This window comes from Thalassoroseus sp. (genome assembly GCF_984380535.1).
Window position 1 is genome coordinate 1 of the sequence record NZ_CFHRBF010000021.1, and the last position, 194752, is coordinate 194752.

Below are 194752 nucleotides of genomic sequence, written 5' to 3' on the forward strand. Positions count from 1 at the left end.
CTGGAACGACGACGGCACCGATGCCGAACTCGTGCCGACGGGTGGAACGGAAAAAGTCTACCATGTCGTCGACGAGTCGATGCCCGGTGGCCGTCGACAGCAAACGTGGCGGTTCGCGAGCCGGACGGAATGCCTCGTCTGCCATACGACTCGCAGCGGTTCGATCCAGGGCTTCCGCATCGAGCAGCTTGATCGAACGGTCGGCTCCGGGCGAGATCAATTAACAGATTTCGTCGAAATGGGACTGTTCGATGACCCTCACGCACTACTCGCGAAGCTCAAGATCCAGCCGCACCCGTTGACCGATCCGTCCGACACCAGTGCTGATCTGCAGACCCGGGCGCGGTCTTACTTGGACCTCAACTGTGCTCATTGTCACATTCGTGGCGGCGGGGGGACGGCGAATTTTGAAGTGCGTCGCGAGTTGCCGCTGGAGAGAACGGGTCTCGTCGGCGAACGCCCGACGCAGGGGACGTTTGAACTGTTCGCTCCGGAAATCGTGGCGGCCGGCGATCCCTACCGCAGCGTGCTGTTCTATCGAATGGCAACGCTCGCCCGCGGCCGCATGCCGCACGTCGGCTCACGAGTCATCGATGAATCCGGTCTTGGCTTAATTCGCGAGTGGATCGCCTCAATGCCCGTGGAACAACCGTCACCGGCTGTCCGGAAATTGCGAAAAGACCAGGCAACAATCCTGGCAAGACTGCGGACGGATGAATCGGCGGCCCGCGAACTACTGGCTTCGACGAGCGGTGCCTTGCAATTGCTAACCGCACTCGACGAAGGCACGCTTTCGCCCCCGGTCCAACAGCAGATCATCGAAGCGGCGACCGCAGACACACTGCCGCACATCCGCGGCTTATTCGAGCGCTTCCTACCGGAATCGCGGCGGTCGAAACGGCTAGGCGAATCGGTCGATCCGACGATGATCCTCAGCCTCAACGGTGACGCCAAACGCGGCCGGGATTTATTCTTGAACGCCACCGGCGTCCAATGCCGGAATTGTCATCAAGTCGGCGAACAGGGACGAAACGTCGGACCGCGTCTGGACGGCGTCGGCAAGCGACTCTCGCGTCGCCAACTGCTGGAAAGCATTCTCGAGCCCTCCGCGGTCATCGACGAGAAGTTCCGCACCTGGCTCGTGCAAACGACAGACGGTCGTGTAATCACTGGACTGCTGATCGAGCGGATGAACCAAATGGTCGTGCTCCGCCGCACCGACGGAAAAGACATCCGTATGCCACCAGCCGATGTCGAGCAATTGGTCCCAGCGCAAAAGTCGCTCATGCCAGACTTGCTCGCCCGCGACTTGACAGCCAAAGAATTGGCGGACCTCCTGAGCTTTCTGCAATCGTTGCAATGCCCGCCGACAAAACCATAGAAGCAGCGTTCCTACGACTACACCTTATCAAGCCAAACGTGCCGTTGCGTCCGTGCCGTCGGAAAATCGGTAACTAAGAACCGACTCGATTGGCGTGACGCAGAATCCTCGCAACCTGATTTCTGCGTCAAGATGACGTCACAGACATAATTGTACCTGAAGGCTATCGTGCGACCGGTACGCTGCCGAAAAGTGATATAACGCCACTGAAAACATGCGTTCAAAACGATCCAGGCGCAGAGATCGTCGACGGCAAGATTGTTGCCTCTTGCAAATATGTTTCTTTTGTCCACTTCGGCGCCGTGTATTGTGAAACAAAACGATCAAATTTTATCGTTGATGACAGGACTCCAAGAATGTTCGCGTTTAGGAGCATGACGCTGGGGGCGAGCTTTGGAATCGCTCCGTGACATCTCGGATTGAGATTCCGCTCCGCGCCAACGCTAAGTCTGGGAGGACGTGCGAGGCCACGCGGACGTGTCGTCTGACAGTACGATTCTCCTTGCGTCGGACGAGTGAATTCGCTAACCACTCAGCCGCGTTCAGCCGGTGTTTTTCAGCCGAAGTACGTGTCGAGCGACTTACAGTTTCGAAATGACCCCAAGGTGTTGCAGGCCGGGCCATCGGCCGCGTGGTGCAGGCAGCTTGCCTGCAAACGGAAGTAGGCTGGCAGCTTGTACTACATTGAGTGTGCGGATATGGGCAGGGTTGTCTGCCGGTGGGCACTCTTTTCCGGTCGATGCTGTTCCAGGTCGAGCGTTCCTCGATTTCGACATTTGGAATGGACTTCGCGTGGGTTTCTGGATGATTGGTCCCTTGCCAGGCTTCAATATCACGAAACACGGAGACTCAAGATGAATAGTCCCACCATCAAATCTGGTCAGTCGAACCTCGACCTCGAAAAACCACTTGCGACGACGTTGCTGCTTCTGCGTCTTGGAGTGGCACTCGTGTTTTTCATGTGGACACTGGACAAGCTCATGAATCCAGAGCATGCCGCGAGTGTCTTCGAGCGATACTATCAAATGCCCGGACTTGGCTCGGCACTGATGGTCGGAATCGGTATCGCTCAGTTGATTTTGGTTCTCGCCTTTGCGACGGGTGCGTTTCGAACAGTTTCGTACGGGCTAATAACAGTGCTCCATACAATTTCCACCGCAAGTTGCTACCAACAGTACATGAATCCGTGGGAAAAACCGAACCTCCTGTTCTTTGCCGCGTTCCCGATGCTTGCGGCCTGTGTCGGACTTTGGTTGCTGCGGAAATGGGACGTTTGGACATTCGACGGGATTCGTGATCGGTCGAAACTTCCCGTGCAACATGTTGAAAAATGAGCTTGATAAAAACGACCGTAAGGCAAGGACGTCGGCCAACGTGTGGAGCGGTCAAGCGATCAGCGAGACCAATGAAAAAATGAATCCATTCTCATCGTATCCAGCCGAGATGGCAACGAACCTCATCAAGCAGTGGAGCCTGCGAGGGCTTTCGGACGATCTGCTGCCCGACACAAAGTTGCTGACGACGTTGCTCGATGTCGGTTATCAGGCGAGCCTTTTGCGCGAGGAAGACGATCCGGTGCGTTGTCGAATCCTATTCGCAAATCCCGAGTACCTTGAGACCCTCACGCCAGATGGACCACGTCCGCATGTGCTAGAGTTTTCGGAACCGGCGACGTTGACCGCTCACAATCTCCGTAAGCTATCTGCGGCAGCGGGCTATTACCGTGCAATGCTGGCTGTTCGTGTTGACAGCGAAAGCCAGCTTGTGATTTGGGGGCTTGTTGTGACCGGAACGGAATGGGTGAATCGAGTGGAAGGCACTCGATTCGACGGCGTGCCGCTGCCGCCCAATCTTGTTATTCATGCAGTCGGTCCCGGTCACCTTGTCGCTGCTTCGGGCTACTCTCGAGTACTAGAGACGCAGCACGGCCAACTTCTAACCGATGGTTTTGATCCCTTTCGGTCAACTTGGTTGTCAGAGCGGTTTGTCAATGTTCGTGCGTCGCTGCTTCAACGATTGCCGCAACCGCAACAAGGACATCCCGAACTCTGCCAGTCGTTCGTGCGAGACGTAGCCCAGAGCGTCGTTCGCCGCACATTGCGACTCGTGCGGAATCGACGACACGGTGGCATGCTGGTATTTCTTCCCGATGGCTCGCATCAAGACGGCACTATCCAGAATTGGTTGCGGTTTCGCGTTGAATTCCGGTCGGACGATTCGACAATGCTCTACCGGCGTCTGATGCTACGATTGATGACCCGCGTCCGGGATGTCGGCAAAGCGATGCAGTTGAGCGTCATCACCTGGGACGACTACCAGCAGTTACGAGACGCAGAGTTACGACGGTTGGACGACGATCTTGTTGAGTTCAGCCACTTTCTCGCCGACCTGATGAACATTGATGGCTCGCTGGTCCTCGACCATAGCTTTCGACTGATCGGGTTCGGCGGAGAGATCCTCGGTAACACACCCGCCCAGCGTATCCATCGCGCCCTCGATATTGAAGCAAACCAATCCACTGTGGAACCGGCCGACTCTTCTGGCACTCGGCATCGTTCGGCTTATCGACTCGTTGAAGGAATCAACAACGCAATCGCCGTCGTGGTCTCACAGGATGGCGACGTGCGGTTTGTTGCCTATCACAATGAGAAGTTGACGTATTGGCCCTACCTGCCGTAACCGTACGTCATCGGCACTGGCCTTTTGGGGAAGTGTGACCACTGCAGGAGTGCGCGGCTAGGCGTTGTCAGGATCTAACGGTGCCAAAAAGGTTTCCAAAAAAACTGCAGATACTTTGCTAATTCCTGGCGAAGTCGCGGAATTACCTATTAATGAGCAATGATCACACACATCTCGATGACCACACCTTGCAGGTTCAGACTCTGTTTGTGCAGCACCAACAGGCTGTCTTAGCATTCGTATTGTCACTTGAACCGGGGATTCATGAAGCTGAAGAGATCGTGCAGGAGACGTTTGTTGCAGTCAGCCGAAAAGCTTCGACGTGGACGGCTGGGACGAATTTCCTTGCCTGGGCGTGTGCAATCGCAAGATTCAGGACTCTGAGTTTGCAGCGTGATCGAGGCCGCAGGAACTGCCGATTGGCGGAGGATGTCGTTGAACTCTTGGCAGAACATGCGGAAGAGGACTTCTCGGTGTTTCAACGACGGGTGTCGACATTGCGTGGTTGCATGAAAGAGTTAGCGCCAAAGGCCCATGAGCTCATCAATCTGCGATACCACGCGGGCTTACTGCCTGAGCAGATCGCAGACGAAATTGGCTGGACTGCCAATGCGGTTCGAGTCGCCCTGACGCGGGCTCGCGCCAGGCTTCGGGAATGTCTCGGGCGCTCAGGGGAGAAGGCACTATGAGCGATGAACGGCTTCATCAGTTGATCGATGCCTGGCGTGATGATGAATTATCTGGCGAACAGGCGGAAGAACTGAATCAGATTCTTCGTAATTCCGAAGAGGCTCGGCGAACGTTCTCGGCTGAGACGCAGTTGCACGGCTTGCTGCATTGTGCTGCGGCGGAAGATGCCATTGAGCGCGTGGCTGATATTCCTGCTGAGACGCTGCAAAGCGGAAGTCGAGCGTTACGCGTCAATTCACGGTCCGCTTGGCTGTTGTTGGTTTCCGGGATTGCCGCAGGTCTAGTCGTCGCAGTGGGAATCCTGTGGTGGAATCGGGCTTCCCTGTCGGCACCTGTTGCGACATTGGCATCCAGTGAGAACGCAGCGTGGGAAAGCGAGTTGCCGACGATGCCGGGATCGGAACTGTCGCCGGGACTTCTAAGTCTGCGGACGGGCGTCGCGACGATTCGATTTCATTCTGGAGCGGAGGTTGTTGTCGAAGCACCAGCGCAATTGGAGTTGGTTTCGCCAATGCGAGCCAAACTGTTTTCCGGAGCAGCGGTGATTGATGTGCCGGATTCGGCGATCGGTTTTGTTATCGAAACTCCCGATGGATATGCGATTGACTATGGGACTCGGTTTGCCGTGCGAGTCGACCAGGAGGAGAAACAGTCGAACTTTGAGATCATCGAAGGCGAGATCGCCGTCCATCACCCCGGGTCAGGCGACGAAGTCCGACTGAGCGGCCAAGGAAAGGGCGCGACGGTGTCCCAGCATGCGGTCGTTGTGGTCGACCTCGAGCGACAGGCGGACACGGCCCGGCGATCGGAGTATGTGATCCGCGTCGGGACAAATGGCCGAACCGGGTCGGCGATGCGACGTGATGAGAAGCGACACAAGTTTATCGAACGAGAGTATTTGTCGGTCAAGCATACAAATAGCGGAAAGTGGGATCACCGCTCTTTCTTTGCGTTCGACGTCAGCGCTGTCGACCTGGACCAAGTCGAATCGGCCCGTCTACGACTCAATTTGGTGCCGTCGACACGTGGACTTGCCTCGCGTTTGCCGAAGATAAATCGGTTTGGGATATATGGCCTGACAAACCGGGAAAAAGATGGCTGGAAGTTTGGCGGCAGTTGGGACGAATCACCAGCACCGGCCGACGGCGTACTGCTCGGCACATTTGAGGTACCGCGGAGCATGCAGCGTGGTACCTTTGGTATTGAGAATAAGGAACTATTGGACTTTCTGAGAGCCAACCGCGACCGACCGGTGACGCTGATCCTCGTTCGCGAAACAACACAGATTGAAGGTGTCGGGGCAGGTTTGACACATCTGTTCGCGAGTGACTCTCACCCAGAATCCGTGGGGCCGATGCTCGAATTTACGACAAAGTCGAAGTGAAGCGATCATCAAAATGTGAGCCGACGGCACTAGCCGCGGGCATTAGAGGGAACGACAGCGGCAGGGGCCCGCGGCTAGCGCCGTCGGCTCACAGCAATCAGAATTTTATCGAACACAAACTATGAAACATTCAACCATATCCACGTTAGCTCTGATTGCTCTCACCCTGTGCTGCAACACGGTCACTGGCCAGACGACGGTGTCGACTTCAAAAGCGATGATGCCGAAGAAGCATATCAAGGTCCTTCGCACGTACTGTTTCGATTGCCATGACTCGGCTTCGAAGGAAGGGCAGCTTGATCTTGAGTCGCTCTCGCTGGAAATTAGTCAAGACATCCCAACAGCGGAGTGGTGGTCGAAGATTCTGGCGGCACTGAATGCCGGCGAGATGCCGCCAATGGATGCCGAGCAGATCACGGATACCGAAAAGGCTGCGTTGCTCGAAGATTTGTCGGTCCAAATGGTGAAGGCTCGCAACATCCTCAGCGACAGCGGTGGCGAGATCACTCTCCGGCGGCTCAATCGACGTGAGTATCAGAACACGCTCGAATCGCTGCTGGGGTTTCGACCGGATGTTTCCAATTTGCCAGCCGATGACGGGACTGGTGGATTTGATACAGCGGGGGCGTCTCTGTTTTTTTCTGCTGACCAGTTTGAGCAGTATCGTGCGACGGCGACGGCGGCATTGAAGATCGCGTTATCCGACCGAAGGAAACCACGATCGCAGACACATCGCGTTGAACCTGAAGAGACTCACTCGAAGGAATACTTTGATCGTCAGGAACAGTTGCTTGACGCCATCAAGAGGGCAGATGCGTTCTTGGCACAGGACTCAAAACCTCCGCAGGATTTCGGTTTTCGCGATGTCGCCCATGCAAAAAAACAATCCGAGCGATCCCGAGTTCATCTCAAGCAGATGCAGGACTACACTCGCCGTCCCGAGGCCAAAGATGGCGCGTTCCTGCTCCGCTACGAAGGGCACAAACGACCGGCGATCAAGACACCCAAAGTCAGCACGGCCGGCGGGCGTTACATCCTGCGAATTCGTGTCGGGGCTTACGACGACTCACCTCAGCGGCAGCGATACGTGGAGTACGCAATAGGCAATCCGAAGGAGTATCAGGTTCTGGGACAGGTGAAGATCCCCGGAACGGTTGCCAAGCCGAGTGTTATCGAAGTCCCCGTCGAGCTGGAACCCGGGACATCGGGGGCGTTTCAAATCCTGTGGCGTGACTACAAGGAGCAGGCGTCCCGATTCGTGACTCACCGGATACAGAGAGAGAAAAACGGAATTGGGCAACTGCCCGTCGTGTGGGTGGACTGGGTGGAAGTTGAAGGACCGCTCTTCGATGAATGGCCAATTTCGGCGAAGGTCGATTTGCTAACATCACAGCGCGACGGTGAGGATAACGCAACTTACGCTCGGCGATTGATCGAATCGTTTGCGACGCGTGCCTTTCGCGAACGGCCGCCAGCCGAAGAGTATGTCGACAAGCTCGTCGAGCGGTATCTGGCGAAACGCAGAAGCGGCCAGAACCATGTCGCATCGATCATCGACAGCTACGCGTTGATCCTGTCTTCCCCCAGCTTTATTTATCTGCTTGAGCCTGGTGAGCCGACGGCTCTAGCCGCGGGCTCTGGCGGCACGCAATCAACCGATGAACAGCCCGAGGCTAGCGTCTACGGCTCACAGCCGAGGAAACTGACCGATCGAGAGCTTGCTGTCCGTCTAGCGTATTTTCTTTGGAGTGCGCCGCCGGATGCCGAACTCTATGCCGCAGCGGAGGCAGGAACACTCTCACGCAGCGAAGTACTTCGTGCTCAGACGAATCGCTTGCTAAAAGATCCACGTTCGGACGAGTTCATCAGCAGCTTTACGCATCAGTGGTTGGACATGGTGCGGTTGGATATGTTCGACTTCGATGCTCGGTTCCATCCGGAGTTTGACCAGGCCGTTCGACGCAGTGCCCGCGAGGAAGTCTATTCCACGATCCGCCGCGTGCTGGATCAGCGATTGCCACTGAGGACGCTATTAAAGGCCGACTTCGTCATGATCAACGATGTGCTCGCGGATTTTTACGGATTGAATGAGCCGACGGCACTAGCCGCGGGCATCCGCGCAATGAACACTGTTGAGCAAAGGCCCGCGACTAGCACCGTCGGTTTACGAAAAGATTTCAGCGAGTTGCCAGTGAAGGGGTCGCACTTCCGCCGGGTGCAAGTTCCCTCAACATCACCTCGTGGCGGGCTGCTCGGGATGGCCGCGATTCACGTCATGGGTGCCGACGGAACACGTTCCGTGCCAGCCGTTCGTGGTGCATGGATTTTGAAGCATCTGTTGCACGATCCATCCCCACCACCACCTGCCAATATTCCTCAGTTGAGTCGCTTGGCAGGTGAACCCCGCAGCGGTCGCGAACTACAAACGCTTCATCAGGATGCGCCGCAATGCGCTCAATGTCACCGCAAGATCGACCCGATTGGATTCGGCTTGGAGAACTTTACGGCCGCCGGTCTTTGGAGAGAAGTTGAGACCGTTTACGTCGATTCGTCGGATGCAAAAAAGTTCAAACTTTCCAAGTCAGAGTCGTTTAATATCGATCCTTCGGGAACGCTGATCCGAGGTGAAGCGTTCAACAACTATTTTGAGCTTCGCGATGCGATTGCCGGTTACGACGACGCCTTCGCTCGCGGATTCACCGAACATCTGATTGCATACGCGCTCGAGCGATCCTACCAGATCTCTGATCACAACCTCGCCAGCGAAATCACACAACAGGCTGCCGAAGAAGGTGATCGCATTGACGCTTTCATCCATGCCCTCGTCCAGTCCAAAGCGTTCCAAAGGAAGTGAGATGTGGGGAGGGGGAGATTGGGAGATTGGGAGAAAGAGAGATGGGGAGGAACGTGATGGAAGATCGAAAAAGGACAATTCGAAAGCACACGGACCTGGATGTGTATCAGCGCGGATTCGACGCTGCGATGAAGGTGTTTCGACTCAGCCAGCAGTTTCCGCCAGAAGAGCGATACTCACTTACTGACCAATGCCGACGTTCGTCACGATCAGTCTGCGCCAATCTGGCTGAGGCCTGGCGCAAACGCAGATATCCAGCGTCTTTTGTTTCAAAATTGTCCGATTCGGAAGCGGAGGCTGCTGAGACTCAGACATGGTTGCAGTTCGCCGTTGAGTGTGAATACGTCGAGGCCGCTGTGGCCCGCGACCTGTATGCCGAATACGACAACATCATCGGCATGCTCGTCAACATGATTAAGAAGCCCGAAGACTGGAGCCTAAACACATGAGGATAAGACCTAATTCCCTCTCACCTTCTCCCCATCCCTCTATCCCTCATTCTCGAAGGGCATTTTTGGCTAGTAGTAGTGCATTCATCGCTCTGCCCTTTCTCGAATCATTCGGATACCGTCGTTTCGCGCGGGCCGCCGAAGCGACGAATGCCGCTCCCAAACGCATGATCTTCTTGGGAATGGGATATGGCGTGACGTCGGAAACTTGGTATCCGAACATGAAAACATCGGGCTATGAGTATGAATTGCCTGAGTCGCTCCGGCCGCTCGCCGAATACAAGAACGATATCACCGTCTTTCAAAACCTGGAGCATGCCAATTCGAGGGATGGTCACTCGGGTTCCACATTTTGGCTCACCGGTGCTGACCGCTACGCGATTCCCGGACAGAGCTTTCACAACACGATCTCTGTCGATCAGGTCGCCGCAGCACAGTTTGGTAACGAGACCCGATTCACTTCACTGCATCTGAACGGGGGGGATGACAGTGGTCATGGTCCCGGATCGATTTCCTGGAATAACCAGGGGAAGCCGATCGCGGGAATGCCGCATCCGGTGGCGATGTATCACAAGTTGTTTTCGTCAGACAACATGCCACTCGCCGAGCGACAGGCGATGCTGGCCGACGAACGTTCGGCTTTGGACACCGTGCTATCTGATGCTCGATCGGTCACTAAAGGGCTGACGAAGACCGACAAAGACAAGATCGACGAATACTTTCAGTCGATTCGAGAAATCGAAATCCGCATCGCTAAGGACGAAAAGTGGCTAACCGTTCCGAAGAAACATCCAGCTCGTCCGATCAAAGAACCGTCGGAAACACTTGAGGGGATTCCTGAAGTTGAAATAGCTTATGACCTGATGTTGGCTGCCATGCAGGTCGATGCTTCGCGTGTCTTTACCTACCGCATGCCGGGCGACAGTTTCGTGAGCAGTCTGGGTTCCAGCTACTCCGTGCACAATCTCAGTCACCATCCCGGCTCTCCCGAACGCACACGGGATTCGATCCTTCGCGATCAGAAGAACGCCGAACTGCTGGCGGGTTTTATTCGGAAACTCAGGGCGTCCAAAGAACCCGATGGTTCCTCGCTGTATGACAATGTGACGCTTGCATTTGGCAGCAACCTGCGCACGGTCCACAGCCTGGATAACTGCCCGACCTTGGTGACAGGCGGCGGTGCCGGATTCCAGCACGGTCGTCACATGGTGCTGGAAAAGAAGACTCCGCTGTGCAACCTTTGGCTCAGCATACTCCGTGGCAGCGGTGTCCGAGCCGATTCGTTCGGTGACTCGACCGGGGTCATCAACGAGTTGTACAAGGCTTAGAGTTCAAAGTCCGTGTATTGTTTTGTTTCGCTCTCGTCTTTGCCAATGTGGATATATACGTTGGTCCATTCGTCTCTTTGGCGGAAAATTGGAGTTGTACGACCTGAAGAATGTCCCGCGTGAGGAACATCACCTGGCTGATACGCCTTCAGAGTAAACACTGCCCCAACCTCAAACTCGGTATTCACCTTGATGAAACGATGCAATTGGCTGATTTTTATCTCCACCTGGCTGCTCGGGCTTTGCCAAATCTTTTTTTGTAGAATTGCGACCGCTGACAAGCACCAAACTTTCTTTGAATCACGATCGAGGACTGCAGTCCGGATCTGTGCTGCTATGGAACCAAAAGAATTCAGACTCCACACGCGGATAGGCATACAAACACTATGAAACACAATCGCATTTCTGACACAAAGAGATTGAATCGAAGCTGGCTCGTTGCATTGGTGATTGGTGCAAGCTTCTTATCAAACGTAGAAGCCGAAGACCTCACCGGCGACTGGTCACTTGAGCTGGAATCCGGTCTGCCTGCCTGGATGCGAGTGGTCGAGGAGGATGGACAGCCGAAGGTCTACATGCGGCTGTATATCGGCCCAACCGGCCCGTACAAGGCCAAGCATGTTGATGGCCGATTGAAGTTTGAGATCCGCAAAAACCCCCAGAATAAGAACAGACAAGCCTCAGTCACCAAAGTGGATGTCGGACTGAAGGATGGAAAACTCGATGGCATTCTGGAACACCAACTCGCCGACGGTACTTCGCAGCGTGATGCGTTCATGGGAAAGAAGGTTCCACCGATGCCCGCGTCGGCCCCAGACTTGTCTAAAGTGCGATTCGGGCATCCGATCTTGCTGTTCAATGGGAAAGACATGAGCGGCTGGCGAACCTACGAGTCCGACAAGAAAAATGGCTGGAGCGTGATCGATGGAATGCTGGTCAACACCACCACCAAGACCGACTTCAGTCCGACCGGCTCCTACGCAAATTTGCGGACCGAAGCGGAATTTGAAGACTTTTGGCTGCACATCGAATTCCTGGTCGAAGAAGCACGGAACAGCGGCATCTATTTGCGAGGAATGTACGAGGCCCAGGTGGTTGATCGCGACAGTCGAATGCAGGGCATCCAGGGAGTCGGCGCGATCTTCGGGGCGATCGCACCGTCCGTCAATGCGGGAAAACCTGGAGGCCAATGGCAAACGTACGACCTGACGCTTGTCGATCGGCACATCACCGTTGTTCTCAATGGCGTGAAGGTCATCGACAACCAACCGATCGATGGCCCTACCGCGGGAGCGATTTACACAAACGCCGCCGCACCGGGTCCGATATATCTACAAGGCGACCATACGTCCGTGTCGTACCGGGACATCTACCTCGCCCCGGTCGTGAGTAAGCCGTGAGGGGGAGTAGCGAGTGAAGCATCCCTCACCAAAGTGACATCCAATAATAAAGTTGATTCACACTACCAATCGCCGTCATAGCGAAAACGGTTGCACTTGCTCGGAATCATAAACCTTCGACCATAGTCCTTTTGTGGCCGAGGGTCCGGATCTCAGCTGAATTGGCTGCTCCTCTTGCGGGATCACTGCCCGTGCTGTTCCGTGGCCGATTTATCGCAAAAATATCGAAAAGCGGCGGTAATTCTGCGTGGCCGCGGAATATCTACACATCGGGACGTCCCGGAACACCTGCAATGGTAAAAAGATGGACCACGAATCAGATCGCGAACAACGATACAACGATTTTGTCGCGTTGTTGGCTCGACATGACCAGTCGATCCGGCGATTCGTGCGTTCGTTGTTGCCATCGCGGGATGGGGTGGACGACGTCGTTCAGGACACCGCCCTCGAATGCTGGAACAAGTTCTCGGAATTTCAACCGGAAAGCCCAGATGATTCGGTTCAAGAATTTATTCGCTGGGCTTGCGTGATCGCCCGCTACAAGGCGATGAGTTGGCAGCGTGACAAGGCGAGAGATCGGCTGGTGTTTCGCGAGAGCGTGATTGAACGGTTGGCTCAGGCAGCAATCGACAACCTCGATCAGCAGAAGTTGGAGCAATCGGCGATTGAATCCTGTCTGAAAAAACTGCAGGACGATCATCGGCGACTCGTCTTGAGTGTTCATTCTTCGGGCGATTCGATTGCGGCCATCGCAGAGGAAACGGGAGAAGCTGCTCGGCGGCTCTATAGTAAGGTCAACGCTTTGCGGAAACGCCTCCTGGAATGTGTTCAACAGCGAATCGCTGCGGAGGTTGGCAATGGATGAAACCACGCGAAATCTGATTTACAAAGCGATTGACCAAATCATTACGCCGGCAGAGTTTGATCAGCTACAGGATGCCATCGAACAGGATGATGAGGTCCGAGCCGAGTACCTGCGGGCCGTTGCACTTTGTGAATCTCTCGGTGAAATCGCTTCGGAAACACGTGAGTCGAACGCGGTAGCGTCGGGCTCCGCCGGTGACAACAAAACGTGGACCGAGCCCACGGCTAGCGCCATCGGACCACATCGGGCGTCGCTGTCGTGGTCGATGATGGGGCTTGCTGCGACGATCCTGTTTGCAGTCGGCGGTACCGCCTTTTGGTTCGGTCTGCAGAAAAACGTAGCGACGAATGTGGCTGATCCTGATGAGCCAAGTGGAGAGCGGAAGGAATTGCAGATCGCGGGACATGCAACGCTGCGACGATCGGTTGATTTGAAATGGTCTGCTAGCAGCACCGAATATCGGGAAGGCGACGTTCTGACGAACGGTCACTTTCAATTCGAGGAAGGCGTTGCGGAGATTGATTTCTTTTGTGGTGCAACTCTGATCTTGGAAGGCCCGGCGGCACTAAACATCGAGTCGGATTGGTCGGTCGAAGTCGAGAGCGGCCGGCTTCGTGCCAACGTTCCTCCGGCGGCACGTGGTTTCATCGTCAAGGCAGCTGGTTCCGAGATTGTCGATCTGGGGACGGAGTTTGCACTGGAAGTGAAATCGGAGAACGCGCGTGTCGAGGTCATCGACGGTGAAGTCGAGATTCGCGGCGGGCAGCACGACGGCAACCATCTCCTGACCGGACAGCGTCAGTGGTTGAAAGGGACCGACACCCCCGAATCGTTCGATGGGCTCAGCACTTTGGATGAGCTGAAGCGTCGAAGAGAAAATGCCGCTTCGGAGCGGCTCGCGACATGGCAGGCACATTCGCAGAAATTGCGACAGGACGATCGGCTGATCGCTTATTTCCCAATTGCCGCGGGCCCTCTCCTTGAGCCGACGGCGCTAGCCGCGGGTGGAGACGGTGGAACGGAATTGCCCGGCAAGCCCGACGCAAACGCGTTCGGCTCACGGACTGTACGCAATGCTGCACGGACCGGCGATCGTCTCGACGGTAAGCTCATCGGTCCGGTGGAGCACGCCAGCGGTCGTTTCGGACCCGAGTCATCCGGGCTGAATTTTGGCCGTCCCGGATCACGTGTTCGCACGCGAATCGATGGCGAGTATCAAGCGTTTTCGTTTGCATGCTGGGTCCGAATCGACAGCCTCGAACACGTCTATAACGCGTTGTTCATGAGCGACGGTTACGAGACGGGAGAGTTGCATTGGCAGATTCGCAACGACGGTCGTCTGATGTTTTCCGTGATGGTGGATGATACTCAGAAGATTCGGCACTTCAGCAAACTCGAGCAGCGTGAAGTCGAGACAGCCGGGCTTGCTCGCGTCTATTACTCCGAACCGATCTGGGATATCTCTAAGAGTGGACAATGGTTTCACCTTGCCGCCGTTTACGACCCGGCAAGCCGTCGGGTGATGCAATACGCCAACGGCAAACAAATCGGCAACCAAGAGATCATCGATAAATTCCATATCGACACTCTGCGAATCGGTGCCGCAGAGATCGGGAATTGGGGACAGCCGTTTCGCAAGACTCCTTGGTTTTCCGTCCGCAACTTAAATGGCACAATTGATGAGCTAGCCATCTTTAATGCCGCACTGACATCAGAAGAAATCACTGATCTTCATGAAAACGGAAAGCCTCTTGGTTACTAACTTCCGTGTGCCAACGCCGCTAGCGTCCTCGGCTCACAATCGAAACAACATTTCAACCGATAAACATCATGAAACTTCTGTCGCTTCTGTCGCTTCTGTTGATCCTAATTCTGTCACATTCAATTTCCGTAAGGGCGGCCGATCCTGTGCCGACCGGCGATGTTGGGCTGACAGCGAAGGATTTGACGTTCGTCGTCGATCAGTCGGACGAATTCAACAGTGATGCCATTGACCTGAAAAAGTGGAATATCGACTCCAAGGACTTTGGCCCCTGGAGTTGGGAACCCGATAACGTCGTGCAACAAGAGGGAGCGTTGCATCTGCGAATGATGCAGAAAGACCATCAACGACGCGGACAGCAATTGCATTACACATCCGGGATGGCTCGCATCGACAAAACGATGACTTACGGTTACTTCGAAGCACGTATCAAAGGTTGCTCTCGTTATCCCGGTGCCTGCCCGTCGTTTTGGCTTTACAGCATCGGTCCGCAAAACCGTTACAAAGCCAGTGATGGGGAAACGGTGGCTTATTCGGAAATCGACATCGTCGAGCTACAACAGAGTGAGTACGACTTCGAGACCAAGAAGCACTTTCCGGTCACTCGCATCGACTGCAACTTGCACACGGTGCTCATCAAAGATGGCAAGCGAGTTTGGAGTCGTCCCCATACCAACCCGGCACTCTGCAAAACATATTTTGATTCGCCCTGGGATCCACGCGAGGACTATCACGTCTATGCGGTCAAGAATACGAAAGAAGAGATCGTCTGGTATATCGATGGCAAGGAAGTCGGACGCAAGCCAAACCTGTATTGGCACTTGCCGATGCACCTGACACTTTCGCTCGGACTGCGTTATCCGTTTGTGAAGTACGAAGACGGCGAGATGGCTCCCGTGCCCGAGAAGACCACAGCCGACGGTTTTCCGACTCAGATGTCGGTCGACTACGTCCGAGTCTGGCGATTCAACAACGCTCCCGCGAGCACGGATTGGTCGAAGCAGCAATACATCGCCAGAGAGAAAGTGAACTGGGAGAAAAACGGTTGGACCTGGAATCAAGCCAAGGTTGAATCCAACTTCGCCGAGATCGACACCAACAAGGATGGCATTGCATCCGGCAAGGAGCGGCAAATGTGGTACGCAAAGAAGAATGGAAATTGATCGGCATGAGGAATCCAATGATCTCTGTCGCTTGGCTATTGGTGTTCTGCCACATCGCGCACGCGTCGGACAAGCCGAACATTCTGTTCATCGCCATCGACGACCTGCGTCCGGAATTGGGCTGCTACGGATCGGAGATCGCGGTGACTCCGAACCTAGATGGGCTTGCCAAGGACGGATTGCTCTTCAACCGGGCTTATTGTCAACAGGCGATTTGCCGTCCATCGCGAGCGAGTCTGATGACCGGAACTCGGCCGGAGACAACAGGCCTGTTTCACAATTACGTCTCGTTGAGAGAGCTACAGCCCGACATCCTCACTCTGCCACAACATCTGATCGCAAACGGTTACGACACGGCTTATGTCGGCAAGATCTTTCACAATGGAGATACTGACGAAGAACGTTCATGGAGTCGTCCCGCGGCGAAGTGGTTGGGGCCGGACATCAAGAAACCCAACGGACCTTATCGTCTCCCGGAGAACGTCAAACTTCGTAGCGACAACTTCAAGGAGATGTTTGCAAAGTACGGTGAAGCGGCCCGACGTGGGTTGGCCAGCGGTCCGGCCTTCGAACGTGCCGACGTACCGGATCACGCCTACATCGACGGATACAACACACGGTTGGCCATCAAGACGATGCAGCAGATGGCCAGTGGCAAGAAGCCGTTCTTCCTCGGCATGGGCTATCATCTGCCGCACCTCAACTGGTGCGCCCCGCAAAAGTATTGGGATTTGTATGATCCCGCAAAGATTCCGCACGCCACCAATGAAACCGCCCCGACCGATGGAGCGGCAATGGGGCTGCACGCTTCGTTTGAACTGCGAACTCGCTCCAACATTCCCAAGCACGGTGCGATCGAAGCCGACCTGGCGAGAACGCTCAAACATGCGTATCTCGCGAGCACTAGTTACGTCGATGCCCAAATTGGACTGATATTGAAAGCTCTTGACGAAGCCGGTCTGCGTGAGAACACAGTCGTGATCGTCTGGGGTGATCACGGCTGGCATCTGGGTGACATGGGCGTCTGGGGCAAAGCAACGAATTACGAGATCGCAACCCGAGTCCCGCTGATGATCCGGACTCCGGACATGAAAGCACGAGGTCACAAGACCGATGCTTTGGTAGAGCTGGTCGACATCTTTCCGACGCTTTGCGAATTGGCAAAGGTTCCATCGCCGAAGCATCTGGAAGGACACAGCTTCGTGCCGTTGCTTGACGAGCCGAATCGACCTTGGAAAACGGCTGCCTTCAGCCAGTACCCGAATCCGGCGTTGCGTGAGTGGGCCGCGAACCCGCTTTCTCAGGGCATGAGGGAGACGTGGTTCGGGCCGCTGATCAAAGACGTCGAACAGCGAATCATCGATCAGCAAGGCGAGATGTGGGATCGCGAACTGTTCGAGAAACACCTGATGGGCTACACGATGCGAACGGATCGCTATCGACTGGTTGCCTGGCGAGACCATCGTGCCCCGCACGCGGAACCATTGTTTGTCGAGTTGTTCGACCACACGACTGATCCCAACGAATCGAAAAACATCGCCGCCGCGAACCCCGATGTCGTTGACCGAATGATGAAGCAGATGAATGCCGGATGGAGAGCCGCCACAGTGAGCCGTACGCACTAGCATCGGGCTGAACCGCCAGCACCGAACAAGTACCAACTTCGAAAACAACGATACTCGTAGGGCCCGCGGCTAACGCCGTCGGCTCACGGAGGCAGGAGTTTCCATGATCAACGTTCGACGTGCCCTTGGTTCGCTGATTGGCATGATACTCATCGCAGCACCACTGCACGCGCAGGAGCAGGTCGACTTCACGAAGGACGTGGCCCCGATCCTTGAAGAACGCTGCTGGTACTGTCACGGCGAAGACGAACAGGAATCCGGCCTGCGGTTGGATCTGCGGCCGTGGATGTTGCGTGGCGGTGACTCCGGGCTGCCGGCCGTCGTGGCTGGTAAACCGGACGAGAGCTACCTACTGGACGTAATCAACCATGTCGATCCCGAGCGAAAGATGCCGCCGGATGAGGACAAGTTACCGGCGAAAGAGATCGCTTTGCTGACACGCTGGATTAACGAAGGCGCGGTCTGGCCCGGCCAGATGGATGCAAAGCTTGATGAAACTGTGGACCACTGGTCCTTCCAACCGGTTCAAAAGAAGTTTGAGCACGACAGCATCGACGCTTTTCTTCAGGAGAAACTCGACGCCGCCGGTCTCAGATTTTCCGAACCCGCTGCACCTCAAGCCCTCATCCGGCGAGCTTCGATCATTCTGACCGGGCTCGCGCCAACGCCAGAGCAAACAGAACAGTTCGTAGAAGCCTTCAATCGCGATGCGGACGCAGCGTACGCGGCCCTCGTCGATGAACTCCTTGCGTCACCTCACTTTGGCGAACGTTGGGCACAGCACTGGCTGGATGTCATTCGTTGGGCGGAAACGAACGGCAGCGAAAGCAACATGTATCGCAAAAACGCGTGGATGTATCGCGACTACGTTGTCCGGTCTTTCAACGAAGATAAACCCTACGACACGTTCATTCGCGAACAACTTGCGGGCGATACCATGGGTGCGGGCGACGCCACTGGTTTTCTGGTCGCCGGGCCACACGTTCCCGCCGGAACAGTCGGATTTGAACCAACCGCGATTCGTCAGGCACGCGCGGATCGTATGGATGAAATTCTCCACACCGTCGGCGCATCGATGATGGGTGTCACCATTGGATGCGCCCGCTGTCACAATCACAAATTCGATCCCATCACGATTACCGACTACTACTCGCTATCGGCGGTCTTTCAGGACATCGAGTTTGGCGGTCGGTATCCCGAACTCAAAGACGATCACCCGCGCGTTGTTCGAGAGAAGCAGCTGCTAGAGAAGCTCGAAAGCCTGCGAGCTGATATGAGAAAGATCGGCTGGGGGTGGATCGAAGACTGGCACGGCTATCAGGAAATTCGCTTCCCACCTCAGGCGACTGAAGGACTACGCCTTGAATTCGATAGCGGGTGGGTCATGGCTGACGAAATGGAAATCTTCACCGCCGACGAAACGCGTCGAAACGTGGCGGCTGGAAAATCCGGCACCACAATTCGCGAGAATCCGGCCACCTTCCAGAAAGGCAAACCGGCCACGAAACTCGTCAACGGCGTCTTTGGCACAAAGCAATGGTTAGCGAAAAGTCCGAAAGGATCGAAAGAGCGTCCTTGGCTCGAATTCCACTTCGTCGAGCCAACCCAAATCGACACGGTCCGCATCAGCACAAATCGCGAAGACTTCCTGGAAACCGATTATCTCCAGGGGATGAACAAGATTTCCTACGGAGACTTTAGGCTCGCCGTGCAGAAAGATGGTAATTGGAAAATATTCAGTGCGACGGCTTCGATGAAGAAGCGAGCCAGCGAAAACGAAAAGCGAAAGGCGTTGCAAGAGGAGATTCAGGCCGTCATCGACGAGATGCTGATTCACGGTCGGCAACCTGCGTTCGTAGGCCGATTCATCGAACCTGCCGAAACGTTTGTCTTCGGAAGAGGGAGTCCGGAAAATCCTCGAAACAAGGTGCAGCCTGCCGCTCTGAATTCATTGAATGGGACGCTGCCGGTCGATGGCGAATCAAGCGGCCCAGCACGACGAAGAGCACTCGCGGAATGGATTGCCGACCCCGCCAATCCGCTGACGGCTCGCGTCATGGTCAATCGCCTCTGGCATCACACGTTTGGAACCGGCATCGTTTCCACACCGAGCGATTTCGGAAAAGCGGGTGCAACACCGACGCATCCAGAGTTGCTCGATTGGCTCGCCATCGAGTTCGTGAACCCCTCCCCTGAGCCGCAGGCGCTAGCCTCGGGCAAACCACTCATGTCGAAAGATGTTGGGAATCAAGCGAGCAACAAACATCTACACAAATCGGAACACAAATCGGAACGCGAATCGAAGAGCCCGCGGCTAGTGCCGTCGGCTCACAAACCGTTTTCCATGAAACGCATGATTCGTATGATGGTGATGTCGAAAGCCTTCCGTCAATCGAGCTTGCCGAACGAGGATGCGATGGCCAAAGACGGATCGTCGGTCTTACTGTGGCGATTTCCGCCTCGTCGAGTCGACGCCGAAGTGATTCGCGATTCGATTCTGCAGGCATCGGGACTGCTTGACAAAACAGTCGGCGGGCCCAGCTACCGCATTCACAACGTCAAGGCTCGCTACGCACAGTGGGAAGTGGTAGACAATCACGGGCCTGAAACGTGGCGACGCATGCTGTATCAGGAACGCATGCGTCGAGTGGACGACCAGATGTTTACAGCTTTCGACTTCCCCGACTGCGGACAAGTTCGCGCCAGGCGTCCCGTTTCGACCACGCCGTTGCAGGCGCTCAACCTGATGAACAGCGACTTCGTGATTGGTCAATCGAAACATCTTGCACAGCGAGCCATCGAAGACGCAGATGGCGACGTTGGCAAAGCGGTCGATCGGTGCTTTGAACTCTTGCTCAGCCGCCGACCGGACAACGACGAACGCCAGTTCTGCATCAAGCTAGCTGAGGAAGAAGACCTGTCACTAGTTTGCCGTGCGATCATGAACTCCAACGAATTCACATTTCTCCCCTGAGCCGAACGCGCTAGCGTCGGACCCGCGATACTACGTGTGAATTCAACGAACATACGACATCGACCAAGCCCGCGGCTAGCGTCGTTGGCTCACGAAGGACGAACTCATGACGAATCCCGAACGACTTTCATTACACGGTCAACACCTGCTCAACCGCCGAAGTTTCATTGGCACGGCCGGTCTATCGGCCGCTAGTCTTGCACTCGCCGGTCTTCTGGAAGCCGATGGCTTGCTGGCAGATGAAAACCTGACGGCGGGTGGGAAGACTCCTATCCGTCCCAATGTCGATGCCAACGATCCGTATGCGTCACGCAAGTCACACTTTGAAGTCCCTGCCAAGCAGGTCTTGGTGATCTATCTTCCTGGTGCGGTGAGTCACCTCGATACGTTCGATTACAAACCCGCACTTTCCAAACTGCACGGACAAAAGCCACCCGGCATCCCCGAAGTGACATTTGAAGGCCCGACCGGCAACATCGCCAAACCGTTCTGGGATTTCAAACCACGGGGCGAGACCGGCAAGATGGTTTCCGACCTGCTGCCTCATCTTGCCCAACACGTCGATGACTTTTGTTTCCTGCACGCTTTGTCGACTGAGACGAGTGCTCATCCACAGGGTGAGAACTTCATGAATACCGGCTTCACGATGGAAGGCTTTCCGTCGTTCGGTTCTTGGGTCACGTACGCACTTGGCACCGAGAACCGGGAACTTCCGGCGTTCGTTGCCATCAACGATCCCCGAGGACTCGCAAGAAGCGGCAAGAACAACTTTGGCAACGGCTTTCTTCCCGCCGCGTTTCAAGGAACGGATTTCAACGCGAAGAATCCGCCGAACAACCTCGCAAGGCATCCATCATTGTCAGCGCGAGCTGATCGCAAGACCGTCGATTTGTTGGCGAAGCTCAACGCAAAGCACCTCGAACGTTACCCAAATGACGCCAACCTTGCCGGTCGCATCGCCAGCTACGAACTCGCCGGAAAGATGCAGACATCGGTCCCGGATGTGATGGATTTATCCGGCGAGTCGAAACACACGTTGAATGCTTACGGCGTCGAAGGAGGCAGCGAACTTCGCGGCCAATATGCGCAGAACTGTATTCTGGCCCGTCGACTGATCGAAAAAGGCGTCCGCGTTGTGCAACTCTTTAACGGCAGCGATCCTTCCGGTGGCAATGGCATCACTAACTGGGATTCGCACTCGGACATTCTGAAAACGCATGCGATGCAGGCGGAGATCATGGATCAACCCACCGCTGCATTGATCGCCGACATGAAACAGCGAGGACTGCTGGAACACACGCTCGTCGTCTGGGCGACGGAATTTGGCCGCATGCCGTTCCTGCAGGCCAACGGCACCGGTCGAGACCACAACCCCGATGCCTTCACATGTTTTCTGGCGGGTGCCGGTGTGAAGCCCGGCATGAGCTACGGCGAAAGTGACGAATTCGGTTTCAAAGCAGCGATCGACAAGACGACCGTCTACGACTTCAACGCCACCTTGCTGCACCTCATGGGTCTCGACCACGAACGTCTGACCTTCTACCACAACGGACTGGAACGACGCCTCACCAACGTCCACGGTCATGTCGTGAAGGAAGTGCTCGCTTAGAATTCGGCTTGTCTCAAGCTTGAATCACTATGCAAGCACTCGCTCCGGAATAAAGGGCATCTGCGTACGCGCAGAATTTATTACGCGGTGAACGATTTCAACGAACCGATTGATCTTTGAATTTTGAACAAGTAGAACCAGAACTCCATACAGGACAATTCGAGAGTGTGGCATCAGCGGTGTTTGGCCGTGTTCGGATTTAATTCGCAACATCTGCTTCCTCCGTTTGGCTCCTTTGAATCAAAACCTTTTCATTCAGCAAGCAGAAAGTATCGCCGGGTGCAGGAGCGGTTCAAGAGGAATTGCGCATAATTGAAAATACTCGCATAAACGGGTCTTTTTGCGACGAAAAGCCGTGTGAAGATCGCATTTTTCTGGACGTTTTTGATCCGGAATCGCCGTATCTTTCGTTTCAAACTTAGGGAATGGCGAATTATGTGAACATATGATTGTGTTGGTGTGTCAAACCTCAAGATTCTGATTTCGCGTCAAATGATCGAAGTTGAGAGGGAAAATGGGACATGGCTAGCATCGGTACGATCTCCCTAGAGGTTGAAAAAGGGACGTTTTCTCCCGGAGCAGCATTTGTACTTCGGGAAGCTTCTAACATCGACGCGAACATCCAACTCGAAGACGGCGAAGTCTCTGTTGGGATGGGATGCCACTACGTTGTGGCAAGTTTGAATAATGCCAATGGCCCGGAAGAAGCGTTTCAATTTGGCCATCAGGTCGCGCAGAGAGGACTCGACATGATGGCAATTACTGGCAAAGTTAGTCTTTCCACAACGAGATCTTCGGAGGAATATTTATTGTGGTGGGGAGAGCAGGGCAGAATAGTTTTTCGATCAGTTTCGACATGTACCCTCAAAATTCGTACGAGTTCGCCAAAAATTTCCGTCAGAGACGTCGACGGCAACGAAGTGAAGCAACCCGTAATAGAGCCTCGGTATTCGCCAGCCTTCCGTTACTTCCGGCTTGCTCAAATCACGGATGATCTGTTTGACGCCTTTAGGAACGCATACCTCTGCTTTGAAATGCTTCTGAGCAGCATTTGTCCAAAAGGCAATTCGGAACGCGAGATCGAGTGGCTACGACGGAGTCTCTCGTTGGCACTAGAACCGTCTGATTTTCAGATACGGTTGAGATTGAACACCAGTGATCCTGTGTCTGAGTTACTCACACGCGTCTACTCAGATACCCGTCTCCCACTTTTTCATGCAAAAGATGGGCGTAACGTGCTGGAGCCTCACGACCCTGGTACAAGGAACGAGGTTGCTGACGCACTCGAACTTCTGTTGCGTACCGTTCTAACTATTTCTGAGAAACACTTTCAAGCTAGGTTTCCGAGGGGAGGGATGTTCAAATCGGCTTTCAACGAATTGATTGCACCCACTCTTTCAAATTTGCGAATGCTGATCTCGTCGGATAACTCGCCATTGGATCCGAAGGAAGGCAATTTGGACCACACACGTTTCAAAGAAGGCATTCAGATGGATGCTGAGTTTGTCTCTCCGACTAGTCCGGCGGAACTCCCTATTGTTCGTGGCGTGTTAGATTGTCGTCGTTTTGATTCATTGACGACCATTCGGCGAATTGACCTTTTCAAACCGGAGAAACCACTGGTTGCAGTGACATTAGACGACGACATTGGATTGCAGGGGATCGACGAGTTTCAGAACTATTTGCGTTTCAGCATGCAGAACATGCAACAGCCACGCACGTCGTTTTCAATGTAGGTTATTCGGCACTGTCATGAGCGAATTCTGCGAATCGATTTTGTGCAGACATGAACTGATAAAGTCGCCCCGACTTGTAAGAGCTTGCAACGCAACGACATGAGCGGCTTTTTGGTGCGCCGCTCTTGTCGTTCCTGAGGTGAGCCTTTCAGTGAGCTGCTAGACGTTCTGATGGATGCCCACTAGGGCTCGACTCATTCGATGGGTTACGATCGCCCTGGTGCGGCATTGCGAAGGCAAGGAAGTCTTAAGCAATCTGCCTTTGATCGCTTCAACAACTGCCAGGGCCGTGATGAGCTAGCGGCCTCTGAGCCCGCGATAAAACGTAGTCGTCTTCTGAGGGCCAGTGAGGAATCGATTCGAACTAGCCCCAGCATGGTCGCTGGGGCATGTACCCTCCTCGGTTCGAAAATTTGTTGGATCGCCGCGGCGACTTCGATCGAGCATTTCATCGTTTCGCTTCAGCCATTATCGGTATGCAACTATTCAACCGGTATTGTTAGATCAAGCTAAGTAGTCATAAACGTTGTGTTCCGTTCTCAACAGAAGAAATGCCAGTGCGTGAAGACGGCGTCGAAATGATCTGTGATGAGTTGGTCGTGTCCTGGGCCGCCGAACAGAACGTCGGAGCCATCTCCGCCGTCGAGGGTATCGTGCCCGCTGCCTCCGAAGAGGACATCGTTGCCATCATCGCCAATCAACATGTCGTTTCCAGCTTCTCCATAGAGCACGTCATCTCCCGATCCCCCGGAAAGAGTGTCGTTGCCGGAACCTCCACTGATTACATCATTGCCATCTCCGCCCCAGATTTGATCGTTTCCGGCTTGACCGTAGAGCTTGTCGTCGTGAGCTTCTCCCCATATCAGGTCGTCGCCGTTCCCACCGAGGACGATATCGCGTCCTTCGTTCCCATAGAGTTGATCGGAACCGTTTTGTCCCCAGATCCAGTCATCTCCTGCATTGCCATAGACAACATCATCGCCTAAGCCAGAGGAAATTCGGTCATCCCCGGACCCCCCCAGAATGACGTCGTTTCCAGCGTTGCCCCAGATTTTGTCATTGCCATCCCCGCTGTCAATGTGATCGTTGCCGCCACGTCCAAAGAGATAGTCATCCCCGGCTTCCCCGAAGATGGTATCTGCCTGAGAACCACCAAAGATCAAATCTGCTCCGTTACCCCCATAAATCGTCGTGCCGAGGGGCAGTTGAGAATGAATTTGAACCATGTCATTCCCACCACCGGCATAGATCAATACCTCGCTGACGGCTTCGGCAAAGACTAGGTTCCGGATTGTTTCTGCGCCGCTTGAGTGACGTTCTCGAACATCGACACGGATTCCGCCGCCTGACTGAGGCCGGACTGAGATTTTCTCGGCGAGGTCGCTACCACCAATGACCAGAAGCGACTCATTGGGATTGTTGGGGGTCGGGATCACTGCTGCTGCGAAGACGTCGAACGTCAGATTTGAGCTATGCGAGCCGCCATCGTCATCGTTGACGGTGTACTGGACAGTGAAGGTTCCCAAGTCACTGGGAGTGTAGTCGAGAGAGCTACCTGTGCCGGTGGTGACAATGGTCCCTAAACTATTTGTGATGACCCAGGACTGCTGATGAGTGTCAGCCGAACCTGGGTCGGTGAAGGTTCCCGACCAGGTGACGGAATGATTGCGGACTGCCACATTCGGGCCCGCTAGAACTGTGGTGGGAGCCACGTTCGCGACAGTGACATTGAAGGAATGACTGTCACTGCCTCCATCCGGATCTGTCACCGTAAGGGCGACAGTGTAAATACCGTTGTCCGCATACGCGTGAGACACTGCACTTCCGACAGCGGTCGTGCCATCACCGAAGTTCCAAGAATAGGTCAGCAACTCCGCGCCGGGATCGGTCGCCAAAGCTGTCAAGCTGAGCAGTTGGCCTTCATCGATCGCTTGATCGGGTGGAACCGACACAAACGTTGGTGCTACATTCGCAACCGTCAAGACGAAATCTGTTTGCGTGGTGACGCCGGAACTGTCGTTAGCGGTGATCACAACGTTTTGCGATTGATCGGGACCATCGTTGGTATCAAAACTCCAGTTCCACGTTCCATTGGCATTCTTGACGACGGTGCCGACCGAAGCGGTCAGCGTTACGGAGTTCGAGGCGTCCACGTCGCTCCATGTGCCAGAATTGGTCGCGGTCTGACCTTCGTCAACCACGACGTCACCGGCATTCGTCACAGTCGGAGCATCGTTGACACCAACGACCGTAATGGTGACGGTCGCGGTATCAAATAGCCCATTGCCGTCTGTTATTGAATAGCCAAAACTATCGACCGTTGATTGGCCAAATGGCAGAGAATCAAACGTTGTCGACGTCGTCGGGTCATACACGAAACTCCCGTCCGCGTGGAGTGTGACTGTGGCTCCCGAGGCCAAAACCGTTGCTTGTCCGATGTTTGCCGAATTCCCGTTCAGAGCAATCACGACTAATGGATCGTTCTCGGCATCGGTGTCGTTTGCTAACACCGAGACGCCGGACAATACGGTGTCTTCCTCGGTGAGGTCGGCATCGTCTGTGGCGATGGGAGCACTATTTGCTCGATGCAGAACGACGTCATGACCATCGACACCGCCGACATAGGTAATTCGGAAGTCCGTTCCTGAGTTCAAAAAGTTCGGCAGCAAGCTTCCTTCCGGCAAACCGTTGAAAGTGCCCGAGACGCCGCTTCCGCTGTCGATTGTCACTAATTCGTCGGATGCCGTCGGCGTGTAACTGACACTATTGACTGACAAGGCAACGTTGGGCCCAATCGTCACAGATCCGCTTACGTTAATTTGGTCGTGGAAACCGACACCTTCTCCAGGAGTGGAGCCGCCGATCTCGATTTCGACCGTATCGCTCAACACGGCATGACCGGTCACCGTCAACACCCCCGGCGTGACATCGCCATCCAAGGTCACGGCATCGCCCGCGGTCAGCGTAAGGTCGTTTCCGGAGCGGTCCTGAATCGTCCCGCCAGTCACCAGTGTGGTTGAGTCGGCGAAGGCGGCGGTGTCGATGTCAATGTCGCCAGAAGTTGCGTTCCCAATGGTCACCGAACTGAAGCCATCCACTAGCGAGTTGAGTTCGGTATCTGAGAGGTTCAACGTACCCGAGCCACCGCCCAGGCCGATGGATGTTCCCGCCGTTCGCGGCTGAATGGTCAGCGAACCGGTTGATTGGAGTTGAGTGCCCGTCGACCAATCAACGGTATTGGCGGTGATTGCTAAGGGGCCTGTGGAGGGACCACCCACCACGACACTGCCGTTGGTGACGAAATCTGTCAAAGTCCCCTCAGCAGTGATTTCGATCTCGCCGGAGCCCACAGACTGCACTGCACTCCCGTTGTCGGCAGAGATCCCAATCGAGTTTGTCCCTGTACCGACTCCAAGAACGGACAAATTTCCTGCGTTGTTCTGAACAGTCGGCCCTTGCTTGAGTAAGAGGCCGTGGCTCGATGAGGACAGACCGGAACCGCCCCTGCCCGACAGCGTCACGTCGCCGTTGTTGCCGACGATTGTTGTGTTTGCCCCTTGAATCAACAGACCATAATTGGATGCCGACCCTGCTCCCCCGGTCCCCTCAATCGTGATGGTCGCCGCATCCATCCCGGCACCAGTCGAGGCAATCGTATCGATCTGATCGACAAAGACACCGAAGTTCGTCGAACTCGTTCCAACTCCACCCTGCCCAACAATCGTGATGTCGCCGTCGACGCTGGTCACATCAGTGCTGGATCCCCGCAAGATAACTCCCGAGTTGCCCGCCGTGCCCGCGCCGCCCGTTCCCGTAATCGTAATGTTTGCAGCATCGGCGCCAGTCCCCGTCGACGTGATGTCACGGATGAAAAACGCGTTCACGCCAATGTTCGAGCCTTGCGTGCCATTCCCGCCCTGACCACGGATGTCGATGTCTCCATCGACACTGCTCACACGGTTGCTTGTTCCCTGAAGAAAGACCCCAACGTTCGAAGTGGTCCCGGCTCCGCCTTCACCGTCAAGCAAAATGGTTCCAGCTGAGAGACCAATGGCGGAGGATATGATCGAAGAGTTGTTGAGATGAATTCCGAAGTGACTACCGGTCGTAGCGTCATCGCTGCCCTTCCCGAGAACGACGATATCGCCCGTCCCGCTCGTTCGCAGGAAAGCAGAAGTTGCGGAAACTCCGGAAAAACTGCCGACGCTTGTGCCCGACGAATTTGCGGTGAGTGTGATGCCCCCATCGACGGTCGTCAGGGAACTTCCGGAATTCAGAGCGATGTTCCGGTCGGCGGACAGGTTGATACTCCCACTGCCGGAAGTGAATATGTCCGAAGCGCTGCTCGTGAGCGTGATCGTATCCGCATGAACGTCCAGATTTCCGCTTCCCAGATTGATGGTTCCATTCAGGTCAACGCTGTCGAGACCGGTGCCCGTGTCGATAAACAACCCTGCGGGCAAGCGGTTACCGAGGGTGGAGACATCGACGGTGTCGTCACCACCGTAAGTGTTGACGATCACATTGCCGGTGAAGGCACTCAGTGGCAACGTGACCTTATGGGTTTCGTTCCCGGTGGCTCCCGCGATGCCAATGACTTCAAGCTCGTTCGCCGGGTCATTAATGACCAGATTGGTTCCACTGACACTGAAGTTAAGCCGGTCGTTGCTCACACCGCCATTGACATCTTCAATGACGAGGTCGTTCCCCAAAACGCTGATTCTCGTTTCGGGAGGTGGAATGACTGAGAGAACCACATCGTCGCCGTCACCACCGGTGTAAGTGATGGTGGCATCTAACGCTGTCCCAAGAAAATTTGTGAGAATGGTTCCTTCCGGCAGGCCATCAAACGTGCCGGTTCCTCCGGTTCGCTCGATGATCGTAAAGCTCTCGCCACCGACAGGAGTATAGGTGCCGCTCAACGCCAAGTTGACCGTCCCGACTAAGTCAACACGACCGGTGGCGATGATTTGATCGTGCCCACCAGCGAGACCCACCCCAGCAGTCCCGTCGATTTCGATGGCCAGAACATCCCCATTATTGAGGACAACGTCTCCGGTCACCGTCAACGCACCAGGCGATAGTCCGGGAGCGACGGTTCCATTCAACGTCACGGAATCGCCAACCGCTAGCGTGAGGTCTACACCTGCGTGGTCATGAATCTCGCCTCCGGTCACTAAGTGGAGGGCATCGTTGAACGTTGCCGTGTCGATGGTGACATCACCGGAGGTGGCGTTTCCAACTGTTATGGAACTAAAGCCGTCAACAAGTGTGGCAAGATCGCTGTCGGTGAGATTGAGAGTCCCTGTCCCGCCGCCGAGGCCGATTGTCGTTCCCGCTGTTCGCGGTTGAATCGTCAATGCGCCGCTGGATTGAATTTGAGTGGTCGCAGCCCAACTCAGTGTGTCGGCATTGATTGTAATAGGACCGGTCGCGGTCGGTCCCCCGATCAACGCCGCATCCCCGATGCTGAAATTCGTTCCCGAGCCGACGCCCGTAATTTCGATCGATCCCGCACCTGTGGAAAGCAACTGGGCACCATTTTGGTCCGAAATCCCCGGTCCGAAATTTCCGGTTCCCGTGCCCTGAATGGAAAGCTGACCTGTACCAACACGCGCGGTCGGCGACGACTGCATGAAAAGCCCGGTGCTCGAGGAACTTCCGTTGGTGGCCGTCCCTCCTTGCCCAACGAGAGTAATGTCACCCGCGCTGCTGCTGATTTCCATGCTGGGGCCTCGAAGAAAGAGTCCCAAGCCACCGAACGGACTGGTGCCCCCGGTTCCGGTCAGGGTGATGTCGGCGGCATCCGGTCCTGTGCCTGTCGACCGAATCTTCATAGAATTGAAGATGAACATTCCGATATGGCTTGATTGGCTGTCGTTGCCGCCTTGTCCCGTGATCGCAATGTCTCCATCAATGCTTTTCACTTCGGAATTGCTACCCGACATCATGATGCCCAGACTGTCGTATTTGCCCGTGCCCCCTGTTCCCAGGATCGAGATGCGGGCGGCATCCGGTCCCGTTCCACGCGACGAAATTTCATCGATGAAACCAAGCTGAATCCCGAAGTTGGATGATTCCGTGCCGTTGCCTCCTTGTCCGACAATCTGGATGTCGCCCTTGAAACTGGTTACGGCGGTATTGAAACCGGAAAGGACGATTCCATTATTCGAGCGGGTCCCATCGCCGCCTTCGCCATCGATAGTTATCGTGCCGGCGGTTGCACTATTAGACAACGACTGCACTGAGGTGTTGACGAGATGAATACCATAGAGGTCTTGCGAGAGGCTGTCGTCTCCGCCTTTACCTGTCAGTAGAATATTGCCCGTGCCGCTGGTACGAATCGATGCAGAATCGGTTTTCAAGCCGACGAAAGTACCGGCGGTTGTGCCCGTGGGGTTGGCGTTTAGTGTGATCCCCCCGTTCACTGTCGAAAGGCTGCTGTCGACACTCAATTCGATATTGCGGTCAGCGGTCAAGTTGATAGTGCCGATTCCGCTGGTGCTCACATCGGAGGTACTGCCTGTGAGATTGATGGTATCCGCTTGGATATTCAAACTCTCATCCGACCGCAAAGACAATGTCCCGTTCAGGTTGACAGTATCGAGGCCAAGTCCGGCATCGATGATCAATCCACCCGGCAAATTACTACCCAATGCGGAAATGTCGATTGTGTCGTCGCCGCCGAGTGCGTTGACGACGACATCGCCAGTGAACGCTGTCAGTGGAATTGTTACAGCATTCGTTCCGCTGCCAGTGGCTCCGGCGATACCTGTCACGTCAATTTGATTCGTCGATTCACTGATGACTAGGCTCCCTCCACTCACAGACAATGTGAGGTCATTGGCTTCCCCAGCGGAGGAACCATCGCGAATTTCGAGATCAGAACCAACCAAAGCCACGTTGGTCGTGAGCATCACACGTTGTTCGAGAGCTTCACTCACGCCAATCCGCGTGCGTGCACGACGGCTTTTCTTGACGGAGCGGAAACGGCATTGTGTCTTCAGTGTTTGGAGCCAGTCAAAGTACATAGCGGTCTCGACTTTCGTGGAAAAACCCGACGGGCGGTGAAGCAGGGCTGCCGGCGGTCAACCCGATCGCCACGCAGCAAACTGGCGTGAGAGGGCTTGTGCGATTGTTAAGAGATTTGATTCAGAGTTTGAAATCAAAGTCCCGGCTATTGGGATAGGCGAAAGCCAACTCGACTTAGGGCCAACAAAAATGACCTGATTTCTCGAAAAACATCGAGAACGGTTCATGTCACCAGGCGGTCCCAACTGCCATCGTTCACAGGGGGCGTTGCGAAAAACCTGCAAAGGCCGATTAACAGCGGTAGCGCGAAAGTTGTGGCCTGTAGCGAATGCAGACGAGGTGTGATGGCCGTGGCTCGTCCCCACTCAGTCGATGCAGAAAGCCAGTGGTTTCCGCCGTAGCCGAATCGGACTATCAAAGCAAAATCGCCGTCAAGGAACCGAAGCCGTGGCTCTCACTTGACGTCAACTTGTGGGGGCAGAAAGTTCTCTGAACGAGACGGGTGATGAACTTACTTCGCAGCTTGGGCTTCGTATTTGGCAAACTCAGAGGGCTTGAGCAGTTCTTGGCGACCGTCGTCATGCTCGACGATATAGACGATCTCCTGTTCGATGACCTCAGGGTCGCCTGCGATCAAATGACCGCTCGCATCCCAGGTTGCGAGCTTATCGGGCTTGAGAAAGATCGCGGTCCACAACGGCCGACCGGCGGCCACATCCCAGAGTTGGCTGGTACATCCGTCTGCAACGGTGGCGAGTCGATCGACCGTATGAGCCCAACTAATCGCCAGCAATTCGTTCGAATCGTTGATCAAGACGCGGTCGATTGAACCATCGTTCTTCCAGAGACGAACGATGCCGTCCCCCTGAGCCGTCGCCAGCCGAGAACCATCCGACTTCCAGCGAGTTCCTTGAACATAGGTCCGCGAACGACCATTGAGCGTTTGTTGCTTCTGACTCTTGCCGTCGGCCGAATACACATAAGTCAATCCGGTCGAGCAACCGGCAGCAATTTGTTTTCCATCGGGACTCCAGTCGATGGATATCACGATACGGTCCGTCTCAGCCAACACATGGTGTGTTTCGTCTTCAAGACTCCAAACCCGGATTGAACGATCAACAGCACAGGAAACCAATTGTCTGCTGTCCTGACTCCAGGCGAGTTCGCGAATTGGTCCCGTGTGACCGTTCAGGACCGGTCCGGCCTCACCGCTTGCCGCATCCCATAGGCGGATCGTTTTATCGCCACTTCCACTGGCAATCCACCGACCATTAGGACTCCACCGGACGCAAGACACGACGCCGGTATGGCCTTTCAACGTCGAACTGGCCGATCCATCTCGGTTCCAAATGCGGACCTTCATATCAGCGCCGGCGGTCACAAACTGCGTTCCCGCTGGATTCCAGGCCACGGCCCAGATCCGATCGGTACTTGCATTGATCCGATTCTTCACGGCCCCATCGGATCCGAGTTGATAGACTTGCCCCCCGTTCATGCCACACACAATCTCATCGCCTTGTGAGTTTGTGGCGACGGAGTATGGGACCAAGCCAAGATCGGCAACTCGGCTGATGAGTCCACGAGCGGTCGAACTGTAAATACGAAGCGATCGAGTACTGTCGAACGTGACGACTCGTCGCCCGTCCGGACTCCAGGCAACCGAGCGAACCGTTCCTGGTAGATAAGCTCGGTATTGAGTCGCTCCATCGGCACCCCAGAAACGGAGGGTCCGATCATAACCGACGGTCGCGAGCTGTTTGGCATTGGGACTGATGGCCATATCATAAATCCCTTTGCTGTGACCGATGAGTTGGGACTGAGTTTCGCCTCTCGTGTTCCAAATGTAGATTTCGCTACCCAGTTTTCCGACTAACCGATCCTCACCGAGCCAGCACAATCTCCCTACGGAGCCGCGTTTCGATTCGAATACACGTTCGGGAGTACCGTCGGCATGCCAGAGACGAACCTTGCGGTCGTCGCCCGCGGTCGCAATACGCCGATCATCGGGTCCCCATGCAACGCAAAGCACGCCTCCGGTCCGGTAGTCGAGCACTGTGGAAGGCGTCCCATCGGAATTCCAGATTCGCACTTTGCTATCGGCTCCGGCAGACGCCAACTTGCGGCCGTCCTGACTCCAGGCGACCTGATGTACTTCGCCCTGATGAGCTTTCAAGATTGGTCCGACTTGCCTATCGACGCCCCACCAACGCACGGTTCCATCCTGGCTGGCGGAGACGAGTATCGAACCACCGGGATGCCATGCTACGGAAGTGACGGAACGAGTGTGCCCCAAGAAACAGTGCTGTAATTCGAGTGAGTTCGCATCGACGACCCGAATGACGCCTTGGCTTGTCCCACAGGCAATCAGGTTCCCTGCAGGATGCCAAGCCATGCAGTTGACATTCGCGGACAAACGACGCGGATGCAGTTGCCATCGTCGCAACCCGGGCACCGCAGCCGGTGCAAAAATCCGACCGGGAAGTGGTTGATCCGCTGGTGGGGGTTTCCAGGCAGGAGTTCGGTTAGCGGGCGTCTTCACGGAGGCATCACTATAAACTACTTTGGGAGGCTTCCCGACTTCGTTTAAGACAATTTCTTTGGGCGTTCCCGCGTCGATTTCGGTAGTGGTCCCGTCCTCGTTGCCGATCGTTATAACGATGCCGGCTAGGATTCCCAATCCTCCAAGACACGCCAGAATGAGCACGGCCCAGGGAAATCGGTTTTGCTCACTGCCCGATGCCTGAGGTTTAGAAACCATATCGAACGGAATCGCGGGATGATCGACCTGCGTGTCTTCATTGACCAAAGCCATGGGTTGCGTGTCGCCAGAGACCGTGATCCCTGGCTGTGGCTTGTCATCACATGATTCCGAGTTCGGGAGGGCTCGTAATGTTTCGATCACTTCATTCATCGTCTGGAACCGGTCCGCCGGACGCTTGGCGAGCATTTTGTGACAGACTTCGTCTAATGCCCGCGGCACATTCCTGCGTTTGGTCCGCAGAGAAGGAACGGGGGTCTCTCGATGAGCGATGATCGTTTTCATCGGAGTATCACCCGCATAAGGCAGATCACCAGACAGGAGAAAAAACAGTGTGGCACCCAGACTGTAAATATCGGAACGCTCGTCAGCGGACTTCGTATCCAGTGCCTGTTCAGGCGACATGAAAGCGACGGTGCCCAGAATAAGCCCTTGCTCTGTCAAAGAGCCCGACGGATTCTGCTGAGCATTCGTCGGAACATGAGAGATTTGAGCCAGCCCAAGATCCGCCACCTTCACCGTGCCGTCGTCTGTTATCAACAGATTGGCAGGCTTCACATCACGGTGGACAATACCACGTTCGTGGGCATGAGCGAGTCCTTGAGCGGCTTGCACAACGGCGTCCACCGCGTCCACAACCGATAAAGGTCCTTTCAGAACCACTAATTGAGACAGGTTAAGGCCCCGAACGTACTCCATGACCAAATATTGCTTGCCGTGCGATTCCTGAGCATCGTATGCCGCGACAATGTTAGGGTGTGTCAAACTAGCGGCGGCATGAACCTCCTGTCGAAAACGAGCACCCCGACTTTCCGAGTCGGTACATTCGAGAGGCAACATCTTCAAAGCCACATCACGTCGCATGGCTGTGTGACGAGCGAGAAAGACTTGCCCCATGCCGCCGGAGTCAATCTCATCCAGGATGACATAACGATCGACAACCAGTGGAATCGGACTTCGAAGTAGCAAAATCGAAGCCTGATACGGGGTGAGCAAGTCCTGTGAAATGAGATACTCCGCGGTCTCTCGCGCCCCGCTCCTGGAAGGGATATCGTACGACGCCAGCACATCAGCGGACCCGTCATGAGTCTCGAAATTCTCGGGCTGCAGCAAACCAGAACCGTGAACCATGTCGAGAAACTCAGCGGATGACATCGTCGTACTCGGCAACCCACCCGATAATCCCTGTTGCGGCTTCAGTTCGAAAGAATCCCTTCCTTCGTCGACAAGCCAATCGATGGATTCAAGGAGATCGATCCGCTCGGCGACAACTTCGACCAAGTTAGGATGCTCACGACAAAGTTCGGCCACATCGATCGAGATGCCCGCCTCACGCAGTTCTTCCCAGTGGTCCAGCAGACAGTCGACAACGTCGGTATCGATCGGCAAAGGGTCAGACATCAAGAGCCTCAATTGAAGTCAGTTTCTCTTTTCAGTACTTCCGCGATTTTCAGGCGAGCGCTCCGCCAGCGTCGTTTGACTGTTCTCAGTGAGATCTGCAGCATCTCCGCAACTTCTGGTTGGCTGTGTTCTCCATACCACACCAACTCCATAACCTCCCGTTCTTCCACGGGCAATGTTTCCACAGTTTGATGGAACAGTATCCAATCATCGATTCCCAAAAGATCGTTCCGTTGCATCGCGTTGGTACACGCCGACCCGCCGTCTTGGATTTCCTTCAGTTTGACGCCATCACTCCGGTATCGCGAATGCGCTCCCTCAGGACCGAAGTGCTGTCGAGCCAAATCGATCAGAGTTCGACGGATCTGAGTGCCCGCCAACCCCCAGAAACGCGCTGCCGAATCGGGGCGGACGCTCTCCAAGGAACGGTACAGCCGCATGACAGCAATCTGAAAGACGTCATCGGTCTGTTCCCAGCGACGGAGATGCGGATAAGCATTCAGCATGCGTCCGGTCAACGCGTATAGTCGATCCACTGCATGCTCGATAAGCTGCCGGTATCCATCGGGGAGGTCCTCAGCTCGCCGGACAAAAATCGAAAGAGAATCAGGCTGGGATTCTTTCACTGTGAGCACGTGTTTAGTAAAGGCCCGAAACGTTTCACATGACTAAGATAGGTCCATCAGTATAAGGCGTAAGCCGAACCACAATGGGGCCAAAATTTTTCGAACGAGTCAGAAACACCCATCGAGACGAATCATGTCCTTGTCTCCGGAGAATACGCCGTTGGCTCGCCGTCGCTGATGACTTGAGAGATCTATGGAAGTTTACGCGCCACCGTCAGGACACGCATGGCGATAGATCAGACACCATTCATGCTGTCACAAAAGGGCTTGATGATTGGTTACATCGCGCAACGGCTATGACTATGTGGATGGCGACCATCTGGCAGTTTTTGTGGCAGTTGAGTCCACTGAGTGTATTTCCGAGTTAATGGAAGCCTTCTCTTCGAATGAGGTCTGCGGGAATCGGATTCTCGATTCAGCAATCATTGGAGTTGACGAAGGACAGGGATTTCAAGTCTTTCATCCAGAGGGGTTCACCGGAGCTTTTGGAATTGATTGATCACAGACCTCAGATAATCCGGAGCGAATCAGAACACACAGTCGATCCCTCACCGGTACCATGAACGCGAAAGCAGTTTGAACGCCGAAGGGCATCGGCGTAGCGCTCTCGTTGGGGACGGCTAATGCCCGCGTTGCATGTTAACTTGTTCAATAGCAACCGAACTAATCTTCCTCGGTTGAGTTTGTTTTGACCGGTAATAGTTGAAGGGCGTCCAGAATGACGAAGCCGGTCGTCTTGGCGTTTGAGACTTGGATTACGGTTTCCATACTTGCTTGAAGATCGATGGTGGCGACTGGGCGGAAGCGTTTTCCGGAGGGTAGTGGCTTGGTTTGATCGACTTCAAAGGACTTTCGGTCGTCCCCGGAGGAGACTGTTACAGGGACATTCTTCGCACGGGTTTCGTGGGCGGAGTAAGCGATCAGCAATTGGTATTGGCCAGACTTTGGAGCTTGGAATCGGAAGGTCGCGGTTGTTTTCCCGTCGCCGTCCGCTTTGGAATCTTTCTCTCCAGAGAAGACGTAACCGGACTCGATGTAGGGCTTGAAGTTCGTCGATCGTGACCAATTGCCAGTGAGTTCCGCTTGGGTGTCATCAAGCACGATTCCCGGCAACGACTCTGCGGCAATCGACTCGTTAGGGATGGGCAATTCTGTAATAACAGGCAACTCGAGAACTTGTCCTTGTGCAAGCAACCGCTCCCGGAGCTTCGCGTACGCAAGTTCTTGTACCGGCATGTCTTGTTCCGTGGCAACCGCAGCAGCAATGCCGGCTGCTTGGCCGATGACCATCCAGGCACCTTCAATTCGTAACGACGAGATGCCGACATGCGTGCAAGACAGGGCAACCGGGACCAGCAAGTTGTTGCACTGTTCCGGCTTCGGCAGGATCGACCGATAAGGCACGTGATACGCGTAGCCCTGCTTGGGATTGCTTCGCCGCACGGGAAAGATCGTCCCTTCGTTAATCACCCCTCCATCGGCAAGTGCGATCCGTTGGCAATCGTGTGAGTCGATCGGGAACGACGAAATCGCAATTGCGTCGTCTTTCTCGGGAGTCTCAAGAATGTCTTTCTGACTAATGACATACAGGCCCTTCATCCGTCGCGATTCGCGGACGTAGAGTGCCGGTGAGAAGTGGTCGTAGTTGGCGAACTCGTCCTTGCAGAGGCCGAGTCTGGCGTAGCGATCCCGCATCGATTTGGGCACTGCCGGATCGTTCGTCAGGAAATGATAGAACTCCAGCGTATACTGTTTATGAGCTTTCCAAATCTTCTGTCGGCCCGCTTCATCAGCTGAGTGCCAGTTTTTACCGCCGCCGACCAGCCCGATGGAAAATTGTCCTCCGATCGAATTGTTGCCGTCGAGTTTGTCGCCGGGTAACGGGTACAGGTCGAAGCCAACGCGTTTCTCTCCGGCTTTGAGCGCCCGGCGGACGATCTCGAACTTCGTCGGATCGTAATCCGTCGGTTTGGGCATCGGCACGCGATTGGCAGGATCTTCGGTAAGACACAACCGGAAACTGTAAGTCATGATGTTGTCGTCGCCCGCCAGTTCGTTACCCGGAGTGCGGGTGGTGACCAATGGCAAGAGTCGGCTTTCAGCATCGAATCCGTCAATGTTCATCTTCGACTTCGGGTACTGCTTCCCGGCGAGCGATTCGCCGTATTCTTTGCGACCCTCACGGCCGATCGTCCAATCGACTCCCGCAGCGGCCATCAAATCGCCTTCGTAAGTGCCGTCTACAAACACTTTGGCTGTGAACGTCCCCTTCGTTGTGACCAACGACGTAATTCGTGGACCATTTTTCTGGGCGGATTTCAGATAGCGTTCCGTGAGCACTTTGACCCCAGCCTCGTCGAGCATCTCCATGGTCACTCGCATCGCCACATGTGGCTCGAAAGTCCACCGAGATTGATCCTTTGTCGCCGGGTTATAGGGCGGTTTGAGGCCGCGAGCGGTGTAATCTTTCACAATCCGTGTATGCCACTCGTCAAACAAACCCATCAACGTACTGCGAACCATTTGGTTCGAGTCGCAGTGGCTCAAACCGCCTGTATTCATTCCGCCAACATGATCGGTCGGTTCCAATAGAATGACCGAAGCCCCTTCGCGAGCAGCAGCGATGGCGGCACAAAAACCGCCGGGTGTCGAACCGTAGACGATTACGTCCGCTGTCGTGACATCGGCAGAATCGCCGCTTGTTCGCGGATTCGATTCTTGAGCTATGAGTGTCGAACTAAGCAACGACATCAGGGCAGCGACAACCGGGAGAACCAATATCGTCCGAACGCCAAGAGAAGCGCGGCTACAGAACGTGTCGGATCGGGGCATGGAGTCTTTCCTCGTGGAGAGCTTATTCGTGGGCAAGTCGATTTCGAATGTCGGCATTGCCACCATTTTTACCGCAACTCGACACGAATAACACCGCGCACGATCGCCAATCTGGAACAACTTACGTTTTCATCGATCTGTCAGAAATATCAAACGATTGAAGGGACACGGTATGACTCCGTGTCCCTCAAAGATGTTGCTTGAAGTTGGTCGTCGTGCTCAAACGGGGAGGACTACGACCTTCTCAATCGATCAATTGATTTGGTCGGAGGTAACTCCTTGTCCGCGGATTCCGTTACAGTGAACTTTTATGATTCCGATTGTCCCGGTTTGCGGGCGAACCGACGCAGTACGACATAGAAGACCGGTGTCAAAAACAGTCCAAACAGCGTCACACCGAGCATTCCGCTGAAGACTGCTGTTCCGAGCACGCGACGCATTTCAAAGCCGGCTCCTGTCGCGATCAACAATGGGATGACGCCGAGGATGAACGAGAAAGCGGTCATCAAAATTGGCCGCAGACGTAGGCGACATGCATCGATGGCAGCTTGAAACCGATCTTTGCCGGCGTCTTCTTCTTGCTTGGCGAACTCAACAATCAGGATCGCGTTTTTGCACGCCAGACCGACCAGCACAATGAAACCGATTTGCGTGAGGATATTGTTGTCCATGCCACGGAACCAGATGCCGATGATCGCGAACAATAAACAAAGCGGAACAATCAAGATGATTGCCAACGGCAGCAGCCAGCTCTCGTATTGAGCCGCCAATGTCATGAAGACAAACAAGACCGCCAGCGGAAATAGAAACACAATTGTGTTGCCGGCTTGTTTCTCCTGATAGGCGATCTCGGTCCATGCGTAGCCAAAGCCCGGCGGCAGAATTTGGTCAGCGAGACGTTCCATCGTCGCCAACGATTGCCCCGTGCTGAATCCCGGAACCGTGTTGCCGTTGATGTCAGCGGACGGATACAAATTGAACCGGACGAGACGATCCGGGCCGACGGTTTGTTTGACCTCGACGATGCTGCCAAGAGACACACTGTCGCCCCGTGCGCTACGGGTTCTCAATCGAAGGATGTCGCTGGGTTCGTCGCGAAATTCCGGTTCTGCCTGAGCGGTCACCCGGTAAGTCCGGCCGAGAATGTTGAAGTCATTGATGTAACTAGAACCGAGGTAAACCTGCAGGGCTTCGAACACGTTGCTCATTGGAATGTCCAGCATCTGCGCCTTGGTTCGATCCACGTCGGCGTAGATTTGTGGCACGCTGAGCCGGAAGTTGGAAAACACCTGGACAACGCCGGGTTGCTGATTCGCTTCGGCAACCATTTTGTCGGTGACTTGACTCAGTGCTTCGAGTCCGGCTCCGCTTTGATCTTGCACGTACATCTTGTATCCACCACCACGACCAATCCCACGGACCGGTGGCGGCGGGATGATGAAGACTTCCGCTTCGTTGATTTCGCTCACAGCGGCTCGCACCTCGGCAGCAATGGTGTTGGCGTCGCGGCCACGAGCGGCCCGTTCCTTGGCGTCTTCAAGCGGGAGGAATGACACCGCTGCATTCGGCGTGATCGTAAACGTCGAACCCGATAAACCAACGATTCCAACGGCATGGGCAACTCCGTCAATCTCGCTGCCTGCCTTGGCGACTCGCTTTGTCACCTCATCCGTACGCGACAACGCCGCTCCGTCGGGAAGCCGAATCGCGACGATCAGGTAGCCTTGGTCCTGCTCGGGAATAAACCCCGTCGGAACAAGGCCGAAACTGTACCACGTGCAGGCGAGCAGCCCCGCATAAATCAGCAATGCAACGAAGGAAGTCCGGATCACTCGCGAGACGATACCCGCGTAGATGTTGCTCGCGGTATCGAATGTTCGATTGAAGAGTCGGGCCGGAAGTGTCAGGAAACGTCGCGTCCGACCGACAAACCGGGACAGGAATGTCCCGCGTTTTTTGCCATTTGTCTCATCGACTTCAGCGAGGGATTCGTCACTAGTCTTCGGTTTCAAGAGCAATGCACATAACGACGGTGTCAGCGTCAGTGAGACGAAAGTCGAGATTGCGGTCGAAATAGAAATGGTCAAAGCAAATTGCTGGTAAAACTGGCCGCTGATTCCGGGGATGAAAACGGTCGGAACGAACACCGCAATTAAGACGAGCGTCGTTGCGATCAGTGCTGCACCGACTTCGTCCATGGCTTTATGGGCCGCCGCGCGAGGTGACAGTCCCTCAGCAATCAGCCGTTCCACGTTTTCGACCACCACGATCGCGTCATCGACCACAATCCCGATCGCCAGTACCAAACCAAAGAGCGACAACGTATTGAGTGTCACTCCCAACCCCTGCATCGCGGCGAATGTGCCGATCAGGGAAATCGGGATGGCGATGACCGGAATGATGGTCGGTCGCCAGTTGTGGAGGAAGATAAACACAGTCAGCACAACTAACGCGGTTGTGATCAACAGCGTGTTGAACACTTCATTGATCGACTCTTCGACGTAATCGGTTGGGTTGTAAGCAACTTCGTAGCCGACGCCTTCCGGAAAATCTTCCCGCAGTTCGGCCATTGTCTGTTTGACTTCGGCAGCCGTGTCGACAGCGTTCGTTCCGGGGCGTTGGTAGACCAACACAGCGACAGCCGGTTTTCCGTCGAGATAACTCAGGCGGGAATAATCCTGCGCACCAAGTTCCAACCGGGCCACGTCGCTCAAGCGAGTCACCCGACCATCGTCACCCCGTTTGACGATGATGTTGCCGAACTCCTTCGCGTCCTTCAGTCGCCCCTGCGTGGTGACGTTAAGCTGGAACGCCCCCGTTTTGTCGAGCGGAGGTTGACCGATAACACCGGCCGCGACCTGCACATTTTGCTGTTGAATCGCTTGGATCACATCGCCCGCCGTCAGGTCGACGTGAGTCATCTTTTCGATGTCCAGCCAGACTCGCATTGCGTATTCATTGCCGCCCGCAATACGAATATCCCCAACGCCATCAAGTCGCATCAATGCATCGCGAACCTGTAGGAAGGCGAAGTTACTGATGTAGAGGTCATCTCGGCTTTCGTCAGGAGACGTCAGGTGGATAACCATCAGCATGTCGGGAATTTGCTTTGTTGTCGTCACTCCGATTTGTCGAACCGTTGCCGGCAATCGAGTTTCCGCAACGGCGACGCGGTTCTGCACAAGCACCTGGGCATCATCGAGGTCGGTCCCGAGTTTGAACGTCACTGTCAGCTGCATGGTGCCGTCGGCACTCGACGACGATTCCATATAGAGCATGTCGTCAACGCCGTTCATCTCCTGTTCGATCGGCGTAGCGACCGTATCCGCAATCACTTGGGGAGTCGCACCGGGATAGCTGGCACGTACCAAGATCGTCGGGGGGGCAACGTCGGGGTACTGGGACGCCGGAAGCGAGAAATAAGTGATCCCGCCGACCAACATGATCAAAATCGAAAGCACCGTCGCGAAGATTGGTCGCTCGATGAAGAAGTGAGGGAACTTCATTGGGGGTTGCCTCCTAGTTCAGGTGAGCCAACTTCGTTGTCTCGGGCAACTTCGCTGAACTCAGGAAGCGGATCGGGCTCTGGAGATATCCATTGTTCGGGTGGCAGAGGTTCGTAGTCATCGGGAAGTCCGTCCTCGATGACCTCGATCGTGCCTTCCTTGGTTTTAACTTCCATATCAGGACGGGCTTGCAGCAGTCCTTCAATAACCAGCGATTCGTCACCAATTAGGCCTTCGCGTACCACTCGCAGCCCATCGACAATCGGGCCAAGAACGACGCTTCGACGTTGGATTTTCCCATCGACAACAATGTAGACGTATTGCGAAGACTGATCGGTGCCAATCGCGGAATCAGGAATCAGCACAGCTTTGTAAGAGGCGCTACCGGGAATCCGAATCCGTGCAAACATCCCTTCCACCAAGACTTCGTCGGCGTTCGGGAACACACTGCGTGCACGCATGCTGGCGGTCCCGGAATCGAAGCGGTTATCCACGAAATCCATATGACCTTTATGAGGAAAACCTTTCTCATCGACCAAACCCAGGTAAACCGGATTCTTGGCGACCCGGGAACTCTCGCGTTTGCCGGATAGAGCCAGTCGGACGTATTTGAGCACCTCCTGCTCGTTCACGTCGAAGGTGCAATAGATCGGCGCGACCGATGTGATCGTCGTCAGCAACGTGGAGGTCGCTGTCCCACCGCTCACGAGGTTTCCCACAGACACACCTTCACGGCTAATGCGACCACCGACCGGAGCGTGAATCCGCGTGTAATCCAGATTCAACCGCGCTGCTTGAACACCCGCTTCAGCCGATGCGACGGCGGCACCGGCCGTAACAATTGCAGCTTCTGCCGAACTGATTCCCGCCTTGCTCGCCTCAACGTCGGCTTGAGCCTGAAGGAATTCCGCCTCACGCTGATCGAGTTCCTCTTCGGTCGTTGCGTTTTGTCTCGCCAATTGACGAGTACGTTTCACCCGCGCTTCAGCGAGCGTCAATTGAGCATCCGACTGGAGTTTCTGAGCCTTCGCTTGTTCCAGTTGTGCCTTCGCCTGCTGCAACTGAGATTCCGCTTGCCTCAGCGATGCCTGGGCTCCGTCATACTCGGCAATAAACGGACGCCGGTCGATCACGAACAGAAGATCACCCTCTTTGACGATCTGACCTTCGTCGAAGTGAATCGATTGAAGATAGCCGCTTACGCGTGCACGGATTTCCACAAAGTCGATCGCTTCCAAACGCCCCATGTAGGCGTCCCATTCGACGATCTGTTTTACCACCGGCTGAGCGATTGTCATTGTCGGCGTTGGCCGCGGCGGTGGACCTGAAGACTGAGAACTGCACCCCGCCATCGCAAGCAGCAGGAGCCAAAAGGTGGTGAGATTCTGCATCGTAACTTTCGGTAGTCTGGTACGAGTCAATGCGCTGGCGACGAAAGGTTCCCCCCTTACCCGCGAAGTCGAAACCTCCAAAAGCAAAGCCCGTGCCTTTTCGCGAAACCCGCGGGATTCCGCTTTTCGCTCAACTCATCGCCAAAGACCTGCCCATTTGCGGACAACTCTCGAAGCGACATTGCCCATATACGCGCAGTTCAACCGGACCAGCAGTCCCCGGTCGTTCGCGTCCCGAGTTGACCACTGCGACGTTAGTTCTACGCAGGACAGGCCTTTGCAATCGCTGCTTCCAAGTCCGATAAACTGACGGGTTTGAGAAGAAAATCCGCGATGGATGCACAGTCTTCGTCGGCGGAACATTCGTACGAGGAGATGACAATCACCGGAATCGTCTGCGTCTCAGCGATCTTCCGGGCCGCTTCGATTCCCGACATTTCGGGCATTCGGATGTCGGTAATCACAAGGTCGGGCTTGGCCGAACGACATACTTCGACCAGTTCTCGGCCATCAGCGGCTTCACCAACGACTTCGCAGCCAAGCTTGCAAAGCAAGCGGCGAAATCCTTGACGAATGTCTTCTTCGTCATCGGCGATTACGATTTTGAGGCGAGCAGTCATTGGGTATTTCGCGGCAGAGTGATGACGAACTCCGCACCATCGTTGTAACCGTCGCCGATATCGATGGTGCCGTGATGTGCTTCGAGGAACCTTTTCGCAATTGCCATGCCAAGACCCGTTCCTTTGGCTTTTGTCGTGTGAAACGCGTCAAAAACACGCGAACGAATCTCTTCCGACAGACCCGGTCCGTTATCACGGACTGAAACGGAGACACAGGAGCCACCGTCGATGTCCATATTCTGACACGTCACCGTGATCTGTACCGGATCACTACATGCTGCCAGTGAATTCTCGAACAAGTTGCGAAAAACCTGTTCGAGTCGGAAGGCGTCGCACTCACAAATCAAGTTGACTTCGTCCGTGTTCTCGATGAGTGTTGCATCGCGACCGGCTCGTGCGACTTGGAGGTTCGTCCACGCCTGTCGCCAGATTTCCGACAAGTTGCACGTCGACGTGATCAACTGAATTGGGCCGGCGAAACTGCGTAGCTCATTGTGCAGGTGTTCCAAGTCCGCCTTGGCTCGGCTGATGCGGTCGAGATCGTCTCGTGCTTCTGACCCTTCTTCGATTTCGTACTGAAGCACATCGACGGCGACTTGAATACGCTGGAGCGCATTCCGGCTCTCATGAGCAATCGCCGAGACCATTTGCCCCATCGCCGCCAGTCGCTCGGCCCGGACGAGTTTGTCTTGACTCTCAGCGAGCTTGGCTTCGGCGCATTTCCGCTCGGTGATATCGCGGATCAAGCCGAGAAAACCGATCGGCTTACCTTGTTCATCGCGGATGGTTGTTCCCACGAGCTCGCCGGGAAACGTCTCGCCGTTTCGCCGTCGCCACTGAATCTCGACAACCTCGAGACTTTCCCCGACGCTTGTGTTGAAGCGTTCGTTGAACATTCGATCGTAGTCTGATGGGTGGGCGTAGAATATTTTCGTCTTTTGGCCAATGACCTCTTGGGGTTCATACCCGAACAACCGTGTGGCGCTGCGGCTGAAGTGCTGGATCGTGCGGTCGAGATCGCAGGCGATAAATGCATCGGGAATCGCTCCGACGATCGTCTTCAACATCGCGCGTTCGCCTTCGACGGCATTTTGGTAACGCACGCGGCCAATCGCGAGTGCCGCCAAGTTGGCGCTGCTCGAAACGAATTCCAACTCACTTTCATCTGGCGCGCGAGGACTTTGATAATACATGGCAAAGGTCCCGATGACTTCGCCAGTCGAACTAATAATCGGTTCGGACCAGCAGGCACGCAGACCGGCTCGTAACGCAATGTTGCGCTCCCGTTTCCACAGCGGGTCGGTGCTGATGTCCTCCACGATGACACGCTGGCCGGTGTACACAGCCGTGCCGCACGAACCGACATCCGGACCGGGCATCACTCCGTCGATCGCCTCACAGTACGACTTGGGCAGCCGACGCGACGCGCCGTTTCGCAGGCGGCCTGTTTCTTCGTCGACCAACAGTACGGATGCAATCGTGTCCGGGCGAGACTCTTCGGTGACTTCAACGAGCGTTTGAAGGACTTTGTCCAGCGAAGCCCCCTGAGCCAATTGTTTTAGCACTCGCGTTTGGCCCCGCAAATCGAGTTCGAGCAAGTCTTGAGCATTCATGAGCGTTCTCATCACAAATTGGCGGTTTCGAGTGACCACCAAAAACTTTCGGAGGCCAAATGCCCGTACGATCAATAGAAAGACTGCCTGTTCTGCGGCGTTTTTCGTACAATTGGGGCATTCTACCGCATTTTGTTCCACACCCAATCGACCTCACATGTCCAGCGATACATTTGACATTCTGTTCGTGGACGACGATGCAGATTTTGCGGCCGGCTTCGTGCGTTGGTTTCAGAGGAATGGTCATCAAGTCACGCATACGACGAGTGGTCAGGACGGAATTGCGCAATGTCAGAAACGTGACTTCGACATCGCGGTGCTCGACTGGAATCTTCCCGGTCTGAGTGGACTGGAACTCGTTCAGCGGATGCGAGACGTCAACCCTGAGACCGAAATCATCGTATTGACTGGTGAAGGAACGATCGAGAATGCGGTGGAGTCCATGCGACGGGGAGTGTTCGATTTTCTTTCGAAGCCGTTTCCCATGGACGAACTCGAGCGGCGATGTCTGGGGGCTCTCGAACGACGAAAGTTGCGGAAGGAGAATACGCAACTTCGCGAAGTGATCGACCGTACGAAACGCCCGCCTGTGAAAATGATTGGCGAGTCGGAGCCGATGAAGAAAGTCTTCCGGCTGATCGAACGCGTCGCCCCAACCGATACTCCGGTGTTAGTCGAAGGAGAGAGCGGAACGGGAAAAGAATTGGTTGCTCAAGCAGTCCATCAAGGAAGTTCGCGATCCAATCGCCCGATGGTGACGGTCAATTGTGCCGCGCTGCCCGAGCAACTGGTCGAAAGCGAACTCTTTGGTCACGAGAAGGGTTCCTTTACCGGCGCGACCATGGCGAAAATCGGTCTATTTGAAGTCGCCGATGGTAGCACGTTGTTCATCGACGAAGTCGGCGAATTGCCGTTGGCACTTCAGCCGAAACTGCTGCGTGTGCTGGAAGACGGCTCGATGCGTCGCGTTGGCTCTGAGAAAGAACGCCGCGCGAATGTCCGCATCGTCACTGCCACAAACCGCAATCTGAAACAGGAAGTCGAGGAAGGGCGTTTTCGCGAAGACTTATATTACCGCCTCAACGTTTTGACCATCGAGCTTCCACCGTTGAAAGACCGAGCAGGCGACATTCGCTTGCTCGTCGACCACTTTGTCGGTGACGACTACGAACTGGATGACGATGCTCGCGCTGCGCTGGAATCGTACGAATGGCCGGGTAACATTCGGCAGCTCATCAACACGATCAAGCGGGCGAAGATTCTCGCTGACAAACGCATCTCGATTGAAGACTTGCCGGAGGAATTCGAGCCTCAGCCCTCAGTCGGCACAACGGACTTCAGAAACCAAGAAGGTTCGCTGATGGCACTTCAACGAGAACACATCAAGGAAGTGCTCGAACGAGAAAACGGCAACAAATCCGCCGCCGCCCGTATCCTCGGCGTCGAACGCCGCAAACTCTACCGCATGATGAAACAACACGGGATCGAGGGCTAGATCCCGTTTGGTAAACATCGTCGGCCAATCTCTACCATGTCTGTCCGCATGTTGACAGCCATCGTCCGCAACCTGCGCATATGCGGACAACCTTGCTACTCAATCAGCGACCGATCCGCGCAAATCAGGTCGAAACCCTGCGTTCTGCGAAATCGACGGACTCTGGCACACCGCTTGCGTTTGCGCTGATAACAACAGTGTCCAAGGCTTGAACGAGACTCAGCGGGAGAACCACATGCCGTCTACCACTGACACACATTTCGGACCAACTGGCTGGACACCTGAGCGTCTTGGTTCCCTCAATGGTAAGACCTATGTCATTACTGGCGCCAACAATGGAGCGGGATTTGAGGCCGCTCGGGTGTTCCTGTCCAAGGGGGCGAAAGTGGTGATGATGAACCGCAGTGTCGAAAAGTCCGCCGCGGCCATCGAAACCCTGAAACAGGAATTTGGCCCAAACGCGGATGTGAGTTTGATACGCATGGACTTGGCTGCGTTGGATTCCGTGCGGGAAGCTGCGGCGGAGACCTTGAAGAAGGTCCCTCGTATCGACGCACTCATCTGCAACGCCGCCATCGCGCAGGTGGCCAAACATGAGCTCACCGTCGACGGATTCGAAAGCCAACTCGGCGTGAACCACTTTGGCCATTTCCTGCTCTGCGGATTGCTATTCGAGCGGATCGAGGAATCGGCAGGACGCATCGTGGTCGTTGGCAGTAACGCTTACAAGATGGGACTCAAGAGGATTCAGTTCGAAGACCTGAACTTCGACGGAAACTATACCGCTTGGAACGCGTACGCTCAGAGCAAACTCGCACAGATGATGTTCGCTTATGAATTACAACGGCGTGTCAAAGCTGCGAACAGAAACGTGATCGTTCAGGTCTGTCACCCCGGTGCGTCACGAACCAATCTGCTAAAGGACACGGCTAGCACTTTCAATAAAATTCTTTGGTCAATCCTTTCTCGCGTCATCGCACAGTCTGCGGAGAGAGGTTCTTGGCCCGAAGTCATGTGCGCGACAGAGGAGCATGTCGAGTCTGAGAAACTCTATGGCCCCACAAAACGAGCTGATACGGTCGGCCCGGTCGGTGAGTGTAAGTTGGACCCGTGTGCTCTCGACAAAGAAGCGGCAACCAAACTTTGGACGCTCTCGGAGCAAAAGACCGATCTGAGTTGGTCGCCGTAATCTCTGCATTCTGTCGACCAGAAACTGCAATTTCACAAGCGTCAAACATCTCGAAGACAGACTAGCAGTCTGTCCGGCACACCAATTCGAACAGGAGCTAATCATGAAGGCGATGCAAGTCAAAACCTATGGCGAAGATGCAACGTTCGAAGTCGCCGAGGTCGACAAGCCGGAAGTCAAACCCGGACACGTTCTCGTGAAGATTGCAGCATCGAGCGTGAATACAGTCGATACGATGATTCGTAAGATGGGGAAGGATTTACCCCTGTCGCCAGACACACCAGCCATTCTAGGCATGGACTTCGCCGGAACGGTTGAAGCGGTCGGCGATGGCGTGGAGAAGTTTTCAGTCGGTGATGAAGTCTACGGCTGCGCCGGAGGATTGGCTGACTTGCCTGGCGCGTTGGCAGATTACATGGTTGCCGATGCTAGTTTGATCGCCCGTAAACCCACTAACTTATCGATGAGTGAAGCCGCTGCGTTGCCATTGGTTGCGATCACGGCTTACGAAGGACTGCAGCGGGCAGGAATCAAAAGCGGACAAACGGTGCTTGTCCACGGCGGCTCGGGTGGTGTTGGCCATGTCGCGGTCCAGCTGGCCAAGCATTGGGGGGCTGATGTCTATTCCACTGGCGGCGGCGAGAAGCAACTGAGCTTGATCGAACAACTCGGCGCAACACCCATCAACTACAAAACGGAATCCATCGAAAGTTATGTTTCCAAGCATACCGGTGACGCGGGGTTCGACATCGTGTTTGATTCGGTCGGGGGTGCGAATCTCACGAAGTCGTTTGAGGCCGCTGCGCTCAATGGTCAAGTTGCAACAACCGTCTCCATGTGCGAGCTGGATTTGACCCCCGCCCACTTCAAGGGCCTGTCGCTGCATGTCGTTTTTATGCTTATCCCCATGCTGCACAACTTCAAGCGAGAGCAACACGGCGAAATCCTCCGCGATCTCGCTGAGATTGTCGAGGCCGGTGGATTAAAGCCTGTTCTCGATGAACAACGGTTCTCACTCGACGAAGCCGGAAAAGCACATGCTCGATTGGAAAGCGGAAAAGCCATGGGAAAAGTGGTTATCGAAAACTCGTAATGCGACCTCAAACCGTCGCAAAAAAACACACGCAGGTTCAGTCCCGCACAAGTCGGTCCAGGTTGGCGGTGTTATTTCTAACGATCGATGTCATAGATGCATTGGACCGGAAACGGGCAAGCGGTTGTGCTTCGGAGCGACTGGTCAGTCTGAGGGAAAGTATCGGCGATGGATATTCGACGGTTTGAAGAACAGGATTGGCCGGCAACTTGGCGGATCATCGAACCGGTTTTTCGAGCCGGAGAGACGTACGCGTTTCCAACCGATATCTCCGAAGAACAGGCTTACCACATTTGGATTGAACGACCTTTGGCAACGTTCGTTGTCGTTGACGATGGATTGATCGTTGGCACGTACTACCTCAAGCCGAATCAGCCGGGGCCGGGAAGTCATGTCAGCAATTGTGGGTACATCGTTTCCGATAAGGCACGGGGCAAAGGCGTTGCTTCGGCAATGTGCGAACACTCACAACAAGAAGCGATTGAACGCGGGTTTTTATCGATGCAGTACAACTTCGTCGTTTCGACGAATGAAGGAGCCGTTCGACTTTGGAAGAAGCACGGCTTTCAAGTGGTTGGAACGCTCCCCAAAGCGTTTCGCCATTCACGACTCGGTTTCGTCGATGCCCTCGTGATGTTCAAAGAACTCTTTTCGGTCGTGTGACTGTAGGGAAGAAATCTCGTGTATGTCGACTGTCCTTCATACACTCGTGACCGCATTCACAAATTGTAAAGCTGCCCGGTTTCGCACAGTTCCGATTTGCAAGCTGCCCATATCTGCACACATTTGTAACGACAGTCCGCTTGAATGGATCAAGAGTGCCTCTGCAACACATGTTAATAGCTAAGAGCCGTCAACGGCATGGTGATTGCAGACCAAACATTACTAACAGAACGGTGGTAAAGCCGTACGCCAAACGGAAGCAGGCTCGCAGTCTGTGTCACGAGTTGATCGGAGTAGACCATGCCATTTAACGCTCTTATGATTGAAGAGAAAAGCGACGCAGAAGCCGTTCCAGCGGTTGTCGAGTTGACCGAAGACCGACTGCCAACGGGTAATGTGACTATTGCTGTCGAATACACCACGGTGAATTTCAAAGACGGACTCTGCCTGACCCCGGTGAACGGACTTGTGCGGAAGTACCCTCACGTTCCAGGTATCGACTTCGCAGGAACGGTGGAAACCTCGGACGATTCGCGTTACCAACCCGGCGATAAAGTCGTACTTACCGGCTGGCGTGTCGGCGAGACCCACTGGGGTGGCTTTTCGCAAAAGGCACGTGTCAACGCCGATTGGCTGGTGCCGTTGCCGAATGGTCTGACAACCAGGCAGTCGATGGCAGTCGGAACGGCCGGATTTGCTGCGATGCTCGCAGTCATTGCTTTGGAAGACCACGGACTGACACCCGATCAAGGCGAAGTCTTAGTGACCGGAGCCGCCGGCGGAGTCGGTTCGATCGCGACTGCGATTCTTGGCAAACTCGGGTATGAAGTTGCAGCCGTGACCGGGCGACCTGAGACGACCGAGTATCTGAAATCCCTTGGAGCAACACGGATCGTCCCCCGCAGCGAACTCGATTCGGTCTCCAAACGGCCGCTCGAATCCGAAACATGGGCCGGTTGTGTTGACGCGGTCGGCGGCGTGATGCTTGCACGAGTTCTTGGACAGCTGAAGTACGGCGCGTCCGTCGCTGCAGTCGGACTTGCAGGCGGAGCGAAACTACCGGGGAGCGTAATTCCGTTTCTGCTTCGCGGAGTCAATCTTATCGGGATCGATAGCGTGATGCAGCCGTACGAAAACCGCCTGCGGGCCTGGCAACGAATCGCCTCCGACTTACCGTTGGAAAAGCTCGACGCAATGATCCGCCCGGCAACACTCACCGACGTCCCCATATTGGCTGCCGAGATTCTCAAAGGTCAAGTCAAAGGTCGCATTGTTGTCGACTTGAACGCGTGATTGATGTTGCGGGAATCGAATTAGTGGTTTCCTCGTGAACTTTCGAAATCGTCTTAGGAAGGAGAGAGACCCAAACCGCGAAGATTCTCATTTCGGCCTCGGCGAGTTACTGTGTAAGCTACAGATGCGATCTGCGGAATCGTTGTTGAGTAGTGGGAAGTGGCTGTCGCTCTTGGGGTCGTAAACGTCAGCGAGACGGAGAATCGACGGGAACTGATGAATACGACATCGAGCTTCGAAAGTGACAGCCGCAAACCGTCGACTCGTGCGATTCTTCACCTCGACATGGACGCCTTCTATGCTTCGGTTGAGGAGCGAGAAAACCCTCGACTTGTCGGCCAACCACTGATTGTTGGTGGCACGCCTGAAGGTCGCGGTGTCGTTGCGGCGGCCAACTATGCGGCGCGACGGTTCGGCGTCCATAGTGCGATGCCCACAGCGACAGCGTTGCGACTTTGTCCGCAGGCAGTCGTGCTGAGGGTGCGGATGGATTTCTATGCCCAGGTCTCTCGGCAAATTCGCGATATCTTCTTCCGCTACACGCCGTTGGTGGAACCGCTTTCGTTGGACGAGGCCTTCCTCGATGTGACTGGCAGCGTGGAGCTGTTCGGTTCGGGATCGCAGATTGCCCGTCAACTCAAGGATGAAATCCAACGTGAGACTGGTCTGGTGGCATCTGTCGGCGTGGCTCCAAACAAGTTCTTGGCAAAGATCGCCAGCGATCTCGAGAAACCAGATGGGTTGGTCGTCGTTCAGCCGAATCGGATTCAGGAATTCCTTGAGCCACTACCAGTCGGTCGGCTCTGGGGAGTGGGGCAAGTCACTGGCGGAGCTTTCGACCGTCTGGGAGTGACAACCATCGGCGACATCAGACGGCTCGACTCTGAGGTTCTGCATCGGCAGTTTGGCCAGCAAGGGGAACATTTTCTTCGCTTGGCTCATGGCATCGACGAACGACCCGTGGTGCCAGACCGAGAGGCGAAGACGATTTCTCATGAGACGACGTTCGCTGCGGATATCTCCGACCATGAAGGACTGCGGGCCTGGCTGCTGGAACTGACCGAGCACGTTGGTCGGCGACTACGACGACAGAAAAGACGCGGACGTACAGTGCAGATCAAGGTCCGCTTTGCTGACTTCCGCACGATCACCCGCTCTCAAACGCTTCGCCAGCCAACTGACGTCACAAATACCATATGGCAATCGGCGGGCGAACTGCTTGCGGAAGCTCTTTCGGGCCGCCATCCCGGAGTGCGGTTGTTGGGCGTCGGTGTGAGCCGGTTCGCCAACGACGGCTATATTCAGAAAACTCTGTTCGACGACGCGGTTCAGAAAAAGCAGAAACAGCTCGATGAGGTCGCCGATGCCGTGCAACAAAAGTTCGGTACGACTGCTCTCAACCGCGGCAGCGGACTACTCCATAACGCCCGTCACCGCCCCGAACCAAAGCCGAGTGACGAAACGGATTCGTCATCGCAATCGTAGAATCGGTCTCGAAATAACACTGATGGTCGTTAGTTAATCGTGTTCTCGGACGTGGTTGCGTTCTCTGTGTGAAGAACTCGGAAATAGACTTCCCGGACCGCTTGGAAGTTCAACCAGTTGCGAAGTGCATAGCCGCTGTTCTTGAGGTTGTCCGCGGAATAGATATTCGTCTCGCCGCCAGTCGGATGGACGCCGTCTCCCGAAATAAGCGTGCCTTGCCACAAATCCTTGGGCTGACGCTCGAAAATCTCCGCATGGTAGTCGACCAACGGAACATGATAAGTCTTCGCGACATCCTTAATGATTCGGTTGATCTCGCGAACACTTTTCTCATGGTTCCGACGCGGTGGAATCGTGTTGAGAATTGGGACGCAGTGAGCCGCAAGACACTTCTCGATGACTTGCTCCAGGTCTGCCTCATACGATTTCGGCACGTTACCGCTAGCAATATCATTGGTGCCAACCATGATGATCGCCAATTCCGGCTTTTGATTCTTCAGAACCTCGTCGATAACGCCAAGTACATTTTTGACCGTCCAGCCGGAATAGTTGCCGTGTTTGGGGCCTTTATCTCGGCTACCCTGAATTACATCTCGCCATCGTTTTCCAGCGGGTGTTTTCGGGAAACCATCATCCTTCACAAGATACTGCTGTGGTTCGTCCCAGCCGATGGGCGTCCAAAACGCCATACTGTAAGTGATCGAGTCACCGAATTGTGCAACATATCCCGGTTGACCTTGAAAACCGTCGTGGACTTTCCGCATCGGTTGGACCCAATCCGGTTCAGTCGCTGAGTCGGGTTGAGTCGTCGTGTCTTTTTCCTGTTTTGTCTCGACGAGCTGATTCAAAGCGAATTCATCAGCCCCGATGTCCGGCGAGTCAAGACGCGGTTGGTTGTCGATGTCATGCGAGACGAGTGGAAGCCGGGCGGCGGCGTTGACCACGTTTTCGACAGATTCAATCAAATGCAAATTCCCCGCGTCAGCGTCAACAAACGATTGCGTGAGAGTTTCGGCAGCATAATTCGATCGGGATTCAACCGCATCTTCGCTAGTGATTAGTACCTCAGCACCACTCAGGAGATTGTTTTCGACGGTCAGGCCTTGGTTGACGTTCTGAACCCAAATCAATCGCCCGAAACGGCTATCGGGTTCATGAACCGTGTTGTGCAGAATCTGACAGTTCTTGGTGTAACAGGCTAAAATGCCTGTCTCGGGACAGCGTGTAATGAAATTGTTTCGCACTACGCAATTGATCGCATGCATCCAGTTGCCGACTCGCGATGGGTTGCCTAGTGCAATACCAACATCACAACCAATAATTACGTTACGTTCGATGACGCAGTCCCGGCCTTCTTCCGAAATGTAGACACATGCCCGACCTTCGCGGGTGCGTCCTTGAATACCCACAAACACGTTGTCACTAATGGTCCAACCCTGGGTGTTCTTGACATCGATCCCTCCGATGTAGTTTCCGTTATAAGTTTCTGGGGTGTCGGTGGGATCGTCTTCAAAGCGTTTCGGTCGATCGTTATAGAACAAGCAGAACTGCACCCGGCAATCGTGAGGATATTTCTCGGCTTGGTCCGGCGGAATGTGCGAGGCTTTGACGCCACGCTGCCAAATGTTGTGAATCACGCAGTTATAAATCCGAGCCCGCTGGGCTCCCAGTTCCGAGGCGATTTTGAAGCCGTTCCACTTGATGTTCTGGATCGTTAAGTCGGCGACCGTAATATCTTCACCGCTGATCAGCACCAACTCGCCATGTCGGCTGTTCCGACCGTCTAAAATCACATTGCTCCGATTTCCTGAACGGCTGCGGAGTGTCAAGTTATTCGTTGCCAACGTGAGCACCGAAGGCATCTCGTAATGCCCGTCGGCGAGCAAAATCGTACCTCCCGGTTGGACGGCGTCGGCTGCTGCAAACAGTTCTTGGACATTCGTCGCCAGTATGGTCTCACCAGCCGGAGCTGGCAGCGCCGGCGCTTGAGGAATCCAGCTATGGTCGGGCTGAGTCGCCAATGCGATATGACACCCGAGAAACACATACGCGAATCCAAAGATCGTCCCAAGGTTTTTCACGGGTAACATTTCCTCCGAGCGAGTTGTTTGTGTGGCAATGAGTTCAAAAACTAGGGTGTCGAATTCGATCAACTCATCGGGAACATTGACATAGAGATCCCGAGGCGATGTTTCTTACGGTTTCTATTTTCGTGATTCTAGCATTCGTCGAACGCGTTCTTGTTCCTTCTTCAGAGCTTCACCTGTCACCGGTAACGGTACGAAATTGGGATCGGCGGTGACTGGTTCTTCCGCGGGGATCTCACGCCATCGCAGATTGCGAAACCAAACATCTTGCCCGTGGTCCTGTAACCACAACTTGCCGCCACGCGCGTCGAGTTCCGCACCACGAATCTTGAGGAGTTTGACCATCTCCGCCCATTTGGGGTCTGTATAGTCGAAGGACAACACACGCTCGCCATTCACCCAATGCTCGATAACCGTTCCTTTGCATTTGACCCGTCCGGTGTTCCATTGGCCGTAGGGTTTAGTCGCGTCTTTTGAGGGGGCCATGCAGAAAAAGAGCGAGCCGGCGGCCTGTCGCGGGTTCTCGCCATAGGGGCTGTGAACGTTATCTAGAATCTGATACTCATACTGAGCTGGTCGATAATAGACGCCGGAGTTGCATCCCTTAGAGACTTTCCATTCGAATCGCAAATCGAAGTCATCAGGCACAAGCGCTTTGGTGTAGGTGAGCGACCCGCCTTCACGCACTCTGGCAAAAGCCCCCTGCTCTATTTTCCAATTTCCGTTATGTTCCCAGCCGGCAAAAGATTTGCCGTCGAATAGGGACACGAACCCTTGGGCCGCTTCCTTCGCCGAGAGATTCTTCGAGGCTGCGAACACTTTGCGAATCCAGTCGCCGCGTGTGGTTGTTGAGGTGGGAACGCTCAAGTGATTCTCTTTCGCCAAAGCAGTCCATCGTTTTCTTAGCTCGTCATCCAATGGCAGGTCGAGTCGAGCGGCATGACCAGGAAACGCTTCGAAATATTGGCTGGCGATGTGTTTGCCCCGCATGCCAGGTTTCGCGGGAGCGGGTTCAATGCCGTGCAGGCCACCGAGTCCCGCCCACCATTGCACTGCAGTGAAGTCGGGATGATCTGGCAGTACGTCGCTGACATGGATCGTTGCACCACCATCAGACCAGATCCGTTTTTGTAAGGATTCGACGTCGACCTGCTGAACGGGGGCGTTCGCTTCGAGGGCCATGTCGGCCGCATGTCCGGCGGCTCCCCCAAGTGACATCCAGATGGGTTCCAGACGAATAGCGCAGAAGCCAACATGACTCGCACTGCAAGCTGTCGGAACGAGCAAGTTCCGTAACTTTGCCGGTACGATGACACCATAGGGAATTTGATAAGGCGCCACACCCTTGTAGAACTCACCTGTGTGTCGGCCGCCGATCATGGGGCCTTTGTGGTCGGTGCCATGACAGTTATGACTGTACTCGCCCACCGCGATCGAGTCCGAATGCAACCGGGATCTTGCATCGTTCGGGACGTACTCCGTGTCGGCTTCGGTGTAGATGTGCAGTCCCACCATTCGGCGGGCTTCACGGACATAGATCTGTGGCGGGATGTGATCCGTGTCTGCAAACTCATCGCGACATAATCCCCATGTCGCGGCCTCTTTCCGAAATGGCTCCGGCAATGCGGGATCGGTCTGGACGAAATGAATCAGACCGAGTTGCCAATCGAGATGATCCTTTTCGATCCGGCGACGGGTGGCGATATCGCCTTCGGGATAGTCCTGATTACGACCAGGCAGCGATAACCGAACTAACCCTTTGGAAACGTCATTGATGTCCCGTTTGCCATTGGGAAGAGCCGGCAGGTGAGCCTTGAGGACAAACGGACTGCCCGGGTACCCGAATGCCGAGCGGAACTTGTCGGCTTTGACCAACGGAACCAACGCGGCATAGTCCTCCAGGTTGTAGCTTGTGGGAACTGGGACCGGAACACGGTTCTTCGGATCCTGCGTCATACAGAGTCGATAATTATACCCCTGGACCTGATTGTCGGCTTCTTCAGGGGCGAGTAATTCGTTGTATTCGGACCGTGCTTCTCGTCCCACACGGTACGGCACACCGGCCGCCGCGAGCAGATCGCCTTCGTAACTCGCATCAATCACAAACCGGGGCGTGATCGTAACGGAATCACCACCCCGACGTGACACGGTCACTCTGGTAACAGATTCATCTTCGACTGTTACACCGACGAGCCGACTCTGTGTGAGAACTTTGATCGTCGGCTTCTCCGCGAGCATTTGTTTGAAAACCAGCAGGTTGACTGATGGCTCGCCATGCGTTCCTCGCCAGCAGTCCCGAACCTGCTCGGAGTCGCTGCCATAAGTCGACTCGTAATACTTCTGGACACGTTGGCTGAACTGAAGAAATGGACCGTGAAGCGCTTCGAAGCTATGAAAGTCTGAGTGCGAAAGACCATTCGTCATCATGCCGCCGATCCTGTTGGTCGGTTCGATCAACAGGACACTGCGTTGTCCGTCCGCAACAGATAACGCAGCGGCAATACCAGCCGGTGTCGCGCCATAGATAACGACATCGGAAGTGACCGGCTCATCGCCTTTCGCAAAGGCTGGCACCGACACCGACAAGATGAGGAAAACAATATACAAGCTCTTTCGATTCGTTCGCATAACTTTCTTTCAGGTCTTTTCCGCGTTCGCAGCGTTTCGCGTCAGAGTTGGTCGACCGTCGTTACCGACCGTCGCCCGCTGAAGGGCGAATAGCAACGTAATGTTCTCTTCGGAAGAATGGAACTGTATTCGACGGTCTCCCGATTGGAATGTGAACCGCTGCCCGGTTTGTCCGCGTGCTTTTGTTCGATAACAGGTTCCACCTGCAACAGCGGATCCCTTCCAGAGTTTCGTCGACACTGTTGCCAGCCGAAGCCGACTGATTCACGAGGACATGAGTGTGTCGAACGCACATGGTCGGGACTTATGAAAAGCCGGCATCAGCGGTCTTTGCGGTTTCATTCAGAATCTTGGCAATCTTTCTACTTGTGCGGTGACAGGCTTTGGTAAACTGGTACACACCTATCTAACAGCGTCACTTCTACTGACTGTTCTTCTGAAATTGGTTCTCGAATGGAAGCTACTGCATCCAAGCCAAAACTCGGTGCGTTGGTGTGGATGCGAATTGCAGACCAGGCCTACGCAATTCCGGTGACTGATGTCCGAGAGATTCTGCCGTTGCCCGAGTTAATTGCCGTTCCGGCCGGTCCGAACCTACTGGCGGGATTTCTGAATCTCGGCGGACGTCTTGTCCCCGTTGTGCAACTGAGCCGATTACTCGATTTGCCTGACCAAGAGCCGGATCTGTGGACGCCGTTGCTGCTCGTCTGCATGGAGCATCAACGGATGGCTCTGATGGTGGACCGTGTCACACGAATTGTGCAGCCAGACGATTACGTGTTGCGTCCGTTGCCGCCTGATCACGTCTTCAACGATTGTACCACGGACTTGGTGGAAGCCGACGGTCAGACCGCTCTGCTGTTGGCCATCGATCGTTTGTTGCTCGCGAAGGAGACGGAAACTCTCGCCGATCTGACGAAACGCGAGGAAAACCGTTTGCAGCAACTTGCTGGGCAGCCGCCTTGAGTGAAACAGCAAATCGACAACGGCCCCGGTATCATCCAGGCGTTATTGGACCGGAAACCCTATGTCTCTCGTGTGTTCCGCTGTAGTCAACGATTCAGAATTTCCTCGACTGAAAGCGTATCTCATCGAGGCGACTGGGCTTTCGTACTATGCCGAGAAAAACGCGGAGTTGGCCAGTCGGATTGCCGAACGCTGGCCGGTGGTGCAGGTTGATAACTGCCGGCAATACTTGCAGCGTTTGCAGGATCCCCAAACCGGCCCGGCCGAGTTGGATCAGTTGGTCGAATTATTGACGATCGGCGAAACGTATTTCTTTCGGCATACAGAGTTGTTCGATGCCCTGCGCGACGTCGTTCTGCCAGATGTCATTCAGAACAACTCCTGGCAACGCCGTTTGCGTATTTGGAGTGCGGGATGCTCAACCGGGGCTGAAGCTTACTCGATCTCGATCATGTTGCAGCGGGAGTTTGCATCGCAGTTGACGGATTGGGATGTGGAGATTCTAGGCACGGATATCAACCGCCGATTTCTCGCCGAGGCTCATGCGGGACGCTACGGTGAATGGGCATTCCGATCCACACCCGAGTCGCTGCGTCGCGAGTGCTTTCTGCCCAGCGATGGAAAATGGTGCATCGCCCCAGCCTATCGACGGGGGGTATCGTTTCGCTTCCACAATTTGGTGCAGCATCCGTTCCCGTCATTGCCTCATGGCTTGATCGCGTTTGATGTGATTCTCTGTCGGAATGTCACGATTTATTTCGATCACGCGATTGTGATGCGGTTGGTCAAACAATTCCACGAAACGCTTGCTCCCACAGGATGGTTACTGGTCGGACATTCCGAACCGAACGTCGAGTTGTACGACGCGTTCGAAACGGTCAATACTGGTGGGGCGGTGTTGTATCGTAAAGAGCGTATCGAAGATTTCCCCCAGGCGAATGCAACGCCAATCGCGTGGACACCTCCCGAAGTCGAACCGACGCATATTCCACCAGTTGCATCTGCGATACAAGATGTGACGCGTGCGACTGTTCAAGACGAACCGCCGCCCGACGATCCTAAAGACGAGTTGTCGCGGGTTTGTGAATTCGCAGATCAGGGCCTGCTCGTGCCGGCGTTGCAGTTATGTGAAACATTGCTGCCGAAGCGGCGTCTCGATCCGGTGACGCATTTCCATCACGGACTGATTTTGGAACAACTCGACCGAATCGAAGAGGCGGAACGGGCGTTGCGACGTGCGTTGTATCTCGACCGAAATCATCTGGCGGCTCATTACCATTTGGCATTGCTGTTGCAAAGACACGGTCGTTTGGCAGAGGCAAAGCGAGCGTTCCATAACACCCTGGACTTGCTGACCGGCCAACCCGATCACCAACCGATCTCCGAGACCGATGGTCTGACCGCAGCGGACTTGATGACGCTGGTTCATTTACAGCTAGGAGACGATACGACAAGGACCAGCGAACAACCAACCAACTAGAATCGACAGCTCATGAAAAGATCAGCAGACCCAAGTCAGCAGTTTAATTGGCAAACATTGCACTCTCGTCTCGAACAAACACGGCTCAGCAGCGAGCGTACCTCGGATGCTGCGGAGGTCCGTCGAAAACGTATTCTGAAGCAGCGGGCGGCGGAACTGGCAGGTCGCACGGAGACGCAGTCGGAAACCGGCGATCAACTCAGAGTGCTCACGTTCTCACTGTCGTCTGGTCAATACGCTTTTCCTCTGGCGGACATCGTGGAAGTGCGACTGCAAGGGAAAATTACGTCCGTGCCCGGCGGCCCCCCTGCTCTGTTAGGGGTCGCAATGTTACGCCGCGAAATCGGTTCCGTGATCGATATGGCTCACTTACTTGATCAACCTGCTGCGGGACCGAAAGAGACTTCGGCGGCAGACAAAGAGGAATCAGACGAGACGGGCATTATTCTGATTGTCCGTTCTGGCAGCGTCGATGTCGGCTTCCGCGTTAATGCGGTCGACTCGATCGTTACGATTCGTCCAGACGACCTACAGGATGTGAAAGCAGAAGTTCCGTCAATCCAGTTTTTGCGAGGAGTATTGCCGCAACGGTTCGCGGTTTTAGACACGGAGGCTTTGTTCGGACATTCGCTGTTTCAATCGGACGATGCCGCATGACCACGCGTGATGCCGATTTCCTTTTGTGTTAAAGGGTTCCAATATGCCTGCATCCTCGTCGACTCGACTGCTGGACCGTCTTAGTGTGGGCTGGAAAATTTCGCTCATTCCACTGTTGTTTTTACTCGCAACGGGCGGATTACTCGCATACACAATCACGACGGCTGAAGATCAAATGCGAGATGCCGTGACAATCGACGTCGCTGGAAAGCAGCGATCCTTGGTCCGTTCGTATCTGAGCCAAGTGCTATTGGAAGCCCGGGGGGCCGACGCCGATCCGGCTGCGATTGCCGAGCATTTACTCACCTCGCAGACGGTTCTTTTGGATGGAGGGAGCAAACAGTTCCTCAATTCCGGCGAAACGGTGACGGTCGAGGCTGCCCCCACAACGGCTATTCGGCAGATGCTGTTGGAGACCACCAAAGCAATTCAAACACTCCGGACGTCTGGCGAAGAATTTCTCGCATTGCCAGCGGACGATCCGAATGCGGACGCGGTTTTGCAACGTCTCGTCGAGAATGCGGACGCGGTCGAACGCGAAGCGAACAAAGTCGTCAAAGCTTATTCCGAGTACTCTCAGGAAAAAATCGCACGGATGATTCGCTGGGAACTTGTGTTGGCTTTGAGTGTGGCGGTGGTGGGCGGGTTGATCAGTTGGTGGATCGCACGGGGAATTGTGGGGCCGTTGGGACGCGTCGTCGAGTCGGCTCAACAAATTGCTGAAGGCGACCTCACAGGACGACCGTTGGCGATGTCCGGGAATGGGGAAGTGGGGCGGTTGGCGAACGTCTTCGACCGGATGATGGCCGTGCTGAAAGACGTCACCCAGCAGATTCGTTCCGCAACGGAAGACGTCAATTCTGCGTCGGCGGAGATTCTCGCATCCACGCAACAGCAAGCCGCTGGAACCAAAGAGCAAGCTGCCACCGTGCAAGAAATTACCAGCACCATGCAGGAAATCTCTCGGTCAGGGCGGCAGATCATCGAGAAGGCCAAAGAAATCAGCACATCGGCTGAAGCCAGTGCGACAGCAAGCCAGTCCGGGATTCAAGCGGTGCGTGCGACCACTCGGACAATGGAAGCCATTCGCGAGCAAGTCGAAGAGGTTGCGGAGAACATTGTATCCCTCAGCGAGAAAACTCAGGCGGTGGGCGAAATCATCGCAACCGTCAATGACATTGCCGAGCAATCGAACTTATTGGCCCTCAATGCCAGCATCGAAGCCGCAGACGCCGGTGCGGATGGCAACCGGTTCTCCGTTGTGGCCAGCGAAATGAAGCAGCTGGCTGATCAGGCGAAAGAGTGCACCGTCCAAGTGCGGACGATTTTGGGCGACATTCAAAAGGGGATTAACACTTCAGTCATGTTGACAGAGGAGGCCGTCAAACGCGTTGAGTCCGGTCGACATCAAGCCGACACGAGTGAGCAGACCATTCATGAGATGAACTCCACGACAGAGAGCAGCGTGTCGGCATTTGAGCAGATCATCGCGGCGGCGAATCAGCAGCAGATCGGTTTCGAGCAGGTCACGCAAGGCATGCAAGATATCCGCCAAGCAGCCGAACAAACCGCACAGGGGACGTCACAATTGGAAGCCGCCGTCGCAAATTTGGGGGCGATGAGTAGCCAACTTCGGAGTACGGTCGGTCGGTATCGCATGGATTCCTAGTTCTGAAGAAGCAAAGAAATCACGGTTGACCATTCGCATTGGACACTGGTCTCCAAAACAGATTCGAGTATGTCATGGACATTGAGCAACGCATACTATCGGCGTTTCAAACCGAGCACCGGGAACATTTGGAGAGCATCCGCACGCTGTTGGCTGATCCCAGTTTTGGGCAACCGGAACATGCTACCGCGCTCGATGAAGCCTATCGTATGGCTCACACCCTCAAGGGCGGAGCGCGAATCTGCGATTTGCAACCGATCGAATCGTTGGGCCACCAACTGGAAGCGGTTTTCGAGCAGGTGCGAGCCGGGGAACTGGATTTCGAAGATGCCACTCGGGCCGTCGTTCGCCAAACACTCGATGCGATCGAAGACTGGATGTTAGCGCTCGCGGAACAACGATCGTTGCCGGATTTGCAGGCAACACACGCAGCGCTCGGCGAACTGCTATCCGACCAACCGACTAACGAACCAGACTTGCCACCAGCGGAAACGCCAAGTCTTCAGACGCGTTTGCAGGCCGCGTTTCAACATGAGCATCAGACGTATTTGCAGCAATTGGAAGAGTTCCACGCGGAGTGGCAAGCCGGTGATGCGATTGGTCATGAGGATCTCGAGGAAGCCTACCGTCTTGCACATAGTCTCAGGGCTGCGGCTCAGATGGTGGAAGCCGAAACGGTCGAGCAATCTGCCCAGGAACTGGAATCTCTTTTGTTCCGTCTACGAAGCGGTGAGGTGGACCTATCAGAAAACGCGGTCGCAACCGTCGGCAAATTGCTACAAACCACGCAAGCCAAAGCAGAGACATGGACGCAAACGCACAACACGCCAGAGGGCTCAGAAGAAACGCCGACCGAACTCATCGAATCAACCGACACCCCTGCTGACAATGCGAAAGCAACTGTCCCCGAAGCCACACGAATGCTAGACACCATACGCGTCAGCACCTTGGGACTTGATCGGTTGTTGGAATCGTCGGGTCGTTTGCTCGCTGAAGGTTTTCGACAGAATGCGGTGTTCCAAGAATGGAAGGTGTTGTCAGCTCAAATCAGCGAGTGGGAACGCGAGTGGCAAACCGTCCGTCATTTCGCGACGTCAGAATTGCACGATCTGACGGCTACGCCGCGTTTTCGGCGGATCGTCCGTTACCTTGACTATGCCGAGCGGCAACTGACGGGGATCGCGAAACAGGCTCGCCAAGCCCGTGTCGCGCATGCCCGGGGCTCGTGGCGATTAACGCAACTCGGTCGGCAGATGGAAACCGATGTGCGGGAAGCCCGTATGGTACCCGCCGAATCTGTGTTTCAGGGCTTCCGCAAACTCGTTCGCGATTTAGCCCAGCAATCGGGCAAGGAAATCGAGTTCGTGTGCGATGGCTTAGATCGGCAAGCGGATCGGGTCGTTTTGCAAGGGCTCAAAGATCCGCTGATGCACGTCCTGCGGAACGCTGTCGTTCATGGCATCCAGTCGCCCGCGGAACGCGAACGAAATGGTCAGCCGAGGTGTGGATCAATTCGGTTGTCTGTGGAAACGGTTGGAAATCGTCTGACGATTACGGTCTCGGACGACGGGCTTGGTCTGGATTTATCCGCGATTCGACAACAAGCCGTGGAACAAAACATTATTGCGGAGCGAGACGCCGCCCAACGCTCACCCGACGAGTTGGCCCGGTTGATCTTTCAGCCGGGGTTTTCGACGTCGACCGCGGTAACCGAACTTTCGGGGCGAGGTATGGGACTGAGCGTCGTGCAAGAGGCCGTTCGCCGCATGCAAGGGGAAATCGATGTGCCGATGCAAGCCCCGGGCACAACAATCGTGCTCCAAGTCCCATTATCGATATCGAGCCAACATGTATTGCTCGTCGCAGCATGTGAGCAAACATTTGCGTTGCCGATTCATTGCATCCGTCGACTCTTGCGTGTGCCGATCGCGAAGGTGGAGATGTTGGAGGGCCATCCGTTTTTGCATTTCGAAAGTCAGCCCGTGCAGGTTGTGAGTCTGGCGCATCTCTTGGGGATCGCGGGGCCGAATATTCAGGCACGCAGCGATTACGTTTACTTGGCGGTGTTGAAAGGCGGTACCGGGGCGATCGCTGTCGCGGTCGACGGATTTCTACGAGAACGCGACGCAGTCATCGAAGACCTCACTGGACCAGCGGCCCGCGTGCAGACATTCTCCGGCGCGGTGTCGCTCGAAGACGAATCGATTGCGTTGGTTATCGATCCGTCTGCATTGCTTCGTCGATTGAACCCGGCACGTGCGGTTGCCACGGTCCAACGCACTGCCCCGCCGCCGGAAAAACGCCGTCCCACCGTGTTGATCGTCGACGACTCGTTCACGACTCGTACCCTGGAAAAGAGCATTCTAGAAACGCACGGCTATGAAGTTCGCGTCGCGGTCAACGGTTCGGACGCGTTGAACCAACTGCGAAGTAAGCCAGTGGACCTCGTGATCTCCGACGTGCAAATGCCTCATCTGGATGGCTTTCAATTACTGGCGGAGATCAAACACGATGAAAAGTTGAGAAAAACCCCGGTGATTTTGGTCACGTCGCTCGATCGTCGTCAGGATCAAGAACGCGGTTTGGAACTGGGAGCCGATGCTTACATCATCAAGCGGAAATTCGATCACCAAGATTTGTTGGCGACGATCCGGCAGATCATTTGAAATGGGTCTTCGAAGAAGCGTTGTTTGTGAAAAGGGGCCGTTGTGACCGTTCAACCGATTCGCGTCATGATTGTCGAGGATTCCGGGGTGATCCGCGAATTCTTGGAATACCTGATTGCTCAGGATCGGCGGTTGCATGTTGCAGCGTCTGTGGCGAGCGGTGAGGAAGCACTCGCAAGGCTCGACCGAGTTGCCCCAGATGTGATTTCGATGGATATTCGTTTGCCGGGTATCGACGGATTCGAAACGACAAAACGCATCATGGCCCAGCGTCCGACCCCGATTGTGGTGGTGTCCGCAAGTGTCGAAGCTGAGGATTTGCAAATTTCCATCAATGCTTTGCGAGCCGGGGCGTTGTCGGTCGTCGAGAAACCGGTTGGTGTGCGTCATCAGGACTATGAGACACTGGCGAAACGGTTATGTACGCAGCTGGTCATCATGAGCCAAGTGCAAGTGATCCGACAACGTACTCCCACACGCGACGGGACCTCGCCTTCGCTTCCTACGCGGAGAAAACCACACTCGCTACATGGGATCGGGATCGTGGCATCGACCGGCGGTCCGAACGCTCTGCAAAAAGTCCTTGGCAAATTGCCATCAACTTTTCCGATTCCGATTTTTCTGGTGCAGCACATAACGGCTGCGTTTCTTTCGGGATTTGTTCGCTGGTTAAACGATCAATGTTTGATGGAGGTGGTCGAAGCGGAATTTGGGCAAGTGCCGCAGCCAGGAACCATCTATGTCGCTCCGGCTGATCGGCATTTGGAAGTGCATCAATCTGGATTGTGGTTGACGGCCGGTGACTTGGTGTGTCAGCAACGCCCATCAGGCACGGTGTTGCTGCAATCGCTCGCTGAGTGTTACCGCGAGTCGGCGTGCGGTGTGGTGTTGACCGGCATGGGCAGCGACGGCGCGGACGGCATGTTGGCCATCAGGCAAGCCGGTGGTTATACGCTTGCGGAAGACGAATCGACTGCGGTTGTCTATGGAATGCCGGATGCCGCCGTACGAATGGGGTGTGTAGACGAGGTGCTTCCTCAGCCAGAAATCGGACCCCGGTTGATTGAATTGGCGAGAATCCCATGAAATGCGTACGCACTGACACAACCTTCCCTCCGTCGGAGATTATCTGATGGAATCTGTTCCTACTCCGCGAGACACTCATCTGCTGCTTGTCGAGGATTCCGCTACTCAGGCGATTAAACTTTCGGATGTGTTGGAGAAAGCCGGTTGGTCGGTGGCGTGGGCGGCGACGGCGGATCGGGCACTCGAAGAAGTCAACTGTCATACGCCCGATCTTATCCTGATGGATTATTATCTTCCCGGTATGCGAGGGGATGAGTTATGTCGGCGTTTACGAATGCAAATCGAAACCCGCGACATTCCAATTATCATGCTAACCGCCGACGACAACCACGGAGCCGAGTTGCATGGACTCGAAAGCGGCGCGGATGATTTTGTAACCAAGTCGGCGGACACGGATGTTTTACTGGTTCGCATTCGCACGCTGCTCAGTCAGGCCGGTCCACGATCCGCGATTCTACACCGTGAGGAATCGTCTATTCGCCGAGCGCGAATATTAGCCATCGACGACAGCCTGACGTTTCTGGAACATCTCACCGAACAGCTCGAAAAAGATGGCTACCACGTTGAAACGTCGGGCACGGGAATCGAAGGGCTGGCACGCTTGCTGGCCGAGCCGTTCGACTGTGTGCTCGTGGATCTCGTGATGCCGGAGATGGATGGAATCGAAGTTTGTCGTCGCATTGATCAGCAACGGAAGACCATGGAGATTCCACTCGGCGTGCTGATGCTAACTGCACGCGAAAACAAAGACGATCTGACACGTGCATTGGAAGCCGGAGCCGATGATTTCGTTGGCAAATCCAGCGACTTGGCAGTTCTCAAAGGTCGGATTCGGGCTCTGTTGCGGCGGAAGTTTTTCCAAGAAGAAAACCGACGGATTCTGGAGGAATTGAAGGCGAAGGAATTGGAAGCAATTCGGGCTCGCACGGAGATGGAAGCCGCCGAGCAACGGGCCGCAATGGCGGACGAGCTTCGCGAAACCACAGAGGAATTGCGTCGTTATCAGACGCAGCTTCAAGTAGCCAAGGAAGCCGCCGAGAACGCTAACCGTGCCAAGAGTGATTTCCTCGCTAACATGAGTCACGAGATTCGCACACCGATGAACGGCATCATCGGCATGACAGAATTGTTGCTCAACACGCAACTCTCGCCGGAGCAGCTCGAGTATCTGAATATGGTCAAGCAGTCGGCTGACGCTCTGCTTCGGTTGCTGAACGACATCCTCGATTTTTCGAAAATCGAAGCCGGCAAACTCGAACTGGAATCGATCCCATTCAGTCTCCGCGAGTGTCTCGGCAACACCATGCAAACGCTTGCAATGCGGGCAGCAGACAAGGGCTTGGAACTGGCGTTCGACGCGCCCGCCGATGTGCCGGATGCCTTGATCGGCGATCCTGGTCGATTGCGGCAAATCGCAATGAACCTTGCCGGCAACTCGATCAAATTCACCGAGGTCGGCGAAGTCGTTGTCGCTGTGCAGTCGGAGAAACTCACCGACGAGGAAGTCTGCCTGCACTTTTCCGTTCGAGATACCGGAATCGGCATTCCGCCCGAGAAACAAAAGGTGATTTTTGATGCCTTCGGACAAGCCGATAGTTCGATGTCACGTCGATACGGCGGGACCGGGTTGGGGCTAGCCATTTCCATGCAACTCGTCTCGCTGATGTCCGGCCGCATCTGGGTCGAAAGTGAAGTCGGTGTGGGCACGACGTTTCACTTCACCGCCGTCTTCCAATTGCAAAGCGAGACCACGCCGACGCGAAAATCCGAGCCGTCGTCTTTGCAAAACTTGCGTGTGTTGGTGGTGGATGACAACCAAACGAACCGTCGCATTCTGCAGGAGAATCTCAAGAATTGGCACATGCAACCGGTACTTGCCGACGGTGGCCCCGCCGCACTCCAACTCGTCGACGAAGCCATCGGGAATGGCAGGCGATTCGACCTAGTTCTTCTGGATGGCATGATGCCCGAGATCGACGGCATCGGTGTGGCGACTGAACTTCGTCGTCGATCGGAGCTAGACGACTGTCGGATCATCATGCTTTCGTCCGCCGGACGCCCCGATGATATGGCGCTGTGTCATGACTTAGGCATCGCACGGTGTCTGACTAAACCTGTGAAGCAATCCGATTTACTAGATGCAATCGTCGATGTCTGCAGTGAAAATGCACCGGCGAAACGTGCGTCAGTCAAGTCCACGGAGAGTCCGGCAGATCATGGAAAATCCCTGCGGATTTTGCTCGCTGAAGACGGGCTGATCAATCAACGAGTTGCTACAGGGTTTCTGGAATCCCGCGGGCATCGGGTGCGAGTTGCGAACAACGGTCGGGAGGCGGTGGAAGCATGGCGGGAGGAACAATTTGACGTCATTTTGATGGACGTACAAATGCCAGAGATGGACGGTTTTGAAGCGACGAGCCAAATCCGTCGACAAGAAACCGAACTGGGGACACATCAACGGATCGTTGCGATGACAGCCAACGCCATGAAAGGCGATCGGGAACGTTGCATTGAAGCCGGCATGGACGATTATGTCTCCAAGCCGTTCCAAGCGGATGAACTATTTGCGGCCATCAATGCCTGTGTACCGGCTACAGAAGAGTCATCAATCGACGACGACCAAGAGGCAATGGACTGGGATCAGGCTCTGAATCGATTGGAAGGCGATTTGGAGTTGATGTTGACGCTTGCGGATCTCTTTCCCACCGAAGCCCCCAAGCTGTTGGATCAGTTACGCGAGGCCCTGCAAAAATCCGATACCGAGTCACTTCGGCGAGCTGCCCACACACTCAAGAGTTCGTGCGATTTGTTCGAAGGGCGAGCAGCAGTTACGGCGGCTTGGAAAATCGAAACGGCTGCGCACGCTGGATGTCTTTCGGATGCCGCTGACGGAGTGCCCGAATTAGAACGGCAAATTGACCGTCTCGTTGCGGCCGTGAAAACGCGTGTCGCTCAAGAGCGAAACAATTGTTGACTCCGCCGTGAATACGCTCGCGTTACTTGCGTTTGATCATGCGGATCTCGTTGCCGGTTTGGTTGAACGTGACTTCGTCCATAAACGTGCGGATCAGCATCAACCCTCGACCGTGTGCTCGCATCAGATTCTCTGGGTCGCAGGGGTTAGGCAGCGACGTCGGATCAAACCCTGGTCCATCGTCACGGATGGCGAACGAAACCTCCTGGTCGGTCAGCCGCATTGTCACAGACACATGACGGTCACAGTAGGGAGATTGTGTTGCTCGCTGGGTTCGCAAATGCTGATATTGGTTACCATCTTGGTCACGCAATTTCGAATCCAATTCGAAGTTGCCATGATCGCGGGCGTTCAACAGAGCTTCGCTCACGCACAAACCGACCCGCAGGCGAGTGCTATCATCGAAGAGAGACATCGTGTGGAGCGTGTCGTGCAAATAGCTGACTAACACATCTGGCCCATTCGGCTCGCAACCCAGGACAAATCGCGATGTGGTTTCCGTCAGCAACTTGGCGACTTGATGACGTTGTTGCCTGGCTCGTGCGACACCGGCCACCAGTCGCAATGCCGGTGCGAGATCGCGTTTCAGTCGTCGTTTGGGGACGTAGCTTGATGCTCCTGCTTGCAACGCAGCCGCAGCGACTTCTTCACTCCCTTTGGCCGTCATGAGAATCACAGGAATCGCCGGGTGCGACTTCTGCACGGCTTTCACCAATTCGAGGCCGTCCATTTTCGGCATATCGAGATCGGTGAGGATGATATCTGGTGGCTGCTTCGCTACCTGTGCCAACGCCTCTAGACCGTCGTTGGCAAACTCCGCTTCCATATGTTGATCTTGAACGCAACCTTCAGCCAATCGGCGATCCAGGGGATTGTCGTCGACCACGAGCACTCGGGTCATCGTCCGACTCCGCAAGAAATGACGCGAAATTCTTGTTACATGTGTACATGGTAACTAGTATACCGGCAGCAACAAATAATTGCGGTTCGATTTCCGCTCCTACGCAAGGTTTCCTACAAACCAAAAGGACGAGCCAACTCGAATTAAAATACCATGATCGGACTGCGGAAACTGTGGTCTCTCCGGGAATCAGTCCGATCTCCGTTGTTGACTCTACACTGTGATTTGGCGGTTGTTTCCGGTGATTGGGTCCCAGAAGTAGAGGTCTTCGCCTTTGCCGGCGGTGAAGGCGGTGTCGATGAGGCGTTGGAGTTGGGCGAAGCTGTTGCCGTTGATCAGTGTGGGGTCGACGACGTCATCGACGAAGCGGGGCGAGGCCTGGTCGCGGATGTCGGTGAGCGCCGTGCGGTTGGCTCCGGTGGCCGGGTCCCAGAGGAAGACGTCATCTAGCCCGTCACCGTTGAGATCGACGATTTGCACCATGCGGTCTTCAAAGTCGTTGAAGCCGGCCCGCGAACCGAGGCTGCCGTTCTCGATGCTCCCCACTCCCGAGGTGATGCCGGGGGTCAGGGCGGCGAACTCGATGCGGCGGTTGGCTCCGGTGTCCTTATTGAGGAAGAAGAGTTCATCCACGCCGCCGGCGACGAATTCGCCCACGTGGATTTCTTGGAAATCGTTGCCGTTGATCGCGGTGACATCGACGACATTCGTCTGGAAATTGTTCAGATCGGTGTCGCTGCCGGCGGTGACGGTCTCGAAGTGCACCAGGCGGTTGCGACCGCTTGTCGGGTTCCAGAAGAAGAGGTCGTCGGGACCGGCTCCGTCGAAGTTGCCGACGACGGCGGCGGGGAAGTCGTTGCCGTTGATCGTGGTGGCCGGCAGCACGTTGGTTTCGAAGTTGCTGGCGACGCTTCCGGTCCCGCCGGTGAAGTGGGCCAGCCGGTTCGCACCGGTGGCAGGGTTCCAGAAAAACAGGTCGCTCGATCCGTTCTCGTCAAAGTCTCCGACAAGCACGTCGGTGAAATCGCCGGCGTTGATCGCAGACGGATCGATCGGGCTGTCCTGCACGCTGCCATCCGCGAAGACGATGCGGTTGGCACCGGTAGTCGTGTTCCAGAAGAACAGATCGTCCTGCACTTCGTCCGCAGTCGGCGTGCCATCGAAGTTGCCGCTGACGAAGGTCTCGAAGTCGCCGTTAATCTGGCCCGGTGGGACGGGTTGGTCGACAAAGGTAGCCAAGTCGGCGATGAGATCGTCATTGATGATGGTACCCGTCGCCGAGTCATCCGCGATCGTCACGTCGCGTCCGGAGGCTTGCACGTTCGCGAGGTTGACCAGGAATGTCTCGTCGTCTTCGAAGTTGATATCGCCAATGACTGTGACCGTGAGCGTGTGGGTTTCGCCGGCTGTGCCCGCGAATTCGAGCGTGCCGTTGGTCGCGGTGTAGTCGCCATTGGCAGCGGTCGCCGAATCATCGGCAGTGCTGAATTCGACCCGCACCAGCGTATCCACCGCGTTGTTGAGCGTGACGGTGAACGTGACCAGTTGCGACCCGGCGGTGCGTTCGATGACGGTGACGTCACCGATCGACAGGCTGGCGGAGTCGTCGTTTTGGATCGTGCCGATCGCGCGTGAATCCGCCACCGAGACCGCTCGGCCGCTGGCATTGAGATTGGAGAGATCGACCAGGAACTGCTCGTCGAGTTCGACGATACTTTCGGTTGTGATCGCGACGGTGAACGTGGCCGAGGTCATCCCGGCGGGGATCGTGACGGTGCCGGAGGTGTCGGTGAAATCGCTCACCGAGGCGGAGTTGGCGGTGGTGGCGTAATCGATGCTCACGTCGGCATCGGCTGGTTGCGAGAGCGTGACGGTGAAGGTCATCGTACCGGCGTCTTCCGCCTGGCTGACATCCGCGATTGCCACCGTCGCCGAGTCGTCGTTGGTGATCGTGCCGATGCCTTGCGAATCCCCGATCGTCACATCCCGCCCATCCGCTTGCAGATTCGAGAGATTGACGAAGAACCGCTCGGTCAGTTCGACAATGTTGTCTGCCGTGACATCGACGGTGATCGTCGCGGACGTCGTGCCTGCGGCGATCGTGACCGTGCCGGAGGTGCCGGTGAAGTCGCTGCCGTCGGCGGTATCGGCCGCCGTGTTGTAGTCGACCAAGACATCCACATCGGCCGGTTGGCTGAGCGTGACGGTAAAGGTCAGCGTGCCGGCGTCCTCGTTCTGAGTGACATCGTCGATTGTCAAAATGGCGGAGTCGTCGTTTTGAATCGTGCCTACACCGATGCTGTCGGTGATCGTCGCGTCGCGTCCGCTCGCTTGCAGATTCGAGAGCAGCACCTGGAACTGTTCGTCGAGTTCGACGGTGTTATCCGCCGTGACATCGACGGTGATCGTCGCGGACGTCGTGCCCGCGGTAATCGTCGCGGTACCCGTGGCGGTGGCGTAGTCACTGTCCGCGGTTTCAGCCGAGCCATCAGCGGTGGCGTAATCTACACTCACATCGACATCGGCCGGTTGACTGAGCGTGACGGTGAAGGTCATCGTGCCGGCGTCTTCGTTCTGCGTCACGTCGTCGATCGAGACCGTCGCGGTATCGTCGTTTTGGATTGTGCCCACGCCTTGCGAATCCGCGAATGTCACATTGCGGCCGCCGGCCATCACATCGGTAAGGTTGACGAAGAATTGCTCGTCGAGTTCAACGATGTCGTCGGCCGTGATAGCGATGGTAAACGTCACCGACGTCGTTCCCGCCGTGATGGTGGCCACCCCGGAGGTGTCGGTGAAGTCGCTGACTGCAGCGGTGTCGCTGGTCGTTGCGTAGGCAACACTGACGTCGACATCGACGGGCTGAGAAAGCGAAACGGTGAAGGTCATCACGCCGGCGTCTTCGTCTTGGCTGACATCGTCGATCGAGATGGTCGCCGCGTCGTCGTTGGTGATCGTACCGCTGCCCTGATCGTCAGCGATGGTCACATCGCGTCCGCCAGCTTGGAGATTCGAGAGATTGACGAAGAACTGCTCGTCGAGTTCGACAGTGTTATCGGCGGTGATATCCACCGTGATGGTTGTGAATGTCGTTCCCGTGGTCATCGTGGCCGTACCGGAGTTCGCCGTGAAGTCGCTGCCGTCGGCGGTGCCAATCGCGGTTGCGAAGTCGACGCTCACATCGGTATCGACGGGCTGACTGAGCGAGATGGTAAAGGTCATCGTGCCGGCGTCTTCGTTCTGCGTCACATCGTCGATCGAGATGGTCGCCGCGTCGTCGTTGGTGATGGTGCCGACGCCCTGATCGTCGGCGATGGTCACATCGCGTCCGCCCGCTTGGAGATTCGAGAGATCGACGAAAAATTGCTCGTCGAGTTCGACGATATTGTCGGCGGTGATATCCACCGTGATCGTCGTTGCGGTTGTGCCCACGGTGATTATGGCCGTGTTGGAATTGGCGGTGAAGTCGCTGCCGTTGGCGGTGTCAGTCGCGGTTGCGAAGTCGACGGTCACAGCGGTATCGACGGGCTGACTGAGCGAGACCGTAAAGGTCATCGTGCCGGCGTCTTCGTCTTGCGTGACATCGTCAATGCTGACTTCAGCGGCATCGTCGTTGATGATCGTGCCGGTCGCTTCAGTGTCGGTGATTGTCGAACCGGTCGTGGGATTGGATAGATTGACGAAGAAAGTCTCGTCGAGTTCGACCGTTGTATCGCCGGTCACGAGTACGGTGATTGTCGTGGTGGATTCGCCGTCGGCGAAGGTGGCCGTCCCGCTGGGCAGGATGCCGCCGTTGAAGTCGTCGGTTTCGCTCGTGCCATTGGTGATGGCGTAGACCACGCTTGTCGTACCGACAGTGTTCAGGGAGCGTGTCAGTGTGAAGCTGATCACCGTTGTGCCGGAGTCGCCTTCGCTCGCGTTGGCGTCGGCAATCGTGACTTCGGCGAAGGTTTGCAACTCAAACGCACCGATGTCGACGGCATTGCCGATCACGCGATCAAACCCCATGCTGCGTTGATCGGAAAGTAGTGCCGTTCCCATATCGGTTCCGTCATCGGTGGCCCGAGCAGTGTCGCCGGCATCGATCGCCGGGCTGCCGAGGAATAAGGCGTGGGTGGAGGTTGGTCCGCCGTTATTCTGCAGATTGGTGTCGATCACGCTGGTAGCTGTCACACCGACGATGTTGCCATCGACGAGGTTCATCAGTCCGCCGCTCGTGGCTGCATCGCCGATGATGTTGTTGACGCTGCCGGCTTCCAGGTCTTTCTCGTTGATGTCATCCGGCGTGCCGCTGCCGACGGCTCCGGTAACGTTGCCGACGACGATCGAATTGACCAGAGTGGTGTCGGTGACGGCATCGTCGAAGGTCCAGATTCCGCCGCCAGTTTCGATTCCATTGCCGTCCCCGTCATCGTCGGCGCGGTTGCCGAAGATGGTGCTGTTGACGACTGTCAGACTACCGTCATCGTTGTAGATTCCGCCGCCATCCACACTGGCTTGGTTGCCGGAGATCGTTACGTTGACCAGCACCAAATCGCTGTCGGAGTGAAAAATCGCTCCGCCGTCCACGAACGCGCGGTTGCCACCAAAGGTGGAATTGGACACAAAAGCCGTTCCGCCATCGGTCAAGAGACCACCGCCGGCAAAGCTAGCGAAGTTGTCGATGAAGCTGGACGTATCGATCGTGATGTCACCGCCGGAGTTGTGAATCGCTCCGCCGTCATCGCCAGTCGCTTCGTTGGCGATGAACAAAGTGCCGCTGACGTCGAGCACTCCCGTGACAAAGTCCGTGGTGCCGTTGTAGATGGCCCCGCCGTCATCACCGCTGAAGTTCGTGCGGAACTCCGAATCGATAACCGTCAAATTGCCGAGGTTGTAGACGCCGCCACCGCTGTCGAGCGATTCACTATCGACAACCGTAACGTTGGTCAGTGTGAGATCGCCTTCTTGGTTGAAGATCGCCCCACCGCGTTCGGAGTTGCTGAGGAACAACGGGATAGGAATGATCGATTCGAGGAACGTGCCGCTGTCGAATCCGTCCGCGAAGCCGTCTTCGAGCGTCACGTCGGAGATGTTCACGGTGGCGGAATCGACGAAGAAGATCTGCGAGAGGAAGTCGGCATCGATCGTCAGCAGGTCCGCACCGGGGCCGACGATGTCCACGTCTTCGAAAATCTCCATCCGGAAGTTGCCGACCGGTTGCGGTTGCATGTCGATGCTGACCGGCCCACCGATAAACAGGTTCGGATCGAAGGTGATGGTGTTCATGTCAGCTTCGAGGTTGGCGAGTTGAATCGCTTCGCGAAGCGTCAGTTCGCCGGTTCCGAAGTTGCCATCGACAACATCGCCTAGGTTGTCGACGACCAGATTCGTCGCAGGCGTGTCCAACACTCGCAGCACGACATCGTTGCCATCGCCGCCGTCGTAGACGACCAAGTAGTTCGTGTCATCGACCCGGAAGACGCTTTGAGCAAAGACTCCGTCAACGGGGTCGGCCGTGCCGTCATTGTCGATGATGATAAACTCGTCGCCCGGGTTGGGCATGAACCCCGCATCCCGAACCACATTCAACTCCGCCCCACCAAGTTCCACGGTCCCGGTAACGATAATCTGATCAAACTCGGTGCCGACCGTCGGACCATCAAGTTCGACGTCGAATGAATCGTCGGTGGCAAGTACCAGGTCGCCATCGACAACGAGCTGACCCAGTGCACTTCCCGGTGAGATACCACCGTCAACCGTTACCGTGGTGCCCGTGATATGCGTTACGGTCGCGAGACCGGCAGAGGTTCCGATTGGTCCGTTGAGGCTTGTTACGGTCACGTTTCCGGCCGCGGAGACCGTCCCGTCCGAGCCGAAGAAGACGGATGCCAGAGTGTCATTGACGGTTCCTCGAGTCCCGGTAATCTCGACATCGCCACCAGTCGACTGGATGGCGTCGTTCGTCAAAATCGACACGCCAGTAGTGGAGGTGCCTGTCGAACCCCCGATGCCCGTGACGCTCACGAGTCCCATGCCTGTAATGCTTGAGTTGGTTCCTTCAATGCTAACGCCCTCGGTAATCGCTGACCCTGTCCCGCCGGTCCCCATGACGGTCACTGGTGCAGTTCCACCCAAAATTGAAGTCGCAGCATTGTTATTATTGACGATTAGAATGCCATGGTTTCGCTGGGCCGATCCATTGCCGCCTGTTCCGGTTACGGTCACGGCCCCAATGCTGCCGGTGGTCAATCCGATGGTTGAGCCATTTGTCACAGTGACACCGAGCACGAAAGCGGTGCCGGTTCCCCCATCACCGACAACGGTGACGTCACCGCCCCCGGTGTCCGTGACCATAGACGCAATCTGGGCAATCACGCCAATGTTGTTATCTGTTCCGCTGCCACCAATGCCGCTAACAGAGACACCACCGCCCGTCGCGACGACGGAAGAATTTGTGGCGAGATTGACCCCAATGGTTCCAGCTGTTCCCGTGCCGCCTTGGCCGATGATCTGAACGGCTGCGCCCGACATTGGTGGAGTTGCCAGTCCACTAGTTACTGTCGAATTGTTCTGAACAACAACCCCTGAGTTGCCGGTCCCAGTGCCGTTGCCACCGGTGCCGTCGATGAGAATACTGCCGGACTGAGAATCGACCATTCCGGAGTTGGTAATCACCACGCCGACGTTCGAGTTCGTACCGCTACCGCCAATACCAGTGATGGTGACATCGCCCAGCCCACCGATTCGCGAACCATTCCCGCCGATTCGTACGCCATCATTGAAGGTCGTCCCGCTGCCACCCGTTCCGGTCACGATGACAGGTTCCGTTCCACCGGCAATTACCGAAGGAGCCATCGCCATCCCGTTATTGGTCACGATCACGCCGTAATTCTGGTTGCCACTCCCGTTGCCGCCGGTTCCGATGACAGTTACCCGACCCACGGTTCCGGTCGTGAGACCGATTGTGGCTCCTTGTGAAACGGCGACGCCATCCAGGAAAAAGGTACCGTTGTTCCCGGCGTTCCCGGTCACGGAAACATCTCCGCCACCCGTGGCAGTGATTGTCCCATTGTCGAAGACTAGGACTCCGTAATTCTGGTCTCCTGTTCCGTTCCCGCCGGTTCCCATCACGGTCAGATTTCCGGAAGACGTCTGCAGAGTCGAATTGCTATTCACAGCGACACCAAAGTTCGCAGCGTCCCCGTTCCCACCGGTTCCGGCGACCATCACGTCGCCGGTCCCGTTCGCTGCGACAACGGCTCCGTTCACGAGCGACACACCAATTCTCACGGAAGCCGTTCCCGTGCTGGCTCCGACACCGGTCAGATCGATGGAACCGTTACCCATCGCTTCGATCGTCGCGTTGTCGAGCCGAATTCCGGTAAAGTCACCCCCAGAGCCATTGCCACCGGCATTTGCCGAAAGCATGATGTTGCCATCGACCGTAGTGATCGATGTCCCGTTGAAGAATTCGATGTTCTCTGTCGCGGTGAGCGACACCATGCCGGGCATACCGTTCGTGGTGGCATTGCTCGTGTCGATGGCAGCCGCCGCCCCGACCGTGATCTGACCGGCGTTCACGGTCAGGTTGCCGGTGTTGCCGGCCGCGGCGGAACCGAGCATCAGCGACGTGTTGATGTTCACCGTGTCATCGTCGATTGCATCCGTGTCATCAATGGTCAAAGCCGCATCGAACCCAGTCCCAAAGCCCGTGACATTAATCCCGTCTTGCCCACCACCAGTGTTGATCGTGAGCGACTCGGCCGGATTGTTGAACGTGGTTATCTCGCCGGACGTGGAATTGATCGTCGTCTGGCCACCGCCTGCATTGGTGACGTCAATGGTTTCGTTGACGTTGCTGAATGTGAAACTCAGATTGTCGGCATTGATCGAGGTGTCGATCGGTTCGAGACCGGTATAGGTGATCGTGGTGCCATCCAGGGAGATATCACCATCGTTCGCGTTATCGTAGTTGAAGAAGCCATTCGTAAACGTTCCCCCAACGATTTCTAGCACATCGCCGGGATTAGTGCTCGTATTGCCTTCGCCGTTGACAGTAATTGGCACATCAAAATTACCGCCCGAGAAGTCAACGGTGACCGTGTCGTCGCCGGAGCTGCCGTTGATCTCGATTCTGGTGACGCCAGTCGCATCGACGCTGTGCAGCACGTTGCCTGGGTTGCCGGTTTCGTGAATGACGAGCGTGCCGTTGTCGATCACCAAGGTGATCGGATCGACGGTACTGATGTCAAAAACGAATGCGTCACTGATGGTCAGCTGCGTGGTGACGATGTTGGTATCGTTGGCGGCCCCGGAATCATCGATCACGATCAGGTCGATAGCATGCATACCCGCGCCAAGACTGCCACCACCGCTGAGCGTTTGTGTGGCCTGCCAGGGGATCGCCGCCGTCGGGTCGGTGGTGGTAAACTCCGGGGTTCCGTCCTGATCCAAGTCCCAACCGTAGGTCAGACTATCGTTGGTGTCGACATCGCTGGTGACGCTGGCATCGACGGGAACATCATCTCCCATATTAATGCTATAAGGACCACCGGCATTCGCGACGGGCGTGTCGTTGACGCCATTGACGGTCACCGTGACGGTAGCCGTATCGGACAAGCCGCTCTGATCCTCAATCGTGTACGTGAACGTGTCGTTCAGGGATTCTCCGACCCCCAAATTTTGGAAGGCTTGCTGCTCGGCGGGATCGTAGGTGAAATCGCCATTGGCATCGACGGTGACCGTTACCCCTTCGCTAGTGGGCGACGTATTGGACACGACTTGAATCGTATTCCCGTTATCGGGATCGGAATCGTTGGTCAACACGTTCCCACTGAGCGGCGGTCCATCTTCGCTGACGTTAAAAGGATCCGCGTTCGCGGTGGGAGAATCGTTGGCCCCGTTGATGGTGATGGTCAGCGTGGCGAAGTTGCTTCTGTCTTTTCCGTCGGTCATTTCGTAGATGTAGGTCTCGGTCAGCGTTTCCCCGGGTGCGAGTGCATTGACGGTCGCGTTGCTGTCATTCAGGGTATAGGTGTAATTTCCGGTGGAGAATGTAACTGACAAGAGCCCGTAGGTATTGTTGCTGCCCAAAAAACTTAGACTGAATGCGGAGCTGTCGTCATCGGCATCGGTATCGTTAGTTAACAGATTGCCTGAGATCTGGTTCGAACTCGGCATGCCGTCGATTGCTTCGGTGATGGAATCCGTATCATTATTGGCAACCGGAGCATCGTTGACGGACGTTGCGACGACGGTCGTGGTATTGTCTGAGGCCGGGGTCGTATTACCGTCATCGGCTTGGATCGTGAATGTGGTCGTGACCGTACTGCCGATGGCCACTTGGTTCGCGGTGGGAGTGAATGTGAGCGCTCGAATCGCTGTGGTGGCGTCGCCGGAAGTGGTTTCCGTAAAGGTATAAACGCCGTTGCCCTGATCGGCAAAACCACCACCGCTGAGCGTGCCGTTGGCCGGAGCGTCCAGCGTGACGGTTACCGTCAGCAGGTCCGCGTTCATATCGTCAATAGTGACACCGGAAAACGGATTAATCGTGGCGTTGTCGTTCACCATCTGCCCAGCGACGGTGCCTGTGATCGTCGGAATGTTGGGATCAAACTGGGCTTCAACTGCGCCAATATCGACAGTGTCGAAAAAGCGACTCTCTCCACGTTGGTCAGTGGTCACACCCATTGGGACCGAGTTATCGTTACCGGCGTTGATTGCGGGCGAACTGGGCAACAGGGCATGTGTCGCCGTGGGGCCGCCATTATTCGTCAGAGCCCCGAGTTGAGGATCAGCCTTGAGAACATTAGAGCCCGCAATGAATACCGGTGTTGCCTCGAACAGACTCGTCCCCACGGCGGTGCTTAAATTCTGCACCCCGATTAAGGCTCGATTGAAATCGTCCACCGGATTCCCGTTTCCCGAGGAATCGGCAAGGATACTGTTTCGTAATCTCACCAACGAGTTGTTGCTATCTGAAACCTGAAAGACAGCACCGCCATCAACGGTCGCGCCCGTGAGCGTATTGCTGGCAATAGTCGTGTTGTGGACGGTGACGTTGCCATCATATTCAAAGATCCCGCCACCGTAGGCGTCGCCATCCCCTGCGGTGGCTGCTTGCCCGTTGCCGCCGATGGCGTGGTTGCCGGAAATTGTCGAGTTGATGATCGAGACCGTGCCTTGATAGTTGAAGATGGCGCCGCCCATTCCGGCTCCGCCGCCACCCCCGCTATAGCCGGTTGGAGAGAAACTGCTGCCAGCACCGCCGCCGAATCCCCCGTCGCCAGCAGTCGTTCCGCCGCCGCCACCCCCGCCAAATCCACCGACTCCACCCGAAGTTCCACCGCCGCCGCCGCCGCCAAATCCACCGTCGCCAGCAGTCGTGCCGCCACCACCGCCGCCACCAAATCCGCCGTCGCCAGCAGTCGTGCCGCCGCCGCCGCCACTAGGCCCACCGCCATTTTCGCCACTGCCGCTACTCCCCAAGCCGCCGCCGCCGCCCCTTACTTGACTGCTTCCATCCACCATATCGCCGCCATCGCCACCAACCGCGGTGTTGGCGGTGAGGGTACTGTTGAGAATGTCAACGGTTCCCTGATTGAAGATCGCGCCACCCAGGCCTGCCGCACCGCCACCGCCAAACCCAATAATGGAATCATCCGTGACTCCGGTTTCGCCATCGCCGCCGCGGGCCACGCCGCCGGACAGTGTCAGGTTTTCCAAGGCCAACGTGCCAGTAGCAGTGACATGGAACAAACGGAAGTCCGCCGCTGACCCATCGCGAGCAATCGTGATGCCATTGTCACCACTTGGCCCGATAATCGTCACATCGGTGCTGATTTGAAACGCGGTTGGGCCAACCTCGCCGGAGTTCACACCGGTGTCGAAAATGGTGAGGTTGATCGTCGCATCGCCACTGGTGGTCAACGCCGGAGCGAAGGTAATCGTATCGGCCTCGGCGTTGGCGTTGGCCGCTTCGATCGCGTCCCGCAAAGACACCCCGCCGGTTCCGACTCCGTCGTTTTCATCCGCGAGAGTATCCACGACAAACGCCGCGAGCAATGTGCGGTCTTCCAATCGTTCAGTCGCTGCATGCAACTTTCGACGGATTCGACGATCTTGACGGAAATGGATTCCGCGAGATTTCGGCACAAAGCCGTAACAACGGATGGCGAACTGTTCGAGCCAAGAAATTAAACGCATGAACTCTTCTCTTTACTCAGCTTGGGGCAGCGTAACTGATAACGAGGACATGACGATCAACGTCGCCAAATACATGAAATAGACAGGGTTTGGAGATTGGAGAATCTGGGGTGGGAGTTCAGTGTCGTCCGTCAGTACGATGACGTGCAAGTAAAATCACCGAAAACCCAGGTTTTTATCCGATGTCACTATCAAGCGCAACGTGCACCCAGCCCGGCAAACACCCGGATTCTACACGTGATCGACCTTGCCGAAGTGGGCCAAAGCATTCTGTGCTTGACGGCTGATAGCATCGGTTAGATGCGGCTTGAGACAATGAATCCGAGACCCAACAAGCAACTGCCAGAACAGCCGTCTCCGATTGTATTGAGGTTGTCTCGCCTGCTTTGTCCGACGGATCTTCAAACTCTGCGATTAGGAACGCCTGGATCCATCGCGATTACGTCATCCGGTCTTTCAATAAAGACAAGCCGTACGACCAATATCTGTGTGAGCAGAATGCCGGTCAAAAATCACTTCGGACTGAAAGGCTACTTCGGCAATTTCGGGCTTGCGGCTGGGCCTGGTTCTGCGTTTTTGCTTTTCATGTAGTTCGGAGTTTTCGTCAGGAGAAAACGATCGAACTCGAACCCGTCTTCTCGCATCGAAAACATTACGGTATGAAGACCTGGTTCGGCGACATCCAACCAAATCTTTCCTAGGACACCGGTATGAACCTTGTTTGTCCTCTGTCGCGAATCCCATTGCCATTGACCATGTTTGCCGGTGAACTGTAATCGAGCACCTGATTCCGGCCATTTTCCGTCGAGACCGACATGAAGACCGTTATCTTCGGACCCCGTGCAACACATACGTACCCAGACGTAGTAACGACCTGCCTCGGTGAATTCCACGGGATAGTAAAGGACGCTGCATTGTCCTGGCACATTCGAGAAGCTCACACCTTTCACAAGTGGATCACTGTGAGTGACACGCGTATCAGGTAGGATTTCGAGGTACGCTCCCCCAACCGCTCCTTCGGCATGGCTTGGGTCTGGATCGGGTTTGACGTTCGGTGTGTTTTCAGTCGTTGTTAACACCCACCTTCGATGTTGCTGGCGATCAACGGCGTCGAAGTCTTCAGCTTCAACGACGACAATCCCGTGAGTCTGCTTATGGACGGTTTTTGCTTGCGACACGTCATAGGTAGATTGAGACGGTGAGGCATCTGTTTCGGGAGTGGGCGAACGCGTTTCACCGGCTTCGTGTGTTGGATCGTGAGAGCTTTGTTGCTGTTCGGAATCACTTCGTTGAATGACTGCAAGCCAGTCCTGATCGGGATCGCTTGGCGGATTGCCCAGCTGGACTTTGGCCCCGGCCTTGAGCATTTTCGTCGAACCGGGTTGGAGACTCCCGCCGGTACGCGGATTGAACCAGAGGACTTCGAACATGCCAGTATCGTCCGACAAATCGAGTGTTGTAGGTTCGGCACGTTTCAAGAAAACGAGGTAAACCTGACCCGGTTCGGCAAGACAATATCCGTGGTCGCCGGCGATCTTCTCGTTCGCATTCGACATCCGCCAGAATGGGATTTTGTGTTCCGCGAAAAATTCTAAGGCGATGCGGGACTGCTGCCACATCTTCTCACGGACGCGGTAGTCCTGACAGGTCAAGTCGCTATGTGGGTGCTTGTATCCGAAGTACCATTCGACACCCGCGCCACCAGCCATCAAGTTTCCCCAAAGCGCATTTCGCCGTGCGTCGTTTCTTGTCGGGTCTTCCGCATCGGTCACCAAAGAATGTTGTGCGTCGCCTGGTTCATCACAAGCAACTACCCATGGCTTGCCAGCCTCGACAGACCGGCGGATGTAGTTCAGCGTGGCCCGATGCACATTCCGAAAGTCGGATTGATTCGTTTGCAGAGAGAACCCGGTCAATGCAGAGTTTTTGCCCAGCAAGTCATAATGGTTGTTTCCATTGTGAATGACGATGTGGTGTTTGTAAGGGTCGTGGGTTCGAAAGTAATCGGCCCAGGCCTTCTTCTTTTGAGTTTCGACCTTGTGGCCTAGTCCGACTTCCTCGCCTAGATTCCAGTTCATTGCTAAATGATGGCCAAACCGTGCGATGAGTTCTCGATAGTATAATTTGCGGTGGGGACCCAAATGACCGTCGTCGAGAAGATTGACGTTCTCGGCCTCTTGCGTTTTGAAGTGCAAGTACATCCCCATTCGTCTGCCATGCTCGAAGACGATTTCCCATTGGTCCATGCGTGAACAGTCGATGCGTTCGCGTTCGTTATAGTTGGTATAAGGAAACACATTGCGATCGTCGCCTTCGATGTTAAGTGTCAGGAAGGAAAACGAATTCAAACCCTGTTGGGAAAGATAGTTGATTGCTCCGATGATCCCTTTGCCTTTTTCGCCCTGCCAAGTGGGGTCGTGGTCCCGCCAATCTCGGACATGTGGCTGCCAGTCCTTAATCAGGTTGTCTTTCTTGCCATCCGTTTTGAAATCCCCGTCGAAATCTCGGTACGCCAGGAAATTTTCCGGCGCGTCGACACCGGCTTTGAGGAAGAACTCACCGGTCCCTGCAAATTGAAGGTGGTGCTTACCAACGTAGTCGAGTCTTCCTTTCGCACGCAAATCACGACCGCTTTTGTTCGATTCGGCTACCTCGAACGTTCCGCTTAAGCCATCGATGTCTACTACGGGAGCACCCGCGTTCGCGTTATCAGAGATTGCTACCTTAGGTCCTGCTCGGAACGAAACCTTGTACGACCACTTCCCGACATGATCGGGAGCGAAGTGAACACGCCACTTATTTCCTGACGTTGCCGATGTATTTGCTGCATTACCATCAGCTGCAAAGTAGCCGGGAACCTTGTAGACGATACCGGTCTCGATATGGTGAAACTCGACATTCAAGCGGTAGTCGAGAAAAGGATTCGGCGTTCCGTCTTCCGAAGCCTGAGGCCCCGCAATTGTCAAAGTCACTTTGTGCCATAGACGCAACTCATCGGACATCGAAATGGTTGCAGCGTGACTAGTCTCTACGATGGTAACGAGACACAACAGAACTATGACGATCAGACGTGTCAGAAAACAGCGCTTATGCGGGCAAATCATAAAATGGCTTTCTAAGAATCAAGTATGCGAAAGGCGTCTAGCAACGCGTTAGAATCTCCTACGTTGCCGGGGAAGATGATGTAAGGGAGTTGCGGAAACCGTGACTCGGGGCCTAGTCGCCACACTGAAACGCCGGGAACGAGTTGGCCTAGTACTGTAGCCCGTCGTACGGCAAGCGCTTTCGTCGCGATATCGCTGGAAGTAATTCCGCCCTTGGCTATCAAAAACTTCGGTGGAATAGGTAGCTGCCGGACAATTTGAATCAGCGATTCCGAAACCGTTCTTCCGATCCGCAAACTGTCGTCGGGATCGCGGCCTTGAATTAATTCGCGACTGGTTGCGAGCAATACGTTAGTGCCGGCGTCAATCTTCTGAGCGACTTGATTAGACGTTTCCGAGATGACACGGTCACGTAGGGATTGGTTTAACAGCTCGGAAACTGAAAGCTCAATAAACGCAATACGGGGCTCTTGTTTCAAGACTTCAAGCTGGGCTGTCGTGGCCGGGACGTAAGAACCGGCAACAATCAAGCCTCCGGTCTTTTGCGGGACGATCAATTGTTCTGCGGTGAGAAGCGGTTTCGTCGATAAGGCCAATCGTGCGGCAACGTAGTCGGCTGCAGAACGTACTAGGAAGCGACACCCTTCGGATTCTAGTTCTTGCATTGCGGAGACTACGACATCTAAGTCCTCCGTGATAACAGCATCACTAACAACCAATTTCTTCGGCGACGTATTTCGGAGTTGATTGGCTACCCCTTTTGGCCCTAGACGTCGAATCGTGTCTAGGCGAATTACGTCTACGTCCTTCGCTAACAACCGCCCCTGAGACTTTTCTTGAACCCACTGCGGCAAGTCTGAATGCGTGTACCCAAACACGCGATCGCGTGCGAATGGCGTTTCCGCAACGGGGATTAGCCGACCCTCTTGGTGAATATAGTGCACACCTTCGATAGTGCAGCGGCCGCCAGCTTCGAAACATGGGATGATGAGTGTCGCATCGAATGGTCCCAGCGTGTCATTGAGCACATCCGTTTCCAACGGGAAGTGCCCCCGCAACGTCGAGTCGCTACGACTGACGAGATGATACGGCCTACCATCGGCAGCAGTTCGCAAATTCTCGGCGACGATCTTGGTGAGAGTACGAGCCTCTGCTTCGGGAAGAGCGCGCGAATTGGTCAGCACGTAGAAGCATGAGGAATCGTCGACGAATGCAGACGTGAGTTGCTCAACAGACCAGTCTGTCAGCACCGGGACATCATAAACTGTCTGTGTTCCAGTCGGGTCGTCATCGAGGACGATCAACTTCGACTTTGACGAATTCTGTAATCTCGATCGGTTCAATTCCCGTAATGGCTCAGGCCATGGGGGTGGCAGATTTCGCGAATCGAACGTGAGTGAAATTGAAGAATCCATTTAGGTCCCTGTGACCTCGATCTGAATATCATTCGTAAAGTTGCGATCGAGAAAAACTGCGCGTTGGCCTCGAGTCCCCTGATGCGGTACGGACGCAGTCGGCACCGGGGACTGTTTGATAAACTCACCGACGTCATCAACCTTCAAACAGAGATGGTGTAACCCGGAACCGTGGTCTGTGAGCCATTGCTGAAGTGGATGATCTGCCGTCAGCGGTTCTACCAGTTGCAAATGACAATTCCCCAGATCGAGATGAGTCAACCGCACGGTTCCGTCGGCGACGACTTCGCTAAAGAGCACGGGGAAACCGAGTCTATCACGCCAACACTGCAGTGCGGTTTCGGTATCGTCGACAACGATCGCTAGATGATCCAAGCCCTGATGTTTCATCGTGAAGAGACCTCCTGAGGAACTCCAGTTTCAGCGGCGCGGTAAACTGCCTCTTGAACGTCAAGCGTCCGTAGGTATTCTTCACCGCTAGTTTCGAACGGTTCGCCATCGCGGAGCCGATCGACAAAGTGACGTTGCGTCGCAAGAACGCAGTCTCCGGCAAAGCCGCGACGTTCGTGAGAATAGTCGAGGTTCCGCGACTTCTGTCCCAACGGTTGATGGGTGAGACAACCATCATGAGCAAGACGCAACGAGCCGTTGTCGCCTTCGATGAGAAACTCGCCAAACGTGTATCGTGGGTCTACGCGGTCAGGTGGTTCGTTGTACCGGTTTGCATCCCATTGGCCGATGGCACCGTTCTCAAACTCGAAGATAAGCAACCCGCAGTCTTCCCCTTGAATCGATGAATTCAATCGTCGAAGCCAAGCCGTGACGCGACGAATTTCACCGGCGAGAAACCGAAATGTATCGATAAAATGCACGCCGGTTTCATAGACGAGAAGTCGTGGATAGTCGCGGAAATAGGGTTGACGAGGGATGTAGGCATTTTCTCCCCAGCCGTCGCCCATCCGAGAGCGGAACGCGAGCGAATGCAATCGCAGACCGATCGCGCCCGATTCCAGTTGGCGTTTGATCTCTCGATGCCAAGGTTGAAAGCGGAAGTTCTCGTGTACCATCAAACGCACGCCAGACTCGACGGCATTTGCAACGATTTCTTCGGCTTCCGCCAAAGTCGGAGCGAGTGGTTTTTGCACGATGATTGGAATCCCACGTTTGGCCGCTTCGGCACAGATCTCGGCATGGGAAGACGGCGGCGTGATGATATCCACAAAGTCCGGTTGCTCTCCATCAAGCATTTCTCGATAGTCGGCATAGCAGCGATCGATATGGAAATCTTGAGAGATTTCAGCTGCACGCTGCTGGTCGCGATTGCTAAATGCCACGATTTCGACGTCCGGCATTCGCTGCCACGCATCGTACTGGAAACGGCTGAAGTACCCGGCTCCGATGCAAACTCCCCGGAGTGTTTTCATGCCTTGCTCTCTTCCGTTGAGGGGGTTTGAGTCGATAGCCAGCAAATGATCGACAAGGCACTTAAGCCCGCGGCGGTGTAGAAGAATGCGACATTTCCGCGGGAGCTGTCTGGCAGGTAGGTGAATGCCAGAGCCGTGACTGCCGATCCTAAGTTGCCTGCCATGTTCATCGTGCCGCTGACAGCACCAGCGTGGCGGCCTCCAATGTCGATACAGAATGACCACGAAGGGCTCAATGTCATGTCCGCGCCAAAGATGGCGATCGACAACCAAAAAACTGCGCCGCCCGCCGTTGGCTGATTGATGCTCATCAGCATCCCCAACGCCGCGAACATGAAGCCGATAATAGCCGTCAATCGCCGGGAGCCAATTCGCCAACCCCGAAGATACAACCGGTCGATCAACCAGCCCGAAAAGACATTCCCAACGGCGCCTGCGAGCAAGGGAATCATCGCATAGAGTCCGGCATGGACGGCGTCGAGTTGGTAGGTTTTCTTCACATAGGGATAGAGCCAAGTCAGGCTGAAAAAGAAGGTGAAATTGCTGCCAAAGTATTGCACCATCATCAACCACAGGTTCCGCTGGCGAAGCAGGCGACTGACAGTCGACTCATCGTCTGAAGTTTCCGGTGAGGTCTGCCGCTGGGAAAGAATATAGTTCTGTTCGTCTTCGGAAAGACGAGGATGCGTTGCGGGGTCGTCGCGGAACCACCACCACCAAAAGCCGGCCCAGGCAAACCCAATTATCATCAACCAGAAAAAGGTCGCCTGCCAACCCCATCGTGAAATGAGGAATGCAACTGCCGGCATCGCCAGAGCGGCTCCGATCCGTGAACCTGAGAAGTTGATTCCTTTGACTAAACCCCGTTCCTGCTGAGGAATCCAGGCATAGACCACACGGGCCATGCCGGGGAACGCACCCGCTTCGCCTGCACCAAAGAGAAATCGAATGACCAGCAAACTGACGAAACTCCAAGCGACAGCCGTGAGTCCCGTGAACAGCGACCATGCCACCACGACCACCGTCAGAACCCCGCGTCCTCCCCAGCGATCCGCTAACTGCCCGCTCGGCGTCTGGAACAAGGCATAACCGAACGCAAAGGCGGCCAACACCCAGGACCACTCCCGATCCGAGAGGCCCAACGGGCCGCTCATGGCGTCCTTCGCGGCAGAGATACAACTACGGTCAACGTAAAGCAGCACGGAAAGCAGAAACGTGTTCGCCACAACCAGAGCGCGGGTTGGGACTTTCATGAGGCAGCCTCCGATTCGGATTCAAGGTCCCATTCGATCGCAAAGGCGCGACACGGGCAGCCATCACCGCCTTCAATCTTCAACGGCAGTGCTGCGAACAAAACTCGAGGGGAATGGATTGCTTCGAGATTGGTCAGTCCTTCCACAATCGTGACTCCGCCCCCCAGCAGAATGCGATGAATCCGCGTGACTTCTTCGAGATCGTTGACATCGGCCACCGACGGAGGCTCGACACCCAACAAACGCACCCGATGTTCGACCATCCACGTCGCCAAGTCTTCTGCGATCCGTGGCAGACCATCGCGGTAGATTTCAGGGTCTTCCCAATGTGCAGACCAGCCTGTCCGGAACAAAAGGCTTTCGCCAACCACGAATCGATCAGCAATTTCTCCGAGATGAGCAATATGGATTTCCGACTTCGGAGCAAGACCGGGCACATTGACAATCCATGCCGGGCTGAAAAGGTTTGCAATGGGCACACGATCGATCGAATGCTCTTTCGCCGGACGACCATCCACGATTTCGTCTGAATGGAAAAAGTGAGTCGCTGCGTCCATGTGTGTACCAGCATGCGAATACAAATGCAGCGTTCTCGCATTCCAACCGTCCTCGTCAATCGTCTTCGACATTTCGAAATCGATGCCGCGAGTTCCTGGGCGTAGCGGAAGCGTGAGGTCAATCAATCGATCAGAGACGGCGTCGCAGATCGCTGCCAGATTCGCGTGCATCAGGGCCTCAGTTTTTCCAGGATCAAGTTGGTCATCTCGTGTGTTCCCAAGGTACCCCGCATATCACTCGACCGGTTCTCTGGTTCGGCGAGCACTTTTCTGACTGCCTCGCGAATCATTGCTCCGCCCTGCACGGTTTCTGGATGGTCCAAATGCTCCAACAACATTGCGAGACTGAGAATCATGGCAATTGGGTTGGCGATTCCCCGCCCAGCGATGTCCGGGGCAGTCCCATGCGAGGGCTGAAAGACGGCACAGTCGGGACCAATATCCGCCGAAGGAGCCATTCCCATGCCTCCGATTAATCCGGCGGCCAAATCGCTGAGGATGTCGCCAAACATATTCTCGGTAACAATCACATCAAACGATTCTGGACGCTGCACCAAGTACAATGACATGGCGTCGACATAAACCCGATCCGTTGCAACACCCGGGTAATCTTTCGAGACTTCGTCAAACACCGCACGGAAGAAAACCATTGAGGGTAGTACATTCGCTTTGTCGACGAGCGTAACGTGCTGGCGGCGTTTCTGGGCCAGTTCGAACGCCGTTCGGCAAATTCGCTCGGCTCCCGCACGGGTGATACGTAGGATGTCCGTTGCCTCTTTCGCTTCCGCGTCGAACTGCGACCCCCGCGACGAAAAGAGCCCTTCGCAATTTTCTCGCACAATGACGAAATCAATATCACCCGCTCCGTACCCTTTGAGTGGGGTATCTTGCTCGTGGAAAAGTTCGATCGGGCGAATGCCGGCGAAAAGATCCAGTCGTTCCCGAAGGTCAATTTGCGGCGTGATCTCTTTCCCGTTTGGCCATCGAACATTGGGTAATCCCATGGCTCCGAGCAAAACCGCATCGGCTTGACGACATGCATCAAAGGCTTCTTGGGGAAGTGGATCTCCCGATTGTAAAAACTCGCCCGCGCCGACCGAATGCTGTTGTGTGTCGAAAGTCACATCCGGAAGTTGATCCGCCACAGACGCAAGAACTGCCAATGCGCTTTCAACAACTTCGAGCCCGATTCCATCGCCTGGTAGGACTGCGATCGTATAGTTTTGCTTGTGTGCTTCGTTCATGTTTTCAAGACGATGGGGTTGCCAAACTGAGTCACTTCACTTCATAGTCTAAGCCGACGACTTTTTTATTCCATCAAAAAGATGTTAAGCATTATTCGAAGATTCCGAACGATGACGAAACACTTGGACCTTGCAGATCAATTGACGGTTCAGCAGTTGCGGACGTTCTGCCACGTTCATGAACTGAAGAGCTACTCAGCCGCTGCCAGAAAACTGAACCTGTCGGTGCCTGCGGTTTGGGAGCAAGTTCAATCCCTCCAACGTCGGTATGGAGTGGAACTTTTCGAGAAAGTGGGGCGTGGCATTACCGTGACCTTAGCCAGCCAGCAGTTGTATCAAATCCTCCAACCGGTACTCACTGGGCTAGATTCGAGCTTTGAGTTATTGCATAGCGAACGTTCTTCACCGACCCAACCGATCACAATTGTTTCCGGCGTTCGCATGATGCAGGAGGAATTGGCACCTGCATTCCGACGCTTTCAACGTGAGTTCCCTAAGACACCCTTGCGAATTCTCCATCGCGACAATGAGACAGCGCAAAAGTTGGTGGCGGATGGTGGCGCAGATTTGGCCTTGATGTTAAGACCAGGTCCCGGTGATACCTATGACTCGTTGACCACGAAGACCGTTTATACCGTTGACTATCTAGCCGTCGTTTCTCGACGTCTTTCTTTGTCTCGAAAGTCTAACTGGAGTTTAGAGGAACTCGTCTCGCATCCACTGATCATCGGACATCGCGGAACGAATGTGCGACAAATGTTTGAGCAGGCACTTCATCGACGCGGGTTATACGAACGAATGCAAGTCGCGGTCGAAACAGACAACAGTGCCTTCACCATTGCGGCGGCAAGATCAAGTATGGGTGTGGGGATTTTGGCTGGAGTCGCTGGTGGGCCGCTTTGTCGTGGACTGCAAGCGAGAACACTTCACGACGAACTCGGCACCGCCGAAATCGTCTGTGTCTGGAAACGAGGGCGTCAATTGTCTTCTGCGATGACGCGATGGATCGAGGTGCTTCAAGAAGTGGACTCGAATTAGATTCCCGAAATCTATCGGCCGTCTCAATCAGGGATTTGTCGATAATCGCAACTATCGTTCTTGCGGGTCAACTAGGTTAATCTGCCGCTGATCGGCACCTTGCGTTCCCACATCACCTAGCTCGGCTTGAACTGTTGTTGCTTGTTCACTCAGACGGGCAACGACATCAGGATTCTGATCAGCCACGTTGTTTTTCTCGCCCACATCAGTCTTAAGATTAAACAACTGGTGCTCTGCCAGCTTTACGAAGCCTTTTGTCTTATCAGGCTTTTTTGACCAGAAGGGTTGATCTTTCGTCGTACGTGGCAGATGTAGCTTCCAGTGGCCATGACGTACCGCTTGAAGATTCGTGCCATTGTAGTAGTAGAGAAAATCATGCGGAAATTTGACCGCTTCGCCTTGCAGGATGGGAAGAATATTCTTCCCATCAATTTTGCGATCGGTCGGTAGTTTGACACCCGCTAGTTCACAGAAGAGAGGGAGCAGATCCATACTTGAGATCGTCGTGTCTGAGACCTGCCCCGGAGGAATGACACCTGGCCAGCGAAAAATGACAGGTACCCGATGTCCGCCTTCCATTGTGCAGTACTTGCCTCCAGCTAGACCGCCCGTTGACCCAAATCTGGTCGGGCCATTATCCGACGTGAAAACAACCAGCGTGTTGTTGTCGAGACCAGCATCACGGATTGCCTGCATGATCCGTCCCGTGCTGTGATCGAGTTCCTTGATGAAGTCGCCGTATTTGCCTTTCATGGATGAGCCGACAAAGTCGTCACTTGGCAACAAGGGGCTATGCACAATGTGGTGTGAAACATAGATAAAAAACGGGTTGTCGTCTTGCCGCTTGATGAATTCGACCACTTCATCAGTGTATCGCTGCGTCAGTTCTTGGCAGCGAACGTTTTTTTGTTCGATTTTGCGACCGCGATATAGCGTATTGTAGTTCGGTCCGCGTCTCGGTTCGTAATTACTTGGAATTCCAAGATGCTCATCAAAGCCGGCATCGAGCGGGTGAGAACCGTCGATTTCTAATCCCAGGTGCCATTTGCCAACCATTAGGGACTGATAGCCGGCGGGCCGAAGCAGTTCTGGAATGGTTAACTCTTCGGATGCTAAACCGTAGCGTTGATACTTCGGGATGTTCTCGTTTCGGGCGACCGGCATGCCGCACCGCATTGGATACCGTCCAGTTAGAAGCGCAGCTCGGGAGGGGCTGCACACATTAGCCGGCACAAAGAAGTCGGTGCTGCGAAAACCCTCCTTTGCTAATGCGTCGAGGTGTGGCGTCTTGACACCATCTGACTTATAACAACTGATATCTCCATAACCGAGATCGTCAGCGAAGATGACAATGAAATTGGGGCGGGTAGATCGTGTAGCAGATGTCGAGTCATTGACTTCGGGATGAGTCTTTGAGGTTTTGGGATTGGGGATCGGAGAATCCTTAGTCTGCTCGTTTAGACTCGGATACTCATCCAAAACTTTTGCATCAAACTGGATGTCATCAACTGTAATGTGACCCCAACCGCCTTTTGATTGATCGACGACTTTGATAAACATCTTCTTGCCAGCATAGGGAGTAAGATCCCATTCGCGTTCCTGCATCACTTGATCTCTGATGCCACGGGCAAACTGGACTTCCGCCCTGTCAGCTGTGCAAAGCGCGATATAAACGTCCGGGCTGTCGCCACCGCCGACACGGAATGTCATCGTCCCGGCTTCGGGGACAAACAATGGTGAGATAACGACTCCGGTTTGAGCGTCCTGTCCTTTTTCTGCATTGGCAGATGCCTCCAGTGTCGTGAGGTAGTGCTCACCCTGCTTGTTGTATTCCCGCTTGTTATGAAAGAAGTAAGCTCGTTCGCCGATAACATGGCCGAAGTGACCTTCGACAACTTTCCACGGTGCCAGCTCACCAGATTCGAAATCGAATGTTACGCTGCGATCGCTAGGGCTTGCAGCAGTCTTCTTTGCGGGTCTGCTTTTTCGTTGTGGAGTGTTGTTTTTTGAATTCGGTATTGGCTGATATTTCGCTAATAACGTATTTAGTTTCTCGACCACATCGGGGTGTTCGTTATGAACATTCTCAGTCTGATTTACATCTATGGTAAGATCATAAAGTTGAGCGTGTGGTGCATCTTTCTTGATCTTCCCGTCTTCTATATCGCTGTTAACTGAACCGACAAAAGTGGCCGCTGCCGGTCCGGCGAATGTGTGGTCACCGGGTCGTTTCCCCCCGAATCCACCGCTGCCGCGGGCCGGAATATACATCCACTTTCCTTGCCGAACCGAAAGGTGCGTTCCTTTATGAGGGGCGAGAATCAAATGGTCACGGATCGGCTCTTGCAGTTCGTCGACAAAGGCAGGCAGCATGTTGATGCTATCGACTTGTTGAGTTTGGTCGAGTGTCTGTCCGGTCAAGGCGGCAAACGTCGCCAGCATATCAACATTGCCAATTAGCTGATCAGAAGTTGTGCCAGCCTTCACCTTGCCTGGCCAGCGGACGATCATGGGCACACGATGCCCGCCTTCCCAGACGCCGAACTTGAATCCCAGCAAATCGCCGTTCTGTCGATGACCGGCTTTAAACGCAGCTTGGCCGCCCAGGTTGAACATGCCGCCGTTATCACTCGTGAAGATCACTAAGGTATTGTCAGCGATACCGATATTCTCAAGGCAGGTCATGACTTCACCAACGATCCAATCAAGTTCGTGGATGAAGTCGCCGTAGAGACCACATTGGCTCGTGCCCTGAAAACGCTTCGCCGGTGTAAAAGGGTGATGAATGTTCGTCGTCGCGAGGTATAGAAAGAACGGCTTGTCCTTGTGTTGGTCGATCCATTCAACAGACTTCTTCGCGAGCGTCGTTCCGACCTGATAATCGTTAAACAGTCGATGGGCTTCCCTTGCTCCGCCAAAGGCGTTGGCACTGCGATTCGCCGCCTCGGGCGGGATGGGGGTGATCGGCGTCGCCCCCTTTGCATTCCGACCGAGATAAACGAGCGGGTCATTCGGGTCGCTACCAACGACGCGGTCGTTCTCCACGTAGACATACGGGGGAGCACTGTTGACGACCGGCATCCCGAAGTAGTAATCGAAGCCTAGGTCTTGCGGTCCAGGCCGCAGCGGTTCCTGCCATTTGTTCGTTCCCTCGCCAAATCCGAGGTGCCATTTTCCCATAACCGCTGTGTTATAGCCGCTGTTCTTGAAAACATCTGCGATTGTTGTTTTCTCCGTATCGACAATCAGTGGCGAAGTGATCGGGGCTGGTCCCCATACGCCTCTGCCACCATTTGCCCGTACCGGATATTGACCAGTCAGCAATGCATAACGCGAAGGCGTACAAACCGCCGAGACCGAATGCGCATCGGTAAACCGCCGCCCTTCCGCGGCCAGTTTGTCGATGTTGGGCGTCTGTACTTTTGTGGCTCCGTAGCATCCTAGATCGCCGTAGCCAAGATCGTCTGCAAAGATCAGAACGACATTTGGCAATTCGTCTGCTGCAAATAGTCGATGGGGCGATACTAGGAACACGCCTAGAACTTGAGCGAACAAAAAGAGTCTCATGTCAGTACCTCAGGAGTACATCGCGTTTTAGACGGCTTCGACAAATAGTATTATCGAGATGGGTCGAATTGAAAAACCGGTTTAACTTCGGGAGGCAGTGGCCCTGCATTTCTAGCACGGTATTTCGAGAAACAATCTGCATTGGGATGTTCTGGAAGTGTCGCATGCCAGGCCTGAAGCTTCTTGAATAGCTCTTCGACGATCTCAGGCTTCGAGGCTTTAAGATCGTTCTTCTCCAATGGGTCTTCATTCACGTTATAAAGTGCTAATACTTTGAATCTAGAGTCGGTTAGCAGTCGCCATCGACCATCTAAGATTGAATAGACAGGACCTTTACTGTTAGGAACGCCTTTCCAGAATAGAGGCTTGTCACGTATCGCGAGTTTTGTACCTAGCAGTGTCGCCACTTGGCTTCTGCCGTCTGGCTGGTAACCCTCAGGGAACTTGGCCCCTGCGAGCTCGCAGAAAGTGGGGAGCAGGTCGACAGCAGAGATCCACGATACGTCGTCAATTGCATTCGCTTTGATCATTCCCGGCCAACGGGCGATAAATGGGACGCCAATGCCCCCTTGCAAAATTGACTTCTTACGTCCATCGCGTCCACCCGTCGTGCCTACGCTACAGCCAATCCCGAATCCCTCTCCCGTTGCGGAATCGTACATCGTGGTTAGTTTGCCACTTCGGCCACTACCGGCCGGACCATTGTCTGAGCTGAAGATGACGAGCGTGTTGTTGGTCAGTTTCAATCGGTCCAAGGCGGCAAGTAACTCGCCAATCCGGTCGTCGGCATGAGATAGTACCGACGCATACACATTCTCGGGATCGTCCAGCTCCGGAAAACGCCGACGATATTGGGGCAGCGTGTGATGCGGAGTATGGGGCTCATGCATCCATAGGTTGATAAAGAACGGTTTCTCCGCGACCGCATTTTTCTCGATGAAGGCAATCGCACGAGCGGTGTCTTCATGCACAGGCATTTGTTCGCCGGCACAGTTGAAGGCCCCGTATTCATCGTACCCGTACTCCGTCGGCAATGGTGAATCGGGAATCATATTGTTGGCAAGATGCCATTTTCCGAAATGTGCGGTCGCGTAGCCAGCCGACTGTAGCATCCGAGGAAGTGTCGGCGTCGACGGGGAGAGCCAGTCCGGCATGCCACGATTGGCATTGCTTCTGACCGCCGCGAAATGCCCGTCAATGTTGTACCGTGCGGGAAAATGACCGGTCATCACAGCGGTGCGACTAGGCGAACAAACGCCGCTGGCTACAGTGAAACGATGAAAGTCGGTCCCTTCTTTCGCAAGCCGGTCTATATTCGGCGTTTTGATATAGGGATGCCCGTGACAGCTCAGATCGCCCCACCCCCAGTCATCCGTAAAGATGAACAAAATGTTTGGTCGGACCGGACGATCGTTCGCCAACGCTGCAACAATCGGATTGGTCGTGAAGAAAAGGGAGATGAATAATAGAACCAGTCGTTTCATGGAGATTTCCGAAGAGAATTGGAGCGATCAGACGTGTCGAGTCTAACAACAGGACTCGATTTTGACATCCTTCAGCGTCCTGCTTGTGTCGCTCAGGCAAAGAGTTGCCCACCTGGAAATTCGAGAGCGACGAACAAGCGAACGTCGGCTGTTGCGGCCGAGCTCATTATTTAATCAGATGAGCCACTATTGCAACTCAATACTTGGAATCGAAGTAGCCGAAACCCGGACAAAGACGGGCAGCGCGAGAGGAGTTTCAGATTCGACGATATCGGGATGATCGCCGCTTGTCGGCTTCGACGGCTGCCGACGCAGCGCTATTGCATCAGGAAAACTTCCTGGTCCGCAATCACATAAAATCGATCGTCCTGAAGCGGTGGAATCAATCCGTGATCGATGAATGTCGAAAACGCGGGAAGGACTAAGGTTTGATCTCGCAATAGAAAACCTGGCAGATCGAGACGTTCCCCCTGCCCTTCCAAGCGAAATTTTGGATGCAAATGACCGGCAAGACTTGGTATGGAATCGTCGAATGGCGGGTGATGGAAAAGCTGAATGCCGTGGAACTCGAAAGGTTCCTCTTCACAGATGATCCCCCAGTTCTCGGGCGGTTTTCCCGCATGACGATCGTGATTCCCTCGAATCAAAGTCATACGAACTTGGTGATGGTTACGTCGCCAACAGGCAATCCTCTCAAACAGTTGCGACGAGCGTCCCGATCGTGAGTGCAGCAGATCGCCCAGTATAATCAATTGCTGGCAGCGGGTTTCTTGAATGAGGCGATCGAGTCTTTTGAGGTTTTGACTAATGACGTCAGGGATAGGAATCCCTTTGACACGGAAACTCGCCTCTTTCCCAAAGTGTAAGTCTGCGACAAAGACCGTATGTGTAACGGGAGACCAGACGGCATAGTCTGGCATCAATAGCAACTCCATACCGTTGAGTTCGAGAGCAATACGTCCGTGCAAAGTCGATTCCCTGATTCACGGTTCAAATGAAGGCGGTCGCCTTAAGAGTCAGCAGCGTTTTCCAAAGAGACTTGCATTCTTCGGACACGGTCTGAGAGTTTTTCCGAAGATAGCCTTGCCCGTAAACGATCGACGACAAGCGGAAAGCAAAGCGGACTGAATCGCCCAAGGTCTTGGATTACAATATCACTTGAGTCGAGTTCTTCGAGAGTGACACGCATTCGAGTGTGTTCCAGTTGATGTTCTAAGACCTCACGCTTCGCTTGTTGAAGTAGTAGATTCTGAGGGTCGTACGATTGAAAGACATCAAACAACAAACCGGTCGATGCTTGAAGTTGTCGGGCGGACTTTCGTTGATGGGGATACCCTCGAAACACTAACCCCGCGATATAGGCAATCTCGCGAAATTGTCGCCGGGCCATTTCCGATGCATTCATCGACGCTAGCAAATCGTCAACTAGATTCTCAGGGCTCAACAGTTTGCTCAGGGTTCGCTCGTTCAATGGCGGTTCTTTGAATGAGAGCAGTTCAATTCCATAATCGTTGATTGACATACTAAACGTGATCGGAACTTCCCGAGACAAACGGAATGCAAATAGCGAAGCAAGTCCTTCGTGAACGGATCGTCCGGCGAAGGGATAGAAAAACAAGTGATGTCCTTCTCGCGATGTTGCCCGCTCGATCAACAACTGTCCTTGTCGTGGAATGTGAGACCAATCGGTTTGCAAATCAAAGATCGGACGCAACGCATTCATTTCCGGGCCAGCGTAGATTCCCCGAGCGGCCTCATCGAGTTTATTTCGGACGGCCTGTGCAAGTTGCGTGGAGAGCGGTAATCGTCCGCCCATCCAGCGTGGAATTTTCGACGCAGACACCGACTTTGCCAACCGGACCCAAACCTTAGAGTCTTCAATCGTTACTAGTTCCACTACTCGACCCGCGAATACAAACCGTTCGCCGGGTTTGATTTTAGCTAGGAATTGCTCATCAATCGTGCCAAGTTTGCCGCCCTTGAGAAACTGTACTGTCAGCAAAGTATCACCGACGATGGTGCCGATCGACATTCGATGTTGGCGGGCTAGTCTACGGTCATCTAACTGGTAATGATTCGCGCGATCCTGTGTAACTTTGTGATAATCCGGGTAGCTCTTTAATGTCTCGCCACCAGTCGACACAAAATCTAAGACCCAGTTCCACTCCTCAACCGACAAGTCCGCGTAACTTGTCGTTTGACGAATCTCCTCAAAAAGGTCCTCAGCCTCGAATCCGCCGCCCAAGGCGATCGTCACCGCATGTTGGGTGAGCACATCTAATGGTTTTTGGATTCCCGGCCGTGATTCCAAATAGCCTGACTCGATGGCGTCCCGCGCAGCCGCGACTTCGACAAGCTCGAAAGCATGCGTCGGCACACAAGTGATGCGACTTGCTCGACCCGGCGAGTGTCCGCTACGTCCGGCACGTTGCAATAAGCGAGCGACTCCCTTGGGACTACCAACCTGAAACACTCGTTCGACAGGACTAAAATCGACTCCCAGATCGAGACTCGATGTGCAGACGACAGACTTTAACTCCCCCGACCGTAAGCCATCTTCGACCCAGTCCCGTGTCTCCCGATCAAGCGAGCCATGATGTAAGGCAATCTTCCCCGCCCAGTCGGGACGTGCTTTGAGCAGTCCTTGATACCAGGCTTCGGTTTGGGAACGCGTATTCGTGAATACCAGAGAAGTTGCAGCAGAATCGATTTCGCGGACGACCTTAGAGACAAGTCGCATGCCGAGATGACCGGCCCACGGAAATCGCTCAATCGTCGAGGGGATGAGGCTATCGACGATTTGGCGTTTCTGGCTCGCTCCCCGAATCAATAACCTTTTTGCCGAACTCGTATCTTTCGGTTGACCCAATAGAACCGACATCGCTTCATGCGAGTTTCCCAATGTGGCGGACAGCCCCCAAGTTTGCAGCCCCGGACGCCACTTTCGCAGACGAGCCAAAGCCAGTTCTGTTTGGACGCCGCGTTTTGTGCCAAGCAGTTCGTGCCATTCGTCGACAATCACGTACTGCAAGTGTGCGAACCGCTCAGCCGCATCGGCATGAGACAGAAACAGAGATAGACTTTCCGGAGTTGTAATCAACGCGGTTGGCAGTCGGGTGCGTTGGCGATTTCGGGTACTCGAAGCCGTGTCACCAGTGCGGGTTTCGATGGACCAGTTCAGACCTAAGTCACTCACTGGTGCCTCTAACGCTTTCCGGGTGTCCCCCGCTAATGCTCGGAGGGGTGTGAGCCAAAGGACAGTCAATGGTTCTGTGTAGCGACGCGAACTCGCAGTCCGCGACACTCCGCCGGCCAACGATTGCATCACCGGTCCCAACCAGGCAGCGTAAGTTTTTCCCGTGCCGGTGGTCGCATGAATCAAACCGCTCTGACCGTCCAACATGGCATTCCAGGTTTGTCTTTGAAACCGGAACGGCTTCCAACCCTGCACCGTAAACCAATCGACAATCGTACGGCGAGCTGCTGCGATTTTCCGAGCGGACAATGATTTCCCGTTTGCTTCGGACATGAGAACTTCCGTCATGTCTCCCCCTCCTGGGGCAGCAACGATTTGACCATTGCCAATGTGTCAGCGTCTTTAGGACGCTTGTCGTGACGCCAACGAGACATCCGAGGAAACCGCACGGCAATTCCAGATTTGTGTCGTTTCGATGCTTGGATGTTCTCAAACGCGAGTTCAAAAACTAGTTCCGGTTGCACCGAGCGAACAGGTCCGAAACGCTCTAGAGTGTTCTGGCGAACAAATCGATCAACTTCGCGGATTTCTGAGTCAGTCAGTCCGGAGTAAGCTTTCGCGAAGGGAACGAGTTGGTCGTCGTCCCAGACTGCAAACGTGTAGTCGGTGTAGAGACCGGCCCGACGACCATGCCCGCGTTGCGCATAAATCAGCACGGCATCGCAGGTGTATGGTTCCACCTTCCATTTCCACCATGCACCTGTAACGCGTCCGACCTGATATTCCGAATCTCGTCGTTTGAGCATGACGCCTTCGACGTAGTGATCGCGGCTGACTTCGCGTTGTTGCTCTAACTCATCCCAGCTATCGGCCGTCAATGAAGTTGAAACCATAAGAGGCGAACAGTCGGGGAATGGTGCCAAGAGTTGCTCGAGCGTTTGTCGTCGTGATGACAACGGCTGACTACGAACATCGGCTCCTTCATGCTCCAAAACATCGAATGCAACGAACCGGGCGGGGACATCTGTTAAGAGTTTCTTCCCAACTTTCTTGCGACCGATGCGTCGTTGCAATTCGCTAAAGGGCAAGACGTGATCGTCTTTCCAAGCGAGAATTTCTCCGTCGAGTACCGTGCCATCCGGGAGTTGACTGATTGGTTCGACAAGTTCGGGAAACCGGTCCAGAATTAACTCTTCACCCCGCGACCACAAAAACGACTCACCCTCGCGACGAATGATCTGACCACGGATGCCGTCCCACTTCCATTCGGCAATCCATTCCGATGCATCACCCAAAGTCCGAGGGTCGGCTTGCAGGGGGTGAGCCAGACAAAAGGGATAAGGCCTGCTACGGTCTGTTTCCCCGAGATCCTCAGCGAACAGGCCCTCAAAGAAGTCGGCAGTCGGCTCCCAATGCCCCATTAACCGGTGTGAGATCACAGCCGGTTCCAGTCCGCTGGCTTCTGCAAGGGCGCGAATGACAAGCTTCTGAGACACGCCGACACGAAATCCCCCAGTCACGAGTTTGTTGAAGACAAATCGTTCTCCAGTGGTTAAGTCGTCCCATGCAGTTAGCAACGCGAGTTTTCGTTCGCCGTCCGCCATTCCGCTCAGAGGACGAACACGTTGGCCGACCCAGTGAGTCAACGTCGTGTCTTCGCGGGATTCGAGCACGCTGTCTCCTTCAGGAAGCAGGAGAGCAATCGTTTCGGCTAAGTCGCCAACACGCTGGTAACATTCGTCGAACATCCAATCACTGACGCCGGCGGCCTCCGCTGCCCACTGTCTCAATAGAGCCGCTGGCAACAAGCGTTTGAAGCGCCGACCACTCAGAAAATAAACCGCCCAAGCTCCGTCTTCGGGAGAACAATCGGAAAAAAATTCCCGCATGGCAGCGATTTTTCGATTCGTCTTGGTGGTCTCATCTAATGCCCGATAAAGCGTCGCAAAGTCCCTCATGACGTGACCTCCGCATCGGACAGTTCGAACTGAATTTGCTCGTCGGTATGGTCACTGTCCGAGTTCTCGTCGACATCCCGATCGTCTCGCTCGCCATGGAACTCGGTCGTCAATGAATCGGCTTGATAGCCGGCCTCGCGAAGAAAACGAACCATCGGACCAGTTGAGCCATGGGTGAGTAGTACATGCTCAGCTTCCGAGGCTTCGATCGCCGAAAGAAGTCCCGGCCAGTCGGCGTGATCGGAGAGGACAAATCCACGATCCACGGCTCGTCTTCGCCGAGTTCCGCGAATCCGCATCCATCCTGAAGCAAATGCCGTTGCAGGATTCTTAAACTTTCGAACCCAAGGCGTTCCGGCAGCCGATGGCGGTGCGACAACCAATGCCCCTTCCCAATCCCGATTCGAGGAACCGTGCCCCGCGTACTCGGTATGCGGGAGTGGTACCCCGGTATGTCGGTAGTCTGTGTTGACACGCTCGACGGCCCCATGACAGTAGATCGGTGCAATACTGGCATCGACACCAGCCAGCACACGTTGCGCCTTTCCAAGGGAATACGCACAAACCAACGATACTCGACCGGCATCTCGATTTTGTCGCCACCATTCGTTCATTTCCGCGAACACCAAATCCTGAGGTGTCCACTGGTAAATCGGCAATCCGAAGGTGCACTCGGAAATCATGGTGTGACAGCGAACCGGTTCGAATGGCTGACACGTTCGGTCGGGCGTGACCTTGTAATCCCCAGTCACGACCCAGATTTCGCCACGGTACTCCACCCGAATTTGTGCGGAACCTAAAACATGACCCGCCGGATGCAGGGAGATCCTCACGCCATTGCGGTTGAGCGGCTGGTTGTACTCGACGGTCTCAATATTGGCCGTCGGACCCATGCGAGTCTGTAAGACGTGTCGGCCGTCGGTGGTCGTCAGGTACCGACGCGATCCCGGTCGCGCATGATCTGCGTGTGCATGCGTGATCACAGCGTACGGGACAGGACGCCAAGGGTCGATATAGAACTCGCCAACTTCGCAATACAAGCCATTGGCGGTTAGTGCAATCAGTTCGGCCATGAGGGATTATACGCAGTTCATCCGACTTGGCCCGTTTGATTTTTGATCAAATATCAGAACTGTCGCCACGGGTCGCGTTTGTATTTCGAGCGAGGCACGGATTGGAAGCCAAACGAGACCGTAAAGAAATGTCCGTCCATGCAGTAGGAGTCGTTGGAGAATTCGTAAATTCGTAAGCGCCCAAACGTTTTTTCGATCAACCGACTTGTCCGGTTATGACGATTATGACGATACAACGAGAACTAATTTAATGGAGGCGGGCGATCGCCGTATGTGGGTTAGCTTTCGGAAGCCAACGATCAGCATTGCACTTGGGGTCCTGTGTGTCTCAGGATGTGCGCATGACCGCGTTCAAAGTTGGGACGAAAGCCACTTTGCCCTGACTGGTCCTGTTTCGGGCCAGGCTCAAGGATCGTTGGATGGCAAAACGTCTGCTCGCGAAATGCCCCATTTGGGCGAGTTGAGGCAACCGTCCCGGGTCTACCCAGCTTCCTTCCAAAAACCGGACGGGGTGCCTGACTTCGTGGCTCCAGCGCCGACTGAAGTGCCCGAAGAAGATTCGCCTTCGTCCTATGTCCCCTATTCCCCGACGACCGCTGAAGATGCGGTAGGCACCGCAACGGAGCAAATCGTCGTGCCTGTCCCCCCGCCTCCTCAAGGTTGGTTTAGGCGGCTGTTGAAACGGGCTGGGTGTGTTGACGACAAACCGGTTGAACCGTTGGTCATCGAAGCAGCCTACTTTTCGTCGAACGGTGAGGTACCCACACCCGATCGCTGGTGGACGTCTTTCGGCGACAGAAACCTGGATGAGCAAATCGAGTATTCTCTCGGTGACAACCTCACCTTGGTCTCTGCCTTTGAGCGATTGCGGGCCGCCGAGGCTGTGGCTCGACGTGAAGCATCGGATCTCTTTCCCGATTTAAATGCCGTTAGCACTGGCGAGAGGACGTTCAGCAGTTTTGATCCTGATGACGGGATTTTTACTCTGGGACTAGATGCATCCTACCAAGTCGATCTCTGGGGCCAAATAGAATCTCGTGTGGAAGCCGAGCAACTCCGTGCCTCCGCAACCGGAGAAGATTACCAAGCGATTGCACTGACGCTGTCTGCGGAGATTGCTCGCGCGTGGTTTTCACTCATCGAGGCCCACGCTCAACTCGAGTTGCTCGACGAACAACTTGAGACAAACCTGCTCGGGCTGAAACTCCAGGAGACCCGATTCCGTGGCGGTGATGATCGGGTCGGCAGTGCCGATGTTCTGCGTCAGCGACAGCTCGTGGAATCGACTCGGGAACAGATGGTGATTGCCCGTTCGCGTGTCGATGTGTTGGAACACCGCTTGGCCGTCCTGCAAGGCCGACCACCGCAGGATGCGGCCTTCTCTGTTGGAAGTACACTACCAACCTTGCTTCCGCTTCCTGAAACAGGGTTGCCTTCGGAACTTGTCCATCGCCGTCCGGATGTTCGTCGTGACTATCTGGCATTATTGGCGGCCGATCGTGACTTGGCTTCGGCGATCACCGATCGATATCCACGGCTCGACGTGGGCGGTTCGTTGACTACTGTTGCTAGTCGCTCGACGAATCTGTTGCAGGATTGGGTTTTGGTGATTGCCGGTCAGGTTTTTGCCCCGATCTTCGATGGCGGTCAGCGGCAGGCGGAAATTGATCGCACCGATGCTGTAGTCCGTCAACTCATTGCCGAGTATGGACAGACCATACTCGTCGCATTTCGCGAAGTCGAGGACGCTCTAGCTGTCGAATACTATCAGAGTCAACGAATTGAGAGTCTCGAGAAGCAATATGACTTGGCCAAGCAAGCTTCGAAGGAGCTGCGAGATCGTTACTTCGGCTTCGGGGAAGAAATCGGTGGAACCGAGTATCTCGACGTCTTAACGGCGACAACAACCGAACAACGGTTGCAGCGAGACTTAGTGTCTGCCAGACTAGATCTCATACTAACCCGAATCTCGCTTTACTTAGCGTTAGCCGGCGGATTCGACCCCAACCCCCAGTTCCTCCTTGGCGAATGTCCTCCCCAGACGGTCTTCGATGAACGACCATTCGAAACAACGAACAATGCGTCCTTGGCTCCGAGTTCTGATCTCGGTCATCGCTTGCCTCGGAATCCTGGGCGCGGCAGCGGCGGCGATCGTCGTGATCAACCGGACGCAGCCGACGGCACAACAAATTGAGGCGACACGGAAATCGGCTGCTCTCGTTGAGACGATTACCGTTCAGCGAGGAACCTACAACCCACGGTTGGTTGTCTTAGGCTCGGTCGAACCTGCACAAGAGATTGTTCTCAGCCCTCGTGTCAGCGGGCAAGTTCTGGAACTCTCGCCGGAGTTTGTACCGGGCGGGATGGTTCAAAAAGGTGACTTGCTGCTCCGGATCGACCCAGCCGACTTTGACAGCGTACTCTCGGAACGTCAAAGCCAACTCCAGCAGGCTGAGGCATCGCTGGAAATCGAACGAGGACGGCAGTCTCTCGCGAAAAAAGAACTCGAATTGCTGGCGGACACAATTCAGGAAACGAATCGTTCGCTAGTGTTGCGGGAGCCTCAGATAAAGTCGATCCGTGCACAGGTCGACGCTGCCAAAGCGTTGGTGGAACGGGCGAAGTTAGATATCGAACGCACGAAAATCACGGCTCCGTTTGATGCCCAGATTCTGCGACGTTCGGTCAACGTCGGTTCGCAGGTCGCACCGGGCGATGAACTTGCCCGACTCGTCGGCATCAAGGAGTATTGGGTCATCGCGACCGTGCCTGTTCGCAGTCTTCAATGGGTACAGTTTGCCGAGGCCGATGGCGAAGGCTCCGCCGTGACGTTGCATAGTCCGAATACTTGGCTTCCGGGTGCAAGACGATATGCGACCGTCTCACGAATGATTGGTGCTCTCGACGAACAGACGCGTCTAGCGCGAGTGTTAATGAGGGTGGACGACCCGCTCGCCCGAGATGCCGAAGGACCCGCGTTGATTTTGGACACGCTTCTCGAAGCCCATATCGAGGGACGGCCGATCGAAAACGTCGTTCGTCTCGATCGCGATTACGTCCACGAACGTGACACCGTCTGGGTCATCAAGGATGGGAAACTCGAAATCCGGGAGACCGAGATCGTGTTCCGGGATGCCAACGACGCCTATATTCGGAGCGGTCTGGAAAGCGGCGAAGAGGTCGTGACGACGAACCTCGCTACCGTCGCGAATGGCATTGGTCTTCGCAAGGTCGTGAATGCTGTCACGCGAGATGACAGTTCGAGCACGGAGGCGGCGGATTGAACCCACAGCAACAGGCGGATATCCAACACAGGGGCGGACCGATCGCTTGGATGGCCCGCAATTCCATTGCAGCAAACCTGCTGATGGTGATTCTGTTTGGCGGAGGAGTTTGGTCGGCCTTCGTGATACAGAAGGAAGTCTTCCCTCAGTTTCAGATGGATATCGTCGAAATCAACGTCGGCTACCCGGGGGCCGCTCCGACGGAAGTCGAACAAGGGATCCTTCGCCCCATCGAGGAAGCCGTCCGCGGGATCGAGGGAATTCGCGAGATCACCAGCGAAGCGCGGGAAGGCCGGGGCGAAATGCTCATCGAGCTGGTGGCCGGCCGAGATCGAATGCTTGCCTTTCAGGACATCGATCAAGCGGTCAGTCGCATCCAGACATTCCCGGATGATATCGAGCAACCGATCGTTAGCCTGCAATCCGAGCAGCAGGAAGTGATGCAAGTCAATCTGTATGGGCCGGTCGATACGTGGACCCTACGACAGTTGGCCGAGCAACTTCGGGATCAATTTCTAGCCCATGAGCAAATCACGCAGGTCGATCTGGATGACCCGCCGGAGTACGTGACGCATGTGGAGATCCCCCGTGAACGACTTCGCGAGTACGGTTTGACCTTGCCAGACATTGCGCAAACGATTCGAGAATCGAGTCAGGATGTGGCAGCTGGCGCGGTGCAGACTACCGCCGGCGAAGTGTTGCTACGAGTCAAGGGCCGTCGACAGCGGGCCGATGAATTCGCCAACTTGGAGGTGGTTTCCGGCACTGATGGGTCTGCCGTCTTGCTGGGGGACATCGCCACGATCCGTGATGGATTCGAAGAAGGCGGTTTCCACCCCCAGTTCGATCAGACGCCAGCGGCCGAACTCAACATTTTCCGTGTTGGTTCCCAGTCGCCGATCGATGTCGCGCAAGCGGTCGAGCAGACTCTCAAAGAGTTCGAAAGCGGATTGCCGCCGGGTGTGAAATGGCGGATCGACAGCAACAACGCCGAGGAATTCAATCGCCGACTCAATCTCGTTATCGAAAACGCATTGATGGCGGTCGTCATTGTCTTGACGATTCTCTCGCTGTTCTTAGAAGTCCGATTGGCGTTTTGGGTGATGGTCGGCATGGCCGTCTCCTTTATCGGCGGTTTGTTGTTCCTCCCTGTTGCCGGGGAGAGCGTCAACATGATCTCCCTATTCGGGTTTCTAGTTGTTTTAGGGATCGTGGTCGATGACGCAGTTGTTGTCGGCGAGAACGTATACGAGAAGCGGCAGGAGGAAAGTGACTATCTGAATGCCGCTATTGAAGGCACACGCGAGGTTTCCGGCCCCGTCGTTTTCAGCATTCTGACGAATATCGTCGCATTTGTGCCGTTGTTGTTTATCCCTGGAGAGACCGGAAAGTTCTGGGGACCGTTACCGGTCGTGGTGATCATCGTTTTGTCGCTATCGCTGATCGAGTCGCTGTTTATTCTTCCGGCTCACTTGGCGCATGCTCGCGAAGCCGGACGGAGACCGAACAGTCTGGGCAGTCGCCTACATCGCGGGCAGCAGGCATTCAGCCGATGGTTCACTCGTGTTGTCGAGATTGTCTATCAGCCGATTCTTCACTTCTGTTTGCGTTGGCGGTATGTCACGACTGGAGCAGCATTAGCCTTGTTTCTCGTCGTCGGAGGATATGCAACCAGTACGCACATGGGCATGATTCTGATGCCGGAAGTTTCTGCCGACGAAATCGAAGCTGGGGTCCGAATGCCGGTCGGTACCACACCGGATCAGGCGGCAGAAATCGCCGCCGTCGTGACAGAAGCCACTTTACGAATGTTTGAAGAACATAATCTCCATGAAGTGGCTCAGGGGGTCAAAACTAACGTTCGCCGAGGAAACTTCATCGACGTCGAGATCGTGATGAGGCCACCCGACGAACGCGACATCACCGCAAATGAAGTGATTGAACTTTGGCGAGATCAGATCGGCGACCTGCCCGGTGTGTATCAAGTGACCTTCGAAGCCGAAAGCGGACCTGGCGGTCACCGGCCGGATATCAGTATCGATCTTAGTCACAGTGACATCGCTGTACTGGAAAAAGCCTCGCAAGATCTGGTCGCACGAGCCGAAAGCTTTGCGATCACTCGCGACGTCAGCGATAACTACAACAAAGGGAAAGCTCAGTACGATTTCCGGTTGCGTCCCGAAGGGCGGGCATTGGGACTGACCGATGACGAACTTGGTGACCAATTACGCGGTGCATTCTTCGGCTCGCTAGCCCTACGGCTTTTGCGGGGGACGAACGAGATCGAAGTACGCGTTAAGCTACCAGAAGAGCAGCGTCAGGATATTCATCATCTGGAAGACCTCGTAATTCGAACGCCCGATGGTATGGAAGTTCCGTTGCTCGACGTAGCCGACGTCGAGATTGACGAGGCGTTTACATCGATCAATCGTCGCAACGGTCGTCGAGTGATCAACGTGTCGATGGACGTGGAGCCAAAACGGGCGATCTCCCAGATGATCAACGCGCTCAACACGAAAGAATTACCGGAGCTACGCGAGTCTTATCCCGGTCTGACTTGGACTTTCCAAGGAAGTGACGCGGAAATGCGTGAGGCCACCGAATCACTTTGGGGATACTTTGGGCTCGCGGTTGTCGTAATTTATGCCCTCTTAGCAATCGCGTTTCGTGATTATATCCAACCGCTGATTGTCTTGGTGGCAATTCCCTTTGGAATCGTCGGGGCCGTAATCGGCCATATTGCCTTGGGATACGACATTTCGATCGTGAGCCTTATGGGGGTGATTGCTTTATCGGGGGTCGTCGTGAACGATTCACTGATTATGGTCGACTATGCCAACCGCTGCCGTGACAAACATTCGGCAATCGAGGCGATCTCACAAGCGGGTGTCCGCCGTTTTCGACCGATTATGTTGACTACTGCAACGACGTTTGGTGGTCTGATTCCGCTCATTTTCGAAACGTCGTTTCAAGCGCAGTACATCATTCCGATGGCCATCTCGCTCGGCTGCGGAATCCTGTTTGCCACTGCTATTATTCTCGTACTTGTCCCGTGTCTGTATATGATCTTTGAAGACATCCGACTGAGTCCCTCCAGTCCGTCAACTTGATCCTTATCTGTAGACAATCAAGCGACGGACGTTTGAACTCGTCGGATACCAGCGATACCGAAATGGATTGTTATCGGTGTTGCCGCGCCAATTGCAGAATTTCGTCTTCCGGGATTTGTTCCGTTTCTACCGCGGAACGCAAGCTCTGCACAGGCATGACGTCGCCTTCTCGGACGAGGAAGAACTGCCCGATCTCTTGCCCGTTCAACTTATCGGAAACGTCCTGTTTACAATCGTTAAGCATCGGCTTCATTTTTTTGATAGCCGTGTCTTCTTTGATTTTACCAACGAACCAAGTGTTGATATTCTCACGACATTTGTAATCGAAGTCTCCAGGGCTTTGCGTGGCCAACATCAAACCGACGCCAGCCGACCGAGCCCGCTTAAGCAAGCCTTCCATCGGTTCCTTCGTGACGGGCTTGCTGGTCGCCGGTAGATACAAGTCCGCTTCGTCGAACAAAATGACCGCCTGTAGATCCTCCGAAGGCGTTTTGCTCATCCAGCGACTAAGTTCCATCAATAGTTGTGAAACCCAGAACTGAACTTCTGCGTCACTGCCGAGAAATTTCGTGCTGATAATACTTAGCTGAGTTTTGCCGGGCTGATGGTGCAAGCCCTTTCCAAACAATGCGTCGCCGTCAAGCGGGGCACCTTGATCGGGAAAGAGGTTAGCCCGATTGATCTTAAGCGTTTGCAGATCTTCAACCAGCCTCTCAAAGAGCTTGGGTTTGAGCACTCCAATCGCATTGACTAGCCCGGGATCGGCTTCGTCGAGGTAGTGAATCAGCGACTGCAATGTGACCCGCCCATCTTCTTGGGCTAATAATTCGATTGCCTTCACTAAGATCGCAGTACGGGAGGCATTAGCTCCAGTAGCACCATAACCCAACATGGCTGCTAACGAGTGCGCCGCTTGGATGGCAGTCTGCTGGCGATCCGCCGCGTTCATGTCCTGCATTCGTTCAGGCACGACGGTCAGAGTAATCGGTCGGCCATCGATTCGCCCCGGTGTGTAAACCGTCACATCGACAGTTTCTTTGAGCTGTCGATGACGCTCTGCAAGAGATTCATCGGCAGGCGGGGAACTCCAAACGTCCTCGGCAGCGTAACGAGCTAAATCACCTTTACGGTCAACGAGCAATGCTGGCACGCCTCGGAGTAAGAGTTGTTCGATCAGATTCAGGGCCGCCGTTGTCTTTCCGCTACCAGTGCCGCCGAGAAACGCCGCGTGTCGTTTCAATGCATTCGGCGTCAGCGTCACCGCGTCGGCATTGCGGGCTCGCAGTTCACCAATGGCGAGTTCCTCAGTTACCGTCTTAGTTAATGGCGTCACAGTCGCGTTTTCAACCTGCCCATTTCCTTCGGCGTGTTCATGCGAGGGTTTATCATCTGGCGTCAAAGTAGACTCGGGTTCGTCGGCTGGCGATTCCGTATCTTCAAAGGCGAAGCTGTTATCGATACCGAAGATATCGCGGATACACTTGAGTTGGCTAAGCGGCTTCGTCTCACGGAGCCAAGTTTGAAACTGAGGGTCGGTTCGATGTTGTTTGCGGAACGATTGCATCGCTAGCATCGTCCGCCAGTCTGTGTCTTGGACAACGACCCGACGACCGCCCTTTGCAACGAGCGTTCCGAGTTGTTTCGAGATTTGCGCGGTCGGACTCTTCGGAAAATCAGTCGAACGGACGATAATCGGAATTGCCTGGGGTTCTTGATCCTCGGCCGCTCGACTGACTGCTTTCACTTGCCGCCCTAACCATCCGCCTTGGGGCGCTTTGTTACAAACGCCGATCTGCAAGCGTTGCCCGGGGTTATCATCACGGACCCAAACGATACCGAGTATGGACCCTCGTGAATAACTATCGAACCGATGGCTTTCCGGGAGTTCATCCTCGAAGTAATGCACTGTGTTCTCCAGCAGTGCTGCCAACTCGGTTTCATCTTCCGGCGGGCTTGGTTGTTCCTGGGCGAGAAAATCATTCCACTCCTGTTCCAAAGCCGTTTCCTGATTCGGAGGATCCTCACCCGGGTTGGGAGTGCAAGTCTCGATCAAGCGACCCGCTTCGATACACGCCTCTCGATAGGAACGACACCACTCCAAAACATCGCGGGTCCGCCGACCGGTCTGCTCATCGAGACATTTCCCAGGGATGGGCGAGGTCGGATGTTGCCCGTCGAGGGGTATCGACGTTTCTTCAAAGAGGTGCCGCAGATGAGCACCGACCAACTCGGAAATTTCCTCACGACTGCGTTGAGCCACCAAAGTCACCGGAGACGGATCTTTCTCGATACGGTCTTGATAAGGCTGATCGAGCAGATTGCGAAGGTGATCGTAATAGTCTTCCAGACATGCGATCACCATGATCGAAGTCGGCACTTCCGCGGCGATCGAGACGAGCCCTTGCATCGCTCGGCGAAATCGGTTTGCGGCTTCTTCCGATTGATCGGAACGATACATGTCTTCGAGTTGATCGACACATAGTACAAGACTCATGCCATGTGCGGCCCACATCAACCGCCCCAACCGCTGGAGCATTTCCTGAGGTCCCGCTTCCGCGTCAAGCGGGGATACACCAGCCAACCGCATCTGATCGTTGGCCCCCAATGATTCACCACGCAGATATTTCATGACTCGCGCCCGCACTCCCGCGTGACCACATTGCAGCAAGAACATCGCCCGCAAAAGATCTTGGAGTTTCTCATCACCTGCAAACCGCGGATCATTCAACAACTCATCCGCCAAGTCTTCGATAAGCTCGTTTCGCGTGCGTTGATTGAGGCTGTTCTCGCGGAGCAACTCAAGATCAGACGGCGAAATACACGGCGACTCTGTCACCGCTTCGGCAAGTCGCAAGAGGCCGGTGGTTTCGTCGAGTGTATCGATGGCGCGGTAATAGGGTTTGTCGAGTGAATCGACAAGCTTGTGCAACATATACCGGCTGTAGTTGCTGCTCGCAGAGGTCATCTGCATATAACCAAAGTACCCCAAACCGCGACGATGCGTGTGAGTGCGGAATGCTCGCATGAGGTGCGTTTTGCCACTGCCGGACTCACCCTTGAGTAGCAGGATTTTTCCGACCTTGTCTGGCGTGTCCTCTGAAGTTGCTCGGTCTAGCGATCTTACGAACACATCGCGTGCGGGTTCGTGAATCGACTCGACATCGAACGGGTCTGGCGTCCAGACTTCCGTCGGATGGGCGACCGCGCGAAAGATCGTAGGACCACTTGCGGAACAGAAAACAGCGGCCCGTCGTTCGGCATCGGGTTGTGGTTGCTTCTGGATTGCATTAACGGTTTGAGAAGCGGAAACGGACATCAAAGCGACCCCTCTCGGCAAGAAAAATCAGGTTGTACGGTTTAGCGATCGGTGCGGAGGAAATGGAAGGTGGCATTCGCCGAACGAATTTCGGACTCTTGGACGTCATGAGGATTCATCGCACTGATCAAGTCAGCCCGGCTGAGCGTTAGGAGGTTTTGACGATTCGCATCGACGAGTAATTGATCAAAGTCCGATCGCGTCATACCATTGCCGCCTCCGTCGCCTTGGTACTGATTCCACACGTGAGACAGAAACACTTTGTTCTCTCCGAACTTTCCAGTCGAAGATTGCTGGGCAATCGTCCGCACACGTTCGGCAAACTCCGGAAGATTCGGGGCGTGTGATTCCTGATCGGCCGTGGCTGGCTCGGGGGCGACCGATGGAGAATCTGTATTCGGTCCTTGAGGGGCTAACCAATTCCGAATGACAGCCTCGCGGACATGTTTTAAGGAATTGCTTTCGGACTTCGTGACTTGCGCTGCAAGTAGGGTGACAGGATCACCTTTCTGTCCATCGAGGATCGTGGCAAAAAGAATGTTCTTATGACTAATATCTTTCGTCGCCGGAATATCGAACTCGTGAGCCAACCGTATTTGCTGCCAAGCCAGCAAATGCATTGCACGCGCTTTAGACGGCACCCTCGAACCAGGTAAATCAAAGTGATTGACCAAGATCGCCGGGCGTAAACCGTCCGAGGTGCCCACATCGCGGAAGGCTTGTTTGTCGATGGGGGAAATTCCCAGGGCGGATGCGATGAGATACCGGTCTCGCAAGGTTGTCCATTTTTCCTTGGGGACAGAATCGAGGTTGAGAAAACTGACTGCACGTTGCCGGCCGGTATCCGTAAGTCGATACGGGCGAGCCTCGATCAACCTCTGCTCTTCCAGCGAACTTAAGGTCGCATCAAGCCGTTCCTGCCATTCGGCTTTGCCCATCGAGACCGAGACAAGCGGTTTGAGGTCGCGATCGATCTGTGAACGTGCCGGAGGCGTCTTGCTAGAACCTAGCAAACGCACCAATATCATGTCGCCTAAGACATCAAGCGATTGAGCCGAAGGGGTGCTCATGCGTTGGTATCTCCTTGTGAGGTCTTTGTGAGTTGGTTTCGCCAATGAATCGCGTGACGAACCGCTTCGCAAATCGTTTCCAAATCCGAAACTACATCATCCGCGAGAAATCGCAGAACGTAGTAGCCATGCTGTTGAAGCAAGGCGTCTTTGCGACGGTCTCGCCGATACGCGGCCGAATTCGTGAAGTGATGATACCCATCAATTTCCAAGGCAATTCTCTTCGAAATACACACCAGATCGATTTCTGCCGGTCGGTTGCCGAACGAAAAGCCCGGTTGACCATTCAGTTCGAATAGACCTGTAAGATCAGGTGTTGCTTCGAATATAGTAAACAGAAATATCTCTGCTGCACTACGTGCACCGGATTGTTCAAATTCCTCGTCGATCGCCCTCAAAGTTGACGCTTGGTCAGATCGGATCGACTCTGCGGATGATGAAGTTTCGGTAGGATTGTTGGACTCGGAAACGTGAGAGGACCGGCGAGTTTCCTGTTCCACGACCGCGTCGACAAAGCGGGCTACCAAATCCTCAGACGCGCCTAAGGATGCAAGTTGGTCGATGGCAGACTGATATATGGAGGCACGCTCGCCAATCTGCTGGCGAAGCAATTCAGTGACGTCTCCCGCGGAAAGCGCCCGAGTCGCAATGACCGACTCCCGCAGAACGGCTTTCGAGAATGACTCGGGTGTCTCTAGTAGATATCTCTTAAAGTCATTAGTGGAAATACATAGTCCGATAGTAAGAGTCGGTATGTTAGTCACTAGCTCAGCTAGACTAGCGGCGACTAGTCTTAGACATCCGATTAAGTCAACTTCCTCAAATTCGAAATTGGATTGTGGCGATATCAGCATCGCCGGACTCTGACCTAAAGGCAGGAAATCAATGATAGCCGCAATGACTGTCGATGCGGTCGGACTCGGATTCTTCGGATCGCTAAGCCACCTGCAAACATCGTCTGCACCAACCTGTCGATGGTGGCTTTGGGCGAGTAAAAGTTCACAACACAACCGATCGCTACCGGTCGATTCTAAGGCGGCACTTTCGCAAAGAAGCTGAATCTCGTGCGCAGACTTCTGCGAAAAATCTGCTCGTCGAAAACACTCTGGTAGGCGTTGCGACAGGTATTCTTCGGCCGTCTTCAACGGCTCGCATTCATCGAGAAACGCTGACACAAAATCATGTTGCCATTGGTCCTGTGTGACAGTGTGAGTGACCAGGCAAGGGCGTTGATGCTCGCGACACCAACGGTTCCACTCTGCAAGACCGACAGACACCGAACCGCATAACACTGAGATCGTAGGCCGACCAGTGCGGCGAGACCGTTCTTGATTCTCTAACGCTGAAAGAGTCATGACTGAACATGAAAACACTCGCGACTGTGTAAGTCTAGTCATAACTTTTCAGCGCCGGAACAGATTTCGAGCCGGGCTTGTTGGAAGTTCAATATGAGGAGGGGAACGGTCATTTCGGCTTCTTGGTATGCGGAATGACTGGGCGTTTCATTTTGCTGTTGGGCTCGCGGAAGACCCATGGTTCCCAAATCCTTCGCACCTTTCGCCATTCATCGAGCGTGCGTGTGGGATACCAACTGGGGACGCCGTTGGTTTTGAAATCGTACTCGTCTGCGTTGTTCTGGACCCATTCTCCAACTGTTGGTGTTGGGCAGGTTTCGGGAAACACTCCGACTCCGCGGAACGCATCCGAAACACCCTGATCGTGGATCACCTCTTTTCGCCACCGTTCAAGTTCGGCCAGCAGTTTGGCTTTGACATCTGCGTATTCGGGGTCATCAGCAACATTATGAACTTCGTACGGATCATTTCGGAGATCAAATAGCTCGACCGGTGGTTTGTGTGCTGACATAAACGCGGCTTGTTCGGGCGTCAGTTTACCTTCGAGATTCAGAACGTTCAGTTCAGCAAGTGGCGGATAGGCTCCCTCTTTGTAGAAACTGAGCTGACAGTAGGCACGTTCGGGCATCAAGTTTTGAATGAGCTTATAGTTTTTTGAACGGATGCTTCGCATTGCATCGTGCGTGTCATCCATTTTATCGCGTGCGGCAAACGTATATCTACGGTCTTTCAAGTCGTCACTGAAAAGACTAATCCCGTGTAGTGGAACAGGCGGCGTCACACCGGCGACTTCCAAAACGGTCGCGCAAATGTCGATCGCCATTACCAGGTCATCGTTAACCTGCCTCGGTTCGACGTGACCAGGCCAACGCATGATCATGGGGATTCGGGTACCTTCGTCATAGAGGAACTGCTTTCCACGAATATGACAACGCCCATGGTCGGCGATGAAAAAGACTAGGGTATTATCTGCTAACCCTTCATCTTCAAGTCGTTTGAGTAGCGCACCGACTTCGCGATCGACCAACTGCATTTGCTCCAACCCGTTCGCCCAGTCGCGGCGAATAAAAGGCGTATCCGGGTAGTACGGCGGAAGTTCAACATCCTCGATATTGATCGGCCGCTTAGGATCGCGATTCCAAGCCCGATGTGTTCCCCCAAAGGTGATGCGGGCAAAAAACGGCTGGCCGGGCTCGCGGTCCTTCCAATCCACTCCCATAAACAGATCCTGCTTTTTGTCTGGCAGGAAGTTGCAATCCGTCTTCCAACTCATCAAGCAAGTATAGTAGCCGGCGTCTGCTAGCAAATGCGGGATCGGACGTATTCCATAAGGCAGCGGCTTCTTGTCATCAGTTCGATGTTGATGAGCACCAATGTAGTTCTGATGAAACCCGGTCATCATCGCCGAACGCGAAGTCGAACAAACTGGAGAAGTCGTAAATGCCCGCTCGAAGCGAATTCCTTCTGCGGCCAGTTGATCAACATGCGGCGTGGAGATTCCTTTCGTCCCATAACAAGAAAGATCTGGGCTCCAATCCTCAATCGTAATCCAAAGGATATTTGGTCGATCATCGGCGCAGAGTGACTGAGTACCAATCGACAATAGAATAAGGAAACTCGCTAGCGTTGTTAGCGTAGCGTTTTTAGTCATGGCGGACTCTCCAATCCTGCGGTTCAAGACTTTGGCGATAGTGATGCTGACCCAGCGACTAGTAGAAGCGAGCGTAGTTCACACGCCGCGATCGCGATCAACAAATGCGATTGAGGGATGAGCGTGTCGATTACTTACCGGGCATGCTTTGACCGCGAAGTGACGGCGCTTATCACAGTCAATGACATCCATCGTTCAATCTACCTGGCTGCTTCGCCATTGATTCTACTGAACTCGTCATGTTTTCACATTGCTGAGATCGAAAGTTCCTCAGAAGCCAACGACAACGAAGTTCTCCTTGTCGACGTGATCGATTGGATAGCTTGTTTCTAGATGCGGCGGCCAATAACGCAAAACGATAATATGGCGTTCGCTTCTGTCTGTTGATCTGTTCACTCGGGTCGCAATTCTACAAAGAAGTAGAGCGTTAAAACCACGTTGGATAGCTCGCTTCAGTTCCCCGCCGAAATTCGCACCAATTAACTTCGCGTGTCGGCTTGTTAGAAGAATGTCTTTTGGTCACACTGTTCCCATAAACGCATCAACACAAGGTTATAAATTCATGAGAAAAAGCAAAACGCTTGCTCGCATTGCGAACAACGAGACGGTGCGAATGTGCTGTCTTGGTCATTTCGTGCCTTCATTTATTCGACTCGCAGCCCACTATGAATATGATTGCGTCTGGCTGGATCTCGAGCACCGGAACATTTCGGATCGAGACGTTGAGGCCCTACTTGTCCATTCGCATTTGCACGATATCGACGTCATGGTGCGAACGCCCACGCGGGAGAAAGCCAGGCTCTACCGGTATCTCGAAGACGGTGCTGCAGGACTAATGATTCCCCATGTCAATACTGCCGAGCAAGCGGCAGGTTTAGTCAATTCAGTCAAGTTCCCGCCGCTTGGTGACCGCGGATTGGACGGAGCGGGCCTCGATGCCGACTATTTCGTGAACGGTCCGGACGGGGTTCTACAGTTCCTCGAGGAAGCGAACAACGAAACCTTTTTAGTTGTGCAGGTCGAGACGCCTGAAGCTATCGGAAACGTCGAGGCGATCGCGTCAACACCGGGACTCGATGGTATTTTTGTGGGGCCAGGTGATCTTGGGCTTCGGATTCGTCAGGCTAACACCGAATTGACTTTGGAAGATGCCTTCGAAACTGTCGCTGCAGCTTGTGCAAAACACGGGGTTGCCTGGGGGACACCGGTTGGAACTGCGGAAGACCTTGCCAAGCGTCAACAACAGGGTGCGCAGTTACTGGCCCACGGCGGAGATTTTGGAGCAATTCGAGCGGCCCTGCAGGCGGGGTCGGAAACGTTTGTGCAGACGCCGCGTTAGTGGAGTCCTCAAAACCTTCGATGTTGAAGCGACATAACTCGGAGGTCAGTTGGGGGATTAGCATCGCAATCGATGCAAGCCTTAGAAGACAGAAAAGTCGACTCAGCGTTTGCCGCTTTAGTTTTCATCAACTTCAGTCATCGCGTCGTCGTCGAACCAAGAAATGAAAGTCATGAGTGTTTAGATGCGGATACTAGTTCTTTGGCTTTTGGTTATGTCTAACACCGCAAAATCGGCTGATCCGGTCATCTTTGTTTCTGCGTTTCGATCCGGCGAAGATGGGGCGATTCATGCATATCATTTCGATTCGGAAAAGGGTCAACTCACGTTTCTGAATCGGACGACTGATGTCGAGAACCCGTTTTTCCTGGCGATCTCACCAAGCGGACGGTTTCTGTATTCGATCGACGCCAAAGAATTCGGTGGCCCCGAAAATGAATTTGTTGCGGCCTATCAGATCGATAAACACAGCAGAGAACTGACTCGTCTCAATCGTCAGTCATCTTTAGGGACAGCTTCCTGTTATCTGGATATTGACGCATCCTCGCAGACTGTTGTGGTTGCAAATTACACGACTGGTAGCGTGGCGGCTTTGCCGATTCTCGACGACGGTTCGCTGGGGAAGGCCTCGGGGTTTGTACAACATTCCGGTGCCAGCATCGACCCGAAACGCCAGACTAAGCCGCACGCACATTGTATTGTTGTCAGTCCTGACAACCGTTTCGCTTTGGCAGCGGATCTAGGAACTGACAAGGTAACCGTTTACCGTCTGAATTTGGACTCTTCGGAGTTGACAGTTAACCCCGCACAGCCGTTTGTCAAACTTCCGCCGGGGTCTGGTCCGCGTCATCTGACGTTTCATCCGAATGGTCGGTATGTGTATGTCGTCAACGAACTAAGCAATACCGTCCTTGTCTTTGACTACAATGCCGAACAGGGCGTGCTAAAGGTCGGTCAATCCGTTTCGACATTGCCTCCGGAATTCTCAGGAACGTCGCACACAGCTGATTTGAAAATTACCCCCGATGGACGGTTTCTCTATGCAACAAACCGCGGTCATGACAGTATCGCGAGCTATCGAATTTCTAAGAGTGGCGAGCTAACGTTGCTTAGTATTGAATCGAGTTTGGGCAATGGACCTCAAAACCTGCTTATCACACCTGATGGCCGTTGGCTATTATGTGCTAATATGCCTGGCAATAGTCTCGTCGTCTTCTCAATTGACCAAGAGACCGGCACTTTGACTCCCCACGGCAAACCGTTAGCGATTCCAATGCCCTCTTGCATTCGCTGGTTGAAGTGATGCGAGAAACATTGGGCAAGGTTACAAAGATTAAGTGAATCGGAACCGTCTCAATGAATCTTGAAGGTCAAACTGCTATCGTAACTGGTGCTGGTCGAGGCATCGGGAAAGGGTGTGCGATTGAACTTGCGCGGAATGGCGCAGACATTGTTCTCAACGATCGGATTGGCAGCCCAGACTTGCAGCCAACTGCTGAGGAAATTCGAGGACTCGGTCGGGAATGTCATTTGATCGAGGCTGATGTGTTTTCGCGGGAAGGGTGTGAACAGCTTGTCTCTGAGGCACTTTATGTAACATCGCGGATTGATATTTTGATTAGCAATCCTGCGTTTAGTCGACGAGGGGCGTTTCTCGATTTTCCGCCGGAGTTGTTTGAGGCTGTCATCAATGGCACTTTGACTAGTGGCTATCATATGAGTCAGCTAGTAGCGCGTCATATGGTCGATCAGAACATCCCGGGGAAGATCGTGTTCATCTCGAGCGTTCAGGCAGAGATGCCCATTGCACTTTGTTTTGCCTATGGAGCCGCCAAAGCAGGATTGAATCATATGGCTCGTTCCATTGCCGTCGAATTGGTGCCACATCGGATCAACGTCAATGTCATCGAACCCGGATGGATTGATACTCCCGGGGAACATGTCACATTCAGTGATGAGACGATCGAATCGGAAGGAAAGAAACTCCCCTGGGGAAGACTTGGATTACCTGACGATGTTGGCAAAGCAGCCGTTTTTCTTGCTAGTGCCGATGCGGACTATATCTCCGGCACGGTGTTGCCGGTTGACGGTTTGTACCGGTATGGGCATTGCATGTCCGAAAAACTACGTCCGATGAAAGATCATCAGTGATCGGCCCGACATTGAATTAGCGACCCGCAATCGGAATCTTGTCATGTCTCTTTCCAGTCGTCAGTACCTTTCCCATTGAGAAACGAGCCGTGAAACAAATTCTTGTCATCGGCGGTGGATCGATCGGAGAGCGACACGTTCGCTGTTTTCAGAACACTGACCGAACCGTTGTTTCTTTATGTGAAATCAACGACGACCTTCGGACGACCGTAGCAAGTCGCTATGGATTGCAGCGGACATTTCGTTCTCTCGATGCAGCGTTGACAGAAACTGCCTTTGATGCAGCTGTTGTTTGCACGCCCGCACATTTGCATATTGGAATGGCGACGCGGTTGGCGACACATGGCTGTGCAATACTCATTGAGAAACCCTTAAGTATTTCTTTAGAGGGGACTAGTGAACTTATCGCGGAAGTCGCTAGTCGCCGGATATCTGCTTCCGTGGCTTATGTTTTACGCCAGCACCCGGCTTTGCAGGCCCTACGTGAATGTGTACGACAACAACGCTTTGGTCGGCCGGTACAAGTGGCGTACACAGGTGGGCAGTTTTTTCCATTGTACCGACCTGCTTATCGAGAGATCTATTACACCAGACACGAAACTGGTGGTGGGGCAATTCAGGACGCTCTGACGCATACGATCAACGCCGTCGAGTGGATTGTCGGTCCCGTGACGAAGCTCGTTGCCGACGCGGAACATTGTGTTCTCGATGGTGTCGATGTGGAAGATACCGTGCATGTCCTGACTCGACATGCATTCCCGACGACCTCATCGGATGGCTCGCTGACGAAGACTGCATCGGTATTAGGTTCTTTTAGTTTAAATCAGCACCAGGCTCCCAATGAATCAACACTAACAGTGGTCTGCGAGTGCGGAACTGTTCGCTACGAGTCGCATAACAATCGTTGGCTATCCTGCGCAGAACCGGGTACGGATTGGGTCGTCGAAGAGCAATTTAAGATCGAACGTGATGATCTGTTCGTTCGCCAAGCAAATGCGTTTCTCGATCAACTCGATCATCAAGCTGGTCCGGCTTGTTCGCTAGACGAGGCTTTGCAGACATTGCGTGTCAATATGGCGGCTCTGCGTTCTGTGAAATCCGGTGCTTGGGAAACACTATGACTGAACCAACAATCCAACAACTCTTCGACATGACTGGCCAGACCGTGCTCATCACGGGAGCCACCGGGTTTCTTGGGCAGTCAATGTCTCGGGCGTTTGCGGAGGCGGGGGCGACGGTGGTCGCTGGTAGTCGTGATCTTTTGAGAGCACAGACGATTGCAAAGAGTTTGCCGGGCGATCGACCGCACTTTGGGGTCGAGTTAGATCACCTTTCGGAAGAGTCGATTCATGAAGGTTTCGCAGCAGCAGTCGCAGCTGCTGGACAAGTCGATGTGCTGATCAACAATGGTCAGCAAGGGCACTCCATGGATGTGACCAACGTTACCGCCGAAGCGTTTTCCGAAGATCTTCGAAATGCCACCGGCTACTTCATGCTCGCTAGACAGCTTCATGATCATGTGGTTTCACGTGGAGTTTCTGGGGCGATTGTCATGATTGGTTCGATGTACGGCGTCGTCGGCTCCTATCCTGATGCGTATGAGGATATTTGCACTGCGAGTCCAGTTCAGTATCACACGTTGAAGGGTGGCATCATCCATATGACGCGACATCTTGCGGTATATTGGGCGAAAGACAATGTTCGTGTGAATTGCCTTAGTCCAGGGCCGTTTCCGTCGGAGAAAGCGCCTGCAGCGATGGTGGAACGACTGAACCGAAAAAGCCCGATGGCCCGAATGGGACAGCCGGAAGAACTCAAGGGCGCCGTCCTGTTACTAGCCAGTCGAGCCGGCAGCTATATCACGGGCCAGAACCTGCTAGTCGATGGCGGTTGGACCGCGTGGTAAGAATACTCATAGAAAGAAATTCTTATGAAGTACCGACTTCAATTTATCGCACTGCTAGTCTTCGTCTCGACATTCACAGGGCGTGGTTTCGGTGAAGATGCCGGTCGAATCCAACTGTCAGATCAGAATCGCGAACGATGCCTGAAGATCCTTCGCGATGGGATGCGTAGCGAGGAGTTTTGGCCATCGATCCATGCGGCTGAAGGTCTGACACTCGCCGGTCACGGTGCAGAAGTCATTCAGTTTCTGACACCTAAGTTAGCCACGATCAAAGATGATCAGCAACGCTGCGGAATTGCCCGCGAGCTAGTTCGTGCGGGCGATCGATCTAAGTCCGATATCATGTTGAGGATCCTGGCTGGTGAGGACTCATATGGTCATGTCCATGCGGCTGAGAGTCTCTATAAGGTCGTGGAGATCGGTGATGGCAAAGCGATGCGAGAAGCGTTTGAGCAAAGCGAAAACATTCCCCAAAAACTGATGGCAGCGGGAGCATTGGGGAGGTGTGGTAATCCGCAGACGATGAGCTTTCTGCGAGAATCACTCACTCACAAAGACATGGATGTTCTGCGGATCGCGGCCTGGATTCTAGGACGCATTGGAAACTCAAGCGATATTCCTGCACTCAGAAAGCAACTAACACGGTGTGACGATCGACTCGTGCGGGCCTATGTCAATCATTCGCTAGCTGCACTTGGAGATCAAGATGGGTTAACAGCATTGGCTACGAATCTGAAAGATAAGGATGCAGCCATTCGGACATATGCTGCAACATTTGCCGGTGATGCTCGGGCGTTGAATCTCGCTGAGCCGCTACTCAACATGCTGGACGATCAACACCCCGATGCGGCCTATCGTGCCGCTCAGTCGTTGTTGATGCTTGCCGGCCCACCGCCACATGATTCTACCGAAGACCTTTCGCAAATCGTATATACGGCGACGGCGAAGAATCCGCGTTATACAGAAGGTTCTATCATTGCTCTGACAAACGGAGATTTGTTGTTTGCCGTCACGGAATTTCAGGACGGTGGCAGTGACTTTGCAAAAGCACATATTGTTGCCCGGCAATCATCCGATGGGGGACGGACCTGGGGAAAAAAGAAAGTCCTGCAACAGAATACCGGTGGGATGAATGTCATGAGCGTTACGCTGCGGCGGCTTCCGGATAACTCGATTGGATTGTTCTATCTGCAGAAGAACAATCATCACGATCTTAAAATGTATGTCCGCCATTCGACGGACGAGGCGGCGACCTTTGGCGAACCGATCGTGGTGACAGCGAATGACGGATATCATGTGATCAATAACGATCGGATCACCGTACTATCGACAGGTCGATTGTTGGCTCCTGCCGCTTCCACACTGGATGTCCAAAAAGTCAATCATTTTGTGTGTCACTGTTATCTGTCTGATGACAATGGGCGAAGTTGGCGAAATGGGACGGGTGTTGTCGACACACCTAAACGCGGTGCGATGGAACCGGAAGTGATTGAACTGAACGACGGCCGATTGATGATGCTAATTCGCAATCAGCTGGGATTTGTCGGTCGGAGTTATTCCGAGGACGGTGGTGAAACGTGGAGTGCAATGCAGTCGCTCGGGATCAAAGGTCCCGAAGCACCGGCGACCGTACGACGGATCCCATCCACAGGAGACTTGCTTCTCATTTGGAACAATACATACACGGAAGGTGCTGGGCATGGAGGTCGACGAACGCCGCTCACTGCTGCAATAAGTCATGATGAAGGGCAATCGTGGCAGGTTGTCAAGAATCTTGAAACCAACCCGGAGCGAACATTTTCTTATACGAGTTTGACGTTTGTTCGTCACCGAGCCGTGATGAGTTACTGGGAGAGTGGGCCGAGCAACGGACAATACTCATGTCGTTTTCGTTCATTGCCAGTCGCCTGGTTCTATGAGAACACCACGCAGCAGTGATGACTCGTAATGCAATCATGCTTGTGCAGCACTTGACTGAGAAACTTCATTTCGGCGTGGCAATACCCAACTCACGCTTACCCCGACGACCACGTTGACGAGCAGTGCGATCGGTCCAATCCACTGAAAGCTAATGGGATCGCGAGCAACGAGTTCGACGACACCCGTCTCAGGATTCAACTCTCGGACGGCCGATCGAATCATTTCTTCACCGGTGCCGGGGTCGATCTGAGTCATCAGTTCCACCCCGAATGTTTGCGGGTCGACATCAGCGTATGTTGCCAGAAAGACAACGAGCGGTCCGGAAAACGCGATGGCTGCAGCGGTGAGCATGCCGCAAATGGTCGCAATCCATACGCCAACTGGGTGAGCGAAGCGAACAAACAGCGCGAAGAAGAAAAGTGCAAAAATTGGTGAGGTCAACAGGTTGGCTGTCTTTGACGTCACCGCGGTGATGTTGCCAGGGATGTACTTCATATACGTGCTGCCGACGACCACAATGACCCCGATCGTCAACGCTAGGAATTTTGCGGAGCGGAGACTGCCGGTTTCGGAATCTGGTTTTCGTTTGAAACGGCCTATGAAGTCTGTCGTGACAACAGCAGTCACCGAGTTCACACCGGAATCAATGCTGCTCATGGCTGCGGCAAACATTGCAGCGACGACGAAACCGGATACGCCAACCGGGAGTTCGAACGAAACGAAACGTGGAAACAATTTGTCTGCGTCTGATTTGAGTCCCATGCCCTCAGGCAGTGCGCTTGGGTTCGTTTCGAAAAAGGCCAGCAGAGCCATGCCCACTAAATGCAGAGTAAATACGACTGTCGCTCCCACGCAGAGTTGAGTAAATAACGCTCGCCGAGCGGTGGAGGCGTCGCGAGTGGCCATAAAACGTTGGACTGATGTTTGATCTCCGGCCGAAGTCGCAACGTACCATGTCAGAATGCTCAGAAATGTGCCGACCATCGTCACACGTGTTCGCGGATCCGTGCTGAATAGTGGTTGCGAATCCCAGTTCTCGTGCCACTCGGTTGGCAACCAGCTCAGGCCACCGACGTTCCAGGTCACGGTAGCCAGAACCAGAAGTGCGCCACCGAACAGCAGAACCGTCTGCATGAAATCCGTCATGACGACAGCCCGGAGTCCCCCGAGAGTTGTGTAGGTCACCGAGACGATGCCCGTGACGAGCACGATCACAGGAACCGCAGCGATACGCAATTCGGCGGCTTCCCACCGATAAAGACCTGGCAACATCGTGCTGGGATCGGCATCTTGGAATTGTCCCGCGACGACCGACCACGTCTCGGTATTGATCACCCAATAATCTGCGCCCAGCATGACCGTCATGGCGTTCGCGGCGAGGTACACCAGCAGCATCATCCATACGAGCCGCAGGAGAAGAAACATCGAGGCACCCAACAGGCGAATGCTCAGTCCCAGCCTTTGCTCAAGAAGTTCGTAGGCACTCGTGGCCCGCTGTCGCATAAAAACTGGGATAAAACCATAACCCACAACGATGAAAATGACCGGGTAGGTCAACAGTCCCAGAAGTGTCACAGGTCCTTTGCCGGCAGCCTCACCAGGCATCGACAGGTACGAAATTGTGCTCAACAGTGTGGCAAAAAGTGACACCCCGACAAACAGGGGATTCATTTCGCCACTCCCGACGAAGTATTCCTTCGTCGAACTCTGGCGTCGACTGTAAAACCAACCCAGGAAGATCGTTAACGCGGCATAGACAAGAATGATCAGCCAGTCGATCCAGTGCAGCCCGCGTTCCATAGATTCGTTCCTCGACTTGCCTAAGTTGATAATTCATCGCAAATGGGTCAGTGCGAATGACCGTTCACAGAATGTTCATCGTTCCAAGAGTGCGGCTTCGGTTTAAAAAGCTTAAACCGTATAATCAGAATATGTTGATTTCAAGTTGCATCAGATTGTGACGTGCTGGAACACTATGACTAAAAACCACGGGTGTGTCCTCGCAAAGTCCCGTGGAATCTGCTACTCTTTGCGAAATGATTGAATTACAGCTGGCCAGATTCAGATTCCAACCCCGCTGGGCAATCGATTCCTCGCCCACCGATGCCTGAACAACACCTGACGCGTTCGATCATATTCTGCAAGTGGCTATGGTAACTCGTGTTGCCGGGCTAACGCCTATCGTTTGATGATAGCCAAGGCTTGCACCTTTGTGCGTCCGCGAGTTCCCACCAGGTCAACTTCCATTTGAACACTTGAAAGCTCGGATTCCGATCCAGCTTGCTGGGGCTGAAGTCCCCATGCGACGGTTTTCTGCGGCAACCGTCTGTTGAAATGGTCTTCCATGAAATTCAGGTAAAATGATGATTCTGTCAGACATTGACACGAAAACGAGCGACGATTCTGCAGAGACAACGATGCAGGAAATCGAGTCCACAACCCCCACCGAACCAACGGGGTTTGGCGCCCTTGGGTTGAGTGACACGCTCGTCGAAGTCATCCGGCAGCACGGTTATGAATCGCCAACGCCGATTCAGGCACAGGCCATTCCGCCGCTGCTGCAAGGTGACGACGTCCTCGGCCAAGCACAAACCGGCACTGGTAAGACGGCAGCTTTTGCGCTACCGCTGCTCGAACGGATCGACCTTTCCGAGCGATATCCTCAGGTTTTGGTGTTGGCTCCGACACGTGAACTGGCGATTCAAGTGGCTGGGGCGTTCGAAAAATACTCGGAAGGCTCGGGCGGTTTGCGGGTCGTCCCCATTTTCGGCGGACAGGATTATCAAATCCAATTGCGGCAGTTGAAGCAAGGCCCGCAAGTTGTTGTCGGAACCCCCGGTCGGGTGATGGACCACATGCGACGCGGCACACTCAACCTCGACAATCTGCGATGTTTCGTGTTGGACGAAGCCGACGAAATGTTGCGGATGGGTTTTGCGGAAGATGTCGAGTGGGTTCTCAATCATGTTCCCGAGAAGCGTCAAATGGCGTTGTTTTCGGCAACAATGCCCGGGCAAATTCGACAGATTGCCAAGAAGTATCTCAAAGATCCAACTGAAATCACCATCGAACAACGGACGGCAACGGCCGACACGATTCGGCAACGATACATTGTGACAACGCCTCGGGAAAAACAGGTTGCGTTGTCACGCATTCTCGAAGCCGAGCCGATCGACGGTGTGCTTGTGTTCGTGAAAACGCGGAATACAACAGGGGCTCTGGCGGAATTTCTGTCGGACGCGGGACTCAAAACGGCCGCCTTGAACGGTGATATTCCCCAGCGTGCTCGGGAACGAATTGTCGAGGGTCTACGATCGGGCAAAGTCGACGTCATTGTGGCAACAGACGTCGCGGCTCGCGGACTCGATGTCGAACGGATTAGCCATGTCATCAATTACGATTTGCCGCACGATAGCGAGTCGTACGTCCACCGCATCGGTCGAACCGGGCGTGCGGGACGAAGTGGCGAAGCAATTCTATTCGTCCATCCTCGCGAACGGTATTCGCTGAACCGATTGGAAAAAGCGACACGACAACCGATCGAACCAATGGAACTTCCGTCGAATCGGGTGATCAACAAGCAACGGATTGCTCGCTTCCACGAAAAAATGACCGAGGCATTGGCTTCGAGTGAACTCGAGACCTATCAGTCGATTGTCGAGCAATACCAACGCGAGAACGACACGTCGTACGAGTCCCTCGCTGCGGCACTCGCAATTCTGGCAAACGGCGATGTCCCTCTGCTGGTCAAGGATCAGGTGAGCCAGACCAGCTTCTCGAAGGACACGCGTCGCGGAAGTGACGATCGGAATCGGTCTCCAAAACGGGAGCGACGTTCCGATCTCGAAATGGAAACCTACCGCATCGAAGTTGGTCGGAATCACCAAGTTCAACCGCGAAACATTGTCGGAGCAATCGCCAACGAGGCCGGCATCCGCAGTGATGGCATTGGCAAGATCAAAATCTTCGAAAACCACAGCACGGTCGATTTGCCGGTAGGGTTGCCTCACGGTGTGGTGAAGACGTTGCAGAATGTCTTTATCGCGAACCGTAAACTTCAGCTATCGCGAATGAACGCTTCACCGTCTGCACGTGTCCCCGAACAAGGACCCAAACGGAAGAAGAAAAATTCGAAGTCCAAAGCGAATCACCGCCAGCGGGCATAAACCGAAGTCTCGGTGACCGCCGCGAATGTGTCGTGCATCGATCACATGTGAGAGAACAGTCCGTCAGCATTTTCGCTGCTATATCAAAGAGTTGGGGTGGTACCTGAATACAGGCACCACCCCAGTTTCATTCGCCCAGACCGTTTTGACTCTCCGCCACACCGAGAATGTCTATGTCCGACAGTCATTCGGACTTTAGAGCAATTTACTTTTGACCGTAGCGGTTTCTGTCTCGTGGAGGCCGAAATACAAAGGCTTTTCAGCGTCCTTCACGGACACAGAAGACCGTAATACGGTCTAACTCTGTCATGCGATCATTTCGTGGATCACTTCACCACCGAACTGACTGAGTTGCTTGAAGCGGCCGCCGTGGAAATAGGTCAGTTTGTTGTCGTCGAGACCCAAGAGATGTAATAGCGTCACGTGGAGATCGCGGATCGGATGGACGCACTCAACGGCGGATGCACCGAGTTCATCGGTTGCTCCCACGACACCGGGTTTCACGCCACCGCCAGCTAGTAGCATGGTCATGGCTTTGTTGTTATGCCCGCGGCCGAGGGAGTACACACCGCCTCGTTTGTTGTTGTCCGGCGTGCGACCGAATTCCCCGGTCCAAATGATGAGCGTATCTTTGAGCATGTCACGCTGTTTAAGGTCGCGGATCAAAGCGGCAATCGGTTTGTCGACGCTCTTGATACGAGCGGTATGACCGCGTTCCAAATAGTCGTGACTATCCCAACCACCGCTAAAGACTTGCACGAAGCGAACGCCATTCTCCACCAACCGCCGAGCCATCAAGCATTGCCGACCGAATGTTTCCGTTTCGGGATCATCCAGGCCGTACAATTGCTGAGTTTTTTGAGTTTCCTGGTTGAGATCAATGACATTAGGAACTTCGGCCTGCATACGGAACGCTAACTCGTAATTTTCGATGCGGGCAGCCAGTTTTTCATCAGCTCCTGATCGTTCAAGATGTTGCTGATTCAACCAAGCCAATTCGTTGAGTGCTCGGCGTTGATGTTCGCGTGATTTGTTCGGCTGGGCGGCTAGATCGAGAAGCGGCGAGCCTTCCGGACGAAGCCGAGTTCCCTGGTAATACGGCGGTAGGAAACCGTTGCTCCAGTTTGTCGGGCCGCCCTGTGGCAACGCGAGTTCCGTCATCACGACATAGCCAGGGAGGTTCTGGTTCTCGGTGCCGAGTCCATATGTCGCCCAAGCTCCGAGTGCCGGGTCGCCACCGAGTCGGCTGCCGGTGTTCATATGGAAGAGGGCTTCGGGATGGTTTAACGACTCCGCTTGGCAACCACGATAGTTACACAACTCGTCAGCCACGTATGGGTCCGCCAAATGTTGCCATTGGTCGCACATCTCGACGCCGGTATCGCTCACCTTGCGAAAGGAGAACGGGCTGCCGACAAAGAACTTAAAGCCGGTCTCCTGCCCACCGGTTAACTTGGATTCCTGTTTGTGTAGTCGAGTCAGTTCCGGCTTGGGATCAAACGTGTCCATGTGACCGGGGCCGCCCTCCATGAAGAGCATGATCACATTCTTCGCCCGAGCCGGAATCATCGGCTTCTTCGGCGATAAAGGAGACGACTTCTCGGAGGACGGTTGAGCATCTGCGGCGGCTAGCATCGACGACAATGCCACAGAACCGAGCGACGCGCTAAGACCAAGCAGTACCTGTCGTCGAGACGCGAGTGATAGGTTATCAGGATTCATTTCTTTGCTCCGGTTATGATTTTGTATTCTTATTGGATTTCGCGAAAATGACGTCCAAGGAATTTGCCATCGAAACAGATGTCTGCCGATGACTTAAGCCACGGTCGTGCGTCCTTCAGCGTTTCTAATTGACGTACATGAACTCATTGGCGTTGAGTAACAGTAGGCAAACGTCTGCGAGTGCTCGCGTTTCCGGAGAAACATCAGCGGGTTTGCGGTCGGGGACGTAGTTCTCGAAAATCGGCAGGATTTCCTGATACTTGAAGACTTCCCCGGAAAACTCTTCGACCAGCGACCGGGTGATTTCCGTCGGGTAGGTCACCGGCTTGGCTGGAGTGTCGGTGTGATAAGTCACCATGTCGTCGTAATAATTCGATAGACGCTGAACTTCGTCGGCTGTCGCGTTGCGTCCGAATGCCAACTGGAACGCACGGCGAATTTGCGTTTCGTTGGTGTCGTTTTCTTCCTGCAGTCGAACCGCGAACGCGATGGACCGATCGGTCATCTGGTCGCTGTTGAGCAAGGTAAACACTTGCGGTGTCACAGCCGCCGTCTCGCGAAGTTCGCAGGATTCATTGGGGTTGGGCTGGTTGAACAATTCTGTGAACGGGTCTGCTTGTCCCCGCACGTGGTAGGCGTAAATCGTCCGACAGTTGCGTTCTTCCGGTGTCCGCGATGGCTGGTACGCCGGGGCCAGCGAGAACTGAATCATGCGGGGTTGCAGGGCGACTTCCATATTAATTTCCGGCATGATCGGCAACCCGCCGGATCGTTCCTGAAGTTCGCCTGTGATTTGGAGAATCCCATCGCGGATTTCCTCTGCACTCAACCGACGCATTGGAAAGTGTGATAACAAGCGATTGTTCGGATCGGTTGTCTTCCACGATTCCTCTTCAGGAGGAGTGGACGATCGCTGGTATGTGTCGGTCAACATGATGAGCCGATGCAGACGCTTGATGGTCCAACCGTGTTCCACAAAATCGGCTGCGAGGAAATCGAGCAATTCCGGATGCGACGGCTTCGCCCCTTTCGCGCCGAAGTTGTTCGCATTTGCGGCCAGCCCGACACCAAAGTGACCTTGCCAAATGCGGTTGACGATCGATCGGGTCGTCAATGAGTTGGCTGGGTCAGCGATCCAGCGGGCCATTCCTAATCGTCGGCCGTCGACTTCGTTTGTCAGCAAATACGGATCATTCGCGTCCGCATCGACCATCACGGAGACCGCACTGAGCACACCTGGTTGCACGACATCACCCAAGGCAGTCAACGCGCCTCCGGTCAGAATATGACATTCCGGCGGCGTCCCCGGTTGTTTGCCACGTTTGATTCGCAGTTTACGAGCACCGTTCCAGGCCAGTTCAAAATCGGCGGCGTTGTAAACGCTTTGAGCCATTGGCTCGAACCGCTCCAATCGACGCGTCCAAATCCACTCGTCTTGTTCGCGGACTTTGAGTTGCCCCTGCTCGACATGATCCAACCCCACATGACGTGGCGGTTTTTCCTCGTCGGCAAGGTTCCTCCGAGCGGCCTCGTTTTTGTACGGTAAGTTGTGTTCTTCGAACCATTTTCGGGCCGCGGTTTCTCGCTTTTCGATCAGTCGATTCTTTTCCGAGACCGCAAAGTCGAGCATCCGTTTTGCGTGCGCTCGTCCGGTTTGGAAGCCCTCTTTGTTTTCCTCAGGAAGAAATGGGGCGGGTCGCTCAGCCATCTGCGTGGTCGAGAACGCTGCGTACATTCGGTAGTAATCACGAGTCGGAAGTGGATCGAACTTGTGATCATGACATTTTAAGCATCGCATTGTGGTCGAAAGGAAAGTTTGCCCGGTGATGTTCACCAAGTCATCCAGCCACATTTGCCGGGCTTCCGCTTTCTCCACCATGGCGTTGTCCCATGGACCGAGGCGGAGAAAACCAGTTGCGATAATCCATTCCGATTCCTCAGCGGTGTAATCGCCGCTGAGTTGTGTTTTGTGAACGGCCGCTTCGGTTCCCTTTCGCTCTCGAACCGATTGGTCCGCCAGTTCATCACCCGCGAGCTGTTCGACGATAAACTCGTCATACGGTTTGTCATCATTAAACGCCCGAATGACGTAATCGCGATACCGCCACATATTAGACCGTTCGTAGTCATTGGACATGCCACCGGTGTCCGCATAGCGGGTCACGTCGAGCCAATGTCGGCCCCAACGTTCGCCATAACGGGGACTGGCCAACAACCGGTCAATTAGCGCTGCCCAAGCGGCGTCAGGGTCTTTTTCAGAAGCCGCGACGAATTCTTCCACCTCTTCGGGTGTCGGGGGTAGGCCATGCAGATCGAATGTCGCTCGGCGGATCAGTGTCCGGGCATCAGCACGCGAGACCGACTGAATTTTCGAATCCTTTAATCGCTCGAGAATCAGTGCGTCGATGACTGCAGAGGTAGAAGGTCTGCCCTCCTCCTTCACTCCCATCTGATTGAGCAGTTCCCGTTTCCGTTCGTTCGACAGGTTCTGCACCGGCTGAAAAGCCCACAGGTCTTCGGGTTGATAGCGGCGATTCGTCCACTCGGCGGACGTTCCTCCACTGGTTTCGAAACGAATGCCCTCGTCCGTCACAGCCATCTGTTCCGATTCTCGGCGATAACGCTCTTGCGCAGCTTCATCCGGCCATGGTGCTCCGGCTTTGATCCAGCGTTCGATCGCGGCAATTTGCTTTTCGGTTAAGCGATCGTTCTCTTTCGGTGGCATCTCGAAGATTTCCCACCGAATCGCCGGGAGCAAAGAGCCTTCGTCTGTCTTCCATGGAACAATAGCGGGTTCGCCGGACTCTCCGCCTTTCAGCAAATGAGCGCGATCAACAACGCTGAATTCCCCTTTGATGTCCTGCGGGTCACCGCCATGACAACCGAGACACTTCTGCTTCAACACCGGCAAGACCTTCAGCGTAAACTCGCGTTCGGCCTCTTCACCGGCGACAGCGGAATGAGTCGCTGCGGTCGCTACTAGTAACAAGACGACTAGTGTCGAGCGAATCCGAGTCTGATGATCAACAGTCATGATGTCTCGCCTCTTAGTCCTGCTTGACGTCTTCTGATTGGAAATCCATGTCATGGATGGGACACCTCATAGAGTTGTCGAATTTCATTTCCCGACAGGGGAGCGGAGAACAGCAGGAACTCGTCCATACTGCCATTGAGGTTCCGGATCGCGAATCGTGGTTTGTTCCATTTGGGGAGTCCCCAATTGCACAGCGACGCATCGCCGATGCGAATGTAGGTGACCAAGTACTCTTCCGGAATTGCTTCCTGACTCAACACTTTGCCGTTGAGATAATGAGTGACTTGGCGATTCGTCCCGTCATAGACGCTGGCAATCATTAGCCAGCGACCACTGAGAGACGGATTCCAGAACGGCGGTGAATAGAAAATGTGCTTGTCCTGCTCGCCTTTGGAGCGATCAAACACGTCTCGCTTTTTAACGGAAAAGAACAGTCGGCCATCGTCCATGATCTGCCAGTGCGGTTCACCTTGTTCGTGTCCGTCCGTCAGGAACAGCGAATTATACCAACGGTCGAGGCTGTTGATTCGTACCCAACACACAAGGGTTAGGTTCTGGTACTCACCCGGCACTTGAAGCCGGACACGACTGCCCGCGGGACTGAAATCGAGCGCACTCGCCGATTCACCCCAGCGGTTCTGAGCAGCCGTCGCAGCGACGACAGCACCCTCGCTGGCACGCAGTTCTCCATGGGAGACCTGATTCGGCAAACGACGCTCGGCGACTGCCGCGGGTGTCAGCTGATAGTGAGCAATCACACGTTCGTCTCGAGCGAGTTCCTCGGACGTTTGTTTCCATTGCTCGCGACGTGTCTGCTGTTGATTGCGTAAACGGCGTTCGAGATCCAAGGCTCCCACAAACGCCTTAGAGTTCGCCGTGATTTTTGTCTGGCCTTGCGTATTGGAACGAGTTGCGTCGCCCTGTTTGAGCAACTGCTTATCCAGTCCCGTGGGATGCCATTCGACTTCCCCATCGAGCACATGCACTTCAGAATGATCGGCAGATACATCGACCGCGAATTCGGTACCCAGATCAACCACTTCACCCACTTGAGTTCGCAAGCGAAATCCCTGCGCAGGTTCCGGCACGCGGGCACGGACCTTGCCACTCGCCACGAAGACTTCCATCGGCGAGAGAATCGAAAACGCCGCTTCGCCTTCGACAACTAACGTCACACCGCTGAATAACTCAAACTGAGCCAACCCACTTTCCAACCGGAGTTCACCTGGTGGGACAATGCCGCCGGTTGCAAGCACACCTTCCCCCCAGACCGCATCGACCTGACCGGAAAGAATGGCAAAGCCCGTTGCTTCCTCTTCGTCTGTCGGCGTTTCAGCCATATTGGGATTAGTCGGCGTACTCTGGTGTTGCCATTGCCAGGCGATGACAAAGAGAAGACTTGCACAAACCGCGACCATGCCGGCGAACGCAAGTCGCCAACGACGACTCGGCTTATCGACCGGTAAGGAGACCGAGTTTGCAGCGGGAGTCTCTTGCTCTGCCGCTTCGGTTTCGAGCAACGTGGAAAGCAAGACCCGATCAAGATACTCACGACGAGCCACCGGATCGACCGACAATTCGGCCTCCAACCGAAGGAAGTCGGCTTCAGAAATCGTTCCTTCGAGGGCATCGTCGATTAAGGATTTGAGTTCCTTTGGAGTCATGATTTCGCCTCTCCCGTCCCCAGGCGTCGTTGCATACAGGTGAGCAAATTGGAGCGAAGCCGATGCAGGGTGACTTTGAGTCCCCCGAGACTTCTGCCAACCCTCGCAGCAAAGTCAGCGAGTGTTCCGCGACTTGCATATCGATGCAGCAGAAGCTGTCGATCTTGCGACTTCAAATTCTCCATGCACTCTCGCAACGCGTCATGCCGTTCTTGAAGATCGAAATCCGATTCCGCAAGCTCCGACTCGATAATCTGTTCCAACTCGCTACTGAAAACCAATTTGGCATCGCGGGCTTGTGATTTTCGATAATTCAAGACTTCATACCGCGCGATGCTAAACGCCCATGCCTTGAAGTTCGTGCCGAGTTCAAAATCCGTCCGCTTTTCCCAAATTTTCGTATTCGCCTGTTGGGCCACATCACTTGCGGACAGATCCCCGGGTAGCAACGACCGAACATACATTTGCAACGCCAGCTGATGTTCGGTCAGCTGTGCCACAAAGGCTGTCTCAAAGTCGTTTGGTTTCGATTCTGGCATGTTTGCAAATGCCGTAGGAGCGAAGAAGGTTAACGATCATTTAAGAAGAAATCTTTGAGGTCGATGTAACCTTTTTGCTATTATGATGTTACGTGGTGACATATTCGCCGAAATTTTCGGCGTTAAAGCGATATGTAACGGCTTTGCCACTGATTCTAGGAAACAAAAACGTCATCTTGGCGACCGGCCGATCCGGCGCGTCGCCGGTAAGCGCCGGGAGTTTCGCCACATTCTCTTTTGAAAACCGCGCTAAGTCTCTCTTTGTGACTGTACCCGGCTAAAGGAGCGATTTCCTCGAGTGTCAGGTTGGTTTCATGCAGAAGCTGTTTCACTTTCGCAATTTGGACATTCGTGATTTCATCGTGAGGAGTTCGGTTTAATTCTCGGCGAAATCGGCGTTCCAATTGTCGCCGAGAAAGTGATGTGAAGTTCGCGACATCGTTGACGTCGATGCCATCACAGGCATACTCCCGAATGAAACGACAGACGCGTGCAACCTCACGATCTTCGACGGCGATCACCTGGGTGGAAAGGCGTTGGACGACGGAGATGGGGGGAATGTATTCGATGACCTGGGGGACGGGTTCGCCGTTCATCATCGCGTTCAGAATCTCCGCAGCGCGATACCCGACCCGTTCCGCATCCGGCCGAACACTCGACAATGGTGGGTCACTGAGAGGACAAATGGCATCGTCGTCATCAACGCCGATCACACCAAGGTCATCGGGCACGTTCAAGTCGAGTCCACGACAGACGTTCAAAACTTGTTGTCCGCGGATATCGTTGCAAACAAACAAGCCCGTCGGCGGTTCCAGCGAACCCAGCCACGTGGGCATGGCTTTCAGGTCGAACATCCCCGCCTCTTCGAGACTTGAAAGCGTCGATTTCTTCGGGCCGGGGGTCTCGTAAACAGATAGCGGGCAACCAGTTTGGTCGACGAGCTCACGAAAACTGTCGAGTCTCGTTTCCGAATAATGAGCGCCTTGAAAACCGCAAAATGCGAAGCGTCGAAATCCACGTTCCCATAGATGTTCAAAGGCCAACCGCGCGACTTTCCGATCGTCTGTTTCGACCTGCGGGACACCTGGGAATGATTCACTGCAGCGGACATCGACACAAGGAACACCCAGGGGACGGATGGAATCGATGGTGCGATTATCGAGTCGGCCAATGACGCCGCTGAGAGTTGATTCGATCATCCAATCCGGGAGAAAGACTTCGATCGTCATCTCCTGATGCAACAACGACCAATGGCTCCGCGTTTGCGCGAAACGTGCGATCCCCCGCAACAACCCACGGCCATACGAGCGAGATGATTCCACAAGCAAAGCGACCTTTCGAGGTCTCTTGATTTTAGGTGTCATAGAAACGAACTTGGTCGAACGTGTCGCAAATCATTAATCGAATGTCGCATTCTATCCTCGACTATGGACATTTTGATGCGATAATCAATAAAAGAATCGTTACTGGTCGCGTCCTGTTTGTCGCAGTTTATTTTATTGTGATCATGAAACTGACTCTCTCAAGATTTATCCCATTCGCGTTGCTGCCATTCGTCGTGGGACTGACCCTATGCCCGGTGATTCTTGGCGATGACCAAGTCGTCACGAAGGAGCAACTGGAGTTCTTCGAGACGAAGGTTCGGCCGTTATTGGCAGAGCATTGTTATCAATGCCATAGTGCCAATGCTGATCGAATCGAAGGTTCATTGCGGCTCGATCACCGCGAGGCAATCCTGCGTGGAGGTGACTCGGGAGCCGCCATTGAGCCGGGAGATGCGGATCGCAGCCTGCTGATCGAAGCGGTGCGGTACGAGTCCTATGAGATGCCGCCGAAGGGCAAACTTCCGGACGAGGATACAGCGACACTCGTCCGCTGGGTCAATATGGGAGCACCTTGGCCGGACGAACCGATACCCGTAGCCAATGCAAACACGTCGGAATTCGACCTCGAGCAACGAAAAGCGGAGTTTTGGGTCTGGCAGCCGCCTGCCCAATCCGATCTGCCGATCGTTCGGGATCAAGAATGGCCTCGAAACGATATCGATCACTTCATTCTTGCCCAACTCGAACACGCCGGTTTGAAACCTGCCAATGATGTCGAACGCACGGCTTTACTGCGGCGACTCTATTTTGATCTGATCGGTTTGCCGCCCACACCTGGGCAAATACAAGCGTTTCTCGACGATCAAGAAGCGGGAGCTGTCGAACGAGTCGTCGATGAATTGCTTGCGTCCCCACATTTTGGCGAGCGGTGGGGACGACACTGGCTAGACCTGGTGCGATATGCCGAGTCGCGTGGCCATGAATTCGATAACGACACTCCGAATGCGTTTCAGTACCGAGATTATGTCATTCGGGCGTTGAATGCCGATGTTCCTTACGACCAATTCGTGCGTGAGCACATTGCGGGCGACTTACTGCCAGAGCCTCGGCTACATCCGACGAAGAAGTTCAATGAATCGATTCTCGGAACCGGTTTTTGGTTTCTCGGCGAATGGGTTCACTCGCCCGTCGACATTCGTAAGGACGAAGCCGATCGTTTCGACAACATGCTGGATGTGATGTCAAAAACGTTTCTCGGGGTGACCGTCGCTTGTGCCCGCTGTCACGACCATAAGTTCGATGCAATCTCGACAGCCGACTATTACTCACTATCGGGCTTCTTGCAGAGTAGTGATTATCGGCAAGTCCGTTTCGAATCCATGGAACAGAATCGCCGTCTGGCCGAACAACTGGCGGAGACGGACACGAAATATCAGCGTCAAATCCTAGACTATTTGGAACGCCAAGACATTCGATTGCCAAAGCAATCGAGTTACCTCAATGATGAGTCGATCGTTGTCGACTACGCGAACATTCCCCAGAAACACTATCTTCAGGACGGTGTAATTTATGGTCAGTCGCCAAGACGTGAGGGACTAGCGTATCTGTCGGATACCGGTGCTGTCGAAGTCGCCACGTTCGGAGCAGCCGTCAACGATCCCATTTGGTCGGGGTTGGAATCCATTACTGAAGGGGCAATTCAGAACAGGAGTTCAATTGCGAAACTTCCCAAAAGTGGTCGGACGCTTCGTTCACCGACATTCGAGTTGAAACATGGGACTGTCAACTGCTTAGTCGAAGGGACCGGGCATATTGTTGCATGTGTCGATTCCCATCGGCTTGTGGCCGGTCCACTTCATAAAGAGACGATCCGCCCGGTCAAGGCAGGCAACCGCTGGGTCAAGCTGAATCTGTCTCGCTATATCGGGCATCGACTGCATCTTGAGTTCGTACCAGCTAAGGACGCACAATTGTCCGTCCGCATGGTCACGCAGGGACTCGACGCGAACGGGCTGGCTGAGATCGATCGTCGTTTAGCGGCATTAGATAAGCAATATGTCGAGTACGCTAAGGCTGCGGAAGCCATTCTCAATAGCAGCGAGAAGGTGGAGGAAATCGTTTTCGCGGACTTCGAATCCGGGAATTATGAGGGTTGGACCGTCACCGGCAAAGCGTTTGGAGTGATTCCGCAAACTTTGGAAACCATTGCTCCTTATCAAGGGCGAATCAATGGACGCGGCAAGTTCTTCGTCAATTCTCACAACATTCGACCGGGTGGCGACACTCGTCGAGGTGATCGACTGACGGGAACGCTGACATCGTCTGAGTTCACCATCGATTTCGACGCGATCGAATTCCTCGTTGGTGGTGGAAGCCATCTGGGGAAGACCTGCGTCAATCTGATGATTGGTGATGACGTCGCGCTGTCCGCGACCGGAAAAAACAGCAATCAAATGTCGCTCGAACATTGGGACGTTCGTGCGTACCAAGGTAAGAAAGCTCGGATTCAGGTCGTCGACAATCACGAGGGGGGCTGGGGGAATATCGGGGTTGATCATATCGTATTCCTGAAGTCCGAAACCCCAAACGGTGGCAGCATTCGTGCGAATCACATTGTTCGCGAGTGGCAGGCGGAGCGGGAAGAAATTCGTCGGCAGATCGTCCGTGTTTCACACGTTGCCCCGGCAATGATGGATGGCACCGGCGAAGACGACCATATTCTGATTCGCGGCAACTCGTCCAAACCCGGTGAAATCGAACCTCGCCACTTCCTCACAGCAATTTCCGGCGATGCCCCTATGGAGATCGAAGCAGGAAGTGGTCGCCTGGAATTGGCCCGACAAATCAACAGTCCATCGAATCCGCTGACATCGCGTGTCATCGTCAATCGCATTTGGCATCATTTGATGGGGCGTGGCATTGTTCCGACGGTCGATGACTTTGGATTCCTCGGGCAGCGGCCAACGCATCCGGAACTGCTCGATTATCTTGCGATTCGATTTCAAGCCGACGGACAAAGTCTCAAACGCATGATCAAGTTCATCGTGCTTTCGCGGACCTATCAAATGTCGAGCTACGCCTCCGAACAAGCAATGGAGGTCGATCCCAAGAATCTTCTTTGGCATCATCGCCCCCCTCGGCGGTTGGAAGGTGAAGTCATTCGCGATTCTTTGCTGGCTCTGTCGGGACGACTCGATAAAACTCAGTTCGGTCCTCCGGTTCCTATCCACTTGACACCGTTCATGGATGGACGTGGACGTCCCAGCCAAAGCGGGCCGTTGGACGGTGACGGTCGTCGGTCGATCTACATTGCAGTACGTCGCAATTTTCTTTCACCGATGATGCTCACTTTCGATACCCCTGCACCGTTTAGTTCGATGGGGCGACGAAATGTCTCAAACGTGCCGGCTCAGGCATTGATCTTGTTGAACGATCCACTCGTCGTAGAACTATCTCATGATTGGGGCGAAAGAGCACTGCAGAATGATTTCGGTCCGGGGGAAGACAACTTCGTCAAACGGATTGACTGGATGTATCTCGCCGGTTTCGGAAGATTGCCAACGGATCAGGAACGGGACACTGCGATTCACTTTCTCGAGTCTCAGGCGGCGAACCGAAACGTGACTACCGATGATTCGGGCCTCTGGGCGGATTTTGCTCATGTCCTCGTCAATACTAAGGAGTTTATTTTCCTCCGATGAATGAGTTCACCCCCTATCCTTGCCAACGATATCAATCTCAACCCACCACTCGTCGCGAAATGCTGACGAAATGTGCCGGCGGTTTCGGTGCGTTTGCACTTGCGGCGTTGCAGTCTGATCGGGCATTTGCTGGCAGTGACGTCCCGTCTTCCGCTCCGGGACACGCCGGTCACGGCCCCCATCATGAAGTTCGGGCGAAGAACGTCATCTTTCTGTATATGGATGGTGGACCGTCTCAAGTCGACACCTTCGACCCGAAGCCGATGTTAGACAAGTACAATGGCCGCGATCCCGGTCAGTTGTTCGATGTCGAACCGACTCAGTTCAACAACAACGGAACGGTATTGGCAAGTCCCTGGAAGTTCCAACAACATGGCGAATCGGGTATTCCAGTCAGTTCTCTATTCCCGCACGTGGCAGAGTGTGTCGACGAACTCGCGGTTGTTCGCTCGATGACATCAAATTTTCCCGAGCATACATTCGCAAATTATTTTCTGCATACTGGGAGCGGCTTGCAGGGGCGGCCGAGTATGGGAGCCTGGGTCAACTATGGTCTCGGAAGCGAATGCCGAAACCTTCCCGGGTTTGTTGTGCTCAACGGGGGTTTGATTCCGCCTGGCGGACTTGATTGTTTCGGCAGCGGGTTTTTGCCGGCTAGTTATCAAGGTTCCGTTTTTAAACCTTCCGGTACCGGTGTGGCAAACATCAAACCAACGGAAGCGACTCCACAACGACAACGCGAAAAACTTGATCTCATCAATCAGCTCGATCAGTTCGCGACAAGTCATTATGGCAAGCACGATAGCCTGGAATCAGCTATCAAGAACTATGAATTAGCCTATGCCATGCAGATGGCCGTTCCTGAAGTGATGTCCCTGTCTGCAGAGCCGCAGCATGTTCAGACGATGTACGGCATGGATTCCAAGTTTGAGCCGACACGCATCTATGCAGCCCAGTGTCTGATTGCTCGTCGGATGATCGAACAAGGTGTTCGTTTCGTGGAATTGACCTGTCCGCAAGTCGGTGGCGACCGTTGGGACCAGCATTCAAATTTGAAATCTGGTCACGAGAACAACGCTCGTGCTGTGGACCAACCGATCGCTGCACTGTTAAAAGATCTTCGACAACGTGGATTACTAGACGATACTCTTGTCGTTTGGGCAGGTGAGTTCGGCCGAACACCGTTCGCACAAGGCAAGAACGGTCGTGATCACAATCAGTACGGGTACACCATTTGGCTAGCTGGCGGCGGTGTCAAACCGGGAACCGTCTTTGGTGCGACCGATGAGTGGGGGTATAAGGCCGTCGAGAATCGGATTGAGATGCATGATCTTCACGCGACCATGCTACACCTACTCGGTGTGGATCATACTCGTTCCACATTCCGGTTCAGTGGCCGCGACATGCGTTTGACCGATGTGCATGGCCATGTCGTTTATGACATTATCGCCTAAATGCCAAACCGCCGAGAGTACCATTTTTTGAACTGGACTTCGCACGATGAATCGATTGTCCGAAGGCGTCTCGTTCTGCCGCTACCTGCAAGCACTCGTTCTTGCTTGGGGAATAGTCGGCATGATCACAAGTGCGAATGCCGTCGAATCGCCTCCTAACTTTATAGTCGTATTTACCGACGACCAGGGCTATCAGGATGTTGGATGTTTCGGTTCGCCCGATATTCGAACCCCTCGTTTGGATGCGATGGCCGAACAGGGAATGAAATTCACGAGTTTCTATGCACAACCGATCTGTGGCCCCTCACGTGCGGCCTTAATGACCGGCTGTTATCCAATGCGGGTTGCGGAACGCGGGAACATTAAACAAGTCCATCCGATTCTTCACAGCGATGAGATAACGATTTCCGAAGTACTGAAAACCCAAGGCTACGCAACAGCATGTTTTGGGAAATGGGATTTAGCAAAACATACACAAACTGATTTCTTCATCGACCTATTCCCGACTCGGCAAGGGTTCGACTATTTCTATGGAACGCCGACCAGTAACGATCGGCTTGCGAACCTCTATCGAAACGAAGAACTCATCGAAAAGTCGACTCGCATGGCGACTTTGACTCAGCGTTATACCGATGAAGCCATCAAGTTCATTAAGCAGAACCGCAGTCGGCCGTTCTTCGTCTACCTCCCGCATACAATGCCGCATACAAAACTAGATGCGTCTGCGAGCTTCAAGGGAAAAAGCAAACGCGGCCTGTATGGAGATGTGATCGAGGAGATTGATTTTAATGTCGGTCGACTCCTTGACACCTTGCAAGATTTGGGGTTGGCGAACAATACTTATGTCCTGTTTACTAGTGACAATGGCCCTTGGCTAATCAAGAACAAAGACCATGCAGATGGTCATCTGCCAAGCGACCACGGAGGATCTGCCGGACCATTGCGGAGCGGCAAAGTTTCCACGTTTGAGGGTGGCGTGCGTGTACCGACAATTCTATGGGGACCAGGCCGAGTGCCGGCGGGAACCACATGCGATGAACTTGCTAGCACGCTCGATATCTTGCCTACGTTCGCGAAACTAGCGAACGCAAAAGTACCTGACGATCGCGTTATTGACGGCGAAGACATCACTCATCTTTTTCATGGTGACTTTCACAAAGCCAATCCGGAAAAGGCGTACTTCTACTATCTCCGAGTTCATTTACAAGGCGTTCGGCAAGGGAAGTGGAAGTTGCATTTGCCGCGTGAAAAGGAACCTGTCGGAGTCGCTCCGTTTAGTCGGAATACACACATTGCGTCTTCCGATCGAATCGGTTTCCCAGAACCGTTTCTTGTCAATTTGGATACTGATATTGGTGAGACAACAAACGTAGCGGATGAATATCCAGACGTTGTTGAACGATTGTTGATGCTAGCAGACGCGATGCGTGAGGATCTCGGTGACTACAATCGCGTTGGCAAGAACATGCGTTTTTTCGACCCGTTGGATTCGCGTCCGAAGACGCCTCCGGTCCCACCGGCACGCAAACCTCGGTCGCAATCAAGATCGAGAACTCGGTGAAGTCAACCGCCTTGAACCTAGCGAAAGAACCCCTTCGATGAAGTCGCTCATACTCTGCTTAGCCACTGTTGCTGTTTGTTTGCTTTCGCAAATGAGTTTGCTTGCTCAGGAGATTACTCATAGCTTTCTCGCGTGTGGCAAACACACCTATATCATGGGAGAGGACGGCAAAGCGAGTTGGACCTATCCGGCTGCGACTCGGGATGGTTTTGTCCTTGAAGATGGCACGATCATTCTGACATTAAGCAAATCGAAACGATACAAGGGCGGTGCAGTTGTTCGCATTGATCCGAGCGGGACCGAGACATTGAATTGGAAAGGTACGCAGAGCGAAGTCAACAGTGCTCAACCCACTGCCGAAGGCAACTTTGTAATCACAGAAGCAGGAAACAAGCCACGACTACTAGAAGTCGATTCAGACGGGAAGATTATTCGAGAATTCCCGTTGGCATGTCAAAAGTCGAACCATCACATGCAGACTCGAATGACCCGAAAGACGCCCGACGGAAATTACCTTGCACCGCACTTGTTAGACTTCGCCGTTTTTCAGTATTTGCCGGACGGTAAGGTTGTGGACAAACTCGATACAACGGTTCCAGAAGATACCGACCACAAGATTCACACTTGGCCTTTCACCGCGATTCGACATGGCGACGGCCACACACTCGTTTGCTGCACGCATGGAAATCGAGTGGTTGATTTTGACAGCGACGGCAAAATTGTTTGGACACTTACCAATGACGATCTCCCGGGAGATTGGCTACAGGATCCGTGCGGCGGGCAAGTCCTTCCCAACGGCAATATCGTTGTGACGAGTTACGCCGGCGGGCGACACGATCGACATGCCCCAAAGTTGTTCGAAGTCACTCGGGACAAAAAAGTGGTCTGGAAATACGCCGATGGCCAGTCTGTTGGAATCCATCATTTCCAGATTCTCACAACCAACCAAAAGAAACTTGAAGGTCCTCCTCTCAAATAAAGAGGTCTTTCTGACTGTTCCACAGAATGTCTGAAGCCATTTGCTTTTTGATCCTAATGGGGGGCAGAGAACCCGAGTCCACGGATGACTTTCGGATTCTCACTCACGCCAAAAGACGACCGAAGACGCTCGATACTCGACCCGGTTCCGCCCTCTCGCTGGATGGTTCATGAGTCCGTCTCCCCCCACGAACGAAGTTTAGCTGTTGACCTGACCAAGTTAGTCTTCTAACATTCGCCCAAGCGAATATGGATACTGGCACCCAACAACTTGACGTCGACATGGTCTTTCGGGCTCTGTCCGATCGGACACGCTTGCGGATTCTGAATCTCCTGCGTGATGGGGAGTTGTGTGTCTGCGATCTGGTGACCGTGCTTGATGTGCCGCAGCCAACTGCTTCGCGGCATCTAGCGTATCTTCGTAAGACGGGGCTGGTCGCAGCTCGCAAAGAGGGTTTGTGGCATTATTACCGGCTGACACCGGCCGAAACTTCATTCCATGGCAAGCTGCTCGAATGTGTAGAAGCTGCAAGTCTGGAAGTTGCCCAGCTGACGACAGACACGAAACAACTCCGTCTCGAGCAACGATCAAACTGCTGTGACTGAAGCAAAATTTTTTTTAGTTAATATATTCGCCTGTGCGAATGTATTGGGTCGTGGAGTGAAAAATTATGGAAGCAGACTGTACTACTCAGAAACCAAGTATAGGTGGAATGGGATTCTTCGAGCGGTATCTGACTGTGTGGGTCGCGCTATGTATTGTAGCCGGGATCGCACTCGGCGAGTTGGCCCCGGGGCTTGCGAATTCGCTCGATCAGATGGCGATTCATATCGATAACGCGCCCGTTGTATCGATTCCCATTGCACTATGTCTGTTCTTCATGATGTATCCGATCATGGTGAAGATCGACTTCGGCGAGGTCCTGCGAGCCGGGAAAGCGGTGAAACCGGTCGGGCTCACACTATTCCTCAACTGGGCGATCAAGCCTTTCACAATGTACGCTATTGCCGTGTTTTTTCTGGGCACTCTCTTCCTAAATTTCATCGGTCCCGATGCAGTTGATTATGTCAAGCCCCCGTTGGGGCAGGATCTGCCTGTAGGCGTCGACTATGGAGCAGGCAAGGTCGTCCTTGTCGATGGCGTAAAGATGCTGCAGGTGCCATTGTGGCGAAGCTATCTCGCCGGCTGCATCTTATTAGGAATCGCGCCGTGTACAGCAATGGTCTTAGTCTGGGGGTATCTTGCCCGTGGAAATGATAGTCATACATTGGTCATGGTGGCTGTGAATTCCTTAACAATGCTATTGCTATACGGGGTACTCGGCGGGTTCCTATTAGGTGTCGGCAAGCTGCCGGTTCCTTGGCAGGCACTTTTACTTTCGATAACGGTCTACGTTGCGTTGCCTTTAGTGGCAGGGTTCTTCTCTCGTAAATGGCTAATTGCAGCCAAGGGAGAAGCGTGGTTTCAGGAGCGTTTCCTAAACTTGCTAACGCCCGTGACCATCACAGCTCTTCTAATAACATTAGTCTTGTTGTTCTCGCTGAAGGGCGAAGTCATTCTTGAGAATCCTGCGACGATTCTCTGGATTGCCATACCTCTATTCTTGCAAACGATTTTGATTTTTGCATTAGGGTACGGTATCTCGAAGTTCTTAGGACTGAAATACGAGAACGCTGCTCCGACCGCTATGATCGGAGCTTCAAATCACTTCGAAGTTGCGATTGCGACCGCAGTGATGCTTTATGGACTCTCATCGGGCGCAGCTCTGGCTACTGTTGTCGGTGTGTTAATTGAAGTCCCCGTGATGCTGATGCTTGTTCGGTTCTGCCTCAATACAAAGAATTGGTTTGAGGATGAACCCGAAGCACAGCCAAATGAACAATCAGCTGCCGCGGTAGCGGAATTGTAGGCAGAAAGGTTTACTCATGAATCATCATCGGGAATGTTACGGCAAAATGTTTCCAGACGTACTACATCTGCCTTCGGATCAGCCGGTTTCCGGTAAGGTTTTTACGGTCTTGGTAGAGCGTGCTGGCGGGTTGCTGCGATCGAATCGCTCGATCACTGCAGATCATGGCGAATGGAATGAGTGCCTAAAGTGTCCGGAATTCGATGACTGCTATAAGTTTTGCCAAGCAAAGCTAGCATTATCCACAGCGGTCGCTACCCAATAATCGACTAGTACCGTATTTGTAGACGCAACGGGTTATAGAACGGTGAGCAATGAACCGGTGCCTATATCTCGGACGACCTGCGATACGGTGATAGAACGAATCTTAGTTTTTTACATAAGCAGGTCCCAGGGATTGGAGAGGGAGTATGGATCAACGGCATGTGATTTTTGTTTGCACTGCAAACTCCGCCCGTAGTCAAATGGCGGAAGCGTTACTTCGCAAGTATGGCAGCGACCGTTTTGTGGCCCATAGTGCCGGTATGAATCCCCAGGAGATCAATCCACTCACCATTCAAGTGATGCGTGAAGTCGGAATTAGTCTGGAAGGGCATCGTTCGAAGTCAACACGAGAGTTTCTCGGTCGCGTGCCTATCCGATACGCTATTATGGTTTGCGAACATGCGGAGCGGGAATGTCCTCGCTTATGGCCGTTCGGTGCGACGGTGCTTTCATGGCCATTCGACGATCCCGCAGCCGCCGTGGGCACAGACGATCTGCGACTGGAAAAGTTTCGAGCCGTGCGTGATGAAATCGAAGCTCGTGTCCGAAAGTGGATCAACGAAGAGATTGCCAGCTAGGTTGAAAATGTCGATTTTCAATCAATCTTCGATTTCTGGCCTCGCTGCTTCCCGACACATGTTGCAGGGATTTGCGAGAAACTGAGTTTTGGAAGTTCAGTTGCTGCAAAGTCTGGTTTACAATGAATTCGGTCTTGCAACAGCTTCTATACTCCACGACACTTCCAAGGAGATCGTCCTAATGAGTTCTACAAATCGCTCGCTGACCCGTCGCCATTTTCTGCAGACGGGGATCGCCGCCGGTGCCTGGTTGGGAGTGGCATCGAACAGAACATTTGCCGCCAGCCCGAATGAAGAGATTCGGTTGGGCTTTATCGGATGCGGTGGTCGAGGAGGTCAATTGATCGGCCACTTCAAAGAACTCGACCATGTCAAGATTGCCGGTCTATACGATCCCGATCCGCGTCGCGCTGCCGGAGCCAAAAACGGTTCTCGAACACAAGCAACGATCTTTCCCAGTCTGCCGGAAATGCTCGAGAACGACGACATCGATGCCGTTGTTATTGCAGCCTGCAACCATTGGCATTGTTTGGCGGCGATTCAGGCGATGGAAGCCGGCAAAGATGTTTACGTCGAGAAGCCGCTTTCACATTCTCAATGGGAAGGTCAGCAAGTGGTAGCGGCTGCTCGCAAGTACAATCGTATTTGCCAAGTCGGAACCCAACAACGCTCTGATCCGATGCAAGCCGAAATCAAGAAGTTCCTCCACGAAGAGAAAGCCTTGGGAGAGATTCAGTCCGCACGTGTCAATCGGTACGGCCAACGTGGATCGATCGGCAAACGCTCAACACCGCTCAAGATCGACTCCAACCTCGATTACAACATGTGGCTTGGGCCAGCTCAGGATGAGCCGATCTATCGCAACAATTTGCATTACGATTGGCACTGGGACTGGAATACAGGTTCCGGCGAAATGGGGAACTGGGGCGTGCACGTGCTCGACGATCTCCGGAACAACGTTTTCCAAGACAAGGTTTCACTGCCGAAGCGAATTTTCGGTGGTGGCGGTCGTGTCGCCTGGAACGACGCCGGTGACACGCCGAATGTCCATTTCGTGTATTTCGATACCGGTTCCATTCCCGTCGTGATCGGCCTTAGCAATCTGAAGGAAATTGGATCGGCAAAACATCCTGGCCCTGGCAGTGGGTATATTGCTTACTGCGAAGGCGGACGTTTCGAAGGTCAACGGGGAAGCGCGGTCGCGTTTGACGACCAAGGTAAAGTTATCAAGAAGTTCAAAGGCAACGGCGGTAATACGCTGCATCAACAGAACTTCATTGATGCCGTTCGATCACGCGATTCATCCATCCTCAATACTGATGTGCTCGTGGGGCATCATTCGACTGGTTGGTGCAACCTAGCGAACATCGCCTTCCGAGCCGGCGACAACTTCAGTTACGAAGCGGCCAAATCTGTCAACGGTGGAGACATCTGGACGAGTTTGCTCGAAGAAACCGAGAAGCATCTCGCATCTCACGACATCGGAATTGAAAGCACGCAAATCAAACTTAGCCCAGTGCTGGATGTTGATGTCGAGAAGGAAGTGTTTGTCGGCGAACATTCCGAGCAGGCCAATAACTTCCTCAAACGACAATACCGTAAGGGATTTGAAGTTCCTGAAATTGCCTAAACATGATGATGTTCGATGTTGGCTAACGCGTCTGTGCGCGACCAACAATCAAAATTCGACCCGCGGATGATTGACTCGAAAGAGTCTTCATAGCGGGGATAACCCATAAGACCTCGCTGCGTTCAAAGCCAACCAGCGAGTTTTTTTCATTCCGATCTAATTGCCAGGCGTGATCTAACTGATGAACCGTTTTGTATGGTAATCGACTCAGTTGAGGCCGACGACACGATACTGTGGATCGTTCGTCGCTAAACCCGCAAGCGATTTCATCGATTTAGAACTAGTTCTCTGATCGTGTCGGGCTAAGACAATCCGCCAGGAATTCGATCATCGTATCGCTAGAGCGTTCATAGTATTTGCCGAGATTGTGGTTCGTGTCAGCAAGCACGAGGGTTTGATGCTTGATTCCTCGACTATGCAGTAAGTCGGCGAGCGGTTTGAAAGCTTCCGGCCGATCTTGATCGCCATTAATAGTGATCAATGCGAAATTGTTCGCTTTGAGTTTCGCGGCATTTTGCTTGGCGATTGCTAGGAGTGGGCTGTCTTCAGCACTGCCACGGAATGAAAGTGCTCCGCCCCAACTTCCCGCACCACAGAATAGATCGGGATGGTTCAAGGATAGATGAACCGCGCCAGCCCCGCCCATCGAGAAGCCACAGACGACACGGCCGGACGCATCCGGTTTTGTCGGATACGATTTGTCGATTTGCGGAATCAGTTCGTCGACGATCATCGACTCGATCTGCCCGCGGTAACCGCTTAATCCGCCATTGGGAAACACGCAAATCGCCGGCGGAAACTTTCCCGAACGCATTTCGCGAGCGATTCGTGAGGCAAAGCCAGCTGAGTCGGACTTTTCCGAACCGCCGGCCCCATGCAAGAAATAGACAACGCGATAACGCGTAAGCTGGCTGGTATCAAACTCCGGTGGGGTCCACACCACATATCCCACATCGTGACCAAGCGATTTGCTAGCTAAAACCTTGTGGGTCAGTCCACGCATTTGAGGGATATCAGGATTGACCCACGTAATTTCACGTCGGCGACGAGTATCTTGTGTTCTTGGAGACTGTTGGGCACTGGCTTGCTGTGTCGCGATGTCGTTCACGAGACATGCGAGCGTCAACACATAGATGGGGAACTTGAACATTATTGCTCCAACGCTCTCTCGTGACTTTCGGCAGCAACCGAAAGTAGTGCGTTTGCCGATCGACGATATTCAAAATTGTTAGATGTCCCCTAGTCTGGCAGTCGCTAGGCAAGGGGAACTTAGACAATCAGCGGACAGCACACTAGCGGTTGCCAAGGCAATACAGGGCATCACCAGTGCGGATGATGAGTTTGCTTCCAGCGATGGCTGGTGTGGACATGCAAAGTTCGTTGCTCTCGAGCGGATTCGAGTGCAATTGCACGAATTCCGGTCCCGCCTGAATAACGATGGTATCCCCGAATTCGTTAAGGCAGAAGATCTTTCCGTTGTAAGCCCATGGCGAGGAAGTGAAAGAACGCCCGCCACGCAACCGCTTTCGTTCGTAGATTAGTTCGCCAGTTCGGGCATCATAGGACGCCATTAAACCACGATCATGGAGAACGTAGAGTTGGTCTTGATAGACGAGTGTGGACGGATTGTAGGGGGCCGCTTTGGGTTGGCACCAGGCAATCGAGTCATTCGATGTCTGGTTCTCTGACAAAGAAATATCGCCACTTGCCCCTGGTTTTATTGCAAAGATTGGGCGGCTGGAGTCATTCACGTAACCGGATGTAACGTACAACAGACCGTGCGCTGAATAGGGGGTTGCAATCGTGATACTTGAGCACCCTTCAAACGAATACAGTAAATTGCCGTTCAAGTCATACGACCGAGTTCGGCCGGTTCCCGGTGTGATAATCTCAGTGCGTTCATTGTTCTCCCAAACGAACGGCGTGGCCCAATTACTTTTTTCATCGCGTTTGACACGCCAAATCTCTTCACCCGTTTTCGCGTCCAGTGCTGTTAGAGACGATTCGTCTTCGTTGTCGCTGACGACGTATAGTCGACCCTCGTGCAGAACCGGCGAAGCTGCTGTTCCCCAGTCAAATCGAGTTTTGCACGGAGGCAAGTCGATTTGCCAAACCGGCTCTCCCTTCAAGGTTAAGCAGTAGAGTCCCACATCGCCGAAGAGAACGTATACTCGCTCGCCATCACTGACGGGAGTTTCGGAAGCATAACTGTTTTTAATGTGACGAGAGTTTTGGGGGATGTCTTTGTGGAGTGTTCGAGCCCATACGAGTTTGCCGTTGGAGAGGTCGAGGCATAGAACTTTCCACTCGTGCAAGACTTCATCAGGCTGAGTTCGATTGCCTCCGAAGTAGAGCCCTGGTTTGGCGTCCTCGGGTTTGCCCATTGCTCGTGTCACCGTCGTCACGAACACACGATTCCCCACGACGATTGGTGACGACCACCCACGCCCTTCAAGAGGCGTCTTCCAAATCACGTTTTCGGTTTCGCTCCACCGTTCCGGCAGATTCTTGTCATTCGAGATGCCACGTGCACCGGGGCCGCGGAACTGCAGCCAATCGCTGGCAATACCGTCTGCTGTTGCAAGCACGGTCAGACAGATGAAGACGGTCGACGCGAAAACCAATCGACTGCGAAGACAAGTTTGCTCCAACATCAGAGACGATCCTTAAACAGAACGGAGAGCGGCCGGTTGATAGTCCGGTCTAGCGAATGCAGAACAGGCTTTTCGCAGTGCGGATCACGATTTGGCCTTCGGTGATTGCGGGAGTCGAGTTGCTTGGTTCACCGAGTTTGTTGATGGCCAATTCGCGATACTCCTTCGGGTCAGCCGCAAACACGTGCGTGGTGCCATCTTGGTCGGTGGCGTAAAGTTGCTCGCCGACAGCAACGACGGAACCCCAAAAACTTTTGGCCCGCGCTTTCCAACGTTCCTTCCCGGTTTTCATTTCCAGGCACTGCACGACGCCCGGACCGGCTCCCACGGAGTAGATGGAATCGCCCAGAACAACTCCGGAACCGATTCGTTGCGGGTTTCCTTGTTTCACCTGCCAAAGCAGATTTTGCTCAGTGACATCTCCGCGACCGCCAAGCTGAAAACCGATTGCAGTCCCCTTGAAACCGCCCATCACGACCCCTAATCCGAGAGATTCACTGATGATCGGCGAGGTGTAAACCAAACCCTTTTGTTCAAGACCACCCACATGCCACAGGATGTCTCCCGACTTCAAATCGTAGGCCACGACTCGTTTCGGCTGACCGACAATGAGTTGCTCTTCACCATTCACTCTGGCGACCACGGGAGTTCCCCAAGAGCCGATCCATTCCCGGCTTTCTTCGTTCAGTCCGCTGGCACCACCGGGTTCCTCGGTTCGCCAAAGTTCGTCACCGGTTTTGAGGTCCAAAGCAACTACGAATTGTCGTTCGCCAGGGCCGGCGTTCAGAAAGACTGTTTCGTGATGAATGATCGGTGACGACCCGAACCCCCAGATGTGAATGAATTTGCCGAGGTCCTTTTCCCATTGCAGTTTCCCGGCCAAGTTGTAGCAGAAGATTCCCGCCGATCCATGCCAAACGACCACGCGATCACCCGAAACCGCCGGCGTCGTCGGCGCGTGTGGATTCGTTTTGTGCGTCGGTTCTTCGTCGTCGAAGTCGATGGTATTCGCCCACTGTTGTTTACCGTTTGATTCCGCAAAACAACCGAGCGTACGTTCCTTGCCATCGGGACTTGCCCAGGTCACGAAGACGTGACCATCCGCAACAACCGGGCTTCCGTTGCCGTTGCCGGGAAGGGGGACACGCCACGCGACATGGGTTTTCTCATCCCATTCCAACGGAGCCGTCGTCGCGGTGGAAATGCCATCGTTATTTGCTCCCCGGAATTCCGGCCATTGAGCAAAAAGTTGACTGGCCAAAGTCCCAAACCACACAATCACAATCATCGCGAGACGGCTCATGAATTTGTTCCTTGTATAGGTCTGTTGGGGGCAATCCTCAGCAAACGTGAGTTGTTATTCTTTTGATTGACCGCGTATCCAATCTGCCATCCAGAGTTGGCTGCTGCCGTCTTCGGTGCGGGTGCTGGTCCACATCAATTTCGTGCCATCCGGGCTGAACACCGGCAACACGTCGGCTTTGGGGGCCGACGTGACTTGCGTGACTTTCCCGCCCGTGAACGAGTCGTCATCGTATTCGATTTCCATTGTCTTCAGTTGGAAATGGGCTCCCACCGGACCACGACTGTAGTCCGCACTCGACCAGATGATGTACTGCCCGCTCGGGTGAAAGTAAGGGCACCAGTTGACTTCGTTGAGGTTATCGGTCAATTGCACTTCATGTTTGCCGTCGACGGAGACCGCGTACAACTGCAGCATGTGTTCTTTCTCGCGATCGCTGCGGAAAATCACCCATTTGTCATCGGGTGAGAAGAACGGGCCGCCGTCGTATCCGTCGACATTCACGATTTGCCGAACGTTCTTGCCGTCGGCGTCCATGATGTATAAGTCCGGGTCGCCGTCCCGTGTCGATGTGAACACGATGTGCTTGCCATCGGACGAGTAACTGCCTTCGGCATCGTAACCGGGGGCATCGGTCAGTTGGGTCAGATTCGTCCCGTCGCGGTCGACGGTGTAGATATCCATGTACTCATCGAAATCCCATTGGTAACGGCGTCGTCCGCCTTCCGCAGCGAGTTTACGAGCGGCCAATTCTTCCCGTGCCACTTGCGGGTGCGAATGGGCGGAGGCGAAAAGAATCTTGCCGGCATCGGGAGTGAAGTAGGCACATGTCGTCCGACCGCGACCGGGGCTAATTCGTCGCACGTCGCCCGATTCCAAGTCTTGCGTGTAAATCTGATAGAACGGATACCCTACCGGATACGCCTGATACACGATCGTTTTGCCGTCGGGAGAGAAGTATCCTTCCCCGGCGCGTGGTAAGCCGTGTGTCACTTGATGGATGTTCGCCAGATACTTGGATTCAACGTCCGGCGTGGTTGGCTCGGCCGCGTCGGCACTGGAAGCCGTGAACAGAATGCAACAAACGGCCAGTTTCGTCATTCGATCAAACATGGATGATCCTCTGTGATCGGGAAATCTATGAAGGTTTCGATCTCACAGCGTAAGCCATCCGCTGGGAACTTGCACGTCTACCCGGGATTCCTCATACGCGGTCCAACCTTACGCACCGTTTCGCAGGCTGCGTCATGACGCACCGTTGATTGCAGGTACGGAATTTGTGGTGCGTCGTAACGCACTCGACGAGACTACGAGGATGGAGTTTCCGTGTTCTCACGGACTGGCACGCCGCGGACGTTGTCGATGCCCAAGCGAAAAATGTCCCATAACGCCCGTCGCACTTCGCGGGTGTTGATTTTCGATTGGCCATGCTGCCGATCGAGAAAGACGATCGGCACTTCCACGAATCGGCAGCCAACCCGTCGGCAGCGGTAGAGGACTTCTTCTTCGAATGCGTACCCTTTCGCACGCACACGGTTCCAGTCGATTTCCGCCAGTTTGCTCACACGGTAACAGCGGAACGATCCACTGTTGTCCTTCGTGTGTAGTCGAAGCGCGGTGCGAGCATAAAGATTGACGCCACGACTCATCACATGCCGAAGCGGTCCCCAACCTTCAATCCCACCGCCCGGCACGTAACGCGAACCGATGACGACATCCACCGCTTCGCCGTTCGTTCCAGTAATCGCATTTCGCAACTCCGGCAGATGACGCGGATGATGGCTGAAGTCCGCGTCCATATTGATTAGCCATGTGTAACCGCGTTCGATCGCCCAGCGGAATCCGGCCAGCGTGGCCGCCCCGATCCCTTGCTTTTCCGCTCGATGCAACACATGGACTCGCGAATCCGTCGATGCCAGATGATCGGCGATCCGCCCGGTTCCGTCTGGGGAATTGTCGTCGATCACCAACACGTCGACATCGGCCGCGTGCTGATGAATCTCCGTAATCAAGCCGGGGAGATTTTCACTTTCGTTGTATGTGCAGAGCGTCACCAGCGTCCGCTCCGCTGGTGCGGACTCCGTTGGTGATATGTCTTCAGACGTCAATCGATGCCTCAGTTTCGTCAAGGGTCAACCGCATCGGCTGGTGGAATCGCGGCCAGAAACGGTTCAAACCAATTTGCTCGCCCTGAGAGTTTCCAACCGGCCTCAAGCAGCTTTTTCGCGTGGTCGATTTGGCCATCTAGTTGTAACAATGCACCCGCCAGGAACAAGCGATCGGGATTCTGTTTTTCTTCATCCAACCAATCCAGAACCGCCAGCAACACGCCTTGCTTCGCGAGTTCGTTGTCTGCACCGAATATCGCGTTCAGCGTATCGGCTTCGTCGACAAGGGTTGGATCGGCTTGCAGTCCCTGCTTCAATTGATCGGCCGCCCGGTCGAACTGATTGATCGCCGCCAATGCGATCGTCAGCCGCAAGTGAGCCGCTCCCCGATCGCGAGCATGATTGACGGCATCGCGATAGCGTCGATAGGCAGTGCTGAATTTCTGCTGTCGGAACCAATGATCGCCGCGAATTTGGGCTCGCACGCTCTTCAATTTCGATAGGTGCGTCGAAGGTTCCGGAACGATGGGTTCGCTCGGTCCAATGATGGCATTGACGGGAACGCCAAACGAGTTCGGAACGAACGCGGGCGTGGCTGGAAATTGTTCAGGCGGCCATTGTCCGATAGCGGGAACCGGACCCGAAACTGCGATGGGGGTGTAAATTGGCGTCGGTTCGAACAGCACGCAATCCGTTCGCGTCCAGATCGGCGACGAGACCACGGTAAAACTCTGTAAACCGTATTGACCGCAGACCGGGAGGAATCCGCCGCCGACCGGACCATGGTAATACTGGAAATCGAATGAGTGCACCACTTGGCCGAACACCGGGGCAAGACCGCCCGCCAGCCAAACCGTCATCACGGCGAACACGTTGTTCTTCATCGCTCGACCGCCTTTCCATTCCCGCCATGGCCCGCAATCGCATTATGAGCCGAGTGGAACAGGTGGTCAACAGGCTGCCGGCCGGAGTCTGGTTTTCACGCCGGAAACGACTATGATTCCCTGACCGATGGCCATTCTTCTGCAAGGCGAGTCTTGCGGAATGGCTTGCGACACCTGCATGTGATGGCCATACGGCCTCGAACAATTGAAATTCATTTCCAAGGAGAAGATTGGTGAAAAATTCGACCCGAATCCGCTGGGGATTGGCTCTGTTGGCGGTCATCGGATGCTTGGGATTCGTGCTGCAAATGCCAACCGATGTGGTCGGACAGGAAGACGAATCGAAACCAGCCGAGTCGAGTTCGTCGAAAGGGATGTCGAAAATCGAACGCGGCAAGTACCTTGCCACTCAGGTCGCAATGTGTGTGCAATGTCATTCGCCACGACGATCAAACGGCGATATTGACACCCGCAAGCTTTTCGAAGGCGCTCCGGTGCCGGTGGCCAGTCCCTACCGCACGCAACAGTGGGCCTTCAATGCCCCGTCCATTGCAGGTTTGCCGGGCGGATGGAGTGAAAGCGACCTTGTCATGTTGCTCACCACCGGCAAACGCCCCCGCGGCCCCAAACCCGATGCCCCCATGCCCCCCTACAAAATGACCGTCGAAGATGCCTCGGCAATTGCAGCGTATTTGAATTCGTTGGAGTAGGTGTAGCGAAACGAAACCCACACAGAGAGTGCAGGCCGAACTCCGCGAGACTAGCGCCGTTTGCGTTTTGAGCGGGTTTTGTTTGGCTTTGGCTTGGGTTTCTTGTCTTTGGATTTCGACTTTCGTTTGTTCGTTCTTGGATTGTTATCTGGGGCGACACGGAAGTCGAGTTCTCGGCGATCGACGTCGACTCTGGCAACAATCACGCGGATACGGTCGCCGAGACGGAAGCGAGTGCCAGTGCGGCGGCCGACGAACGCGAAGATTGATTGTTCGTAGTCGTAATAGTCTTGCGGCTCCAGTGCAGTGACGTGAATCATGCCTTCAGCGGGCACATCCACGCCTTGGCAGAAGACTCCGAACCGTTCGACGCCGGTAATGACTGCTTCGAGAGTTTCATCCACCCGGCTTTCCATGTGGGTGAGGAGTTTGACTTTCGTCAATTCTCGTTCTGCAGTTGCAGCGCGACGTTCCCGATCGGAACAGTGTCGGCCTTGCTTCGCGAGATCACTAAAACTATCGAACCGTGCCTTCTTGTGGTGCTTGACGATTTCGTCGAAGAGCCGATGGACGGTTAGGTCTGGGTAGCGGCGGATCGGGCTTGTGAAGTGACAATAGTTTTCTTCCGCGAGCGCATAGTGGCCGATTTCCTCGGGCGAATACGACGCTTGTTTCATGCTGCGAAGCAACGCAAAGTTCACCGCCTGTTCGCCAGGTTTGGCGTGCACAGCGTTGACGAGCGATTGCAAATGCGAACGGCTTTGATATTTCTTGATCGGATACCCAAGAGCCGTTGCGAACTCGGCGAACGCTTTGAGTTTCAGTTCATCCGGTTCCGGGTGGACACGTCGGAGAAATGGATACTCCATGTCATCCATTGCGGTGGCGACGGAGATGTTCGCAGCGAGCATGAACTCTTCGATAATTTGATGACTCTCGTCGTGCTCAACCTTATGTGCACCGCAAACAGCCCCTTCGGAATCAAAGTCTAATTTGACTTCTTTGAGGTGCAATTCCAAGGCACCGTGTTCAAACCGTCGTTTCCGAAGGATCATCGCGAGTTCGTGCATCCACCCGAGCATCTGCCGAACTTTAGCACTAATGCGGCCTTTGTGTTTGTCCGGGTCTTTGATGATCGGCATCACCTCTTCGTAGGCGAACCGGCGGTTCACTTTGATCACCGAATTTGCGAAGTGCACATCGACCGGAATGCCATCTGGGGTGAACTCGATTTGCACCGTCTTTGTGAACCGGACCTTGCCTTGTTGCAGGCTTGCAAGTCCGTTCGAAATCAGCTCCGGCAACATTGGGATCACACGGCCAGGTAAGTAAATGCTGGTTGCGCGATCGTAGGCTTCTTTGTCGAGCGGCGATCCTTTCTGCACGAAGTGAGCGACGTCGGCAATATGCACCATGAGTTGCCAATGCCCGTTCCGTTTTCGTTTGAGCGAAATCGCGTCGTCGAAATCGCGGGCATCGACAGGGTCGATCGTGACGGTGACTTCCTTTGTGAAGTCGTCACGGTCGCCGATGTTCTCTTCATCGAAAAGTGCGGCTTGCTCGCGGGCCTCTTCGAGGGCATCTTCAGGAAAGGCCTGAGGCAAACCGAACTCGTGAATGACGCTTTGCATATCCACGCCAGGTTCACCGACCGCGCCAAGAACCTGTGTAATAACGCCTTCACCAACATACCGCGGCGTTGGAAACCGTAGCATTTCGATCACGACTTTGTCGCCGGGTCTGGCGGACTTCGCACGCGAGTCGCCAACGACAATCGGTTCGGTAAACGTGGTGCCATCGACCCGTACCAGTCCGGTTTCCCCGTCCTCGAAGTATGTGCCGACAAACGTCTGCGTTGCTCGCTGGATGATCGACGTGATGCGTCCGCAGCGTTGTCCGTTGCTGCGTCGGCGGTTGACAAGTCGCACGGTGACTTCATCGCCCGTATGTGCCGCTCCGACATCTTCAGGCGACACGTAAACGTCTTGATCATGCAGGTCGGGGGTGCGTTCGTGCGGGATCACGTATCCCCCACCACTCCCAACGCGTTTAATGATCCCGACGACTTCGCCCGCTAATGCCCGGGGACGGATCCGGCCATTGCGGTTCTCCCGGACCTGCCCATCGGCGATGAGTTGCTCTAACGTATCGTGAAAGGCGGACAGTTTGGACTTCGTAATCCGAAGTTTCTTCGCCAGCGCTGACGCCTTGATCGGCTTATAGTCGGGCTGAGTAATATGATCGAGAATTTGTTGTTCGACTGAGTTCATCAATTTTATCTTATCGTTTCAATGACGCGAGCGTTGGAAAATCATAGCCGATTTGGCAACACTCTCGATATGGCAAGAGGTAATTCCATCCCCTGGGAATCTGTTTTCGCGGGGCGGTAGGTTGTGAACGAAGAAACCATCGACAAGGTCAAACATGGAACCTGTTCGGACGGCTCTCGTAGGTTGTGGCAAGGTCGGCCAGATTCATGCTCAGGCATTGTCGCGGCTGAGCGAATCAAATTTCGTGGCGGTATGTGACGGACAAAAAGATCGAGCCGAACGGTTCGCTGTTGATTATAACGTCAAGGCGTTTGACTCGGTTTCTCAGATGATTCGCGAAACCGGTGCGGAAGCCGTCATGATCTGCACGCCGCATCCGCTTCACGAACAACCGACGATCGAAGCCGCCGCTGCGGGGGCTCATGTTCTCGTCGAAAAGCCGATGGCTTCGTCGCTCGAAGCCTGCGATCGCATGCTCGACGCTTGTGATTCCGCCGGTGTTCAACTGGGAATCGTCAGTCAGCGACGGTTCTTCGAACCCGTACAACGGATGAAAGCCGCGATTGACGCCGGCAAAATCGGGCAACCGATTCTGGGCACATTCTCGATGTTCAGCTGGCGGGACCAGGCATATTACGAATCCGATCCGTGGCGAGGACGCTGGGACACCGAAGGCGGCGGTGTGCTAGTGAATCAATCGCCCCATCAATTAGATATGTTGCAATGGTTCATGGGCGAGATCGACGAGATCTCCGGTTATTGGGCCAATTTGAATCATCCTTATATCGAAGTCGAAGACACATCCGTGGCGATCGTGCGGTTCAAATCCGGCGGATTAGGGAACATCGTTACAAGTTTGTCCCAGAACCCGGGAATTTACACAAAGGTCCATATTCATGGTTCGAATGGAGCTTCGGTCGGCGTTCAAACCGATTCCGGTGCGACATTCGTGGCCGGGATGACGTCCATCGCGGATCCGCCCCTCAACGATCTGTGGACAATCCCGGGTGAAGAACATCGTCTTGCTGAATTCAAAACCGAAGATCGCGATCGCTTCAGCCAGATCGACGCGACTACTTACTACCATGAATTACAAATTCAAGATTTTCTGCAAGGAGTTCGTGCTAACCGACCGCCCTTAGTGAGTGGATTAGAAGGTCGAATTGTCGTGGAAATGTTCACGGCCATCTATCAATCGAACAAGCTCCGACGACCAATTTCGTTTCCTATCTGACGCTGCTGACACGCTATACGGTGCGAGTTCAATCAATTTTCAGGGTTTCCGAAATATTTTGCACGTTGTACTACGGTCGGACGCGGAGACCAACAGTTGGGCAAATCGAATGTCGACGCAGAAATTGACGCCGGGTTGCATGACTCCTTCGACGAACCAGACCCCAAATCAAAATTCCGGTGATTGTGCATAATCTTACTTGAGTCAATTCACGTAAACAGATCAATTTCTTGACGGTTACTCGGCTTTTGGGCTGCGAAATCGGGTCAAGCGACATGAGTGATCCATCCGATACCACTTGACGTGTTATTCGGTTTGTCGTCCTCTCATTGCGGATGCGGAACACTATGCCAACCCATCCGAATTCCTCGCGTTTACCACGTGATGTGTTTGCCGGTCCCGATGGTTTCGGTGCTTCAAAACAGCGGAGGCTTCGTCGACTCGCCAGTGTGCTCGCGATTTGCGGACTTTCTTCGTGCGCGAATTTGGATGTGGCAACATTCTCACGCGAACCGTCTTCGGAGAGTATTCCCGCGTGTCGGCCCGTTTCGGAAACAAACCCGAATACGCAATTGGCTTCCGCAGAAGACATCAGCGACAACGAGACTCCCGAACCGCAAACGGTGATAGCCCCATCGCCTGAGACCATCCAGACAGTTGGCTCAGCCGGGTTGACGCTCGATGTGCTGGAAGCGATGGCTTTGGAGAATAATCCAACACTTCGCCAAGCAGGTTTGCTCGTACAGCAAGCGGAAGGAAACTGGCAGCAAGTGGGACTCTATCCTAACCCGGTTGCCGGTTATATGGGAGAAGAAATTAACGACGAGGGCACCTTGGGGAAGCAAGGCGTCTTCGTTAATCAGACCATCGTGACAGCCGACAAACTGGAACTCAATCAAGTGGCAGCGAGTTGGAACGTCGAGCAAAACCGCTGGCAAGCCAATGCCCAACGATGGGCGGTCGTCAATAGTGTGAGAGATCAGTTCTATCAACTCTTGGCGACTCAGCGAACCGTTGAAGTTGCAGAGGAGTTGCATGCGATCGTTCAAAAAGGGCTTCAAACCGCCCGGGAACTGCAACAAGCCGGTCAAGTTCCTCAGACAGACGTTCTGCAAGCAAAGTTAGAGCTGAATGCGGTCGATGTGATTCTGCAAACGGCCCGTCATCAGGAGAGTGGAGCGAGACGCGAACTGGCGGCTTTAATCGGTGTGGACGAGTTGCCCGCTGAATCGCTGCAAGGTCAACTTGATCGTCCGACAAAGCCACTGAACTTCGAGCAGGAGTGGATACGGCTCCAAGCCGAGAATCCCGTGTTGCAGTCGGCTCATGCCCAAATCGAACAGGCAAGAGCCCAGCTACGTCGTGAACAAGTTCAACCGATTCCGGATGTCCAACTCCAAGCGAATGTCCTCAACGACTTCGCAACCGATAACGCGGTCTTCGGCTTGCAACTTGGTGTGATGCTACCGGTTCACGATAAGAACCAAGGAAACATTTCTGCCGCGTATGCGAAATTTTATGCCGCTTTGGAGAATGTACAGCGTTTGGAATACGCCATTCGTCAGCAACTCGCCCAGGCTGTCCAACGCTACGAAGTTGCCCGCACACAGGTCGATTTGTATCGCGACGAAATCCTGCCAACTGCCCAGGAAGCGCTTGACCTGACCACACGCGGCTATCAGTCGGGTGAGATCGGTTTCCTCCGTTTACTAACGGTTCGTCGAACGTACGTGGAAAATCAGATCAACTCGATCGCTGCCATGCGGGAGTTGAATTCTGCATCTGTGCAGCTACAGGGCCTGCTCATTACTGGGGGGCTCAGCGCTCCCGGCCAAGTCGTGAGCAACTTCGGCGGTTCTTCGAATTCGATGAACCAGAGTGGAATTGGTCGCGAAATTCAACCAGCGATCACAACGCCCAAGGTCGATTGAACCGACACGCTTTCACTCACGAACGGAAGACGGCACAATACGGGCATCGCAACTTGCCCAATCTCAGCCAACTTCGTTCGGAGATGTTCAATGGCTTCCGCGTCTCAGTCTGCCGTAACCCGACGGGAATTCCTGACTCAATCTGCCGCCGCGACTGCCGCTATCGTTGCTGCACCGTCGGTGATCACCGCTGCAAAAACTGATAAGCCGCTCGTGGTCGGTGAAGGCGAGTACCGCTACGAAGTCGAGCACAATTGGCCGGAACTCCCGAGCAAGTATTCCTGGCAAACCACCCATAACGTCGCAGTCGACAAGGCCGGCAATCTGTACGTTATTCATGAGGGGCGGGCGAACCTGAAAGATCATCCGTCGATTTTCGTATTTGACTCAGACGGGAAATTCATTCGGGCTTTCGGAAAGCAATTCCAGGGCGGCGGGCATGGGTTGGAAGTTCGCCAGGAAGGCAGCGAAGAGTTTCTTTATGTCTGTGCCTATCAGCAAGTCAAAGCGTTCGCGAAATTGACTCTCACTGGAGAGACCGTCTGGGAAAAATATGCCCCGATGGAATCCGAAGTGTACGCTGCCAATGAAGACACCGATCGCAAGAAAGTTTGGGGACGTGATCGGTTCCTACCGACCAACTTCGCATTTCTCGATGACGGCGGATTCCTGCTCGCTGACGGTTATGGGTCGTTCTACATTCACCGTTACGACAAAGATGCCAACTGGGTGTCCAAGTTCGGTGGTCCCGGTCAAGGTGAAGGGAAATTCGCCACGCCGCACGGTATTTGGATCGATCGTCGGAGTGATGGCGACCCGGAAGTCGTCATTTGCGACCGAGCCCATCATACGCTGCAGTACCTCACGCTCGATGGCAAATACCTCCGCACACAAACCGGATTTGGTTTGCCCGCCAACATCGACACATGGGAAAACTTACTGCTCGTGCCGGAACTCCATGCCCGCGTGACCCTCCTCAATGAGAAGAATGAAGTCGTCGCCCAACTTGGTGGCGATGTCGAACGGGTCACCACGAAACAGGGGATTCGCAACGATGCCTCCCGTTGGCAAGCCGGCAAGTTCGTGCACCCGCACGATGCCTGTTTCGCCGCCAATGGGGATATCTTCGTCGCCGAGTGGGTCGCCACCGGTCGCGTCAGCCGACTGAAGAAACTGAGCTAGTCGGTGGCCCAATCGACCATTCGGGCACAGATTCGTAGGGTGCATCATGTACGATTACGCATTTGTGAGATGATAACGAACACAAACTATTATCAAGAAAGAAGTTGTGTGCCACTGCTAGCTTGCCTAGCAGTGCGAGTGACCAGCCGACCGGGAGTCGCTAAAAACACTGCTGGGCAAGCCAGCAGTGGCACCCATTGACGCCAGTAGTAGTACCCGTTAACGCTGACAAATGCGAAATCGTGCATGACGCACCGATCACGTTTTCTATTTGCGATGGCGCGTCGTAACGTATCCCACTGACACTTCTACTCGCTGAATACTATCTGAGGACTTCTGTAATATGCCTTCGTTGACTCGCAGGATGGCTCTGAAATTCGTCGCACTTGGAACTAGTGTGGCAGGCGTGTTTTCGTCGCGGCCAGCGCGTGCCCAAACATCAAGTTCATTTGATTTGCCATCGTTCAACAGTCGCTGGGACATCACTCACGACCGCGTGTGGTTGGGGGAAGAGCTATGGGCGAATCCCATGGAGGACTGGCGAATCGTCGATGGTGCGGCCGAGTGCCAGTCGTTCGGTGGGGATCGGAACATTCACCTCATTACCCACCAACTCACAAACCCCGAGGGCAAGTTTCAGATGACGCTGCACGCTACCCGTGCGGAAGTCAAAAAACAGGATGGTGGGTTCGGGTTCCGTGTGGGGGTTCATAGCGAGATCAACGAATACCGCAGCAACTGCTTCGCAAAAAACGGTATCACTTGCGGTGTGGTCGATAACCAACTTGTTCTTGGTCCCCAGAAGTCTGGGATGAACGTCAACGAAATTCCCAGTTCATTCCGGTTGGTACTCACTGGTGAGCCCTCGGAAAAGACCTACAAGCTAACGCTGACCGCACTCGATCCGGAAACCGGGGCACAGCACGGAACCATTGTTCGCAACGTTCCCATCGAGAACATCCTTGGCAACGTCGCGATCGTGAATAATCTCGATGCCAAGATCAAAGGCGGACGCGGTTCTCGCTATCGATTCCACAAGTGGACGGTCACCGGAAATGCGTTCACCGTCAAACCCGAACGCAAATTCGGGCCGATTTTGTGGTCAATGTATTCCCTCAGCGATTCCCGCAGCGACGAGGGGTTCGTAATGAAGATCAGTGCCCTCACCGGGCCACTGGGGAAGCAAGACAATCACACAGTCGAACTGCAAGCAAAGTTCGACGACGAGTGGAAATCGCTTGGTCAAACTGACTTGGACACCGATGCCTGGACCGCGACTTTTCGTGTTCCCAATTGGAATGAAAAACAGAACACGCCCTTCAAACTGATTTACCGCGAGCAGCACAAGAACGGCCTGGAAATCGTTTCCGAGCGGACCGGCATCATCCGTGAGAACCCATCGGGACGACCGTTACGTCTCGCAGCGCTCACCTGCCAGAACGATTACGGTTTTCCATATGAACCGGTCGCGAACAACTTGCTTGCGCTCGATCCGGATATGTTGTATTTCTCGGGCGATCAACTCTACGAGAACCATGGGGGTTACGGGCTCATTCGCGATCCTGCCGAACCTGCGATCCTCAACTACTTGCGGAAATACTACCAACACGGTTGGTCCTTTGGCGAAGCGATGCGGGACCGCCCGACGCTGTGTCTTCCCGACGATCACGACGTCTTCCAAGGAAACATTTGGGGCGAGGGCGGAGCGAAGATGACGTCCGGCAGCACGTCTTCCAAGGGCGGCTATCGTGAACCCGCGCGGATGGTCAATGTCGTCCATAAGACCAACACCGCCCATCACCCCGATCCCTACGATGCGGAACCCTGCAAGCAAGATATCAGTGTTTACTACGGCGAGATGATCTACGGCGGTGTCGGTTTCGCGATCATTGCCGACCGACAGTGGAAGAGTGGTCCGGAACGTGTCGAAACCGGTAGCGGACGGGCAGACCATGTTTCCGATCCCGACTTCGACACCCAAAAGCTCGACAGACCTGGGCTGATCCTACTTGGGGAACGTCAGGAAGAATTCCTCAAAGAATGGGCCAAGAACTGGGATGGTCATGCGCTGAAAGTCCTACTCAGCCAGACAGTGTTCGCAGGCGTCGCGACCCATCACGGCGGCTACAACGGCTATCTGAAAGCGGACTTGGATTGCGGAAGTTGGCCACAGACGCCTCGGAATAATGCCGTTCGCATAATCCGCAAAGCAAAACCATTGCACATCAACGGCGATCAACACTTGACGACACTGACACAATACGGCGTTGATGAGCAACGCGATTCCAACTGGTCGTTCTGCACGCCCGCGATCGCGGCTGGTTATCCGCGTTGGTGGCGACCCGACGAAATCGGTATGCCCCACGAGAATCGCCCCGAACATGGGCTGCCAAACACCGGGGAATTCATCGACGGCTTTGGAAACAAGGCATATGTTTACGCGGTGGGCAATCCCGAGGTCGGCACGAAGCGGAACCGGTACGAGAAAGCCCATCAGAAAGGCAGTGGCTTCGGGTTCGTCACGATCGATCCCAAAGCCAAGACGTATCACATCGAATCGTTCCGCTTCCTCATCGATGCCACTGACGGCAAAGCGACAAACCAGTTCCCAGGCTGGCCCGTGACGATCCATCAACAGGAAAACGAGGGCGACAATCTTCTGGCGTGACCTGGCTGAGGACGTGAAGTCGGCCGGTTAAGGTTCGGTGCGATTTGTTGCCAAATCATCGACCGGCTTCGCTTCCACGCGGGCAATAATCGGAGTGGCGGAGTCCTGACCGACTGACGCGGAAACTTCCGACTGATGCGGACCGGCTTCGCGGGGACGAAGCGTCACATCGAGCATTTGCGTCTGTTGAGGCGGCACCTGAGCGATATTCCATACGATTCGCGCAGAGACTGGATCGTACACGCCGCCCTGCCCGACTTCTACCACTTCCATTCCGCTCGGCACGAACTCCTCGACTCGTATCCGCTGGAGTTCGTGATCGGTCAGGTTTTCCACATGATTGGTAAACGTGACCGCTCTGCCGACCGTTACTTCGCGCCAACCCTTTCGACGCAACCGCATGCCCGGATCATAGACGACCGGCTCCCGACGAGCGACGTCCGCTTCCTCCCCATCGACGAGAATCACAGCGTCGATTGGCAACCGACCTGCGGTTCGTGCCTGCGGTGCTAGGTGAATTTCTTTGGATTCGCCGGCCGACAGTCGCCCCACAATGTATTCCAAGTGTTGGCCGATACGGTGGGTCAGTGTTTCCGGCAAAGACGTTCGCAGCCAAATTCCCTCGACTTGCCGATCGCCGGTATTCGTCACCGTGAACACAATCCCGCAAGGTTGCCCGACGCGGAGTCGATCGGCGACGTCGACGTCCAATCGCAATTTCACAATTTGAGAACGCGGTTCCGAGGGAGTTTGCGGAGGACTTGTGGGGCCGGGAAGTGGCTCCGTTGGTTCGATTCTGAGATTCCCATCGGCCGGCGATTCCACTTTCGTCGACGAGGAAACCGTGATGGTTGCTTTCACGGAAGCGAAGGTTTCGACGGTGCCGGTCTGCGTCGGTACGAGTTCAACAGTCAGCTTCCGAAGTTCATTCGGCTGCAAATCTCGTAACCGCCATCGCAGCGTATCACGATCGAACAGGGCCGGCGGATTGACGGCAATCACGCGGTGCGTCGGCGGGACGTTGTCGTCCACGTCCACACTCAAGACGGGTTTCGCCCCATGATTGCGAACCCAGATTTCGTACTGCGTTGGTAAGTTCGCCGAAACATTGGACGGACTGTGCTTCTCGACGGAAACGTCGAGTTCGTGTGCAACAGCATGATCCGTTCGGTCTCCTGCCGACAATACCGGAACGTTATCGGTCGCGGGGCCATCGCTGAGATCGGCTTCGAGTTGGCGACGAGTTTCGTCCGGAAGTCGGTCCCGATACGACCGAACGGGAGCCGCGATTTCAATCGTGGCCCCCGTGGTTCGTTCCCAACGGTCGCGTGCGATCTGTGTTGGTCGCTGCAGGCGATCCGGTAAGTGAATCCGTGATGACAGCTCGAATGTCGCTGGGTCGCTCGGCGGCAACGCCAAGATCAGGACATCGAATTGATCGGCTGGATCCACCATGGCCCGCTTGGGTTCGGTCACTGGTCGAGGTGGCGGCGGTGTGGCACTCGGCAAATCCGGGTAGAGGGAATCCAAGGGATCATAGGGTTCCCGAGGGGGTGAGGCGTTTCGCTCGACCGGGATACGTTCGACAGGCGGAATGATTGATGGTCGCGGTTCCACGTTGTACGGAAGCGAGGGCTGCTGCATCACGGGAGGTGCCGACTCGTCAGGTCCAGGCGTCGGGACGTTATTGACGTTAGGAACTGAAATCGGCGGGCGTTCGTTGCCAGTGTTCTCTAGTGGCTTCGGACCGAACAAGGCGTCGAGTGGGTCACTAGTCTCAGATTCGGATTCCATCCGCGGCTTCGTTGGAACTGGGGAGAAATCCGGCGGTTCTGGGCCGGCATTCGGTTCCGGGGCAATCGGTTTTGGAGTGAACAATGAGTCCAACGGATCTTGAGACGTCGGGACGTTTCGAGTCGGCACGTTGGAGTTACTCGTGTCCGAGTTCATTGGCGACGTTGCGGGCGACGGCGTTGGGTTTGCAGACGGGCTGAACAATCCATCCAGCGGGTCAACCGACATCGGTGGTGCTTCGGTTTCGACATTGTTCGGAGCCGGTGGATTGGCAAAATCTGGCGTTTCCGGGGCTCGGGGTGGTTCCGTGTTGATCGGCGGCGGATTGAATAGTGAATCCAGCGGATCGGCGGATGGCTGGCTTGCCGGTTCTGCTGGGGTCATCGGCTGAGGTGACGGAACATTGAATTCCGGTTGCTCGATCGTGGGCGTCACGTTCGTTGGCATTGGCGTGCTGCGATTCATCGCCGGGGTTGTTGCAGGCGGCGAGGCACGTGGTCCAAACAACGAATCCAACGGGTCGACTTGTGGTTCCGCGCGGATTTTCTCAGGCGGGGCTGGTTCGGGATTCGTTGGTGTTGCTGGCTTCGGTTTTGGCCCGAACAATGCGTCTAATGGGTCAGACGTTGCGGGACCAGGCGTCACAGGTGGCGGGGTGTAATCCGTCGCTGGTGTTGGCTGAGGACTTGAAGCCGCTGGCCTTGCCGGGCCGAAAAGCTCGTCGAGCGGGTCGGCCGACGGAGTTGGCGTGAGATCACGAGGCGGTTCGCTCGCAAGTTCTACAGGAATCGGTTGCGTCTCTAACACTGATGTTCCCGGCAGGGGGCTTGGCATCACTGGTTCAAAGGCGGCGGAACTTGGTTGCGGATTCACCGGAGTCGGTCGTGCCGGGACATTGGCAAAGGGATCCTCTTGCGAAAACAGGTTGTCTAAAGGATCGCTTGAACCGGCTGGAGTTGGGCCAGGAATCCGTTCTGTGGGGATGGTCTCGATGTTCGCAGGTACCGGAACGGTACTCACGTTGCCCGCGGGCTCGATGTCTTTCGAAGGCTTGGTTCGCGGGCGAATCGGCACGAAACCTTGCTCATCGAGTGGCTTCGTGGGATCGAAAGCTGGTCGGTCCGCTTGCGAAATCTCTCGAATCGCTGGTTGCTCGTCGCGACGATGTTTATCGAAGTTCCCGGTGGGAGCGAAGTCGGGAAGATCGGTCGGAAACGGTACCGGAGAGGCCGAAGTTCCTGTGCTCGTCACCAGCGGCAACAGATCGCGAGCTTCATGTGGACCGACATCGGTTGTCACTGTTTGGGGAGACAATGAAGCCGTCGTCGGGAACACGTACATGAGCTGCACAATCGCCATCAGGACTAACCCGGCGGTCCCGGTGATACTGGCACAGAGCCACGCGGTATCGCGATGGATACGTTGGTTGACCTGTCCCGGCAATTGACGCAGGCGAGTGGCAGCAACTTGACTCTGCTGTCCAAACCAATGACCGACGGCAGCGGCGGACGGCTTGGTGTAATCACTGGCCGTGGTTCGGGTGGTATTCGCTTTCGATTCGACAACCGCATACCGTCCCGAGCGGAACGGAGCCGTCAATGGCGATAACATCCATGCGACTACGGCAAAAACCCAACGCAATACAATGCCCGCGCTTCGCAGCAGGTACTTGGCGAAACGGAACAGTCCGACGGTCATCAACCATCCCAAGCCGGCATCTTCGGGAAGCATCGGCTCCGAAAAATCGGCTGTGGGTACAGGCCGGTTCTGAGGATAGGAGACGGGCGAGTTGGGTCGATCTGGTTGGCCTGTTGATTCGTCCATGCATCCTCTCCGAAACAAGTCGGTGATCCGTCACCTGAAAAGAACCTGTAGCAGATTCGGAGACTTGGCGAAAGGGAAGTTTGCGCGCGAAGAACACACTGCGGTCCCGCATTTTCAGCAGGAAACTTGACGTATGTCTGACCGTCCATCTAACGAACGGTTATTGAGCGCTGGTCACATCTGGGCGAAGACGACGTGCTTCGCGAAGGTAGATGTGTCGCATTTCCGCTTGGCTAAGGTCGGTGTTTACATGCAAAAGTACACGTATGCACATTGGCATACTGCCTGCGACGGGAATTTCACGAGCGCACAAGAGGGGGACCTGAGACATACCCAACCGCCGGGCTGCCTCGGCGGGGAATGTTGAGCAAAGGTCTTCGGTGGTGGTGAAGATGGCCGAGACGATGTCGTCGAAATGGTCGATGTTGTTGGCGGAAAGAATCTCTTCGAGCAACTCACGAGTTGCTGCGAGCACTTCTTCCGGTTCATCAACCGTGACTGATGTTGCCCCTCGAATTCCACGGACTGCCGACATAGGTGAAATCAATTCCCGAGTGATGTTGCGAATGACCGGCAGTATAACAATGCCATCGCAGCGACGCGAACCCGGAATTGCAATTCCTGCACGACTCGCTGGAGATTCTTGCACAACAAGTAGTTGGGGCATTGCAAAACGAATCACCGCTTCGATCGATTTCCACTTGGTTTCTAAGTCAAATTCTCGGGGGAAAACCTGGGTATTGCCGAACCAACATGGCCGCAAGCAATGGCCCTTGAATCCATGAGTTTCGCTAATTGCAGGAAATTTTTCTCTTCGGCTCCGATTTTGCTCAAGGTGCGGATTGCCGATGGATCGGCGTTAATTTGCTCACTCGCTGGAAAGGATGCCATGCGATCTTTGACTCTTCGTTTGCTGACTGCTTTTGCAGCCACTTTGATAACTGGTCAATTCCTCTTCGCTGCTGAATCGGTCCCGATTGATGTCAATTTTACGGTGTCCGGAACTCTGCAGAACATGCAGCAGCAGGTTCAGAAAAACGGTGTGGCGTTCCAGTGTGTGTTCCAGAATCTCTCGTATCGAGGTGAAGTCACCCGAGCTGTTGTTGAACAGAAGTCGAGTGAACAAGCCACTTTGTGGCTCGGATTGAAGAATCTTCAGCTCTCGATCCAAGGAATCTCGTTAGCGGGTTCTGTCGGGCAGGCGAACTGCGGACCGCTGCAACTGATGATGGGGCACCGCAAGGAATTGTGGATCGCTTTCGATTTGGCCCGGGTCGAGCAAAACGGCCAACCTCAGTTGACGGTTCAAGGGACGCGATTTCAATTGCCGCCGGATAACTGGACCTTCGGCGAACCGGCCTGGGTGCGGACTTCGGGGCTTCTGATGAACGAACGCAACGTCCGTGAAGGGCTAAGAAACGGCCTTCGGAACAGTCGTCAACGTGTGGAACACGGGATGATCCAGGGAGCTCCTGGTCTGCTGACCAAAGTGTGTCAGATCGCCGCCGATCCGCAACGGCCCGAACGGAAAATCGTCGAGGCAATGCGAGCCGCGTTGTTATCGCCACCTCAAACGAATGAAGTTGCCACGCGGGAGGAAGTCGCCACGCGAAACGAAGTCGCGACGCAGGCTGAAGTCCGACAACCGACAACTCCCAAACGACTGCCCCGACCACCGATTAATGCGTCGACACAGGCAATGACCGCCAGTCGGAATTAATTCACGAGCGGTTGTTAAGTTGCCGACTGACCGAAGAATCGTTCGGCGATTGCAACGGTGAGTCCTAAGATCAGAGCGGAGATCGCCATCACGGTCGCCAATCGACCCCAATCGAGCGGGTCCAATGCGGCCGTCGTGATTTCCGCCCAGCCGTTCTCGCGGTCCCAAGCCCACATTCCCAAGCCGGCACACAGACCGACCAGCATTCCAAACCATCCGTATCGACGACCACCAATCCAACCACCAACTCGGCGACCGAATGCCTGACCGATCATCAACCCGAGTAATCCGCCGATCGGTGCGGTGGCGATACTGAGAATGCCGCCGGCCCAGCCTTGTTGGAAGGCAAACCACAGACCGACCGTCACTCCGCCGTAAATTCCCAGAATCAGACCAATCGCTTGACCCACACGGCGGCAAGTGAATTCTCGAACCCGACTCAACATTCCTTTCTTGCGGCCGTTGGACGGCAGTTGGGGCGTCGCAGGAGTTGGTTTCAAGGGGACCGGTTCATCAGCGTTGAGTTGGCTGGGGATCGTCAGTTCTTCCCCACAATGAGCGCATGCCAATTCACGTCCCGCGAACTGTTCGGGAAAGAGATTCTCGTTGCCACACAGGGGGCAGCGGACGGAAATTGCACTCATTGGATTCGAATCCTCCTGACGCATTATACGAAGACAACACGCCAAAGGATCTCAATTCGAGCAAATTTCCGTCGGAAGAAGTGGTCGACGTTGGCAGGTGCGAGATTTCACCAGGACCAGACTTCGCGTTTCCGATTGCCTTGGCACTCCGTTGACTTTTGGCAATGGTTTTCCCCGATTAGAGCGTCGGCGACAGGGGCAACCACATATTTCACCGGCCACACACCGTCTTGTTCAGCTCGTCCGCAACGCGAGGAGAAGGATTCATCCGGGTCGCCGCCGAGTATGGCATTGCACATTTGCGACCCCGAGAGGATCACATTGTAGCCGTATTGCCAGAGGCACGGTGCCGTACCTTCTGTCAGTCGAGGATCGGAGAACACGGGTCCGAACAATCCCCAACCGCACTTCCCGCTTTCGGTCCGCGAACTACTTTGACAACATGCGCAGCCATGCTGTTCGGTTCCGCAGGCGGTGTTGGCGTCGGCACAGGTAACCGATGCTCGACCATAATTCGAGCAAGGAACAGGGCCGCAACTTGACTTCGACGAAGACCGTAACACACTTGTGCAACCGGTGCTTAGAACGAGTAGCAAGCTGCAAACGCAGAATCCGATTTGACGCATCTTGCCCCACTCCCTTGGGTCCCGATGGATTTCACTAACCGATGCCGCACATAGTGCGAAGCCATCCTTGGCACAAATCCATTGATCGGTCGGAGCATTCGACATCGCGAGTATTCCCCGAAGGTGTGGCACACTCGGCACAAGTCGTACAACCCGACCACCCTCACTCGAGATCGAAACGCCGCCATCCGATACGTTGGAAGTGACGCCGGGCTGCGTTCTCGTAACATGAGGCAGCCAAGAAGGTTTCAGCGAGTTCAGCCGGATCGCTAGGAAAGCGGATGCCCTCAAAATCGGCTGTCGATGCCGTCGCCGATCGTGCCAAATTGCCGAGCAAACCGGCCGCAGCAGGTTGCTTTTGGATCTCCAACCGCCGAACTTCACGGTTTAACTCTGGTAGACGTCCGGTTGGAAGCGCATGTCGCCCACCGAGCACCAATCCACCAAGCCAACGACGGAGCGATTCCAATCCATCGGTGATGGTCTCCGCCTGGAAATGATGCTGAGCGAACACGGGAGTTCGACTCGCCGACGTCAAATGGCCGCGTTTTAGTTCCTCAATTCCTAGGCTCACCCGGCCACGAAAGTCGTCCGGCAGACTCAGTTCACATGCAGATTTCTCGGCAAGCGGGTCCTGGCCAATTGCCAACACCGCCGCCGATCCGGGCGTCGTCAAGTCGACACGCACGATGCACCGCACAGGCAAGTTTTCGACGCGACTCAGAAGTTCGATGTTCGATCGGTACGCAAGTGACGTGTGTTCTTGGGCGACCATCAGTCGCATTGGGGGCGTTTCGGCGGATGGTTGAAACAGTAATTCATCGCCATTTCCGCCGAGGATGACACCCCGTAGGAATACGAGGTCCCAACCCGCGGGCCGATCGGTTTCCGGCCGCGATTCGTGAGTGAAGCACTGGTCGAGTTGTTCGTGCAGCGGTTTGTTCCACTGATTGGCAATGGTCGGTGTATCCCAGCCGTCGTCATTGGCAATTACCGCGCGGCAATCCTGCCCGCCACCGAGTCGGCCATCATTCGAACGAGTGGCTTTTTGGACCAGGACGGTCGTGCGATTCAACTTTTCATGACTGGTAGAAAGTTGGCCAAAGTCCGCACCGGTTTGCCAAGCTTCGACTACGCGGGATTCGTCGCCGCCACGCACGTTGCTGATCGTTCCCAGACTGCCGTCTTCCGCAACCAGATAGGTAACGACTCCCGCGAAACCGCTGCGAGTGAGAATCGGTTCCGTGAACAATCCCGTGAGTCGCTGATTGGGGATCGGTGCGTACTTTCGCCGAGCGGTGCCAATCCAGAGTGAGTCGATTTCCGAGCCGGCATGCGTGATTGCCCAACCACATCGGAGCAAATCCGTCAGATCGGCCCGGGCGTCGTCGGTGGAGAAAGTGGCATCCGTTTGACGCAATAAGCGGATGTCTTGCATCACCCGCAATCCTGCGGCCGCCAACCGGTGTAATCCCTGACAGCGACATTCGTGGACGGCCCGTAATAATTCCGCTTGTAACAACGCTCCCGCTGCCCGCAAACCAACCGCCAACACTTTCGCCGTCGTTCGCCACAGCCCTGCGGCGGCATTGCGTTGCACTGACGAGATTTCGACCTCAACGCGTGAGGATTCCGGGTTTTCTTCAACGTCCGTTTGGGAAGTCGAATCGGCAAGCGGTGCTTCTTCAATCTCCAAAACCGATAGGACCGCGAGGACGTGAAAACACCGGGGACTCAGCAAACACGAGCAACGTACGTCTTCCGGTGTAAGCACACGGGAGGCAAGCTCAACCGTTTCAGTGCCCGCTACTATTTGCCAACTGTCGGATTTGGAACTCCAATTCCAGTCATCGGCAATGGTCGGTTGTTTGTCGAGTTTGCGACGCAGTCGTGCGGGGGCTGCCGAAACGATTTCCGCAACGACTAATGGGCTAACAACCGGGCGAGCACTCATCGGATTTGCTCCCCCACCCAGCGGGCCAATTCCAACGGACTGAGGGCCGACACCGGCATTCCACACCCCGCCACCTGCCCTGCGACTCCCTTGTTGTAACGCGGTTTTCCGTCGTCGTTCAAGGCTGCGAGTCCGAGACACTTCGCACCGGAATCGGCCAAGGACCGCACTTCGCCAAGCAGCCCACTGACGGGCCAACCTTCCTCGAAGTCGGACACCAACAGTACCAACGATCGCGTCGGTTGCCGAAGTCGCTCGCGTGCCGCCCGCAGTCCTTTTGCAATGTGAGTACCACCTCCGACTTGCACTTCCATCAGCATCGCCAACGGATCATCGACCCGCTCGGTGAGGTCAATCACTTTCGTGCTGAAGGCGAGAAAGGTCACGCTCATCGCTGGCAGGCCCGAGAAGATCGCTGCCATCATTGCACTGTAGATCACCGAAGGTTCCATCGAACCCGAAACGTCGACGACAAACACGACATGCCAATCCATGCTACGTTGCGATCGGCTGCGAAAGATGAGACGTTCAGGTACGATTGTCGTGCCACCATCGGGCGTTCGCTGTGCCCGATGCAAGTTGGCTCGCAAGGTTCGATCGAGATCGAGTCGCCGTGTTCGTCGGTACGTGGGACGGGATGTCGACAGTCCAAATAACGCGGGGCGAAGTCGCGTTGCTAACTCCTTGACCAGCTGATCAATGATACGACGAGCCAATCGACGCAAGGTTGCCAGTTGGGCTTCCGGCACTGCACCTTTAAGTGATAGCACCTGTTCGAGAAGTTCAATCGATGGCGTGACAGATTCGGTATCGAGAATCGACAAAACCGCTGTGCGACCATCCGCGAGTGCGGCGGCAAGCACATCTTCACGCACACTCTCGCCGAAGAGTTCACCGAGATCATCCGACCAAGTTCGCACATTCGGATACGGGGCTTCCTGCCCTGCTCCGCCGCCCGAACGACGTCCCGCTGAACCCTCGCCACACCCTTGCCCGTAAAGTTCGTCCAACGCACGCGCCGCCGCACACCCCATCGGCGGAAGCCGATCAGGTTGGGAACCGAGAACTAATCGCCACCGATCCGCCAGCGACAATTGTTGACCCGGTTTCGGAGTTGGGGACTGCGATTCCGCGGAATCGGGCAGTTGCCAATCGGTGTTCCAAATCAAATCAGGCATGAAACTCTCGACCGCCGCACGGCCGGCTTCATCGGCGGCAAACCGTAACGCGGTGAGTTCGGGGTCGATCGTCACATCGACCGCGTTCGTTTGATCATCCGGCAATCGGTCCAAAAGTGCTCTTAACAACCGATCCCGCGCAGCGGGACTGATAACATGAAACCCACCTCGCAGTGCCGGGAGTTTGGCGAGAAACTCTGCGTCGGTCTCGGCTGCCAACCGCTGTTCCGCGTCGTCCAAGCAAGACACATCCGCTGAGATTCGTGGCAATGCGATGATGACCACCGCACGGATTCGGTCTTGCAGCTGGCGACGACTGTCGGCATCGACGGCGGCATCAATCCAACCGCCGATTCGTTCGCCGAACTGCTGCGATGTCATATGGTCGAGTAACAACAACGCGCCGGTCGCTACTCCTTGCATCAATGCGGAACCTTCCGCCGCGAGTTGTCGCAGTGTCCAGATCAGTCGACCGGCGGCAACACTGACTTGGTCACTCGGTTGCTGTTGAAACCACAGAATCAGATCGAGCAAGCTGGTGACGTCCGTCAAATCTTCCGAACCGCTGATTCCCTCCAATCGGGCGATCGCGGCTTGTAACAACGGAGCGGTCTGCACGTCGTCCGGCAATTCGAATTTTTGCACGATGTGTGGCCAATCGTGTTCGGAATGCGATGGCAACCCGGGGTGATGACCGGCCCGCACTTGCTCGATCAATTCCATGGCCTGCGTGAGTTCCGACAACCCCGCGGTCAACAAGAATGGACCGACCAACCACTGCAACCCGTCAGACACAACGTTCGCCAATCCGCACCGGGCCGCTTGGATCAGGAGTGGCAACTCGGCGGTCGACCATTCTTCGAGCGGTTTGCCCAACCCGGATGTTTGCAATGCTCCGAAAGCCGCTTGGCCAAGTGTCGCCCCACGGGCCGCGGACAGTTCGATCATCGCCGCCGTCGCCGACTGCCATTCAATTTGCCAAACGTCTGTCAGGTTCTCGCGATGTGCCAAGTCCTCGCCGGCTTCGCGGTTCGCGTAAGGAACGCCGCAGGCGATGAGCCGTTCGAATGTCACGACCCGTGCCCGATCCAGACGACTCCGGAGCGGATCCAACCGCACGCGTTTTTGCTCGCCGATCTGTTTGGCTCCGGGGAGTTTCAAATCCTCCAGCAACGACTCCACATGCGGTGCCAGACCCGAACGTGGCAAATCGGATGGCAAACTCCCGAACCGGTTGCCGACGAGTACCTCCTCCATTGCCGCCGCCACCGCACGCCCAATTCCCATTAGTTCCCCGCGAGTCAGGCAAGTTTGCACCGCCTCGATGAACTCGCCTCGTCCTGGTGCCCGCCAACCCCGCAAACGGGCCAAGTCCCTCGCCATGCGAAGCACCTCTTTACCGTCGGCGACATTGATGGGATGTTTCGCGAGTCGCAGGCTTCGACACACCGAGACGACCAAGTCCGCTGCGACCGCATCCAATTCTTCCGCAGACGTCGCCGACCAAGTGCGTTGATGCCAAATCGGATCACGGATACCGGCGGGGTAACCCGATCGTTCGTCAAGTTGGCCGAAGGAATACGGAATAAGTGCCGTTGTGATTTCGTCGGCTTCCTCATCGGCTGCGGATTGTGATTGATCTGGAAGCGACCAGAGCAGTGGCTCGGGCAATAACGCGGGTGCGTGGTAGGCTCCCACGACCACCGCGATTCGGCCGGTTTCATTGGCGATACACTCTTGCATGTGGGCTTCGCGACGACGGTCATAATCGGAAGCTATCCCGTCATTCCGTCGCAATGCATAACCGAACATTAAGCCAGATCGTCGAATCGCCTCCGGTGTGGAACCGACAGCCGGTGTCTCGACCAAACGCTCCCAGAGCGTGCCGACATCGCGTGTTTGCGTCTTCTGAAAGAGTCGTGCGAGCAAGCCGTTTTCCTCGGCGGGAGGATGTTCCCGTTCTCCACTTCGATGCCGACTGATCGGCAAATCACACGGTTTGACCGGAACTTGGTTCTGCAGTGCCCAGCGGACGGCAGCCAACTCGGGCGAAAAATCAGCAAAGGGATAGAAGCACAACCCGAATGCGTTCGTCGCACAGCCGGCGAGCGCGACGGGAGCCGTTGTGTCCTCATGTCCCAACCATGGCAGCCAGTGTGCAAACTCCATTGGCAACTCGATGAGCACACATTCCGGTTGCAACTCATCGAGCAAATTCGGAATTGCACGGGCCAAAGCCGCGGAGTGATGCCGGACACCGATCAGAAACGGCTCGCCACACTCTAACAAAGCGTTGAGTTGTGAGTGATCGTCGCTCATGATCGGTTAGTTTTCCAGTTCTCGACGGAGTTCGAACAGTCGTTTCCACAGTCGGGAACCATCTTCGCTGCGACGTTTGATCACACTGTCCCAATACGCCAGTAGTCGGCCGCGGTCTTGCGCTTCGTCTTTCAATACGACTCCAAGCAACAAGCCCGGCAACAGCGATAACGGATCTTGCTGCGAGGGAAAGTAAGCGGATTGGCGACCCATCGAAGTGGCGATCGCGACGGCTTCGGCGGTACTCATCACTGTGCTCGGTTTTTCGACCGACCAACCTTCCGACGTGCGACCTTCACGTAAATCGCGAAATGTGGTGACAAGAATGTCGAGAACACCGTCATCGACTGAGAGTTCGACGCCGCTGGTTTCCAGGTAATTTGTTGCCTGAGCTTTGACCAACGCGACTTCCCGATCGTGCGATGCAATTGGCGGAATGACTTCGAAATTGAATCGCCGTTTGAGTGCCGCCGACATCTCGGAGACACCCCGGTCACGGAGGTTCGCCGTGGCGATGATGTTGAACCCCGGCTTGGCGAACACGCTGCCGGCTTCACCGGAAAGTTCCGGCACCATGAGTCGCCGTTCCGAGAGCAGCGAAATCAACGCGTCTTGCACTTCCGGTAGGCAACGTGTGACTTCCTCGACCCGCACGAGTCGTCCTTCCCGCATGCCGATCATGATGGGGGACGGCACGAGTGCATCTTCGCTGGGGCCTTTTGCCAGTAACAATGCGTAATTCCAGGCGTAGCGAAAATGATCTTCGGACGCACCCGCGGTGCCTTGGATCGTGAGATCGGCGTTGCCGCTGATTGCCGCGGCCAGTAACTCCGAGAGCATGGATTTCGCAGTGCCGGGCTCGCCAACCAATAATAGGCCGCGTTCACCCGCGAGTGTGACGACGCAACGTTCGATCGTGCTTCGCTCACCCACGAATTTCTCTGTGATCTCCAGCGACTTCGGCACGCCCTTTGGGGTTCGGGTTCCCTTGGGGAGCTTTAATTTCTCGCCGTCGGTTCCACAGATGAATTCCACCACACGCCGTGGCGATAACTGCCAACCAGCGGGTTTAGGAAGACTGTCGGCGGCATCCAAGATGCTGAGAAAGGCCAACTCGTCGGCGAACCGAACTTCGGCGGGCGGTGATTGTCGTTCGTCGGACATCTTGGAGCACACTTCGAGCGAAGGGGAACGGATAGTCGCCGCACATCATACCACCACGCAAGATTCACCCCAACCGGCCGCTCAAGTTTGTTCTGCTGCCGGGCTTCTCTGAATCCGCCGAGCCGCTACTGCCTCCAATGCATGCCGGGCGAGTTCCAAGTCGCCTTCGTGAAACACTTCGTTGATCACCGCTTCCGGATCGTCCGCGACGGCCATCAGGGAATCGACGGCTTGTTCAATGAGGGTTTCCTGCACGCGGACGAGACCCAATTTCAGAACACCGACGACCTTGGGAGCCACATCACTCGCGACGGAACCATAGCGACCAACTGCCCAAGTCGCTGCGTTGACCACGTTCAGATTGTTGTCCTTGAGGAGCATCGACAATTCCGGCAACACCATTTCCGGTTCCCGAGCCGCCCCGCCAACCGTGAACGCAGCTGCTTGTCGAACGGTGGGTTTGGGGTCGTTCAACGCCAAGACGACTTCTTGGAAATGCGTCTCACCCAGGGAACCCAAACGGTCCATCGTCGCTAAGGCATCGGTCCGGACGATGGGATTGTGATGTCGGAGGTTCTCCGCCACCAAATCCGCCAAGCGACGTTTCTCATCGTCATTCGGCCAATCCTGCACCGACCATAACGCCAACATCCGCCGCCCGTCTGTGCCGGATTTCAGATCCGTTTCCAAAGCCGACAGCGATCGGGACGGCTGCGGCGATTCTGGCGAAAACCAGGCGTCGCCAGTTTTGCGGAGGTACTTCAGGCCATCGACAAACGTCGCTTCCGCATCGCGACGCAAGTGGCGACTCCACTCCGGTTGCGTTTCGTCTTTCATCCAACTCGCGAGTGCCAACGCATAGCCAAAGTCGCGAGCTTGCAGCGAACTTCGCGGCGACAGTGAACTGCCCATTCCCAACGCGGAATGTCCCGGCGTTTCCGCAAGCACCGTATTTGCAGTGAAAATTCCCAACCCGAACCAAATCGGCATGAGTTCCACGATATGACGGAAGTCCTCAGCAGTCCGTGGGAGTTTCCGATCTTGGATCATCCGAAAACCGGCAATTCCGCGGGCAAAAAACGCAATGAGGGCTTCCAGGTTTTCGGCGATCGTCTTGCCGACGTACAACCGAGGCGAGTGCGAAGACGAACCGGGATCGCACGCGAGCAATCCATGCTCGGCCGTCCAGAACTCTGGCCCGAACACCAACCGTTCCGACGGATCCGCTTGATCCTCGAACAGTGTCACGGGCAGATCATTGGGGTCTTGTTTCGCATACTGGCACACACGCTCGTAAATCGCTTGAGCTGCGGACTCGGAACCGTCATACGGCAGCGGAAAGAAATCGCCCGTGGGGAGAATTGTTTGGGTTTCCCGCAAGGTGTCCCAACCGAGGTGTTCTCCGAGCCACGCCATCCGCATTTCAATCCAGGCCTGCTCACGGGCATCCACCGGACATTTGGGGCGAAACAATCCGAACATATTCTCTCCAATTCTCAACACGGTCTAATCTTGCAGGTGAAGGAATACCAGGATTATCCATTCGCTGCTACCTTCGTCCCTGGCGACACCGATCGAAGTCCCATGATGCATGAAACTGGCAGGTTTCGCCCGGTCGCTTGACGGTCTGGAAGTGCGCTGTTAGCTTCCACGTCGCGTGACCAACAAATCTGCGCGGAGCGTCCGATTTGCGCCCGCGTTTCGGTTTCGTTTGGTCAATTTTGGCCGAAAACTGGCATCTAACCCGGCACTTGGAACTCGCGAAAAACTTAACGCGACAAGGACTTTTGGAATGGCTGAGAAGCACGTCTACTACTTTGGTAACGGAAAAGCCGACGGCAATGCGACGATGAAGGAAACCCTCGGCGGTAAAGGTGCTAACCTCGCCGAAATGACGAACATCGGCATTCCCGTTCCCGCCGGGTTCACGATCACCACCGACGTCTGCGTCTACTACAACGATACCAACCAACAATACCCACCCGGCTTGAAAGACCAAGTCGAAGACGCCCTGAAAAAAGTCGAAAAGGCGATGGGCGCCAAGTACGGCTGCACCGAAAACCCCTTGCTGGTTTCCTGCCGCTCTGGGGCACGGGAGTCGATGCCGGGGATGATGGACACCGTCCTCAACATCGGGCTCAACGAAGACACCGTGAACGCGCTCGCTAAGCAAGCGAACGACGAACGGTTCGCTTGGGACAGCTATCGTCGCTTCATCCAAATGTATGGCGACGTCGTGATGCAAATGCCCGGCACTGCCGATGGCGAAGACCGCTTCGAACTGATCCTCGAAGAACACCGCGAAAAAGCGGGCGTGCACTACGATCACGAATTGACCGTCGATCAACTGAAGGCCATCGTCGCCGACTATAAGAAAGTCGTCAAAGACACCCTCGGCAAAGAGTTCCCGACCGATCCAATGGATCAACTTTGGGGGGCAATCGGTGCCGTCTTCGGCAGTTGGTCAAATGACCGGGCGGTCGTGTACCGTCGTCAATACAACATCCCTCACGAGTGGGGCACCGCGACCAACGTGCAAGCGATGGCGTTCGGTAACTTGGGCGACGATTGTGCCACCGGTGTGGGTCTGACCCGCGATTGCTCGATGGGCGATCCCGGTTTCTGTGGCGACTACCTCATCAACGCACAAGGCGAAGACGTGGTGGCCGGGATTCGTGTTCCGAAGCGAATCGAAACACAACTCGAAGCCGATCTGCCCGATGCGTACAAACAACTTAACGAAATCGCAACGACACTCGAAAAGCACTACAAAGACGTGCAAGACATCGAGTTCACCGTGCAACGGGGCAAAGTTTGGTTGCTTCAAACACGGAACGCTAAGCGAACCGGTTTCGCCGCTGTTCGGATCGCGGTGGACTTGGTCGAAGAAGGTTTGATCGACGCCAAAGAAGCCGTCGGCAACAAACGTCGGATCCCTGCGGACGACTTGAACCAACTTCTGCAACCGATCTTCGATCCCGCCGTGAAAAAGGCCGCGCAAGATGAAGGCCGTCATATGACGACCGGCATCAACGCGGGTCCAGGGGCAGCGACTGGGAAAATTGTGCTCTCCGCTGAAAAAGCGGAAGCGATGTACAACGAAGACAACGATGTCGCTCTGATGCTGGTTCGTAAAGAAACCAGCCCGGAAGACTTGCGGGGGATGCGAGTTTCCAAAGGGATTCTGACCGCCCAAGGTGGTGCATCCTCACACGCTGCGTTGGTTTCCCGTCAGATGGGGAAAGCCTGCGTCGTGGGTGCCGATGAACTCAGCATCAACTACGCCGACCGAACCGTTTCCGCTGGAGACAAAGTTCTCAAAGAAGGCGATTGGATCACGATCGACGGTTTCACCGGCGAAGTTTTCGAAGGCAAAATCGACACCTCGCCTAGTGAAGTGATGCGAGTGCTCGAAGGCGATATGAAGCCGGAAGAGTCCCCGACTTACCAACGCTACGCTAAGCTGATGGGCTGGGCCGACGAATACCGCAAACTCAAGGTTCGTGCCAACTGCGAACCAGGCGAAGTGGCCGAAGAAGCCGTCGCCTTCGGTTGTGAAGGTGTTGGTCTGTGCCGAACCGAGCACATGTTCTTCGACAAAGTCGAAGCCATGCGGAAGATGATCCTTGCGGAAGATGTGGCGACTCGGAAGAAAGCCGTTGATGAGATTCTTCCTCACCAACGGGAAGACTTCGAGAGCTTGTTCCGCACGATGGCTGGTCGTCCGGTGACGATTCGTCTGCTCGATCCGCCGTTGCACGAGTTCCTCTCGGATCGTCACTTGGAAGAAGAACCCGGGTTGGACGAGAAACTCGCCGAAATGACCGGCAAGTCTGTCGAAGACATTCACCGTCGCGTCGCCGAGTTGGAAGAACTCAACCCGATGCTCGGTCACCGGGGTTGTCGTCTGGGTGTTGTTTACCCGGAAATCACCGCGATGCAAGCTCGGGCGATTTTCGAAGCTGCTTGCAACGTCAAAGCCGATGGCATCGACGTACACCCGGAAGTGATGATTCCGCTCGTCGGTTTCCTCAGCGAATACCGCAACCAAGAAAAGATCGTTCGTCAACAAGCCGACGCTGTCTTCGAAGAGAAGAACTGCGAAATCGAATACATGGTCGGTACGATGATCGAAATTCCACGGGCCGCATTGTGTGCCGATGAGATCGCCCAAGGTGCCGAGTTCTTCAGCTTCGGAACCAACGACCTCACGCAAACCACCCTCGGCATGAGCCGCGACGATTACGGTTCGTTCATTCCTTACTACAAAGAGAACGACATCGTTCCTGCCGACCCATTCCAAACCGTCGATCAAGACGGCGTGGGCAAACTGATGAAAATCGGTGTCGAAGGCGGTCGCAAAACACGGAACGATCTCAAGATCGGTATCTGCGGCGAACATGGTGGTGATCCCGCTTCGGTCATGTTCTGTCACTCGATCGGCTTGGACTACGTTTCCTGTTCTCCACGTCGGATTCCGATTGCTCGTCTTGCTGCTGCTCAAATCGCGTTGTCGAGCAAGTAAGTTTCGTTCAATCGCTTAACGAATCATTCAAAGCAGTCGATGGATTTTCCTCGGCTGCTTTGTTTGTTTCTCAGAAGACGAGTATCGCATTTCCGTGATCTTTTTCGGCTAGTGCACGTATAATTGAAATGTGTCACTCTCGTCAGATCGCGTCTCCTTGGGAAATACCATAATGACTGGGATCGAAGAATTCCTTCGAAGTGGACTACTTGACGAACCCGCCGTTTTGCTCTGCGGAGCGGCGATTATGGTCTTTCTGATTGGCATGCCACCATTCGCGTTGGTGCTTCGAATGAAGCGGATTCACCGCAATCTCCTTCACGAAGAACGAATGCAAGCTCTCGAGAGAATTGCGAACAGTCACGATGCTGACGTGATACAACCATTTCTCACCGAACTCCAGCAGGACGGACAGGCAACCGGGTACGGACGGATCTGGATCGCATTTGCGATGGGGTGTCTGGTTCCGGTTTCCGCATTCGCGGCCGTTTCACTTCAAGACACCACTCATGAAGGTGTTCAGATTGCAAGTTGGATTGCAGCGATCATCGTTAGCGTTGCATGTATCGTATGTGCGACTGTTCTTGCGGCGATCTCTCCACGACGAACCAATCGGCCGTCGAAAGGCAAGACTCCTGGTGTTTCCTCAGTGATCTAGTTTGCGAGTTTTTTTGGCGACTGGTTTCGACTGAGGCAAACGGTTCGGGCGTTGTTGAGGCACTTCATGCAGATCGGGGTTCTGGGGAATGAAGGTAGTTGGTACGTCGCCGATTTGACACGGGCTGCAGACTCACGCGGGCATCGTGCGACACGGATTGATTTCCCGCAAATTGTCGCCAGTGTGGGAATTAACCGACCCAGTGTATGTTCCGAAAACGTTGATCTCACTCAGTTCGATGCAGTCATCGTCCGCACGATGCCGCCGGGAACATTGGAGCAAGTGGTCTTTCGGATGGACGCATTGGCTCAATTGGCAGCCGACGCGTATGTTCTCAATTCTCCGAAAACGATCGAGTGTGCCGTCGACAAATATCTAACAACTTCCCGATTGGCGGAAGCGGGATTGCCCGTGCCTGCAACGATTGTGTGCGAAGACGTCGATGCGGCAATGCTTGCCCTGGAAGCCTTGGGAGGGGATGTCGTCGTCAAACCGATTTTCGGGTCGGAGGGGCGTGGAATTTGCCGGGTGAGCGACCCGGACTTGGCGATTCGTACCTTTCGCACGTTGGCGAGATTGGGAGCCGTCCTGTATCTTCAGCGGTATGTCGACCATCCGGGATATGACGTGCGGGTCATGGTACTCGATGACGCCGTGATCGGCGGTATGATTCGCCGAAACCCAACGGACTTTCGCACGAATGTCGCTCGTCAGGGGACAGTTGAAGGACACGACCCGACCGATCGAGAGTGCGAATGGGCCTTGCGAGCAGCCCAGGCCGTTGGGGCGACTTTCGCTGGCGTGGATATTCTGTATGATCGCACCGGTACCGGGTGGGTCATCGAAGTGAACGCGGTTCCCGGTTGGCGGGCTTTTGCCAAAGCGACCGAGATCGACGTCGCTGCCCGAGTCATCGAATTTCTGGAAACACAAACAGCGAAAAGTAACGAGTCATGAACCTGACCGAACTCACGGACGCACTGTCCACGCATATGCCGCCAGTTCTGCGTTGGGCGGGAGCGGTCGCGAAACGGCTTCGGCAATTCGACATCAGCGTCTCGGGGAAAACCTCCGGAAGTTCCAATACCGACGCCCTCACTCTAGCTGACCTGTCTGTACAGGAATTGATCGTGGCTGCTCTGCGAGACACGTCGCCGTTGTTCCGTGAGTGTCGTCTGGAGGCCGAGGAATTTACGGGTGATCTCGATAAATTCGCCACCAACGCGGAATTTACGATTGCGATCGACCCGATTGACGGCACCAAGCAATACCGCGACAGAAGCGGCGACGGTTGGGCTGTGATGTTGCTGTTGCGATCGGACGAAACGGTTCATTATTCACTCGTCTATATCCCCGAAACCGGCGAGCATGGGACATGGGTCGAAGCGGTCGGCGATCGTGTCGTTTGCGGAGCCGACGATCCGACTCGGCCTGCTTCGGAAGTGTTGCGATCGATGACACCTATTGATCCAGCAACGCGGCCCGACTCGAAAAAGATCTATCTGATTGGCTTCATTGATGACGACCCTGCGAAAGCGCAAGCGGTGACTGACGCCGGTTTGGAAGGTGTGGTCGCCGATGAGATGCCCGGCAGCATTTTCGAGTTATTCGCCCGCGGGGAATTTGGTGGTTCGTTGATTCACACGCCGAATGTGTACGACTTCCCGGTCTCTCTGCACATTGCTCGGATTCTCGGTGGTGATTCCGTCCGTGCCGATACCGGTCAGCCAACCGATTTCCTTGAGCTTTGGAACGATGACCGAGCCGACATGCTACGCATGACCGGCATCATGGCATGCAGTCACAATCCCGAGACACTGAAAACCCTGACGGATTTGGCCAAAGATTGGGACCTCAATCGGTATCACGATTGATCGATTCCTCGCCAGGATATTCGACGTTTACCAGGTAGAGTCCACAGGCCGGTGCCGTTTCACCGGCTTGGCTGCGATCTTGATTTTCGATGATGGTCCGAACTTGTTCTGGCTCCCAGCGACTGCGTCCCACCTTGATCAGGGTCCCGACGATTGCTCGCACCATGTTGTAGAGAAACCCGTCAGCCTCGATTTCGAACCAGAGAAACGCACCGGTGTCTTCGGCTTTGCTCGGCGATTGACTGACCGCGGACGGTTCCCACATGGACCAGGTCGTGGCACGCCCCCAACGGGCGTCGAATACAGTTCGGATACTTGTGGCTTTATTCGGCCAATGCGATTCGAAGCACCGGAAGTCGTATGTGCCAATGAGATGTCGTGATGCCTGTTGTAACCGCTCAAAGTCCAAACGCTGCCGGACCGACCATACGAATCGACCGAGAAACGGGTCATTGATCTGACGATTGAGAATCACGTAACGATAACGTTTGCGAACTGCGGAATAGGTCGCATGAAAATCGGGAGCCACCTCGGCAGCCTCACGGACGACGACATCATCCGGTAAGAAATTCTGAAGACCGCGTCGGAATTGTTCGGCGGGAATTCGTGAGTTTGTAGGGAAATTGACGACCTGCCCCAATGCATGCACACCGGAGTCCGTTCGGCCAGCCGCCAGAACGCGGATCGTTTCCCCCGTCAGTTTGGTGATTGCCGACTCGACGACCGACTGCACACTGACGCCATTCGGCTGAACCTGCCAACCGACGTAGTTTGTGCCGTCGTATGCGAGTGTTAGACGAAGATTCCGCATGCCAATTCCGCTGCCCGATTTTCGGAAACCTGGTGAAACTCAATTGCTGAGCCATGATTCCCGGCGAGATGCGGTTGGTCAAGCCACACGTTGCTGCGAAGAGTGTGACGGCGTGGGAAACGGAATGGTTTGTGGTGGTTCGTCGTCGGTTTCCGTGTTTTTCAGCACGCGGCTTTCATAAACCAATCGCAGAAACTCCGGGAACAAACTCCACTCCCGAGGTTTTCGATTCCAGAGATTCGCCAGTTGCTTGAAGAAACCCATCTCGTAACGGGCGACAACAAGGTCCTGAATTCCGGTCAGGGTATCGATGTCGGTCGGTTCCCAAGGACGTGGGCAGAGACTGTAAGTGGCAGCCGGTTCTGCTGGACGTCCGTTTTCGGGGACGTCGTAGATGACAGCCAACTCACCGGTTTCGTTGAGTTTCGTCGGGAAAACCCGGCAAGCCCCCGGACGAGCAGCGTGAATTCCACAGCGTGCCTGTCCTAACGGGTTCTCGGCGTCTGGCTCGCCTTCCAATAGGAATCGGCATTTCGTGGTGCGTGGGAAAAACTCGCTCGCTGTGTGGCGAAGGCAGATGACAAACGGCGTCTCCGGTTCATCCGCAAAATGGAACTGGGGAGCGTAATTCCGGGCAATGTTCCCGTCCGGATCGGCCCAACGACAAACGAAATCTCCAAAACCCAGTTGGAATTGTCGTTCGATTCGAAGGATGTCCGCGCCGGTTACTGGAACCGCGAAGGCCCGACAACAACCTGCATGACAGGACTCACAAGGACTCATACGCGCTCCGTAGTCGTCTTCAAATTTTGAGACTTCCTTCACTTTATCGGACGGTTCCTCCATGTGATTCAGCCGAAACCGGAATATCCGTTGTAAACGTCAACGTTTCCCTAAACCGAATAGTCACCTCGATTGCGTATTTTCCCTAGTCTTTCTGGGGGCGTCATGTTTGTTATTTGACCAAGTCGATAGAGAGACAGTGTCGAATTGTCGATTCCTCTCTGCGTTCATTTTCCCAACCCACGCATACAGCGAGAGGTTCGCGGGCTTGTTTTGGAAATGGAGTTTTTGATGTCTCAAATTCGCATGATGCGATGCGTCCTCGCGCTGATTGGTTTGGCGGTTCCATCATTGGCCATAGCTGATGGGCTGATTCGCGACGGTGTCGGGGCGATTTCGATTGGTCGTGGTGGTACGAACATCGCCCACTTCGACAACGGTGCCGTCCTCCTCGATAACCCCGCCGGTATTTTGAACATGCCGGGCAACGTGCTGTTGGAAGCCGGGATTGATGTGCTGATCACCGATCAACGCTATTCCGATCCCGAGAACAGCAACGTTGGCGACGAACCCAACGGCCGACCGCTTCCGCATGGAGCCGCGTTATTCAAAAGCGACGACGGACGTTGGGCCGCTGGGATCGGGATTTTCATGCCCGCTGGTTTCGGCACGGATTGGGACCTGGTCAATCCTATCTTTGGCAAGCAACAATACCGGGCGATGGGTGTCGTGACGAAAATCACCCCCGGCCTGGCTTACCGAGTGACCGACGATCTCAGCATCGGTGCCACGCTCGGTGTGGGACTCAATCATCTGGAACTCGAAGGTCCATTCACCGGGCAAACCGGTGTACTCGCGGGCGTGCCGACGTTGTTCGATCTGAAAACCGACGGAGCCGCTTTGGTGTGGTCGCTTGGTGCCCAGTACCACGTCAGTGAAAACACGATGATCGGGGTGAGCTACACCAGCGAAAGTGATTTCTCGATGGACGGCCAATTGGATGCTCGCATCGCGGGTTTGGCTCCAGTGCCGGTGTTCTCGCGGTTTGATGCGGAAGTCGATCAAACCTATCCGCAATCGGTTGGTGCCGGGATCACGCATCTCTTTGCAGAGCGTCACCGCGTGTCGGCTGATGTGATTTGGTACGACTGGTCGTCGGCGTTCAACAGCATCAATTTCAAGTTCACGAATCCCGATAACCCGCTGCTCGCCGCCGCTTTGCCACCGACGATTACGGACTCCGTTCAACAGAACTGGGATGACAACGTTTCCGTGCGGTTGGGTTACGAGTACTTCGCCAAGAGTGGTGATATCTGGCGACTCGGTTATGTCTATCACGACAGCCCCGTGCCGGACAACACCCTCACCCCGTACACCGACGGAATTCTGCAGCACGCCGTTTCGGTAGGGTATTCGACCTGCATCAAGAGTTGGCAACTCAACACCGGCTACCAGTACAGCTTCGGTGACGAGCAAAACATCGGCCAAAGTGCGTTGGTCGGCGGCGACTTCAACAACGGCTCACTCGACGTCAACGCCCACTGGCTCGCAGTCAGTTTGCTGAAGACGTTTTGAGCGAACCGAGTTTCCTGAGACATTTTGAACCGAATCGCATCGGGACTGAGAATGGAGGATGGAAGATCGAGGATGGCAGCCAATTCCAACTCGCTATCCTCTATTCTCCATCTTCTATCCCCAGGTTGCAGTAAGTAGGCTGAGTTAGCGAAGCGTAACCCAGCTTTCGATTGCGTTTGGACATGCGAGAATGCTGGGACTTGTCCCAGCCTACGTTACTGAAGACGTTCTGATTCCAATCCACGTGTGCCACGGCTCTGTGAGCCGTGCTTTATTCGAAGTTCGACGATCGCTCACCACGGCTCACAGCTCACCTTTAGATGACTTTGCAAGATATCAGATTTGACTGCATCCATTGGTAAAATCACCGTCTGTCATCACGCATCACTCTTGACACTTCACGTCGCCAGTTGTTCCAAGACAAGTCTTGCCGTCCGCCCGGACCATTCATGCGATGCACTCGGCAATGTTTGCAGCGTCGAATTTCACGCCAATTCATCTCTGCGTCCGTGGCGTTTAGAGCATCTACGCCCCGCATTGAACTGACGGCACAGATTTCTTTGTATCCGCGTTGGTTACAGATGGGGCATCTTGGCAACCATTCAAGCGTGACGATTCGTGCAACGAGACTGACGAGTCCAAGCCCAATCGAACACCAGATAATCGTCGGTAACCAGTCAAGAAAATCCATTGGTGACATGGAAGTTCATCATCAAAAAGTAGGTAGGCTGGGTTAGCGAAGCGTAACCCAGCTTTCGATTGCGTTTTGACATTCGAGAATGCTGGGACTTGTCCCAGCCTACGTTACTACGTTACTCACCCGCCGTTCACAATGCGTTCGATCAGCATCGAACGCACGACTTTGGGGTCGGCTCCTTTGAGTTCTTTCATGGCTCGACCGATCAGTGGGCCGACGGCTTGTTGTTTGCCGCCGCGGACGTCTTCGGCGATTTGGGGATTGTCCGCGATGAGTTTATCGATCACTCCGCTAAAAGCGCCTGTGTCGGAGACGATCTCCAAACCACGTTCGGCGATTAACTCGTCGACACGTTTGCCGGATTGGTCGGACGGTTCCTCTTCGCGTAGCACTCCGAAGATTTCTCTCGCGCTTGTCGTGGTGATCTTGTTATCGACCACCCGCTTGAGCAGTGTGCCAAGTGTAACAGCATTGATCGGGAATTCCGTGATCGAAATTTGCCGATCGTTGAGTTCGCGTTGCACGTCCTGCGTGCACCAGTTGGCGGCTTGCTTGCTGTCGCCACACTCGCTGAGGACGGCGTCGAAGTAATCCGCAAAGGCCGGTCCCTGGTCGATGATCACGCCGGCATCGTATGGCGAAAGTTCGCAGGTGGTTTCGTAGCGTTGACGACGATCGGCGGGCAACTCGCCAAGGGATTCGCGGGCCGCTTGTGTTTCTTCGGCGGTGATCGTAACCGGCAGCAGGTCGGGATCGGGGAAGTACCGGTAATCGCTGGCGTCTTCTTTGCCGCGTTGCAGATAGGTTTCTCCACGATCGGCGTTCCAACCCCACGTCTCTTTCGTGACGCCAGGATCACCCAACTTCCGTCCGGTGCGTTCGAATTCTTCGAGTTGCCGATATGCTTCGTAATGAATGGCCGCTTCAACGCCACGGAAGGTGTTCAGGTTTTTGATTTCTGTAATCGGCGTGGCGGCGATGTGCCCGTCGGCTTGCGGGATATGCCAGTTGACGTTCGCATCACACCGCAGAGAACCTTCCTGCATGTTGCAATCCGAGACGCCTAAGTACGTCATCAACAATCGCATTTCTTCGAGGAACGCTTTTGCTTCGGCAGCGGAGCGAATGTCGGGTTCTGTAACGATCTCCAACAGCGGTGTGCCACAACGGTTCAAATCGACGCGACTGTCTCCGCCACGTCCCGATTCATCATGCGAGTTCTTCCCGGCATCCTCTTCGAGGTGCGCCCGAATGATCCCAACCCGCGACGATCGGGGTTCGTCATTGAGCGTATAGGTCACGTCCAAGTAGCCGTCGTGACAGATCGGTAAATCGTATTGGCTGATCTGATACGCCTTCGGCAAATCGGGATAGTAATACTGCTTGCGATCCCACTTGGTGAACGCGGAAATCTCACAATGCAGAGCGAGACCGGCTTTCATCGCCAGCTCGACGGCCTTGCGATTCATCACCGGCAACGCTCCCGGTAGACCAAGACAAACCGGGCACGTTTGTGTGTTGGGGTGATCGGGATTGAAGCGATTCAGGCAACCGCAAAACAGCTTCGTTTGCGTGAGCAATTGAACGTGAACTTCCAAACCGATGATTAACGTCTTTTCCATTGCACCTGGTTTCACAATCGAAGAATCGGGATTTTGATAGTTCAACGAACTCGCCGACAGACTTCAAGACCAAAGCCGTCGTGCAACCGGAAATGAAAAAACCACAAATTATTTCACTTTCATTCGCGTTCGCGACCAGTCGACGTATGATAAGTACTCAGCTCGATCTGCCTTTCGATTGGGAATCGGTTCTGTGATGTCAGTGTCATTCAATCTCCATCTGAATCGTCGTGGATTCACATTGATCGAATTGCTCGTTGTCATTTCGATCATTGCGGTGTTGATCTCGTTGATTGCCCCAGCGGTTCAAAGTGCTCGCGCGTCTGCCCGACGACTGAAGTGTTTGAACAATATTCGTAATATCGCCTTGGCAATGATCAACGATGCCAGCGCTCATGGGGACCAACTTCCCCACGCGGTCGAAAATTCGACACACCTTGCGGGGGATGTGACCAGCACATGGCCGATTCACCTTCTCGATGACTTGGACGCGGCCGGTGTCGCTCGGCAAGTTCGCGAAGATGGCGCGATCAACACGTCGACCGACACCGAAGTCTGGCTCGATGTTTTCACTTGTCCCGATGATATCGCACGGGCACGTCAATCGAACGGCCTGACGTATGTCGCTAACGGCGGCATCTTTTATGACAGCGGCAGTTGCAATGTAAATCACCACTCCGCAAGCGTGATCGCCCATTATCTTGATAGCAACGCATCGAGTCGATTGGGTTACGCCACCGGTGTGATTTGGCAGAATGATTCCGGCAATTCGATTTGTGGTTCCGGTGGAAAGGCGTTCGAGGACAAACGGCGGATGGGGTTCAACTTTGTGTCACAGGGTGATGGCATCAGCAATACGCTGTTGCTCGGCGAGAACGCCAGCCCTCGGCAAGGATTGGCATCCACGACCGGCAGCTGGGCTACCGCATCCTTGTACGGGCTGATTTTTGCTGTCGATACCGACGATGTCAAATTCGGTTCCACAGCATTACATAATCGTGGTACCGGAGCCGACACGATTCTTGATTGGACCGGCGTCGATGACCTAGGCGACTCGGCGATCAATGCGGATGTGTCCAGCACCGGTAGCTTCATGCGGCCAGCGTCGAATCATCAAGACATCGTACACTTCGCATTCTGTGACGGTGCCGCCCGACCGATTAGCGATTCCATCGAACCAGATGTTTATCTCAAACTCGTTACTTCCGCCGGTTCGTTGCACGGCGAGGGAATTCTCAACCATCGCGACTACTAGGTGGTTTTTTTCGGCTACGCTTATTTGATAAACCGCAAAATCGGGGCTTCCGGTCGGCGTTGGGTTGTCATTCGGGCCGTGACGCGAGAGAATCGCGGCGAACCAAATTCGAATACCACCGAAGAGGAACCCACCCATGCCTCACGGCTTTGGAATCGTCGGCTGCGGGATGATCTCGAACTTCCACGCCGAAGCCATCGCCCACATCCCGAACGCGGAACTCGTCGCCTGTTTCGACATGCGAGCCGAGGCTGCCGACAAGTTCGCCGAGGAACGTGGCTGCAAAGCATATCACGATCTCAGCGAGATGTTGGCCAATCCGGATGTGCACATCGTCACCATTTGCACGCCTAGCGGTGTCCACTTGGACCCAGCCGTGGCAGCGGCGAATGCCGGCAAACACGTTGTCGTCGAGAAACCATTGGAAATCACACTGGATCGCTGTGATCAAATCATCCAGGCCTGCGAGAAGAACGGCGTCAAACTCGCAACGATCATGCCCAGCCGTTTCAGCCCAGCGAACATGGCGTTGAAGAAGGCGATCACCGATGGTCGCTTCGGCAAACTGACCATGGGCGACACCTACGTCAAATGGTGGCGGTCGCAGGAATATTACGACAGCGGCGGATGGCGGGGCACCTGGAAACTCGACGGCGGCGGTGCTTACATGAACCAGGCAATTCACAACGTGGATTTGCTGTATTGGTTCATGGGTGACGTGGCCCAAGTTTGTGGACTCACCGATACGCTGGCTCACGAACGCATCGAAGTTGAAGACACCGGTGTCGCCTGCGTGAAGTTCAAATCCGGCGCGGTTGGGGTGCTTGAAGCGACGACGAGCGCGTTTCCCGGGCTGCTCAAGAAGACCGAAATCCACGGGACGAAAGGCTCAGTGATCGTCGAGCAAGACAGTATCCTCCTTTGGACCTTCGAAGACGAAACGCCGGAAGACGAGGAAATCCGTCAGAAGTTCGCCGCCCAAGGTGGAACCGGTGGCGCGAGCGATCCGAAAGCGATTAGTTTCGTCGGCCACCAAAAACAGTTCGAAGATTTGCTGCAAGCGATCGACGCCGGTCAAGACCCTGTCGTCGACGGATACGAAGGCCGCAAGAGCGTGGAATTGATCCTGGCGATTTACCAGTCTTCTTGGACGGGTCAACGCGTCGAACTGCCACTCCCTAAAGATCCCGACAATCCGATGAAACCTGCTGAGTAAGACGAATCGTGAACGCCACTGATCGTATTTCAGTGGCGTTCGCGTTTTCATAGCACGCCATATCTTTTCCAGGCTTCGGTAGCTTTCATGCCGTCTTGAATGGCGTCGCGAGTGATGTTCTCTGCGTGCACTTTCTCCCAAGCAGCGCGGACGACTTCGGTCTCGATTTCCTGCGGAATCACAACCACACCATCGACATCCGCCACCACGAGATCACCGGGCGAGAACTTCACACCGTCAATTTCCACCGGCACGTCCACATCAATGACGCGTTGCCGATGCTGACTGTCGTAAATGCACGTTCTCCGCGCAAAAACGGGATATTTCATCGCCCGCATCTTCTGCACGTCCCGCACCGCTCCGTCGATAATCGATCCCACGCAACCCGTGTTCCGAGCCGCTGTCGAAAGCAACTCTCCCCAAATCCCTGAGTGTGTGGAACCACCCGCCGCCGCGATCAACACATCATTCGGTTGGCAACTATCGACGGCTTGCAACTCGAGTGCGTACGGGTCGGGGTCTTCGTGGAACATGTCCGCCCACAGCGTTGTTTTGCAACGCCCGATGAGCACGTCATCCACCGTCCAAGGTGGCAACGGCACACGTGGCGATTGGTTGCGAAACCCATGTGCGTCGAGCGCATCGCAGACCACGGCCGAATAGAAACACTCTCGCATCATATCCAGAGTAATGGTGTCTGGAGTCGCATTCGTCATCAGTTGGGAGCCTCGTCAAAGTTTCTCGGGTGGGAGACATCGCATCAACGTTGGCTTGTGATTATGCTGTAACGCACCGCTCGCTGTCATCCCCATCCGCCAAAAAACGTCCCCGATTTGCGACTCTAACTGAGACCAAGTTTCATGCGCGTTGGCATCATTGCGTTGCTGCACGAGTCGAATACCTTCGTCCCACAACCGACGACGTCGGAGATGTTTGAGATTTGGACATTCCAGACGAGTGAGGCAATGCGAAATGCATGGCAAGAAGCCCATCACGAAGTCGGCGGTTTTTTCGCCGGATTGGACGAGGCGAAGTTCGAAGCCGTGCCGATTTTTGCCGCTCGGGCGTTGCCTTCGGGAACGATTACCGCAGATGCGTTCGAAAACCTCCTCGCGGAAATGACGTCCTCGCTGAGCCAAGCCGGTGAACTCGACGGTTTGCTGGTCGCGCCTCATGGGGCGACGGTAAGTGAGAAATTCTCCGACGCCGATGGGCATTGGCTGGCCATGCTTCGTCAGAAACTCGGCCCAGAACTGCCGATCATCGGCACGATTGATGCCCATGCGAACCTGTCTCGTCAGATGGCCGACAGCGTGAATGCGTTGATCGCGTACCGCAGCAATCCGCATTTGGATCAGCGAGCGCGGGGTCGGGAAGCGGCCAAGTTGATGGTGCGAACACTCCATGGCGAAGTTCAGCCCACGATGGCCG

At 54.7% G+C, this 194752-nt stretch carries 116 protein-coding genes and 2 pseudogenes; 64 read left to right on the top strand and 54 right to left on the bottom strand.

The window, feature by feature from the left end:
* From AC5DDB_RS24990 to AC5DDB_RS25025, 8 genes and pseudogenes are all read left to right on the top strand, one after another.
* Positions 1 to 1381 (top strand): annotated as a pseudogene (locus AC5DDB_RS24990) (hypothetical protein); the annotation flags it as partial.
* A gap of 854 nt (positions 1382 to 2235) precedes the next feature.
* A complete protein-coding gene (locus AC5DDB_RS24995; RefSeq protein WP_491742487.1) occupies positions 2236 to 2715 on the top strand; it encodes a hypothetical protein in 480 nt (159 codons plus the stop codon).
* 79 nt (positions 2716 to 2794) lie between these two features.
* On the top strand, positions 2795 to 4060 hold the full coding sequence (locus AC5DDB_RS25000; RefSeq protein ID WP_491742488.1) for a putative sensor domain DACNV-containing protein: 1266 nt from the start codon (positions 2795 to 2797) through the stop codon (positions 4058 to 4060).
* 152 nt (positions 4061 to 4212) lie between these two features.
* Positions 4213 to 4749 (top strand): sigma-70 family RNA polymerase sigma factor, encoded by a 537-nt coding sequence (locus AC5DDB_RS25005; protein WP_491742489.1) that lies wholly within the window; start codon positions 4213 to 4215, stop codon positions 4747 to 4749.
* On the top strand, positions 4746 to 6134 hold the full coding sequence (locus AC5DDB_RS25010) for an iron dicitrate transport regulator FecR (RefSeq protein ID WP_491742490.1): 1389 nt from the start codon (positions 4746 to 4748) through the stop codon (positions 6132 to 6134). The genes AC5DDB_RS25005 and AC5DDB_RS25010 overlap by 4 nt, the downstream gene beginning before the upstream one ends.
* 121 nt (positions 6135 to 6255) lie before the next feature.
* A complete protein-coding gene (locus tag AC5DDB_RS25015; RefSeq protein WP_491742491.1) occupies positions 6256 to 8988 on the top strand; it encodes a DUF1592 domain-containing protein in 2733 nt (910 codons plus the stop codon).
* Positions 8989 to 9044: 56 nt separating this feature from the next.
* Positions 9045 to 9437, top strand: a complete 393-nt coding sequence (locus AC5DDB_RS25020; protein ID WP_491742492.1) for a four helix bundle protein — start codon at positions 9045 to 9047, stop codon at positions 9435 to 9437.
* Positions 9434 to 10765, top strand: a complete 1332-nt coding sequence (locus AC5DDB_RS25025) for a DUF1552 domain-containing protein (protein ID WP_491742493.1) — start codon at positions 9434 to 9436, stop codon at positions 10763 to 10765. Before AC5DDB_RS25020 ends, AC5DDB_RS25025 begins: the two co-directional genes overlap by 4 nt.
* Here AC5DDB_RS25025 and AC5DDB_RS25030 read toward each other — a convergent pair.
* Positions 10762 to 11142 (bottom strand): hypothetical protein, encoded by a 381-nt coding sequence (locus tag AC5DDB_RS25030; protein ID WP_491742494.1) that lies wholly within the window; start codon positions 11140 to 11142, stop codon positions 10762 to 10764. The two genes, AC5DDB_RS25025 and AC5DDB_RS25030, sit on opposite strands and share 4 nt — an antisense overlap.
* Positions 11143 to 11184: 42 nt before the next feature.
* Between AC5DDB_RS25030 and AC5DDB_RS25035 the strand changes: the two genes are divergently transcribed.
* The 8 genes from AC5DDB_RS25035 (at position 11185) to AC5DDB_RS25070 (ending at position 23899) form a co-directional block, all read left to right on the top strand.
* Positions 11185 to 12165, top strand: coding sequence for a 3-keto-disaccharide hydrolase (locus AC5DDB_RS25035; RefSeq protein ID WP_491742495.1), 981 nt, complete (start codon positions 11185 to 11187; stop codon positions 12163 to 12165).
* 304 nt (positions 12166 to 12469) lie between these two features.
* Entirely contained in the window at positions 12470 to 13030 is a 561-nt protein-coding gene (locus AC5DDB_RS25040) for a sigma-70 family RNA polymerase sigma factor (protein WP_491742496.1), read from the top strand.
* On the top strand, positions 13023 to 14792 hold the full coding sequence (locus AC5DDB_RS25045) for a LamG-like jellyroll fold domain-containing protein (protein WP_491742497.1): 1770 nt from the start codon (positions 13023 to 13025) through the stop codon (positions 14790 to 14792). Before AC5DDB_RS25040 ends, AC5DDB_RS25045 begins: the two co-directional genes overlap by 8 nt.
* 68 nt (positions 14793 to 14860) lie before the next feature.
* A complete protein-coding gene (locus AC5DDB_RS25050; protein ID WP_491742498.1) occupies positions 14861 to 15955 on the top strand; it encodes a kappa-carrageenase in 1095 nt (364 codons plus the stop codon).
* A gap of 17 nt (positions 15956 to 15972) precedes the next feature.
* On the top strand, positions 15973 to 17580 hold the full coding sequence (locus AC5DDB_RS25055; RefSeq protein ID WP_491742597.1) for a sulfatase: 1608 nt from the start codon (positions 15973 to 15975) through the stop codon (positions 17578 to 17580).
* A 142-nt stretch (positions 17581 to 17722) separates the two neighbouring features.
* Positions 17723 to 20554, top strand: coding sequence for a PSD1 and planctomycete cytochrome C domain-containing protein (locus AC5DDB_RS25060; RefSeq protein ID WP_491742598.1), 2832 nt, complete (start codon positions 17723 to 17725; stop codon positions 20552 to 20554).
* 106 nt (positions 20555 to 20660) lie between these two features.
* Positions 20661 to 22163, top strand: coding sequence for a DUF1501 domain-containing protein (locus AC5DDB_RS25065; RefSeq protein ID WP_491742499.1), 1503 nt, complete (start codon positions 20661 to 20663; stop codon positions 22161 to 22163).
* A gap of 671 nt (positions 22164 to 22834) precedes the next feature.
* On the top strand, positions 22835 to 23899 hold the full coding sequence (locus AC5DDB_RS25070) for a hypothetical protein (protein ID WP_491742500.1): 1065 nt from the start codon (positions 22835 to 22837) through the stop codon (positions 23897 to 23899).
* A gap of 539 nt (positions 23900 to 24438) precedes the next feature.
* Here AC5DDB_RS25070 and AC5DDB_RS25075 read toward each other — a convergent pair.
* The 8 genes from AC5DDB_RS25075 to AC5DDB_RS25110 all read right to left on the bottom strand — a co-directional run bounded on the left by AC5DDB_RS25075 (position 24439) and on the right by AC5DDB_RS25110 (position 45678).
* Positions 24439 to 30930 (bottom strand): PKD domain-containing protein, encoded by a 6492-nt coding sequence (locus tag AC5DDB_RS25075; protein WP_491742501.1) that lies wholly within the window; start codon positions 30928 to 30930, stop codon positions 24439 to 24441.
* Between the two features lie 512 nt (positions 30931 to 31442).
* Positions 31443 to 35090: a protein kinase domain-containing protein gene (locus tag AC5DDB_RS25080; protein ID WP_491742502.1), complete on the bottom strand. Its 3648-nt coding sequence runs from the start codon at positions 35088 to 35090 to the stop codon at positions 31443 to 31445.
* 8 nt (positions 35091 to 35098) lie between these two features.
* Complete coding sequence (locus tag AC5DDB_RS25085) at positions 35099 to 35725, bottom strand: RNA polymerase sigma factor (protein WP_491742503.1); 627 nt, start codon at positions 35723 to 35725, stop codon at positions 35099 to 35101.
* Positions 35726 to 36379: 654 nt separating this feature from the next.
* Complete coding sequence (locus tag AC5DDB_RS25090; RefSeq protein WP_491742504.1) at positions 36380 to 38548, bottom strand: FAD-dependent oxidoreductase; 2169 nt, start codon at positions 38546 to 38548, stop codon at positions 36380 to 36382.
* Positions 38549 to 38856: 308 nt separating this feature from the next.
* Entirely contained in the window at positions 38857 to 42054 is a 3198-nt protein-coding gene (locus AC5DDB_RS25095; protein WP_491742505.1) for an efflux RND transporter permease subunit, read from the bottom strand.
* Positions 42051 to 43445, bottom strand: coding sequence for an efflux RND transporter periplasmic adaptor subunit (locus AC5DDB_RS25100; RefSeq protein WP_491742506.1), 1395 nt, complete (start codon positions 43443 to 43445; stop codon positions 42051 to 42053). The genes AC5DDB_RS25095 and AC5DDB_RS25100 overlap by 4 nt, the downstream gene beginning before the upstream one ends.
* Positions 43446 to 43705: 260 nt before the next feature.
* Positions 43706 to 44065, bottom strand: a complete 360-nt coding sequence (locus AC5DDB_RS25105; protein WP_491742507.1) for a response regulator — start codon at positions 44063 to 44065, stop codon at positions 43706 to 43708.
* On the bottom strand, positions 44062 to 45678 hold the full coding sequence (locus AC5DDB_RS25110) for a GAF domain-containing protein (RefSeq protein ID WP_491742508.1): 1617 nt from the start codon (positions 45676 to 45678) through the stop codon (positions 44062 to 44064). Before AC5DDB_RS25110 ends, AC5DDB_RS25105 begins: the two co-directional genes overlap by 4 nt.
* A 157-nt stretch (positions 45679 to 45835) precedes the next feature.
* Between AC5DDB_RS25110 and AC5DDB_RS25115 the strand changes: the two genes are divergently transcribed.
* The 6 genes from AC5DDB_RS25115 to dinB all read left to right on the top strand — a co-directional run bounded on the left by AC5DDB_RS25115 (position 45836) and on the right by dinB (position 52896).
* A complete protein-coding gene (locus tag AC5DDB_RS25115) occupies positions 45836 to 47173 on the top strand; it encodes a sigma-54-dependent transcriptional regulator (protein ID WP_491742509.1) in 1338 nt (445 codons plus the stop codon).
* A 235-nt stretch (positions 47174 to 47408) separates the two neighbouring features.
* Positions 47409 to 48362, top strand: a complete 954-nt coding sequence (locus AC5DDB_RS25120) for an SDR family oxidoreductase (protein ID WP_491742510.1) — start codon at positions 47409 to 47411, stop codon at positions 48360 to 48362.
* Between the two features lie 103 nt (positions 48363 to 48465).
* Positions 48466 to 49455 (top strand): zinc-dependent alcohol dehydrogenase family protein, encoded by a 990-nt coding sequence (locus AC5DDB_RS25125; RefSeq protein ID WP_491742511.1) that lies wholly within the window; start codon positions 48466 to 48468, stop codon positions 49453 to 49455.
* A 168-nt stretch (positions 49456 to 49623) separates the two neighbouring features.
* Positions 49624 to 50118: a GNAT family N-acetyltransferase gene (locus AC5DDB_RS25130; protein ID WP_491742512.1), complete on the top strand. Its 495-nt coding sequence runs from the start codon at positions 49624 to 49626 to the stop codon at positions 50116 to 50118.
* 300 nt (positions 50119 to 50418) lie between these two features.
* A complete protein-coding gene (locus AC5DDB_RS25135) occupies positions 50419 to 51411 on the top strand; it encodes an MDR family oxidoreductase (RefSeq protein ID WP_491742513.1) in 993 nt (330 codons plus the stop codon).
* A 216-nt stretch (positions 51412 to 51627) separates the two neighbouring features.
* Positions 51628 to 52896: a DNA polymerase IV gene (gene dinB, locus AC5DDB_RS25140; RefSeq protein ID WP_491742514.1), complete on the top strand. Its 1269-nt coding sequence runs from the start codon at positions 51628 to 51630 to the stop codon at positions 52894 to 52896.
* Between the two features lie 29 nt (positions 52897 to 52925).
* Here the strand turns inward: dinB and AC5DDB_RS25145 are convergent, their stop codons facing one another.
* Positions 52926 to 54977 carry an SGNH/GDSL hydrolase family protein gene (locus AC5DDB_RS25145; protein WP_491742515.1) on the bottom strand — a complete coding sequence of 684 codons (2052 nt, stop codon included), beginning with the start codon at positions 54975 to 54977 and terminating at the stop codon, positions 52926 to 52928.
* Between the two features lie 123 nt (positions 54978 to 55100).
* A complete protein-coding gene (locus tag AC5DDB_RS25150) occupies positions 55101 to 57611 on the bottom strand; it encodes an FAD-dependent oxidoreductase (RefSeq protein ID WP_491742516.1) in 2511 nt (836 codons plus the stop codon).
* A gap of 453 nt (positions 57612 to 58064) precedes the next feature.
* Between AC5DDB_RS25150 and AC5DDB_RS25155 the strand changes: the two genes are divergently transcribed.
* From AC5DDB_RS25155 to AC5DDB_RS25185, 7 genes are all read left to right on the top strand, one after another.
* A complete protein-coding gene (locus tag AC5DDB_RS25155) occupies positions 58065 to 58577 on the top strand; it encodes a chemotaxis protein CheW (RefSeq protein WP_491742517.1) in 513 nt (170 codons plus the stop codon).
* A 61-nt stretch (positions 58578 to 58638) separates the two neighbouring features.
* Positions 58639 to 60057, top strand: a complete 1419-nt coding sequence (locus AC5DDB_RS25160) for a CheR family methyltransferase (RefSeq protein ID WP_491742518.1) — start codon at positions 58639 to 58641, stop codon at positions 60055 to 60057.
* Positions 60058 to 60069: 12 nt separating this feature from the next.
* Entirely contained in the window at positions 60070 to 60714 is a 645-nt protein-coding gene (locus AC5DDB_RS25165; RefSeq protein WP_491742519.1) for a chemotaxis protein CheW, read from the top strand.
* Between the two features lie 43 nt (positions 60715 to 60757).
* Positions 60758 to 62383 carry a methyl-accepting chemotaxis protein gene (locus AC5DDB_RS25170; protein ID WP_491742520.1) on the top strand — a complete coding sequence of 542 codons (1626 nt, stop codon included), beginning with the start codon at positions 60758 to 60760 and terminating at the stop codon, positions 62381 to 62383.
* A gap of 74 nt (positions 62384 to 62457) precedes the next feature.
* Positions 62458 to 65049: a hybrid sensor histidine kinase/response regulator gene (locus AC5DDB_RS25175; protein WP_491742521.1), complete on the top strand. Its 2592-nt coding sequence runs from the start codon at positions 62458 to 62460 to the stop codon at positions 65047 to 65049.
* 42 nt (positions 65050 to 65091) lie between these two features.
* On the top strand, positions 65092 to 66135 hold the full coding sequence (cheB, locus tag AC5DDB_RS25180; RefSeq protein WP_491742522.1) for a chemotaxis-specific protein-glutamate methyltransferase CheB: 1044 nt from the start codon (positions 65092 to 65094) through the stop codon (positions 66133 to 66135).
* A gap of 46 nt (positions 66136 to 66181) precedes the next feature.
* On the top strand, positions 66182 to 69109 hold the full coding sequence (locus AC5DDB_RS25185; RefSeq protein WP_491742523.1) for a response regulator: 2928 nt from the start codon (positions 66182 to 66184) through the stop codon (positions 69107 to 69109).
* Positions 69110 to 69131: 22 nt separating this feature from the next.
* On the opposite strand, the gene AC5DDB_RS25190 is transcribed toward AC5DDB_RS25185, so the two are convergent.
* Positions 69132 to 70010: a response regulator gene (locus AC5DDB_RS25190; RefSeq protein WP_491742524.1), complete on the bottom strand. Its 879-nt coding sequence runs from the start codon at positions 70008 to 70010 to the stop codon at positions 69132 to 69134.
* 213 nt (positions 70011 to 70223) lie between these two features.
* Positions 70224 to 81197 (bottom strand): beta strand repeat-containing protein, encoded by a 10974-nt coding sequence (locus AC5DDB_RS25195; RefSeq protein WP_491742525.1) that lies wholly within the window; start codon positions 81195 to 81197, stop codon positions 70224 to 70226.
* A gap of 365 nt (positions 81198 to 81562) precedes the next feature.
* On the opposite strand from AC5DDB_RS25195, the pseudogene AC5DDB_RS25200 reads away from it, so the two are divergent.
* A pseudogene (locus AC5DDB_RS25200) lies at positions 81563 to 81712 on the top strand (DUF1549 domain-containing protein); the annotation flags it as partial.
* Positions 81713 to 81727: 15 nt separating this feature from the next.
* Here the strand turns inward: AC5DDB_RS25200 and AC5DDB_RS25205 are convergent.
* The 7 genes from AC5DDB_RS25205 to AC5DDB_RS25235 all read right to left on the bottom strand — a co-directional run bounded on the left by AC5DDB_RS25205 (position 81728) and on the right by AC5DDB_RS25235 (position 90194).
* Positions 81728 to 84199 carry a DUF5060 domain-containing protein gene (locus tag AC5DDB_RS25205; protein ID WP_491742526.1) on the bottom strand — a complete coding sequence of 824 codons (2472 nt, stop codon included), beginning with the start codon at positions 84197 to 84199 and terminating at the stop codon, positions 81728 to 81730.
* A gap of 113 nt (positions 84200 to 84312) precedes the next feature.
* A complete protein-coding gene (locus AC5DDB_RS25210) occupies positions 84313 to 85716 on the bottom strand; it encodes a four-carbon acid sugar kinase family protein (RefSeq protein ID WP_491742527.1) in 1404 nt (467 codons plus the stop codon).
* Positions 85717 to 86106 carry a VOC family protein gene (locus AC5DDB_RS25215; protein ID WP_491742528.1) on the bottom strand — a complete coding sequence of 130 codons (390 nt, stop codon included), beginning with the start codon at positions 86104 to 86106 and terminating at the stop codon, positions 85717 to 85719.
* Positions 86103 to 87140: a Gfo/Idh/MocA family protein gene (locus AC5DDB_RS25220; RefSeq protein ID WP_491742529.1), complete on the bottom strand. Its 1038-nt coding sequence runs from the start codon at positions 87138 to 87140 to the stop codon at positions 86103 to 86105. The genes AC5DDB_RS25215 and AC5DDB_RS25220 overlap by 4 nt, the downstream gene beginning before the upstream one ends.
* Positions 87137 to 88393, bottom strand: a complete 1257-nt coding sequence (locus tag AC5DDB_RS25225) for an MFS transporter (protein WP_491742530.1) — start codon at positions 88391 to 88393, stop codon at positions 87137 to 87139. The genes AC5DDB_RS25220 and AC5DDB_RS25225 overlap by 4 nt, the downstream gene beginning before the upstream one ends.
* On the bottom strand, positions 88390 to 89121 hold the full coding sequence (locus AC5DDB_RS25230) for a cyclase family protein (protein WP_491742531.1): 732 nt from the start codon (positions 89119 to 89121) through the stop codon (positions 88390 to 88392). Before AC5DDB_RS25230 ends, AC5DDB_RS25225 begins: the two co-directional genes overlap by 4 nt.
* Complete coding sequence (locus tag AC5DDB_RS25235) at positions 89121 to 90194, bottom strand: isocitrate/isopropylmalate dehydrogenase family protein (protein ID WP_491742532.1); 1074 nt, start codon at positions 90192 to 90194, stop codon at positions 89121 to 89123. Before AC5DDB_RS25235 ends, AC5DDB_RS25230 begins: the two co-directional genes overlap by 1 nt.
* A gap of 111 nt (positions 90195 to 90305) precedes the next feature.
* Here AC5DDB_RS25235 and AC5DDB_RS25240 point away from each other — a divergent pair, with 111 nt between their 5' ends.
* Entirely contained in the window at positions 90306 to 91232 is a 927-nt protein-coding gene (locus tag AC5DDB_RS25240) for a LysR family transcriptional regulator (protein ID WP_491742533.1), read from the top strand.
* A 51-nt stretch (positions 91233 to 91283) separates the two neighbouring features.
* On the opposite strand, the gene AC5DDB_RS25245 is transcribed toward AC5DDB_RS25240, so the two are convergent.
* From AC5DDB_RS25245 to AC5DDB_RS25270, 6 genes are all read right to left on the bottom strand, one after another.
* On the bottom strand, positions 91284 to 94799 hold the full coding sequence (locus AC5DDB_RS25245; protein ID WP_491742534.1) for a sulfatase-like hydrolase/transferase: 3516 nt from the start codon (positions 94797 to 94799) through the stop codon (positions 91284 to 91286).
* 50 nt (positions 94800 to 94849) lie between these two features.
* Positions 94850 to 96283 carry a sulfatase family protein gene (locus AC5DDB_RS25250; protein ID WP_491742535.1) on the bottom strand — a complete coding sequence of 478 codons (1434 nt, stop codon included), beginning with the start codon at positions 96281 to 96283 and terminating at the stop codon, positions 94850 to 94852.
* A 317-nt stretch (positions 96284 to 96600) separates the two neighbouring features.
* On the bottom strand, positions 96601 to 97251 hold the full coding sequence (gene pdeM, locus AC5DDB_RS25255; protein ID WP_491742536.1) for a ligase-associated DNA damage response endonuclease PdeM: 651 nt from the start codon (positions 97249 to 97251) through the stop codon (positions 96601 to 96603).
* 41 nt (positions 97252 to 97292) lie between these two features.
* Entirely contained in the window at positions 97293 to 99827 is a 2535-nt protein-coding gene (locus tag AC5DDB_RS25260) for a ligase-associated DNA damage response DEXH box helicase (protein ID WP_491742537.1), read from the bottom strand.
* Entirely contained in the window at positions 99824 to 101437 is a 1614-nt protein-coding gene (locus AC5DDB_RS25265; protein ID WP_491742538.1) for an ATP-dependent DNA ligase, read from the bottom strand. The genes AC5DDB_RS25260 and AC5DDB_RS25265 overlap by 4 nt, the downstream gene beginning before the upstream one ends.
* Positions 101434 to 102510 carry a ligase-associated DNA damage response exonuclease gene (locus AC5DDB_RS25270; protein WP_491742539.1) on the bottom strand — a complete coding sequence of 359 codons (1077 nt, stop codon included), beginning with the start codon at positions 102508 to 102510 and terminating at the stop codon, positions 101434 to 101436. Before AC5DDB_RS25270 ends, AC5DDB_RS25265 begins: the two co-directional genes overlap by 4 nt.
* A gap of 271 nt (positions 102511 to 102781) precedes the next feature.
* Between AC5DDB_RS25270 and AC5DDB_RS25275 the strand changes: the two genes are divergently transcribed.
* The 3 genes from AC5DDB_RS25275 to AC5DDB_RS25285 are packed head-to-tail and all read left to right on the top strand — an operon-like array spanning position 102782 to position 108904.
* Complete coding sequence (locus AC5DDB_RS25275; RefSeq protein ID WP_491742540.1) at positions 102782 to 104704, top strand: TolC family protein; 1923 nt, start codon at positions 102782 to 102784, stop codon at positions 104702 to 104704.
* Positions 104667 to 105794 carry an efflux RND transporter periplasmic adaptor subunit gene (locus AC5DDB_RS25280; protein WP_491742541.1) on the top strand — a complete coding sequence of 376 codons (1128 nt, stop codon included), beginning with the start codon at positions 104667 to 104669 and terminating at the stop codon, positions 105792 to 105794. Before AC5DDB_RS25275 ends, AC5DDB_RS25280 begins: the two co-directional genes overlap by 38 nt.
* Positions 105795 to 105844: 50 nt before the next feature.
* On the top strand, positions 105845 to 108904 hold the full coding sequence (locus tag AC5DDB_RS25285; RefSeq protein ID WP_491742599.1) for an efflux RND transporter permease subunit: 3060 nt from the start codon (positions 105845 to 105847) through the stop codon (positions 108902 to 108904).
* Positions 108905 to 108974: 70 nt separating this feature from the next.
* Here the strand turns inward: AC5DDB_RS25285 and AC5DDB_RS25290 are convergent, their stop codons facing one another.
* The 4 genes from AC5DDB_RS25290 to AC5DDB_RS25305 all read right to left on the bottom strand — a co-directional run bounded on the left by AC5DDB_RS25290 (position 108975) and on the right by AC5DDB_RS25305 (position 116296).
* The gene (locus AC5DDB_RS25290; protein WP_491742542.1) at positions 108975 to 112220 is read right to left on the bottom strand and encodes a helicase HerA-like domain-containing protein; all 3246 of its coding nucleotides are present in this window, start codon (positions 112218 to 112220) and stop codon (positions 108975 to 108977) included.
* A 41-nt stretch (positions 112221 to 112261) separates the two neighbouring features.
* Positions 112262 to 113290 carry a hypothetical protein gene (locus AC5DDB_RS25295; protein ID WP_491742543.1) on the bottom strand — a complete coding sequence of 343 codons (1029 nt, stop codon included), beginning with the start codon at positions 113288 to 113290 and terminating at the stop codon, positions 112262 to 112264.
* Positions 113287 to 113526 (bottom strand): endonuclease domain-containing protein, encoded by a 240-nt coding sequence (locus AC5DDB_RS25300; protein ID WP_491742544.1) that lies wholly within the window; start codon positions 113524 to 113526, stop codon positions 113287 to 113289. Before AC5DDB_RS25300 ends, AC5DDB_RS25295 begins: the two co-directional genes overlap by 4 nt.
* A 1228-nt stretch (positions 113527 to 114754) precedes the next feature.
* Positions 114755 to 116296 carry a sulfatase family protein gene (locus tag AC5DDB_RS25305; protein ID WP_491742545.1) on the bottom strand — a complete coding sequence of 514 codons (1542 nt, stop codon included), beginning with the start codon at positions 116294 to 116296 and terminating at the stop codon, positions 114755 to 114757.
* Positions 116297 to 116858: 562 nt separating this feature from the next.
* On the opposite strand from AC5DDB_RS25305, the gene AC5DDB_RS25310 reads away from it, so the two are divergent.
* The 6 genes from AC5DDB_RS25310 (at position 116859) to AC5DDB_RS25335 (ending at position 123630) form a co-directional block, all read left to right on the top strand.
* Positions 116859 to 117635, top strand: coding sequence for an HpcH/HpaI aldolase family protein (locus AC5DDB_RS25310; RefSeq protein WP_491742546.1), 777 nt, complete (start codon positions 116859 to 116861; stop codon positions 117633 to 117635).
* 214 nt (positions 117636 to 117849) lie between these two features.
* Positions 117850 to 118938, top strand: coding sequence for a lactonase family protein (locus tag AC5DDB_RS25315; RefSeq protein ID WP_491742547.1), 1089 nt, complete (start codon positions 117850 to 117852; stop codon positions 118936 to 118938).
* Between the two features lie 53 nt (positions 118939 to 118991).
* Positions 118992 to 119786 (top strand): SDR family NAD(P)-dependent oxidoreductase, encoded by a 795-nt coding sequence (locus tag AC5DDB_RS25320; RefSeq protein ID WP_491742548.1) that lies wholly within the window; start codon positions 118992 to 118994, stop codon positions 119784 to 119786.
* Between the two features lie 89 nt (positions 119787 to 119875).
* The gene (locus AC5DDB_RS25325) at positions 119876 to 120907 is read left to right on the top strand and encodes a Gfo/Idh/MocA family protein (RefSeq protein WP_491742549.1); all 1032 of its coding nucleotides are present in this window, start codon (positions 119876 to 119878) and stop codon (positions 120905 to 120907) included.
* On the top strand, positions 120904 to 121692 hold the full coding sequence (locus AC5DDB_RS25330; protein WP_491742550.1) for an SDR family oxidoreductase: 789 nt from the start codon (positions 120904 to 120906) through the stop codon (positions 121690 to 121692). Before AC5DDB_RS25325 ends, AC5DDB_RS25330 begins: the two co-directional genes overlap by 4 nt.
* A 24-nt stretch (positions 121693 to 121716) precedes the next feature.
* Positions 121717 to 123630 (top strand): exo-alpha-sialidase, encoded by a 1914-nt coding sequence (locus tag AC5DDB_RS25335; RefSeq protein ID WP_491742551.1) that lies wholly within the window; start codon positions 121717 to 121719, stop codon positions 123628 to 123630.
* A gap of 15 nt (positions 123631 to 123645) precedes the next feature.
* Here AC5DDB_RS25335 and AC5DDB_RS25340 read toward each other — a convergent pair whose 3' ends face one another.
* Entirely contained in the window at positions 123646 to 125412 is a 1767-nt protein-coding gene (locus AC5DDB_RS25340; protein ID WP_491742552.1) for a sodium:solute symporter family transporter, read from the bottom strand.
* A gap of 560 nt (positions 125413 to 125972) precedes the next feature.
* Between AC5DDB_RS25340 and AC5DDB_RS25345 the strand changes: the two genes are divergently transcribed.
* Positions 125973 to 127778: a DEAD/DEAH box helicase gene (locus AC5DDB_RS25345; protein WP_491742553.1), complete on the top strand. Its 1806-nt coding sequence runs from the start codon at positions 125973 to 125975 to the stop codon at positions 127776 to 127778.
* 306 nt (positions 127779 to 128084) lie between these two features.
* Here AC5DDB_RS25345 and AC5DDB_RS25350 read toward each other — a convergent pair whose 3' ends face one another.
* The 5 genes from AC5DDB_RS25350 to AC5DDB_RS25370 all read right to left on the bottom strand — a co-directional run bounded on the left by AC5DDB_RS25350 (position 128085) and on the right by AC5DDB_RS25370 (position 136059).
* A complete protein-coding gene (locus AC5DDB_RS25350; protein WP_491742554.1) occupies positions 128085 to 129500 on the bottom strand; it encodes a DUF1501 domain-containing protein in 1416 nt (471 codons plus the stop codon).
* A gap of 124 nt (positions 129501 to 129624) precedes the next feature.
* Positions 129625 to 132534, bottom strand: coding sequence for a PSD1 and planctomycete cytochrome C domain-containing protein (locus AC5DDB_RS25355; protein ID WP_491742555.1), 2910 nt, complete (start codon positions 132532 to 132534; stop codon positions 129625 to 129627).
* Between the two features lie 50 nt (positions 132535 to 132584).
* Positions 132585 to 134198: a LamG-like jellyroll fold domain-containing protein gene (locus AC5DDB_RS25360; RefSeq protein WP_491742556.1), complete on the bottom strand. Its 1614-nt coding sequence runs from the start codon at positions 134196 to 134198 to the stop codon at positions 132585 to 132587.
* Positions 134195 to 134737 (bottom strand): sigma-70 family RNA polymerase sigma factor, encoded by a 543-nt coding sequence (locus AC5DDB_RS25365; protein ID WP_491742557.1) that lies wholly within the window; start codon positions 134735 to 134737, stop codon positions 134195 to 134197. The genes AC5DDB_RS25360 and AC5DDB_RS25365 overlap by 4 nt, the downstream gene beginning before the upstream one ends.
* 155 nt (positions 134738 to 134892) lie before the next feature.
* Positions 134893 to 136059, bottom strand: coding sequence for a XylR family transcriptional regulator (locus tag AC5DDB_RS25370; protein WP_491742558.1), 1167 nt, complete (start codon positions 136057 to 136059; stop codon positions 134893 to 134895).
* A 185-nt stretch (positions 136060 to 136244) separates the two neighbouring features.
* Here AC5DDB_RS25370 and AC5DDB_RS25375 point away from each other — a divergent pair, with 185 nt between their 5' ends.
* From AC5DDB_RS25375 to AC5DDB_RS25415, 9 genes are all read left to right on the top strand, one after another.
* On the top strand, positions 136245 to 139763 hold the full coding sequence (locus AC5DDB_RS25375; RefSeq protein WP_491742559.1) for a PSD1 and planctomycete cytochrome C domain-containing protein: 3519 nt from the start codon (positions 136245 to 136247) through the stop codon (positions 139761 to 139763).
* A gap of 59 nt (positions 139764 to 139822) precedes the next feature.
* Positions 139823 to 141217, top strand: a complete 1395-nt coding sequence (locus AC5DDB_RS25380; protein ID WP_491742600.1) for a DUF1501 domain-containing protein — start codon at positions 139823 to 139825, stop codon at positions 141215 to 141217.
* A 121-nt stretch (positions 141218 to 141338) separates the two neighbouring features.
* A complete protein-coding gene (locus AC5DDB_RS25385; RefSeq protein WP_491742601.1) occupies positions 141339 to 142778 on the top strand; it encodes a sulfatase family protein in 1440 nt (479 codons plus the stop codon).
* Positions 142779 to 142815: 37 nt separating this feature from the next.
* Positions 142816 to 143757: an SMP-30/gluconolactonase/LRE family protein gene (locus AC5DDB_RS25390; protein ID WP_491742560.1), complete on the top strand. Its 942-nt coding sequence runs from the start codon at positions 142816 to 142818 to the stop codon at positions 143755 to 143757.
* Between the two features lie 248 nt (positions 143758 to 144005).
* Positions 144006 to 144362 (top strand): ArsR/SmtB family transcription factor, encoded by a 357-nt coding sequence (locus AC5DDB_RS25395; protein WP_491742561.1) that lies wholly within the window; start codon positions 144006 to 144008, stop codon positions 144360 to 144362.
* A gap of 65 nt (positions 144363 to 144427) precedes the next feature.
* Positions 144428 to 145666, top strand: coding sequence for an ACR3 family arsenite efflux transporter (arsB, locus tag AC5DDB_RS25400; protein WP_491742562.1), 1239 nt, complete (start codon positions 144428 to 144430; stop codon positions 145664 to 145666).
* Between the two features lie 16 nt (positions 145667 to 145682).
* A complete protein-coding gene (locus tag AC5DDB_RS25405) occupies positions 145683 to 145931 on the top strand; it encodes a hypothetical protein (protein WP_491742563.1) in 249 nt (82 codons plus the stop codon).
* Positions 145932 to 146076: 145 nt separating this feature from the next.
* The gene (locus AC5DDB_RS25410) at positions 146077 to 146508 is read left to right on the top strand and encodes an arsenate reductase ArsC (protein WP_491742564.1); all 432 of its coding nucleotides are present in this window, start codon (positions 146077 to 146079) and stop codon (positions 146506 to 146508) included.
* A 181-nt stretch (positions 146509 to 146689) separates the two neighbouring features.
* Positions 146690 to 148138, top strand: coding sequence for a Gfo/Idh/MocA family protein (locus tag AC5DDB_RS25415; RefSeq protein WP_491742565.1), 1449 nt, complete (start codon positions 146690 to 146692; stop codon positions 148136 to 148138).
* 280 nt (positions 148139 to 148418) lie between these two features.
* On the opposite strand, the gene AC5DDB_RS25420 is transcribed toward AC5DDB_RS25415, so the two are convergent.
* The 6 genes from AC5DDB_RS25420 to AC5DDB_RS25445 form a co-directional block, all read right to left on the bottom strand.
* Positions 148419 to 149288 carry an alpha/beta hydrolase gene (locus AC5DDB_RS25420; RefSeq protein WP_491742566.1) on the bottom strand — a complete coding sequence of 290 codons (870 nt, stop codon included), beginning with the start codon at positions 149286 to 149288 and terminating at the stop codon, positions 148419 to 148421.
* Between the two features lie 142 nt (positions 149289 to 149430).
* A complete protein-coding gene (locus tag AC5DDB_RS25425) occupies positions 149431 to 150792 on the bottom strand; it encodes an outer membrane protein assembly factor BamB family protein (RefSeq protein WP_491742567.1) in 1362 nt (453 codons plus the stop codon).
* Between the two features lie 49 nt (positions 150793 to 150841).
* A complete protein-coding gene (locus tag AC5DDB_RS25430; RefSeq protein WP_491742568.1) occupies positions 150842 to 152095 on the bottom strand; it encodes a PQQ-binding-like beta-propeller repeat protein in 1254 nt (417 codons plus the stop codon).
* A 54-nt stretch (positions 152096 to 152149) separates the two neighbouring features.
* Positions 152150 to 153208: a TolB family protein gene (locus AC5DDB_RS25435; RefSeq protein ID WP_491742569.1), complete on the bottom strand. Its 1059-nt coding sequence runs from the start codon at positions 153206 to 153208 to the stop codon at positions 152150 to 152152.
* 194 nt (positions 153209 to 153402) lie between these two features.
* The gene (locus tag AC5DDB_RS25440; protein ID WP_491742570.1) at positions 153403 to 154149 is read right to left on the bottom strand and encodes a polyprenol monophosphomannose synthase; all 747 of its coding nucleotides are present in this window, start codon (positions 154147 to 154149) and stop codon (positions 153403 to 153405) included.
* A gap of 71 nt (positions 154150 to 154220) precedes the next feature.
* Positions 154221 to 155087, bottom strand: coding sequence for a tetratricopeptide repeat protein (locus AC5DDB_RS25445; RefSeq protein WP_491742571.1), 867 nt, complete (start codon positions 155085 to 155087; stop codon positions 154221 to 154223).
* A 233-nt stretch (positions 155088 to 155320) separates the two neighbouring features.
* On the opposite strand from AC5DDB_RS25445, the gene AC5DDB_RS25450 reads away from it, so the two are divergent.
* A complete protein-coding gene (locus tag AC5DDB_RS25450; RefSeq protein WP_491742572.1) occupies positions 155321 to 155797 on the top strand; it encodes a c-type cytochrome in 477 nt (158 codons plus the stop codon).
* 50 nt (positions 155798 to 155847) lie between these two features.
* Here the strand turns inward: AC5DDB_RS25450 and rnr are convergent, their stop codons facing one another.
* On the bottom strand, positions 155848 to 158067 hold the full coding sequence (rnr, locus tag AC5DDB_RS25455) for a ribonuclease R (protein ID WP_491742573.1): 2220 nt from the start codon (positions 158065 to 158067) through the stop codon (positions 155848 to 155850).
* Between the two features lie 154 nt (positions 158068 to 158221).
* On the opposite strand from rnr, the gene AC5DDB_RS25460 reads away from it, so the two are divergent.
* The 4 genes from AC5DDB_RS25460 to AC5DDB_RS25475 all read left to right on the top strand — a co-directional run bounded on the left by AC5DDB_RS25460 (position 158222) and on the right by AC5DDB_RS25475 (position 165082).
* Positions 158222 to 159301, top strand: coding sequence for a Gfo/Idh/MocA family protein (locus AC5DDB_RS25460; protein ID WP_491742574.1), 1080 nt, complete (start codon positions 158222 to 158224; stop codon positions 159299 to 159301).
* Positions 159302 to 159648: 347 nt separating this feature from the next.
* Positions 159649 to 161232, top strand: coding sequence for a TolC family protein (locus tag AC5DDB_RS25465; RefSeq protein WP_491742575.1), 1584 nt, complete (start codon positions 159649 to 159651; stop codon positions 161230 to 161232).
* Between the two features lie 90 nt (positions 161233 to 161322).
* Complete coding sequence (locus AC5DDB_RS25470; protein WP_491742576.1) at positions 161323 to 162414, top strand: twin-arginine translocation signal domain-containing protein; 1092 nt, start codon at positions 161323 to 161325, stop codon at positions 162412 to 162414.
* Positions 162415 to 162757: 343 nt separating this feature from the next.
* A complete protein-coding gene (locus AC5DDB_RS25475; protein WP_491742577.1) occupies positions 162758 to 165082 on the top strand; it encodes an alkaline phosphatase D family protein in 2325 nt (774 codons plus the stop codon).
* Positions 165083 to 165109: 27 nt separating this feature from the next.
* On the opposite strand, the gene AC5DDB_RS25480 is transcribed toward AC5DDB_RS25475, so the two are convergent.
* Together AC5DDB_RS25480 and aroH are read right to left on the bottom strand one after the other, a co-directional pair.
* Entirely contained in the window at positions 165110 to 168700 is a 3591-nt protein-coding gene (locus AC5DDB_RS25480; RefSeq protein WP_491742578.1) for a hypothetical protein, read from the bottom strand.
* A gap of 160 nt (positions 168701 to 168860) precedes the next feature.
* The gene (gene aroH / locus AC5DDB_RS25485; RefSeq protein ID WP_491742602.1) at positions 168861 to 169235 is read right to left on the bottom strand and encodes a chorismate mutase; all 375 of its coding nucleotides are present in this window, start codon (positions 169233 to 169235) and stop codon (positions 168861 to 168863) included.
* Between the two features lie 354 nt (positions 169236 to 169589).
* On the opposite strand from aroH, the gene AC5DDB_RS25490 reads away from it, so the two are divergent.
* Positions 169590 to 170420, top strand: coding sequence for a hypothetical protein (locus AC5DDB_RS25490; RefSeq protein ID WP_491742579.1), 831 nt, complete (start codon positions 169590 to 169592; stop codon positions 170418 to 170420).
* A 14-nt stretch (positions 170421 to 170434) separates the two neighbouring features.
* Here the strand turns inward: AC5DDB_RS25490 and AC5DDB_RS25495 are convergent, their stop codons facing one another.
* The 5 genes from AC5DDB_RS25495 to AC5DDB_RS25515 form a co-directional block, all read right to left on the bottom strand.
* Entirely contained in the window at positions 170435 to 171064 is a 630-nt protein-coding gene (locus AC5DDB_RS25495; protein WP_491742580.1) for a hypothetical protein, read from the bottom strand.
* 789 nt (positions 171065 to 171853) lie between these two features.
* The gene (locus AC5DDB_RS25500) at positions 171854 to 173644 is read right to left on the bottom strand and encodes a hypothetical protein (protein ID WP_491742581.1); all 1791 of its coding nucleotides are present in this window, start codon (positions 173642 to 173644) and stop codon (positions 171854 to 171856) included.
* Positions 173641 to 177141: a DUF5682 family protein gene (locus tag AC5DDB_RS25505; protein WP_491742582.1), complete on the bottom strand. Its 3501-nt coding sequence runs from the start codon at positions 177139 to 177141 to the stop codon at positions 173641 to 173643. The genes AC5DDB_RS25500 and AC5DDB_RS25505 overlap by 4 nt, the downstream gene beginning before the upstream one ends.
* A gap of 6 nt (positions 177142 to 177147) precedes the next feature.
* On the bottom strand, positions 177148 to 178305 hold the full coding sequence (locus AC5DDB_RS25510) for an ATP-binding protein (RefSeq protein WP_491742583.1): 1158 nt from the start codon (positions 178303 to 178305) through the stop codon (positions 177148 to 177150).
* 81 nt (positions 178306 to 178386) lie between these two features.
* On the bottom strand, positions 178387 to 179787 hold the full coding sequence (locus tag AC5DDB_RS25515) for a HEAT repeat domain-containing protein (protein ID WP_491742584.1): 1401 nt from the start codon (positions 179785 to 179787) through the stop codon (positions 178387 to 178389).
* Positions 179788 to 180097: 310 nt separating this feature from the next.
* Here AC5DDB_RS25515 and ppdK point away from each other — a divergent pair, with 310 nt between their 5' ends.
* The 4 genes from ppdK to AC5DDB_RS25535 all read left to right on the top strand — a co-directional run bounded on the left by ppdK (position 180098) and on the right by AC5DDB_RS25535 (position 185362).
* On the top strand, positions 180098 to 182830 hold the full coding sequence (gene ppdK / locus AC5DDB_RS25520; protein ID WP_491742585.1) for a pyruvate, phosphate dikinase: 2733 nt from the start codon (positions 180098 to 180100) through the stop codon (positions 182828 to 182830).
* Positions 182831 to 183002: 172 nt separating this feature from the next.
* Positions 183003 to 183488 carry a phage holin family protein gene (locus tag AC5DDB_RS25525; protein WP_491742586.1) on the top strand — a complete coding sequence of 162 codons (486 nt, stop codon included), beginning with the start codon at positions 183003 to 183005 and terminating at the stop codon, positions 183486 to 183488.
* 66 nt (positions 183489 to 183554) lie between these two features.
* Positions 183555 to 184445 carry an ATP-grasp domain-containing protein gene (locus AC5DDB_RS25530; RefSeq protein ID WP_491742587.1) on the top strand — a complete coding sequence of 297 codons (891 nt, stop codon included), beginning with the start codon at positions 183555 to 183557 and terminating at the stop codon, positions 184443 to 184445.
* Positions 184442 to 185362 (top strand): inositol monophosphatase family protein, encoded by a 921-nt coding sequence (locus AC5DDB_RS25535; RefSeq protein ID WP_491742588.1) that lies wholly within the window; start codon positions 184442 to 184444, stop codon positions 185360 to 185362. The genes AC5DDB_RS25530 and AC5DDB_RS25535 overlap by 4 nt, the downstream gene beginning before the upstream one ends.
* On the opposite strand, the gene truA is transcribed toward AC5DDB_RS25535, so the two are convergent.
* Both truA and AC5DDB_RS25545 read right to left on the bottom strand, forming a co-directional pair.
* Positions 185343 to 186173, bottom strand: a complete 831-nt coding sequence (gene truA / locus AC5DDB_RS25540) for a tRNA pseudouridine(38-40) synthase TruA (RefSeq protein ID WP_491742589.1) — start codon at positions 186171 to 186173, stop codon at positions 185343 to 185345. The genes AC5DDB_RS25535 and truA overlap by 20 nt on opposite strands.
* 78 nt (positions 186174 to 186251) lie before the next feature.
* Positions 186252 to 186956, bottom strand: coding sequence for a YkgJ family cysteine cluster protein (locus AC5DDB_RS25545; protein WP_491742590.1), 705 nt, complete (start codon positions 186954 to 186956; stop codon positions 186252 to 186254).
* A 291-nt stretch (positions 186957 to 187247) separates the two neighbouring features.
* Here AC5DDB_RS25545 and AC5DDB_RS25550 point away from each other — a divergent pair, with 291 nt between their 5' ends.
* Positions 187248 to 188531 carry an OmpP1/FadL family transporter gene (locus AC5DDB_RS25550; protein WP_491742591.1) on the top strand — a complete coding sequence of 428 codons (1284 nt, stop codon included), beginning with the start codon at positions 187248 to 187250 and terminating at the stop codon, positions 188529 to 188531.
* Positions 188532 to 189347: 816 nt separating this feature from the next.
* Here the strand turns inward: AC5DDB_RS25550 and gatB are convergent.
* The gene (gene gatB, locus AC5DDB_RS25555; RefSeq protein ID WP_491742592.1) at positions 189348 to 190850 is read right to left on the bottom strand and encodes an Asp-tRNA(Asn)/Glu-tRNA(Gln) amidotransferase subunit GatB; all 1503 of its coding nucleotides are present in this window, start codon (positions 190848 to 190850) and stop codon (positions 189348 to 189350) included.
* A gap of 196 nt (positions 190851 to 191046) precedes the next feature.
* On the opposite strand from gatB, the gene AC5DDB_RS25560 reads away from it, so the two are divergent.
* Both AC5DDB_RS25560 and AC5DDB_RS25565 read left to right on the top strand, forming a co-directional pair.
* Entirely contained in the window at positions 191047 to 192105 is a 1059-nt protein-coding gene (locus tag AC5DDB_RS25560) for a DUF1559 family PulG-like putative transporter (protein ID WP_491742593.1), read from the top strand.
* 136 nt (positions 192106 to 192241) lie between these two features.
* On the top strand, positions 192242 to 193321 hold the full coding sequence (locus tag AC5DDB_RS25565) for a Gfo/Idh/MocA family protein (protein WP_491742594.1): 1080 nt from the start codon (positions 192242 to 192244) through the stop codon (positions 193319 to 193321).
* A gap of 47 nt (positions 193322 to 193368) precedes the next feature.
* On the opposite strand, the gene AC5DDB_RS25570 is transcribed toward AC5DDB_RS25565, so the two are convergent.
* Positions 193369 to 194037 carry an RraA family protein gene (locus AC5DDB_RS25570; RefSeq protein WP_491742595.1) on the bottom strand — a complete coding sequence of 223 codons (669 nt, stop codon included), beginning with the start codon at positions 194035 to 194037 and terminating at the stop codon, positions 193369 to 193371.
* Positions 194038 to 194181: 144 nt separating this feature from the next.
* Between AC5DDB_RS25570 and AC5DDB_RS25575 the strand changes: the two genes are divergently transcribed.
* The coding region (locus AC5DDB_RS25575) for a M81 family metallopeptidase (RefSeq protein ID WP_491742596.1) at positions 194182 to 194752 on the top strand (571 nt) is incomplete at its 3' end.

Excerpts from the sequence above, each read along its gene's own strand:
- AC5DDB_RS24995 (WP_491742487.1), top strand. The coding sequence starts at position 2,236 with ATGAATAGTCCCACCATCAAATCTGGTCAGTCGAACCTCGACCTCGAA.
- AC5DDB_RS25000 (WP_491742488.1), top strand. The coding sequence starts at position 2,795 with ATGAATCCATTCTCATCGTATCCAGCCGAGATGGCAACGAACCTCATC.
- AC5DDB_RS25005 (WP_491742489.1), top strand. The coding sequence starts at position 4,213 with ATGAGCAATGATCACACACATCTCGATGACCACACCTTGCAGGTTCAG.
- AC5DDB_RS25010 (WP_491742490.1), top strand. The coding sequence starts at position 4,746 with ATGAGCGATGAACGGCTTCATCAGTTGATCGATGCCTGGCGTGATGAT.
- AC5DDB_RS25015 (WP_491742491.1), top strand. The coding sequence starts at position 6,256 with ATGAAACATTCAACCATATCCACGTTAGCTCTGATTGCTCTCACCCTG.
- AC5DDB_RS25020 (WP_491742492.1), top strand. The coding sequence starts at position 9,045 with ATGGAAGATCGAAAAAGGACAATTCGAAAGCACACGGACCTGGATGTG.
- AC5DDB_RS25025 (WP_491742493.1), top strand. The coding sequence starts at position 9,434 with ATGAGGATAAGACCTAATTCCCTCTCACCTTCTCCCCATCCCTCTATC.
- AC5DDB_RS25030 (WP_491742494.1), bottom strand. The coding sequence starts at position 11,142 with ATGCCTATCCGCGTGTGGAGTCTGAATTCTTTTGGTTCCATAGCAGCA.
- AC5DDB_RS25040 (WP_491742496.1), top strand. The coding sequence starts at position 12,470 with ATGGACCACGAATCAGATCGCGAACAACGATACAACGATTTTGTCGCG.
- AC5DDB_RS25045 (WP_491742497.1), top strand. The coding sequence starts at position 13,023 with ATGGATGAAACCACGCGAAATCTGATTTACAAAGCGATTGACCAAATC.
- AC5DDB_RS25050 (WP_491742498.1), top strand. The coding sequence starts at position 14,861 with ATGAAACTTCTGTCGCTTCTGTCGCTTCTGTTGATCCTAATTCTGTCA.
- AC5DDB_RS25055 (WP_491742597.1), top strand. The coding sequence starts at position 15,973 with ATGATCTCTGTCGCTTGGCTATTGGTGTTCTGCCACATCGCGCACGCG.
- AC5DDB_RS25060 (WP_491742598.1), top strand. The coding sequence starts at position 17,723 with ATGATACTCATCGCAGCACCACTGCACGCGCAGGAGCAGGTCGACTTC.
- AC5DDB_RS25065 (WP_491742499.1), top strand. The coding sequence starts at position 20,661 with ATGACGAATCCCGAACGACTTTCATTACACGGTCAACACCTGCTCAAC.
- AC5DDB_RS25075 (WP_491742501.1), bottom strand. The coding sequence starts at position 30,930 with ATGTACTTTGACTGGCTCCAAACACTGAAGACACAATGCCGTTTCCGC.
- AC5DDB_RS25080 (WP_491742502.1), bottom strand. The coding sequence starts at position 35,090 with ATGTCTGACCCTTTGCCGATCGATACCGACGTTGTCGACTGTCTGCTG.
- AC5DDB_RS25090 (WP_491742504.1), bottom strand. The coding sequence starts at position 38,548 with ATGCCCCGATCCGACACGTTCTGTAGCCGCGCTTCTCTTGGCGTTCGG.
- AC5DDB_RS25095 (WP_491742505.1), bottom strand. The coding sequence starts at position 42,054 with ATGAAGTTCCCTCACTTCTTCATCGAGCGACCAATCTTCGCGACGGTG.
- AC5DDB_RS25100 (WP_491742506.1), bottom strand. The coding sequence starts at position 43,445 with ATGCAGAATCTCACCACCTTTTGGCTCCTGCTGCTTGCGATGGCGGGG.
- AC5DDB_RS25105 (WP_491742507.1), bottom strand. The coding sequence starts at position 44,065 with ATGACTGCTCGCCTCAAAATCGTAATCGCCGATGACGAAGAAGACATT.
- AC5DDB_RS25110 (WP_491742508.1), bottom strand. The coding sequence starts at position 45,678 with ATGAATGCTCAAGACTTGCTCGAACTCGATTTGCGGGGCCAAACGCGA.
- AC5DDB_RS25115 (WP_491742509.1), top strand. The coding sequence starts at position 45,836 with ATGTCCAGCGATACATTTGACATTCTGTTCGTGGACGACGATGCAGAT.
- AC5DDB_RS25120 (WP_491742510.1), top strand. The coding sequence starts at position 47,409 with ATGCCGTCTACCACTGACACACATTTCGGACCAACTGGCTGGACACCT.
- AC5DDB_RS25125 (WP_491742511.1), top strand. The coding sequence starts at position 48,466 with ATGAAGGCGATGCAAGTCAAAACCTATGGCGAAGATGCAACGTTCGAA.
- AC5DDB_RS25130 (WP_491742512.1), top strand. The coding sequence starts at position 49,624 with ATGGATATTCGACGGTTTGAAGAACAGGATTGGCCGGCAACTTGGCGG.
- AC5DDB_RS25135 (WP_491742513.1), top strand. The coding sequence starts at position 50,419 with ATGCCATTTAACGCTCTTATGATTGAAGAGAAAAGCGACGCAGAAGCC.
- dinB (WP_491742514.1), top strand. The coding sequence starts at position 51,628 with ATGAATACGACATCGAGCTTCGAAAGTGACAGCCGCAAACCGTCGACT.
- AC5DDB_RS25150 (WP_491742516.1), bottom strand. The coding sequence starts at position 57,611 with ATGCGAACGAATCGAAAGAGCTTGTATATTGTTTTCCTCATCTTGTCG.
- AC5DDB_RS25155 (WP_491742517.1), top strand. The coding sequence starts at position 58,065 with ATGGAAGCTACTGCATCCAAGCCAAAACTCGGTGCGTTGGTGTGGATG.
- AC5DDB_RS25160 (WP_491742518.1), top strand. The coding sequence starts at position 58,639 with ATGTCTCTCGTGTGTTCCGCTGTAGTCAACGATTCAGAATTTCCTCGA.
- AC5DDB_RS25165 (WP_491742519.1), top strand. The coding sequence starts at position 60,070 with ATGAAAAGATCAGCAGACCCAAGTCAGCAGTTTAATTGGCAAACATTG.
- AC5DDB_RS25170 (WP_491742520.1), top strand. The coding sequence starts at position 60,758 with ATGCCTGCATCCTCGTCGACTCGACTGCTGGACCGTCTTAGTGTGGGC.
- AC5DDB_RS25175 (WP_491742521.1), top strand. The coding sequence starts at position 62,458 with ATGGACATTGAGCAACGCATACTATCGGCGTTTCAAACCGAGCACCGG.
- AC5DDB_RS25185 (WP_491742523.1), top strand. The coding sequence starts at position 66,182 with ATGGAATCTGTTCCTACTCCGCGAGACACTCATCTGCTGCTTGTCGAG.
- AC5DDB_RS25190 (WP_491742524.1), bottom strand. The coding sequence starts at position 70,010 with ATGACCCGAGTGCTCGTGGTCGACGACAATCCCCTGGATCGCCGATTG.
- AC5DDB_RS25195 (WP_491742525.1), bottom strand. The coding sequence starts at position 81,197 with ATGCGTTTAATTTCTTGGCTCGAACAGTTCGCCATCCGTTGTTACGGC.
- AC5DDB_RS25205 (WP_491742526.1), bottom strand. The coding sequence starts at position 84,199 with ATGTCCGATGAGTTGCGTCTATGGCACAAAGTGACTTTGACAATTGCG.
- AC5DDB_RS25210 (WP_491742527.1), bottom strand. The coding sequence starts at position 85,716 with ATGGATTCTTCAATTTCACTCACGTTCGATTCGCGAAATCTGCCACCC.
- AC5DDB_RS25215 (WP_491742528.1), bottom strand. The coding sequence starts at position 86,106 with ATGAAACATCAGGGCTTGGATCATCTAGCGATCGTTGTCGACGATACC.
- AC5DDB_RS25220 (WP_491742529.1), bottom strand. The coding sequence starts at position 87,140 with ATGAAAACACTCCGGGGAGTTTGCATCGGAGCCGGGTACTTCAGCCGT.
- AC5DDB_RS25225 (WP_491742530.1), bottom strand. The coding sequence starts at position 88,393 with ATGAAAGTCCCAACCCGCGCTCTGGTTGTGGCGAACACGTTTCTGCTT.
- AC5DDB_RS25230 (WP_491742531.1), bottom strand. The coding sequence starts at position 89,121 with ATGCACGCGAATCTGGCAGCGATCTGCGACGCCGTCTCTGATCGATTG.
- AC5DDB_RS25235 (WP_491742532.1), bottom strand. The coding sequence starts at position 90,194 with ATGAACGAAGCACACAAGCAAAACTATACGATCGCAGTCCTACCAGGC.
- AC5DDB_RS25240 (WP_491742533.1), top strand. The coding sequence starts at position 90,306 with ATGACGAAACACTTGGACCTTGCAGATCAATTGACGGTTCAGCAGTTG.
- AC5DDB_RS25245 (WP_491742534.1), bottom strand. The coding sequence starts at position 94,799 with ATGAGACTCTTTTTGTTCGCTCAAGTTCTAGGCGTGTTCCTAGTATCG.
- AC5DDB_RS25250 (WP_491742535.1), bottom strand. The coding sequence starts at position 96,283 with ATGAAACGACTGGTTCTATTATTCATCTCCCTTTTCTTCACGACCAAT.
- AC5DDB_RS25260 (WP_491742537.1), bottom strand. The coding sequence starts at position 99,827 with ATGACGGAAGTTCTCATGTCCGAAGCAAACGGGAAATCATTGTCCGCT.
- AC5DDB_RS25265 (WP_491742538.1), bottom strand. The coding sequence starts at position 101,437 with ATGAGGGACTTTGCGACGCTTTATCGGGCATTAGATGAGACCACCAAG.
- AC5DDB_RS25270 (WP_491742539.1), bottom strand. The coding sequence starts at position 102,510 with ATGGCCGAACTGATTGCACTAACCGCCAATGGCTTGTATTGCGAAGTT.
- AC5DDB_RS25275 (WP_491742540.1), top strand. The coding sequence starts at position 102,782 with ATGTGGGTTAGCTTTCGGAAGCCAACGATCAGCATTGCACTTGGGGTC.
- AC5DDB_RS25285 (WP_491742599.1), top strand. The coding sequence starts at position 105,845 with ATGGCCCGCAATTCCATTGCAGCAAACCTGCTGATGGTGATTCTGTTT.
- AC5DDB_RS25290 (WP_491742542.1), bottom strand. The coding sequence starts at position 112,220 with ATGTCCGTTTCCGCTTCTCAAACCGTTAATGCAATCCAGAAGCAACCA.
- AC5DDB_RS25295 (WP_491742543.1), bottom strand. The coding sequence starts at position 113,290 with ATGAGCACCCCTTCGGCTCAATCGCTTGATGTCTTAGGCGACATGATA.
- AC5DDB_RS25305 (WP_491742545.1), bottom strand. The coding sequence starts at position 116,296 with ATGACTAAAAACGCTACGCTAACAACGCTAGCGAGTTTCCTTATTCTA.
- AC5DDB_RS25310 (WP_491742546.1), top strand. The coding sequence starts at position 116,859 with ATGAGAAAAAGCAAAACGCTTGCTCGCATTGCGAACAACGAGACGGTG.
- AC5DDB_RS25315 (WP_491742547.1), top strand. The coding sequence starts at position 117,850 with ATGTCTAACACCGCAAAATCGGCTGATCCGGTCATCTTTGTTTCTGCG.
- AC5DDB_RS25320 (WP_491742548.1), top strand. The coding sequence starts at position 118,992 with ATGAATCTTGAAGGTCAAACTGCTATCGTAACTGGTGCTGGTCGAGGC.
- AC5DDB_RS25330 (WP_491742550.1), top strand. The coding sequence starts at position 120,904 with ATGACTGAACCAACAATCCAACAACTCTTCGACATGACTGGCCAGACC.
- AC5DDB_RS25335 (WP_491742551.1), top strand. The coding sequence starts at position 121,717 with ATGAAGTACCGACTTCAATTTATCGCACTGCTAGTCTTCGTCTCGACA.
- AC5DDB_RS25340 (WP_491742552.1), bottom strand. The coding sequence starts at position 125,412 with ATGGAACGCGGGCTGCACTGGATCGACTGGCTGATCATTCTTGTCTAT.
- AC5DDB_RS25345 (WP_491742553.1), top strand. The coding sequence starts at position 125,973 with ATGATGATTCTGTCAGACATTGACACGAAAACGAGCGACGATTCTGCA.
- AC5DDB_RS25350 (WP_491742554.1), bottom strand. The coding sequence starts at position 129,500 with ATGAATCCTGATAACCTATCACTCGCGTCTCGACGACAGGTACTGCTT.
- AC5DDB_RS25355 (WP_491742555.1), bottom strand. The coding sequence starts at position 132,534 with ATGACTGTTGATCATCAGACTCGGATTCGCTCGACACTAGTCGTCTTG.
- AC5DDB_RS25360 (WP_491742556.1), bottom strand. The coding sequence starts at position 134,198 with ATGACTCCAAAGGAACTCAAATCCTTAATCGACGATGCCCTCGAAGGA.
- AC5DDB_RS25365 (WP_491742557.1), bottom strand. The coding sequence starts at position 134,737 with ATGCCAGAATCGAAACCAAACGACTTTGAGACAGCCTTTGTGGCACAG.
- AC5DDB_RS25375 (WP_491742559.1), top strand. The coding sequence starts at position 136,245 with ATGAAACTGACTCTCTCAAGATTTATCCCATTCGCGTTGCTGCCATTC.
- AC5DDB_RS25380 (WP_491742600.1), top strand. The coding sequence starts at position 139,823 with ATGCTGACGAAATGTGCCGGCGGTTTCGGTGCGTTTGCACTTGCGGCG.
- AC5DDB_RS25385 (WP_491742601.1), top strand. The coding sequence starts at position 141,339 with ATGATCACAAGTGCGAATGCCGTCGAATCGCCTCCTAACTTTATAGTC.
- AC5DDB_RS25390 (WP_491742560.1), top strand. The coding sequence starts at position 142,816 with ATGAAGTCGCTCATACTCTGCTTAGCCACTGTTGCTGTTTGTTTGCTT.
- AC5DDB_RS25395 (WP_491742561.1), top strand. The coding sequence starts at position 144,006 with ATGGATACTGGCACCCAACAACTTGACGTCGACATGGTCTTTCGGGCT.
- arsB (WP_491742562.1), top strand. The coding sequence starts at position 144,428 with ATGGAAGCAGACTGTACTACTCAGAAACCAAGTATAGGTGGAATGGGA.
- AC5DDB_RS25405 (WP_491742563.1), top strand. The coding sequence starts at position 145,683 with ATGAATCATCATCGGGAATGTTACGGCAAAATGTTTCCAGACGTACTA.
- AC5DDB_RS25410 (WP_491742564.1), top strand. The coding sequence starts at position 146,077 with ATGGATCAACGGCATGTGATTTTTGTTTGCACTGCAAACTCCGCCCGT.
- AC5DDB_RS25415 (WP_491742565.1), top strand. The coding sequence starts at position 146,690 with ATGAGTTCTACAAATCGCTCGCTGACCCGTCGCCATTTTCTGCAGACG.
- AC5DDB_RS25420 (WP_491742566.1), bottom strand. The coding sequence starts at position 149,288 with ATGTTCAAGTTCCCCATCTATGTGTTGACGCTCGCATGTCTCGTGAAC.
- AC5DDB_RS25425 (WP_491742567.1), bottom strand. The coding sequence starts at position 150,792 with ATGTTGGAGCAAACTTGTCTTCGCAGTCGATTGGTTTTCGCGTCGACC.
- AC5DDB_RS25430 (WP_491742568.1), bottom strand. The coding sequence starts at position 152,095 with ATGAGCCGTCTCGCGATGATTGTGATTGTGTGGTTTGGGACTTTGGCC.
- AC5DDB_RS25435 (WP_491742569.1), bottom strand. The coding sequence starts at position 153,208 with ATGTTTGATCGAATGACGAAACTGGCCGTTTGTTGCATTCTGTTCACG.
- AC5DDB_RS25445 (WP_491742571.1), bottom strand. The coding sequence starts at position 155,087 with ATGAAGAACAACGTGTTCGCCGTGATGACGGTTTGGCTGGCGGGCGGT.
- rnr (WP_491742573.1), bottom strand. The coding sequence starts at position 158,067 with ATGAACTCAGTCGAACAACAAATTCTCGATCATATTACTCAGCCCGAC.
- AC5DDB_RS25460 (WP_491742574.1), top strand. The coding sequence starts at position 158,222 with ATGGAACCTGTTCGGACGGCTCTCGTAGGTTGTGGCAAGGTCGGCCAG.
- AC5DDB_RS25465 (WP_491742575.1), top strand. The coding sequence starts at position 159,649 with ATGCCAACCCATCCGAATTCCTCGCGTTTACCACGTGATGTGTTTGCC.
- AC5DDB_RS25470 (WP_491742576.1), top strand. The coding sequence starts at position 161,323 with ATGGCTTCCGCGTCTCAGTCTGCCGTAACCCGACGGGAATTCCTGACT.
- AC5DDB_RS25475 (WP_491742577.1), top strand. The coding sequence starts at position 162,758 with ATGCCTTCGTTGACTCGCAGGATGGCTCTGAAATTCGTCGCACTTGGA.
- AC5DDB_RS25480 (WP_491742578.1), bottom strand. The coding sequence starts at position 168,700 with ATGGACGAATCAACAGGCCAACCAGATCGACCCAACTCGCCCGTCTCC.
- aroH (WP_491742602.1), bottom strand. The coding sequence starts at position 169,235 with ATGTCGGCAGTCCGTGGAATTCGAGGGGCAACATCAGTCACGGTTGAT.
- AC5DDB_RS25490 (WP_491742579.1), top strand. The coding sequence starts at position 169,590 with ATGCGATCTTTGACTCTTCGTTTGCTGACTGCTTTTGCAGCCACTTTG.
- AC5DDB_RS25495 (WP_491742580.1), bottom strand. The coding sequence starts at position 171,064 with ATGAGTGCAATTTCCGTCCGCTGCCCCCTGTGTGGCAACGAGAATCTC.
- AC5DDB_RS25500 (WP_491742581.1), bottom strand. The coding sequence starts at position 173,644 with ATGAGTGCTCGCCCGGTTGTTAGCCCATTAGTCGTTGCGGAAATCGTT.
- AC5DDB_RS25505 (WP_491742582.1), bottom strand. The coding sequence starts at position 177,141 with ATGAGCGACGATCACTCACAACTCAACGCTTTGTTAGAGTGTGGCGAG.
- AC5DDB_RS25510 (WP_491742583.1), bottom strand. The coding sequence starts at position 178,305 with ATGTCCGACGAACGACAATCACCGCCCGCCGAAGTTCGGTTCGCCGAC.
- AC5DDB_RS25515 (WP_491742584.1), bottom strand. The coding sequence starts at position 179,787 with ATGTTCGGATTGTTTCGCCCCAAATGTCCGGTGGATGCCCGTGAGCAG.
- ppdK (WP_491742585.1), top strand. The coding sequence starts at position 180,098 with ATGGCTGAGAAGCACGTCTACTACTTTGGTAACGGAAAAGCCGACGGC.
- AC5DDB_RS25525 (WP_491742586.1), top strand. The coding sequence starts at position 183,003 with ATGACTGGGATCGAAGAATTCCTTCGAAGTGGACTACTTGACGAACCC.
- AC5DDB_RS25530 (WP_491742587.1), top strand. The coding sequence starts at position 183,555 with ATGCAGATCGGGGTTCTGGGGAATGAAGGTAGTTGGTACGTCGCCGAT.
- AC5DDB_RS25535 (WP_491742588.1), top strand. The coding sequence starts at position 184,442 with ATGAACCTGACCGAACTCACGGACGCACTGTCCACGCATATGCCGCCA.
- truA (WP_491742589.1), bottom strand. The coding sequence starts at position 186,173 with ATGCGGAATCTTCGTCTAACACTCGCATACGACGGCACAAACTACGTC.
- AC5DDB_RS25545 (WP_491742590.1), bottom strand. The coding sequence starts at position 186,956 with ATGAGTCCTTGTGAGTCCTGTCATGCAGGTTGTTGTCGGGCCTTCGCG.
- AC5DDB_RS25550 (WP_491742591.1), top strand. The coding sequence starts at position 187,248 with ATGTCTCAAATTCGCATGATGCGATGCGTCCTCGCGCTGATTGGTTTG.
- gatB (WP_491742592.1), bottom strand. The coding sequence starts at position 190,850 with ATGGAAAAGACGTTAATCATCGGTTTGGAAGTTCACGTTCAATTGCTC.
- AC5DDB_RS25560 (WP_491742593.1), top strand. The coding sequence starts at position 191,047 with ATGTCAGTGTCATTCAATCTCCATCTGAATCGTCGTGGATTCACATTG.
- AC5DDB_RS25565 (WP_491742594.1), top strand. The coding sequence starts at position 192,242 with ATGCCTCACGGCTTTGGAATCGTCGGCTGCGGGATGATCTCGAACTTC.
- AC5DDB_RS25570 (WP_491742595.1), bottom strand. The coding sequence starts at position 194,037 with ATGACGAATGCGACTCCAGACACCATTACTCTGGATATGATGCGAGAG.